Genomic DNA, 230,686 nt, shown 5'->3' with positions numbered 1-230,686 from the left:
CCCCAATGACGGCTTCGATCCGTTGCTGACATTGACTGCCGTCGCCGAAGAACAGGCCACCGGTCTCTATGGTGTACCCACTATGTTTATCGCCATGCTCGATCACCCGCGTCGTGCCGAGTTCGATTTGTCGAGCCTGCGCACCGGAATCATGGCGGGCTCCACTTGCCCAATCGAGGTGATGCGCCGGGTAATCAGCGAGATGCACATGGGCGAGGTGCAGATTGCCTATGGCATGACCGAAACCAGCCCGGTTTCGCTGCAGACCGGGGCGGATGACGACTTGGAGCGTCGTGTAACCACCGTAGGGCGGACCCAGCCGCAACTGGAAAACAAGATCATCGACCAGGCCGGCAATACTGTGCGTCGTGGTCACGTCGGCGAGTTGTGCACCCGTGGCTACAGCGTGATGCTCGGTTACTGGAACAACCCCATCGGCACCCTCGAAGCCATCGACGACGCCGGCTGGATGCACACCGGCGACCTGGCGACCATGGACGAGCAGGGCTACGTGTGTATCGCTGGGCGCAACAAGGACATGATCATTCGCGGTGGCGAGAACGTGTACCCACGGGAGCTGGAAGAGTTCTTCTTCACCCACCCGGCAGTCGCCGATGTGCAGGTCATCGGCATCCCGGACGCGCGCTACGGCGAAGAAATTGTTGCCTGGATCAAGTTCCATCCGGGCCATGTTGCCAACGAACTGGAATTGCAAACCTGGTGCAAGGGGCGGATTGCGCACTTCAAGACACCCAGGTATTTCAAGTTCGTGGACGAGTTTCCAATGACGGTGACAGGCAAGATCCAGAAGTTCCGGATGCGCGAAATAATGATCCAGGAGTTGGAGGTAAAAGACACATAAGGTGTGCCCATTGACTGTGAGAGCGGGCTTGCTCGCTCTCGCATGAGGTGGGGGGCGCGAAGTTATGTCCATCCAGACAGCACAAAGGGGACCCGAAGGTCCCCTTTAATTTGTCGTTGCCGTGCTCTTTTTTATTATTGAGGGGCGGTCTGTTGTTGTTTTTATCAACCGTGGCCCTTTACCGCTGTTTTGGCGACCCCCATCCGGGGTCAAGAGCAAACGTATTTTTTTGAACGCTGATCTGCCTCTTCGCACGCGATCCAACCAGTGGGTAGCTACCTTGAGGTAGTTTTATTGTTCTCTGCCCGGTTGCGAGTAATGGCATCTGCCACACCCTGCGAAGCATATCTTCTTCAAAAAAATCTGTTAGCTGCGTCTCTGCCGTGTTGTTTTTGTTATGTCAGAGTCGGTTCGTCTTATTTTTATTAGGTTTGGTGCTTTTTATTCTTGTTATGCAATAGAGATAGCAGGAGCCGTGCCAACTTTTAAAAGTCTTTAAAAATCAATGACTTGATTTTTGCGTGGGAAATTTGCTTCGGTAAATGCGACAAGATATGTTCCCGCGTTACCCGATGTGTGGAGGCGCGGTAACACATTGTCACACCGGGGTTACTCGCTCGGCGTTACGTGCCTTGGCCACACGCGAGCCGGTAGGGCGGCCCAGAACGGCACTGATCTGCTGGCCCGCCAGGATCAATCGCTCAAGCTCAACCCCGGTCTCGATCCCCAGGCCGTTGAGCAGGTACAGCACGTCTTCGGTGGCGACGTTACCACTGGCTCCCTTGGCATAAGGGCAGCCGCCAAGGCCGGCGATGGAACTGTCGAATACCTGGATGCCTTCCAGGAGGCTGGCGTAGATATTGGCGATGGCCTGACCGTAGGTGTCATGGAAGTGCCCTGCCAGTTTGTCTCGAGGAACGTCTTTACCGACCACCTCAAACAGGCGCCGGGTCGCGCCGGCTGTGCCGGTGCCGATGGTGTCGCCCAGGGATACTTCATAGCAGCCCATCGCATACAGCTCGCGAGCGACGGCGGCGACTTGTTCCGGTGCAACCGCGCCTTCGTAAGGGCAGCCCAGCACACAGGACACATAGCCGCGCACGGTTACGCCATGCTGTTTGGCCGCCGCCATGATCGGCGCGAAACGCTCCAGGCTTTCCCCGATGGAGCAGTTGATATTGCGTTGGGAAAACGCCTCGGACGCGGCCGCAAACACCGCTATCTCCTTGACGCCCGCCGTCATCGCATCTTCAAAGCCCCGCAGGTTCGGTGTCAGCGCACCATACTTGACGCCGGCCTTGCGCTGAATCTGCGCAAACACATCGGCAGAGCCGGCCATCTGCGGCACCCACTTGGGCGACACGAAGCTGCCCACTTCGATATAGCCCAGGCCGGCGGCGGTCAGCGCGTCCACAAGCTTGACCTTGTCAGCAACGCTGATGGGTTGCGCTTCATTTTGCAGGCCATCGCGAGGACCGACTTCCACCAGTCGCACATGTGAGGGGAGGGACATGACAGTTACCTCTTAAGAATGGTCAACCTGGCTTTGCAGGGTTTGTTGCAGCGCCTGGGTGCAGCGCTCTTCGGCGGTGTCCAGCTCCAGCTTCATCTGTTCGATGTCCAGCAACTGCTGCTCCAACTGCTCACGGCGTTCGGTAATCTTCGCCAACATGCTATGCAACTGTTTCTGATTGCCACTGGAAGGGTCATAGAGCTCGATCAGCTCGCGGCATTCGGCCAGGGAAAAGCCGATACGCTTGCCGCGCAGGATCAACTTCAAGCTGACCTTGTCCCGTGGCGAATAAACGCGTTCCTGGCCCCGTCGTTCCGGGGACAGGAGGCCTTGTTCCTCGTAGAAACGAATTGCGCGGGTCGTGATGTCGAGCTCGCGGGCGAGGTCGGAGATGCTGTAAGTCGTGCTCATGAGGGCGCTCGAGAAGGTCTTGGCGCTAAACTAATGTCAGGTTGACGTAAACGTCAAGCGCGTTGCCTGCTTTGGTGAGTGAGCGGATAGCTGTGGCGAGCCCGCTTGCCACCCAAGCATGTCAGGCCTGTTGTTTGTCCAGTTTTTTCTCATGGGCCGTGACTTGCTGGCACAGCTCAATCATCTGCTCACGCATCCAGCGGTTGGCCGGGTCCTGGTCGGTGCTTTCGTGCCAATACAGATGTGTTTCCACCGGTGGCACGTCATTGACCGGCAAGTTGAACGAATGCAGTTCGTTACGCCGGGCAAAGCGTTCGGGTACGGTCATTACCATGTCGGTCTGCTGTAACACTTGGGAGGCCATCAAGTAGTGCTGTGAACGCAGGGCGATCTTGCGCTGGATACCCATTTTGCCCAGGGCCAGGTCGACGTGGCCCAGACCGTTGCGGCGGCTGGAAATATGGATATGGGTCAGTGACAGGTAATCGTCCAGGCTCAGTTTTTCCTTGCCTGCCATCGGGTGGCCCTTGCGCATCGCACACACGTAGCGGTCCTCCATCAGCTTGACATGGCGCACCTGTGGGTCGGTGTTGAGTGGCGCATCCACGGCAAAATCCAGGCGACCGGCGGCCAGCTCCTTGGTGGTTTCCCGACGCTTGGACAGGAAACTTTCGATCACCACGGTGGGTGCCAGGCGGCGCAGGCGCTGGAACAGTGGAGGCAGGATCACCGCTTCGGTGAGGTCGGTCATGCTGATGCGATAGGTCTTGGCTGCCTGCTGTGGGTTGAAAATGCGGCTTTCCTGCACCGATACCCGCAGCAACGACAAGGCATTGCGCACCGGCCCGATGATGTTCTGCGCCATGGGCGTGGGCACCATGCCCTGGGCGGTACGCACGAACAACGGATCATTGAATGTCTCGCGCAGGCGTGCCAGAGCGTTCGACACTGCAGGCTGTGTAATGCCGACGATCTGCCCGGCACGGGTCAGGTTGGCTTCGGTATAGATCGCGTCAAAGACGATGAAGAGGTTGAGGTCGACCTTGCTCAGATTCATTTCACTGCGCTCTTATTGTTGGGTTGCCATAGGTCGATCATATATCGGTGATGAATGTTAATACATGCCGAGAATAGGCTAGGTTAATTTTCGTAGCTGTTCTAGCATCGATTGCATGACCTAAACAACCTGCCAAGAAGGTAGCTGATCATGGATTTCGCTTATTCGCCCAAGGTTCAGGAACTGCGTGAGCGCGTCACCGCGTTCATGGATGCTTACGTTTACCCTGCCGAGCCAGTGTTTGAACGCCAGGTCAGCGAAGGTGATCGCTGGCAACCCACGGCCATCATGGAAGAACTCAAGGCCAAGGCCAAAACCGAAGGGCTGTGGAACCTGTTCCTGCCGGAATCCGAGTTGGGTGCGGGCCTGACCAATCTGGAATACGCACCGCTGGCAGAAATCATGGGGCGCTCGTTGCTGGGTCCGGAGCCGTTCAACTGTTCGGCGCCTGATACCGGCAATATGGAAGTGCTGGTGCGCTACGCCAACGAAGAGCAGAAACAGCGCTGGCTCGAGCCTTTGCTGCGTGGCGAGATCCGCTCGGCGTTCGCCATGACCGAGCCGGACGTTGCTTCCAGCGACGCGACCAACATGGCGGCCCGGGCGGAACGTGACGGCGATCAGTGGGTAATCAACGGTAAAAAATGGTGGACCTCCGGCGCTTGTGATCCGCGCTGCAAGATCCTGATCTTCATGGGCCTGAGCAACCCCGATGCACCGCGCCACCAGCAGCATTCGATGATCCTGGTGCCCGTGGACACCCCAGGTGTGAAGATTGTGCGCCCGCTGCCGGTGTTCGGTTACGACGATGCCCCACATGGTCACGCCGAGGTACTGTTCGACAACGTTCGGGTGCCCTATGAAAATGTGCTGCTAGGCGAGGGTCGTGGTTTTGAGATTGCCCAAGGGCGCCTTGGCCCGGGCCGGATTCACCACTGCATGCGTTCCATCGGCATGGCCGAGCGTGCGCTGGAGTTGATGTGCAAGCGCTCGATCAGTCGTACGGCGTTCGGCAAGCCATTGGCTCGGTTAGGGGGCAATATCGACAAGATCGCCGATTCGCGGATGGAGATCGACATGGCTCGCCTGCTGACCTTGAAGGCGGCGTACATGATGGACACCGTTGGTAATAAGGTGGCGAAAAGCGAAATCGCCCAGATCAAGGTGGTGGCACCGAACGTTGCCTTGAAAGTCATTGATCGGGCTATCCAGATCCATGGTGGTGCCGGGGTGTCCAACGACTTTCCGCTGGCCTATATGTATGCGATGCAACGCACCTTGCGCCTGGCGGACGGGCCGGATGAGGTACATCGGGCAGCGATTGGCAAGTTCGAGATTGGCAAGTATGTGCCTCAAGAGGTGATGCGTAGCGGGCAGTAGGGTCGAGGTCTCGGGGGGCGCAGGAGTATGTCCCCCACCCCTCAATACACCCAGACTTCCACCCGCCGATTCTTGATCCGCCCTCCATCCGCAGTATCCGCAGCCACCGGCATCTGCGCACCGAAGCCGCGTATCTCACGCATTACCACACCACTTTTGACCAGCTCCCGACGTACCGCCATCGCACGCAGTTTCGACAGCAGGGCCGCGCGCTGGGGGGCATCCTTGGCATCACCGAAACCCACCAGCGTCACCTGCTTGTTTTGTTTGCCGTGGCGCTTGATATAAGCCACCACCCGCAGCAAATCCTGGCGTGCCTTGTTATCCAGGCTCGCGCTGCCTTCCTCGAAACGAAAGTTCACCGTAAGCCGCAGGGCTTGGCGGGCAATGGCTTGATAATCGTCGGGCATCGATGCCCGGGGTTCTACCGCGATGGCTTGTACCTGTTGCGCGATAAAGCCATTGGCGGCGACGATCGCCTGGCCTTTGCTGCTTTGGGCGAAACTCACCAGCGCCTTGGCCCACGGATTCTGGCTGGTGGGCGGCAGGTAAAAAAACAGTCGGCGTGACAGCGGGTAATCCTCGGTGGCTATCAGGCTGTTCAAGGGCAACATCGCCTGGGAGTCGCCGTCGCTGATGGCGACGGCCTTGGCCTGGCGCACATAAGGCAGGCCGATAAAGCCTATGCCCAGGGGATCTGCGCTAACCGCATCCGACAACCGCTCGCTGGATTCAAAACGCTGGGCCGCCGGCTCCAGCACTTTGTCGCGACGGTTGAGAACCAGTTCTCTAAAGGTGTCATAGGTTCCGGACTGATCGTCCCGGGCGTATAGATTGATCCGCCCACCCATACCGCCCAGTTGTTCCCAAGTCCTGACCTCGCCGCTGAAAATCTGTGCCAGTTGATTGGTATTCAAGGTGTTCAGCGGGTTGCGCGGATGCACAATGATTGCCAGGCCATCGATGGCTATCACCTGTTCGGCCTCCGGGCTTTTCAGGTCGCCGAGGCTTTCCAGTGCCACCAGCTCGTTGTCCTTGATCGGGCGGGACGAAGCAGCCAGGTCGCTGTGGGCAGTGTTCAGCGCGGTAAAACCGGTGCTGGAACCATGGGCGGCCACCTCCACGGTGACCGGTCGGCCGTGACGGGTCTGGCCGGTGATGCGCAGCTCGTTGGCATGCCCGGCTGCTTCGCTGTGTAGCGCCTTCAGCCCCTGTTGCTCCATCAGGCCCATGACCAGCGCCGGGCCCAATGCAGCGCCAATGGTGTTCGAGCCTTGAATACGCAAGACCGGGCCATGCTCGGGCAAGGGCAGCGCAGTGGCGCAGGCGTTTAGGGGGAACGAGGCGAGCAAGGCCAGCAGGGATAAAACGCGCAGCATCGTGCCGGCACCTTCTTTAGCCAAAGGGAATGCCGGCAGATTAAGTCAGAGGCGTTGCATAAATGTGACGACGCAGGCGGTTGCGTCGCCGCCAGTCGATCAGCTCAATTCAAGCCAGATCGGTGCATGATCCGAGGGCTTTTCCAGGCCGCGCAGTTCATAGTCCACCCCGGCATCCTTGACCCGGGGCAACAAGCCGTTGGACGCCATGATCAAGTCAATACGCAGGCCGCGCTTGGGCTCGTCCTCAAAGCCGCGGCTGCGATAATCGAACCAGCTGAAACGGTCTGTCACCTCAGGGTTGAGGTGGCGGAAACTGTCCGTCAGCCCCCAGCTTTTCAGGCGGGCCATCCATTCGCGTTCTTCCGGCAGGAAGCTGCATTTGCCGGTTTTCAGCCACCGCTTGGCGTTGTCGGCACCAATGCCGATATCGCAATCTTGCGGAGAGATGTTCACATCACCCATCACCACCACGGCCTGGTCATTGCTGAATCGGGTTTCCAGCAGTTGTTGCAGGTCTTCGTAGAAACGTTGCTTGGCCGGGAATTTGGTGGGGTGGTCGCGACTTTCGCCCTGGGGAAAGTAACCGTTCATGATGGTGATCGGGTTGCCATTCGCATCGGCGAAGGTGCCCCAGATAAACCGTCGCTGTGCGTCGTCGTCGTCACCGTCAAAGCCTTTGTAAACGGCCAGAGGCTCCTGGCGTGAGAGAAGGGCGACGCCATAGTGGCCTTTCTGGCCGTGGTAATACACGTGATAACCCAGGGCCTGGACCTCGGCCAACGGGAACTGATCGTCGTGAACCTTGGTTTCCTGCAGGCCAATCACGTCCGGCTGATGCTTTTCGATCAGTGCCGCCAGCTGATGAGGGCGCGCGCGCAGCCCGTTGATGTTGAAAGAGACGATTTTCATGGTCGGCAGTCCAAGCTTGGCAAAAGTGCGATGCTAGCCGACAAGTCGGACGGGAGCCAGCGTGGCGGTAGGACAGATGCACTGCTAATGTCTCCTGATAGCCTACGGCAGGGAACGAGTCAGCGGCCACAGGCTCGTACCATATAAGAGCGCAACCTTTTGAGTCGCGCCCAGGAGACGCTTGATATGTCGGACACTTCCACCGCCGTTGCCCAAATCCACCTGCTCGACCGCGGCTATTCCCGCGAAGCCCGCTCCCTGTTGTACCAGGCCTATCGGCATGAGCCGACCTTCGCCTATTTATTCGAGGCCGAACGCGCCGGGTATGAACAACGGGTGCGCGCCACAGTGCGGGAGTTGGTCAAGCAGCATTTTTTCCAGGAGTTGCCGGCCATTGGCCTGCTGGTCAACGACCGCTTGATCGGGATCGCCTTGATCGCGCCACCACAACGGCGACTGGGAATTACCGAAAGCTGGGCCTGGCAATTGCGCATGTGGCTGGGGGCCGGGGTCAAGGCGACCCGGCGCTACCTGGAATACCATCAGGCGGTGCTGGCGTGCCTGCCGTCGGAGGCGGTGCATGTATTGCCACTGCTGGGGATTCATCCGCAATTCCAGGGCAAGCATTACGGCGAGCAGTTGCTTGAGGCGGTGCATAACTGGTGTGCAGAAGACCCCCATTCCCAAGGCGTGGTGCTGGACACTGGCAATCCGCTCTACCTGGAGTTCTACAAGCGTCAGGGCTATCAAGAAATAGGAGAAATTGCAGTAGGACCAATCCGGGAACATGTGTTTTTTCATCCGAATCCGCAAATATTACAAACTGCAACGACTTAGATAGAATTATTCAGATCGTTCCTGGTTCTAAGATGCTCCCCAGCTCGTGTAGCATCCGCGCCTATGAAGTTTCCAGGAAGATTTACCAGCGGCTTGATTCTGCTGTTCACAAGCTGTGGCGCATTCGCGCAAAGCGAACTGGACGTGCAAGTCAAACCTTCAAACGACGCGCTGAAAGCCAACATCGAAGGCTATATCGGCGGGGTTGGCGATCGTGACGAGGAAGCCTTGTTGCGCTTCAGCCGCGGCGCTGAAGAGCAAGCCCGCAAGGCTGCACAGGCGCTGGGCTTTTATCAGCCGCAGATCGCCAGTGATGTGCGAGGTGGCAAGAGCCCACGCCTGACCCTCACCATCGATCCCGGCGAGCCTGTGCATTTGCGTAACGTGACCATTCGTGTCGACGGCCAGGCGGCACAACTTAAATCCTTTCGTGTCCCGGACAGCAAAGACCTCAAGTCCGGCGCCGTGCTCAACCACGGCCATTACGAAGACGCCAAGCGCCTGATTCAGAACCAGGCATCGCGCTTCGGTTTTTTCAGTGGCCGTTTCACCCAACAGAAATTGTCCGTCGACCCTCAGGCCGGAGTGGCCGATATCGACCTCGTCTACGACAGCGGCCCGCGCTACGCCCTTGGCAAGGTCAACTTCGCCGGTGATACGCCGTTCGATGAAGAATTGCTGCAGCGCATGGTGCCGTTCAAGAGTGGCACCCCGTATGACTCCGAATTGATTGCCGAACTGAACCAGGCCCTGCAATCGAGCGGATTTTTCGAAGGTGTGCGTGTAGACGCCGCTCCTGCCGCGGCCGCCGACGATGTGATCCCGGTTGCCGTCCAACTGGAAACCCGTAAACCGCGCACCATGGGGCTGGGCTTGGGTTTTTCCACCGACGTCGGCCCGCGCGGCAAGGCGAACTGGACGCGGCACTGGGTCAATCCACAGGGCCACAGTTACGGCTGGGAAGCCGAATTGTCTGCGCCCCGGCAGAACGTCGGCCTGTGGTATGACATTCCCCTTGATCCGCCACTTACCGACAAACTGCGCTTTGCCGGTGGCTACCAGAACGAAGAACTGGCCAACACCGACACCCTGAGTAAACTGCTCACCCTTGGCCCTGAATGGCACAGCAAGCTTGCGAGCGGCTGGACACGGGTGATTTCCCTCAAGTGGCAGCGCGAAGAGTATCGCTTGGGCGATGACTCCGGCTTGAGCAATCTGCTGATGCCCGGCGTCAGCTATTCCTACCTGCGCAGCGACAATCGCATCGATCCGCGTAACGGCTATCGCCTGCAATTCGATGCCAAGATCGCCAAGGAAGGATTGGGCTCGGACACTAACCTTTTATATGGCACGGCCATGATCAAGGGCTTGACCACGGTATGGGACAAGCACCGCTTTCTCGGTCGCGCGCAGTTTGGCGGCAGCGCCACCAATGGTTACAAGTCGGTACCGCCATCCTTGCGTTTCTTTGCCGGTGGCGACCAGAGCGTGCGCGGTTACGAGTACCAGACGCTGTCCCCGGAAAACAATCAGGGTGACCGGATTGGTGGTCGCTATATGGTGGCCTTGAGCGCCGAGTATCAATACTCCATCGCCGAGAAATGGCGGATCGCGACGTTTATCGACCAAGGCAACTCCTTTAACAACCTGGACTTTCCGAGCCTGAAAACCGGCGTCGGCGTGGGGGTGCGTTGGGTTTCGCCAGTGGGTCCCATCCGTCTGGACCTGGCCCATGCCCTGGAAGATCCGGGCGGTATTCGTTTGCACTTTTCCATGGGGCCTGAGCTGTGATGCGTGGTTTGAAAATAGCGGGCCTGACGCTTGTCGCTGTGTTGGCGCTGGTGCTGCTGGCACTGTGGACCGTACTGGGTACCCAGGCCGGCAGTCGGTGGGCACTGGGCCAGGTGCCGGGTCTGCGCGTGGAGAGTTTCCAGGGGCGGCTCGGCGGGCAATGGAGTGCCGAGCATCTGTTGTGGCAGCAGGACAGCAGCAGGGTCGAGTTGAGTGCGCCGAAGTTCGACTGGTCGCCAGCCTGCCTGCTGCGTATGACCTTGTGCATCAACCGCTTGGATGTGGAGCAGGTCAGCCTGCAGTTCCCGCCGAGTACCGAGCAAAGCAGTGGCCCGATTACTCTTCCGGACCTGAAACTGCCGGTATCGATTCAACTGGGCGATGTGCGCGTTGGCAGCCTGCTGTTCAACGGCAGTGAAGAACTCAAGGGTTTGCAACTGGCGGCTCACTGGACCGCCGACGGGATGAAGATCGACTCGGTGCATATGCAACGGGAGGGGGTGACCCTGGACCTGACCGGCCTGCTGCAACCCGGTGGTGACTGGCCGTTGAGTGCCACGGGCAGTCTCGGTTTACCTTACGCCCCTGGTGGAATGCCCTGGAACGTGGCCCTCAGGATCGATGGTGACTTGCTCAAGACCCTCAAACTGGAAGCTGACAGCAGTGGCTACCTGCCGGCCAGGCTGCGTGGCGAGCTGCAACCGTTGGTGGAAAACCTGCCTGCGCAGCTGCACATCACCGCCGACGGATTCAAGGCCAGCAAAGATCTGCCGGATACCTTGCAACTCAATCAACTGGACCTCACCGCCAAAGGCGACTTGAGTCACGGCTATCAACTGTTGGGCAAAGCGGTATTGCCAGCAGAAAAAGGTCCGGTGGACTTGCTGCTGCAAGGCAAGGTCGACGCCAAGGGTGCGCAGATCGCCGGCCTGGACTTGAATGCCGGCGACAAGCAAAGCCTCAAGCTCAGCGCTCGACTGGATTGGCAGCAAGGTTTCAGTGCCGAGGCGAAAATCGATTGGTTGGATTTCCCTTGGCATCGCCTCTACCCGTTGATTGACGAACCCCAAGTGGTGTTGCATACCTTTAGCGGTGAAGTTTCCTACAAGGACGGTAACTACCTGGGCAATCTCAAGGCCGATCTGGATGGCCCTGCCGGCAAGTTCAGCCTGGTCACGCCGTTCAGTGGCGATCTCACTCAAGTCTTCCTGCCGGAGCTGAAACTGGTCGCCGGCCAGGGCAAGGCGCAAGGCCACCTTAACCTGCAGTTCGCCGACGGTATTGCCTGGGACACCGCGCTGGATCTTTCAGCGATCAACCCGGCCTATTGGGTTGCCGAGTTGCCGGGCACACTTGCCGGTCCCTTGCGTAGCAAGGGCGAGATGAAAAACGAACAGCTCAAGTTGAACGCCGACCTTGATCTCAAGGGGCGCTTGCGCGGCCAGCCCGCGGCGTTCGTGGCAAAAGCCGACGGCGCCGGTGAGCAATGGACGCTTGGCACCCTGGATATCCGCTTGGGCGATAACCGTATCAACGGCAGTGGCAGTTTGCAGCAGCGTTTGGCTGGGCAGATCGACATCAAGCTGGCGCGCCTGGCACAGCTGTGGCCGCAGTTGCGTGGGCAGCTCAACGGTCGCCTGGACGTCGCCGGTTCGTTGCAGGCGCCCCAGGGCAAGCTCAACCTGGTGGGGCAGCAACTGGTATTTGAAGATAACCGCCTGCAAACCCTGACCCTGGATGCCAACCTGGACGCCAACCAACGGGCGAAAATTGACCTCAAGGGCCGCGGCATCCAGTCTGGCGAGACTCAAGTCGGCACACTCACCGCCAGCGCCCAAGGCGATATCAAAAACCAGAAGGTCCAGCTCGATCTCGCAGGCCCGCTGGTCAAACTGGCCTTGGCCCTTGATGGCAACCTCGACAAGGGCAACTGGCGCGGGCGACTGGCCAGTGGTGATGTACAAGCCGGGGGGCAGGACTGGAAGCTGCAAGCGCCGGCGAAGATCGAGCGCCTGGCCGATGGCAAGCTGACTTTCGCTGCCCATTGCTGGGTGTCCGGCGGCGCCAGCCTGTGCGGCGAAGACCAACGCTTGATGCCCGATCCCAAGTTGCGCTACCACCTCAAGCAATTTCCTATCGACAGCCTGGCGCAGTGGTTGCCCAAGGACTTTGCCTGGCAGGGCAAGCTCAACGCCGACGTGCAACTGGACCTGCCGGCCAGCGGTCCGAAAGGCCTGGTGTCGGTGGATGCGAGTGGCGGCATGTTGCGGGTCAAGGACAAGAACCAGTGGCTGGATTTCCCCTACGACACGCTCAAGCTGGAAACTACGCTCAATCCCAAGCGCATCGACACCCAGTTGAATTTCCGGGGTGGCAAACTCGGCGAGCTGCTGTTGCAGGCGCAGATCAATCCGGTGGCGAAGAACAAACCCTTGTCCGGCAACTTCAACCTGACCGGGCTCGACCTGGCTGTGGCACGACCGTTTGTGCCGATGGTCGAAACCCTGACCGGCAAGCTCAATGGCAACGGTCGCCTGTCGGGCAGCCTGCTGGTGCCACAGGTCAATGGCAGTTTGAACTTGGTGGGCGGCGAGATTTCCGGCCCTGAACTGCCTGCAAGCTTCGAAGGCCTGAATCTCCAGGCGCTGATTGCCGGCGAAAGCGTTCAGCTCAATGGTGGCTGGCGCAGCGGTAAGGCCGGGCAGGGCAGTGTAAAAGGGCAAATCGAGTGGGGGCAGGCCCTGGCGGTGGATATCAGCCTGCAAGGCACGCAGCTTCCGGTCACCGTTGAGCCTTATGCGGTGCTGGAAGTGGCGCCGGATCTGAAGATCACTTTGAAGAACGACAAGCTGGCGATCGCCGGCGATGTGCATATTCCGCGCGGCGACATCACCGTGCGCGAACTGCCGCCGTCGACGGTCAAGGTCTCCGATGACACGGTAATCGTTGGCCGCCAGACCGAGGAAGGCAAGCCGCCGATGGCAATGGCCATGGATATTAACGTGGTGGTTGGCGAAGACAAACTGAGCTTTGCCGGTTTCGGCCTGACCGCCAAGGTGCAGGGTCGTGTGCACATCGGCAACAACATGGACACCCGTGGCGAGCTGTGGCTCAACGACGGCCGCTACCGCGCCTACGGCCAGCGTTTGAATGTACGCCGTGCGCGATTGTTGTTCGCCGGGCCCCTCGATCAGCCGTACCTGGATATTGAAGCCATCCGCCAGACCGACGACGTGATCGCGGGTATTCGCTTGAGCGGCAGCGCCGAGCAGCCCACAACGCAAATCTTCTCGGAGCCGGCGATGAGCCAGGAGCAGGCACTGTCTTATCTGGTGCTGGGTCGTCCATTGAGTACCACAGGCGAGGACAACAATATGCTCGCCCAAGCGGCGCTGGGGCTCGGATTGATGGGTAGCGCCGGAGTGACCTCGGACATTGCGAAGAACCTTGGCATCCAGGACTTTGAACTGGATACCCAAGGCAGTGGCAATGAAACCGCAGTGGTAGCCAGCGGCAAGATCACTGAAAAACTCAGCCTGCGTTACGGCGTTGGCGTGTTCGAACCGGCCAATACCATCGCCTTGCGCTACCTGCTGAGCAAGCGGGTGTATCTGGAAGTGGCGAGCGGAGTCGCCAGTTCGCTGGATATTTTCTATAAGCGCGATTTCTAACCGACCGACCCTGCAGGAGCGCACCAGCGCGCTTCTGCATTACCAAGCTACCTAACTATTCATTTGACATTCGCTGCCTAGGCAGTAACATCTCGTCACATATTCGCTGCCTAGGCAGTAATAAGGTGACTTGCAGATGAAACACTTCACCCCCGAAAACTTCCACAACTGCCATCTCGGGCTATTGCTGGGTCGCGCGGCGATTCTCAAGGACCGCATCATCGACACCCATATGGAACCCCACGGCATCACCGCCGCGCAGTTCAAGGTGTTGATCATCATGGCCCAGTTCGGCGTCGACACTCCGGCAGAGCTATGCCGCAACTTGTCCCTGGACAGCGGCTCGATGACCCGCATGCTCGACCGCCTGGAACAGAAAGCGTTGCTGGCACGCCAGCGTTCCGAGCAAGACCGGCGTCAGGTGCAGCTTGTGCTTACGGCCGAAGGACAGCGCCTGGCAGACATGCTGCCGCACATCGGCGCCCAGGCGCTCAACCAATTGGCGGGTGTGTTGGAGCCTGGTGAGTTGCAGACCCTGGAACACATCCTCAAGAAAATCCTGGTTGCTGCCGGCGATCCCATCACGATCCAGCGCGTCGGCAACCAAATGAATACACCAGTCACGCGCGCGGACTAACTCAAGGTACTTGTCATGGCGACTGCCCAAACACCCAACACCGCACCCTCCCAACCTAACGACGTCAACCCGCGCAAACGCAAGGTCATGTTGTTGGGCCTGACGCTGATCGTGGTGCTCGGCATTGCCGGCGTCTGGGGCTGGCACGAGTTGTACGGCCGGTTCAGTGAAAGCACCGACGATGCCTACGTCAACGGCAACGTGGTGGAAATCACCCCGCTGGTCACCGGCACCGTGGTCAGCATTGGCGCCGATGATGGCGACCTGGTCCACGAAGGTCAGGTGCTGGTCAACTTCGACCCCAACGATGCGGCTGTCGGCCTGCAAAGTGCCCAGGCCAACCTGGCGCGCACCGTGCGCCAGGTGCGTGGCTTGTACAGCAATGTCGACGGTATGAAAGCCCAGGTGCTGGCGCAGAAAGCCGAAGTGCAAACCGCCCGGGACAACTTCAATCGTCGCAAAATCCTCGCCCAAGGCGGGGCTATTTCTGTGGAAGAACTGTCCCACGCCCGCGACAGCCTGAGCGCGGCCACTAACGCGCTGGCCAACCTGCAACAGCAGCTCAAGACCTCCACCGCGCTGGTGGATGACACGGTGATTTCATCCCATCCCGACGTGCAGGCGGCGGCTGCGCAACTGCGTCAAGCGTACCTGGCCAATGCCCGCAGCACCCTGATCGCGCCGGTCACCGGTTACGTTGCCAAGCGCACCGTACAACTGGGGCAGCGCGTGCAACCGGGTACCGCATTGATGGCCGTGATCCCCCTGGACCAGCTGTGGATCGACGCCAACTTCAAGGAAACCCAGCTGCGCCATATGCGCATCGGCCAGCCGGTGGACATCGAGGCCGATATCTACGGCAGCGATGTAAAATACAGCGGCACCATCGACAGCCTGGGTGCCGGTACCGGCAGCGCATTTGCCTTGCTGCCGGCGCAAAACGCTACCGGTAACTGGATCAAGATCGTGCAACGGTTACCCGTGCGTATTCATATCAATCCCGAAGAGCTGGCCAAGCACCCGCTGCGTGTGGGTTTGTCGACCCTGGTTGAGGTCAACCTGCACGACCAAAGCGGCCCCGTACTGGCGCAACAACCACCACAAAAAGCTTCGTTCAGTACCACTGTGTACGACCGTCAACTGGTCGAAGCCGACGCGATGATCAGCCAGTTGATCCACGACAACAGCGTGGCGGCACCCAAGGCAGCGCAACGCTGATGAGCGATAACGCGTCGTTTACTCCGCCCAGCCTGCTGATGGCGACCATTGGTTTGTCCCTGGCCACCTTTATGCAAGTGCTCGACACCACCATCGCCAACGTGGCCTTGCCGACGATTTCCGGCAACCTGGGAGTGAGTTCGGAGCAAGGCACTTGGGTGATTACCTCGTTTGCGGTGAGCAATGCCATTGCCTTGCCGCTGACTGGCTGGCTGAGCCGGCGGTTTGGCGAGGTAAAGCTGTTTCTATGGGCCACCATCCTGTTTGTGTTGGCCTCGTTTCTGTGCGGTATTTCCACCTCGATGCCTGAGCTGATCGGTTTTCGTGTGCTCCAAGGCTTGGTGGCGGGACCGCTGTATCCGATGACCCAGACGTTGCTGATTGCCGTCTATCCACCGGCCAAACGCGGTATGGCCCTGGCATTGTTGGCGATGGTTACGGTGGTGGCGCCGATTGCCGGGCCGATTCTTGGCGGCTGGATCACCGACAGCTACAGCTGGCCCTGGATCTTCTTTATCAACGTGCCCATCGGGATTTTCGCGGTGATGGTGGTGCGCTCGCAGCTCAAGAAGCGCCCGGTGGTTACCAGTTACCAGCCGATGGATTACGTTGGGCTACTGAGCCTGATCGTGGGCGTCGGGGCGTTGCAGATCATCCTCGACAAAGGCAACGATCTGGACTGGTTCGAATCGAACTTCATCATCATCGGCGCGGCCATCTCGGTGATCGCCCTGGCGGTATTCGTGATCTGGGAAATGACCGACAAACACCCGGTGGTCAACCTGCGGCTGTTTGCTCATCGCAACTTCAGGATCGGCACCATTGTGTTGATCCTCGGTTACGCCGGGTTCTTCGGCATCAACCTGATCCTGCCGCAATGGCTGCAAACCCAGATGGGCTACACCGCCACCTGGGCCGGCCTGGCCGTGGCGCCGATTGGTATCCTGCCGGTGCTGATGTCGCCATTTGTCGGCAAGTACGCGCATAAATTCGACCTGCGTCTACTGGCTGGCCTGGCGTTTCTCGCCATCGGCCTGAGCTGTTTCATGCGCGCAGGTTTTACCAATGAAGTGGACTTCCAGCATATCGCGATGGTGCAGCTGTTTATGGGCATCGGCGTGGCGCTGTTCTTCATGCCGACCTTGAGCATCCTGATGTCGGACTTGCCGCCGCACCAGATTGCTGACGGTGCAGGTCTGGCGACGTTCCTGCGTACGCTGGGCGGCAGCTTTGCGGCGTCGTTGACCACCTGGATCTGGATTCGCCGGGCGGACCAGCACCATGCCTACATGAGCGAAAGCATGAGCGTGTACGATTCGGTCACCCGTGATGCGCTCAATACGCTCGGCGGGGCGGGGCACAAGGCTTATGCGCAGCTGGATCAGATCCTCACCAGCCAGGCATACATGATGTCTACCGTGGACTACTTCACATTGATGGGGTGGATGTTCATGGGACTGATCCTGCTGGTGTGGCTGGCCAAACCACCGTTCACCGCCAAGGCCGGGCCGGCCGCTTCCGGCCACTGAATCCCCAGGGCCGGACGCCATAAAAAGTGTGGGAGCAGGCTCTATTCACAAGGTGCCGGAGGGTTACGTGCCCGGTAATGCCAAATGCGGATTCACAAAATCAAACGCCGCCAGTTGAAACCCTTGCTCGTCTACCTGCAACGCCCAGCCTTGCTTGTCCCAATCCCCCAGCACAATGCGCTTGGCCGCCTGGTCGCCGATCTGCAACTTATGGATCGCAGGGCGATGGGTATGGCCGTGGACCAACGTGTGCACGCCGAATGCCTGCATTACTAGAGGGACTTCCTGGGGGGTCACATCGACGATATCGTTGGCCTTCATCCGCGTCTGTGCGCGGCTTTCGCTGCGCAGTTTGCGCGCCAGTCGGTGGCGGCTGCGCAAGGGCAGGTGGCGCAGGACAAACAGTACGAGCGGGTTACGCAGGATACGCCGCAACTTCATATACCCCAGGTCGCGGGTACACAGGCTATCGCCGTGCATCAACAGCACCGGCTCGCCATAAAACTGCACGACACTCGGGTCCTTCAGCAATGTTGCGCCTGCTGCTTTGCAGAACGCCTTGCCAATCAGGAAGTCCCGGTTGCCATGCATGATAAAAATCTGTGTGCCGCTATCGCTCAGCTCTCGCAGAGCCTCGCAAATGGAACGCTGGAAGGACGTCATTCCGTCGTCGCCAATCCAGGCTTCGAAGAAGTCCCCGAGAATGTACAACGCCTGGGCGCAACGGGCGCGGTCCTGGAGCAGATCCAGAAACGCCCGGGTAATGTCCGGGCGTTCCTCTTCCAGATGCAAATCTGAAATAAGCAATATCACGCTTAGATGATCTCGGCTTTCTCGACGATCACGTCTTCGGTTGGAACGTCCTGGTGACCGGATTTACTGGTGGTCGGTACGCCTTTGATCTTGTCGACGACGTCGGTGCCTTCGGTAACTTTACCGAACACGGCGTAGCCCCAGCCCTGCACGTTCTTGCCGCTGTGGTTGAGGAAAGCGTTGTCGGCGACGTTGATGAAGAATTGCGCGGAGGCCGAATGCGGCTCCATGGTACGGGCCATGGCGACGGTGTACTTGTCGTTGGAGAGACCATTGTCCGCTTCGTTCTGGATGCTTGGGCGCTTGTCTTTCTTTTCCTTCATGCCTGGCTCGAAACCGCCGCCCTGGATCATGAAGTTGCCGATGACACGGTGAAAAACGGTGTTTTCGTAGTGGCCGGCCTTCACGTACTCGATGAAGTTGGCGACGGTGATCGGCGCTTTTTCGGCGTTCAGCTCGATGACGATGTCACCGTGGTTGGTGGTCAGTTTGACTTGAGTCATGTTCACTACTCTTTTCAGGGAATTCGTGGGTTTGAGCGCCTGGGCGCCGTACCGGTTTGGCGAAACGTGGGCCAAGGCGCGCAGTTTAACGTGCCCGGCAGGAATTTCGAGGTGGTTTTTTACCGCCCAGGCAATTAAAGCGGCAGTTTTTGGCCGCGCTCTGTCAGTGTCTTGACAGCATCAGCTATGATATCGCCTTTGTTTTGTCTGGCCCTAACCGGCCACGAACCTGTCTGTTCAAGGATCCTATGAGCAAGCCCACTGTCGACCCTACCTCGAATTCCAAGGCCGGACCTGCCGTCCCGGTCAATTTCCTGCGCCCGATCATCCAGGCGGACCTGGATTCGGGCAAGCATACGCAGATCGTCACCCGCTTCCCGCCAGAGCCTAACGGCTACCTGCACATCGGCCACGCCAAGTCGATCTGTGTGAATTTCGGTCTGGCCCAGGAGTTTGGTGGCGTCACGCACCTGCGTTTCGACGACACCAACCCGGCCAAGGAAGACCAGGAATACATCGACGCCATTGAAAGCGACGTCAAGTGGCTGGGCTTTGAATGGTCCGGTGAAGTGCGCTATGCCTCGCAGTATTTCGACCAGCTGCATGACTGGGCGGTCGAGCTGATCAAGGCCGGCAAGGCCTACGTTGACGACCTGACTCCCGAGCAAGCCAAGGAATACCGTGGCAGCCTGACCGAGCCGGGCAAGAACAGCCCGTTCCGTGATCGCTCCGTGGAAGAGAACCTGGACTGGTTCGCCCGCATGCGCGCCGGCGAGTTCCCGGACGGCGCCCGCGTACTGCGCGCCAAGATCGACATGGCCTCGCCGAACATGAACCTGCGCGATCCGATCATGTACCGTATCCGTCATGCCCATCACCACCAGACCGGCGACAAGTGGTGCATCTACCCCAACTACGACTTTACCCACGGTCAGTCGGACGCCATCGAAGGCATCACCCACTCCATCTGCACCCTGGAGTTTGAAAGCCACCGTCCGTTGTACGAATGGTTCCTCGACAGCCTGCCAGTACCGGCGCACCCGCGTCAGTACGAATTCAGCCGCCTGAACCTGAACTACACCATTACCAGCAAGCGCAAGCTCAAGCAGTTGGTGGATGAGAAACACGTTCACGGCTGGGACGACCCACGCATGTCGACGTTGTCGGGCTTCCGGCGTCGCGGCTACACCCCTAAATCGATCCGCAATTTCTGCGAGATGGTCGGCACCAACCGTTCCGACGGCGTGGTCGATTTCGGCATGCTCGAATTCAGCATCCGTGACGACCTCGATCACAGCGCCCCGCGTGCCATGTGCGTGCTGCGTCCGTTGAAAGTCGTGATCACCAACTACCCGCAAGGCCAGGTCGAAAACCTCGAACTGCCACGCCACCCGAAAGAAGACATGGGCGTGCGCGTATTGCCGTTTGCCCGTGAAATCTATATCGACCGCGATGACTTCATGGAAGAGCCGCCAAAAGGCTACAAGCGCCTGGAGCCAACCGGTGAAGTGCGCCTGCGTGGCAGCTACGTGATCCGCGCCGACGAAGCGATCAAGGACGCCGATGGCAACATCGTTGAACTGCGTTGCTCCTACGACCCGGACACCCTGGGCAAGAACCCTGAAGGCCGCAAGGTCAAGGGCGTGATTCACTGGGTGCCGGCCGCCGCCAGCGTCGAGTGTGAAGTGCGCCTGTACGATCGTCTGTTCCGCTCGCCGAACCCTGAAAAGGCCGAAGACAGCGCCAGCTTCCTCGACAACATCAACCCTGACTCCCTGCAAGTGCTCACTGGTTGTCGTGCCGAACCCTCCCTGGGCAACGCACAGCCGGAAGACCGTTTCCAGTTCGAGCGCGAAGGTTACTTCTGCGCGGATATCAAGGACTCCAAACCTGGTCGCCCGGTATTCAACCGTACCGTGACCTTGCGTGATTCGTGGGGCCAGTGATCAAGTCTTAAGGAAGCCGTTGTGCTAACGATCTACAACACACTCAGCAAGACCAAAGAAGTCTTCAAGCCGCTGGATGGCAACAAGGTGCGCATGTACGTGTGCGGCATGACCGTGTACGACTATTGCCACATCGGCCACGGCCGCAGCATGGTTGCCTTCGACCTGGTGACCCGCTGGTTGCGTTTCAGCGGCTATGACTTGACGTATGTGCGCAACATCACCGACATCGACGACAAGATCATCAATCGCGCCAACGAAAACGGCGAGTCGTTCGACGCGCTGACCGAACGCATGATTGCCGCCATGCATGAGGACGAGGCCCGCCTCAACATCCTCAAGCCGGATATGGAGCCGCGCGCCACGGACCACATTCCTGGCATGCACGCGATGATCCAGACCTTGATCGACAAGGGTTACGCCTACGCTCCGGGCAATGGCGACGTGTACTATCGCGTCGCCAAGTTCATGGGCTACGGCAAGCTGTCGCGCAAGAAGATCGAAGACCTGCGCATCGGCGCACGCATTGAAGTCGACGAAGCCAAGCAGGACCCGCTGGACTTCGTACTGTGGAAAGCCACCAAGCCGGGCGAGCCAAGCTGGGAATCACCATGGGGCGCCGGGCGTCCGGGCTGGCACATCGAATGCTCGGTGATGTCCACCTGCTGCCTGGGCGAGACCTTCGACATTCATGGCGGCGGTAGCGACCTTGAGTTCCCGCACCACGAGAACGAAATCGCCCAAAGCGAAGCGGCTACCGGCAAGACCTACGCCAACGCGTGGATGCATTGCGGCATGATTCGCATCAATGGCGAGAAGATGTCCAAGTCCTTGAACAACTTCTTCACCATTCGCGATGTGCTGGAAAAGTACCACCCGGAAGTCGTGCGCTACTTGCTGGTGTCGAGCCACTACCGCAGCGCCATCAACTACTCGGAAGACAACCTCAAGGACGCCAAGGGCGCCCTGGAGCGGTTCTACCATGCGTTGAAAGGCTTGCCGGTTGTGGCGCCGGCGGGTGGCGAGGCATTTGTCGAACGCTTCACCACCGTGATGAACGACGACTTCGGCACCCCCGAAGCCTGCGCCGTGCTGTTCGAAATGGTGCGCGAGATCAACCGCCTGCGCGAGAGCGACCTGGACGCAGCGGCCGGTTTGGCTGCTCGTCTCAAGGAACTGGCGAGCGTCCTGGGCGTGCTGCAAATGGAAGCCGATGACTTCCTGCAAGCCGGCGCCGAAGGGCGGGTGGATGCGGCTGAGGTTGATGCTTTGATTCAGGCGCGTTTGACCGCTCGGGCAAATAAGGACTGGGCAGAATCCGACCGCATCCGTGACCAACTCACCGCCATGGGCGTGGTGTTGGAAGATGGGAAGGGCGGGACGACGTGGCGGTTGGCTGACTGACGGCTGCACGCTGAATAAAAACGCCCCGACTGGTTCGGGGCGTTTTTATTGGTGCTGGATTTGAACAGTGGGGCTGCTATAGGTCGGTCTCTACGCTACTCAACCGCATACCGGCTCTGGACAAAGCCATTATCCGAGACCCAGGTATCGATATGGCGAAGCTCACATTCTCGACTGACTTGACCGAACAAGGGAATTCCCTGGCCCAGCAGAATCGGAATGCGGGTGATGATCAACTCATTGAGCAGGCCCGCTTCGAGAAAAGCCTGGATGGTCTGGCCACCATCGATATAGAGGTGCTTCATACCCCGCTCGGCAAGCTGTTCGACGAGTGTGCTCACATTGGCGGCCAGCACCTCCACCTTGCCCTGTAAATGCAGAGGAATCTCCAAGGCATTGTGAGAGAGTGCTATGACGGGCGTGCCTTCATAGGGCCACTCTGGAAAGGACAATACTTTTTCCAAGGTTTTTCGTCCCATGACCAACGTGTCAACCGTTGCGATGAAGCTGTCATAAGTGATGCCATTCAAGCCTGAGCTCTCATATTCCGGCTTGTGCAGCCACTCAATATCACCATCTGGACGCGCAATAAAACCGTCAATGCTTGCCGCGACAAAGACCGAACATTTAATCGTCATTGCTGGTAACACTCCTTTTTGATCAGGTGGGATCAGAACGGTATCACTTTAACGCCTGAACACTGGCGCCGAAGGGCGCGCCGATGTTGCTGAAGTCGACGCACTGATCCAGATCCGCCTGAATGCCTTTTTCAAAAAGAACTGATCGACTCCAAGTGCATCCGCGACCGACTCGCCACAATGAGTGTGGAACTGGAAGGCGGGAGGGTGGCGGTTGACTGATGGCTGGGTGACTAATGACGTGTCCCGACAGGTTGGTGGCGTTTTTTTTGGCGTCGACTAGGCATGCTATTGCAGGTGATCGACATGGCTTCAACCCCAACGGGTCCACCCACCCTGTCGGGTTGGGCACGTACCGGTATCCGTTTGGTGCTTCCGCCAGCTTCACTGGGACGGGCGTCAGGTAGCGGCCGTTGTCCGGATTGTAGTAACGATGCCGGTTGTAGTGCAGCCCGCTTTCCTGGTCGAAGTACTGGCCCTGGAAGCGCAGCGGATTGTCGATCATGCTCACATCCAACCGGGTGATTTTACCGTAGGCGCGGTAGTGCGCAGACCAGGCGATTTCGCCGCTGGGGCCTGTCAGTTCCTGGGGCGTGCCGAGGTGGTCGAGTTGGTAGTGGAAGGTCTTGACGTTTTCCGGGCCGAAGCCTTCCAGCAGGGCCAGCGGGCGGAAGCTATCAGGCTCGTAGAGGTAGCTACGATGGCGGCCGGCGTGGTGTTCGGCGATGAGTTTTTCGCCTTGCCAGAAGAATTCGGTGGTGTTGCCGTCGCAGGTTTTGCTGATTCGGCGTCCGAACGGGTCGTAGCAGTAGCTGGCGGTTTGGCCGTCGGGTTGGATGATACCGATCAGGCGGTGTTGGCAGTCGTAGCGGTATTCGGTGACGAGTTGTTGGCCTCGACCACGGCGTTCGCGTATGAGGTTTCCGAAGGCGTCGTAGTCGTAGTGCCGATCGCCTTGAAGCAACAGGCGGTTGCCGATGACGATGCCGGGGCCTGGACGGTCTTGCATCAGCAGGTTGCCGGCTGGGTCGTGGGCGAAGCGTTCTTGCGGGTCTTGGGAATGCTCGGCGCGGGTCAGGCGGTCGAGGGGGTTGTAGTGGTAGTCATGCTGGCCTTTGCGGGTGTCGAGCAGGCGGGCCAGGTTGCCGCTTGGGTCGTAGTTGTATTGGCGGAGGTAATGGCGCTGCGCTGGTTGCGTGATGGTGTGAGCGTGCAGGCGACCTTGCTCGTCGTAGTGGTAGTGGCTGAGCAGTTGGCCTTGTTGGCGCTGGTGTTCGCGGCCTGACTTGAATAGGTGCGAGGTCAGGATTTTGCCGTTGAGCTCGACGGTGGCGAGGTGGCCGCCTTTGTCGTGATGGAAGGCGAGGCGATTGTTGTCTGGCAGGCGCAGATGAGTGAGCTGGCCGCAGGCGTCGTAACCGTAGCGCAAGGTGCCCCAGCCCTGATGCTCGGCGGTCAGGCGGTTCTCGCGGTCGTATTCGTAGTTGAGAGACCAGTGGCCGTCGTCGACGCTAAGGAGATTGCCCTGGCGGTCGTAGGTGTAATCCACCGTGTTGCCGTCAGGCAGGGTTTTTCTGATCAGGCGCCCAGCCGCATCGCGCTGATAGCGGGTCACCCATTGACTGTCGCCGTCCCCCAACTCGGTTTTTTCCAGCAGGTGGCCGTTAAGGTCGTAGGCGTAGGCGGTGCGCCGCCCGTCAAACCCGGTTTCCTGCTGGATCAGGCCGTTGGCGTGATAGTCGAGCTGATAGGTTTCGCCAACCTCGTTCTCGATCCCGGTCAGCTGCAGCCGGACGTTGTCGTAGCGATAGCGCAGGGTGCTGCCATCGGGGTTGATACGACGGCTGATCAGGTGCCATCCATCGGCGTATTCATATCGCGTCACGCGCCCTAACTCATCTTGCTCGGAGGTGATTTTTCCGTAGGCGTTGTAGCTCAGTTCCCGCGTGGCGCCGCCCGGCAACGTCACCTTGACCAGACGCCCGACGCTGTCCCATTGATACTGGGTCAGCGCGCCGTGCTCATCCTCACGGGCAATCCTCCGGCCAAGGTCGTCATAGCGATAACGCCGCCCGCCACCCTGGGGCAGTTGTTCTTCAAGCAGTTGCCCAAGATCGTTCCAGCTCAGGCGTTGACAGCTGTGGTCCGGATACCAGACTTCTGTCAGTTGCCCGTGTTTGTCATAGCTGTAATCGGTGACGTTGCCGTCAGGGGCGGTCTTGCGCGTGATATCGCCCTGATCATTGCGCTGGTATTTCCAGACCGCTTCACCGCGGCGCACGGCGTGTACGAAGCCGTTGGAGTACTCGTAGGACGTGGGCTCATCATCACCAGGAAACAACCTAATCAAACGCCCCGTCTCGTCGTATTGGTAGGCCGTGATCGCACCCAGCGGATCCTGTTCGATCGTCAGCCGGCCCTGATCGTCGTAGGAATTGAAGTGCTCGGCACCATCCGGAGCAACCCACAGCACCAGCCGAGCGCGTAGGTCATACATATAGATTTCCTGGCTGCCATCGGCGTTAAGCACCGTGACACGACCGTTGTCATCCCAGGCATAACGCGTGTCCATCTGCGAAAAATTCGCCCAATGCCGGATGCATCGCGCAGCCTTGCCAGAACGTTCCCACTCCCAAAAGAACCTTGCGCCCCCGGCCAACGCGCGCTCAAGAATCACTTGCTGATCGTCGTACCGATAACGCTCGCTTTCGCCTACGGCATTGGTCGCCTCGATCAGCCGCCGATGCGCGTCATAACGGTAGGAAACTAGGGTTTGCCGAGTGACCCAGGCGTCGTCTGAAACGCTTTTTGCATCAAGCACCTGGTAATCGACTGCGACGATATGATCCTGCGCGTAACGCAACAGCAACGCCCGACCGGCATCGTTATCCAGGCGCTGAATTCGCCCTGACACATCGCGGCTGACGCGTAGGCGGTTGTCATACGCATCGCTTACGCACGCCAGGGCACCGTCGCGGAAGTGGTAAAACCGCAAGTCCTGCGCCAGCACCAGTTCATCAGGCTGCGAGCCTAGATAAATCGCCGCCTCGGCCAGGCTGTTGGTGATGGCAGGTCGTGCCACGCGGGGCAGGGGAAAGGTGGTGCTGCGGTTCTCATGGTCGGTCCACACCACGGACTCACCCACCACCGCAAGCCGCTGCGCCAAGCAATGGCTCCAGCCAAACCCGAGCCCGCAATCGATCTCGACCGCACTGGTACGATACGTGCGCGTCCAGGCAAACGGCAGAACCCCGTCCAACTCACCCTCGGTGAGGGTCAGCAGTTCCTTGCCGGTCACCATCGACACCGGGCAGCCGTGGGTGACGGTCATACCCGCCGACGTCTGCGAGTCCGCGACCCGCAGTACCCGGTCCATTCCCTGCAACGTCGGCAGATCCAGCGAGTGGCTGACCTGGTCCAGTGTTTGTACGTTCCAGCAGGTTACCTGCTGTCGGTACACCGACAGATTCTGATGAAAGCCATTCAGCTCATGTTTGATAAAGGCAATACGGGACGAAGAAGCAGTCATCCATGACGTCTCTGCAAGAAGGAGGCGTCGGAGTCTGCAACAGTAAAAGGAGGGTCGGAGTGGTAGTCCGGAAAATCAGAATCAGCTTACGAGGAAGGTTTTTTTTCTGTCTTGCAACACCGCCCATAACCACATGAAGCGGCGATCAAGCCTAAGGACAAGCACGGTATTTGCGACTATGTGGCAGCACGTAATCGCTTGTACAACGTATTACGACTTACCCCTAGCTCCCGCGCCAGATGCGAGATATTGCCGCCGACTGCGTCCAGCCTTTGATTCAGGTTCTGGGTCTCGTCCAGAGGGGCCATTTGCATAATGGGCGTGGGCTGTCCCAGGTCGACAAAAAAATCATCCGGCAGATGCTCCGGGCGGATCGGTTGATCCTCGGCCATCGCCAGCGCCACCTGCATCACGCTGCTGACCTGGCGCAGATTGCCCGGCCACGGATGTTGTTCGAACAGGGCCAATACCTCGGCGCTGAGCCCGGCCCATTGCGTGGGTTCGCGGTGCTGTTGCCAGAGTTGCTTGAACAGTGCCTGTTTGTCGCTGCGCTCGCGCAATGGTGGCAGTTCCAAGGTCAGGCCACCGATGCGGTAGTACAGATCCTCGCGGAAACGTCCGATCAACACCTGTTCGCGCAGCGACCGATTGGTGGCCGAGATAATGCGCAGGTCCACCGGGAACAATTCGCTGCTGCCCACCGGCTGTACGCAACGCTCCTGCAATACCCGCAACAGTCGGGCCTGGGTGGGCAAGGGCATATCACCGATTTCATCGAGAAACAGCGTGCCCTTGTCAGCCTTGCGGATCAGGCCGATGCTACCTTTCTGGTTGGCACCGGTGAACGCGCCTTTTTCGTAGCCAAACAACTCCGATTCCACCAGCTCTGCAGGAATTGCCGCACAGTTGACCGCGATAAATGCTTGTTGATTGCGGGAACTGGCTTGGTGCAGGGCCTTGACGAAGACTTCCTTGCCTACCCCGGTTTCTCCATGAATCAACAGCGGGATGTCTTTTTCCAGTAGACGCTCGGCCTGGCGCACGGCTTTTTCCACGCGACTGTCGCCAAAATGCAGGCTCTTGAGGCTGATGACGGCCGGTGCGGCAGGTACCGGCTGCGCGAAGACCCGGGCCTGGACTGGTGTTTGCCTGGGGCGCTTCAACAGGCATTGAAAGCGATTACGTCCGGCAGCCTGTAGCGCGAACGGCAGGCCTTCGGGTTGATTGAGCAGCTCCAGCAAGGACACTTTGAACAGGCTGTCGATCATGACCCGCGACAGGCTGATGCCGAGCAAATTGTCGGCGCGACGGTTGGCTGATAGCACCTGGCCGCTTTCATCGAAGATCAGCAGGCCCGCCCATTGGCTGTCGAGGTTGTTCAGGCCGGTATTGAAGGTCAGCTGGAAATGCTCACCGCCAAACAGGTTGAGGATCAGCCGGTTTTCCACGGTCTGGCTCATCATCTTGACCATGCCAAGGGTGTGGGAGGGCGGCAGATAGCTGTCGCTGGACACATCCAGCACTGCAATGATTTCGCGGTGGGCATCAAAGATCGGCGCCGCCGACCCGGTCATGAAACGGTTGGCCTTGAGGAAGTGCTCGTCATGTTCGATATGTACGGCCTGCGCACAGGCCAGGGCGGTGCCGATGGCATTGGTGCCGCTTGAACGCTCCAGCCAACTGGCCCCGGCGCTGAAACCACGGGACAGTTTAGGGTCGATAAACCGTTGGGTGCCCCAAGAGGTCAGTACCTGGCCTTGATGGTCGGCCAACATGATCAGGCAATTGGAATTGCTGAGAATGTTTTCGTAATAGGGCAGCACTTCCTGATGAGTGGTCTGCACCAGCGAATGCTGGCGCTCCAGCAATTGGCTGATGCCTTCGGCGGGCAGTTGATCGAAGCTCGGCGTGCTCTGGTGATCCAGGCCGAAGGCACGGCAGCGGCGCCAGGAGTCCTGGATGATGGTGTCGTGTGGCAACAGCGGGGCGGGTGCGGCCATGATTGTGACCTTCTTTTTATTGTTGTTATGAGCCTTGCGCAATTCCAATGTGGGAGCGAGCGAATCAGTTGATACATCCGTCGACTGAAAAACTGCCATCGCGAGCAAGCCCGCTCCCACATTTTGATAGGTTTCGTCTGTTTTTACGGGCTTATTCAGTGTTGTTCAAATCTGTTCATTGTCAACCCGGTGGTTGTTCAGTTGTTCAGTTGTGAACGTTCATTTCTGTTCAGAGATGAACGCTGTGTTTTTCCAAACCATTGAGCAACCTGGAGTTTCGAGTTTTGGCACGAAACTCGCTGTGCCCTCTGTACCGAATCTTCCAAGAATAAAAAGGGCGTGTTATGTCATTGACCCTGGAACATGTCTCCCGCGTCGTCGAAGGCCAGACCTGGATCGATGATGTCAATCTGTGCTTTGAAGCCGGATCCTTCAACGTTTTACTGGGCCGCACCCTGTCCGGCAAAACCAGCCTGATGCGCTTGATGGCCGGCCTGGACAAGCCCGACAGCGGGCGCATCCTGATGAACGGGGTCGACGTCACCCAACAGCCGGTGCGCCTGCGCAACGTATCGATGGTGTATCAGCAGTTCATCAACTACCCGACCATGACCGTGTTCGAGAACATCGCCTCGCCACTCCGCCAGGCGGGCATGTCCAACGAGCAGATCCAGAGCAAGGTGCTGGAGACTGCGAAGATGCTGCGCATCGAGAAATTCCTGCAGCGCCACCCTCTGGAACTGTCAGGCGGCCAGCAGCAGCGCACGGCCATGGCACGGGCGTTGGTAAAGGATGCCCAACTGATCCTGTTTGATGAGCCGCTGGTGAACCTGGACTACAAACTGCGTGAAGAGCTGCGCCAGGAAATGCGCGAACTGTTCAAGGCGCGCCACACCATTGCCATTTACGCCACCACCGAGCCCAACGAAGCCTTGGCGCTGGGTGGTACCACGACGATTCTCCACGAAGGCCGGGTGATCCAGAGTGGCAAGGCCGCCGAGGTCTATCACCAACCGCAGACGGTGCTGGCGGCCGAGTTGTTTTCCGAGCCGCCGATCAACCTGATGCCGGGACGCATCAGCGGGAATGAAGTGAGTTTCGCCAACGACGTTCACTTCCCGATGAACGTCGACTTGCGGCCTATCGGTGAAGGTGAGTTCCGTTTTGGCGTACGCCCCAGCCATATCAGCCTGGTGCCCAGCAACGACGATGACCTGGAGCTGGCCGTAACGGTCGAAGTAGCCGAGATCAGCGGTTCGGAGACTTTTCTGCATGTGCGCAGCGAACATTTCCTGCTGGTTTTGCACTTGCCGGGGGTGCATGAGTACGACGTAGATGCGCCCATTCGCATTTATATCCCCACCCATAAACTGTTTGTGTTCGATGGCCAGGGGCGTTTGGTCCAGGCTCCCGGACGACGCGTCGCGAGGGTTGCCTGATGGCCGAGATCCACTTGCAGAACCTGGCGCATAGTTACAGCCCTACGCCGGTTGATCCTTCAGACTACGCCATCCGGGAAATGAACCACGTCTGGGAGCAGGGCGGTGCCTATGCATTGCTCGGCCCTTCGGGCTGCGGCAAGTCGACCTTGCTCAATATCATCTCCGGCCTGCTCAGCCCATCGGAGGGGCAGGTGCTGTTTGACAGCACAGTGGTGAATGACCTGAGCCCGGAAAAACGCAATATTGCCCAGGTGTTCCAGTTCCCGGTGGTCTACGACACCATGACGGTGTTCGACAACCTGGCGTTTCCGTTGCGTAACCAAGGCATGGCCGAGGCGAAGATTCACACCAAGGTGCAGGAAATTGCCGACGTACTTGATCTTCAACTGTTGTTGGGCAAAAAGGCCCGCAACCTCACTGCCGACGAAAAGCAGAAGGTTTCAATGGGTCGTGGGCTGGTGCGTGACGACGTGTCGGCAATCCTTTTCGACGAACCGCTGACGGTCATCGATCCACACTTGAAGTGGAAACTGCGGCGCAAGCTCAAGCAAATCCACGAGCAGTTCAACATCACCATGGTCTACGTGACCCACGATCAGTTGGAAGCCTCGACCTTTGCCGACAAGATTGCGGTGATGTATGGCGGGCAGATCGTGCAGTTCGGTACGCCGCGAGAGCTGTTCGAGCGGCCCAGTCATACGTTTGTCGGTTACTTCATCGGCAGCCCTGGGATGAATCTGATCGAGGTGCAGGCCGACGACGGTGGTGTGCGGTTTGCCGGCACTCGTCTGGCACTGTCCGAGGTGCAGCAACGGCAGATTTCGGATACGAACTACAAGAAGCTCCAGGTCGGCATTCGTCCTGAATTTATCCATGTGTGGGACGAGCCAAATCCTGATGCGTTGCAGGCCGATGTCGTCCATGTCGAAGACCTGGGCACCTACAAGATCCTGACCCTCAACCTGGATGGCGCACCGCTGAAAGTGCGCCTGGCCGAAGACAAACCGGTACCCGAGGGCAGGGCATCCATCAGCTTTCCGGCCCAATGGCTGATGGTTTACGCCGATGATTACTTGCTGGAGGCACGGCCATGAACAAGGTGCAGAACAACAAGGCCTGGTGGCTGGTTTTACCGGTGTTTCTGCTGGTGGCGTTCAGCGCGGTGATCCCGATGATGACCGTGGTCAATTACTCGGTGCAGGATATTTTCGACCAGTCCAGTCGTTATTTCGTCGGTGCCGATTGGTATAGGCAGGTGTTGTTGGATCCGCGCCTGCATGACTCGCTGTTGCGCCAGTTCATTTACTCGGCCTGTGTGTTGCTGATCGAAATTCCGCTGGGCATTGCCATCGCCCTGACCATGCCAACCAAGGGCCGCTGGTCGTCGCTGGTGTTGATTGTCATGGCGATCCCGCTGCTGATCCCGTGGAACGTGGTCGGCACCATCTGGCAGATCTTCGGGCGCGCCGATATCGGCCTGCTGGGCTCAACCCTTAATGCCATGGGCATCAACTACAACTATGCCGCCAACACCATGGACGCCTGGGTCACGGTGTTGGTGATGGATGTGTGGCACTGGACGTCGCTGGTGGCGCTGCTGTGTTACTCGGGACTGCGGGCGATACCGGATGTGTATTACCAGGCTGCGCGTATTGATCGGGCATCCAGTTGGGCGGTGTTCCGACATATCCAGTTGCCGAAGATGAAGAGCGTGCTGCTGATCGCCGTGATGTTACGTTTTATGGACAGTTTCATGATTTACACCGAGCCGTTCGTATTGACGGGAGGGGGCCCGGGTAACGCGACTACCTTCTTGAGTCAGACCTTGACCCAAATGGCGATAGGCCAATTTGACCTGGGGCCGGCCGCGGCGTTCTCGCTGGTGTATTTCCTGATCATCCTGTTGGTGTCCTGGCTGTTCTACACCGCCATGACCCATTCCGATGCCAATCGCTGAGGTTGCCCCTATGAGCATGCGCAAAGTGGTGCCCCTGTTGATCTATATCTTGTTCCTGCTGGTACCGATCTACTGGCTGCTGAACATGTCTTTCAAGAGCAACACCGAAATCCTCGGTAGCCTGACGCTGTTTCCCCAGCACTTCACCTTGGCCAACTATAAGGTGATTTTCACCGACCCCAGTTGGTACACCGGTTACCTCAACTCGTTGTATTACGTGAGCCTGAACACGGTGATTTCTCTGGCAGTGGCGTTGCCGGCGGCCTACGCGTTTTCGCGCTACCGGTTTCTGGGGGACAAGCACCTGTTCTTCTGGCTGCTGACTAACCGCATGGCTCCACCTGCGGTATTTCTGCTGCCGTTTTTCCAGCTGTATTCGTCGATTGGCCTGTTCGATACACATATTGCCGTGGCCCTGGCCCACTGCTTGTTCAACGTGCCGTTGGCGGTATGGATCCTGGAGGGATTCATGTCTGGGGTGCCCAAGGAAATTGATGAAACCGCCTACATCGATGGCTATAGCTTTCCCAAGTTTTTCGTAAAGATTTTCGTCCCCTTGATTGGCTCGGGCATCGGTGTCACGGCGTTTTTCTGCTTTATGTTCTCCTGGGTCGAACTCCTACTGGCGCGCACGCTGACGTCGGTCAACGCCAAGCCGATTGCCGCGGTGATGACTCGCACCGTATCCGCATCCGGGATTGACTGGGGCGTGCTCGCGGCGGCCGGGGTGTTGACCATTTTGCCGGGCATGCTGGTGATCTGGTTTGTTCGCAACCATGTGGCCAAGGGCTTTGCCCTGGGCCGGGTCTGAGGATTCGATGATGGAATGGATGGCCTGGACCACCCCGACCGCGCTGTTCTTTGCGGCTATTGCCCTGTTGCTGGCGGGCATGACCACCTGGGAATTGCGCTCGCCGAGTATCCCGCGGCGTGGGTTTTTACCGATCAGCACGACCCGTGGTGATCGCTTGTTTATCGGTCTTCTCGGAAGCGCTTACCTGCATCTGCTGGTAATCGGCGTAACCGGCTGGAGCATCTGGGTGGCGTCCGCGCTGTCTCTGGTGTGGCTGTTGTGTGTGATGCGCTGGGGATAGCCACTGGCGTCCCTTTTGAACCTAACCAGGAGGTCTCTATGTTCGATAAAAACAATAAGCTGCGACATAGCATTTCATTGGCCGCCGTATTGTCGCTCAGCGGCCTGAGTGCTGCGGCCTGGGCCGATGCGTACGAAGAAGCCGCGAAAAAATGGATTGGCAGTGAGTTCAAACCGTCCACCCTTGACGAAGCCCAGCAGCTTGAAGAGCTGAAGTGGTTTATCAAGGCGGCCGAGCCGTTTCGTGGGATGAAGATCAACGTGGTGTCGGAAACCCTCACCACCCATGAGTATGAATCCAAGGTGCTGGCCAAAGCGTTCAGTGAAATCACCGGGATCAAGCTGACCCACGATCTGTTGCAGGAAGGCGACGTGGTGGAGAAGCTGCAAACCCAGATGCAGTCCGACAAGAATATCTATGACGGCTGGGTCAATGACTCGGACCTGATCGGTACGCACTTTCGCTATGGCAAGACTGAGTCCATCACCGACCTGATGGCCAACGAAGGCAAAAACTTCACTTCGCCGACCCTGGACCTCAAGGACTTCATCGGTATTTCCTTCACTACCGCGCCGGACGGCAAGATTTATCAGTTGCCCGACCAGCAGTTCGCCAACCTGTACTGGTTCCGTGCCGACTGGTTCGAGCGCGCCGACCTGAAAGCCAAGTTCAAGGAAAAATACGGCTACGAATTGGGTGTGCCAGTGAATTGGTCCGCCTATGAAGATATCGCCAAATTCTTCAGCGAGGACGTCAAGGAAATCGACGGCAAGCGCGTCTATGGGCACATGGATTATGGCAAGAAAGACCCATCGCTGGGCTGGCGCTTCACTGATGCCTGGTTCTCCATGGCCGGAGGTGGCGACAAAGGCTTGCCTAATGGCTTGCCGGTGGATGAGTGGGGGATTCGTGTCGAGGATTGCCATCCGGTCGGCTCCAGCGTCACCCGGGGCGGCGACACCAACGGCCCGGCGGCAGTATTCGCCACGCAAAAATACGTGGACTGGATGAAAGCCTACGCACCACCGGAAGCAGCGGGCATGACCTTTTCCGAGTCCGGACCGGTGCCGTCACAGGGTAATATCGCCCAGCAAATCTTCTGGTACACCGCATTCACCGCCGACATGACCAAGCCGGGCCTGCCGGTAGTGAACGCCGATGGCACGCCAAAATGGCGCATGGCCCCATCACCACGCGGCCCGTACTGGGAAGAGGGAATGAAGCTCGGTTATCAGGACGTGGGTGCCTGGACGTTCCTCAAGTCCACGCCGGAAAAACAAAAACTCGCGGCCTGGCTCTATGCACAGTTCGTCACCTCGAAAACCGTCTCGCTGAAGAAAACCATCGTCGGTCTGACGCCGATTCGTGAGTCGGACATCAACTCCCAGGCCATGACTGAAATGGCGCCGAAGCTGGGTGGCCTGGTGGAGTTCTATCGCAGCCCCGCACGGGTGCAGTGGACACCTACCGGCACCAACGTGCCGGATTATCCACGTCTGGCGCAACTGTGGTGGAGTAATATCGCGGCTGCCGCCAGTGGCGAGAAGACCCCGCAACAGGCCCTGGATAATCTGGCCAAGGAGCAGGACGCAATCATGACGCGCTTGGAGCGCGCCAAGGTGCAACCGGTATGTGGGCCGAAGATGAATCCTGAGCGTGACGCGCAATACTGGTTTGACCAGCCTGGAGCGCCGAAGCCGAAACTGGCGAACGAAAAGCCCAAGGGTGAGACCGTGAACTACGCCGACTTGCTCAAGTCGTGGGAGGCGGCGCGTAAGTGAGGTGAGAGAAGTGAGTAGAACGGCACCGTGAGGTGCCGTTTTTTGTGGTGTTTCTGCTTCCGCCATCGCGAGCAAGCCCGCTCCCACATTTGACTGAGTTCGTCCTTTGGAATGCGATCAAATGTGGGAGCGGGCTTGCTCACGAAAGTGGTCGACGCTGCGCCGCACTGTTTGGATCAACTCCCATAAATGCAAAACGGCACCCGAAGGTGCCGTTTTGTTTGCTGCTTGTCGCTAAACGATCAACCCGCCATCACCGCATGCTGCACCAGGGTGAGCAACGGTTGTGGGTAGACACCCAGGAAGAACGCTAGCAGGGCGATTGCCAGCAGCATCACGCCGCCAGCTTTCTGTTCCCAGTGCAGTTCGGCGTCCACACGGCGAAGGTTTGGCTCGATCAGGTACAGGGTGACCATCACGCGCAGGTAGTAGAACACGCCAATGGCGCTACCCAGCACCAGGGAGGCAACCAACCACCACTCGTGGGCTTCAACACCGGTAGCGACGATGTAGAACTTGCCGATGAAGCCCGCGGTCAGCGGGATACCGGCCAGGGACAACATCATCACGGTCAGTACGGCGGTCAGGTACGGACGGCGCCAGAAAAGGCCACGGTATTCGTACAGGGCGTCGGCGTCGCGGCCTTTGTAAGGCGAGGACATCAGCGTGATCACGCCGAACGCGCCAAGGCTGGTGATCACGTAGGTGACCAGGTACACGCCAATCGCTTCTACCGCCAAACCCTTGCTCGCCACCAGGGCGATCAGCAGGTAGCCGAAGTGCGCGATGGACGAATAACCCAGCAGACGCTTGAGGTTGTTCTGGGTCAGCGCCAACAGGTTGCCGAACAGGATCGATGCGATGGCGATGATGGTCAGTACGTTGCTCAGCACCCCGGTGTTGGCCGCAGGGGAGATCTGGAACAGACGCACCATTACCGCAAACACCGCCACTTTCGAGGCCGTGGCCAGGAACGCAGCTACAGGCGCCGGGGCGCCTTCGTACACGTCCGGAGTCCACAGGTGGAACGGTACCAGCGACAGTTTGAATGCCAGGCCGATCAACATCATCCCCAGGCCCAACTGTGCGATCGGTGCAGGCATGCTGGTGGTTGCCAGTGCTTGACCGATACCGCTGAAGCTCAGGTTACCGGCTTCGGCATAGAGCAAGGCCATACCGAACAACAGGAACGCGGAACCGGCGGCCGACAGCACCATGTACTTGATGCCGGCTTCCAGGGAACGCTTGTTGAAGAAGGCATAGGCCACCAGGCCGTAGGTCGGGACCGACAGCAGTTCCAGGCCGATGAACAAGCCAGCCAGGTGTTGCGCGCTGACCAGCACGATACCGCCGGCCGCAGCCAGCAGGATCAGCAGGTATAGCTCTTCGCGGTTGCCCGGGTAGCCGGTGCCGCCTTCGCCCAGATAGGCATGGGCGAGGGTGACGCAGGCCAGTGTCGCGACGAGGATCAGCGCGATGTACAGCAGCGCGAAGTCATCGACCATCATCAGCGGGGTGACCGCCAGTGGCGCGACCTTGAGTGCCGGGATGATCGACAGCAAGGCCAGATTCAAACCGGCGGTGGACAGCAGGAACGTTTGTGAGTGATTGCGGCGCCAGGCGATCGCCAGCATCACCACCACGATGGTGAGGCTGGTGATCAGCAGCGGCGCAAGCGCGATAAAGTGTTGGATCGTGAATTCCATAGCGCTCTTACCGGGCCGAAGCGAGTTGAGTGAAGGCGGTGCTGAACCACTGCTGCACGCCATGCATCGTCGCGGCAGAAGTATCCAGGAACGGTTGCGGGTACACGCCGATGTAGATCAGCAGTACCGCAAGGCCGAGCACCATGATCAGTTCGCGAGCATCCATCCCCTGCAGGACGGTGTCGGACTTGGCCGGACCGAAATAGGCGCGGTGGATCATGATCAGCGAGTAGACCGAACCGAATACCAGGCCGGAAGTGGCGATTGCGCTGATCCACGGTGTTTGCACGAAAGCACCCATCAGAATCAGGAACTCGCCGATGAAGTTGCCGGTACCCGGCAAGCCCAGGGACGCGGCGGCGAAGAACAGGCTGATGGCCGGCAGATAGGCAATGCGCGACCACACGCCACCCATTTCACGCATGTCACGGGTATGCAGGCGTTCGTACAACTGACCACTGAGGATAAACAGTGCGGCTGCCGAGACACCGTGGGCCAACATCTGGATCACCGCGCCTTGCAATGCCAGCTGGCTGCCGGAGTAGATGCCGATCAGTACGAAGCCCATGTGGGAAACGGACGAGAAGGCAATCAGACGCTTGATGTCGGTTTGGGCAAAGGCCAGGAACGCACCGTAGAAAATCCCGATCAGACCCAGGGTCATGGCGATCGGCGCGAACTCGGCCGAGGCATTCGGGAACAACGGCAGGGCGAAACGCAGCAGGCCGTAGGCCGCGGTCTTCAACAGGATACCGGCCAGGTCGACGGAACCTGCGGTTGGCGCCTGGGCGTGAGCGTCAGGCAACCAGGAGTGGAACGGCACCACTGGTAGCTTCACCGCGAACGCGATGAAGAAACCGAGCATCAGGATGTACTCGGTGGTCAGCGACATCTTGGTCTTCAACAGGTCGGCGTAGTTGAAGGTAATCACGCCGGTGGTGTTGAAGTTGACCAGTACCAGACCGAGGATCGCCACCAACATGATCAGGCCGGAAGCCTGGGTGAAGATGAAGAACTTGGTCGCCGCGTAGATCCGGGTTTTCTTGCCGTCCGAAGAACTGTGACCCCAGAGCGCGATGAGGAAGTACATCGGCACCAGCATCATTTCCCAGAAGAAGAAGAACATGAACAGGTCGAGGGCGAGGAATACGCCGACCACGCCGCCCAGGATCCACATCAGGTTCAGGTGGAAGAAGCCCACGTGACGCTGGATCTCTTTCCAGGAGCACAGTACCGAGAGGATACCCAGCAGGCCGGTCAGCAGGATCATCAACAGCGACAGGCCGTCCAGGGCCAGATGCACATTGATGCCGAAGCGCTCGATCCAGACGTGCTTGAACTCAAGCGCGAAGCTTGGATCGGCACCCGGTGCCGGAGCAAATGAATAGTCACCATGGGCCCACAGCCAGAGGCCGAGTGCGAGTTCCAGGGACATGGTCAGCAACGCAATCCAGCGGGGCAGGGTGGCGCCGAAGCGCTCACCCATCCAGCAGAGCAGGCCGCCGATAAAGGGAATCAGGATTAGCCAGGGCAGAATCATGACGGGCTCGTTTCCTTTCGCAGGTTCGCAAAGTTCGCAATGTACATAGTCAGACCGCTACCACAACGATGGCGCCGATCACCAGGACGGCACCGGCAGCCATGGAAGCGGCATACCAACGCAATTGGCCAGTCTCGCTGCGGCTCAGGGCATTGTGTCCACCCTTGGCGGCACGCGGGATCAAACCGATAGCCTGGTCGAGCGGGTCTTTGCGTAGTACATGGCTGATCGCAAGGTAAGGCTTGACGAACAGTTTGTCGTAGATCCAATCGAAGCCCCAGGCAGCGAACCACCAGGCCGAAAGGAAGCGCCCGATGCCACTGTTGGCGACCGCAGTCACGAAGCGACGCTTGCCAAGGAACAGTAGCGCTGCAAGCAGGATACCGGCGATGGCAATGGCGCCCGAGGCGATTTCCAGGCTGTGCTTGTCTGCGCCGCCGGCATGGCCGACGCTTTGTGGCAATACACCGGCCAGTGGCGGGGTGATCATGGCGCCGATAAAGGTCGACAGGACGATCAGCACCGACAGTGGCAGCCAGTGGGAAATGCCATGGCCTGCATGGGCCTCGGTCTTGGCTTCACCGTGGAAGGTAATGAAGATCAGGCGGAAGGTGTACAACGAGGTCATGAACGCACCCACCAGTCCTGCGTACAGCAGACCCTGGTTTCCGCTGGCAAAGGCTTCCCAGAGGATTTCGTCCTTGGAGTAGAAACCTGCGGTCACCAGTGGCAGCGCAGCCAGTGCAGCGCCGCCGACGATGAAGCTGGCGTAGGCCAACGGCAACTTCTTCCACAGGCCGCCCATCTTGAAGATGTTCTGCTCGTGGTGGCAGGCAACAATCACTGCACCGGAAGCAAGGAACAGCAGGGCCTTGAAGAAGGCGTGGGTCATCAGGTGGAAGATCGCGCCGTCCCAGGCGCCGACGCCCAGGGCCAGGAACATATAGCCGATCTGGCTCATGGTCGAGTAGGCAAGGATACGCTTGATGTCGGTCTGTACCAGTGCGGCGAAACCGGCCAGCACCAATGTCACGCCACCTACCAGGCCGACAAGATGCAGGATCTCTGGCGCCAGGGTGAACAGGCCGTGGGTACGGGCGATCAGGTAGACACCAGCGGTCACCATGGTTGCGGCGTGGATCAGTGCCGAAACCGGTGTAGGACCGGCCATCGCGTCCGCCAGCCAGGTTTGCAGCGGCAGTTGTGCGGATTTACCGACAGCGCCGCCTAGCAGCATCAGGGTTGCCAGGGTGATCCAGAAGTCGCCGACCTGGAATTTCTGCGGTGCCAGCACCAACAGTTCCTGGATATTCAGCGTGCCCACCTGTTGGAACAGGATGAACAGGCCGATGGCCATGAACACGTCGCCGATCCGGGTCACGATAAAGGCCTTGAGTGCCGCGTTACCGTTGTTGCGGTTGCTGTAGTAGAAACCGATCAACAGGTAGGAGCACAGGCCCACGCCTTCCCAACCGAAATACAGGAACAACAGGTTATCGCCGAGCACCAGGAACAGCATGCTGGCGATAAACAGGTTGGTGTACGAGAAGAAGCGCGAGTAACCCGCTTCACCGCGCATGTACCAGGACGCGAACAGGTGGATCAGGAAGCCCACGCCGACCACTACGCCAAGCATGGTGATCGACAGGCCGTCGACGTAGAGGGCGAAGTTGGGCTTGAAGCCCTCCACCGACATCCACTGCCACAGCACCAGGGTGTAGTGACCGCCTTCCGGAGGCGCGACGTTGAATTGCCAGATGACGTAGGCGGTAACAATCGCCGACAACCCAATGGAACCCACGCCGATCAGCGCCGAGAGGTTTTCCGACCAGCGTCCACGGGAGAACGACAGCAGCAGGAAACCGACCAGGGGAAATACGAAAGTCAGAAAGATCATGTTCATCCGCGCATCTCACTGGCAGCGTCGATATCAAGCGTATGGAAGCGACGATACAGTTGCAGCAGGATCGCCAGGCCAATACTGGCCTCGGCGGCTGCCAGGCTGATAACCAGGATGAACATCACTTGTCCATCCGGCTGGCCCCAACGTGCGCCGGCTACGATGAACGCCAGTGCGGCAGCGTTCATCATGATTTCCAGGCTCATCAACACGAATAGAATGTTACGGCGAACCATCAGGCCGACCAGGCCAAGGCAGAACAGGATGCCGGCGACCGCCAGACCATGCTCCAAGGGGATAGCAGGCATCGTCATTGCTCCTTGGCTTCGTTGCGGCCCAAGTGGAAGGCGGTGATGACTGCCGCGAGCAGCAGCATCGAAGCCAGTTCGACCACCAACAGGTACGGGCCGAACAGGCTGATGCCCACGGCCTTGGCGTCTACGGTGGTGTGGCCGATGGCCTGGCCGCTCTGGTGGGCGAACAGTACATACAGCAGTTCAGCCAGCAGCAACGCTGCCAGGATCACCGGGCCAAGCCAGATGCCGGGCTTGAGCCAGACGCGTTCCTGGGCGACCGAAGCCGGCCCCAGGTTGAGCATCATCACCACAAACACGAACAGCACCATAATGGCGCCGGCATAGGCGATCACTTCCAGCACACCGGCAAACGGTGCGCCGAGGCTGAAGAAAGTCATGGCCACGGCGATCAGCGAAATGATCAGGTAGAGCAGGGCGTGCACGGGGTTGGTGTTGGTGATCACGCGAAGCGTGGATACCACTGCAATACCCGATGCGAAATAGAAAGCGAATTCCATCTTTCTTCCTTAAGGCAGCAAGCTCTTCACGTTGATCGGCTCGGCTTCGTTTTGTGCGGCGCCTTTCGGCTTACCGGCAACGGCCATACCTGCAACACGATAGAAGTTGTAATCAGGGTTTTTACCGGGACCAGAGATCAATAGATCTTCTTTCTCGTACACCAGGTCCTGACGTTTGAACTCGGCCATCTCGAAATCCGGGGTGAGCTGGATCGCGGTGGTCGGGCAGGCTTCCTCGCAGAGGCCGCAGAAAATGCAGCGTGAGAAGTTGATGCGGAAGAAGTCCGGGTACCAGCGACCGTCTTCGGTTTCAGCTTTCTGCAGCGAAATGCAGCCCACCGGGCACGCCACGGCGCACAAGTTGCAGGCTACACAGCGTTCTTCGCCATCGGGGTCGCGGGTCAGCACGATACGGCCGCGATAGCGCGGCGGCAGGTAGACCGCTTCTTCCGGGTATTGCAGGGTGTCGCGTTTGCGAAAGCCGTGACCGAACACCATCACCAGGCTTCGCAACTGGGTACCGGTACCCTTAACGATGTCGCCAATATATTTGAACATGGGTCAAATCCTCACTGAACCGCGCCCGCTGGCGTGTTCAACAACACAACGGCAGCAGTCACCAGCAAATTGATCAGGGTCAGCGGCAGGCAGAATCTCCAGCTGAAATCCATCACCTGGTCATACCTTGGGCGCGGGATGGAAGCGCGCAGCAGGATGAACAACATGATGAAGAACGCGGTCTTCAGGAAGAACCAGAAGAATGCCAGTTGCGGCAGGATGCCGAACGGTCCGTGCCAGCCGCCGAAGAACAAGGTCACCAGCAGGGCCGAGATCAAGATGATGCCGATGTACTCACCGACGAAGAACATGCCCCATTTCATGCCGGCATATTCGATGTGGTAACCGTCGGCCAGTTCCTGTTCCGCTTCCGGCTGGTCGAACGGGTGACGGTGAGTCACGGCCACGCCAGCGATGAAGAAGGTACAGAAACCGAAGAACTGCGGAATGATGAACCACAGGTTCTGTGCCTGGTACTCGACGATGTCGCGCATGTTGAACGAGCCAACCTGCACCACGATACCCATCAATGCCAGGCCCATGAACACTTCATAGGACACGGTCTGGGCCGAGGCGCGCAAGCTGCCCAGCAGGGCGAACTTGTTGTTACTGGCCCAGCCGGCGAACAGCACCGCGTAGACCGACAGACCGGCCATGGCGAAGAAGAACAGCAAGCCGATGTTCAGGTCCGCCACGCCCCAGGTCGGGGTGATCGGGATGATTGCAAAGGCAATCAGCAAGGCGCTCATGGCCACGACCGGTGCCAGGGTGAAGATCACCTTGTCGGCAAACGGCGGGGTCCAGTCTTCCTTGAAGAACATTTTCAGCATGTCGGCGGCGATCTGGAACATGCCGAACGGGCCAACGCGGTTCGGACCGTAGCGGTCCTGCCACCAGCCCAGCAGGCGACGCTCAACGAAGCTGAGCAGGGCGCCCGCGACGACCACGGCCAACAGGATCACGATGGCCTTGACCACCGAGATGATCACGTCGATCACTTCAGGAGTGAACCAAGTCATTGCGCTGCCTCCTGCAGACCGTCAACGGTTTTGCCAAAGATTGCCGGAGGAATGCCGGCGAGGCCTTTTGGCAGTGCAACCAGGCCGGCACCCAGCTCGTCGTTGATGCGCAGCGGCAGACGCAGGGTCTGGCCGGCTACGTTCAAGCTGAGCAGGGCACCGTCATTGACGCCCAGGCGATCGGCTTCCGACTTGGCCAAGGCTACGTAGGCAGCCGGGATGCGCTCTTGAACCGGCGCGGCTTTGGAAGAGTTCTCTTCGCTGCCGAACAGGTGGAAGAACGGCACGATCTGCCAGGTGCCTTGGGCCGGGTTGAATGGACGCGGTACTGCGGCGAACCAGTTCAGCGAGTCACCGGTGCTTTCGATCAGGCGGGTGCCCGGGTCGCCAGCGCGGATGTGACCACCGACTTCGTCCTGGAACTTGTTCCAGGCTTGCGGCGAGTTCCAGCCCGGAGACCAAGCGAAAGGTACTTGCTGACGCGGTTCGACCGAACCCGAGTAACCTTCCATGGAGAAGGCGAACGCTGTGTCGTTATCTTGCGGGGTGCGCGGTTCGTGCACGCTGATGTCAGCGCGCATGGCGGTACGACCGGAGTAACGCAGCGGTTCACGGGCCAGTTTCATGCCCTTGATACGGAACGCGGCGGACGGCGCAGCGTCGACGATGCGTGCCAGTTGCGGTGCGCTTGAGGCGCAGGCTGCGGTCACGTGGTCGAGCTGGGTCCAGTCGATCGGCTGGTTCAGCAAGGTCGCGCGCAGGGCATGCAGCCAGCGCCAGCCTTCGTGAACCAGGATGCTGGCATCCATGTACTTTGGATCAAACACCTGGAAGAAGCGCTGGGCGCGGCCTTCCTGGCTGACCAGGGTACCGTCGCCTTCGGCGAAGGTTGCGGCGGGCAGCACCAGGTCGGCGCGATCACTGGTGGCATTCTTCTGATGGTCGGCCACGATCAGCACTTTGGCGGCGGCCAATGCTGCGTCGACTTTGGCGGCATCGGTGCGGGTGTACAAGTCGTTTTCCAGCACAACGATGGCGTCGGCACGGCCTTCGGTCACGGCTTGCAGGGCGGCGTCCACGGACTCGCCACCGAGCATGGCCAGGCCGAGGCTGTTGGCTTCCGGTACGATCAGGCTGATGGAGCCGTTCTTCTCGCGCAGCTTGAGGGCCTTGGCGATGTTGGCGGCGGCTTCGATCAGCGCCTTGGACCCCAGTGAGGTACCGGCAATGATCAGCGGACGCTTGGCTGCCAGCAAGGCATTGGCAATGCGCTGGGCCAGTTCGACGGCTTCCGTGTCCAGGCCTTCGACGGCAGGTGCGCTGGCGTCGAGGGCGTGGGCTACGGCGAAACCGATGCGGGCCAGGTCGTCCGGTGCAGCATGAACGCATTCTTCGGCGATGTCGTCGAGCTTGGTTTCAGCCAGGGAGGCGATAAACAATGGGTTCAGCGCGTGCTGGCCGATGTTTTTCACCGCGGCGTCGAGCCAAGGCTGGACGCGCATGGCGTCGGCCATGTCTTCGGCCTTGCCTTTGACCGATTGGCGCAGCGACAGGGCGATGCGGGCAGCGGTCTGGGTCAGGTCTTCACCGAGCACGAAGATGGCGTCGTGGTCTTCGATGTCGCGCATGTTCGGAACCGGCAGCGGACTGTCGTTCAGGACCTGCAGGACCAGGCGGACGCGCTCCAGTTCACCGGCTTCGATGCCCGAGTAGAAGTGCTCGGCGCCCACCAGTTCGCGCAACGCGTAGTTGCTTTCGAGGCTGGCGCGTGGCGAACCGATACCGACGATATTGCGACCGCGCAGCAGGTCTGCGGCTTTATCCAGCGCGTCGTCCAGGCTCAGTTTGGCGCCATCGGCCAGCAATGGTTGGCGAGGACGGTCTTCGCGGTTGACGTAGCCGTAGCCAAAACGGCCACGGTCGCACAGGAAGTACTGGTTGACCGAGCCGTTGAAGCGGTTTTCGATACGACGCAGTTCACCGTAGCGCTCGCCTGGGGAAATGTTGCAACCGCTGGAGCAACCGTGGCAGATGCTCGGGGCGAACTGCATGTCCCACTTGCGGTTGTAGCGCTCGGAGTGGGTCTTGTCGGTGAACACACCGGTCGGGCAGACCTCGGTCAGGTTGCCGGAGAACTCGCTTTCGAGCACACCATCCTCAACGCGACCGAAGTACACGTTGTCGTGGGCGCCGAATACGCCCAGGTCGGTACCGCCGGCGTAATCTTTATAGAAGCGTACGCAGCGGTAGCAGGCGATGCAGCGGTTCATTTCGTGGGAAATGAACGGGCCCAGTTGCTGGTTCTGGTGGGTACGCTTGGTGAAGCGATAACGGCGCTCGTTGTGGCCGGTCATCACCGTCATGTCTTGCAAGTGGCAGTGACCGCCTTCCTCACAGACCGGGCAGTCGTGGGGGTGGTTGGTCATCAGCCATTCAACGACACTGGCGCGGAACGCCTTGGATTCATCATCATCGATGGAGATCCAGGTGTTGTCGGTGGCTGGCGTCATGCAGGACATGACGATGCGACCACGGGTGTCGTTCTCGTCGGTGTACTGCTTGACCGCGCACTGGCGACAGGCACCGACGCTACCTAAAGCGGGGTGCCAGCAGAAATAAGGGATGTCGAGACCTAGTGACAGACACGCCTGTAACAGGTTGTCTGCCCCATCGACTTCGAGCGCTTTGCCGTCTACGTGGATAGTGGCCATGGTTCAAAGATCTTCGTTGGCCCGGTGTCAGCGGGCGTGGCTAATGGAATCTTGTTATTCATGTGAATCAACACAGCCGTTCAAGGCGTCATCACATGAGAAAGCGAAGGGCACGGACCCTTCGCTTTTTTAAGCGTTACGCGCCGACTACGATCGGCTTTGCCAGGGGCGGGACGGCGGCGCTGGTAGGCGCGATGCCGGCTTCGAACTCCGAGCGGAAGTATTTGATTGCGCTGCCCAAAGGCTCCACTGCGCCCGGTGCGTGGGCACAGAAGGTCTTGCCTGGGCCGAGGAAGCCGACCAGGCCCAGCAGGGTCTCGATATCACCCTCACGGCCTTCGCCATTTTCCAGGGACATCAGCAACTTGACGCTCCATGGCAGGCCATCGCGGCACGGGGTACAGAAGCCGCAGGACTCGCGGGCAAAGAACTGCTCCATGTTGCGCAGCAACGACACCATGTTGACGGTGTTGTCCACCGCCATGGCCAGGCCAGTGCCCATACGGGTTCCGACCTTGCCGATGCCGCCGGCGTACATTTGTGCATCCAGGTGCTCGGGCAACAGGAAACCGGTACCCGCGCCACCTGGCTGCCAGGCCTTGAGGGTATAGCCGTCGCGCATGCCGCCGGCGTAATCCTCGAACAGCTCGCGAGCGGTCACGCCGAAGGGCAGTTCCCACAAGCCAGGGTTCTTGACCTTGCCGGAGAAGCCCATGAGCTTGGTGCCCATGTCTTCGCTGCCGTCCCGGGCCAACGACTTGTACCAGTCCACGCCGTCGGCAATGATCGCCGGCACGTTGCACAGGGTCTCGACGTTGTTTACACAGGTCGGCTTGCCCCACACGCCGACGGCGGCAGGGAAGGGCGGCTTGGAGCGCGGGTTGGCGCGGCGGCCTTCGAGGGAGTTGATCAGCGCGGTTTCTTCACCGCAGATATAACGCCCGGCGCCGGTGTGCACGAACAGCTCGAAGTCGAACCCAGAACCGAGGATGTTCTTGCCCAACAGGCCAGCCGCCTTGGCTTCTTCCACGGCACGGTTGAGGTGCTTGGCGGCGGTGGTGTATTCGCCGCGCAGGAAGATGTAGCCACGGTAGGTTTTCAGCGCGCGGGCGCTGATCAGCATGCCTTCGATCAGCAGATGGGGCAGTTGCTCCATCAGCATGCGGTCTTTCCAGGTGTTGGGCTCCATTTCATCCGCGTTGCACAGCAGGTAGCGGATGTTGATGGATTCGTCCTTGGGCATCAGGCCCCACTTCACGCCCGTGGGGAAGCCTGCGCCGCCGCGGCCTTTGAGGCCGGCATCCTTCACGGTCTGGACGATGTCGTCCTGGGTCATGTCGGCAAACGCCTTGCGCGCAGCGGCATAGCCGTTCTTGGCCTGGTACTCGTCGAGCCATACCGGCTCGCCGTCGTCACGCAGGCGCCAGGTCAGCGGGTGGGTCTCAGGCGAACGCTTGATCAGGTTGGCCGGGCCGAAAGAGGTCAGGGTCATGGGTAGCCCTCGAGCAATTGGGTCACGCCAGCAGGCTGCACGTCACCGAATGTGTCGTCGTCGATCATCAACGCCGGCGCCTTGTCGCAGTTGCCCAGGCAGCACACCGGCAGCAGCGTGAAGCGGCCGTCGGCGGTGGTCTGGCCGAGGCCGATGCCCAGCTTGTTCTGGATCTCGCTGACCACGGACTCGTGGCCACCGATGTAGCAGACCATGCTGTCGCACACACGAATGATGTGACGGCCGACGGGCTGGCGGAAGATCTGACTGTAGAACGTCGCTACGCCTTCAACGTCGCTGGCAGGAATGCCGAGCATCTCGCCGATGGCGTAGAGCGCGCCGTCCGGCACCCAGCCACGTTCCTTCTGGACGATCTTCAGGGCTTCGATCGACGCTGCGCGCGGATCTTCGTAGTGATGCAGCTCGTGCTCGATGGCCGAGCGCTCGGTTTCACTCAAGGTGAAACGGTCTGTCTGGATAAGCGTGCTGTTCATGCTTAGCGGTCCACGTCGGCCATAACGAAATCGATACTACCCAGGTACGCAATCAAGTCCGCGACCATCTCGCCTTTGATCACCGAAGGGATCTGCTGCAAGTGCGGGAAGCTTGGAGTGCGAATCCGGGTGCGGTAGCTCATGGTGCCGCCATCGCTCGTCAGGTAATAACTGTTGATACCCTTGGTCGCTTCGATCATCTGGAAGGATTCGTTGGCCGGCATCACCGGGCCCCACGAAACTTGCAGGAAGTGTGTGATCAGGGTTTCGATGTGTTGCAGCGTGCGCTCTTTGGGCGGCGGCGTGGTCAGCGGGTGATCCGCCTTGTACGGGCCTTCCGGCATGTTGCGCATGCACTGGTCGATGATCTTGATGCTTTGGCGCATCTCTTCGACGCGGACCATGCAGCGGTCGTAGGCATCGCCGTTGGCGGCCAGTGGCACTTCGAATTCGAAGTTCTCGTAGCCGGAGTAAGGACGCGCCTTACGCAGGTCGAAATCGCAACCGGTGGAACGCAGGCCTGCACCGGTGACGCCCCATTCCAGGGCCTCTTTGGTGTTGTAGGCAGCGACGCCGATGGTCCGGCCCTTGAGGATGCTGTTGTCCAGGGCGGCCTTGGTGTATTCGTCGAGGCGTTTTGGCAACCAATCCACGAACTCCTTGACCAGCTTTTCCCAGCCGCGTGGCAAGTCGTGGGCGACACCTCCGATGCGATACCAGGCCGGGTGCAGGCGGAAGCCGGTGATGGCTTCGATCACCTTGTAGGCGCGCTGGCGGTCGGTGAAGGTAAAGAACACTGGGGTCATGGCGCCGACGTCCTGGATATAGGTACCCAGGAACAGCAGGTGGCTGGTGATGCGGAAGAATTCGGCCATCATGATGCGGATGGTGTCGACGCGGTCCGGTACCTTGATGCCGGCCAGCTTCTCGACCGAGAGCACGTACGGCAGGTTGTTCATCACGCCGCCGAGGTAGTCTATACGGTCGGTGTAGGGAATGTAGCTGTGCCACGACTGGCGCTCGCCCATCTTCTCGGCACCACGGTGGTGGTAGCCGATGTCCGGCACGCAGTCGACGATCTCTTCGCCGTCCAGTTGCAGGATGATACGAAAGGCACCGTGAGCCGAAGGGTGGTTTGGGCCCAGGTTGAGGAACATGTAGTCCTCGTTGGTGCTGGAACGCTTCATGCCCCAGTCTTCAGGGCGGAAGCGCGCGGCTTCCTCTTCCAACTGCTGTTTGGCGAGGGTCAGGCTGAACGGGTCGAATTCAGTGGCACGGGCCGGGAAATCCTTGCGCAACGGGTGACCTTCCCAGGTCGGCGGCATCATGATGCGCGACAGGTGAGGATGGCCGGGGAAGTCGATGCCGAACATGTCCCAGACTTCACGTTCGTACCAGTTGGCGTTTGGCCAGATACCGGTCACGGTCGGGACGCTCAGGTCGCTCTCGGACAGCGCGACCTTGATCATCACGTCACTGTTACGTTCGATCGACAGCAAGTGATAGAACACAGTGAAGTCAACGCCGCTCGGCAGGCCCTGACGCTTGGTGCGCAAACGCTCGTCCACGCCATGCAGGTCATAAAGCATGACATACGGTTTGGGCAGGTTACGCAAGAAAGTCAGGACTTCGACGAGCCGGGCGCGCGCCACCCACAGCACCGGCATACCGGTACGTGTGGCCTGCGCGGTGAAGGCGTCAGGGCCAAAACGGTTATTGAGTTCGACGACCACATCCTGGTCGTCTGCCTTATAAGGCGGGATGTACAGAGCACTGCCTGTAGTCATGGTTTTTTATCGCTTTCGGTCAACGTAAAGAATGAAGCCAGGTTTTCGTTCTATAGAAGAAGCGGTCTGGATCAGACTTCGTCGGGGCTGCGCAGGTTGGTGACTGCGATTCGCTGTTCGCGGCGCTGTTCCTTTTGTGACGGCATCTCGGCGCGGTACACGCCTTGATCTCCGACAACCCAGGAAAGTGGGCGACGCTCCTTGCCAATCGATTCCTGCAGCAGCATCAAGCCTTGCAGGAATGCTTCAGGGCGGGGCGGGCAGCCAGGCACGTAGACGTCCACGGGCAGAAACTTGTCCACTCCCTGGACCACGGAGTAGATGTCGTACATGCCACCGGAGTTGGCGCACGAACCCATGGAGATAACCCACTTCGGTTCGAGCATTTGCTCGTAGAGACGCTGAATGATCGGCGCCATCTTGATAAAGCAGGTGCCGGCGATAACCATGAAATCCGCCTGGCGCGGTGATGCCCGGATAACTTCGGCGCCAAAGCGCGCGATGTCATGGGGCGCCGTGAAGGCGGTGGTCATTTCCACGTAGCAGCACGAAAGGCCGAAGTTGTACGGCCACAGGGAGTTTTTACGCCCCCAGTTGACCGCACCGCTCAGCACGTCTTCCAGCTTGCCCATGTAGATGTTTTTGTGGACTTGATCTTCTAACGGATCGGAAACGGTTTCCCGTTCGCCAATGGGGTACTGCTCGTTAGGAGCATCCGGGTTGATCCTGGTGAGATTGTATTGCATCGCCAAAGCCTCATTGTTTCAGCTTCGCTTGCCGCTTGCGACGAGCTTCCGGAGCCCAGTCAAGGGCGCCCACTCGAAATAGGTAGACAAGGCCTGCCAACAGAATTGCTATGAAAATGAGAGCTTCGACAAATCCGGTCCAGCCGCTTTCGCGGACGGACACAGACCAGGCAAAGAGAAATAGGGCTTCGATATCGAAGATCACGAAGAGCATCGCGACCAGATAGAATTTGGCTGAGAGCCGCAAGCGGGCGCCACCTGTAGGCAGCATGCCGGACTCGAACGGTTCGTTTTTGCTGCGACCCCAGGCTTTTGACCCCAGGAGGCTGGATACGCCGAGCATGAAGGCACAGAGGCCGACGACGCCAAGAAGGAAAATGGCAAAGCCCCAGTTGTGGGCCATGAGTCCTGTCGCTTCGGGCATGCTGGTAATCCTTAACAGAGAGCAAGGGTCTCTGAGCTCGAAAAAGTAACGACGCAGTGACGATATGTCGCAGCGCAATCAATCGCGGTGATTTTATGGCTAAACACCCAGCAAGTAAAATTCCTGTAGCTAATTTATTCGCTGAAAGAAGGACATAGTGCACCTTTATGGGGCTGTAGCCCAGACACTGCGGGCATTAGCTTGATTTTCATCAAATATGTTTTGTTTGCTGTGTAACGATGTTTTATTGCTCCAAATGATAATGAATATTGTTTGCGAGGGTTTTAAGCGAGTGTTGAGCGCGTCGCGGGGAAAGTTGTTGTTACTTGGCTGTTTGGCGCAAGTTGCAAGCGCGCAACTTTTAACTGATTTTTCCTGAACAAATACCGCTCTGGATCAAGGTTTTGCGCAAAAACAACAGGCTGAGCGCATTTTCATTGTGGGAGCGGGCAAGCCCATGCATTTTGATCTTCATTGGGCCAGGAGAGATTTTTTCAGGACAAAAAAACGCCCCGAACCAGTCGGGGCGTCAGATCGTGCGGCACTGCGGTTAGCTTTCTATCGGGCCCGCAATGGCCGTGTAGTCAGCTACTTAGTGAAACTGTTCTTCTTCGGTCGAACCGGTCAGCGCGGTCACGGACGAGGTGCCGCCCTGGATCACGGTGGTCATGTCGTCGAAGTAGCCGGTGCCCACTTCCTGCTGGTGCGCCACGAAGGTGTAGCCTTTGGCGGCGTCGGCGAATTCCTGCTCTTGCAGCTTCACGTAGGCTGTCATGTCGTTGCGGGCGTAGTCATGCGCCAGGTTGAACATGCTGTGCCACATGTTGTGAATGCCCGCCAGGGTAATGAACTGGTGCTTGTAGCCCATAGCGGACAGTTCGCGCTGGAACTTGGCGATGGTCGCGTCGTCCAGGTTCTTCTTCCAGTTGAAGGACGGCGAGCAGTTGTAGGACAGCAGTTGGTCCGGGTATTCCTTCTTGATCGCTTCGGCGAAGCGGCGGGCTTCGTCCAGGTCCGGCTTGGCGGTTTCGCACCAGATCAGGTCGGCGTATGGCGCATAGGCCAGGCCACGAGCGATAGCCTGGTCGAGGCCGGCGCGAACTTTGTAGAAGCCTTCCTGAGTGCGTTCGCCAGTCACGAAGGGTTGGTCGTACGGGTCGCAGTCCGAAGTCAGCAGGTCAGCCGCGTTGGCGTCGGTGCGGGCGAGGATGATGGTTGGTGTGCCAGCAACGTCGGCGGCCAAACGGGCAGCGGTAAGTTTCTGCACGGCTTCCTGAGTCGGGACCAGCACCTTGCCACCCATGTGGCCACATTTTTTCACGGAAGCCAGTTGGTCTTCGAAGTGAACGCCAGCAGCACCTGCCTCGATCATGCTCTTCATCAGTTCGTAGGCGTTCAGTACGCCACCGAAACCAGCTTCTGCGTCGGCCACGATCGGGGCGAAGTAGTCGATGTAGCCTTCGTCGCCCGGCCCTTTACCGGCTTTCCACTGGATCTGGTCGGCGCGGCGGAACGAGTTGTTGATGCGCTTGACCACGGTCGGCACGGAGTCTACCGGGTACAGCGATTGGTCAGGGTACATGGACTCGGCGGAGTTGTTGTCTGCAGCCACTTGCCAGCCAGACAGGTAGATTGCCTGGATGCCGGCCTTGACTTGTTGCACGGCCTGGCCACCGGTCAGGGCACCCATGCAGTTGACGAAATCTTTTTCGGGACGGAAGGATGGCTTGGCGCCCTGGGTGACCAGGTTCCACAGCTTTTCTGCGCCCAGTTTCGCAAAGGTGTGCTCAGGTTGAACCGAGCCACGCAGGCGGACGACGTCAGCAGCGGAGTAAGCGCGTGTCACGCCTTTCCAGCGTGGGTTTTCAGCCCAGTCTTTTTCAAGGGCTGCAATTTGCTGTTCGCGTGTCAGTGCCATGGAGAAAAACCTCATCACGTCTTGGGTGGAAAATTCCGTTAGCCGCCGTGCATTCAATGCATGGGCGTGGCTGCTCGCTGATCAGAAGCTTAGGCGGCCAAGTCAGGTTTGACGGGGAAGACGACAAGGGAACGATGGGCTCAAGGGGGAAGTGAGCAGGTAGCGGCGAACCGAGAACAGTCTTCGGGCGTCGTGGGCCTTCATACGATCCAACAGTGTGTTGCCAGGTTACCTAGTTACGCTTCCGTCCCTCGGGACAACTTCGTTCCAGTCGCAACCAAAGTCAAACACACCTTGTGGGCGGTACAGACACGAATCGGCTCAGGTGGGTAGCTTAGAGCGACGATCCGAAGGCCCTTGCCGGGGCCTCTGATTAGCGGGAGCGAGGCCATCATGCCCATGCTTTTTTGGATCGTCAAATGTTTTGTAGTGCTTTTTTTAGAGCACTACATCTTTAGTCTTATACGACTCGTCGGTCAGTTTTTGGTGCTTTGGTTCAGGGTCTCGACTTTGACCCGCAACGTCAGGTCATCACGCCCTTGAGTCGAGTAAGTGCGGGTTGCGCCTGATTTGTCGGCTTGGGTTTGGCGGCTGATGCCGGCGAGGGTAATCCATTCGCCCAGGCGTCCACTGACCGTTGTGTCGGTGCTTTGCACATTCACTACATCGGGGTGCTCCTGATTCATGCGGTCACGATTGGTGCTGATGTTCAGGTGCACGGTCTCACCGGTAATGCTGGCAGTCACGTAGAAGCCTTGGGTGACATCACGGTACTGGGTCTGGTATTGCGGGCGGCCGTAGATATCTGGCTGGGTTGTGGTCAGGGGCGCGCTCTGGCCCACTTGAATCAATGCGGGTACGCCTTCGCTGGCCTGGATCTGCTGGATGCCGCCATCACGGCTTTGCGTGTTGTAGGTGATGACTTGGGTATTGGTCTGTTGGTGGTTTTCGTTGGTGTCGACGGTGATCCGCAGGCGCTTGGCGGGTGTGTCGAGTTGGGCGAGAAGGGCGCGCAGGTCCTGGATCTTGCCGGGATCGGCATTCACGATCAGTTGGTTGCCATAGGCGCTTACGGTGCCGTCCTTGCCTACGAAATTCTGCGCTACGGGCAGCAGGTCAGCACTGGTGCGGTTGCTCAGGTTGACGACTTCGGTGTCGGCCACGGACGCGAAGCTGGCGGTCAGGAGGAGGGCGGTGAGCAGGGTGCCTAGGGACATGTCCGTTATCTCTGCGAGTCATTAGTCTTGATAGTGCCAGTTTGTCGGCCTGGCGGCTCGCAAGTTGAATCGTAGACGGCAAAATGCTCTGGCATGGCAGGGCATTTGTAGTTCTGCTTAAATAGCCTTCGCGAGCAAGCCCGCTCCCACACTTGACTGAGTATATCCTGTGGAGCGGGGTCAAATGTGGCAGCGAGATTGCTCGCGAAGGGGGTAGCGCGGTCCCGAATCAGCTCCCGCGCACCATATCCACATGCGGAATCCCGACTTCAAGAAACTCGTCACTGACGATCTTGAACCCCAGCCGCTCATAGAATGGCGCAGCATAAACCTGTGCACTGAGGAACTGTCTGGTCTGGCCGCGTTTCTCGGCCTCGCCAATCACCGCTTCCATCAGCTTGTCGCCAACCTTCAGCCCGCGCCAGTCCTTGAGGACCGACACACGACCGATCTCGCCGCTGGGCAGCAGGCGCGCAGTACCGATAGGAAAGTCGCCTTCGAACGCGAGGAAATGCATGGCTCCTGCGTCGTCTGCGTCCCACTCCAGCTCAGGTGGAACCGATTGCTCAGCGATAAATACCGCTTCACGAATGCGCCGAATTTCGGCGATATCCTTTTGCCAGTCGGCGACATGTACGCGAATTTTATTCATCGGCAAACCCCAGGCTTCCTTGCTTGACCAGTTCGCACAGCAGGTCGCGGCCATCTTCATCCGCCAGCCATTTGCCGAGGTTGTCGATGTGCAGGGCGTCGGCCGCGCAAATCATTTTCAACAGCTCGCGCAGCTTGCCTGGCAGGTAACGGCTCTGGCCACTGGCGAACAGCAACAGGTCGTCATCGACTTCGGACCAGGCCAGGCGTGCGCTTGGATTGCGGATCAGCACCGCACCTTGCTCCAGGCTGCCCAGCAAGTCGTCTTCTTCCAGTTCCGGGCCTGTCACCAGCTCAGGGTAGCGCGGTTCGGTCATGAACTGGCCGAACCAGGTCAGCAACATGCGCTCATCGCTCATGTGCTCGGCCAGCAGGCCCTTGAGGCGGTCCAGGGCGTCATGCTGGATTTGATGCGGGTCGATGGCTGGCTGGGCATCGGCGTCGGTGTAACGTTCTTCGTCAGGCAGGTATTGGCTGAGGAAGTCGGTGAAGTGGGTCAGTACTTCAGCGGCGCTCGGCGCACGAAAGCCTACCGAATAGGTCAGGCAGTCATCGATCGCAACACCACAATGGGCCAGGCGCGGCGGCAGATAAAGCATGTCGCCTGGTTCAAGCACCCATTCGGCGGTTTCTTCGAATTGCGCCAGTATGCGCAAGTCAGCATGTTGCAGCAGTGGACTCTCGGAGTCGCACATCTGGCCGATTTTCCAGTTACGCTTGCCGGCGCCTTGCAGCAGGAATACGTCGTAGTTATCGAAGTGCGGGCCCACGCTGCCACCGGGAGCGGCGAAGCTGATCATCACATCGTCAATCCGCCAGCTCGGCAGGAAGCGGAAGTTTTCCAGCAGTTCGGCAACCTCCGGTACGAACTGGTCGACGGCTTGTACCAGTAACGTCCAGTCGCGCTCGGGCAGGCTGCTGAAGGCATCCTCGGCGAACGGGCCGCGACGCAGCTCCCAGGGGCGCTCGCCGTGCTCGATCACCAGGCGCGACTCGATTTCTTCTTCAAGGGCCAGGCCGGCAAGTTCGTCGGCGTCGATCGGGCTTTCGAAATCAGGGATGGCCTGGCGGATCAGCAAGGGTTTTTTCTGCCAGTAGTCGCGCAGGAATTCCCGTGCAGTGATGCCACCTAGAAGTTGAAGAGGAATATCAGGATTCATGTGTAACCTATTGAAAAAAATCACTTTTCAGACTGGAATAAAAACGCCCGGCGCTGCCGGGCGTCTCAAAGGCTCGAGCCGCAATCAAATGCGTTTTGCTTGCTCTATAGCATTGCCGATGTAGTTGGCCGGGGTGAGCAGTTTCAGCTCGGCCTTGGCGGCGGCTGGCATCTCCAGGCCGTCGATGAACGTTTGCAGCGCATCAGAGGTGATGCCTTTGCCGCGGGTCAGTTCTTTGAGCTTTTCGTACGGGTTTTCGATGTTGTAGCGACGCATCACGGTCTGGATCGGCTCGGCCAGCACTTCCCAGCAAGCATCCAGGTCGGCGGCGATTTTCTGCTCGTTGAGTTCCAGTTTGCTGATGCCTTTGAGGCTCGCTTCGTACGCGATCACGCTGTGGGCGAAGCCCACGCCGAGGTTGCGCAGTACGGTGGAGTCGGTCAGGTCGCGCTGCCAGCGGGAGATCGGCAATTTGCTGGCCAAGTGCTGGAACAGGGCATTGGCGATGCCGAGGTTGCCTTCGGAGTTTTCGAAGTCGATCGGGTTGACCTTGTGCGGCATGGTCGAGGAGCCGATTTCACCGGCAATGGTGCGCTGCTTGAAGTAGCCCAGGGAGATATAGCCCCAGATGTCGCGGTCGAAGTCGATCAGGATGGTGTTGAAGCGCGCGATGGCATCGAACAGTTCGGCGATGTAGTCGTGCGGCTCGATCTGCGTGGTGTATGGGTTGAAGCCCAGGCCCAACTCGTCTTCGATGAAGGCGCGGGCATTGGCTTCCCAGTCGATCTCGGGATAGGCCGACAGGTGGGCGTTGTAGTTGCCTACGGCGCCATTGATCTTGCCCAGCAGCGGTACGGCAGCGATTTGAGCGATCTGGCGCTCCAGGCGGTAAACCACGTTAGCCAGTTCTTTGCCCAAGGTGGTCGGCGAGGCCGGCTGGCCATGGGTGCGTGACAGCATTGGCACATCGGCGAAGCGGATCGCCAGTTCGCGGATGGCGTTGGCAGTCTGGCGCATCAGTGGCAGCATCACATCATCACGGCCTTCGCGCAGCATCAGGGCGTGGGACAGGTTGTTGATGTCCTCGCTGGTGCAGGCAAAGTGGATGAACTCGCTGACCTGGGCCAGTTCCGGCAGCTTGGCTGCTTGCTCTTTGAGCAGGTATTCGATGGCTTTTACGTCGTGGTTGGTGGTGCGCTCGATCTCTTTGACACGCTCGGCGTGCTCCAGGGAGAAGTTTTCCGCCAGGGTGTTCAATACAGCGTTGGCCTCGGCGGAGAACGCCGGCACTTCGCTGATGGCGGGGTGAGCGGCCAGGCGCTGGAGCCAGCGCACTTCAACCAGGACACGAGCACGGATCAAGCCGTATTCGCTGAAAATCGGGCGCAGGGCCTGGGTTTTGCCGGCGTAGCGGCCGTCAACAGGGGAAACCGCAGTGAGCGAAGAAAGCTGCATGGGGTGCTCTCGGACAGTCGGGCAACGAAATAGGGGCGCGTATCATACATGAAAAAATCCGCCGGTCCGTTGCCAACTGACCGGCGTATTACGCGTGACGACTTGAAAAAGGGCCTACTGGCGCGACTTATTCGTTGCGCATCAACGGGTAAAGCTCTTTAAGTAATTTGCGACGACTGATGACCAGTTGCCAACGATGGCCGCCCAATTGCCGCCACAGCCGAGCAGAACGAATGCCGGCCAACAGCAGGGCGCGGATTTTCGAGGCGTTGTTCGGTTGTTGCAGGTTGCGCATGTCACCGTGGACCTGGATCCGCTGACGCAAGGTGCTCAAGGTGTCCTGATACAGGGCGCCACAGGCTGCGACCACGTTTTCGTGGGCCGGGCCGAAATGTTCGACCTGGGACTGGATTTGCGGCAGACGCTTGCCGATGGTCTCCAGCAGGTCGTCACGTTTGGCCAGTTGGCGCTCAAGGCCAAGCATCGATAATGCATAGCGCAGCGGCTCGCGTTGCAGGGTGCTGGGATCGCGTTCGAGGGCGCCGATCAGTGCGCGATAGCCTTCGCGCAGGGCCAGGTCGTCGCCGCCGTAGACTTCCAGGGTGTCCTTGGGATCGCGGATCAGCAGGCTGCCAAGCATGCAGGTCAGGCCCGACTCGGTGACCTGGCCGGTCTTGGCGATCTTGTCCACCAGCACTGCGGCGAGGAAAACCCCGCCCAGCGCCGTTAGTTGCTCCTGGGTCTGGCTCATGCCGGGTTGCTCCAGGCTTGCGCGACTTCAATCACGCCGCCGCCCAGGCAGATTTCGCCGTCATAGAACACAACGGACTGGCCTGGGGTGACTGCGCGTTGCGGGTCATCAAAGGTAGCGCGGTAACCAGTGGCGGTTTTTTCCAGGGTGCACGGCTGGTCGCTCTGGCGATAGCGAACTTTGGCGGTCAGGCGGCGTGGCGCACTCAGGTCGATCGGGTTGACCCAATAGATTTCCGAAGCGAGCAGGGCGCCGGAGAACAACAACGGGTGCTCGTTGCCCTGGCCGACAATCAGCTCGTTGTTATCCAGGTCCTTGACCAGTACGTACCACGGCTCTTCGCCGGCGTCTTTCAAACCGCCAATGCCCAGCCCTTGGCGCTGACCTATGGTGTGGTACATCAGGCCATGGTGACGGCCGATAACTTCGCCTTCAGTGGTTTTGATTTCGCCCGGTTGCGCTGGCAGGTACTGCTTGAGGAAGTCGCTGAAACGGCGCTCGCCGATAAAGCAGATCCCGGTGGAATCCTTCTTCTTGGCAGTAGCCAGACCGTGTTTCTCGGCAATCTTGCGTACTTCAGGCTTTTCCAGCTCGCCCACCGGGAACAGGGTCTTGGCGATCTGTTCACCGCCGACGGCGTGCAGGAAATAGCTCTGGTCCTTGTTCGGGTCCAGGCCTTTAAGCAGCTCGGTGCGACCATCTATATCGCGGCGGCGCACGTAGTGGCCAGTGGCAATCAGATCGGCACCCAGCATCATGGCGTAATCGAGGAACGCCTTGAATTTGATTTCGCGGTTACACAGGATGTCCGGGTTTGGCGTGCGGCCGGCCTTGTATTCGGCCAGGAAGTGCTCGAACACGTTGTCCCAGTACTCGGCGGCGAAGTTGGCAGTGTGCAGCTTGATGCCAATCTTGTCGCAAACCGCCTGGGCGTCCGCCAGGTCGTCCATAGCGGTGCAATATTCCGTTCCATCGTCTTCTTCCCAGTTCTTCATGAACAGGCCTTCCACCTGATAGCCCTGCTCCATGAGCAGAACGGCGGAAACGGAAGAATCCACGCCGCCGGACATGCCGACGATGACGCGCTTCTTTTGTGTGTCAGAAGGGGCTGGATCACGCATAGGATTTTAACGGGCGTCTTTGAAAAGGACGCGATTCTAGCAGGCTGGAGCGCGCAAGGCTAAAGAGAAGGGCGGATCAATTCGAGACTGTGACGAAAGCCTGCCAGATAATCATCGATACAGCGGATGATCAGCTCGCTGCGCCAGTTGTCGCGCAAGGCTATCAATTCGTCGCGAGTCAGCCAGCGCGCGCGAACAATGCCTTCGTCCAGTTGATAGTCGGGGTAGTGTTTCAAGGCTTTGGCGATAAAGCACACCCGCTGGTACGTCACGCCGTTGCTGGGGGCGGTGTACAGGTAGATCCCGACGATGCCGCAGGCTTCGACATCCCAGCCGGTTTCTTCGAGGGTTTCGCGTACGGCGGCCTCGGTCAGGGTTTCATTCGGGTCCAGATGGCCGGCCGGCTGGTTGAGCACGGCGCGGCCGCCCTTGAGTTCCTCGACCATCAGGAAGCGGCCTTTGTCTTCGACGATGGTGGCGACGGTGATGTGGGGTTGCCAGGTCATTAAAAGCCTCGATTCAGAGTGTGACGCGGCCAGTGTGGGAGCGAGCAAGCCCGCACACATTTTGATCCGGTTTCTTCGGCAAAATCGCAGTGTCCGGAAACAGAAACCCCGGCACAAGGCCGGGGCTTCTTTGCATCCTTACAACTTTACTTCAACTTGGCAATTGCCGCGTTGAGGGTGTTGCTTGGGCGCATGACTTTGCTGGTCAGCTCTGGGCTTGGCGCGTAGTAGCCGCCGATGTCCACTGGCTTGCCCTGTACGGCGTTGAGCTCGGCAACGATGGTTGCTTCGTTCGAGGTCAGGTTTTTTGCCAGTTCGCTGAACTGCGCTTGCAGTGCAGTATCTTCGGTCTGGGCGGCCAGGGCTTGAGCCCAGTACAGCGCCAGGTAGAAGTGGCTGCCGCGGTTGTCGATGTTGCCGACTTTGCGCGATGGCGACTTGTTGTTGTCGAGGAACTGGCCGGTGGCCTGGTCCAGGGTCTTGGACAATACCAAGGCTTTCGGGTTGTTGTAGGTCACACCCAAATGCTCAAGGGAGGCGGCCAGGGCCAGGAACTCGCCCAGGGAATCCCAGCGCAGGAAGTTCTCTTCCACCAGTTGCTGCACGTGCTTCGGAGCCGAACCGCCGGCGCCGGTTTCGAACAGGCCGCCGCCGTTCATCAGCGGCACGATGGAGAGCATCTTGGCGCTGGTGCCCAGTTCCATGATCGGGAACAGGTCGGTCAGGTAGTCACGCAGAACGTTGCCGGTCACCGAGATGGTGTCCAGGCCCTTGCGGGTACGCTCCAGGGTGAACTTCATCGCATCGACTGGCGACATGATGCGAATGTCCAGGCCTTCGGTGTTGTGGTCTTTCAGATAGGCCTGGACTTTCTCGACCACGACACCGTCATGGGCGCGCAGTGGGTCCAGCCAGAAAATGGCCGGGGTGTTGCTGGCGCGGGCGCGGTTGACGGCCAATTTGACCCAGTCCTGGATCGGTGCGTCTTTGGTCTGGCACATGCGGAAAATGTCGCCGGCCTCGACAGCCTGTTCCATCAGCAGGTTGCCCTTGCTGTCGGTGACGCGGACGACGCCGTCAGCCTTGATCTGGAAGGTCTTGTCGTGAGAGCCGTACTCTTCGGCTTTTTTCGCCATCAGGCCAACGTTCGGCACGCTGCCCATGGTGGTTGGGTCGAAGGCGCCATTGGCCTTGCAGTCCTCAATGACCGCTTGGTAGATAGTGGCGTAGCAGCGATCCGGGATTACAGCCTTGGTGTCGTGCAGTTGGCCGTCGGTGCCCCACATCTTGCCGGAGTCACGGATCATCGCCGGCATCGAAGCGTCGACGATCACGTCGCTTGGCACGTGCAGGTTGGTGATGCCTTTGTCGGAGTTGACCATCGCCAGGGAAGGGCGCGCGGCGTAGACCGCTTGGATGTCAGCTTCGATCTGAGCTTGCTGGTCAGCCGGCAGGGCCTTGATGCGAGCGTACAGGTCGCCGATGCCGTTGTTCAGGTTGAAGCCAATCTGCGCCAGCACGTCGGCGTGCTTGGCCAGGGCATCTTTATAGAACTCGGCGACGATCTGGCCGAACATGATCGGGTCGGAGACCTTCATCATGGTAGCTTTCAAGTGAACCGACAGCAGCACGCCTTGTTGCTTGGCGTCTTCGATTTCGCGGGCAATGAACGCGCGCAGGGCGTTTTTGCTCATAACCGAGCAATCAAGGATCTCACCGGCTTGGGCGTTGGTTTTTTCTTTGAGGACGGTGGCGGTGCCGTCCTTGGAGATCAACTCGATCTTGACGGCATCGGCCGCTTCGATCTGAACGGCTTTTTCGCTGCCGTAGAAGTCACCGGTGCTCATGTGAGCGACGTGGGACTTGGAGTCTTGAGCCCAGGCGCCCATTTTGTGTGGGTGCTTGCGTGCGTAGTTCTTGACCGACAGCGGTGCGCGACGATCGGAGTTGCCTTCGCGCAGGACCGGGTTTACGGCGCTGCCCTTGACCTTGTCGTAACGAGCGCGGGTTTCTTTTTCCGCGTCGGTGGTTACGGTTTCCGGGTAGTCCGGCAGGGCATAGCCCTGGGCTTGCAGCTCTTTGATCGCGGCTTGCAGCTGCGGAGTCGAAGCGCTGATGTTAGGCAGCTTGATGATGTTGGCTTCAGGGGTAATGGCCAGCGCGCCCAGTTCGGCGAGGTGGTCCGGTACGGCCTTGGTGCCCAGTTGCTCGGGGAAGCTTGCGAGGATGCGCCCTGCGAGGGAGATATCGCGGGTTTCAACGGCAATATCAGCAGAAGCGGTGAAGGCTTCCACGATAGGCAACAGTGAATAGGTGGCGAGGGCTGGGGCTTCGTCGGTGAAGGTATAGATGATCTTCGAGCGGGTGGGCATATTCGGATTAACTCTCTTCTTTGCTAAAAGCGTGCGCAGAAACTCGAGATGCGCCGGGTAAAGCGCGTTCGTTCAAAGTCATCCATGAGCGAAATGTCGATGTTTCTTCGCGGTGATGTTGGGTTGCATCAGTCGAGCGTCAAGCGGGTGGATTACTGTAGTAACCCTGCTTTTCGGGCGGAGGGGCTCAGTTTAGAGCCGTCGGCCGTCGTGACTCTTTGGTCAGCGGCGGCATTATACATAGGTCGCTATGCTTACGCCGAGCCTTCATACAAAAGGAGTGTCGTCCATTGGTCTAAAGGTCGCAGGGGCTGGTTTGAGCCTAAAGTCGCATTGAATGCTCAAGTTTGGCGGTTTTCCCTTTTATTTCAAGCTTGTAGGCAACTAAATCGACCTTTTTCGCAGCAAATTTGCCGGGCCTGAGGTTTCAGTCCACATTTAACTGGAGTAGGCTCGGACGCAGCCAGATGTTTAATCCACAAACGGAGTTCAGCATGGGATACAAGAAGATTCAGGTTCCGGCAGTCGGCGACAAAATCACCGTCAATGCAGACCATTCTCTCAATGTTCCTGACAACCCGATCATCCCTTTCATCGAGGGTGACGGTATTGGCGTCGACATCAGTCCGGTGATGATCAAGGTTGTCGATGCGGCTGTTGACAAGGCTTACGGCGGCAAGCGCAAGATTTCCTGGATGGAGGTTTACGCCGGCGAAAAGGCTACTCAGGTTTACGATCAGGACACCTGGCTGCCCCAGGAAACCCTGGATGCGGTCAAGGATTACGTGGTCTCCATCAAGGGGCCTCTGACCACGCCGGTCGGTGGTGGGATCCGTTCGCTTAACGTTGCCCTGCGTCAGCAGCTTGATCTTTATGTGTGCCTGCGGCCAGTGCGCTGGTTTGAAGGTGTGCCGAGCCCGGTCAAGAAACCTGGCGATGTGGACATGACGATCTTTCGTGAGAACTCCGAGGATATTTATGCCGGGATCGAGTGGAAAGCCGGCTCCCCGGAGGCGATCAAGGTCATCAAGTTCCTGAAGGAAGAAATGGGGGTCACCAAGATCCGTTTCGATCAGGATTGCGGCATCGGCGTCAAGCCTGTCTCCAAGGAGGGCACCAAGCGCCTTGCGCGCAAAGCCCTGCAATATGTCGTCGATAACGATCGCGAGTCGCTGACTATCGTGCATAAAGGCAACATCATGAAGTTCACCGAAGGTGCCTTCAAGGAGTGGGCTTATGAGGTAGCGGCGCAAGAGTTTGGCGCGACGCTGCTTGATGGTGGGCCGTGGATGCAGTTCAAGAACCCGCGCACCGGCAAGAACGTCGTGGTCAAGGACGCTATCGCCGACGCCATGCTTCAGCAGATCCTGCTGCGGCCGGCCGAATATGATGTGATTGCCACTCTGAACCTCAATGGTGACTATCTTTCCGATGCCTTGGCGGCAGAAGTGGGCGGGATTGGTATTGCGCCGGGCGCCAACTTGTCCGATACCGTGGCTATGTTCGAGGCTACCCACGGTACCGCGCCAAAATATGCCGGCAAGGACCAGGTCAATCCGGGTTCGCTGATTCTGTCCGCGGAAATGATGCTTCGCCATATGGGGTGGACCGAAGCTGCGGACTTGATTATCAAGGGCACCAACGGTGCGATTTCGGCCAAGACTGTCACCTACGACTTCGAGCGCTTGATGGAGGGCGCCAAGCTGGTCTCGTCGTCGGGCTTTGGTGATGCGTTGATTTCACATATGTAAGGCTGCGGTTATAAAAAAACGGCCATCCTGATGTTTTGGGAGGCCGTTGTTTTATGGGGCATTTTCTCAGCGGCTGATCATGCAGGTTGTTGCTTCTTCGACAGCATGGTTCTTTCTGCCTTGTCGAATTGCTCTGACGAGGATTTTTCGACGTGCTTTTCAGTCGTTGTGATGCATTCTATTTTCACGGCTTGAAGCCCCTTTGGCCCTTGATTGATCTCAAAGGTAACAGTCTGACCCGCCTTTAGTGTTCTGTACCCGTCCATCTCGATCGCTGAGTGATGCACAAAAAGGTCTTCATCCTTGCCGTCTTCATTAATGAAGCCGAACCCTTTGACATTGTTGAACCACTTGACCTTACCGCTTGCCATGCTCATATCCCTCTGCACCAGACTCCATCACTGGAGTATCATCCAGTTTATCCGTCCTAACCCGAATAAATTAGGTTGACTGCGCGGACCTTTTTTACCCACTGTGGGTTCTATTGGTTGTAACACCGTTTTGCCGATAGTCAAGGTGACCAATCGGTCGGAGTTGAATTTCTGACAGGTCGCCCCCACCACTGTATTTGCACAACTGACGAACTTTTCTTTCCATGCATGCAATCAGCCAGATTCGACTAACATTCAATCAGGATCGCCCGACTTTCCATAAGGATCATCCTGATGATCACGAACATGACGACGGTTCTGCAGGCATCGCGGTTCAGGAGGCAAAGCCTGCTCTACAGGCGCCGCCGATGTACAAGGTGGTTTTGTTCAATGATGACTACACGCCGATGGATTTTGTCGTCGAAGTGCTCGAGGTGTTTTTTAACCTGAACCGCGAGTTGGCGACCAAGGTGATGCTGGCCGTTCATACAGAAGGACGGGCAGTGTGTGGAGTGTTTACCCGCGACATCGCCGAGACCAAGGCCATGCAGGTCAACCAGTACGCCAGGGAAAGCCAGCATCCGCTACTCTGTGAAATCGAGAAGGACGGTTAACTCCGACCACTTGGGTATGAGGTGAAGCTATGTTAAACCGCGAGCTCGAAGTCACCCTTAATCTTGCCTTCAAGGAGGCTCGCTCGAAACGTCATGAGTTCATGACTGTCGAGCACCTGCTGTTGGCACTTTTGGATAATGAAGCTGCCGCCACCGTTTTGCGGGCGTGCGGCGCCAACCTCGACAAGCTCAAGCATGATCTGCAGGAGTTTATCGACTCCACCACGCCACTGATCCCCGTTCATGACGAGGACCGTGAAACCCAGCCTACGCTGGGCTTCCAGCGTGTATTGCAGCGTGCTGTCTTTCACGTACAGAGCTCCGGCAAGCGCGAAGTCACGGGCGCCAATGTATTGGTTGCGATCTTCAGCGAGCAGGAAAGCCAGGCAGTGTTCTTGCTCAAGCAGCAGAGTGTTGCCCGTATCGATGTCGTTAACTACATCGCTCACGGCATCTCGAAAGTGCCAGGGCAGGGCGATCATTCCGAGGGCGAGCAGGATATGCAGGACGACGAGGGCGGTGAGTCTTCTTCTTCAGGCAACCCGTTGGACGCCTACGCCAGCAATCTTAACGAGCTGGCGCGCCAGGGGCGGATCGATCCGCTGGTGGGGCGCGAGAGCGAGGTTGAGCGCGTAGCGCAGATCCTCGCTCGTCGTCGCAAGAACAACCCGCTGCTGGTGGGCGAGGCAGGCGTGGGTAAAACCGCGATTGCCGAAGGCCTGGCCAAGCGTATTGTTGATAACCAGGTTCCGGATTTGCTGGCCAACAGCGTAGTCTACTCCCTTGACCTGGGCGCGTTGCTCGCCGGGACCAAGTACCGTGGCGACTTCGAGAAGCGTTTCAAGGCATTGCTTGGCGAGCTGAAAAAACGTCCGCAGGCAATCCTGTTCATTGATGAAATCCATACCATCATTGGTGCGGGCGCTGCTTCAGGCGGAGTGATGGATGCTTCCAACCTGCTCAAGCCGCTGTTGTCCTCGGGTGATATCCGTTGCATTGGTTCGACCACGTTCCAGGAATTTCGTGGCATCTTCGAGAAGGACCGTGCCTTGGCGCGTCGCTTCCAGAAAGTTGACGTCTCCGAGCCGTCGGTTGAAGACACCATCGGTATCCTGCGGGGGCTCAAGGGGCGCTTCGAGGCGCATCATGGCATCGAATACAGCGATGAAGCCCTGCGTGCAGCCGCCGAGTTGGCCTCGCGCTATATCAATGACCGGCACATGCCGGACAAGGCCATCGATGTGATCGACGAGGCGGGGGCCTATCAGCGCCTGCAGCCGGTCGAGAAGCGAGTGAAGCGTATCGACGTGCCTCAGGTCGAGGATATCGTGGCGAAAATCGCGCGGATTCCGCCCAAGCATGTCACCAGTTCCGATAAGGAACTGCTGCGCAACCTGGAACGCGATCTGAAGTTGACGGTGTTTGGCCAGGACGCGGCCATCGATTCGCTGTCGACGGCGATCAAGTTGTCCCGTGCGGGCCTGAAGTCGCCAGACAAGCCGGTCGGTTCATTCCTGTTTGCCGGGCCTACCGGGGTCGGCAAGACCGAAGCTGCGCGGCAGTTGGCCAAGGCCATGGGCATCGAGCTGGTGCGTTTCGACATGTCCGAGTACATGGAACGTCACACCGTATCGCGTCTGATCGGTGCGCCCCCTGGTTATGTCGGCTTCGATCAGGGCGGTCTGTTGACCGAGGCGATCACCAAGCAACCGCACTGCGTATTGTTGCTCGATGAAATTGAAAAGGCTCACCCGGAAGTCTTCAACCTGCTGTTGCAGGTCATGGATCACGGGACCTTGACCGACAACAACGGGCGCAAGGCGGACTTCCGTAACGTAATCGTGATCATGACCACCAACGCCGGTGCCGAAACGGCGGCGCGAGCCTCGATCGGCTTCACTCATCAGGATCACTCTTCCGATGCAATGGAAGTGATCAAGAAGAGCTTCACGCCTGAGTTCCGTAACCGCCTGGATACCATTATCCAGTTTGGTCGCCTCAGTCATGAGGTTATCAAGAGCGTGGTGGATAAGTTTCTTACCGAGCTTCAGGCGCAGTTGGAAGACAAGCGTGTGCAGTTGGAAGTGACTGAAGCGGCGCGCAGCTGGATTGCCGAAGGAGGCTACGACGCCGCTATGGGGGCTCGCCCAATGGCACGTCTGATCCAGGACAAGATCAAGCGGCCATTGGCCGAAGAGATCCTGTTTGGTGAGCTGTCCGACCATGGTGGCGTGGTGCATATCGACCTGAAGGATGGCGAGTTGACCTTCGAGTTCGAAACCACGGCTGAAATGGCCTGATCGTTCTGCAGTAACGCAAAAGGCGCCGAAAGGCGCCTTTTTGCTGTTTGAAATGTAGTTGCCAGGCAATGGAGATCAAATGTAGGAGGGAGCAAGCCCCTCCTGCAAACAAAAACGCCCGGCATAGCCGGGCGTTTTGTATTGACTTGTTTAGCGAGCGCGGTAAGTGATGCGCCCTTTGCTCAAGTCATAGGGCGTCAGCTCGACGCGCACTTTGTCACCGGTAAGAATACGAATGTAGTTCTTGCGCATCTTGCCGGAGATATGCGCGGTTACGACGTGCCCATTTTCCAACTCCACACGAAACATGGTGTTGGGCAGGGTGTCGACGACAGTGCCTTCCATTTCGAAGCTGTCTTCTTTCGACATGCAGTAAAGCCCTCGGTATCCAGTGAATGGCCCGGTGCAACTGCGCCAGGCAAAAGCGGCGTGCATTGTGCCCGAAAAAGGGTGTTCAAGCCAAGGGGTTCTAGTTAAGTGTGACCCATCTTTGATTAATCAGCAGCTCAATGGGCCGATATTGGGTCTTGTAGTTCATTTTTTTGCAGTTCTTGATCCAGTATCCAAGGTACACCGCCTCCAGCTTCAGGCGGCGTGCCTCGCCGATTTGCCAGAGAATGGCGAAGCGTCCCAGGCTACGGCGCTCTTCGTTGGGTTCGTAAAAGGTATAGACCGCCGACAGGCCGTTGGGCAGAAGGTCAGTGACAGCGACCGCCAGCAATTGGCCTTCACGGCGAAACTCGTAGAAGCGCGAAAAAGGCAGCTCACGCACCAGAAAGGTAGAGAACTGGTCGCGACTGGGTGGGAACATGTCTCCATCGGCGTGGCGTTGTTCGATGTAGCGTTGGTAAAGGTCGAAATATTCTTCACTGAATCCTGGCTTCGCAGGTGTCACTGTCAGGTCGGCGTTGCGTTTAAAGATGCGTTTCTGGTTTCGGTCCGCCAGGAACTGGTCCACAGGAATGCGCGCCGGCACGCAGGCGTTACAGTTCTGGCAATGGGGTCGGTAAAGGTGGTCGCCACTGCGTCTGAATCCCATCTCTGACAAGTCGGCATATACATGCACATCCATTGGCTGGCTGGGGTCGAGGAACAGCGTGGTGGCCTGCTCATCGGGCAGATAGCTGCAAGAGTGAGGTTGAGTGGCATAAAACTTCAAGCGCGCCAGCTCGGTCATGATCAGCCCTCGGGTAAGCTTTGAAACAAGTGTAAGCCAGGTGCGGGGAAGTCGCCTAAGAAACCCATGGTGCGCCGCTGGCCTGGTCTAGGTGATCGCGCAGGAAGGCGGCAAAGGCACTGCGGGGTATGGCATGGGCGCCCAAACTGTGCAGGTGGTCGGTGGGCATCTGGCAGTCGATCAATACGAAGCCCCAGGCCTGCAATTGCCTGGCCAGGATTGCGAAGCCGAATTTCGATGCATTGTCGGCGCGGCTGAACATCGACTCGCCAAAGAACAGTTGGCCCATGGCCAGACCGTAAAGGCCGCCGACCAGCTCGCTCCCGTCCCAAACTTCAACTGAATGGGCGTAGCCGCGTTGGTGCAGTTGCAGATAGGCGTTCTGCATCGCTTCGGTGATCCAGGTCCCGTCTGCGTAGCTGCGGGGCGCAGCGCACGCTTGAATAACGGCGGCGAAGTCCTGGTCAAAGGTGACCTGATAGCGCTGTTGGCGCAGCAACTTGCCCAGGCTGCGCGAGACATGCAATTGCTCGGGAAATAATACTGTACGTGGATCGGGCGACCACCAGAGAATCGGCTGGCCTTCCGAGAACCAGGGGAAGCATCCATGGCGGTAGGCCTGGATCAATCGATCGGCGGACAGGTCTCCGCCGGCTGCAAGCAAACCGTTGGGTTCGCGCATAGCTTTTTCCAGCGGTGGGAAAGTCAGGTTGTTGCGTTGCAACCAGGTGAGCATGGTATTCAGGCTTAAGGAAGGGGAGGGCGGTGACAGGCCTTGGCCGGTCGTGATGAAAGTTGATTATTGTCGACCAGGAGCGGCGCGGCCAGCTTGATTGCACAATCAGTGTGCTGATGCGTTAGCGAGTGTTTCTGCAACTCTGTTACAGGGATGTGGTCGTAATCGCGTCAAGTCAGGGGCAATTGACTGACAGATGAGCGGTGATCCTTGGCAAAGCTTGTGCAGACTCATAAAAACAGGTCATAAGCCTTTGTCAGCAAAGACAATGCATGCTCAAATTGAAATGCATGAATAAAGTGCTTGGCTACCCTCTACGAAGGAAGGTTGCCGTGTGGCAACGGGTACACAAACCCGTACAATAGCCGCACCAGTCCCTTATGTACTGGTGTTATCGCCCTACATGATTCAGTCACAGAGTGTTAAAAGGAAGTCTTGACGACGCTCTTTAACTTTTCAACTGTCCGGATTGGGCAGTATTTTCGCAGTCATTCAACAGTTGGACGCGCTAAAGGCGCAGGAAAAGACCAGTTTTGAAGAAATCCGCCGCAGCACCTAAAACAGTAGTAGTTCCGGCCTGGCGCCAGCATCTGCACTATCGGCTCAAGGAAGGCGCGCTGATTGCCATCGGTGCGCTGTGTCTGTTCCTGATGATGGCATTGCTGACCTATGGCAAGGACGATCCGGGCTGGAGTCATAACAGCAAGATCGACGATGTGCAGAACTTCGGCGGCCCTGTCGGTTCCTACAGCGCCGATATCCTGTTCATGATCCTGGGTTATTTCGCCTATATCTTCCCGCTGCTGCTGGCCATCAAGACCTGGCAAATTTTCCGCCAGCGCCACGAGCCATGGCAGTGGAGTGGCTGGCTGTTCTCCTGGCGCCTGATCGGCCTGGTCTTCCTGATTCTCTCGGGCGCTGCGCTGGCGCATATCCATTTTCATGCGCCCACCGGATTGCCGGCGGGCGCGGGCGGTGCGTTGGGTGAAAGCCTGGGCGACCTGGCCCGCAAGGCGATGAACATCCAGGGTAGTACCCTGATGTTCATCGCCTTGTTCCTGTTTGGCCTGACGGTATTTACCGATCTGTCCTGGTTCAAAGTCATGGATGTGACCGGCAAGATCACCCTTGACCTGTTCGAGCTATTCCAGAGCGCCGCTAACCGCTGGTGGGCAGCCCGCGTGGATCGCAAGCGCATGGTGGCGCAGTTGCGCGAGGTCGACACCCGCATCAACGAGGTCGTGGCACCGAGTACGCCGGATCGACGCGAGCAGGCCAAGGTCAAGGAGCGTTTGATCGAGCGCGAGCAGGCCCTGACCAAGCACATGTCGGATCGCGAAAAACAAGTGCCGCCAGTGATCGCGCCAGCACCGGTCAAGGCGCCGGAGCCAAGCCATCGTGTACAGAAGGAAAAACAGGCACCATTGTTTATCGATAGCGCGATTGAAGGCACTTTGCCGCCAATCTCGATCCTTGATCCTGCGGAAAAGAAGCAGCTCAACTATTCCCCGGAATCGCTGGCTGCTGTCGGCCATCTGCTGGAAATCAAGCTAAAGGAATTCGGTGTCGAGGTCTCGGTGGACTCGATTCATCCTGGGCCGGTAATTACCCGTTACGAAATCCAGCCGGCCGCTGGCGTCAAGGTCAGTCGTATCTCCAACCTGGCCAAGGACCTTGCGCGTTCATTGGCCGTGACCAGTGTAAGGGTTGTGGAAGTCATTCCCGGAAAGACCACGGTCGGTATCGAGATTCCCAACGAAGACCGGCAGATCGTGCGCTTCTCCGAAGTGCTATCGACGCCTGAGTACGACAACTTCAAGTCTCCTGTCACCCTGGCACTGGGCCATGATATCGGTGGCAAGCCGGTCATCACGGATCTGGCGAAAATGCCGCACTTGCTGGTGGCCGGTACGACCGGTTCCGGTAAGTCGGTGGGTGTGAACGCGATGATCCTGTCGATCCTGTTCAAGTCTGGCCCGGAAGACGCCAAGCTGATCATGATCGACCCGAAAATGCTTGAACTGTCGATCTACGAAGGCATCCCGCACCTGCTCTGCCCGGTAGTGACGGACATGAAGGATGCTGCCAATGCCCTGCGTTGGAGCGTGGCCGAGATGGAGCGCCGCTACAAACTGATGGCGAAGATGGGGGTGCGTAACCTGTCTGGCTTCAATGCCAAGGTCAAGGAAGCCCAGGACGCCGGCACGCCACTGACCGATCCGCTGTACAAGCGCGAAAGTATTCACGATGAAGCGCCGTTGCTGAGCAAGCTGCCAACCATCGTGGTCGTGGTCGATGAATTTGCCGACATGATGATGATCGTTGGCAAGAAGGTCGAAGAACTGATCGCGCGTATCGCGCAAAAGGCTCGTGCTGCCGGTATTCATTTGATTCTGGCGACCCAGCGGCCTTCGGTGGACGTGATCACCGGTCTGATCAAGGCGAACATTCCGACGCGCATGGCCTTCCAGGTGTCGAGCAAGATCGACTCGCGGACCATCATCGACCAGGGCGGCGCCGAGCAACTGTTGGGCCATGGTGACATGTTGTACATGCCGCCTGGCACCAGCCTGCCGATTCGTGTCCACGGTGCCTTTGTTTCCGACGATGAAGTGCATCGGGTGGTGGAAGCCTGGAAACTGCGTGGCGCACCGGAATACAACGATGACATTCTCAATGGCGTCGAGGAGGCCGGCAGCGGCTTCGAGGGCGGCAGTGGCGGTGGCGACGATGATGCTGAAACCGATGCGCTTTATGACGAGGCCGTGGCGTTCGTGCTGGAAAGTCGCCGCGCGTCGATTTCTGCGGTGCAACGTAAACTCAAGATCGGCTACAACCGCGCCGCTCGCATGATCGAAGCCATGGAAATGGCTGGAGTCGTCACCGCGATGAACACCAATGGCTCGCGCGAAGTCATTGCCCCCGGGCAGATGCGCGACTGATCATGTGCCGCGTGGCAGCACGCGGCACGCCCTTCACACGAATTCTATGAGGACTCCCATGCGTCTTATCCGCATGCTGTTGTTGCCGGCACTGGCCCTGACGACCCTTTCGGCCCACGCCGACCCGGCTTCCGTTGCGAGCTTGACCAACCTGTTGGATAAATCCAAGACACTGACGGCGCGCTTTTCCCAGATAACCCTGGATGGCAGCGGTACGCAGATGCAGGAAACTGCTGGCGAAATGGCGGTACAGCGTCCAGGGCTTTTCTTCTGGAAAACCGATGCGCCGAATGAGCAGACCATCGTCTCTGACGGTAAGAAAGTCACATTGTGGGACCCGGATCTGGAGCAGGCGACCATCAAGACCCTTGACCCGCGCCTGAGCCAGACGCCGGCGTTGCTGCTGTCTGGCGATGTGTCGCAGATCAGCGAAAGTTTTGAGATCACCTCCAAGCAACAAAGTAACGTGATTGATTTCACGCTCAAGCCCAAGTCCAGGGACACGCTGTTCGACAGTCTGCGCCTGTCTTTTCGCAATGGCGTGATCAACGATATGCAACTGGTCGACAGCGTTGGTCAGCGCACCAATATCCTGTTTACTGGAGTCCAGGCCAACGCATCGGTTCCCGCTTCCACGTTCAAGTTCGAGGTCCCCAAGGGTGCCGACGTGATCCAGGAATAAACTGCTCAGAGGTTTCAAACGCTGCCCATGGATCTGTTTCGAAGTGACCCGATTGCCCAGCCTTTGGCAGCGCGCCTGCGCTCGACGAATCTGGACGAATACGTTGGGCAAGAGCACTTGCTGGCTCGCGGCAAACCCTTGCGCGAAGCCCTGGAGCAGGGTGCCCTGCATTCGATGATTTTCTGGGGGCCGCCGGGCGTGGGCAAGACCACCCTGGCGCGGCTGTTGGCGAAAGTCTCGGATGCACACTTCGAGACGGTCTCGGCAGTCCTGGCTGGCGTGAAGGAAATCCGCCAGGCTGTGGAAGTTGCCAAGCAACAGGCCGGCCAATACGGCAAGCGTACGATTCTATTCGTCGACGAAGTGCATCGTTTCAACAAGTCGCAGCAGGATGCATTCCTGCCATACGTGGAAGATGGCACGCTGATATTTATTGGCGCCACCACCGAAAACCCGTCCTTTGAGCTAAACAACGCTTTGCTGTCCCGGGCGCGAGTCTATGTACTCAAGAGCCTTGATGAGACGGCGATGCAGAAGTTGCTGCAGCGGGCATTGACTGACGACAAAGGCTTGGGTAAGCGTCAACTGAGCCTGGGCGAGGAAGGTTTCAAGATTTTGTTGACGGCCGCTGATGGCGATGGTCGGCGTTTTCTCAATCTACTGGAGAATGCGTCTGACCTGGCCGAGGATGGCGGCGAAATCGGTGTCGACCTCCTGCAAAGCCTGCTGGGCGATACCCGTCGACGTTTCGATAAAGGTGGTGAAGCGTTCTACGATCAGATATCCGCTCTGCACAAATCGGTGCGCGGTTCCAACCCTGATGGTGCGCTGTATTGGTTTGCACGCATGATCGACGGCGGTTGTGATCCGCTGTACCTGGCGCGGCGTGTGGTGCGCATGGCCAGCGAAGATATCGGCAACGCCGATCCGAGGGCTTTGAGCCTGTGTCTGGCGGCCTGGGAGGTGCAGGAGCGCCTGGGCAGCCCGGAAGGCGAGTTGGCGGTGGCCCAGGCCATCACCTATCTGGCGTGTGCGCCGAAGAGTAATGCCGTGTACATGGGCTTCAAATCGGCACTGCGCGCCGCTGCCGAGCACGGGTCGCTGGAAGTGCCGCTGCATCTGCGCAATGCCCCGACAAAGCTGATGAAGCAGTTAGGTTATGGTGACGAATACCGTTATGCCCATGACGAGCCGGATGCCTATGCCGCTGGTGAAGATTATTTTCCTGATGAACTTGAGCCCCAACCGTTCTACCAGCCGGTGCCCCGCGGCCTGGAGTTGAAGATTGGTGAAAAGCTCAATCATTTGGCTGCACTTGACCGTTTGAGCCCCAGACAGCGGAGAAAATTATGATTCCTTTGGTCGTTGCCGTCTCTGTGGGTGGTGTTGCGGGTACGCTGTTGCGCTTTGCTACGGGCAATTGGGTTAACGCCAATTGGCCGAAACACTTCTATACCGCGACGCTGGCCGTTAATATCGTGGGCTGCCTGCTGATCGGCGTGTTGTACGGCCTGTTTCTGTTGCGCCCGGAGGTGCCTGTTGAGGTGCGTGCCGGGTTGATGGTGGGCTTCCTTGGCGGCCTGACCACTTTTTCATCCTTTTCACTGGATACGGTGCGCCTGCTGGAAAGCGGGCAAGTGCCGCTGGCCATAGGCTATGCGGCCATCAGCGTATTCGGCGGGCTGCTCGCCACCTGGGCTGGCCTGTCCCTGACCAAACTTTGATAACGAGAGACCGACATGCTCGATTCCAAACTGTTACGTAGCAACCTCCAGGACGTAGCGGACCGCCTGGCATCCCGTGGCTTCGCCTTGGATGTTGCGCGCATCGAAGCGCTGGAAGAACAGCGCAAGACCGTCCAGACCCGCACCGAAGCACTGCAGGCTGAGCGGAATGTGCGCTCCAAATCCATCGGTCAAGCCAAGCAGCGCGGCGAAGATATCGCGCCGTTAATGGCGGACGTCGAGCGCATGGCGGGCGAGCTTGCGTCGGGCAAGGTGGAATTGGATGCGATCCAGACCGAGCTTGATTCGATCTTGCTGGGTATTCCCAACCTGCCCCACGAGTCTGTACCGGTCGGTGCAGATGAAGACGGGAACGTGGAAGTGCGTCGCTGGGGCACGCCGAAGGCCTTTGATTTCGAAATCAAGGACCATGTCGCGCTGGGCGAACTGAGTGGCGGCCTGGATTTTGAAACCGCTGCCAAGCTTTCCGGCGCCCGCTTTGCCTTGCTGCGTGGTCCGATTGCCCGCCTGCACCGCGCCCTGGCGCAGTTCATGATCAACCTGCACACCGGCGAGCACGGTTACGAAGAGGCCTGGACCCCATATCTGGTGCAAGCTCCGGCACTGATGGGTACCAGCCAGTTGCCGAAGTTTGAAGAGGACTTGTTCAAGATCAGTCGCGATGGCGAAGCTGATTTGTACCTGATCCCGACTGCTGAAGTGTCGCTGACCAACATCGTCGCCGGCGAAATTCTCGACGCCAAGCAGTTGCCGTTGAAGTTTGTCGCTCACACGCCATGCTTCCGCAGCGAGGCTGGTGCTTCCGGTCGTGATACTCGCGGGATGATTCGCCAGCATCAGTTTGACAAGGTCGAGATGGTACAAGTGGTCGAACCTTCGACCTCGATGGAGGCGCTCGAAGGCCTGACGGCCAATGCCGAGCGGGTCCTGCAATTGCTGGAGCTGCCATATCGCGTACTGGCACTTTGCACCGGCGACATGGGTTTCAGTGCCGTGAAGACTTACGACCTGGAAGTGTGGGTGCCGAGCCAGGACAAATACCGCGAGATTTCTTCATGCTCCAACTGCGGTGATTTCCAGGCTCGCCGTATGCAGGCGCGTTTCCGTAACCCTGAAACCGGCAAGCCGGAACTGGTCCACACCCTCAATGGCTCCGGCTTGGCTGTAGGCCGTACGCTGGTGGCGGTGTTGGAAAACTACCAGCAGGCCGACGGTTCGATCCGCGTCCCTGAGGTGCTCAAGCCTTACATGGCTGGCGTTGAGGTCATCGGCTAAATGGAATTCCTGCCGCTGTTTCATAACCTGCGCGGCAGTCGTGTATTGGTGGTCGGTGGCGGGGAGATTGCTTTACGCAAATCCCGACTACTGGCAGAGGCCGGCGCGTTGCTGCAGGTGGTTGCTCCGCAGATTGAAGACCAGTTGCGTGAACTGGTTGAGGGCAGTGGCGGTGAAGTGATCGTGCGCGGCTATCAGGAGTCAGATCTGGACGGTTGCGTGCTGATTATTGCCGCAACCGATGACGAGCCGTTGAATGCACAGGTGTCCGGCGATGCCCGGCGCCGTTGCGTGCCGGTCAACGTAGTGGATGCGCCAGCGCTGTGCAGCGTAATTTTCCCGGCAATCGTCGATCGTTCCCCCTTGGTAATTGCGGTTTCCAGCGGTGGCGATGCGCCGGTGTTGGCACGGTTGATCCGCGCCAAGCTGGAAACCTGGATCCCGTCGACCTATGGCCAACTTGCCGGATTGGCTGCGCGTTTCCGTCATCAGGTCAAAGGCTTGTTTCCGAACGTGCAGCAGCGTCGAGCGTTCTGGGAAGAGGTTTTCCAGGGACCGATTGCCGATCGGCAACTGGCCGGGCAGGGCGATGAAGCCGAGCGTCTGCTGCGGGAAAAGATTGATGGCGCGCCGCCCCATGCGCCGGGCGAAGTGTATCTGGTCGGCGCAGGCCCGGGTGACCCGGACCTGCTAACCTTCCGTGCCTTGCGCTTGATGCAACAGGCCGATGTGGTGCTGTATGACCGTCTGGTGGCGCCTGCGATTCTCGAACTATGTCGCCGCGATGCCGAGCGGGTGTATGTCGGTAAACGGCGTGCCGACCATGCGCTGCCGCAGGATCAGATCAACCAACAACTGGTGGATCTGGCCAGGCAGGGCAAGCGTGTGTTGCGTCTCAAGGGTGGCGATCCGTTTATCTTTGGTCGGGGCGGTGAAGAGATCGAAGAGCTGGCGGCCCATGGCATTCCGTTCCAGGTGGTGCCGGGGATTACCGCAGCCAGCGGTTGTGCGGCCTATGCCGGTATTCCCCTGACGCATCGTGACCATGCGCAATCGGTGCGTTTCATCACCGGGCACTTGAAGGATGGTACGTCGGACTTGCCGTGGAGTGATCTGGTGGGGCCGTCCCAGACCTTGGTGTTTTACATGGGGCTGATCGGTTTACCGATCATCTGCGAGCAACTGGTCAAGCATGGTCGTTCGGCCGATACCCCTGCCGCATTGATCCAGCAAGGCACCACGTCCAACCAGCGTGTTTTTACCGGCACCCTGGCGGACTTGCCGCGACTGGTGGCGGAGCATGAGGTTCATGCGCCGACATTGGTGATCGTAGGCGAAGTGGTGCAGTTGCGTGAGAAATTGAAGTGGTTTGAGGGCGCTCAATCTCAAGTCTGACTCCGTAGGAGTGAGGTGGTCTAGCCCGTGATCGCGAAAAGCCTCAACGAGAATACGGCATTTCTGGTAAATGCCGCATTCTCGTTTTTTCGCAAACGAGCTGCTCTATCAGGGCCCAGGGGCCGCTCAGTTCCACACACCTTTGCTGACCAGCTTCTGCCGATCATGCTGGGTATCAAAACTCAGCAACGGTCCCTTCGGGACAATTCCTGTCGGATTGATCGTCCGGTGGCTAGCGTAGTAATGCCCTTTGATGTGGGCAAAATCCACGGTCTCGGCCACGCCGGGCCATTGATATATCTCTTTCAGCCAGTTCGACAGGTTCGGATAGTCCGCAATCCGCCGCAAATTGCATTTGAAGTGGCTGTAATACACTGCGTCGAACCGAATCAGCGTAGTGAACAGCCGCACATCGGCCTCGGTCAGGTATTCACCGGCCAGGTAACGATGCTCGTCAAGGTGCTGTTCCAGATGGTCCAGTTCAGCAAACACATCATCAAAGGCGCTTTCGTACGCCTGTTGCGACGTGGCGAAGCCTGCGCGGTATACGCCGTTGTTCACCGCAGGGTAGATGCGTTCGTTGAGGTCATCGATGGTGGGGCGCAGGGGCTCGGGGTAGAAATCGAGGGTGTTGTCTGTCAGGCCATTGAATGCGCTATTGAACATGCGAATGATCTCCGCCGATTCATTGCTGACGATCCGATTGAGTTTTTTGTCCCATAACACCGGCACCGTGACGCGACCGGTATATTCGGCGGCATCAGCGGTATAGCGCTGGTGCAGGTAGGTGAAGTCGTCGAGTTGGTCGCCAGTTGAGCCGTAAGCCTGGTCAAAAGTCCAGCCGTTTTCCAGCATCAACCAACTGACCACCGAAACATCGACCAGGCTTTCCAGGCCCTTGAGCTTGCGCAGGATCAATGTTCGGTGTGCCCAGGGGCAGGCGAGGGACACATAAAGATGGTAGCGATCGGCTTCGGCCTTGAAACCCCCTTCACCGCTGGGGCCGGGCTGGCCATCGACGGTCACCCAATTACGCCGTTGCGCTTGCTCGCGCTGGAAAGCGCCGTCCGCGCTACTTTTGTACCACTGGTCATGCCAGTTTCCATCGATTAGCAAACCCATGACTGACTCCTTGGCTAATAAGCGTTGGAGTGCAGTCTAATCGTCTGGGTTCGAAGAAATAGCGCAAACACTCGGGGTAAATGATCGATTAAATCGATTTATCCCGCGATTCCCAATATTGCTGGGCCAGTTTGAAGGCCTGCTCCCTTGGGTGGCCAAGGCCGCGCAACGCCAGGGCCATGGTGGCAATCAACGCCAATTGTGGGTAGCTGTCTTGTACTTCTCCACGCCAAAGGGCTTTCAAGTGCTCGGGATCGAGCGCCGCCGGCTTCACATGACGCTGGGCGGAGAGTGCCGGCCATTCTTCGTCCCAACTGGCGCCGGCACGGGTGCCATACAAATGGCTCGTGGTGTCGGGATTGATCTCGATTTCGCCGCCGTCGCCCTTGATCACGATGGTGTTGTCACCGAGCAGGCCGCTGGCATCGCGGTGTACGCCCTGATAGCCGGGGTGGAAGATGCTTTGCAGGCCACAGCGCGCATTGAGTGGGTTGAGGATGCGCGCCAGAGAGTGGATCGGCGAACGCAGGCCCAGGGTGTTGCGCAGGTCAATCATGCGCTGCAATTGTGGCGCCCAGTCCCCCAGGGGCATGAACGCGAGGTTGCCCTGTTCAAGTGCCGCCTCGACCTGCTGCCAGGTGCGGCACAACGGAAGCTGCAGTTGGTCCAGTAATTGTTCTGTGTAGAGCCGGCCAGCGGTATGCGCGCCGCCACCATGTATGAAAATGCGCACGCCATTCTGCGCCAGGCATTTGGCGGCCAGCAGGTACCACGGCAGGTGGCGTTTTTTACCGGCATAGGTGGGCCAATCCAGGTCAATATTCAGCGAGGGTGCATTGAGGCGCTCGCGCACGGCCTCGGTGAAGCCCGCGAGCTCCTCCGGGCTTTCTTCCTTGTGACGCAGGAGCATCAGGAACGCGCCGAGCTGGGTGTCCTCGACCTTTTCGTCAAGTAACATGCCCATGGCCTCCCGGGCTTCTTCGCGGGTCAGGCTGCGGGCACCGCGCTTGCCTTTGCCCAGGATGCGAACGAACGGCGCAAACGGGTGCTCGGTGGGAGTTTCGGTCATCAACGGGGCAAAGTCAGTCATAAGCAATTCGTCGGCCTGGGCAGGCCCGCCAACTTGGCGGCGAGTTTGGCGGGAGTGCCATTGAACAATCGGTTGAGGTGCAGGCTGTTGCCTTTTTCCGTACCCAGCTTCAAGGCGGTGTACTTAATCAGCGGACGCGTTGCGGGCGATAGCTGGAATTCCCGGTAGAAATCTCGCAGCAGTTCAAGGATCTCCCAGTGTTCGGGGGTCAGCTCAAGGGCTTCAATTGCGGCCAGGGCCTGCGCAACGTCGGCCGACCACTGATCCAGGTTGACCAGATAGCCATCTTTGTCCAACTCGAGGGTTTGCTCACCTACGGTCAGGGTGTTCATAGCCAGGTGTTGACCTTGTCATGCTTGATCGACAACTGGACAAAGGCCGGGTAGTCGACGCTGTTTGCCCAATCGGGGACTTGTAAGCCCCGCGCTTGGCTGTCCTCTATGAGTACGAATATTTCCACAGCCTTGGCTCGCATGGCCTTGTACGCAGAGCTGCCGGCCTGCAGGGCGTAAGTCGCATCACCGCACAGCAGAATGGCATCTTGCCCGCCACACAGGCGCAGGCAACTGTCCAGCCGGTTATCGGTAAATGGAGAGTGGGATAACACGTGCAAGGTCGACATCAGAGGGTCATCACCTGATCGTAACGCTCAATCATTTGGGAAATCTGTTCACTGCTCTGCGGCTGTACGTTGCCAGGAGACGTCAGCCCACGTTCGGCAAGGCTCTGGCTGCAAGCGAAAACCTCATCAATCCCAAACAGAGACAGTGCCTGCAGATTGGCGCTCAAGTCTTTTTGCTGGATGGCCTTGGCGTTCTGGCCCACGGCTAGTTGAAACACGCCGTCGTCCAGAAACAACAGGCCAATCGGCAAATCAAACGCGCCACCGGCCAGCACGACATCCAGCGCTTCGCGCGCGCCGGGGCCGGACCATGGAGCCTGGCGACTGATTATCAGCAGGGATTTTGACATGTCACGGCCCTCCAAAGCAGATCAGTCGGTCGGCGTCCTGGATCGCATCGTGCAATTGACCAAGACCAGACAACGCCCAAGGCGCGTCCAGATTGACCGCGCTGCGTCGGTAGCGCGCAGCCTCTTCACTGTTCAGCACGCCACGGCGCAGTGCCGCGGCGATGCACACCACACCATCAAGCTGATGCTCGCTGACAAAGGCACGCCATTGCTGGGTGATATCCTGCTCGTCCTGCGGTGTCACCACCGAGTTGGATGCGCTATACACGCCATCCTGATAGAAAAACAACCGCACAATCTCATGCCCACCGGTCAGCGCCGCCTGGGCAAACAGCAGGGCTCGGCGCGAGGAGGGCGCATGTGCGGCGGAAAAAAGCGCAATTGCGAACTTCATGGAACACTCTGTAGGCAAACCTGGGTCAATGATAAAGCCGCAGACAACAAAAAGCCCGCCGAAGCGGGCTTTTTGCATGAGGGGACGATCAGTCGTCGCGGCTCATGATGCCGAAGATCTGCAACAAGCTGACAAACAGGTTGTAGATCGATACATACAGGCTGATGGTCGCCATGATGTAGTTACGCTCGCCGCCATGAATGATGGCGCTGGTCTGGAACAGAATGCAGGCCGAGGAGAACAGCACAAAACCCGCGCTGATCGCCAGTTGCAGGCCGCTGATCTGGAAGAACATGCCTGCCAGCACGGCCGCCAGCAACACGAAGAAGCCAGCAGTAATGAAGCCGCCCAGGAAACTCATGTCCTTACGGCTGATCAGCACGTAAGCCGATAGGCCACCGAATACCAGTGCAGTCATGGCAAAAGCCGAACTGACCACTTCGGCGCCGCCCTGCATGCCCAGGTAACGGTTAAGGATCGGGCCCAGCAGGAAACCCATGAAACCGGTCAGGGCAAACGCCGACACCAGGCCCCAGGCCGAGTCGCGCAACTTGTTGGTGAGGAAAAACAGACCGTAGAAACCGATCAGCACGACGAATATATTCGGGTAGCCGACGCGCAGCTGCTGTGCCACATACGCCATCACGCCGCTAAATGCGAGGGTTAGCGCGAGCAAGCCGTATGTATTGCGCAGGACGCGGCTAACCTCTAGCTGCTCAGCCTGCACATTGCTGTTAACTGCGTAATCCTGTTCGCGCATGGCGACACTCCTTCAGTTTTGAAACGTTCAGTCGCAAAGATCATAACAGACGCTCTGTAACAAGCCATGCACAGAGTTTGACAGTGTGTTTCATTCGGGTATTATGGCGCCCGCTGAGACAGGATGGGTTATCATAATCCTGTGTTGCACAAGGGAAATTGGCAGAGTGGTTGAATGCACCGGTCTTGAAAACCGGCGAACGTTAATAGCGTTCCCAGGGTTCGAATCCCTGGTTTCCCGCCAAGATTCATATGAAAGCCCCGTTAACGCGGGGCTTTTGTGTTTCTGGCGTTCAATAATTGGACAAGGTTTTAAACTAACAGTTTCCGCATCTTTTACGACGCTTTCCGCAACTACTGTCAGATCCTCTATCAACGGGTCGACTTCACGATCTCGCCAACCCGCCTATAAACCGTCTCGGTTATCCGCTTATCCGTGTGCCCAAGCAGACGACTGGCATCGCCCAGGTCCAATATTTCACTGGCTGCTTTTGGGCGGATGTCGCGGAACTGGAACTACCGGATGCTCGCTGCAAGCACGCCGTCTCCCGCCTCGTTAGTAATGGCGATTGCCTTGTTCCTGGCATCGTCAAAGCGTAGACGTAGCATCGGCTTGGTCACCTGCCGGCCATCCGTATGGAGTCCTTACTCCACGTGAGCGCCGCTGCTCTATCAGTCGCGCACCAGTGTGCCCAGGTCATTAAGGTTCCCGGCAGCGGTAAGGCGGATCCGGAGTTTTCTGGCCGTTTTGCCTTGCGACACCTGTAGGAATTCATTTACCGCATCAGCTTCGCGCATCGAAAGCACATCTGCGGGGCGCTGTCCGGTCAGGTAGGCCAAGTCCATAGAATCGCAAAGCTGCGAGGCTGCGACTGCGTACACGGCGCTCCAGATCTCCTCAGTTGCGTAGAAGTCCCGAGGCGCCTCCCTGTTCTTGTGCACTCCAGCGGCAGGGTTATTCTCGGTGAGCCCCACTCCCGGGCAATGTTTTAGATGTGCGACAGCAATGATATTTCCCGGTTGGCTCGTACCTTGGCGGTCCGGCTATCCCTGTACTGCGCGATGATCTGTGGCGTACAGTCGGGCTTCTTGTCGACTTTGTGGATTGCACTGTGGCGTACGGGCATTTGATGAACCTCGGTTATCAACGGGAGTGGGGGCTTGAGTTTGAAGCCTTCCAGCGAACTGATGGCTGGTGGGAGAGTCCCGAAAACACCAGCCTGTACGAAACCTGGGCCCCGATCCGACGCTACCAGGTGAAGACTCGAACACCTTCGGCCCCGGGCCTTTTCTCCTGCATCACCTTTACGGCAGGCCGTCCGAGAACATCGTCTACGGCGGGCCATGGCATGACAGGGCACGCCTGATCCTCAGACACAGAGACGCAAAACAACCAACATGACGCGGCATGGTCGCAGGAGCAGAGTATGCTTACGGACGCACAATAAAAAGCTATCGATGATGAGTAAAAAAGGGCCGAGAGAGACTTCGCTCTGTTCGGCCCCCCAAGTCGTTAAGCTTCCGGGGCTGGAATGCGTGCTAAGTCATTGATCAAGTTTTCTAGCGCTAGATTGAAAACATCTTTGTTTTCGGCTGCTGGATACTCCGCGGCAATATGACCTTTGAGTCTTGCGGTATAAAGGTCAGCGTTGAGGGTGCCATTTTGCTTCAGGCTCGCTGCCAGGCATTGAAGCGCGACTCCGAGAGCACGAACTTCACTTGGGTTTGCTGGTGTTCCTGACACATTAACCTCCAGGTCATAAACGCGCCGATATTGGCGCTATCCCAGTCCTTGGGCTTGCAGGCGGAGGACTGGGGAACCCTTGCGTGAAGGCAGGAGGCCACTACTGCGCGAGGAGCGGGCGTTACTGAGGAATCGTGCAGTCAGGTCTAAAGTGATCCTACTGAATATCACACAGTATATTTCAGGCGATATTCAGTTGGTGTCAATCCTAGCTCCCGGCGAAAGGCTCGACTAAAAGCTGCATCTGAGTCATAACCCAGATCTTCAGCTATTTTTGATACGCGTTGATTTGAAGATCTAAGGCGTTTTCCTGCGAGCTGCATTCTCCAGCGCGTCAAGTATCGCATCGGTGAGTCTCCCACCATCCGGCCAAATTTATTTGCAAAATTTGATCGCGATTGGCCAACCTCGAGAGCGAGTTTCTCCACCGTCCAATCTGCTCCTGGCTCTGAGTGCAGCAATGCAAGAGCGTGGCCGACCATTGAGTCGCGCAATGCCGCAATCCAGCCCGTGATCTCGGCAGGAGCCGTGAAAAGCCAATTTCGGATTGCCCAAATAAACATCAGGTCAATGATCCTAGACAACATAATCTCACTCCCTATTGAAGGGAGCTCCATCTCTTTTTGCATCGCTGCGACCGTCAGCGCCAACCACTCTTTTGATCCAAGCGTGTCAGGTTCAATGCTTGGCTTGCTAGATACATGCAAAAACTTTGGTAGACCCAACATCAACGCTTGGCCGCCTACGCTATCAAACTTGAAAAGTCCACTCGTGATTTTGTTATCAGGTTCTGGACAAGCTTGTTCTGCTTTTTCCAATGAAGCGCCTTGAAACTGGATGCTGTGACTGACGCCACTTGGGGCAAAAATTATGTCACCCGGGGAGAGGACGATTGGCTCCTTGGTATCATGAGGATAAAGCAGAAAAACTCCGGAATGTACTATATGAAAATAAGCAATCTCTCCATTAAATGTTTGTTTTTCATCGGTTTTATATCGTTTGGCGGGAAGCAGTTTGCTGCACATTTCAGCTTTACTGAATATATCAAAAAAGACATCTGCTGCCGGGTGTCTAATGTCGCTTTTAATCGGTGTAGAATTATGGCGTTTTAGCACGTTCTTTGGCGTTTCAGTCATGGTAAATAATTTCCTCTCCCCGTGATAATCATCCGGCCAGAGAGTGCACCGAAGGTCTGCGGCAGATTTGGCTGCTAAACCGATCCAGAGTTCCTCTTGGCATTGATTGATGGCGTATCAGGCATATTCTATGCACTTCCGTTATGCGGATGCTTTCACTGACAGGTAGAGGGATCGAGCAATGAGTGATAAACCTACGATTTTGCTGGTGCATGGCTTTTGGGGCGGCGCAGCGCATTGGGGTAAGGTAATTGTTGAACTGGCTCGCAAAGGTTATACGTCCATACATGCAGTTGAAATGCCTCTGACATCCCTCGCCGAGGATGCTGAGCGTACTCGCAAGATGATTGCCCAGCAAAAGGGCCCCGTCCTGCTTGTGGGGCATTCGTACGGTGGGGCTGTAATTACTGAAGCTGGCGATCAACCTAATGTGATTGGGCTAGTTTATATTGCAGCATTCGCTCCCGATGCAGGTGAAAGCCCTGGTGAAATTACGCAGCGAAATCTACCCCAGGCTGCTGCCAACCTCGAGCCTGATAGCGACGGCTATCTGTGGGTAAAACCGGATAAGTTCCATGAGAGCTTTTGCCAAGACCTATCCGACAGTGAGGCCTTGGTAATGGCAGTGACTCAAAAAGCACCACTGGCGAGCACCTTCGGCGATAAAGTGACTGCCCCAGCATGGAAGAAAAAGCCATCTTGGTATCAAATATCCAGCGAAGACAGGATGATTAATCCCAAAAATCAAGAGCTGATGTCTGCGAAGCTAAAACCTAAGAGTTTTATTACGCTGGCGACTAGCCATGCTTCGTTGGCGACAAAACCTTTTGAGGTCGCCTCGTTCATTGATGAGGCCGCAGTGGCAGCATCGAACCTCTAATTTTGGGTAGTCTGCCTTGAAGCCCAGCCCCGCGCTGGGCTTTTTGCATTCGGAGCGTAAGCGTCCGGCAAAGTCACCTCGCTTATGCAACGCGACGGCAGACACTCGGGATTGTTCTGTTTCTGGAGTTTCGTGAAATCACTGCTACTGTTTCCAGCAGGCCTAAGCCTCTGTAAACGCACTGGTTAAATCTCCACTAAGTTAGCGTCTGATCGAGGAACTGATCATGAGGTACACGGATGTTCGCTGGCTGCTGGGGGTCGCGCTCTTACCTGCTGTATCGGTGGCGGATGAAGGCGGCGTAAGTTTTTGGGTTCCTGGCCAGATGAGTACCTTGGCTGCCGCTCCTGCCAAGCCGGGTTGGAGCATTCCGCTGGTTTACTACCACACCAGCGCCGACCAGAACAGCAGCAAGGGTACCCGGCTCGGCAGACAAGTAGCCGCTGGGGTGGAGGCTGATGCTAACTTATTATTCGCGATCCCCACGTACACCTTTTCAGAGCCACTGCTGGGCGGCCAGGCAGCGTTGTCTGTCGTGGCTGCGGTGGGCGAAATGGCTGTAGACGCCGACGTATTACTCTCCGGGCCTCGCGGACGTGTTTTTGAAAGGGGCGCATCAGACAGTCTCAAGGGCAGTAGCGATCTTTACCCCCTCGCAACTCTCAAGTGGAATCATGGCGAATTCAACTACATGGTTTATTCCATGGGAAACATACCTGTGGGTGCGTATGACCCCGACCGTCTGGTGAATTTGGGGCTGGGGCATTGGTCGCTGGATTTGGGCGGGGGCTTTACATTTTTCGATAAGAAAAACGAGTTCTCGGCAGTTCTGGGGGTTACCCATAATTGGGAGAACCGGCATACCGACTATAAGAACGGAGTGGACGCTCACCTTGATTGGAGCGCCTCTCATTTCGTTACCGAAACAACCCACATTGGCCTCGTGGGTTATGTCTACCAACAAATTACTGGAGACAGCGGGGACGGCGCTGTGCTCGGCGACTACAAATCCCGCGTGCGCGCGGTAGGGCCTCAGCTTGGTCACTTCTTCAAAGTCGGCACTCAAACCTGGTATGCCAACTTAAAAGGCTACCACGAGTTTTCCGCGAGGAATCGTGCCGAAGGTTGGAACATGTGGCTCACGCTGGCTATCCCTCTTGGCAGCGAGAGTTGATTCACAAGGTCACAGGCGAACCAGAAGACATAGAGGTTTATCAATCAATAGTGCGTACTTCAATTAATCAAGGAGAGACTGATGTTGTATTGCAATCGAGCCATTGGCAGTTTGATATTCGCGATGCTGACGACAACGTCGGCTATCGCTGCTCAGCAACCCAAAGACGCCAGTTCTTTTACCCAATCCCAGAATGAGGCCGTGCTGGAGCAATTGCCCTTTGCTGATCGGCAGGATTTTGAAGATGCCAAGCGCGGTTTCATCGGTACGATTCCTGATTTGGTTATCGAAGGAAAGCCTGGCCATCCGGCTATTTGGGATCTGGCCGCCTATAAATTCCTAGACAAGGAAAAGGCACCCGACACGGTTAATCCAAGCCTGTGGCGAATAGCCCAACTGAACATGATGAACGGCCTGTTCAAGGTGACTGAGCGCGTTTATCAGGTGCGTGGCTTCGACATGTCCAACATGACCATCATCGAGGGTGATACCGGGTTGATCCTGATAGATCCGCTTATCTCGCAAGAGACGGCGGCGAAAGCGCTGGAACTGTATCTACAGCACCGGCCAAAAAAGCCCGTGGTCGCAGTGATCTACACCCATAGCCATATCGATCACTATGGCGGAGTTAAAGGGGTGGTCAAGGAGGAGGACGTTCTGGCAGGGAAGGTGAAGGTGATCGCGCCGGAAGGTTTCCTTAAGGAAGCTGCCAGCGAAAACGTCTACGCCGGTACCGCCATGGCACGACGAGCGCTTTATCAGTACGGCGCATTTCTACCCAAGGGTGAACGAGGCCAGGTAGATGCGGGACTGGGCAAGAATGGATCGCTAGGGTCGTCCACGCTCATCGCTCCTACCATCTCGATCAAGCACTCTGGTGAAAAGCTTTCCGTCGATGGCGTCGATATGGAATTCCAGATGGCACCGGGTACCGAGGCCCCCAGTGAGTTTCTAATCTGGTTTCCGCAGTTCAAGATGCTGAACACCGCCGAGGACGTAACCCACACACTACACAACCTCTATACCTTGCGCGGTGCGCAGGTGCGTGACGCGATGAGTTGGTGGAAGGCGATCAATGCCGCCATCTACAGCTATGGCGTGCATGCCGATGTCATGGTCGCCCAGCATCACTGGCCTACCTGGGGCAGTGACCGCATTGTCGAGCACATGGCGAACCAGCGTGACATGCTCAAGTACATCCATGATCAGACCCTGAACATGGCCAACAAAGGTGAGACGATGGTCGAGATCGCCGAGCAGTTGAAACTCCCCGACAGTATTGGCAAGAAGTGGTACAACCGAGGCTATTACGGTTCTGTCAGCCACAATGCCAAAGCAGTATATCAGCGCTATCTGGGGTGGTACGACAGCAATCCCGCGCACCTCTACACTGCCGCCAACTGAATCTGCCAAGCGCTACGTCGAATTTATGGGCGGCTCTTCTGCGGTGATCGAAAAGGCCAAGGCCTACTTCGACAAAGGCGATTATCGTTGGGTCGCCGAAGTGATGGATCGCGTTGTATTCGCCGAGCCTAACAATCAGGACGCACGCAATTTTGGAGCTGACGCTCTAGAGCAGTTGGGTTACCAGGTGGAGGATCCAACCTGGCGAAATGAGTTTCTGATGGGCGCTCTGGAGCTGCGCAATGGTGTGCCAAAGCTTCCTATGCCTAGTGTCGTCACCCCAGACACGGTCAAGGCAATGAGCGCTGAAATGCTGTTGGACTACATGGGTATTCGCTTGAATGCCTCTAAGGCACACGGAAAGACTACGACGCTCAATTGGGTGGTAACGGGCAGCGAAGAACGTTACCAAATTGAACTGCGCAACAGCGTGATCATCTACGCCGCTGATGTTCAATCCGGCAAACCTGACGCGACTATCAACGCTAGCAAGGATAAATTCGCCAGCCTTGTGCTGGGCGCAACCACACTGGACAAGGAGAAAGACGTAACGGTCGAGGGCGCTTCAGCCAAAGTGGCCGAATTGTTCAGTTTTCTGGATGACTTCCAGGGCATGTTCCCTATTGTTGAGCCCTAAGGGGGCGAGCATGGGCCATGTCTTCGGGGTGGCCCTTCTGATCAACTGCTTCTGGCCGATTCTGTTGAAAAAGTCGGATTTTCAGTTCGCCAGAACTCCGACACGACCACCGCCGGAGAACCTACTCACCACATTGAGTGGTTTTTCGGCCCTTCGTTGAGCTTTGCAGCTCGGTTAGTGGGTTAGTTTGAGGTTTTTTGCTTCGTGCAGGCGCACCTATCCTGTTGCAGGTGGCCCTTGAGAGGAAAATTTGGCCAGACGTCGCAGGTTCTGCACCGCGGCGGCCAACGTGAACTCATCGGACGCGCCACTCATGCCACGTAGTCGCAAGCGATCCAGTTTCAGGATGCGCTTGAGGTGGGCAAACAACATTTCGACCTTCTTACGTTCGTGGCGAGAGCGCTGATACGCTGGCGTCGCCGCGATGCGCCGAGCCACATTACGAGCGGCTTCATGGACGCTGCGGACGATCTTGCGAATCGAAGTGTTCGGGCAGCACTTGGCTTTCATCGGACAGGCAACGCAGTCGGTCTGCCGGGATCGGAAGATGATGGTGTTGGCTTTTGTGACGTGCGAACGCTCGTTTTTGAAGGCTCGCCATTCGCTGCGTAATACGTTGCCGGCTGGGCAGCAGTATTCCTCGGCCTCTTCATTCCAGCGAAAATCGTTGCTCGAAAAACTGTCGTTCTTGCGCTCGGTTTTGTCCCATACAGGCACATGTGGCTCGATGTCCTTTTCCTCCACCATCCAGGCCAGCATCGGCGCGGTACCGTAGGCGGTGTCGCCAATGAGGCGTTCCGGCTTGATGTCGAACTGTACTTCGACCCGATCGATCATCGTCTTGGTGCTCTCGACTTCTGCGGTTCGATGAGCCCGTGTGGGCTCCACATCCATGATCACGCCGTGCTCGGTATCGATCAGATAATTCGTGGAGTAAGCGTAGAACGCTGGGCCACCTGGAGCTTCGGTCCAGCGGGCTTGAGGATCAGTCAGCGATAGGCGCTTCGGTAGCGCTTCGGCCAGAGTCTCTTCATCGAGTGCCTCAAGATACTCACGGACGGCGCGGGTGCTCAGGGCCGGATCGCTCCAGTTGACCTGTTCATCACCCGGTACACCGCGCTGCCGGCTGGCATCCGCTTTGATGATGCTGGCGTCCACGGCAAAGCCTTCACCTTTGACCAAGCCTGCGTCCATGCAACGACGCAGCACTTCATTGAGCAGCCAGCGAAACAGATCGCTGTCCCGAAAACGGCCGTGTCTATTTTTGGAAAAGGTCGAGTGATTGGGGACTTCATCTTCAAGGCTTAACCGGCAGAACCAGCGATACGCCAGGTTCAAATGGGCCTCTTCGCACAGCCGACGCTCTGAGCGAATGCCGTAGCAATAACCCACGATCAGCATGCGGAGCATCAACTCAGGGTCAATCGAAGGACGCCCAATTGGGCTGTAAAAATCGGCGAGGTAATGGCGCAAATCGCTCAGATCGAGACACCGATCAATGCTACGCAGAAGGTGATTGGCCGGGATGTGATCCTCAAGGTTGAACGAGTAAAACAGTCGTTCCTGCCCACTCGGTAACTGTCCCATCATGCTGCGTGCTTCCCCGCCGGCCAATGAAGAGATTTTGCCGCAGGCCAGAAAGCAGAGCTAATTTTTCAATAAAATCAGACGAAAACGGTCAGTCAAAAAATTCCATACCTGCATACGGCTGGCGCCGACATTGCTCAAGCCTTGAAGCTAGGCTGCCTACATGCACTTCCAGACGATGCCCATCGGGATCCGAAAAATAAAACGAGTTACCTTCGCTCGAATTGGATTTCCACTCAGTAACGTTACGAAGGCGCAAGTAAGCGGTGACTTCTTCAAAATCATCCTGCCCCACCGAAAACGCATAGTGGGTGTAATCAGGTTGTTTTTCCGCCACACGGCTCTCATCGAGAGACAGACAAAGCCAGAGATCACCAAGGGAAAGATAAGCCCCCGTCTCCCAGCGGGCAGCCAATCTAAAGCCAGGTAGAGCCACATAAAACTCAATGCTGCGAGAGAGGTTCACAACCGCCAACGTAAAATGATTCAAGCCAGTCAACATGAGCATCTATCCAGAACCAATCCACCAGAATGGTTGAGGATATCAACATCGACTTTTTCAACACAATCGGCCGAAAGCTGGCTTCGGAATAGCCCAGCCCCGCGCTGGGCTTTTTGCGTCCTGCCTCTCAGTGCTACAGTCAGTTTGCCTTCGGCGTCATCGATTGCGCAGCTCGAGGACTGATAGCGTTCCGAGCGTGTCAGGCGTATTTCACAGGGCTATTGCATTACTCGGGGGTCATGAGTACGGCCAAGGTCAGCTTGATGAACTCTTCGTTGCGGTCGATGGTGTCCAAGGCTTCGCGCATGTTGTCGGCGATCTCGACACCGCCCTGTCGTTCAACCCAACTGGTCAGCTCCATGATGGCAGCCTCTAGGGCGAGTTGGTTTTCGTTGATCTTGGACAGCAGGGAAGGGAGTAGATCTGAGTTAGGCATCGATATTCCTCCTTGAAGGTTACAGCGTAGCAGTTGGTGTAAGGTACGGCTGCTCTAAAGGTGTCCCCTTTCGACCCAGGGCTGCCGCTCATCACCGGCAGTAAACGGCCAAGAAGAGCCGGTCAGGTGCAGTGAGCGGGCAGGGCTGAATGACCCGTAACCTCATATTAGTGCTGAGCCGCGTTTACATTCGAGGCTTTCACCTAAGCCACGGATCATCTCCATCAATGCCTTCACCCGCAGCGGCAAATTTCCGGCCGGGTACACCGCGTGCATCTGTGGGCTCTCACCGCTGCTGGAGGTGAGCTTGTACTCAGGACAAACCCGGAGCAGGCGCCCCACTTCCACTTCGGGCTCCGCCATCCAATCCGCCAAGCGGGCGATCCCGACGCCCGCCAGGGCTGCCTGAAATACCGCCAGACCGGAGCTGAAACGAAATTTTGGATGAACCCGAAAGCTGATGGCCTGCTCCTCACTGCGAAAATTCCACTCCTTGAGAATCCGCGGCGCCGTATGCAGGATCAGCGAATACGACTCCAGTGCCTCGATGGAGTCGGGCATGCCGTTGCGCTCCAGGTAGTCGGGGCTGGCATACAGATAACGTGAGTAACTCCAGAGCGCAAAGCCGATCAAGTCACTGGATTGTGGAAACGCGCCGCGAATCGAGAAGTCCAGCTTGCTCTTGGCCGGGTCGATGATCTCATCGGTGAAAATCACATCGATGTTAACGTCTGGATAACGCTCGCAGTATTGTGCGATCAACCGGGGCAATACCCCGTGTCCGAGAACCTCGGGGGCGGAGAAACGGATCCAGCCGGAGGCCAGGCCGCTGAGACCGGCCAGGTCTTCATCCACCTCACGTTGCAGGTCGAGCATTTTGTACGCATGGGGTAATAAGCATTCACCCGCTTCGGTCAAGCTCACGGCATTGGACGAGCGATTGAACAACTTGAGCCCCACACTTTCCTCCAGGGCTTGAACGGCACGGGTCAGTGCGCTGGGGGAGCGTCCCAGAGTCCGTGCGGCGGCGACGAAGCTGCGCTTGCGAGCCACGGTCGCGAAGGCTTCAAGTTCCCCCAACATATTCAATGCCACTCTCCACCTCATTGCATTTTTCACAACGCGGCATTGCAACACAAAAAAGGCCCTTCCGTTAACCTTCCCGTTCAACCCACAAGGATGGGGCAAACAGGAGCGCGAGGACGTGTCGAAGCTGGATGAAGTAATCGGGAAAGCCGCAGCTTGTGTTGATGAAGTAATTCATGAGTGGCTGGAAAAAAAATCAGTGACTTCGACCCGACGGGAGATACCGCAAATTCATCTGTCGCTCGAAGAACAACGTGCACTTCAGGCCGGTCTGGCATCGCTGGACGTGACCGATAGCGCCTCGGGTATCCGCCACATGCCGGTCCTGGGGCTGTTGCTGGAAAGTGTCCTGTGCACCGAGAAAATCCAGCAGCTACGCAATTTTCCACAGGCCCGTGAAGTGGCGATGATCGTCAGGGGGCTACCGCTGGACCAGCAACTGCCTGCCACGCCCTACGACCTGGAGCCGGGTATCGAGAACTTGTCGATTCTGGCCGGGGCTATTCTGTCTGTGCTGCAAACTCTGCAAACCCGTCCGCTGGCGTACGAGGGTGAAAGCAACGACACAGTGTTCCGTCACGTATCGCCCAAGCACAAGCGAGAGACCGAAAAGAGCTCCTATGGCTCGCGCGCGGATCTGGACATGCATGTCGACAACCCTCACCTGCCTTTGACCTGTGAACCCGTCTCGCAGTTGTCGGCCTGTCCGGAGTACCTGGCCCTGACCGGCCTGCGCTGCGAACTCGACGTGCCGACGCGCATAGTCGCCATTGACGAGGTGCTGGCCATTCTGCCGGCCTACGTCGAAGAAGAATTGTCACGACCGAACTTCACCGTTCGCCGACCGGCCTCCTTTGGCAAACAGGGGAATGTGCTGGAAAACGTCCCCTTGCTGTACAGAAGCGCAACCGATGGCCTGTATTGCCGCTACAACAAAGCGAGTGTCGAAGCGACCTGCGCCAATGCGCAGTTTGCCCTGCAACTATTCGCCGCCGCCGCCAATCATTCCGATGTCGTGCACCACATACTGCTGCAACCAGGGGACATGCTGATCTTCAAGAACCAGCAAACCCTGCATGCCCGGGATGGTTTTACACCCCGCTACGACGGCCGTGATCGCTGGATGTTGCGTGTCTTCGGGGTCAATGATCCGGCACGCGTGGTGCCGCTGGACCCTCATCAACCCTACATAGTCAGAGCCTGATTTAATGGTCGATATTGTCATCCTTTGCGTGTTCGCCTTCGCCGCCGGCCTGATCGATGCGGCGGTGGGCGGCGGCGGACTGATCCAGATTCCCGCGCTATTCAACGTGCTACCCACCGCTCAACCGGCGGCGCTGCTGGGTACCAATAAGGTCGCGGCCGCCTGCGGCACCGCATTCGCGGCCCGGTCCTTCGTGCGCAAGGTGGTGATCGACTGGGGTCTTGTGATCCCCGCCGCTTGCGCGGCCTTTGTCATGGCCTTCTTCGGAGCCGCCACGGTGTCGTTCGTACCCCAGTCGATGATCCGGCCGGCGGTACTGGTGTTGATTGTACTGATGGCGATCTACACCTTCTGGAAAAAAGATTTCGGCACCCTGCACAAACCCATGCGCATCGGCACCAAGGAAAAACTGTTGGCGATCGTCATCGGCGGCGCCATCGGTTTCTACGATGGTCTGTTCGGTCCCGGCACTGGCAGCTTCCTGATCTTCCTGTTTATCCGCTGCTTCGCCTTCGACTTTCTTCATGCCTCGGCATCGGCCAAGTTAGTGAACATCGCGACCAACGTAGCGGCACTGATATTCTTTATTCCGACGGGTAACGTGCTCTACCTGATCGCAATCCCCATGGCGGCATTCAACATCCTGGGCGCGCTCACTGGCACCTGGCTGGCGGTTCATAAAGGCGTGCCCTTTGTCCGGGCTCTATTCCTGGTGTTATTGGTGATTCTGATCAGCAAGCTGTCCTACGACCTGTTCCTGTAAACCAGAGGAAAACTACATGCATCCCATGTTCGATCGCCTCGTGGCACTACTCGATGCCCGTTCAGCCTCCTACCGGGTGTTGATGCACGATGCCGAGGGCCAGTCGGCGCGCGTCGCCGAAATCCGTGGCACCGAGCCCGGTCAAGGTGCGAAGGCCATGCTTTGCTCCCTCAAGGGGCAGGCCGGACCCTATGCACTGGTGATACTGCCGGGCGACCAGAAGCTGGACATGAAGAAAGTCGGAGCGGCCCTGGGCGGGAAAAAAGCCGAGCTGGTGAAAGCCGAAACCGCCATTGAACTGACCGGGTGTCGGATCGGCGCCATCCCTCCTTTTGTTTTCGATGAGCGGATTCAATTGATCGTCGATCCGGCCTTGACCAAAGGCTACGCCGAAATAGCCTTCAATGCGGGTCGGTTGGATGCGTCGATGGTGCTCGATACGCAGGATTATCTGGCGATTGCCATGCCTCGATTGCTGGATATCATCCAGGCCTGAGCAGACGTTTTCACATATGTAATGGTCTAATGAAACCGGACACCCATTTAGGCGAGAATACTCGCCAGATCGAGGTGTCAGATGAGCAAACAACGCCGCTCCTTTACTCCTGAATTCAAGCGCGAGGCTGCTGACCTCGTGCTCAAACAAAACTACAGCTACATCGAAGCCAGCCGTTCACTCAGCATGGGTGAGTCGGCATTGCGCTGCTGGGTTGACCAGATTCAGAAAGAACATAAAGGCATCACCCCGCAGAGCAAGGCACTGACTCCGGAACAGCAAAAAATTTAGGAACTGGAAGCCCGAATTGCTCGGCTTGAGCGAGAAAAATCAATATTAAAAAAGGCTACCACGCTCTTGATGTCGGAAGATCACGAGCGTTTGCGCTGATTGACCAATTGAGCGGCCTTGAGCCGATTGATTGGTTGTGCAAGGTGTTTGACGTCACCCGCTCGTGTTACTACGCCCGGCGCCTGCGGCGCCGCACACCTGACGTTGAACGGCTTCGATTGCGTAGTCGCGTTGGTGAACTGTTCTCGCAAAGTCGCAGCGCTGCTGGCAGCCGCAGCATCCTCTCGCTGATGCATGAAGACGGTGAGCAAATCGGTCGATTCAAAGTGCGTAGCTTGATACGCGAGCTTGATTTGGTCAGCAAACAACCCGGCTCTCACGCTTACAAAAGAGCGACGGTAGAAAGACTCGATATCCCGAACACGTTGTACCGTGGGTTTGATATGCCAGCTCCCAATCAAGTCCGGTGCGGTGATATCACCTATATTTGGGTGCAAGGAAAGTGGCATTACCTGGCTGTCATTCTGGATCTTTGTACGCACCGGATCGTGGGTTGGGCGCTGTCGGAAAAGCCAGACGCTGAACTGATGATAAAGGCGCTGGATATGGCCTACGAGCAGCGTGGCAGGCCTTCGGGTCTGCTATTCCACTCGGACCAAGGAATCGCAAGGCGACTCTTTCGCCAACCGGTTGTGGCGATACCGCATGCGCCAGAGCATGAGCCGTCGAAGAAACTGCTGGGATTCGCACCGATGGAGCGCGTATTCCGCAGCTTGAAAACAGAATGGATACCGACTATGGGATATCGAAATGCGCAGGAAGCACAGCGCGATATCAGCCATTTTTTGATGCCTCGCTACAACTGGATTCGGCCTCACCAATTCAACGATGGGGTGGCGCCAGCACGAGCCGAGGAAAAACTTGACGTCGTGTCCGGGATTAGTTGACCACTACAACGCAGCCTGAGCCGCTCAACATCTGGTGTTCGCCGCCTTAGACGATGCGCGTAGTACCCCGAACGAGCGACCTCAAACGCCTCGCACAAGCAGTCAACAGGCTCATGGACGCTTAGCTGATTGATCAGCGCGTACGCTCGAGATCTTCCGACATCAAGAGCGCGGTAGCCTTTTTTAATATTGATTTCTCGCGCTCGAGGCGAGCAATCCGAGCTTCCAACTCCTGGATTTTTTGCTGCTCTGGTGTCAGGGCCTTGCTCTGGGGCGTGACGCCGGTGCGCTCTTGCTGAAGCTGGTCGACCCAGCGGCGCAGCGCCGACTCACCAACACTCAGTGAACGACTGGCTTCGATGAAGCTGTAGTTTTGCTTGAGCACGAGGTCGGCAGCCTCGCGTTTGAATTCAGCGGAAAAGGTACGGCGTTGTTTGGTCATCTGACACCTCTATCTAGCGAGCACTCTCGCCTAAATGGGTGTCCGGTTTCATTAGACCACTACACTAATTACGGGAGGAGGGAGCGGATGATCATTCGCACTGGAAAGAAATTTCGCCGCCAAAAGGTGAATTTTCTACATTTGTTTTTCTTAGGCGCTAGGTAATCTTTTTGAACTTGCCCGTTTTGTCTCGCAAGTGCAGATTCATTTTGATTGTCCAAGTGTTTAAGCACTCATACTTATCCAGGAGCTAAAAAACATGCGTATTAATTCTTCTGTACAGATTTTTGTGGCGGCGTCTTTGCTGGTGTCCAGTGTCGGCGTTATGGCGGCCACGGTTCAATCAAACGGTGGGACCGTTCATTTTAAGGGTGAAATTGTTAATGCTGCCTGCTCGGTCAGCGCCGACTCTACTGACCAGACAGTATCACTGGGGCAGTACCGAACTGCGAAGTTCAAAGCGGCAGGCGACAAAACTGGATTGGTTCCTTTCACTATCAAGTTGCAGGATTGTGACACCACCGTTTCTACCAACGCTTCCGTAGCCTTCACGGGTGTCTCTGACTCTGTTGATCCTGCGGTGCTTGCCGTCAGCAACATCGGCGGCGGTGCGTCCGGGGCAGCCAGCGGTGTGGGTATTGAAATCGCCGACAGTCAGGGGAAAGTGTTGGTGCCCAATAGCGGCAATTTCTCCACGCCTCACCAGTTGAAAGATGGCGACAACGTGTTGGCTCTCACTGCGCGTTATAAGTCGACACTTGCTGCTGTGACGCCGGGTGCAGCAGACGCAGACGCAACCTTTACCCTGAAATACGAGTAACACTTTCTGTAGCAACTGTGTATTAAGGACTGCAGTGCCGCCAGGGAAGGTGGCAGGGCTAATCGCATCTGGAGGTTGTTTTGAACACTAAGACACTGCTAGGCGCGGCTCTGTTCTGTTGTTCTTTGACTGCTGGTGCCGGCAATAAATACAACGTTCTGGTTAACGGTGGGATTGTTCATATCCGTGGGGCAATTACGGCACAAGCCTGTGGCGTTTCGGCTGAGAGCGTTGCACAAATAGTTGATATGGGGAAGTTCCGCAGCAATCAATTTGCCGATCTCGGCGCCTACGCGCCGCCGGTATCTTTCAGTATTGAGCTGAGCGGCTGCAGTACAGCGGTCAGTAACACGGCTGCAGTTACTTTTTTAGGCGTTTCAGATGACAGGGATCCGCAAGTCTTCAGTATAGAGGGTGGTAAACACTCTGCCACCGGCGTCGGGCTGGCTATTTTCGATAATGCCGGAAACGGCGTTGTGCCTAACGCTGCACCCCAGCCATTAGTTCTTCTGCGTGAGGGGGCGATGTTGTTGCGTTTTACCGCCCGTTATCGAGCGACCGCTCGTGAGGTGAACGGTGGTAGCGCGAATGCCTGGACCTGGTTTGCTGTTTCGTACCAATGATCGCTATCGGGCAAACGGTGTACTTGTTAATTTAAAGGGGTTTCCGTGTTTATAAAGTACGCTCTACGCTTTCGCCATGTAACGGCTGGCTTAATTATTATATTCAGCTCCTTTTATACCTTAACGGCACAGGCCGGTGGTATTGGGCTGGGCGCAACACGGGTTATTTATCCGGCCGACGCCAAACAAATATCTCTGGCGGTGACCAACAGCGATAAAAAAATTCGCTTCCTGATTCAGTCGTGGGTTGATGACGTTGCTGAGAAGAAGTCGTCAGACTTTGTGGTGACACCGCCGTTATTTGTCAGCAAGCCCAAAAGTGAGAATACCCTGCGCATCATGTATGTCGGCGCTGCTTTGCCGCAGGATCGCGAAAGTGTGTTTTGGCTAAACAGCAAGGCCATTCCTGCTGTTGAGCGTGACGATGTACAGGATAAAAACGTCCTGCAGATTGCTATCTTGTCGCGGATCAAGTTGTTTGTGCGGCCTGCCAATTTGCCGTCAACGGCTGCCGACGCACCTGCGCAATTGAAGTTCTCGCGGCAAGGCGAGGTGCTGAGGATTGATAATCCTTCACCTTATTATGTTTCGCTCGTCAGCCTGGCTATCGGTACGCGTAATTTGCCCAATACCATGGTTTCACCGATGAGCAATAGTAGTGTGTCGATTCCTGATGGCACCTCAGGCGCCGTTAGTTACCAGACAGTAAATGATTACGGCGCCATCACTCCTGTCACGACGGTGCCATTAAAGTAATAAGTTTGAATGGTATCGCCGCTTAATATTCTCACATCCTCAGTTGACTGACTTTTCATCGTCGCATGGAAAAGAGTTGAGACGCGCCATGTTGCGCCGTGCTTGCGGGTACTGGTAGGGACTTATGCTAACTATTAATTTTAATAAATCTAAGTCTGCTGGCAGCGTATTTTGTACTGTCAGCCTTTGCATGGCTTGCGTTGTCAGTACCGCCACGAATGCAGAGGAGTTCTTTAACCCAGCCTTTTTGTCTGGTGACCCAACCACGGTCGCCGACCTTTCGCGTTTCGAAAAAGGTGAAGGGCAGGCTCCGGGCAGCTACCGCGTTGAAATCTATTTGAATGATGAATATATGTCCACCCAAAACCTGTCGTTTGGAGCGCGCCAGCCTGCATCACAGGCCGAAGCGCAGTTGGATGACTCCGGGTTGAATGCCTGCATTACCCGTGTGCATTTGGAGCGCGTGGGTGTGAACGTCGAATCATCGACCTTGCTGCAAGGCGCTCTGCCGGATACGTGCATCGATCTGGCGACAGCCATACCCCATGCTGGGGCGCGGTTCGACTTTGATGGCCAGCGTCTGTACATCAGCATCCCACAGGCTGCTCTGAAAAATAATGCACGGGGCTACGTTTCATCTGATGAGTGGGACGATGGCATTACCGCGTTGTTGCTGAACTACGATTTTACCGGCAGCAACACCCGTAAGAATAGCTCGGGTGGCAGCGCCAACTACGGTTTTTTAGGTCTGAACAGCGGTGTTAACGTGGGTGCCTGGCGTTTACGTAACACCTCCAGTTTGATCTACAGCAGTGGCTATGGACGCAGCACGAACGAATGGCAGAGCATCAGTACCTATGCGCAACGCACGATTGCACCCTTGAAGTCAGAACTGACGTTGGGTGATAGCTCTACCCCAAGTGATGTGTTCAATAGTTTGGGGTTTCGCGGCGTGCAATTGGCTTCAGATGACAACATGCTGGCGGACAGTTTGCGCGGGTTTGCACCTACCGTGAGAGGCATTGCCAACAGTAATGCCAAAATCACAATCAAACAAAATGGCTATGTCATTTATCAAACCTACGTCTCACCGGGGCCTTTTGAAATTGGCGATCTTTACCCTACCTCCAGCAGCGGGGACTTGAAAGTTACGGTGACCGAAGCCAATGGCTCGGAAAATACTTTCACGCAGGCCTACTCGGGAGTGCCGGTGCTGCAACGTGAAGGGCGGGTAAAGTATGCGCTGACGGTGGGGCAGTATCGTAGTAACACGATGGAGCAGGGTAGGCCGGGTTTTGGCCAAGGTACTGTTATCTGGGGCGGCCCGCATGGCATCACGCTTTATGGCGGCTCGCAGTTGGCCAACGATTACACTGCCTTGGCTGTTGGGTCGGGGGTTAACTTGGGGACATGGGGCGCTGTGTCAGCAGATTTGACCCAGGCAAACAGCGTGCTCGCCGATGACAGTCGGCATCAGGGTCAATCGTTGCGCTTCCTGTACGCCAAGTCGCTGAATCAGTTGGGCACTAACTTTCAACTGCTGGGCTACCGCTTTTCAACCAAAGGTTTTTATACGCTGGATGAAACCAGTTACCGCCAAATGAGCGGGTACACGGTGAATACTCAAGATGGACTGATGGAGGTAAAACCGACTTACCAGGATTACTTCAACCTCAATTACACCCGCAAAGGTCGTACGCAAGTGAACGTCACCCAGCAAGTGGGGGACAACGGCTCGGTATTCCTGAGCGGCAGCCGTCAGTCCTACTGGCGCAGCAACAAAACCGATGACCTATGGCAGCTGGGATACAACGCCTTTTGGCGTGACATAAATTACAACGTGACCTATAGCTATAACAAAAACGCGACCGCCATGGGCCGTGCGGATAACCAGTTGTCGTTAAATTTATCTTTTCCGTTGGGTGACTGGCTGTCCAAGGGCGGTAAGAGGGCGGACATTACCAGCTCCCGGAACACGATGTACGGCACTTACTCGGCGAATACCGATACGCACGGTCAGCTGAACCAGCGTGCCGGTGTAAGTGGTACCGCAATGGCGGACAACAACCTGAATTACAGCGTGCAACAAGGTTACGGTGACCAGGGAGGCGCAAGCGGGAACGCGAATCTGCGCTATCAGGGCGGCTATGGCAGCGGCTCTGCCGGTTACAGCTATAACCGAGACTATCAGCAAGTCACCCTTGGGCTGAGCGGCGGTGTAGTGGGCCACACCAACGGCGTGACCTTCAGTCAGCCATTGGGGGATACCAACGTGTTGATCAAGGCGCCAGGCGCCACTGGCGTAAAGATTGAAAATGCGACCGGCGTCAAGACCGACTGGCGCGGCTACGCGGTAATGCCTTATGCAACCACTTATCACACCAATCGAATTGCACTGGACACCTCCTCGCTCAAAGACAATGCCGACCTGGACGAACCCGTTATGAACGTGGTGCCTACCCGCGGAGCGCTGGTGCGGGCTGAGTTCAGCACGCGTGTCGGTGTAAGAGCACTGCTGACTCTGGTGCAAGCCAACGGCCAACCTGTGCCGTTCGGTTCTACCGTTGAACGGCAGGACGGGAAAGGCAGCAGCATCGTCGGTGACAATGGCCAGGCTTATCTGGCGGGGTTGCCGCTCACGGGAGACTTGTCTGTGCGCTGGGGAGCGGGAACACGTCAGGCGTGTCACGCCAGCTATCAGTTACCCAAAAGCAGCGAAGGCAAGGTTGTCAGTTACGCCAAAGTAGAGTGCCAGTGATGGTGGGGAGTTGGGTGGTCATCATGTTAAATAGAGCGATTGGGCTGTTGCTATTACTCAGTAGCGTTCCGGTAATGGCCGATTGTAACAACTGCAATCAAACAATTAATTTGACGCTGACTAATACATTGGACAGTCAGAGCAATACCTCAGGGAAAACGCAAAGTTCGTCAGCATTTTACGTGAGTTCTTTTCGATCTGGCCTGTCGGGTGGGGCGCAGAGTACCTCATTCTCAAATTTCAATGGTTCCAGGCCAGCTTACGGCACCGCCCCTTCTGACTGGGTCTATCAGCCCGTGGATGATTATCTCTCCGTTGCAGTTCGCCTCCGCCAGGTGTGCGGATATATTTATGCTCCCTTCAATCGGCAAGCTTGGCAAAGCAAAAACTGTCTGCCTGGCCCGGTAAATGATACTTGGGATGACACTACTTGGGAAAGCTCAATTAAAATTAGGCAGAAAATGATAGGAGGCGTTTATCGGAAGAACCTATTGTTAGGTACCTGGGCAGGATGTCAAGGGCTATGTGACGCTCAAAGTTTAATTTATGCGAGAGTATATTTGAACTATAGCATTACCGTCCCTGAAAATTGTGTGCTCAATGCCGGTGACATAGTGACAGTGGATTTTGGTAGCCTCTCCACAGGCGCTTTCAAAACGGCCGGTGCCAAGGCAGAGGGGGTTAATCCCATCGCGCGATCCATTGCCCTGCAGTGCAGCAATATCCAACAGCAGGCTAGCCTGACGATGCGTGTGCAAGCCGATAACGTCAGCAACGATGCCATTGTCTCGAATAATCCGAACGTCGGCTTCGTGGTCACCGACATGAATGATAAACACCTGACACCGAACGATATCAGAAGCCTTATACCATTTAACCTAGACAATAACGGTAGTACTAACGTCACCATCAAAACCTTTCCGGTCAGTGTTACCGGGCGAACGCCTACGGAGGGGGTCGTTACCTCGCGGGCGTATCTTCGGGTGGACTTTGAATAACAGGAGGCTGCTATGCGAACATTAAATCGGCAGCTGGGCGTGTTGCTTCTATTGTTGTCCGGCTTTTCAAGCGTGACACAGGCAGAGTTGGCCAGGATTAACTTAATCATGAGCGCAACGTTAGTCGCCGCGAGCTGTGAAGTGAGTGTCGGTTCAGACGAGCAGTATGTGTATATGGGCAATTGGTCGTTGCGGCAATCCACGAGTACATTGCCAACAATGCCTGCGGCGCGGTTTGTTATTAACCTGGAAAACTGCAGCGGTCTGAAGAAGGGTGTTTCAGTCACCTTTAGCGGTACCGCAAACCCGACTGAGCCGACGCTGCTGGCGCTCAGCGGGAGCGGCTCCGCGAAAAATGTCGCGATTGCGCTTTTGGATCAGAACCGCTCATTCCTGCCACTTGGGCAAACCCTCTTAGTGGATGCGCCTGCCAACGGGGGCCGCACTGCCGTGCTGGTATTCTTTAGTCAGTATCGCGCTACCGGCCCAGTGACGCCGGGGAAGGGAGATGCCGACGCAACCTTTAAGTTGAGCTATGAGTAGTTGCGGCCGCGGACAAGAGGATTATGACCCTGTCACCTACTGAACAAGAGCTGCAGCACGGTCTGGGCAATGGCCGGTTGAAACCTTACGTCCAGCCGAAACTCGAATTAGGCAGCACAGCGTTGATGCAGCATTCCGTACTGGGAGTATTGCCTTTGTCGCACTTCCTGTCACGCCTGACGGCGTATGGAATACTTGATGATCCGTTGTTTCAGCTGCTTCATGAAAGTGCGATTCTGCTGCGGCTCCTGCAAGACTAGGAGTATCGATTCAATCTTTCACTCAACATCCTTCCTGAGCAGCTAAGCCGCCCACAGCTGCTTTCACGACTTCATTCGATGCTCAAGCGTTACGGCTTGAGTGGAGAGAGCCCGACGTTCGAGGTGCTCGAAATCGGACATGTCCGCAAGCTCGACCGCCAGACGCTATTGTCCTGCTCCCTCGCAGGACTCCCTGGCCATATGAAGGTACACGCCGGATAGGTCGACTCGGTCGTTGTGCACCCTGATCGTCGTCAACTGTTCTGCGCACGGTCTGGACATAGAGCAAAACTGAGCTTGCCGGCTACTGGCGGATTGCGTTGGAGACCGCTCAATGAGTTGACGGCGCCAATAACTTCGGTGCCTATCTGGCTGCCGAAGGTGAGCGCCACGATAGTTAATCTTCCGGATACCCAATTGCTGGCATGCGTCATGCGTATTTTTTTGCTCACTGTTGTGGATGAGTTGCATCGAACGCCAATATCAAAATTGGCTGGAGTTTCTCAATAAGATCAATTGAGCAGCGTTCATACATGTTTAGTCGCATTTGATCGTCGATAACTATGCCATGCAACAATATTTCCCGACATGGAAATGTTGTTTATGGAACTGTGCGCTGGCCGTTTTGTGGAGAAAGCTCTTTTAATAACATTATATCTTGAAATTCGCAGAGGGCGTAATTACGAACTCATTTTTAATGAGTCTACCCATTCTTTGCATAATGCCATAATCGCTATGCATTGAAGGTGTGGCCCGTGACGTTAAAAACGTGCTTTTCAATTTTCTACGTCGCAACCTGCTAAGGCAGCTGGGTGATCTCGGTGTTGGACCAGATCAACGAGAAGATAGGGCTGGGGCGCACTGCGTTCAACCGGTGGGTCGGCGGATCCTGAGCGGGGTATGCGTCGTGAGAGCATAGCAGTGCGATTCATTTTTCAGAGCGCTCCTATAGGAAAATTTCGGTAAAGGCCAGATCATTAGTGCTGGAAAACAGGAGTCTTTCGTATGGTGGATATTCAAACTTCACACTTACAACAGTTCGATGCGATTAACGGAATCGTCAGTAAAGTCGATAGTTCCAATCCAGTTGCTACCACGAGTCGTATCCACCCTTGGCTGCCGCACGTCCCTCGCGGCCAGTAGTATGCGCGGGTCAAGGGAATTACGCGGCAATCGCAAATCCGCTGGGGGCATCAGCGCTAGCGGCAGTGTGTATTAACGTTTTCGGTATCGAAAGACAGTGAGCTACAACGGGAAGCGAGTTGCGTGGGGCGTTCGGTAATTTGTTCCCGGTCTACGAGTGATTTATTGTTCAGGATGGAGCCCGCCTCCCTATCTTCGATCAACTTTCAGCGGCAGCATTAGCGCGGTCTCGCGCACCTGCCAAACCCAGAATGTCGAGTCTGCACGGATGCGCTACACCGAGGGTATCTCCACGAATGATGCGTTTTTATCCGTGTAAATCTTTCAATACCTGTATCGAACTAAGTGTCGTAGGAGTACGGATGTATACAGCCTTGGTGGTAGATGATCACCCGTTTATACGCGCAGCCGTGGAGATGGTGTTGTCGCAAGAACGGTTTGATATGGTGGCTCAAGCGGACAATGGTGCAGACGCCGTACAACTGGCTCGCCAGCATCAACCGGATTTAATCGTGCTGGACATTGGCATTCCAAAACTCGATGGCCTGGAAGTTATCAGTCGTATCAAAGCGTTGAAATTGCCCAGCAAGATTCTGGTGCTCACTTCCCAACTGCCGGCGTTCTATGCGTCGCGCTGCCGAAGCATGGGTGCCGACGGTTACATCTGTAAAGTGGATGAGCTGCAAAAGTTGCGCAAAGCGCTGACGACCGTCATGTCCGGTTATACGGTATTCCCCAGTCAGGAAACCGATTCGGTTCGTCGCAGTGACTTGGACGCCTCCGACGAGCACCTGATCGGTACATTGTCAAACCGTGAATTGGTGGTCCTGCAGCAACTGGCCAGGGGTATGAGCAATCTGCAAATCAGCGAGATCATGCTGTTAAGCAACAAGAACATCAGCGCCTACAAAAAACGTTTGTTAAACAAACTCAAACTGACCTCGCAAGTAGGCTTGGCAGACTTCGCCAAACGAAATGCACTTATCTGAATGAACGCATCTGTTCGTATGATCATTGTGCTCGGCTGTTTGCTGATGTCCTGCCTTTGCTGGAAAACCCAGGCCTGCAATAGCCCCCGGTCACTTTTCCTGCTGGGCCGTTCCGTGGTGCATGGCTACCAAGTGAGTTTGTCTGGCGAAGATTGGCAGTGGCTCAGGGAAAATCCTCAACTGGTGTTAGGGGTAACAGTCCAGGGCACAGCGCCATTCGAACTGAACACCGACAGCGGCGAATATGAGGGACTGATCGCAGACTATGCGGCCTTGTTAGGCGAACTGTTGAGTGTTCGGGTTGACGTGCGTCTGTTTGCCTCTCGGGAAGAGGCGGTAGCCGCACTCACCCAAGGGCAAGTCGACCTGTTGGCTACGGGTCGTGACACGGAGGAGGGGGATGCCTCGCTGACACATTCGCGCCCCTATGCCGACAACGGACAGGTGTTGGTGAGCCGTGAAGACGTCGAAGCCTTGAGCCGTTCCGACCTTTCGGGCAAGCACATTTCCGCCGCCGAGTTTTACTGGACGCGCCAGGAGCTTGAGTCGCTATACCCCAACGCAAGCATTCAGATGTATCCGTCGGTGCAGACTGCAATAGGGGCGGTGGCGTTCGACCGCGCCGATGTGTACGTGGGGGAGGCAATCACCGCCAGCTACTGGCTTAACAAAGGCTACCTGAATGAGTTGCAACTGGCCCCTTTGGCGATCAGGCATGGCCAGCATTTTTCGTTCGTCATGTCGTCCCAAAACTGGCGCTTGCACAACATTGTCAACCGCGCTCTGGAGTCCATTCCACTGGCTGAGCGTCTGGTTATCCTGCGCCGTTGGAGCGCCGGTGCCGAGGGCTTGCTAAGGCAATACTTCCTTTCCCACAGCCTCAGTCACAGTGAGCGTCTCTGGCTGGCGAAGCATCCACGGATGAAAGTAGCCGCCAGTTTGAATGGCATACCCATCTCCTTCCAGGACGTGCGCCATGTTTACCGTGGGATCAGCGCCGATGTCCTGGCCAAGGTAGCCCAGCGCACGGGGCTGAGGTTTGACCTTGTTTATGCCGATACGGTCGATGGCCTGGCGGAGCTGGTCAAGAGCGGTGAAGCCGATTTCCTCGCGGCTATTACCAAAAGTATCGAGCGCGAAGAAGCCTTGATGTTTACCCGACCCTATCTGATAGAGCCTGTGGTGCTCGTCATTCGTAATGCTGAAAAAAACATAAACTCATTGGCCGATCTGAAGGGCAAGAAGCTGGCGGTTATCCAAGGCAATGCTCAGAGCGAGTTTGTGCACCTGTATTTTCCGGATGTCCAGCAGGTCGTCACGCAAAGCATTCCAATCGCTTTGGCATTGCTCAGATCCGGTAAGGTCGATGCCGCGATTGGTGCCATGACGAACGTGGACTACCAGATCGCCCAACATTACAAGACGCAACTGCGGGTCGCTGGGACAGTCGACAACGTTTGGTCCCAGACGGCGTTTGCAACACGCCGTGACTCTCCGGAGTTATTGTCGATTTTGAACAAAGCGCTGCTAGGTATTTCACCCGAAGAGATGGACGAATTGGCTAGCCGCTGGCGCGGTGCTCTGGTCATCGGCGAGAGTTACCGGGTGCAGCACCGCGAGTCGTTTAACCGGATAATCATTGCCGGTGTGCTGACTCTAGTCATCATATTGGGTTGGGCGGGCTATCTGGGTCAAATGGTGCGCAAGCGCAAGCAGGCCGAACAGGCGTTGAGCGAGCAGGTGCAATTCCTGCGCGTACTGATCGACGGCATCCCCCATCCGATTTATGTGCGCGATCGGGTAGGGCGCCTGTTGATCTGCAACGCCGGCTACCTGAAGGCATTCAACATCAGCCGTGACGCTGTGGTAGGCAAGCGTCTCACTGAAGTCCATTTGCTGGAGCCCGAAAAAGCTGCGGACATTGAAAACGTCTATCAGCAAGTCATGGCGCATGGACAAACCTGGACATCCGACCGGACAATCTATTTCGCCGATGGCCGAGCACTGACCATATATCACTGGGTGTTTCCCTATCGTGGCAGCGATGACCGGATTGCGGGCGTTATATCCGGCTGGATCGACATCAGTGAGCGCCAGCATCTGGTCAATCAATTGCAAGCCGCCAAGGATGAGGCGGAAATAGCCAACCGTGCCAAGACTACTTTTCTGGCGATCATGAGCCATGAAATTCGAACGCCCATGAACGCGGTTATCGGGATGCTGGAGTTGATGCTTAAAAAGTCTTCGGCAAACACGGTAGACCGTACACCCATGGAGATAGCCGCAGGAGCCGCCAAGGAGCTTCACAACTTGGTCGGCGACATTCTTGATGTGGTTCGTATTGAATCGGGACAGTTGTCATTGACGCCGTCCGGGGTCTTTTTGCAAGAAGTAGTGGGCTCGGTGATGCGCATGTTTTCAGGAGGGGCGCGCCTGAAAGGCGTGCACTTAAGCCTTCATTTTGATCCGGCGGCAGACCACTATGTGTTATTGGACGCGCTTCGGTTCAAGCAAGTACTGTCAAACTTGGTGAGTAATGCACTGAAGTTCACCCTCGAAGGCTCGGTGATGCTTAATATCCAGGTGTTGCCTGCGACGGATGAAGGGCGCCTGGTGTTGTCGATACGGGTCGAGGATACCGGGATTGGCATCAGCACCGAAGATCAGCACAAGCTCTTCAGCCCCTTCACTCAAGCCAGTAATAACCCGCAATCAGGGCGCAGTGGCTCAGGGCTGGGCCTGATGATCAGCCGCAATCTGTGTGAAATGATGGGCGGCAGCTTGGAGTTGAGTAGCGTCTTGGGTGCAGGAACCTTGGTCAAGGTGATGTTGACGCTGCCGATTCTGCGCCCCCCCGTGCAGCCCGGGTTGCCCATTACTGAAGACCACAAGCTGATAACGTCACTGAGCATTCTGGTGGTCGATGATTATGCTGCGAACCGTGAACTGTTGCGTCAACAACTGGAGTTCCTGGGCCATCGGGTGGTAGACGCGGAAGACGGCGCGCTGGGCTTGTCGGCTTGGCGCCGTGCGCACTTTGATGTGGTGATTACTGATATCAGCATGCCGGTCATGGCGGGCGGTGACCTGGCACGCATGATTCGGCATGAAGAACGTATTGGCGGGATCGCACCTTGTCGAATTTATGGCTTTACCGCCAACGCACAGCCCTCGGCCAAGGTGAGCTGTTTGGAAGCAGGGATGGATGACTGCCTGTTCAAACCATTGAGTCTGATGGATCTGAGCAGTCGCCTGGGGGCCGTCGCCGACCTGGCATCTGATATTTCCTTGGTCGCCGACACTCCTTTGCGGGCTTCGAAGATTGACTTCTCCGGCATCGAGCAAATGGCCAGGGGAGACCAGGCGGCGGTCACTCGACTGCTGGCTAAGCTAGCCATCAGTAACCATGATGATCGCCATGAGTTGGGACAGCTCGTGCGGGCCAATGACCTCAAGGGCCTGGCTACCCTGGCCCACCGGGTTATGGGGGGGGCAAAGATGGTCAGGTATCAAGCTTTGCTCAACGCTTGTGAACGGTTGGAATCAGCCTGCGAAATGCAGGAAGAAACAGCTGTTCGAGTGGCTGTTGATACGCTTGAGCGCGAGATGTTGCATTTGAGTGAGGCGCTGGCTCCGCGGCTCTAACCCGTTTTCACTTTCACACCCATAAGCACTTCAGCTCCCGCCACATATCTATCAGGCAGCTTGAGCTACGGCCATAACGACAACGACAACAAGCGCTATGTGACCGGCACCTGGCCCTGCGCGACCGCCGCCGCGACTGACGCGTACACGGCCTCAAGCCAAACGTCCGGCCACTGCTGCGCCAAAGGGGTAGCGGTTGCTCGACTTTGTAGTTCACCAAGGTCCGGGCAACGATGGCGCCTTAGGTGGACATCAACAACGCCTTGCTGCTTTGTGTGCCGATCAACTCCGATCACGTAACTCATGATCCTGCTCCTCAGCGTGCTGACTTTGTCTTTGGGCGAAGCTTTCCTGCACGGCGCCCTATATGGCCGCGGCGTGACCGGCGCAAAGCGGCTGGTTCTATCGCACATCTACTTGCCGTGACGGCGACCGATACAGCTGGCGAGTAGGATAATTGCGGATGAGCTGGATTGCCCCCGTATGATTTTAGTCCCAATCCTATTTGTTTCTTTTTTGGTGCTGATAAGCTTTTTTCCTGAAACATTATCGGGAATTTTCTACCATGAATTTGAATGCCGCAGCGCCCAACGAGTTCAGCATGTTACGCGTCATCACGTTGGTAACTGACGCTCAAGGCATATATCGGCTGACCTCTGCATTGTGCGACATGGGGGTTACACCTCTGGCCAATGTCGAGTCTCTAAGCGCAATACAATCCTTGTTGTGTGAGCTTCCAGTCGATGTCATCTTCTGCGAAATTCGCCCTGAGTGCTGTGATGGCCTCATGTTACCGAGCCTGCTCAAAAAGTTGCTTGAAGCCGGAACGCTAGAGCAGCTTCCGTGCATCTTCTGGACCGGGAAAACCACCTTGAATGCTCCGATACGAATCGTCGACGGAGGGCGTACGATCTCCCGCAAAACGCCAGCCAGTCAACTTTGGATCAAATACCTTGGCGGGATCACCATCGGTGCGCTGGAGTCTCATGCTCGGTTGGCCAGAGCGGCGGGGGTTTTCGTGGAGATTTTGCATGAAGGCGCAACCCAGGACTTGGGGGATGCCTTGCGAACCGTATTGCTGACCCGCGCGCAACCGGATGCCAAGTTGCAAATGCGTACGTTCGACTCTCTCGCTGAAGATGAGGTGATCAATGCCCTCACAACGGGTGAGGGGTTGCGTTTTATGTTTCAACCGCAATTTGAGTTGTTGAGTCGGCGTGTGGTGGGGGCCGAAGCGTTAGTGCGATGGAATCATCCGCGCTTTGGGGAGATACCGCCCTCAGTGCTGATTCCGCTGGTGAATCGACTAGGTTTGGATCTGTTGTTATTCAGTCTTGTCGAAATGTGGACCCTGAGAGTCATGCTCGCGTTGAAACGCGAAAATATCCAGATTCCCATCGCAGTGAATGCGTCGGCAAAGACCATTTGTACGCCCGATTTCGCAGATCGCCTGGCTGCGAGGATGCAGCAGGCGCAACTGCCGAGTCGGCTGCTGAAAATCGAACTTACCGAGGACGTGCCTGAGCCGGACGAACTTTGCCTTTCTGCCTCGTTGACGGCTATTCGAGCCAAGGGTTTCAAGGTTTCACTGGATGACTTCGGTACGGGAGCAGCGACCTTGCACCTGTTAGCGAACCTTTCTTTTGACGAGATGAAAATCGATGGGGCATTTGTCCGTGGCGTTGAACAGCACTCGTCATCACGCAAGGTTATCGAAGGCATCGTCAACTGGGCAGGCCTTCTCGACTTGAACCTGGTGGCTGAGGGGATCGAGGATGAATCCACTATCCCGTTGTTACACCGCTTGGGCTGTCGGGTAGGGCAGGGCTACGCGTTGGCGAGGCCTATGGAACTTGATGTGTTTTTGGACTTTGTTGTTCAGAGGGAGAAGAATCAGTAAACAGTGCCTCTCGCTTCAAAGGTTGTCGACAACCAATGTATGTCAATCGCCATCAATCAGGGTGTTGTTTTGCTTTCTGGCTGACGGCTTTTAAGAGTTTTCCGATACCCATTTCCACGCGTTCATATTAGCGTGTCTGCTATAAAACCCACCGCAGTTTGATACTGATTGGGTCGTGGGTTTTCATTCTATTGATGGTTGTGAATATCAACTCATCGTCGTAATTTTTTCTGAAAGCTTGAGCAATAGCTTTTAGTGCGCCTGCGCACTCCGGACGTTAATGATTTTTGTTTTTTGTTCGGTTTTCAGTGTCGCGAATGTAGATGATGTCGTGGTTTCGTCTGAAATGGCGACAACTTACTAATGATGAGTAAACGGTGTTACTCATCTTTTTGCTCGTTATACAGAGTGTCTTGTGATCTATGAAACGCTTACAAATTGCCTTGCTGGATGATCACGCAATCGTGCGACATGGGTTGGTTAGCCGACTGGCACTGGAGTCTGACTTTGAAGTGGTCGGCGTCTATTCCAGCAGTCGGGATCTGATGGCCGGACTTTTGGCCGATCCCGCCGACGTATTACTGCTGGATTTTGTTCTCGGGCCGCACGAACTGGACGGTGTGTTGTTGATTCGGGCCTTGCGGGTGAAGTTTCCGAAATGCCGCATTCTTGTGTTTTCCACCCACCATGATGTGGCCACGGTAATACTGGCACTGCGTGTCGGTGCCAGGGGGTTTCTCGGCAAGGGAGAGGGTATGGGTCAGTTGATCGACGCTGTGCGTTTAGTCGCATCAGGGGCGGTCTACCTGAGCCCGGACATGGCTTACCGAGTCGCTGAGGCGACTGCCGTCAATTCTGATAGTAAAGAAAAGATCCGGGGTGATGCGCTGCGCTTTGTCAGCTTGTCTGCCCGGGAGCAGGAGGTGATCAGATGTTTTCTGGCGGGCATGACAATCACTGACATTGCCGGGAAGTTCAGTCGAAGCATCAAAACGATCAGTACTCAAAAAGCCTCTGCTTTTCGCAAGTTGGGGGTGACCTCGAACAATGAATTGTTTCGGCTCAAGCACATTATTGAAGGCGTCTGAGGTCGGACGGGCGTTGTTGTCGAGTGTCGCATGAGGAGCGCGGCGTGTAATTTGCGCGTTGTTGCATATACTCATCTACGTGTCGGGAGCGGTATCGATGGGCAGTCCCTTTAGTTCAACAGTGCTGTGTGCACTGGACAGAGTGGGTTTGATCGCGATGAAACCTATACGTATTGCATTATTGGATGATCATGCTGTTGTTCGGCACGGGCTTGCCAACACGCTGGCCGCCGAGGCGGGCTTTGAAGTGGTGGGTATTTATGAGCGAAGCCGTGACCTTCTCCGTGGCCTGTCCGAGGCCCCTGCGGATCTACTGCTTCTGGATTTCTCCCTGAGTCCCGAGGAGTTGGACGGTGTGTCACTGATCCGCGCCTTGCGGGTCAAGTTCCCGCAATGCCATATCCTTGTATTGTCCGCGCACCATGATCCCGCGACCGTCAGCTTGGCCATGCGCGTCGGTGCTCGGGGCTTTGTCGGCAAGGGTGAGGATATGACCCAGCTGGTCAAAGCCATTCGTAAAGTTGCGTCGGGAGCGGTGTATGTCAGTACCGATATGACCTATCGGCTGGCGGAAACGGTTACCAGCGTTGTTCGCAAGGACGTCAGCGAGGCGCCAGGCGCTTTAGTACAGGCGGAGTTGACCAGTCGTGAGCAGGAAGTCATTCGTTGCTATCTGACGGGCATGACCGTGAGTGAAATCGCTGAGAAGTTCAATCGCAGTATCAAGACCATCAGTACCCAGAAGACCTCGGCATTTCGCAAACTGGGGGTAACGTCAAACAACGAGCTGTTCAAACTCAATAAAATCATCGGTCTGCGATGAAGCAGCTCGTGTACAGGGGGCTCTTGCTGTGGTTGCTGATGGGAGCGATTCCCTTCATCCAGGCCGGTCCGTTTGAGTTGAGCCCTGAGGAGCGACAGTGGATAGCGTCGCACCCGGTGTTACGGGTGGGTGTGGTTGAGGACCTCGTACCTTTCGAGTACATGAAAGACGGGACACTGTATGGCCGGTCCAGGCAGTACCTGCAATTTGTGACGGCCGCCACAGGGCTTCAATTCACGTATGTGCCGGGTAAAAGTATGGCCATACGCGAGCAAATGCTGCTGGACGGCCAAGTAGACATGCTGTCCTCTTACTTGCGCTTCATTGCGCAGCCGAGGAATGCAGCGCTGAGAACGCTTGTATACCACACCACCTCGCCCATCATTGTGACGCATGTCGATTCCCCGGATATTTTCGACATCGATCAGTTGCAGGGCAAGACCGTGATGATTCCCGATGTGGAACACTACGAGGCAATGTTCAGGGAGCGCTCGGTTCGGGCCAACCTGATCAAAAGCACGTCGGCCCTGGAGATGCTGAATCGGCTCGAGGAGGGCAGCGCCGACGCGGTGGTCGCCACCGAAACCTTCCTGATGCCGTATCTGTATCGACGTTTCAATGGTGTTCTGGAGACCTCGGGCGTGGTCGGGAGTCAGGTGCTGGATGTGAGCCTGGCGGCTCGCGCCGATCAGACAGTGTTGATATCCATTCTTGAAAAAGTCCTTGACTCGATCACTGCCGAGCAGCGCAAGGCCATCTATGAGCAGTGGTATCGCGACCTAGACGTGGACGCGCCCACGCTGCCGATTATCGCCACACATTACTTGCATGTGCTGATTCTGGCTGCCCTCGCATTTGCCAGCTTATGCGTGTTGGTCTATCGCGGCCACGGCCAGCGACGCCGAGCGTTGCGCAACGAGCAGGAAAAGGCCATGTTCCTGGCGGTCATGAGCCATGAAATTCGCTCGCCGATGAATGCGGTGTTGGCGGCGATGGAGTTGTTGTGGCACACCCGGCTTAACCAGCAGCAACGCCACTTGGCTCACCTGGCCAACAGCGGTGCCAATGCGCTGGTACGCCTGCTGGATGATGTGCTGCACGCGCCAGATCCGAGCGCCCAGCCATTACGACTTGCTATCGAGCCGACCGACGTCACCGCGCTGGGGGAGGGCGTGGTCGGCTTGCATCGTTTGCGCGCGCGGGAAAAGCGCTTGAGCCTGACGCTAGATATCCAGGCTCAGTTGCCCTTGTTATTACTTGACAGTTCACGCCTGACGCAGATTTTCCACAACCTGCTTTCCAACGCCATCAAGTTCACCGATACCGGCGGTGTCGACATCAAGGTGCGCTTGGACGCCTCGTCGGTTGACGTTCAGCAGTTGCAGATTGAGGTTCGCGATACCGGGGTCGGTGTTTCGCAAGCCGTACTGGCGAAGCTGTTCCGGCCTTACGCTCAAGCCAGCCAGGGTCAAAGGCGGGTAGGCGGGACTGGCTTGGGCCTTGTGATCTGCCAGCAGTTGGTCAGTTTGATGGAGGGCCAATTGATGTTCCGTAGTGAGCAGGGCATTGGTACTACCGTCACGATCAGCTTGCCCGCGACGATTGCACCTGAGCCTTTGGCGCCGCTGGAGGCGGAAGCGGCATCAGCACCGGTGGCCGACGGCGGCCTGCAGATTCTGGTTGTGGAAGACACCCTGGCCAACCAGGAGGTCTTGCGGGCGCAGATCAGCGGTTTCGGTTGTCGGCCTGTGGTGGCTGGCGATGCCGCCACAGCCAGGGCGGTGTTTGGGGAGAGCGCTTACGATCTGATCTTGATGGACTGTGATCTACCGGATCAGGATGGTTACAGCCTGGTGCGTGAGCTACGGGTATTCGAATTGCAGTTGGGCCGAACACGTTGCCCGATCATTGCCATCTCCGCCTTGACCGGTGAGCAGCACCTGCAGCGCTGCCGCGATGCCGGGATGGATGGGGTGTTGAGCAAGCCCATAGGCCTTGGGCAACTGAGCGAGGTCATTGAGCGCTGGTGTGGCGTCACGCTGGCAGCGCCCAGTGCGAGTTTGATGGCCCCTGCGCTGGATCAAGTCGAGATAAACCGGGAAATGGCCGCTGATCTGGGGAGCCTGATCAAAGCCTTGGCGCTGTGTGATCGTCCTTCTGCGCTGCACGTGGCCCACCGCTTGCGCGGGGTGGCATTAATTATGGAGTGGTCGGCCCTGGGCGAATCGGCAGAGCACATAGAACGACTACTGCGGGGGGAGGAGAGCTGGGACAACCCTGCCTACGCGCAATCGTTGCAGGCACTCGTTCAGCACTGGCAAGCCTTGAGCGGTGATACGCAGCTTGATGTACTGCCGGCGGCACGCGCCCATCGGATGGCGCGACTGTGAGCGCCAGGTGGCGGCGGTTGCTACTCGCGCTGGTCCTGCTGAGCCAGCTCGTTTGGGCGGGCGCTGACACCGGCCCAGCGCCGATGGTATTGACGCAGCAGGAGTTGGATTGGATCGCGGCCAATCCGGTACTGCGTGTCGGGGTCTTTGAAAACCTACTGCCGTTCGAGTACATCAGCCATGACCAACTGCGGGGGCTATCAGCCAAGTACCTGCAATTGATCACGGTGCGCACGGGCCTGCTTTTCAAGGCTGTGAACACCACCACCCGCAGCGCCCGCAAGGACATGCTGATCAGCGGTGAAGTAGATATATTGTCCACCCGACGCAGGTCTGACGACCCTGCCCAGGATCGTGGAATGCTTTACACCCAGCCCTACAACACCAGCTCAACCATTCTCGTGAGTCGGTTTGGCGATCAGCCGTTCCCTGACGTGGAGCATCTCGCCGGCAAGCGACTGGTGATGCTGGGCCGTGAAGTGTATTCCGCGTTCCTGAGCGAAAAGGCCCCAGGCATCACGATCATCTCTGCCCAGAACGCTGTGGACATGATGGCGATGGTCAAGGACGGTCGCGCCGATGCAGCCATCGCTTCGGAGTGGCTGCTCATTCCATACCTTTCTCGCCAATACCAGGGCGTGCTGCAGATTTCCGGCGTGGTACCGCAGTTGCACACCGGCGTGAGCATGGCAGTGCGTGACACCGACGTAATCCTGCTGTCAATTTTGGAGAAGGCTCTGGCTTCCGTCACAGCGGATGAGCGCAAGGATATCTATGACGCCTGGTTCGCCGACATGAACCTGGATATCCCCTCTGTCACGGCTATCTTTGAGCACTACGAAGGTGAACTGTGGTTACTGGTGTCCGTTGTTCTGCTGCTGATAACGCTGGTCTGGCAAGGTCAAGTACAGCGCCGTCAAGCCGTGCAGCGCGAGCAGGAAAAAGCGATGTATCTTGCGGTCATGAGCCACGAAATCCGCTCGCCCATGAACGCAGTGCTGGCGGCTGTTGAGTTGTTGGAGCACACCCCCCTTGATGAACAACAGCGCCACTTCGCGGACCTTGCCAATAGCGGCGCCAACACCTTGCTGCAGTTGGTGGACGATGTGCTGGACATCTCCAAGATGGAGGCCGGGCAGTTTCAACTCAGCCCGGGTCCGGTGGACCTCTGGGCATTGGCTCAACACGTGGTGGATGATCACCGGCCTTATGCGGTGCAAAAGGGCCTGGAGCTGACGTTAACCGGCGAGCGATTCGCCACCCCCATGTTGTTGGACGAACTGCGCTTGGCGCAGGTCTTGCGCAATCTGATTTCCAACGCCATCAAGTTCACCGATAGCGGGCAGGTAGCGGTGCAATTGCAGAGGCTTGAGGGGCGCTCGGGGGACCGGACGCATGTGCAAATTCGGGTCATCGACAGTGGTGTTGGTTTGTCGGAGCAGGCGCGGCTCTCGCTCTTTCGGCCTTACGCCCAAGCCAGGCTTTCTTACAAACGTACTGGTGGCACCGGTCTGGGGCTGGTTATTTGCCGGCGGCTGGTGAGGTTGATGCGCGGTAAATTGATGCTTACGAGCACAGTGGGCGTCGGCACCCAGGTGGAGGTCAGATTGCCTGTCGAGTGGGTGGCGCTCCCGGGAAGCGGCGAAACGGAAGAGGCGCCAGCGGATATTGCAGTGCTCGGCAATGGGTTGAAGGTGCTGGTGGTGGATGGCTCATCGGCCAACCAGCAAGGCTTGGTGACGCAACTCCATAGCCTTGGTTGTGGGGCCTTGCTGGCGGTTGATGCCGCCCAGGGGTTGGCCTTTTTCGGCGAGCACAGGGTCGATATGGTGTTGATAAACTGTGATTTTCCTGATGGCGATGGTTACAGGCTGGCCGGCGCTGTTCGTGAGTCGGAGCACGAACAGCAGCGGCAGTACTGTCCGATTGTTGGCATGTCGCAGCTGGCCGATAACGATCACCTCGAGCGTTGTTTTGATGCCGGAATGGATGCCTTACTGAGCCAGCCCGTCAGCCAGGTCAAGCTGCAACAGATGATTGAACTCTGGTGTGGCGTGTCCCTGCAACCTGAGGTACAAGCGCTGCCTGAGCAGGCGCTTGATGGGGAGGAGGAGCATGCGCAGTTGCGCAAAAACCTCGGCAGCCTGCTTGAGGCAGTCGCTCTGCGTAATCGCGGCCGGGCGTTGCATGCACTGCATCGATTGCGCGACGTGGCGTTGGCCGTCAGATGGGCAGGCGTCACCACTCAAGTTGAAGTAATCGAACAACTATTGAGTGATGACGTGAACTGGCCCGCTGGGGCGATTGCGGGTCAGCTCGACAGTTTACTCAAACAGTGGGCTGAACTTGTCGGTGGTGTTCATGTGGGCTAATTTATTGCGATGAGCGCAACTTGGAGTATCGGTCATTACAATAAGTGCGTTGCTAGTTGTGGTGGGTTTTAGGAGCACTCCTATTGACGATACGCTCGGTTATGCATCAAAAGAACGCGTAGAAGCAGTAAGGTTACTGGGCTCGATTTGTTGTAAACAATAGGCATGGTTTATTTGTTTTTCAGAGCACTCCTATATTGAAGTTGTGGCGAAATTTCTACACTTGGTCCCGCAACATAGCAGGGGTGCTCCGGATCAGGAAGCTCCCAAACTTAATATAGAACATTGCTTTTTCGGAGTGACACATGAATTACAAAGCTCGCGCCCTCGCTGTACTGGTCGCTGCCACCGCCACCTCCGCCGCTATGGCAGCAGACGGCACCATCAACTTCAACGGCGAACTGGTGGCTGAGACCTGCACCGTTGCTGTGAATGGCGCTGCCGCAGACGGCACGGTCGTTACGCTGCCGACGCTGTCGACCTCGGTGCTGGCTTCTGCCGGTAAAGTGGCCGGCGCCACCGGTTTTAATATTCAGTTGAGCAAGTGCTCCGCCACACTCAAAACAGCCTCTGCTTTCTTTGAGTCCGGTGCCAACGTTGATCCGAAGAGCGGCAACCTGATCACCAAGGGGGCTGCCGGCAACGTCCAACTGCAACTGCTCGACGGCGTTACCGGTCTTGCTATCAAAGCCGGCGACACCGGTCAGGTGTCCAGCACCAGCCGTATCAACATCGACCCAGTCGCCTTGACTGCAGAGCTGCCATACGCCGTTCAGTACTACGCCCAAGGCGTGACTACTCCGGGCAAGCTCAACAGCGCCGTCACTTACTCTATCAACTATCAGTAAGTCGCATGCCTTGGACGCCCGCCCTGTTCGACATGGACAGGGCGGGCTTCCAGGCGGCAACGGGACGACGTAATGCTTTGCACACTTCCATTGAAACAACTGCTTCTGGCAAGTCTTACAGCACTTGTGTGCTTTCAGGCGACGGCGGGTGTAGTGATCACCGGTACGCGTTTGATCTACCCGTCGGACCAGAAGGAAATCACGGTAAAGCTCAATAATAACGGCACACAGCCTGCACTGACGCAGTCGTGGATCGACACGGGGAGTGTTGAATCAACACCCACCAGCTCTAAAGCACCTTTTGTACTTTCACCACCCGTGGCCCGTATTGATCCTGCCAAGGGGCAAAGCCTTCGGGTGATGTTCACTGGCGCACCATTGGCCCAGGACAAAGAATCTGTGTTCTGGCTCAACGTGTTGGAGATCCCGCCCAAGCCTCAGGGCGCTGAAGATCTCAACACCTTGCAGATGGCTTTTCGCTCGCGGATCAAATTGTTCTACCGCCCCATGACGCTGCCTGGCACCGCCAGCGAGGCAATCGAGCAAGTGCAATGGCAATTGGTTCCAGCACGTAGCGGTCAAGGCATGGCACTGCAGGCATTCAATCCGACGGCGTTCCACGTATCGCTGGTGGAGTTGGATCTTGTAGCAGGCGCCCAGAGGGACCGTAGCGAGGATGGGATGGTCGGTCCGGGCGAAACCCGGCAGTTCCTGCTACCGACGCTCAAACGCCGGCCAGTCGGCGCTGCTCATGTCGAGTTCAACGCCATCAACGATTACGGCGCTTTGGTCCTGATCCGCAAAACACTCAAGCCTTGATTAATCACTGACGATTTTACGCGCGAGTTATCTATGAAGACCTCTTCCCGCTCCAGGCACTTCCTGGAGGCGCAGCCTCGCTTCGCCTTGAATCCGCTGACGATCTTGATTCTCAGAGCGTTGGCTATCGTTCCAGGTGCCTGTGGCGTGCAAATTGCGCTGGCGCAAGAGGTGCAGTTCAACGATGCGTTCCTGCCTGAAGACTCACGCAGTCTTGATCTTGGCGCGTATCAAAGCGGCAACCCGGTGATGCCGGGGCAATATCGCGCGGACGTGATACTCAATGGTCAGTTGAACAGTCGCCAGGACATTCGCATCGAGGCTCAAGCCGATGGGAGCAGCCCTGTCGTGTGCATGAACCGTGCGTTTCTGGAGCGTCAGGGCGTGGAAATGTCCAGCCTGTCGCCCGAGGCCAGCCTAGCGCTCGACAGCCAAAGTTGCGCAGCAGTGGGGCGTTTGATTGCGGGCGCAAGCGCGAGTTTTTCACCCGATAACCAGGCCCTCGACCTCAGTATTCCGCAGGTGTCGCTCAAGCGTAATGCGCGGGGTTATGTCAGCCCGGAATTGTGGGACCGCGGTGTTACCGCCGGTATGCTCAGTTACAACTTCAACAGCAATCGCAACCATACCCGCACCGGCAGCTCTGACTCGGCCTACCTGGGGCTCAATGCGGGTCTTAACGTGGGCGACTGGCGGCTGCGCCACAATGCCTCCATGAGCTGGCAGTCACTCCAGGGCACTCAGTACCAGGCCCTGGACAGTTATGCCCAGCGCGATATCACTGCACTGAAAAGCCAATTGACGGTAGGCGAATCCAATACCACGGGCGATATTTTTGATACCTTGTCCTATCGCGGCGTGCAACTGGCCAGCGACGACCGCATGCTGCCCGACTCGATGCGCGGTTACGCCCCGGTCATTCGCGGCATTGCTCGCACCAACGCGCGGGTGATCGTTCGCCAGGCAGGCAACGTGCTGCTGGAAACCACCGTGGCCCCCGGCGCTTTTGAAATCGACGACTTGTACTCCACCGGCTACGGCGGTGACCTCAACGTGACCGTTGCTGAAGCGGACGGCACCGAGCAGAGCTTTATCGTGCCCTATGCCTCGGTCAGCCAATTGCTGCGCCCTGGCACCACGCGTTTCAGCCTGACCGCCGGTGAAACCCGGAATAATTTCGTCGATGACCAGGCCCGCCTGCTGCAAGGCACACTGCAATATGGCTTGAACAACACCTTCACCGGTTTTGGTGGCGTGCAGTCGAGTGACAACTACACGGCAGTACTCGCCGGCCTGGCCTTTGGCACGCCCATCGGCGCCGTGGCGGTGGACGTGACCCATGCCCAGACTGATCTGGCGAGCGGTACCGCCAAGGGGCAGAGCATGCGTGTGTCCTACAGCAAGAATGTGCTCAGCACGGGCAGTAATTTCTCAGTCGCGGCCTATCGGTTTTCCACCCGTGACTACCTGGATTTCAATAACGCAGTGCAACTGCTGGACGCCGAAAAAAATGGTTGGGACTCGAGCATGCTTGGGCGTCCGCGTAGCCGCTTGTCGGTCACGGCTGACCAGAGTCTGGGGGAGTGGGGGCAGGTAGCGATCAGCGGTTATGCGCAGAACTACTGGAACCTGCCGGGCAGCGATGTGCAGTACCAGTTCAGTTACAGCAAACAGTTTAACCGCGTGAGTTTCAGCCTCAATGCCAACCGCAGCCGTGTCGGATTGGGTGACATGGAGAACAGCTTTCTGCTGACCATGAGTATGCCTCTGGAATTCGGCGCTTCGCGGTTTGCCCCGCAACTCACGGCGCAAGTGGGCCGTGATTCCCAGGGCCACTTCAATGAGCAAGCCGGTATCAGCGGCACCGCCGGTGAGGACCGTCAGTACGGTTACAGCGCCACGATCGGCCATGACGGAGCCAGCCGCAACAAAAGCGCTTCGCTCAACGGTCAATACACCGGCGCCCGCGCCATGCTCAGTGCAGCATTGGGGCGTGGCGACGGGTATACCAGCGCGTCCTTTGGGGCCAGTGGCACGGTGGTTGCGCACCCCGGTGGTGTGACGATGACGCCTTATCGTGGCGAGACCATGGCAGTCGTCAATGCGCCGGGTGCCGAGGGCGCCAAAGTAGCGGGTTATCCGGGGCTCAAGCTGGATGGCAGCGGCAACGCCGTCGTGCCGTACCTGCGCCCTTATGAATTGAACGAAGTCGCAATCGACCCGATTGGCAGCTCGCTGGACGTCGAGCTCAACGAAACCAGCCAGCAGGTGGCACCGCGTGCCGGTGCTGTGGTTCTGCTCAAATACACCACCAACCAGGGCCGGGCCGTGTTGCTCAACGTGCGCCTGGACGATGGCAGCAGCCTGCCGTTTGGCGCAGGTGTGACGGATGGCGACGGTACCTCGGTAGGCATGGTCGGCCAGGGTGGCCTGCTCTACGCACGGATCAAGCCAGGCACCCGTCAGTTACGGATCAACTGGGGCAGCCAGGCGCATCAGCAGTGCGCCTTGATGATTCCTCCAGGCCCGGGCGAAGACCAGCAATTGCAGCAAGTTGACGCGCTGTGCGCGGCAGGTAAACAAGTCGCTGGCAGCGTGAAGCCCGACACTTTTCAAAAGGTACAGTTATGACTATCGGCGCTTTGATCAAGTCGGGCCTGGCCGTTGCGGCACTGTGGGCGGCGGCAGGTACGGCCATGGCGGTCACCTGCACCTACACGAATGGTATTCAGCCGGCCGTGGGCTTCATGCCATTGCAGATATCGGCCATCACTGTCGGGCGGGATGTGCCGGTGGGTACTGAAGTCTATCGTCAGCAATTCAACATCGCTGCTGGCCAGGCCCCCAGACTTGAATGCCTCACAGCCCCGTATCAACAGTGGAGCGAGCTGACAGTCGACTCCAGCTATGGCCTGGCCAGTGTGTCTACCGGGACGTATGCCAACAAAGTCTACAGAACCAGCATTCCAGGGCTGGGGGTCGCCTTCACTAGCTGGGGGGGCCCGTTGCCAAGGCAAACTGACAAAAGTGCGACCACGTGTTCGCCGGGCTTCAGGTGCATGGTCCCAATGGATGGGCCTTCCAATTTTGAGCTGGTCTTGATCAAGCTGGGCGACGTGACGCCGGGTGTGCTAGTGGGCAATACGTTGCCGATCGTGAGCCTGTTCGGCAACTTCGGTGATGCCAGGGTGCTGGGCTTCAAGATGGGTATTTCCGGTAGTCTTCAAATTGTCTCGCGCACTTGCAATACACCGAATGTGTCGGTGCCCATGGGAACGCATCAGCTCAAAGCCTTTACCGGCGTCAATAGCGCCACAGGCTGGAAGGATTTTTCCATCGCATTAAACAACTGCCCGGCGTTCAACGGAACATTCGCCACGAATGCGTCAGGCTGGACCTCCAATAGCGGCAGTAATCCTAGCGGCAGCGGTACCAGTGGAGCCCGGACCGATAACAGCCTGCTGTTTCGCATTGATGCGGCGCGAACAGCGATTACCCCTGGCACGGGTGTCATGAACCTCGACCCGAGCGCTGCGGGCACTGCACCTTCGGCCACCGGCATTGGTTTGCAGATTGCCCTGCCTAATGGAACCGGTTTGCCCCTGGCAACAAACCGAAGTGCCGGGCTTAACCTGCTCACCACCGAGGGCAGTTACACAATCCCACTGAAGGCCCGCTACTTGCAGACAGGGAACAAGGTGACGCCGGGCCCGGCCAATGCGTCGGCGACGTTCACGATTACTTACCAGTGATAGCCAGCGCGCGTTGAAGGTTTTTTACGATTGAAAAATCAGAGCAGTCTGATTGGACTTTTCATCATCGCCGATAAAATCCACGCCATCAACTTACCGCTTACTTAAATGTACTATATTTCCTGGTTAACAAAAAATAAAGGCACGCTAAGCGCCGTGCCTTTGCATTAGTTGATAACGACCGGCTTATCATTTTTGTCATGGCAAATCGGATATTCGCAGTAGCCGGCGTTGAGTACTTCTAGTTCATAGACTGCTGGCAGGTATTGCTTGAACTCCGCCTTGGGCGCTTTTGCCATTGATGGTGCATTCATCGTCTGCGCGCGGGTTGCACCAGGCTTCTTTCACGTCAATGTTTTTTGTGGGTTTTGTCATGGGGGTATTTTCGACCTGTGGAACGTTATCGACTGACGAACCGCTCGTTGCATTCGCATCCATTGAGTAGGCAGCAATTGAGTCTTTCACGCTTGTATTGCTGATGCCGTGATCAAGTAAGAAGTCTTGGAGTGTTGTACGGGCTTGAGCGTAGGTAACCTCTTTCCCCTTTTTGTTTGGTCCACCGTCCATGCGATAGGCTATCGGATAACCATCCTCGCTTTCATAGATGTAAAAGTTAACAGATAGGCTAAAGTTGAGGTCTTGACCGTACATGCCATAGATGCCTGAGCCATTGGATGCACGACAAGTGCCTCGCATACATTTCCCGCTGACGTGGTTGCTGAAGGTGACGTTACGCTGCTGCTGTACACTCCACTGAGGAATATTTCTTGGAATGCTATACCATGTGCAACGGTAGAATTTTGCCCCATACTGGTTTTCGGCCTCTGCACACGGAATGGCATAAGGTAAATCGTTCATGCTTTGTTCATTCGGTAGCATGGGTGGATACATGTAACCGTAGTCAACTTCGGCTTGGGCGTTCAATGAAAGTGCAAGCGCTAAACTGCCTATTGCTTTGAGTGCAACTAATTTATATTCAATGCGTTAAACTCTGAAGGGTGAGGTTTGATTTTGTTTTAAGTTTTTTTGTGAATGGTTTTTTAAATTGCCGATGGTTTTTTAGGGATGTTATCAGCATTTAAAATGTCGATAATCTGTTTTCCTTTTTTCTTGTTTTTTGAAAGTGGTGGGCTCCCATGTTCAGGGTTCCATGAATACTTCTGTCCGCTTGTCCTTACTAAATCTTTCATGCAGGTGTTGTGAGTTACAACTATAAGATTTCTACTGGCAGCCTTGTGCTTTAGCAGTTTGTCAATGATGTTTTTTCCGCAAATGGCTTCTCTGTCGGATAGCATACTTGCTTTTTTAAACATAAAATTCGATGTTTGAACTGTTCTAGTCGTGGGGCTGGTAAAATTTCAGCATTGTCTAATCCGAAATATGGTTTTATACGGACTCCTGTTTCTTGTGCTCCCTCACTTCCAGGCAACGATGATTCCATCGTCTGGGCCTAGCGGGCGCTGAATGCTGCCACCAAGGGAACGATGGTCTGTCGCCCATGGCCGAGGGCGGCACTGACCCGCAGACGGCCCCTCGGCACGCCCTGGTCGGCGATGGCTTCTTCGACTTCCGCCATGTCGGCCAAGATACGCCGGGCGCCGCGCAGGTAAGCCTCGCCTTCGGCGGTGAAAGTGATTGATCGAGTGGTGCGCAGCAGCAGGCGCGTGCCAAGACGTTGTTCGGTACGCGCAATGATCCGACTGACTGCCGAAGGTGTCAGCCCCAATGCACGAGCGGCAGCCGACAGGCTGCCCTCTTGCGCCACTGTAGCGAACATAGCCATTTCGCCTGATCTGCCATTGAAATCCATCTGTGCTCCGCGCGCAAAGGTGCTTGTCAGAAATGCTATCTACCGCCTGAAAAGGCTGAATCGTAGCATTTGCAGCACAGATAAGGAGCCTTCCATGCGTATCAACCCACCACTTTTCGCACTTGCCATTGGTGCCTTTGGCATCGGCGTCACTGAGTTTGCCCCCATGGGCATGTTGCCGGGCATCGCTGCAGACCTTGGCGTTTCCATTCCCGCCGCAGGTCTGTTGGTCAGTGCTTACGCCCTCGGAGTACTGCTCGGCGCACCGCTGGTGACCTTGACCACCGGCAGGATTCCCCGGCGTTATTTGTTGATCGGACTCATGGCGATTTTTACCTTGGGTAATCTGATGTCAGCTCTGGCGACCGACTATTACAGCCTTATGGTCGCCAGGGTGGTGACCTCACTGAACCATGGTGCGTTCTTTGGCGTTGGCTCCATCGTCGCCGCCAGTTTGGTTGCCCCGGAGAAGCGTGCAGGGGCGGTCGCGGCCATGTTCATGGGCCTGACGCTGGCAACCATCGGCGGTGTGCCGCTGGCCGCCTGGTTTGGCGAACTGTTCGGCTGGCGCTGCGCATTCTGGGGAATTACCGGTCTGGGCGTGGTGGCTATGGCCGCATTGTGGTTTGCCCTGCCCAACGTGCCTGCACCGCAAAGCAGAGGTGTGCTGGCAGAAATTCGGGTATTGGGCCGTGGCCCGGTGCTAGGGGCGTTGGCCCTGACCGTAGTTGGCTCAGGTGCAATGTTCACCGTCTTCACTTATATCGCGCCGATCCTGAGTAGCGAGACCCATGCCTCCAGCACCTTTATCACTGTCATGTTGGTGCTGTTCGGTGTGGGGCTGACTCTGGGCAATATGTGGGGCGGCAAAGCCGCGGATCGCTCGATAGACCGTACCCTGATCGTTTCGCTGAGCGTGCTGATTCTCGTCTTGCTGGCGTTCACTGTCCTGATGCGCTGGCCGCTGCTGGCTGCAGTTTCTATCTTGATCTGGGGTATAGCCAGTTTTGCCTTGGTACCTCCATTGCAAATGCGCGTGATGGAAGCCGCCAAGGACGCGCCCAATCTAGCCTCGGCAGTGAATATCGGTGCTTTCAACTTCGGCAATGCAATTGGTGCGGCGCTGGGCGGCGCGGTGATCAACGCTGGGTTGGGTTATCCGGCGATTTCCCTGGCCGGAGCAGCAATGGCTGGTCTGGGTCTGCTGATGGTGCTGGCTTTTGCCCGGCGTTCCAGAGTTGTCGCGGCTGAGCCGGTGTGACGGTGGGGCGAATAATGCGGGGCTTTTTGTTTCTAGGGCTGAAGATGTTTAAGGTGCTGGGGGGCGGTTCACCCTGACACAAATATGGCTGCAAGAATCATCAAGATTTTTTGCATATCATCAGCCTGGTTTCTTACCGCGAAAGATAAGATCAGCTGAAGCCCCGGAGAGTTTGCACCGGGCCGCCATGCCTGAGGTTACTACAGCAGCGGGGTGTGCCAGTAGAATCGGCAGAGAGAACTCGCTATCCATGGCTTCGAGTCGCCCGTCGTGAAATCACCATTTCTTCGAGGATTTCGCGGGCGAGCTTATTGATACCGGCCTCGCCATGGTATTGGCCTCGATCGATGTTAATGATGGTGAACTGGTCTGAGTCCGGGCCTGTAACATCCACGGACAAGGTACTGTCAGCGCTGATTGTGCAGGAAATTGTGCACTTTGGAAGGCGGCTGGAGAGCACCGCCTCTATTTCGAGCCTGTTTAAGGTGTCCATCTATCCCTCAGCTCAAATGAATAAGTTTTATAGCGTAGTCGCGATGGATGGAATGTAAATGGTGGCAAAGCGGTTTGTGCAAGTTCATTCGTGACGATGTTTAAAACAGAGATATCCAGCTTTTTTTCAGAAGAGTCTTAACGCTATCCGTACGATGATGTTCATATGATATTGCCCCATCGATACCGCTAGAGCATACCAGATGCAGAGTAACCTTCAGGCTTTCCTTGTCCGTCTTCCCCGTCCGCTACATGCGAAAATCAAAAGCACTGCGAAGGCGGGGAGGCGGAGCATGAATAATGAAATTATCAGAAGGCTTGAGAACGCTTTTGAGGTGACCCAGACCAACGCAGATGATCACAACATCGAGGCTCTGCTATTGCGCAAGTTGGGCTTCTAGGAAGCAGAGTCGCAGAAGTGCCACTCCTCGGCCCGCACCAGGCGGCAGAATGCTCCGTCCAGCGTTGCATTGTGATGGGCGACGATGTCCTGAGCTTTCATTACTGACGTATCTGAGCAGGTATGGCCATCGGCGACCAGTACTGCATCGAACCCAAGATCGCGGGCAGCACGGCAGGTGCTGTCGACGCAATATTGAGTTTTCATTCCTGTGACTACCACACCGGTGACGCCGCGAGAGCGCAAGTTGCCAACCAGGTCGGTCATTTCGAAAGCGTTGGGTCGTCGCTTCTCAAACACTATTTCCCCACCCCGCAGCTCCAATTCTTGCGCAAGCATCGTCAGTGGGCTACCGGGTTCGATTGGTGACCCAGCGGGCCCAACGTGGCGCGCCAGGAAAATCGCAGCACCTGCGCTGCGTGCTTTGTCCATCAGGGCATTCACGGTTGCCAACAGCTCTTCGCAGCGCCAAGGCTTTTCCGGGCCGTGAACAAGCCCAACTTGGATATCGAGTATCAACAGGGCGTACATGGGTGCATCTCCTTGCGTTTGAGCCAGCGACACAAGGCACAAAAAAAGGCCCTGTCCATTGCTGGCGGGCCTTTGAAGTTCGTCTGCTATTGGCTCACGACACCTCGCACGCTCCGCTTTGAGCGGTCGTGGTGGTGGTAATCGATGTGAGGCGATAGTTATTCATGGGTCGACATTAGCAATGTCATCGGGAGCTGGCAAGACAGAAAAAGGGGGAACATGAGTGCCGCGATTTTCATGCCTGGCCCCCTGTGACTTTCGTACAATCATCCGTTCGATGGAGTGGAGGCTGATATGGGCAATGTGCTGGGCAAGCAGGTTGTCGTCATTGGTGCGGGCATCGTGGGCGCGTCCCTGGCGTATCACCTGGCGTGCAAAGGTGCGAGCGTCACTTTGATCGAAGCCCAGGATATCGCGTGCGGAGTGACAGCGGCCTCGTTTGCATGGCTCAACACGTTTCACCGCGGCGGCGATCCTATCGCGCTGTTACGCAATGCAGCCATCGACGAGTACCGTCGACTTGAGGCTGAACTACCTGCCTTGAAGGTGCGATGGACTGGCGCGCTGACTTACGGCGTAAATATGGATGCAGGGCTGCAGTCAAACGATAACCAGGTTTCGGCAACCCGGATCTCCGGCGCTCGGATTCTCGATATCGAGCCCAATCTCAAGAACCCTCCTCAACACGCTTTTTTTCAGGCTGAAGAAGGCTCGTTGGATGCAGTGCAAGTAACGCATGCCTTGGTTGCAGGTGCCCAGGCACGTGGGGCGAAGGTCTTCACACATACTCCGGTTCTGGGCTTTGCAGTGCAGGGGGCACAGGTGACAGGCGTCGAGACACAAAGGGGCATCATCGATGCCGATGTCGTGGTGTTGGCGGCAGGCACGGGTATTACGAGGCTCACGGACTTGCTCGGGGTCTCTCTTCCAATAGAGGCTTCTCCTGCGATTTTCATTCGCTACAAGTCACAGCCCAATCTTGTGCAGACAATTATCTCCAACCCTGAAATGGAGGTGAGGCAAGATAGCGATGGTACGTTGCTGGCGGCGGAAGACTACGTGGACGACGCCTTGGAAAACCAGCCAGCAGCGATAGCGCTACGGGCGGCCCGGGCCATTCAGAACGAGCTCCATGGAGTTGTTTCGATTGAGCCGGAATTGTCCTGTATCGGGCTCAGGCCATTTCCCGTCGATGGCATCCCCATCATCGGGTACTTGCCAAAAGTCGGCGGTGTATACGTTTGCGCGATGCATCCGGGGGTTATCCTGGCGGCGATAGTGGGGCGTCTTGCCAGTGAAGAGATAATCGATGCCAGGAACTCTCCAGCACTTGGTCCGTGCCGTCCCGACCGTTTTTTCCAGTTTTAGCTGGCTAGCGTACCTGCCACAAACAACGAACCCGGCACTTGGCCGGGCTCTATTTGATGCTCCTCAGAGCATCAGTGGTGTTTGTTTTTGTGTTTGTGTTTGTGCTTGCCTTTGTTCTTGTATTTCTTGCCATCAGAACGGTGGTCGTCGTCGGCAAGGTTATTGCCAATTGCGCCACCCGCCGCGCCACCCAGGCCGGCGCCGATGGTGGAGCCGGTGGTGCCTCCCAGGCGATTGCCGATAACCGAGCCGCCAGCCGATCCGAGGCCGCCACCAATGGCCGCTTCGGTTTTGTTGCCTCGTGGTGCGCCGATTGCGCTACCGGCGGCCCCGCCGACGCCAGCACCTACTGCGGCACCTGTGGAGCCACCGATCTGTTGCCCTACGACGTTACCCAAGGCTCCACCCAGACCACCTCCGAGAGCGGCAGTGCCGTCTCCAGCAGCCATGGCACCCTGTGTAACCAATATGCCCAGGGCTAGGGCAGGCAGTGTCATTCGCATAGTGTGAACCTCAGCAGGTAGTGATGAGACGCTCACGGTTAAGACACGTCTTGTGTTTAAGAACCGGCCTGAAGCTCAAAGTTCTTGCACTGCACGCAGTCCAGTTGTAACAAACTATTTTTTGTCAGCGGGCCGGACCAATAACCCTCAGAATCGATCCAGGCGGTAAGGGGGCAGCGCCGGCAAGCCGTGCGAAGCAGCCCTGTGGGGCGATGCCATTTGAGCGATGAGCTCAGCCGTGACGGCTGCCTGAGTCAGACCCAAATGCTGATGGCCGAAAGCAAGCAACACCTTGCCAGCGCAGACCCGGTCGATGATGGGCAGAGAGTCTGGCAAGGATGGGCGAAACCCCATCCATGGCGTCGCCGACTCCGCGTTTAAGTCGCGACGAAACAAACCCTGGCTCAGACGATGCAACTGCCAGGCTCGTGCCATGTTCGGCGGCCGGTCCAGGCCGGCGAACTCGACAGTGCCCGCCAGTCTCAAGCCAGCGGCCATGGGCGTCATGATGAACTTGCGCTCCAGGGAGGTGACAGCAAACGGCAACCGCTCGTGCTCATGTGGCAGCATCAGGTGATAGCCGCGCTCGGTGTCCAACGGCACTTTTTTACCGGTGAGCGCGTGGGTCAGCCTGGCCGAGTGAGCGCCACATGCGATCAACACTTGGCTGGCGTTCAAGCACCCCTGATCAGTTTGCAGCGACACACCATGCTCGGTAAGTTGCGCGTCCTCGACCCGCTGCCTGAAGAACTGCACACCATGAGCCTTGGCGGCCTCCATCAGTTCGCAAACAAGCTGATAGGGATCGATGAAATGTCCGGTCTGCGCAAAAAACAAGCCGCCCTTAATTTGTTCGCTCAACTGCGGAGCCATCGCTTGGACCCCTTGGGCAGACCAAAGCTCGACCGGCACCTGTTGCTGACGCATGCGGGCTTGCAGCGCTTGAATGGCTGCATAGGACGCGTGCCGTTCGAACACCAGCAGCGAGCCGTCTTCTTTCAACAGTTCGGGCCGGGAGATCGACTGGAGCAGGCGCTGCCAGGCACCCAGGCTAGTTTCATTGAGCGCGCGAATACCGGTTACCGTGCGTTGATAGGGCGCCGGGCGCAGGTTCAACAGCAGGCGCATGAACCAGGGCAGGGCGCGGGGCAGGTACTTCCAGTCCAGGCGCAACGGGCCCATCGGGTCCATGAGCATGCCGGGCAAACGCTTGAGAATCGACCCATCTGCGATGGGAAACACTTGCTCGGTCGCCAGGTGCCCGGCATTGCCGAATGAGGCGCCCATGCCGGGTGCCTGTTGATCGATGATCACTACCCGCCGCCCTTGGCGAGCCAGTTGCAGAGCGCAGGCGACGCCAATGATACCTGCGCCGACGACGGCTATATCGGTCTGGTTTGTCAGGTTGTTTGCCATCAAGGAATCCGACATGGCCTAGGCTTCTCGCTGACCGTCGAGCAAGCGGCGCAGCGCCAGCGGATTGTCGTGCCTGAGGGGGGACGGCAACAGACTGTCAGGGAAGTCCTGGTAGCAGACCGGGCGCAGGAAACGCAGGATGGCTGCAGTGCCCACCGAGGTCGAGCGCGAGTCCGAGGTGGCCGGAAAGGGGCCGCCATGGACCATGGCATCGCACACTTCGACGCCGGTCGGCCAGCCATTTACCAACAGGCGCCCGGCCTTGCGCTCCAGGGCAGGCATCAGCGCTTGCGCATGTCCGATGTCGTTGTCGTCCAGATGCAGGGTGGCGGTCAACTGGCCTTCCAGGTGTTCAGTCACCTCGCGCATTTCATCTGCGCTGGCGCATTGCACAACCAGCGAGGCGGCACCGAATACTTCGGTTTGCAGGCGATGGTCAGTCAGAAAGTCACGCGCCTGAGTGGTGAACAGATGTGCCTGGCATTGGTTCGGACCTTCGGCAGCCAACCCGGTGGCGGCCAGTTGGGCATGTCCCGTCAATGTAGCGACACTGCTTTCAAATGCGTTGAAGATGCCGGGGGTGAGCATGGTCTGTGCCGGACTGCGCTGGAGCAGGTCGCTGGCGATGCTGATAAAGCGCGCGAGGTCCGGACCTTGAATAGCAATCACCAGGCCAGGATTGGTGCAAAACTGCCCCGCGCCCTGGGTCAGGGATGTGACGAAACCTTGTGCCATTGTCTCGCAGCGAGACTGCAGCGCTGCGGGAAACAGATAGACCGGGTTGATCGAACTCATCTCCGCATACACCGGAATGGGTTCGCGACGCGATTGCGCCGCCTTGCACAACGCTATGCCGCCACTTTGCGAGCCGGTGAATCCAACCGCCTTGATCCGCGAGTCATTGACCAAGGCAATGCCCACTTCGCGGCCGGAACCAAACAGCAATGAGAATACCCCCTCGGGCAGTCCGCAGTGTCTGACGGCCCGAGCCAACGCGCCGCCTACCAGTTCGCTGGTGCCTGGGTGGGCACTGTGGGCTTTGACAATTACCGGGCAACCGGCGGCGAGCGCCGATGCGGTGTCGCCGCCGGCAACGGAGAAGGCCAGCGGAAAGTTGCTGGCACCGAACACCGCCACCGGCCCCAGCGGTATTTGACGCTGACGCAGGTCCGCACGGGGCAACGGTTGGCGTTGTGGCTGGGGGGTATCGACCCGCACATCCAGCCATTCGCCGCTGCGCACGGTGCGGGCAAAGGTGCGCAACTGCTGGCAGGTACGACCTCGTTCAGCGAGGATTCGCGGATGCGGCAGACCGGTCTCGGCGACCGCGCGGTCGATCAGTTCGTCGCCCAGCTTTTCGATTTCGTTGGCGATCGCTTCAAGGAATTCGGCACGTGCCGCCAACGACGTCTCGCGATAGCTATCGAAGGCTGACCACGCCAGTGCGCATGCTTGTTCCACCTGCTCGCCGGTGCCGCCGTGATAGGCCGGCTCCAGAGCGTTGTTGGTCGCGGGGTTGATGGCGCGGATCGCCTCGCGGCAGCCTGCAATGGCGTGCTGACCGATCAGCATGTTGCCTGTCAGTGTCATGGTTTGATCCTGAGAATGAGGGTTCTTGATGGTGTGTTTGGCCGCTGTGAGGCCCAGTTGCATCACAGCGGCGCACCCGTTATCAGTCGACGTTCTGCTCGGCCGACCAATTGGCATACCACTGGCGGAACAACGCGTACTGGTTCTCGGCATAACGCCGTTGGGCATCGCTGAGTACGTCGGTTTCGTTGAAGTGCAGGCTGTAGGCCTGATCGCCATTGAGCACCATCAGATGCTTGTAATAGAGCACCAGGTCGCAGCCTTCGTCGAAGGACGACAGCACCGCCAGCGCAGCCTCCAGTTCACGCGCCAGACGGCGAGCCTTGGCGTCACCCTTGGCGGCTTTTTTGCTGAGGGCGACCAGTTGCAGGACTTCACGGGGCAAGGCGTTGCCGATGCCGGTGATGGCGCCGGTGGCGTTGCAATTGACGAAGCCATGCACCACTTGGGTGTCGACACCTACCATCAGGGTGACGGCATCGTCCTGTGAGGTGATGTTTTCTGCCGCGTAGCGCAAGTCTGCGCCACCACCGAACTCCTTGAAACCGATCAGGTTCGGGTACTCGCGACGCAGTTCGAAGAACAGATCGGCACGGGTCGCAAAGCCGTAATACGGACTGTTGTAAATCACTGCTGGCAGGTTGGGCGCGGCGCTGAGGATTGCAGCGAAATGGGCCTTTTGTGCAGTGGCCGAGGCACCACGGGACAGCACCCGTGGAATGACCATCAAGCCGTGGGCGCCGACCTGTGCTGCATGGGCGGCATGGGATACCGCTTCACGGCTGTTGACCGCTCCTGTACCGACAATGGTCGGCACGCCGGCTGCCACCAGGCGCGCCACGCCTTCCTGGCGTTCGGCCTCGGTGAGCAGCGGCCAATCGCCCATGGAGCCGCAATACACCACCGCGCTCATACCGAGGTCGATCAGTTCACGGCCCTTGGCGACCAGCGCGTCGAAGTCCGGTTTACGTGCAGCGGTGCACGGGGTCATCAGGGCGGGAATGCAGCCGGTGAAGATGTTATCGCTCATTGTTCTATCTCCTTGGGAAGGGTTTGTTGAAGCAGTGCCGAGGCGTTTCAAATGCCCCAGGCGAAAGGATCCTGTTCGTCGATCAGCAGCGTGCTGTCGGCGGTCATGTAGGCGCGACCGGTGATATAGGGGCGGATGCGTTCACCTTCCCATTCAAAGCGGCCTTCGAATTGGCTGGCGGTGATGCTGGCCTGCACCCACGGCTCGCCGGCCGCCAGTTTTCCATCGGCGGCCAGGCACGCCAGCTTGGCGCTGGTGCCGGTGCCGCAAGGCGAACGGTCGTAGGCTTTGCCGGGGCACATGACGAAGTTGCGGCTGTCGGCCTGGTCGTCGTCGGCAAACAACTCGATGTGGTCGATCAGCGCGCCGTCCTCACCCTGAATGCCTTGGGCTTGGAGGGCCTTGAGCATCACCCAGGTGAAGTCGGTGAGGGTTTCGACGTTGTTCATGTGCAGCGTCTGGCCGTGATCGGACACCAGGAAAAACCAGTTGCCGCCCCAGGCAATATCACCGTAGACCCGGCCATGGCCGGGCACTTCCACCGGCACATTCTGGCGATAGCGATAAGCGGGCACGTTGCGCAAAGTGACGGCGCCGTCTTCATGCAAGGTGGCACTGACGGTGCCCACCGGGGTGTCGATCTGGTGCACGCCCGCAGCGATGCGTCCCAGGTAGTGCAACGAGGCGACCAGGCCAATGGTGCCGTGGCCACACATACCGAGGTAGCCGGTATTGTTGAAGAAAATCACACCACAAGTAGCGTCCTTGGAAACCGGCGCGCAGTACAGCGCACCGACCAGTACATCGTTGCCACGGGGTTCCAGCAGGCAGGCGCGACGCCAGTGGTCATGCTGGTTGCGCAGGCTGTCGAGCTGCTCAGGCAGGGTGTTGCCAGCCAGTTCGGGAAAGCCCTTGATGATCAGGCGTGTGGGTTCGCCGCCGGTGTGTGAGTCAATCACGTGCAGTCGTTTCATAAAGCGGTCCATTCAGTGATTGGCAGGGTTTGGGGATGAAAGCGGGATACCAGCGTGTTGCACGTCGGTGGCTGGCAACACGGCTTCGCTTTCATCGTCTTCGTGTTCGAGTTCCACCAGGTGCGTCGGTACGCCAGTGGCTGCGCCCCAGTAATAGATACCCATGGCGCAGGCTGCGACGACCACGGTATCGAATGGATGAGTGAGTACGCCCAGGCCACCAAAGCTGCCGAGTTTCGACAGCACGATGGTCACGGCGTAAAAGCCGATCAACCAGGCACTGGAGCGCACCTGCTGGGCCAGGTTCAGGTGGTGCGTGGGCACCAGGCGGCGGCACAACAGGTACACCACAAACATCACAATTTGCAGGCCAAGCAACCAGGACACGGTGTTCCAGCCCGACCAATAGACAATCAGCGCAGCGATGATGAATGACAGTGGACCCAGCACATTCATCCACTTGACGCGAAACGGGCGCGGCATGTCCGGGGCGTTGCGACGCAGCGCGGCGACACATACCGGGGCGACGGCGTAGCTCAACACCAGCGCGGCGGACACCACATTGATCAGCGCTTCCCAGGACGGGAACGGCAGGGTCCAGAACACCGACAGGCCAAAGGTCAGCCACAGCGCCGGGCGCGGGATGCCGGATTTTTTATCGATACGGGTGAAAATCTTGAAGAATGTCCCGGTTTGCGCCCAGCCGTAAATCACCCGTGGCGTAGCGTTCATGTAGATGTTGCCGCAGCCGCTGGGGGAAATGACTGCGTCGGCAACCACCAGATAGGCCAGCCAGCCCACACCCAGGGCCAGGGCGATATCTCGATACGGCAGCGCCAGTTCCTTGCTGATACCGGCCCAGCCGTTGGCGAGCATTTCCGTGGGCACGCCGCCCAGGAACGCCACTTGCAGCAAGACATAGATCGCCGTGGACAGCAGCACCGAGAGGATCATGGCAATCGGAATGGTGCGTTGCGGGTTCTTCACCTCGCTGGCCACCGAGATGATCGGCGTGAGCCCCAGGTAGGCGAAGATCACCCCACCGGCGGAGACCGCCATTTCGATGCCCGACAGGCCAAACGGCGCGAAACCCTGGGAATGGAAATTCTCTGGTTTGAAGAAGGTGAACAACACCCCGATCACCAGCAACGGTACGATGAACTTGAACACGCTCACCAGGTTGTTGGCGATGGCGAAGGTCTTCACGCTGCGGTAATTGAGCACAAAGAACAGGCAAAGCAGACCGAACTGCAACAACCAGCCCATGGGCGTGGGATCGCTGGAACCGGCTTTGGTCAGTTCAGGAAACCACGCGGCAGCGTATTGCCGGGCGGCGACTACTTCAATTGCCACCAGGCTTGAAAACGCGATCAGCGTGATAAAGCCCATCAGGTAGCCCAACAGTGGGCCGTGGGAATACACCGGGTAGCGCACCACGCCGCCGGCACGGGGCAAGGCTGCACCTAATTCGCAATAAACAATACCCAGCAGCAGTACGGCGAAACCGCCGATTATCCAGGAGAAGATTCCGGCGGGACCGGCGATGGCCGACACGTGACTGGCGGCGAACAACCAGCCGGAACCGAAGATGGCTCCCAGTCCGATAAAGGTGAGGTCGATCAGAGACAGCTGTTTCTTGAACTTGCCTTGGGCTGACATAGCGGCGCCTTTTTGTGAGTTTTTGGATAGGCATGCAGTGGCGCTACAGTGAACCCATCGCCACGCTCGCGATTGATGTCTTGCGCCGCTATGAATGACGAAATCAGCACAATTGGCCGGTGTGCGGGCACGCTCGACAGGCAGTCGGGCATCGGGCAATCTGCCTGGCGGGCGCCTGGCCTGTCCGACCGAAGAGGAAGTGAATGTGATGATGCAGAGCGCGTTTGCGAGCCTTTGCCAGGGGCGCGACCTGGATCGTCCGCAAACCATCGAGCAACTGCTCGCGGGGGTGGCACTGCTGTTGCCGATGCTCGATGTGATCCCCAATGCGACGATGTTCATCAAGGATGTCCAGGCGCGCTACGTCATGGCCAACCGTACGCTGGTGCAGCGCTGTGGCTTGAAACACTTACAGCCGCTACTGGGAAAGACCAGTGCCGAGGTGTTCCCCGCGCAGTTGGGCCCCGGTTATACCGAGCAGGATCGACGGGTGCTGGAGCAGGGCCTGGTGCTGGAGGACCAACTGGAACTGCACTTGTACGGCAGTCGCGAGCCGGGGTGGTGCTTGACCCACAAATGGCCTCTGTATAACCGTGACGGCGCGATCATCGGTTTGGCGGGTATTTCCGTAGACTTGCAATCGGCCAGCCAGACGCACCCGGCCTATCAGCGCCTGGCGGCGGTGGATGAGCATATTCGCGCGCATTTCAATCGGCGTGTGACCCTGGGAGAGCTGACCCGCATCGCCGGGATTTCAGTGGCGCAGCTGGAGCGCTACTGCAAGCGCGTGTTCCACCTGACGCCTCGCCAGATGATCCAGAAAGTGCGCCTCGAACACGCCCATCGCCTATTGCATACCGAGATGCCGATCACTGAAGTTGCGCTGCAATGCGGCTACACCGATCACAGCGCATTCACCCGCCAATTCAAGGCGTTGACCGGTTTTACTCCGCGCCAGTACCGCCAGGCCACGGGGTTTGCGCCTACGGCTGCAACTGCAGGGCCTGTTGCTTGAAGTAGCGTTTTTGCGCAAACGGTATTTCTTCGCGATCGCCGTACGGGGCGCTGTACCAACTGCCGTAAGTGGGGTTGGGCAACAGGAACCAACGTTGACCAAACCAGCTCAGGTAGGGTTCGACGGCCCGACGCTGATCTGCGAGGGTGTTGTGCTCGGCCTGGACGAAATCCCCCAGGGAGTCACCCGCCAGCAACAATACACGCGCGTGATTGGCAACCCATTGGCGACGGCAGTTCTTGCCGTAGCCAGCCTGTTCACAGTGGCCGGTAGGCGTGGCGGCAGCCAGTACCTGTTCATTGCTTTCTACTGGAAACCCGCGCAGGCGCAGGTTATCGACGGTGGCCTGGACCTGGCTGTGCTCACGATTGGTCAGGTAATACACTTTGATCCCGCGTTGCCTGGCGGCCTGCAAGAATGCGACTGCGCCGGGCAGCGCCTGGGCCTTGGCCTGGTCGACCCAGGTGTTCCAGCGATCGTAGGAATAGGTCTGGTTGCTGATGATATCCCGGGCATTGAGGGGCACGTTGTCCAGCACGGTTTCGTCGATATCGACAATCACCGCCGGTGGCAGGCCGGCCAGGTTACGCGGGGCGAAGGGCAGGGCGTCCCAGTCCGGCGAAGCCAGGGCCACGTCAAGTTGGCGAGTGGCATTGGCGAAGACCTGGCGATAGATCAGCTCATGCTCAATGGATGTCTGGGTCCAGAGCACGGCATCCAATTGATCGTTGGCGGGCGGGTGCTGCTGGCAGCCGACCAGCATTGAAGAGAGCAGGCATACACTGCCCAGGATCACATTACGCATGAAAATAGTCTGACTCGAAAGTGAGGGGAGCACATCGAGCAGCACATTAGCGCAATCGCTGGTCCCTGTGCGGTTCGATGCATACCGATGCGTGACCTGTGCATCCCTCGGGGCTTCCAACGCTGACTTCTTCAAGGATTCGGCCCATGCGCCTGCAACCCCCTTTGCTGCTTCTTTCCCCGAGCGCCCTCTGTTTCGCTGCCCTGGCGTTCAGCCATCTGGCGCAGGCGCAGGATGCGCTGCAATTGGCACCGCTGGAAGTCACCGGTGTCGAGGTCAGCGAGGGCGAGGCGGCGCAGGCGCAGCTCAGACAGGTGCCGGGCGCGACCAACTACATCGACCTGGCGAGCGTTGCGCAGGGACGGCTCAGCAGCAACGAGGACGTGCTCAAGTACCAGGCCGGTGTCTATGCAAAGGCTGCGAACAATGAAGGGGTGAAAATTTCCATTCGCGGCTCGGGGATCAACCGCGGTCCCGGCAGTCATGCATCTGGCCTGTACGAAACCTTCGACGGCCTGCCGTTGACCGGACCGGGCGGTACGCCTTATGAACTCAAGGATCCGCTGTGGCTGAGCCGTGTCGAGGTACTGCGCGGCGCCAACGGTTTTGAGCGGGGTGCACTGGCCTTGGGCGGCGCGATCAACTATGTGACCCGCACCGGCTACGATGCGCCCAAGCTGCGCGTGCGTTACGAGGTGGGTAGTCATGGCTATGCGCAGCGGGAAATCAGCTCCGGGCAAGTGCTGGGCGATGCCGACTATTACCTCAGCCTGACCGATTCGGATTACGACGGCTTCCAACAGCAAAGCGTCGGCAGCGCCAAGGGCGTGGCGGCGAATTTTGGCTACCGGTTCAACCTTGACCTGGAAACACGCTTCTATTTTCGCTACCGCCAAACGGCCAACGAAAGCCCTGGCAAGCTCACCCGGCAACAGATCAACCACGATCCGCGGGCTGCCAATGCTCTTAACCTGGCGCGGGATTCGAAGCGCTTGCAGCCGGGTTCCACCTGGATCGCCAACAAGACCACCTTGCACCTGGACGACAATGCCAGGATCGAAGCCGGACTGGCCTATCACGACTACCCGATGGACCTGCGCGAGGGCACCAATCGCCTCAAAGTCGCTTACACCGATATCAGCGGCAACTTGAACTACATTCGCCAGGACACCCTGTTCGGTCGCGACAGCAAGACCACCATCGGCCTGCGTACGACTCAGGGGCTGCCCAACAACGGCGCGTCGGAATATGTGCGCGTGCCTGCCGGCAACACGGCAGGCTATGCCCCCGGCACCAAGACCCGTGACTACAGCTACCTGGGCTCGGATACGGTGCTGCATGTGGGGAACGATCTGGAGTTGCTGCCCGATCTGTGGCTGACCACCGGGCTGGCGGCGATCTACACCCGCCGTGAAACCGAGGTGACCTATCCCGCCACCCAGGCGCCGGTGAGTACCCACGACTGGGACTACGCCCCGCGCGTAGGCTTGCGCTATGACTTCAGCCCGCAATTGCAGGTCTATGGCAACTTGAGTCGCTCGGTGGAACCGCCGCATGCCTGGTCGATGATTTGGGGTTCCAACAAGTATTTCCCTGATAAAAGTGGCCCGGCTACCGGACTGCAACGCGAAGGTGTGGCACTGCAAAACCAGACAGCCACCACGCTGGAAGTGGGCGGGCGTGGCGAAGCCTGGTTCGGCCAGTGGGACCTGGCGTTGTATCACTCGCTGGTGCGTCACGAACTGCTCAGCGTTGAAACCCAGGCGCAGACTTCAAGTACCTCCGCGATCATTGCCGAGTCCAACGCCAGCCCGACCATTCATCAAGGCCTGGAACTGGGTCTGACCCATCCGTTATGGAACGGCGGCAATCGCGGTCAACTGGCGTTGCGCCAAGCCTACACGTACAGCAATTTTCACTACCGTGATGACGAGCGCTTCGGCGACAACACGCTGCCAGGGATTCCCAGGCATTATTACCAGGCGCAACTGCGCTACAGCCATCCCAATGGTTTTTTCACCAGCCTCAATGGCGAGCATTCGTCACGGGTCGCGGTGGACTATGCCAACTCTTATTACGCGGCGGCCTATAGCCTATTGGGCGCCACCGTTGGCTATGACGCGCCGAAGCAGGACTGGCAAGCCTGGGTCGACCTGCGCAACCTGACCCACCAACGCTATGCCAATACCGTCACGCCAGGTTATGACGACAAGGGGCGCGACATGGCACGCTCGACCCCGGGCGATGGAATGGGGGTGTATGCCGGGGTTTCATGGAGCCTGCGTTGAGCGTAAATCCTTGGGTGGCAACGACCGGATAGAACGACGCCACGACCGGCTGCGCAGCCGCCGTAAAAACCCATGCTTTTGAACCCTTGCCCCCACATCGTTTTGCTGTCATCGTTTGCGCGATTGGTAATCTTTCTTATTTGAGAAATTTTTGCGCATGCATGACTTTCCCGTGGCCGACCGTCCTGACACCTGTCGCCAGCAGACCTTCACCACGCTTTACAGTGACCACCATGCCTGGTTGCATGGCTGGTTGCGCAAGAAGCTGGGCTGTCCGCAGCATGCAGCGGATCTGGCCCATGATGCGTTCGTGCGCGTGTTGCTGCTGGCCGAACCACAGAATATCAAGGAGCCCCGGGCCTTTCTGGCGACGACTGCCGGGCGTTTGCTGATTGATGGGGCACGGCGGCGCAAGATCGAGAAAGCCTACATGCAAGCGTTGGTCATCCAGTTCCAGGACGCCGGCATGCCCGATCCGGCGACCATTCATGTCGCCCTGCAAGCTCTGGAGCGGATTGCGCTGATGCTCGCCGGATTGCCGCAAAAGGCCCGCGAAGCGTTCCTGCTCAGCCGCCTTGACGGCTTGACCTACAGCGAAATCGCCGCTCAGTTGCAGGTGTCATCCAGCACCGTGAAAAACTACATTTCCCACGCGTTGGTGCACTGCTACCACACGCTGCACGGCGCCGATCCATTGTGAGCCTGCAAGATTCATCCTGCGAACAGATCATCAGCGAAGCGGCGCGCTGGCTGGCGTTGCTCCATGACGATGAAGTCACCGATGCTGACCGCGAGGCGTTTGAAACCTGGTGTCAAATTGATCCGCGGCATCGGACAGCCTACGCGCGGATGCGGGTGCTCTGGGGCAGCCTTGATGAACTGCCCGCTGCCCCGGCACGCCAGGCGTTGAGCAAGGCCTTCGCCGCGCACAAACCGGGATATGCCTCTCGTGGCGTGCAAGCTGTGGCGCTGTTGGGAGTGTTGATGTGCGGTTGGGCGGGGCTAGAACACCTGCCGGTCTGGATGGCCGACCAACGCACCAGCGTTGGCGAGCGGCGCCAGATGGTGTTGGCGGATGGCAGCCAGTTGCAGCTCAACAGCAACTCGGCGCTGGACGTGAAGTTCGACGGTCGGCAGCGGATCATCGAGTTATTGCAAGGGGAGATGTGGGTCGAGGTGGCCAAGGATGCCCAGCGGCCCTTCGTAGTGCGCACCGATCAGGGCACGGCAACCGCATTGGGCACACGCTTTTTGGTGCAGCGCGTGGCGGACGGGTCGACGCGGGTGACGGTGATCGAGTCAACGGTGGCTGCCAAGGGCAATCACAGCAATGCAGTGAAAGTCACGGCGGGGAACATGTCGATCCTTAAGGATGGCCTTGCCCAGCCGGCGCAACCGACTGCTGGCAGCGACCCGGCCGCGTGGACCCGTGGTCTGCTCACGGTGGATGACCGGCCGCTGAGTGAGGTCCTGCAAACACTGGCCAGCTACCGCCATGGTGTCGTGCGCTTTGATCCCGGTGCGCTGCAAGGGTTACGGGTATCGGGGGTGTTCAAGCTCGATGACACTGAAGCAGCGCTGGCGACACTGGCGGATAACTTGCCAATCAAGGTGGAATATTTCACCGATTTGATGGTGGTGATCAAGCCGCTATGATTTCTTCTCAAATAAAAAACGCTCTCATTCATACCCGATTTTCCGACATGGCCGTCATGGATATTAGAACCCCATATTCCAGGACGTCTCATGTCACGTTTTGTTCGCCCGATGCACCCACTGGCGTTGTCAGTGGCGCTGGCTATTGCCGCCGTTCCCCTGTTGGCCGTTCAGTCTTCATGGGCGAATGAAAGCAGTAGCGCGGTCCAGCTTTTTTCGATTCCCTCCGGTGATTTGAGCCGGGCTCTCAATGGTTTTGCCGAACAGGCCGGGCTGGCGTTGGCGTTTGATCCGGCTTTGACTCGCGGTAAACGCAGCAACGGCGTGAGCGGGCAGTTGAGTCGCGATGCCGGCCTGGCCCAGTTGCTGGCCGGCAGCGGCTTGCGTGCCGAGGCGCTTTCGGCACAGCGTTACCGCATCGAGGCGATCCCGCAGGCAGATGGCACGCTGGAACTGCAAACCACCACCATCAGCGGTGCCTACCAGAGCGAAAGTCCAATCGGCCCGGTTGCTGGCTATGTAGCGACTCGCAGCCTGTCCGGGACCAAGACCGACACCGCCTTGATCGAAACCCCGCAGTCAATCTCGGTGATCACTAAAGACCAGATGCGTGCGCAGAACGCCGAAAGTCTCAATCAGATCCTGCGTTACAGTGCCGCCGTGGTCCCGGAAACCCGTGGCGCCACCGCTTCGCGCCTGGATCAGTTGACCATTCGCGGTTTTGCCCCGGTGACTTACCTCGACGGGCTGCGCGTGGCTTCAAGCCGTGATGCCTCACCGCAAAAGGATGCCTTCGACCTGGAGCGCGTCGAAGTACTGCGGGGACCGGCCTCGGTGCTGTATGGCCAAGGCAGCCCCAGTGGTGTGATCAACCTGGTCACCAAGCGCCCGTTGGACACACCGTTTCATGAAGTAGGGGTCGAGTACGGCACCTTCAACAAGAAGCGCACTACCTTCGACCTGAGCGGGCCGCTGGATGACCAAGGGGAGTATTCCTACCGTGTTGCCGGCTTGTTCGATGATGCCGACGGTCAGGTGCAACATACCGAGACCCGACGTCAGTCATTGTCCACCGCTTTTACCTGGCGCCCGAGCGAAGCGACGTCGCTGACCTTGCTCGGGCACTTCCAGAAGGACCCCAAGGGCGCGTCCTACGGTTCGATGCCTGCCTGGGGCTCGGTGCTGCACAGCCCACTGGGGCGCAGTATTGACGTTGACTTCTACGACGGAGAAAAAAACTTCGAAAAGAGCGACCGCGAGCATTTCTCCCTCGGTTATGCCTTCGAACATCACTTCAACGACATCTGGACCGTGCGCCAGAATGCTCGCTATATGCGCAGTGAAGGTATTTACCGCAGCATCTACCACAGCAATCTGCAAGCCGATTACCGCACCTCCAATCGTTCGACCATCGCCACCGATGTCGACATGGACGCCTACAATCTCGATAACCAGTTGCAAGGCAAATTCGATACCGGTCCATTGCAACATACGTTGCTGATGGGCGTCGATTACCAGAACACCAGCACTGACACCAAGGCAGGCTACGGCAAAGGTCCGACCCTTGATATCTTCGACCCGGTGTATGGCGCGCCGATCAAGACGCCGGAGTTCGGTACCGACGCGACCGCTCGTAGCGAACAGACCGGTGTATACCTGCAAGAACACGTGAAGTGGGGCAAGTGGGTGCTGTTGTTGGGCGGTCGGTACGACTGGGCCAGTACCGACAACACCACGCTGACATTAAAAACCGATACCAAGTCCAAATCCTCCCTGGACAGCAAGGCTTTTACCGGTCGCCTGGGTGTGGTCTATCTGTTCGATAACGGGCTGGCGCCTTATGCCAGCTACGCCGAGTCGTTTTCGCCTCAGTCGGGCACAGGCTACGGTGGTTCGGTGTTCGAACCCACTGAAGGCAAGCAATACGAAATCGGCATTAAATACCAGCCTCCAGGCAGCAACAGTTTCATCACCGCTGCCATCTTCGATCTGCGCCAGAGCAACGTGCCGACTATGGATCCGGACCCCACCCACCTGTGCGGCAACGGACGCTGCCAGGTCCAGGACGGCGAAGTACAATCCCGTGGTTTTGAACTGGAAGGCAAGGCCAGTCTCAACGACAACCTGGACATCACCGCGGCCTACGCCTACCTCGATAACCGCATCAGCAAGTCCAACAGCACCGTGCGCTATGCGCCGATTAACGACGTGGGCGTAGGCCCGGCGGTGTCCACCAAAGGCACCACCACTTACGGCGTGCCGCGCCATACCGCTTCGGTGTGGGCGGACTACACCTTGCACGACGGCAACCTCAAGGGCTTCGGCGTAGGGGCGGGCGCGCGTTATGTCGGTTCTTCCTGGGGCGATACAGCCAACACCCTGAAGGTTCCGGGCTATACCTTGTTTGATGCTTCGGTACATTACGACATCCCGCACATCAACACTCCCGACGACAACCTGCGCCTGGCGGTCAATGCCACCAACCTGGCCGATAAAGAATACGTCGCCTCCTGCTATTCCTACTCCTGGTGCTGGTACGGCTCGCAGCGCACAGTTCAGGCCAGTGCGACGTATCAGTGGTGATTTGAGCCAGAGGGGTTGAGAGACTTACAGCAATACCCTTGAAGTTGAACCTGGATCAGTTTGTTATTGGGCTGATCCAGCTTTCTTGCAAACGATCATGACAGGCAGAGAAGGCAATTTGCTGGCCCTGCTGTTACAAATATTTCGCCAAAATCACTTTTATTTTCAGGTGGTTAGGCTGAATGCGAATGTGCAATGTGAAAGTCACGCTGATTGCCTTGTCCCTGATGAGCGGGACGGTGTCGGCCCAGGGTAAAACCCTGCGTGAGGGCGACCGATTCATGTGCAGTTGGGGAGCAGGTACGGCGGCAAGGGCTCAGGAACTTAAATTGTCGGGCGTCTCGTTGTACGCCGCACGACAGAAAATCCAGACCTACAAATTCAATAAATCCTGGATGCGCATGATGGCCATGGGAATCACCGAACAGACTTATGACAGCCCGTCACGGCTCAAACCACCTGCCGTACGTCAGAGCTTTTATGAAGAGTGCGTACGCTACAAGCTGGCCCGTAAATAACCGCTTGATTAACCTGATAGTTGTTGTGGGTTTGACTCGGAAAACTTAAGGGCTGCACCAAGAAGTGGCATTTAAAGATGTCTTCCTCCTTAAAAAACATGTGGTTATTGAATGACTTAGCAGCATTCTGATCCGACGAAAGGTGGCAAATTATCTTGTTACAAGTTTGCTCGATGGTTATTATGGCCAGGCGTTCACCTCCCACGGTTTATGCATTTTTAAATCCCAAGTTTCCATCAGCTACTTGGGATTTTTTTTGCCTGCGATTTGCCTTTCCGGTTTGGTCATATGGCCTGGACAGCATTCGTGGCATTTGCAACCGGATGGGCGAATTGCGTGACGAGATCAAGGTGGGCTGCAGAAGGCTTGCGATGTTGGGGTAGTGAAGTTATTTGGAACTGATTGTGTCAGCGATCCACAAAACAGGTGCTTGAGAAAGCCAACATCCTTTGAATCAATATTAAGGTGAAATTGTGACTGCTATTGATAACTCCGTACGCCCACCAGTGACCATGCCTCAATCCAACTCTTTGGATGCCATTGCCGATTTCGGCGGGGCACAGGTTGATGACATGCCTGAGCACGTTCGCGTGAAACGCCCTGATGAGAGCCCACAGCAAGGTACAGCCCCGTCGAAGCTAACCTATTAATTTGGGCCGGCACAGTGTTAAAGCGTTATCGCTAATATGATGCACAGGCCTCTGATGGGGTTGTTTGCTAACAGCAACTGCATCCGGGGCCTGAGCCCCAAGCATTGTCGACACGCTATCTAAAGCCTGCGCAGAAAACACCGGACAATCCGCTTGGTGGCATCGGTGGCGTTCAGTTGCTCGAGGACGCCATAGGCATGCCACTGGCAGTCGATGATTTCGTTGCATGGCCGGGCTTCGTCGATGTTGATCACCGACGCTTCAAACACATGATGCAGCGTGTCGTTTGCCTTCAACTCCTGTAGATACAGCAACCGATCCACATTCAAGCCGGTTTCTTCTTCCAGTTCACGGGCCGCTGCGCCGACGGGCCGCTCATCGCGCTCGACCTTGCCACCTGGCAGTGCCCATTTCGACCTGGCCTTGCGTACGAACAGGATATGCCCCTCATGTTCGCAAATGACCGTAGCGCGTATTTTCATCGTCTGTGCCCCGGCAGATAGATGATTGTCATAAAAGTGTAATTCAATCGTCATGCCGGGTGTGTGCCGGGCGTGCTGGAGGCGAGGCTGGAAAACGTCGATACTGGCCAACTGAAAACATACCGATGAAGGAAGGCAAATGAGCGCTATCCGCTGGGGCATGATTGGCTGTGGCAGTGTCACTGAACTCAAGAGTGGACCTGCCTTCTACAAGGCGCCAGGTTCAGCCTTGGTGGCCGTCATGGGCCGTCGTGAAGAAGCTGTGCGCGATTACGCTGCGCGTCACGGTATCGCCCGGTTCTATACCGATGCCCAGGCGCTGATCAATGATCCGCAAGTGGACGCCGTATACATCGCCACGCCCCCGGCCAGTCATTTGGAGTACAGCCTGATGGTGGCAGCGGCCGGCAAGCATTGCTGTGTCGAGAAACCGATGTCGCTGAATGCCGAACAGAGCGCGCTGATGCAGCGCACCTTCGAACGCGCTGGCTTGCATCTGTTTGTTTCTTATTACCGGCGTTCGTTGCCACGTTTCCAGCAAGTGCGCACCTGGCTGCAAGAGGAGCGTATCGGCGAGTTGCGCCACTTGAGCTGGACCTTGTGCAAGCCTGCGGCGCCCACGGATACCCTGGCGAGTAACTGGCGTACCGACCCGGCGATTGCCGGGGGTGGTTATTTTGCCGACCTGGCCAGCCATGGTTTTGACCTGTTCCAGTACTTGGCGGGGGATATTGTCGAGGTCGCGGGTTATACCGCGCACCAGGCCGGGCGTTATGCGGCGGAGGATGCGGTCACCGCCTGCTGGAGCTTTGCCTCTGGAGCGTTGGGCATGGGTTGCTGGAACTTTGTGGCCGACCGACGCGAGGATCGGGTGGAGTTGATCGGCAGCCAGGGGCGCATCATCTTTTCGGTGTTTGATGAGCAGCCGTTGCAGCTTGAAGGGCAGGTCAACGAAACCCTTGAAATTGCCAACCACCCACATATTCAGTGGCACCACGTATTGGGCATGAACGCGCATATTCGCGGTGAAAGCGTGCATCCGGCGCTGGCTATCGAAGCGTTGAAGACCGATCGGATCATGGACCGGGTGCTGCAGCGCAAACCTTGACCGTTGCTTTAGCGAGCGCCGACTAGCGGCTATTGTCAGAAAATTCCCACAGGAGTACAAATGTACTCCATGACAACTTTGACTCCCCGCCGTACCGCCATCCTGACCTTCATTCGCGAACGTATCGCACTGCAGGGTCAGTCTCCCAGCCTCGCCGAAATCGCCGAGGCATTTGGCTTTGCCTCGCGCAGTGTCGCCCGCAAACATGTGCTGGCCCTGACCGAGGGTGGTTTTATCGAGGTCAACCCCAACCAGGCGCGGGGTATTCGCTTGCTCAACCAACCGGTAAAGCCGCAATGGCTGGACATTCCGGTGCTGGGCCGGGTTGCCGCTGGTTTACCCATCGGCGCCGACGCCGAAGTCCATAATCGCCTGATGCTTGATCCGGCCATGTTTGCGCGGGCCCCCGATTACCTGTTGCGGGTCCAGGGCGACTCGATGATCGAAGACGGTATTCTTGACGGCGACCTGGTAGGCATACGCCGCACCGCCGAGGCGGCGAACGGACAGATTGTCGTGGCACGCCTGGATGGCGAAGTCACCATCAAGCGTTTCGAGCGAACAGGTGAGTATGTGCGTCTGTTGCCACGCAACCCTGCTTATCGACCTATCGTGGTCGGCCCCGATCAGGACCTGGCGATCGAAGGCGTGTTTTGCGGCCTTGTGAGGCAAGGCTGATGGGCGCCGTGGTGGCACTGGACTCGCTGTTCAATGGCGGCAGGGTCTGGAAAGGCCGGCCGGCAGCGCCACCGGCCAGCATCCATCCCACCGGGCTGACGGCCCTGGATGCGGTGCTGCCCAGTGGCGGCTGGCCCGAGGCGGCCCTGAGTGAAATCCTGATCAACCAGGAGGGCGTGGGTGAGTTGCAGTTGGTCTGGCCAACCCTGGCGCGGTTATCGACGGCGGGGGAGCGGATTGTTCTGGTGGCACCACCCTATATCCCATACCCCCATGCCTGGACAAACGCTGGCGTGGACTTGCGCCAGCTCGTGCTGGTTCAGGCCAATGACCGCGATGCACTGTGGGCCGTGGAGCAATGCCTGCGCTCAGGCAGTTGTGGCGCGGTGCTGTGCTGGCCGCGCCAGGCCGATGACCGCGCCCTGCGCCGTTTGCAGGTGGCCGCCGAGACCGGCCAGACCCTGGCGTTTGCCTGGCGCGCCATGAGCGAGGCGATCAACCCGTCGCCGGCTGCGTTGCGCCTGGCTGTCGAAGCCCGGCCTGCGCAAGTGCGGGTACTCAAGTGTCGGGGCGGGCTGGCGCATCCCGCGCCGATTGCCTTGGCTGTCGGGCACTGAGGTTGGCATGCGCTGGGTCTGTATTGTCTTCCCGCAACTGGCGCTGGACGCCGTGCAGCGTCTGCGCCCCGAGCCGGATCAAGCGCTGGCGCTGTTGGCCGGCACTCCACAGAAACGGGTTGTGCAAACCGTCAATGATGCCGCTCGGGCGTTGGGACTGCGTCCCGGGCAGTCGCTGGCGGCGGCTCATGCCCTGAGCAAAGCCTTTGCCTGTGTCGAATATGACCCTGTGGACATAGAGCGCTGGCAGCAATTTCTCGCCGCCTGGGCCTATCGTTTCAGCTCCCAGGTCAGTGTGTTTTACCCGCGTGCCTTGTTGTTTGAAATCGAATCGAGCCTGGGTCTGTTCGGGCCTTGGGCAGTGTTGGAGGCACGGCTGCGCAAGGAACTGACTGAGCTGGGTTTTCGTCATCGCATTGTTGCCGCTCCCAACCCGGCCGCCGCGCGGGTGCTCGCCAACGCTTACGATGGCCTGGCCGTGCCCGACACTGAGGGTTTGTACCAGGCCCTGGGAGCCATTGCGATTGATCGGGCCGGCCTTGATCCGCAAACAGCTACTGCCTTGTCGCGCATGGGGCTGCGCACCCTGGCCCAGGTGCAGGCACTGCCTAGGCATAGCCTGGCTCGACGGTTCGATGCCGCGTTGCTCAAACATCTGGATACGTTGTCGGGGCAGCGTCCCCTGGCCCTGGATTTCTATCAGCCGCCGGACCGTTTTGATATACGCATCGAGTTGAATTTCGATGTGTTGTCGCACCAGGCACTGTTGTTCCCGTTGCGTCGTTTGACCGGCGATTTGTCCGCATTTCTCTGCGGGCGCGACAGTGGTGTGCAGCGTTTTGATCTGCACCTGGAGCATGCCCAGGCGCCGGCGACCCTGGTCAAGGTTGGCCTGTTGAGCGCCGAGCGCGACCCGGCGACGCTGTTTGAATTGGCCCGTGGGCGCCTGGAGCAAGTGCAAGTCACCTCGCCGGTGCGCAACGTGCGTCTGGTGGCCGCGGACCTGCCGCTGTTTGTGCCCCAGCGTCAGGACCTGTTCGACGAGCGCCCGCAGCAAACCCTGCCGTGGGAACAATTGCGCGAACGCTTGCGGGCGCGCCTGGGGGATGACGCCGTGCAGGGCTTGCGCTTTCACGCCGACCACCGCCCTGAATGTGCCTGGCAACCTGGCACCGATAGTCGCGCATGCCAGCCCTTGAGCCCGGTCCGGCGCCCCGGTTGGCTGCTGAGCGAACCGACAGCGCTGGCCGAGCGGAGCGTGCAGATCCTGATGGGCCCGGAGCGCATCGAGTCGGGTTGGTGGGATGGTGCCGATGTGCGCCGCGATTACTACCTGATCCAGACCCGCAACGGTCAGCAGGGCTGGGCTTTTCGCACGGTGGGTGAAAACAGCGGGCTATGGCTGCAAGGCTGGTTTGCATGAGCGAGCACTATGCAGAGTTGCATTGCCTGTCCAATTTCAGCTTCCAGCGGGGTGCGTCCAGTGCCCGGGAATTGTTCGAGCGTGCAAAGCAGCAAGGGTACCAAGCCTTGGCAATCACGGATGAATGCACGTTGTCCGGCATTGTTCGGGCCTGGCAAGCGGCCAAGGCGGTTGAACTGGCGCTGATCGTCGGCAGCGAAGTACGTCTGGAAAACGGCCCGAAACTGGTGCTGCTGGTGGAGAGCCTGGAGGGCTATCAGCACCTGTGCCGGCTGATCACTCTTGGCCGCCGTCGCGCCGAAAAAGGCCAGTACCGTTTGTTGCGGGAAGACTTTACCGACCCCGCACCGGGGCTGGTGGTGCTATGGGTGCCGGAGGAGGGCGATACCCAGGCTGATGGCGAATGGCTATGCAGGACTTTTGGCGAGCGACTGTGGCTGGCGGTGGAGCTGCACTGCGCTCAGGACGACGCCTGGCGCCTGGCGCATCGCCTGGAACTGGCCGCCAGCCTGCAAATCCCGGCGGTAGCCTGTGGCGATGTGCATATGCATGTGCGGGCAAGACGTGCTTTGCAGGACACCATGACCGCCATCCGCCATCATCTTCCGGTAGCCAGCGCCGGCCAGCGCCTGTACCCCAATGGCGAACGGCACTTGCGCAGCCTCGAGACCATTCGTGCGCTGTATCCGTCGCGCTTGCTCAAGGAGTCGGTGCAGATTGCGCGACGCTGTACCTTCGACCTGAGCCAACTGCGCTATCAATATCCCCGCGAGCTGGTGCCCGAAGGGCAGACAGCAGAAGCGTGGTTGCGCACCCTGACCGAAGAAGGCATCGCCCGGCGCTGGCCCACAGGTATCGATGCCAAGGTCCTTGGGCAGATCAATCGTGAACTGGAGCTGATCAGCGAACTGGGCTACGAAAGTTACTTTCTCACCGTGCATGACATCGTGCGGTTTGCCCGCAGTCGTTCGATCCTCTGCCAAGGGCGCGGGTCGGCGGCCAACTCGGTGGTGTGTTTTGCATTGGGTATCACCGAAATCGACCCGAGCCGGATGAACATGCTGTTCGAGCGCTTCCTGTCCCGTGAGCGCAACGAGCCGCCGGATATCGACGTCGATTTTGAGCACGAGCGCCGTGAAGAAGTGCTGCAATACGTATTCCAGCGCTATGGCCGGGCCCGTGCTGCGCTCACGGCGGTGGTCAGCAGTTATCACGGCGCCGGTGCGGTACGCGATGTGGCCAAGGCCCTGGGCCTGCCGCCTGACCAGGTCAACGCCCTGGCCGATTGTTGTGGGCGCTGGAGCGACCAGGTCCCGCCTCTGGAGCGCCTGCGCGAAGGAGGGTTCGATCCCGAGAGTGCGGTGCTGCGGCGGGTGCTGAGCCTGACCCGACAGTTGATCGGCTTCCCTCGCCATCTGTCCCAACACCCTGGCGGCTTTGTGATTTCCGAGCAGCCGCTGGACACCCTGGTGCCCGTGGAAAATGCGGCCATGGCCGAGCGCACCATCATCCAGTGGGACAAGGACGACCTGGACGCCGTGGGCCTGCTCAAGGTCGACATCCTCGCCCTGGGCATGCTCAGTGCCATTCGCCGCTGCTTTGACCTGTTACGGCACTATCGCAACTTCGATCTGACGCTGGCCACGGTGCCCGCGGAAGACCCGGCGACTTACGCCATGATCAGCCGCGCCGACACCATTGGCGTATTCCAGATCGAGTCCAGGGCCCAGATGTCCATGTTGCCGCGGCTCAAGCCCCAAACGTTCTATGACTTGGTGATTGAAGTCGCCATTGTGCGTCCCGGGCCGATCCAGGGCGGCATGGTGCATCCATATCTGCGCAGGCGAAACAAGGAGGAGGCAACCACCTATCCTTCCCCAGAATTGGAAGCGGTGCTCAAGCGCACCCTGGGCATCCCGTTGTTCCAGGAACAAGTGATGCAGATCGCGATTGTCGCCGCCGACTACAGCCCTGGCGAGGCTGACCAGTTGCGCCGCTCGATGGCAGCCTGGAAGCGCCATGGCGGCCTGGAGCCGCACCAGCACCGGCTGCGTGCCGGGATGTTGAAAAACGGTTATACCGAGGCCTTCGCCGCGCAGATTTTCGAGCAGATCAAAGGTTTTGGCAGCTATGGGTTTCCCGAGTCCCATGCCGCCAGTTTTGCCTTGCTGACCTATGCCAGTTGCTGGCTCAAATGCCATGAACCGGCAGCGTTCGCCTGTGCCTTGATCAATAGCTGGCCCATGGGCTTCTACAGCCCGGACCAGATCCTGCAGGACGCGCGTCGCCATCACTTGCAGATTCGTCCAGTGGACGTGAATGCCAGCGACTGGGATTGCAGCCTGGAGCCAGTCGAGGGCCGGCAGCCGGCTATTCGCATGGGGTTGCGGATGATCTCGGGTTTTCGCGAAGAGGATGCCCGACGGATCGAAAGGGCACGCCAACGGCATGAGTTCCGAGACATTGCCGATCTGGGCGAGCGCGCCCGACTGGACACCCGCGCCCAGGAATTGCTCGCGGATGCCGGAGCCTTGCGCGGGTTGGCCGAGCATCGGCACCGGGCGCGTTGGGAAGTGGCCGGGGTAGAAAAGCAACTGGGGCTGTTTGCCGGCGTGCCGAGTCCCGAGGAAGCAACAGTGCAGCTGCCTCAGCCGACTGTCGGCGAAGACCTGTACGCCGATTACGCCAGCGTGGGCACCACTTTAGGTCCTCACCCATTGGCGCTGCTGCGCGATGAATTACGGGGGCGGCGCTGCCGCAGTTCACGGGAACTGCAGTCGGTGGAGCACGGGCGCAATGTCAGCGTCGCAGGCCTGGTCACGGGGCGCCAGCGTCCGGGCACGGCCAGCGGCGTGACCTTCGTGACCCTTGAGGACGAGTTCGGCAATGTCAACGTAGTGGTCTGGCGGGACTTGGCCGAACGTCAGCGCCGGGTGCTGGTGGGCTCACGGCTGCTCAAGGTGGATGGCCGCTGGGAGGCGGTGGGCGAGGTTCGTCATCTGATTGCCGGCCGCCTCAGTGACCTGACGCCGCTGCTGGCGGGGATCAATGTGCGCAGTCGGGATTTTCACTGAGGCGCTGGTGTAAAGGAATTGACCTTACGCATGACAAGGCAGTGCTCAATGGGCTAGCTTCAAGGTGTATCAGTCATCGATCTGCTTGCGGAGGTACGTCATGCCAGTGAAACACGACCTGTATCTGGATTTGAGATTACTCAAGGAAGATGTTCAGCAACGCAGGGCGGGTAACAAGCACCTGGATGCGCTGCTTACGCAATATGATGACGTCGACAAGGAGGTGTTGAAAGCAGAGCACGCCAAGGCCAGTGATGAGGATGTGGAAAACATGAAGAAGAAACGCTTGTTGATCAAAGACAAGATCGCTGACCTGCTAAGCCTGCCCCCCCACTAGGCGCGTTTTCTGGAGGGGCTGGCGAGTTCCTCCAGAAGGCAGTCGCAGATTTGTTCAGAATTGTCCCGGGGACAGAAACCTTGTCGCTGCCTATCATGCCAATCGTTCGCCCGACCCTGGGGCACGTCAACTGCGCAAGGATTGCGTATTGGTGTCGGGCGGACTCTTTTCTCCTAAGCCAACAGCGTGTTCAGGCACATATCGATTGATCGCTGCTGGGTGTCTGCATACAGCTTCAGCTCATCGATTGTCTGGCGTCCCAAGGCTTGTTCGAACTCGGCCTGATTGGCGTTGACGCCATAATGACTTTGCGCCGCATCCCCCAGGTTCGACTGGAAAATTCCCGCCGCGCTGACCGGCAAAAAATCCTCGTACACCAGCGGTTCGACATCCACGTAGCCGGCTTCGATCAGCCCATCAAGGCTATCCGGGCTGGTCCTTTGAGTCGTGCGTGCCTTGTCGGTGACGAAATAGCGGAAAAACGCCAACCCTTGCTCGCGCATTGACCGATAGTCATCCGGGAATGCCTGGAAGTGTTGCGCCATCAACTGGGTGTAGCGCCCGGCATTGGTCTCATTGGGGAAGGCCCCCAATTCTTCGCGCACGCTATTCAGCAGGTGGTCGTACAGCGCCCGCCCTTTGGGCGTCAGTGCCACGCCGCGTTGTTCGATCTCACCAAAGCGCGCGCTGTGGCTACCCAGGGTATCGGTAAACGTGATGGGTTCATCGAGCGCCTTGAAACTGGTTTGCCGCAGCAGGATCGGGCATTGACGGGCAGGCGGGCCCTCGATCACCGCCTTGGGTGTGATGCCTTTGCCGGGCATATCGGCTTGCACGCGGTCAATGTCCAGGGTGCGTGGGGTCAGGTGGTTGATGTGCGGGCCTCTGAAAGCCACGACATCAGCGATCAAGCGGTGTTGCTCGCTTAATTGCTGGTACTGGGCAGCACTGACAGTGGCGGTGTGATGCCAGCGGAAGGTTTCCAGCGCTTGCTGGATAAATTCATCGGCATCGCTGCTGCCCAGACCGCCGTCGGCTTCTGCCTGTTCAACCAGCGCCAGGGCGCGCGGGGTGAAAATCGAGCGTTTTTCCAGAGTCGCCTGGGCAAAGGCGCGCAGTTCAGGGTTCTCGATCAGCTCCAGACGCAGTAGCGAGGTGAAGACCCGAAACGGGCTGGTTTGCAGCGCGCTTTCATGGACGGCGCGAAACGCTGTGGAGTGCACCGGCACGCCCGCGGGCGTCAGGTCGTAATAGCCCACAGGTTGCATACCCATTACCGCAAACAGGCGGCAGATGGTTGCCAGCTCATGGGCTGTACCCAGGCGAATGGCGCCATGGCGTTCCCTGTCCAGGCGCTGGATTTCGCCGGTGCGTTGCAGTTGTCGAACCAACTGCGCGTCGGTACTGAGTAGTCGTGCATTGGTTTCGGCCACCAGCTCCATCAGCGCACCATACAGCGGCACCTCGGCGCGATACATGTCGGACATGGCTTTGGAAAATCCCTTGCGGATCTCGTCGGGGCTGACATGGCGGGAGGTCGACATAGAAAAATTCCTGGCTGCGGTAATAGGGACGGATCCGTCAGCCAGATTTTGTTGAGCCCAGGCACCGGGCGCAAACGAAGATTCCTCTGGACTTCATTCTGCAAATGAATGAGCGAGTCACGCAGGTTTTTCGCAAGCAAAAAAATCCCGCCGGCGAAGGCGGGATTGGTCGATTCAGGATTGCCCTGAATCAGGCGGGGAACAATTCGCTCAGCTTCATGGCCAGCATCATGTCGCCTTCGGTGCGCAACTTGCCGCCCATGAAAGCCTGCATGCCGTCGGTGTCACCGCTGACGATACCCTTCATGGTCTCAGCGTCCATGACCAGTGTGACTTGAGCGTCAGGGTTTTCGCCTTCCAGCAGTTCGCAGGTGTTGTTTTTAACAACCAGCGAGAAGTTCTGGGTGTCATCGATACGGAAACCGAACACCAGGTCCAGGCCGTCAGCAGCGGCTGGGTTGAATTTGGCTTTCATTGCTTCTACGGCTTTAGCTACGTCAGTCATGGTTCGATCCTTTTATGGGTGGTGCCAGTGACCTTGGGGTCACGGTTGGCCACAGTTCATCGGAAAGTGATGAGCTGCGGCGCCTTCAACAGTTGCAAGTGGGTATGGCTGTTGAAGGAAGCCAGTGCCACCTCGCGACCACGGAATTTCAAGTGGTTGAGCGAAGTGTTGACAATTTGCCAGTTCAGTTCGAAGGCCTGGGCGGCAGGCATTCGGGTAATCAGGTGGAGCAGGGCGGTAATGGTGCCGCCAGAGGTAAACACGGCGATCTTGTGGGCGCTGTCGGCGGTCTCAAGCAGGCGTTGCAAGCCACCCTGTACGCGTTCGACGAAGCCCAGCCAGCTTTCCAGGCCCGGCGGGTCATACGTGCCACTGAGCCAGCGCTCAATGATCAGGGCGAAGATGCGCTGGAATTCACTACGGTTTTGAGCGGCATTGCGCAGGATATCCAAGGCTTCGGGCTCGCTGTCGAGCAAGCCCGGAAGCAGGGCGCGGATAATCGCGTCGGCGTCGAACTCGTTGAACGCGCTGTCGATTTCCAGCTCGGGAACGGTCAGGCCTTGTGCGCTATAGGATTCGAAGGCCGCATTGGCCGTGTGTTGTTGACGACGCAGGTCACCCGACACGCAGCGGTCGAACGTTAGGCCCAGCTCCGCCAGATGGCTGCCGAGCACTTGTGCCTGCTGCACACCGACGGGCGACAGTACGTCATAGTCGTCTGCACCGAAGGAGGCCTGGCCATGTCGAATCAAATAGATGCTGCCCACGTCCGTTCACCCGGTACGTTGAAAGTCTGGCGAGATTATGAGGATGCCGGGAAGCTGTCAATGGAAAAACATACGCTTGTTTTAAAAGCTCGTTAGAGGCCCGCTGCAAGGGGTTTCACCGCTGGCTCCCCGGCGACGCCGTCGGTATGCTTGGGCTTATCCGCGCCTGGCGCACCGTATCGTTAAGGAGTCTCATGGAGTTTTTGGCTGAGTACGCCAGTTTTCTGGCTAAAACCGTCACGCTGGTCGTCGCCATTCTCGTGGTGTTGATCAGTTTTGCGGCATTGCGCAGCAAAGGGCGGCGCAAGAATGCCGGCCAATTGCAGGTCAGCAAGCTCAACGATTTCTACAAGGATCTGCGTGAGCGCCTGGAGCAGTCCCTGCTCGACAAGGATCAACTCAAGGCACTGCGCAAAAGCCAAGGCAAGTCCGAGAAGAAACAGAAGAAAACCCCCACGGCCAAGCCTCGGGTGTTTGTGCTGGATTTTGACGGTGATATCAAGGCCTCGGCCACCGAGAGCCTGCGCCACGAAATCACGGCGCTGCTGAGCCTTGCCACTCCCGAGGATGAAGTGGTACTGCGCCTGGAAAGCGGCGGCGGCATGGTCCATAGCTACGGCCTGGCCTCCTCGCAATTGGCGCGTATCCGCCAGGCAGGCGTGCCGTTGACGGTATGCATCGACAAGGTTGCGGCCAGCGGCGGTTATATGATGGCGTGCATCGGCGAAAAGATCGTCAGCGCGCCGTTCGCCATCCTCGGTTCGATTGGCGTGGTGGCGCAGTTGCCCAACGTCAACCGCCTGTTGAAAAAACACGATATCGACTTCGAAGTGCTGACCGCCGGTGAATACAAGCGCACTCTGACGGTGTTTGGCGAAAACACCGAGAAGGGCCGGGAGAAATTCCAGGAAGACCTGGACATCACCCATCAATTGTTCAAGAACTTTGTGTCGCGCTATCGCCCGCAACTGGCGATTGATGAAGTAGCCACTGGCGAGGTCTGGCTTGGCGTTGCCGCACTCGACAAGCAACTGGTGGATGAGCTGCAAACCAGTGACGAATACCTGGCCAACAAGGCCAAGACCGCCGAACTGTTCCACCTGCATTATGCCGAGCGCAAAAGCCTGCAAGAGCGGGTTGGGCTGGCGGCCAGCGGTTCGGTGGATCGGGTGTTGTTGACCTGGTGGAGCCGCCTGACCCAGCAGCGGTTCTGGTAAGCCCGGTTCAATCTAACGCGTAGCAGCTATAGAGCCCAGCCTCGCCTGGGCTCTATAGCTGCTACGCAATGCGCTGTTGGCTAACGCAAGCGCGGCTGCACCGAATCCGCCAGCCGGGTCAGGATCAAGCAGCACGATACTGCCCCGGCATCCAGCACACCCAATGAACGTTCTCCCAAGCGACTGGCCCGGCCGATTTTCGCCACCAGGTCCTTGGTCGAATCGCGCCCTTGAGAGGCTGCACTTTTCATTTTTTCCAGCGCGTCACGAAAAGACGTACCACAAGCGTGTGCATGCTCGAAAGCCTCCACCGCCGGAATCAGCGTATCCATCAAGCACTTGTCGCCCACGCCCGCCTCGGTGATGTCTTGCAAAGAGGTGAGGCCGCCGCGCAGCAGGCGGGCAAAGGTCGCGGCGTCGATAGTTTCGCTGGTACGCACCTCGTCAGCCATGCCAATGAACAAACTGCCATACAGCGGGCCCATGGAGCCGCCGATGCCTTCCATCAGGCTCAAGGTCAGCTCGTCCAGCGCCTCGGCCAATGTCAGTTGCCGACCTTCAATGGTGCGCCCGCAATGGGCAAAGCCCTTGGCCATGTTGATGCCGTGGTCACCATCGCCAATCGCGCCATCGACTTCACTGAGGTATTCACGGTTGGCAACGATCACGCTCACCAGGTCGGTGACAATGGCGCTGCCGTCTTGGGTAGAGAAATGCTGGCTCATGAGTCAATCCGCCTGGGTCATGCCGATGGAGCGGCAGGGTTGGTCGATCAGTGATTTCAGTTCGGCGTCCAGGCCCAGCAGGGTCAGGGTTACGCCCATCATTTCCAGGGAGGTGAAATAGTTGCCGACATAGCAGCGATGAACCTTCAGTCCCTTGCCCTTGAGCTGGCGCTCGACTTCGGCGTAGAAGATGTACAGCTCCATCACTGGCGTCGCGCCCAGGCCAGAAACCAGCACCACGACGCTGTCATCCTGGCTGAAATCGCGGTCAGCAAGAATCGGCGCCAGCATGCGTTCGGCCATGGCCGCTGCGGATTCGATGGGGATCACTTCAATTCCCGGTTCGCCGTGATGGCCAATGCCCAGCTCCATCTGGCCGTCCGGGATCTGGAAGTTCGGCTTGCCCACCGCGGCAATGGTGCAGGGTGTGAGGCCGATGCCGATGGATCGGCAGTGGTCGACAGCTTTCTGGGCGACGCGAATCACGCCATCCAGGTCGTAATGCTGTGCAGCGGCAGCCCCGCCGACTTTCCACATGAAGATCTCACCGGCCACGCCACGACGCTTGGCGATCTCGGCCTTGGGCGCCGAAGCCACGTCGTCGTTGGCAACCACCGTGCGGATCTGCATGTCCTTGCTGGCGGCCATTTTCATTGCCAGCTTCACGTTCATGTTGTCGCCTGCATAGTTGCCGTACAGGCAGGCGACGCCAGCACCATGATCGGCGACGCGGAAGGCGTCGAAAAAGCTTTTGGCGGTAGGCGAGGAGAAAATTTCGCCAACGGCTACCGCATCCACCAGGCCAGGGCCGACGTAACCGAGGAACGCCGGTTCATGGCCGGAGCCGCCCCCGGTCACGATGCCTACGCGGTTCGGACCCGACGGCCTGGCTTTGCTGATGACCCGAGGGTTGGTTTCGCTTTGGCGCAGTTCGGGGTGGGCGACCAGAATGCCGCGCAGCATGTCCTCGACCACCTGGTCCGGATCGTTTATCACTCGATTCATAATGCGGGCTCCTGTGTTCTTGTTTTGAAGGGAGGTGAACCGTTCAAGGTTCGAGAACGACTTTCAGCGACTTGTCCCCACGCTCCATCACCGCAAACGCTTGCTTGAAATCCGCCAGGGCAAATTTATGGGTTACCACGTCGCGCATATCGATCTTGCGCTTGCCAATAAAGTCGATGGCCCGTGGGTACATGTATGGCCCCAGGTGCGACCCAAGGACATCCAACTCCTTGCGGTCGCCGATGATTGACCAGTCGACGGTGGCCTCGTCGTTAAAAACGCTGAATTCGACAAAGCGCCCCAGCTTGCGCAGCATGGCCAGGCCCTGGTTGACCGCCTTGTGGTGCCCGGTGGCTTCAATGTAAATGTCGCAACCATAGCCGTCGGTGATTTCGCGAATCTTCGCCATGACATCGACTTCGGCCGGGTTCCACACTTCATCGGCGCCCATGCGCAAGGCCAACTCGGCGCGTTCGGGCTTCATGTCGAGGACGATGAGTTTTTTAGGGTTGCGCAGACGCACCGCGCCAATGATCCCGAGCCCCAGGGTGCCAGCCCCGGCAACCACCACCACATCATCGAAATCGACATTTGCCCGTTCGGCAGCGTGCAGTGAACAGGCCAGCGGCTCGATCAGGATCGCCTCGTCCGGGGCGATGGAGTCCGGCACTTGGTGAATGATGCCTTCCTTGGTGAAGATCATGTATTGGGCCATGGCTCCCTGGACGTTGTTCTGGAAGCCGTAGAGGTCGTGCTTCTGGCACATCCAGTACTGGCCGTGGTTACAGAAACGGCAACCCCAGCACGGCACGATCTGCTCGGAAATGACGCGGTCGCCGATCTTGACCCCGCGCTTTTCGGCGCCCGGGCCAAGGGCGACGACACGGCACACGAATTCGTGGCCGGGGATCATCGGCGGTTTGACGTAGCGTGGTTGCTCGGCATCCCCCCAGAACGAGGGTGCGCCGCGGTAAGTCTTGATATCGCCCATGCAAATGCCACACAGCTCGACTTTGGTGAGGATCTCGTCGGGGCCGGGCGTCGGTACGTCGACGGTTTCCAGGCGATAGTCTTCCGGGCCATGACAGACCACGGCCTGCATGGTCTTGGGAATGATCGGGTTGAGTTGTTCGGCGGTGCGTTCGGTAGTTGTGGACATGACAAGGCCTCACGACAAAAAGATGAATTACTGAATGCTGTAGCCGCCGTCGATCACCACGTTTTCGCCGGTGATCATCTTTGCAGCGTCGCTGAGCAGGTACAACGCCAGCCCGGCGATTTCATCCGGCTGGGCAAAGCGCCCGACCGGGATCTGCAACTTGGCCCGCTCGCCCACTTCACCGGCCCAGGCTTTCTTGCCCAGGGCCGTTTCGACGATGGTGGGGGAGATGGCGTTGACGTTGATGTGCGGCGCCCACTCCATGGCAAGTACTTTGGTCATGCCGACAATCGCAGCCTTGCTGGCGCAGTAGGCGACATGGCGGTCCAGGCCGATGACGGCAGCCTGTGACGCCAGGTTGACGATACGCCCGCTGCCCTGGGCCAACATATGTCGGGCGCAGGCCTGGGCCACGAAAAAACTGGCTTTGAGGTTGATGTCCAGGGTGGTGTCCCAGGCGTTTTCGCTGACGTCGATGGCCTTTTCCAGCATGACCACGCCCGCGCTGTTGACCAGGTAATCCAGGCGCTTGAAGTGATCGAACACACGATCGACACTGCTTTGCACCTGGTCGAGTTGGCGCAGGTCTACAGCGATACCGATGTGCCCGCTGCCGAGGCTGGCCGCAACGTCGGCCACCGCCGGATCACGGTCCAGCAAGGCGACACGTGCGCCGCGCTCCACCAGCAGGCTGGCGCAAGCCAGGCCGATCCCGGCGGCCCCACCGGTAATCACCGCGCAACGGCCGGTGAGGTCGAAGGCCTGATTCCAGAATCCAGACATTGGGTTGACTCCATTCTCAAAAACAGTGGCGATCAAATGTGGGAGCGGGCAAGCCCGCTCCCACATTTGGATTGCATTACAGGTTGCAACCGTTACTTCGCGCCGATGACCTGTTGGTACAGCGCATCGGCATTCGCATTGGTCACCGGTACCCACGGCAGGATGTACTCCTTGATGCTGCCGTCGCCCCATTTCACATCCTTGGCATAACGCTCCCAGATCACCGACCGAGGCTTGTAATCCTCGCCGGCCAATTGGCGCAGGGCGACGTCGAGGGCACCCTGGGATTGGGCCTGGGCATCCTGGAGGAAGGTAGTGACTTCATCTCTCTTGGCGGCCTGGATCGCATCCGGCATGCCGTCGATGGAGGTCACCGGCACTTCAGTCGGCGTCAGGCCACGGGATTTCACCGCTTGCAGGGCGCCGAGGGCCATGTCGTCGTTTTGCGCGATGATTCCCGAGATACCGCCATTGGGGTGTGCGTTGAGCCAGTCCTCGGTCAGAGCCAGGGCTTCAGCGCGGGACCAGTTGGCGGTCTTCATTTCAATGATCTTGATGTCCGGGTGTTTTTTCAGCACTTCCATCTCGCCGCGTTCCCGATCGATCTGTGCGGACTGGCCAATCGGCCCCTGGATGATTGCCACGTTGCCCTTGCCCTTGAGCTTGTCGACCATGGCCTGGGCCTGGAGGCGACCGCCCTCGACATCATCGTTGCCCACGTATGGCACGCTTGGGTCGGCCAGCTTGGCATTGGAGGCGATCACCGGGATATCTTCGGCCATGGCACGCTTGACGGTGCCGATGCCGGCCTTGGTATCGATGGGTACGAACAGGATTGCGTCGTAGCGCTGGGTGATCATGGTTTCGATCTGGTTGTTCTGGGTCAGCGCGTCGTAGTTGCCGTCGAACACGGTGATTTGCACGCTGCCGTCCTTGACGGCCGGGTGTTCCTTGAGCTCGCGCACCCAGTTCTGCATGAACTGACCCTTGAGGCCGTAGACGGCGGCACCGATCTTGTAAGGCTTGCTTTCGGCGGCCAGGCTGATGCTGCTGGCAAGCAGGGTGAGGGCCGCGACCGCGGCAAAGGATGTGGCGAATTTCATGATGAGAACTCCGTTTATTGTTGTGGTCGTTCAGTTCGTTTCAGAGGAAAAGCGGCTAGCGTTTTTTCTTGCGCCACACGTCAATCAGCACCGCGAGCACAATGATCAAGCCCTTGGCGACCTGCTGGTAATAAGAAGACACGCCGAGCAGGTTCAAACCGTTGTTGATGACCCCGATCAGCAGGGCGCCGAACAAGGTGCCGACAATGCTGCCGGTGCCACCGGACAGGCTGGTGCCGCCGATCACCACGGCGGCAATCGCATCCAGCTCATAAGACATGCCCGCCTGGGGCAGGGCGGAGGTAGTGCGTGCTGCCAGCACCACGCCGGCCAGGCCTGCCAGCAGCCCGGAGACCACATACACCGAGAACGTCACCTTGCGCACGCCGATCCCTGAGGTGCGTGCGCTCTTCTCGTTGCCACCGACCGCATAGATGTAGCGCCCGTAAGTGGTGTAGCGCAGCACCATCCAGAAAATCAGCGCGACCACGGCGAAGATGATCACCGGTACGCCAATCGGCCCGAGCTTGCCGATGCCCAGCGCAAGATAGGCGTCGGGCAGGTCGGTGACCGGGCTGCCGTCATTGAGAATGAAGGTCATGCCGCGGGCGATGCTGAGCATCCCCAGGGTCGCGACAAAGGGCGGGATCGACAGGTTTGCGACCATGAACCCATTGACCATCCCCAGCATGGCGCCGGCAAACATCCCGGCGCTGACGGCTGCCAGCAAGCCGTGACCTTGGGTGACCACCAGCGCACTGCACAGCCCGGCGAAAGCCAGGATCGAGCCTACCGAGAGGTCGATGCCCTTGGTCAGGATCACATAGGTCATGCCCACGGCGAGGATGCCGTTGATGGAGGTCTGGCGCAGGATGTCCATCCAGTTGCGCCAGGTCATGAAGTATTCGCTGGAAAAGGCCATCACCACGCACAGCAGGATAAATACCAGCGGCAGGCCGAAACGGTCCAGTGACAGGCGCAGGCGGCTGCGCGGTGCGGCGCTGATTGCGGACGTTTTTGCAGAAGAGAGTGTTTTGGCATTCATGAGGCAAGACTCAACAAGGCTTCCTGGGAAAGGTCGGTGTCGTTGCTGATAGTCACCAGCCTGCCGCCCTTGAATACAGCGATGCGATCGCTCAAGTGCAGTAACTCTGGCGCTTCCGACGACACCACGATGGCCGCGCCGCCGGCGCGCACGAATTGGTCGAGCAGGTGATAGATCTCTTGCTTGGCGCCTTCGTCGATGCCACGGGTCGGTTCATCGCACAGCAGGCAGATCGGTTGGGTCGACAGGCACTTGGCGAGCACGACTTTTTGCTGGTTGCCACCGCTCATGGAGGCCACCGGAAGATCCAGGGAAGTGGTTTTGATCTGCAGGCGCTTGACCATGTCCAGGGCCAGTTGGTTTTCCTTGCGGGCATTGATCAGCGACCAGCTCGACAACTGCTTGTAGGCCGACAGCGCAATGTTCGAAAGGATGCTGGCGCTGAGCACCAGGCCGCTTTCCTTGCGATCCTCGGTAACCAGCGACATGCCGGCGCGGATGGTTGCCTTGGGCTGGCCGATGGGCATTGGCTTGCCTTGCAGGCTCATGCTGCCGGAATCCGGGGTGGTCAGGCCATACACACAGTTGAGAAACTCGCTGCGCCCCGAGCCCATCAAGCCATAGATGCCGAGAATTTCGCCCTGGCGCAGTTGCAGGGTGATGTCCTGGAACTCGCCGCTGCGACTCAGGCCGGACACATCCAGGCAATAATCAGCGGTGCATTCGCGTCCGACCTTGTGATCGATACGCGTCAATTCCTGGCCAACGATGCCGCGCACCAGGTGGGCGCGGTCGATATCGGCCATGCGTCCGGTCTCGACGAAGGCTCCGTCGCGAAAGATGCTGTAGTCGTCGGCGATCTGTGCCAGTTCGCTGAGACGATGGGACACATACACAATGCCGGCGCCACGGGCGGTGAGGCGGCGGATGGCCTTGAACAGGGTTTCGGCTTCGCGCTCGCCGATGGCCGAGGTGGGTTCGTCCATGATCATCACTTGGCAGTCATGGCTGAACGCCTTGGCGATTTCTACCAACTGGATCTGCGCCACGCTCAAGCGGTGCATGGGCAGGCTGGCGTCGACGTCGAACTCCAGGTTTTCCAGCAGCTCGCGGGTACGTCGATAGAGCGCCTTGCTGTCGACAATGCAGCCGGCGCGGCGTGGTTCGCGGCCCAGCCAAATGTTTTCAGCGACGGTCATGTAGGGAATAGGCTCAAGCTCCTGGGTAATCATCGCAATCCCTGCCGCCAGCGCTTCGCTCGGACGGTTGAATTGCACAGGCGTGCCGTTGAGCAGGATGCTGCCGGCGTCACGTTGAGTGATGCCCATCAGGATGCTGAGAAACGTGGATTTGCCCGCGCCATTGCCACCGCACAGGGCATGCACGCTGCCAGCACGCAGCGAGAGCCGGCCGTCGCGCAGGGCAGGGATGCCGGCGTAAGCCTTGGCGACATGTTCAGCCTGGAGCAGTAATGGCGTGGCCATTGGCGTGTCCTCGTGCTGTGAATTCTTATTAGATACGCAGTCGCTTGACCGTGTGATCATATGTGTACCAAATGAAATTCTGATCAGTCAATCTCTTTCACTTAAAAGTTGTAGCAGCCTTCGTTTACGCAAACAACGCCCGATAACAGGCCTTTGACCGACAGGTCAGTTAAATCTTGCTTGACAGGTGGCGCTCAATGTCCGAGAAATGCCTGAGAGAAATTTCAGTTAGTGATCATATGATCGGTATCGAGTTTCACCACAGCAGCGGAGCCAAATGCCATGAACACACCTTTCCCGGTGGCTATCGGGTGCGATGAAGCGGGTTTTGAACTCAAGCAATTGTTGAAGTGCCACATTGAAGCGTTGGGTTATCCGGTGACTGACTTTGGTACCCATTCCACGGCCCCGGTGCTCTATCCGGACATCGCGCTGGCGGTGGCCACGGCCATCAACGCCGGACAGCAGCGCTTGGGAGTGCTGGTGTGCGGTACGGGAATCGGCATGGCCATTTCGGCGAACAAAGTACTGGGGATTCGTGCCGCTCAGGCCCATGACACCTATTCGGCGGAGCGGGCACGCAAAAGCAATGATGCACAAATCCTGTCGATAGGCGCACGGGTGGTCGGTGCGGAGCTGGCCAAAAGCATCGTCACCGCGTTCCTGGCCTCGGAGTTCGAAGTGGCGCGTTCCGGGGCCAAGGTCGAGCGCATCAATGCCATTGAGCGCGACGGGCATCAGTAGTGGACGTGACGGGGTAAGAGTCGGGAGAATGCGCCTTTGATGCCGAAACGGAAGCCCGTTGCCATGAGTGACAGCACCCAGCGCACTGCCAGCGATATCGATCTGATGACCGAAGTGGCGATGCTTTATTACCTTGAGAATGTCACTCAGGAGGCCATTGCCAAGCGCTTTGACCTGTCCCGGGCAAAAGTCAGTCGACTGCTCAAGCGTGCGCGCGATGAAGGGATTGTCGAGGTGCGCGTGCTGCAGCACCCGGCGATGAACAATGAGCTGGAGCAGGCCCTGGTGCAGCGCTTTGATCTGGATCGCGCATTGATTGCAGTCGATCACAGTGATCCTGACACCCAGCGCTCGGCAGTCGCGAGCCTGGTGGCCAACTACCTGAACAAAACCTTGAGCGACGGCATGATTGTCGCCGTGGGCATGGGTCGCAATGTTGGTGCGGTGGCCGATAACGTATTTTTGCCGGTGACCCGCAATTGCACATTTGTGTGTGCCATCGGCGGTTCCCTCAAGGCTGGGGAGTACATGAACCCGGACCATATCTGCCGTCGCCTGGCCCTGCGCTTTGGCGGTGAAAGTGAAAGCCTGTATGCCCCGGCGCTGGTGGCCAACCCGGAGTTGCGCAGCGCGCTGATCAGCAACGACACGGTACGCTCGACCCTGGACCGCGCGCGCCGCGCTGACCTGGCCTTGATCGGCATTGGCGATATGAGCGAGAACAGCAACATGGTGCGCATGGGTTGGTTTTCACCCCAGGAAATCTCCCAGGCGCGGCTGTCCGGGGCCGTGGGCGACATGATGGGTTATGACTTTATCGACATCTACGGTCAACTGGCAGCCAACACGATTCAAGGGCGAGTGATTGGGTTGACGGTGCAAGAGCTGTTTCGTATTCCCGATGTGGTGGCCATTGCCAGTGAAAACACCAAGGCGGCGGCGACCCTGGGGGCTTTGCGTTCCGGTGTAATCAACACCTTGGCAACGACGGTCACCAATGCCCACACGATTTTGGCGCTGGATGACGCGACACGCAAAAGCTGACGCATCGCATGTCTGAGGGGGACAGATCTTGTAATAGTTTTGCGTTGTAGGGGATTTGGCCTTAGGTTGTACGATTAAAATCCTTTTGTCACTGCAGGACTTGCATGAACACCCTCTCGGAGCCTCCCAGTCGTCTTTCCCCAAGGCCCTCGCTGCTCCCGCTGAAACATCCCGTATTCCGGCTGCTCCCCTTTTTCGGTCACCTGACCGCACTTTGCCGTGCCCGGCATTCTGATAATCAATAAAGAGACTGAGACTTTTATATGGAATGGATAGCGGATCCAACGGCCTGGCTCGGCCTGTTGACCTTGATTGTGCTGGAGTTGGTGCTGGGCATCGACAACCTGGTGTTTATTGCGATCCTGGCAGACAAGCTGCCGCCGGAGCAGCGTGATCGTGCGCGGTTGATCGGTCTTTCCCTGGCGTTGATCATGCGCTTGGGCCTGTTGGCGAGTATTTCCTGGCTGGTCACCCTGACCCAGCCGTTGTTCGAGGTATTCGACAAGAGCTTCTCCGGGCGCGACCTGATCATGCTGTTCGGTGGTGTGTTCCTGTTGTTCAAGGCCACCATGGAATTGCATGAGCGCCTGGAAGGGCATATCTCCCAGCGCACCGGCAACGCCGGCTACGCAATGTTCTGGCCGATCGTGGCGCAGATTGTGGTGTTGGACGCGGTGTTCTCCCTCGATGCGGTGATTACCGCGGTCGGCATGGTGGACGAACTGGCGGTGATGATGATCGCGGTGATCATTTCCATCGGTCTGATGATCGTGGCCAGCAAGCCGCTGACCCGTTTCGTCAATGCGCACCCGACAGTGATCATGCTGTGCCTGGGTTTCTTGATGATGATCGGTTTCGCCCTGACCGCCGAAGGCCTGGGCTTCCACATTCCCAAGGGCTATCTGTACGCGGCCATTGGCTTCTCGATCCTGATCGAGGTCTTCAACCAGATTGCCCGTGCCCGCCGCAAGAAGTCGGCACAAGGTCTGCGCCCGGTTCGGGAGCGTACGGCCCACGCCGTGATGCGCCTGTTGGGTGGGCGCAGCCTGGCGGTGGAAGAGGTTGGTGAAGACGTTACCGACCTGTTGGGTGATGCCGATAACAATCAAGGGCCGTTGTTTGACCGTCGTGAACGGGTGATGATCAGTGGTGTGCTGCAACTGGCCGAGCGGCCGATCCGTACCTTGATGACGCCACGCGCCAACGTCGACTCGATCGACCTGGCAGACGATCCCGAGACCATTCGCCTGAAGCTGATGCATTCGCCCTATTCGCGCTTGCCGTTGATCCGTAACGGTGCGGTGGATGAGCCCTTGGGCTTCGTCCACAAGAAAGAGTTGCTCAAGGAGTACCTGGCGGGCAACGAGCCGAACCTGGAGCACCTGGCGCGCCGGGCGATCAATCTGCTGGACAGTTTTTCGATCCTCAATGCCCTGGAGCAGATGCGCCAGGAATCCACGCACATTGCTTTCGTGATCAACGAATTCGGCGATTTCATGGGAGTGTTGAGCATGACCGACATCCTTGAGTCCATCGCTGGCGAGTTGCCGGATGCCAGTGAGGTCGAAGGGCCGGATATCGTCCAGGAGCAGGGCGGGTTCCGTGCCAATGGTGCTTTGAACCTTAACCTGCTGAGCCAGCGCACCGGTTTCAAGGCGGCTGCCACCGAGGATTACCAGACCCTTGCAGGCCTGGTCATGAGCCTGTTGGATCGCTTGCCGGTGGTGGGTGACAGCCTCGAATACGAAGGCTGGCGCCTGAAGGTGGCGGCGGTGGAAGAGCGGCGGGTAACGCAGGTTTTTCTCGTGCCCCTGCAGTAACGACGTGATGTATTGAGTAAAGCCTCTTCCAGCGTTTGTTTACCAAACTCTGGAGGGGGCTTTTTTTTGCTCCGACCGTGAGCTTCCTCAAAGCAATCATGCACCCGGATGTGGCCTGTCACCGCATGGTGTGGCCCGCAGTAGCACTCTGCTCGCTGATCTCGGCGCAACGCCGCAGTGGGTTTGCTTCTTATCTTTCTGAGTTTCAAAGCATTTATTCGTGAGGTGTTTTCGTCATCAGCCTGTGGCACACTTCCTGCTGTTTATTCCGTTGTTACATACCAAGTTCCGGTATAGCGGAATAAACAACTTCTGGAGTGTTCGCCATGTACCACCGACCTTCTGTATTCAAGGCATGTGTTTTTCTCTGCGCCGCATCTGCTTGTCTCGCAAGCGTTGTGCAGGCAGCAGACAGCAAGCTCGATGATGTGCTCAAGCGTGGGCATTTGATCGTGGGTACGGGCAGTACCAACGCGCCGTGGCACTTCCAGGGAGCGGATGGCAAGTTGCAGGGTTTTGATATCGACATCGGCCGCATCGTGGCCAAAGGCTTGTTCAATGACCCGAGCAAGGTCGAGTTCGTGGTGCAGTCCTCTGATGCACGGATTCCCAACCTGTTGACCGATAAAGTCGACATGAGCTGCCAGTTCATCACCGTCACCGCGAGCCGGGCGCAGCAAGTGGCGTTCACCTTGCCGTACTACCGCGAAGGCGTAGGCCTGCTGCTGCCGGCCAATAGCAAATACAAGGAAATAGAAGACCTGCAAGCTGCTGCAGACGAGGTAACCGTGGCCGTGTTGCAGAATGTCTACGCCGAAGAGTTGGTCCATCAGGCGCTGCCCAAGGCCAAGGTCGACCAGTACGACAGCGTCGACCTGATGTACCAGGCCGTGAACTCCGGGCGCGCCGATGCCGCCGCCACCGACCAGTCTTCGGTCAAGTACCTGATGGTGCAGAACCCGGGCCGTTACCGCAGCCCAGCCTACGCCTGGAGCCCGCAAACCTATGGCTGTGCGGTCAAGCGTGGCGACCAGGACTGGCTGAACTTCGTCAATACCGCCCTGCATGAGGCCATGACCGGCGTTGAGTTCCCGACCTACAAGGCATCGTTCAAGCAATGGTTTGGCGTGGACCTGCCTGAGCCTGCGATTGGTTTTCCGGTCGAGTTCAAATGATGTGTAACCCTGGGGCGTCGCTACAGGCGCCTCGAATCAGGTGCTGGCGACCATGAACTATCAGTTGAATTTTGCCGCCGTCTGGCGCGATTTTGACACCTTGCTGGCGGGGCTCGGTCTGGGGCTTCAACTGGCATTGCTGTCGATCGCCATCGGCTGTGTGATCGGCCTGTTGATGGCCTTTGCCATGCTGTCCAGGCACCGTGCGCTGAGAATCCTCGCGTCGGTGTATGTGACGGTGGTGCGCAACACGCCGATCCTGGTGCTGATCCTGTTGATCTACTTCGCCTTGCCCAGCCTGGGCATTCGTCTGGACAAGATTCCTTCGTTCATCATCACGCTGTCGCTGTACGCCGGGGCCTATCTGACCGAAGTGTTCCGCGCCGGGCTGTTGAATATTCCCAAGGGCTTACGCGAAGCAGGCTTGGCCATTGGTCTGGGCGAGTGGCGGATACGGGCCTACATCACCGTGCCGGTGATGTTGCGCAACGTGCTGCCGGCACTCTCGAACAACTTTATCTCGCTGTTCAAGGACACCTCCCTGGCGGCCGCGATTGCGGTACCGGAGCTGACCTATTACGCCCGCAAGATCAACGTCGAAAGCTACCGGGTGATTGAAACCTGGCTGGTCACGACGGCGCTCTATGTGGCCGCCTGTTACCTCATCGCCATGCTGCTCCGTTATCTGGAACAGCGTCTGGCAATCCGCCGTTAAGGAAGGTGCCCATGTACGAATCCCCCAGTTGGCTGCATGAGTTGTGGATCGCCCGGGACACGCTCTGGGCGGGGTTTCAGACCAGTGTTTATTGTTCAGTGCTGGCGATTATCTTTGGCACCCTGATAGGCATTGTCGCCGGGCTGGTGCTGACCTACGGCAAGTTCTGGATGCGTGCGCCGTTTCGTTTGTACGTTGACCTGATTCGCGGCACGCCGGTGTTTGTGCTGGTATTGGCATGCTTTTACATGGCGCCGGCCCTTGGTTGGTCGGTCAGTGCATTTCAGGCCGGCGCGTTGGGTTTGACGCTGTTCTGCGGTTCCCACGTTGCGGAGATCGTGCGCGGTGCTTTGCAAGCCATTCCCCGTGGTCAGTTGGAAGCCGGCAAGGCCATTGGGCTGACGTTTTTCCAGTCACTGGGCTATGTGTTGCTGCCTCAGGCGTTGCGGCAAATCCTGCCCACCTGGGTCAATTCGTCCACGGAAATCGTCAAGGCCTCGACCTTGCTTTCGGTCATTGGCGTCGCAGAATTGTTGTTGAGTACGCAACAGGTGATCGCGCGTACCTTCATGACCCTGGAGTTCTATCTGTTCGCCGGTTTTCTGTTTTTTGTCATCAACTACGCCATCGAATTGTTCGGGCGCTACATTGAAAAGCGGGTGGCCTTGTCATGACTCAATCTTCTGTTGCAACCCAGCCATTGCTGGATATTTGCGGCTTGCGCAAGCAATACGGCGCGGTGGAGGTGCTCAAGGGTGTCGACTTGTCGATGCAGCGCGGCAACGTGGCGACATTGATCGGCTCCAGCGGTTCTGGCAAGACGACGCTGCTGCGCTGCGTCAACCTGCTGGAAGAATTCCAGGGCGGGCAGATCACCCTTGAGGGCGAGTCGATCGGCTACAGCGAAAACGCGGGCAAGCGCGTACGACATCCGGAAAAGCTCATCGCCCAACATCGCGCCATGACTGGTATGGCATTCCAGCAGTTCAACCTGTTCCCGCATATGACGGCGTTGCAGAACGTCACCCTTGGCCTGCTCAAGGTCAAGAAGATGCCCAGGGACCAAGCCATTGTCCTGGCCGAAAAATGGCTGGACCGCGTGGGATTGCTGGAGCGGCGCAATCACTTTCCCGGTCAGTTGTCGGGTGGGCAGCAACAGCGTGTGGCGATTGCCCGGGCCATTGCCATGAATCCGAGCCTGATGCTGTTCGATGAAGTGACTTCGGCACTGGACCCTGAGTTGGTCGGTGAGGTGCTCAGTGTGATCAAGGGTTTGGCGCAAGAGGGCATGACCATGTTGCTGGTGACCCATGAGATGCGTTTTGCCTATGAGGTCTCGGACAAGATTGTGTTTATGAACCAGGGCCGCATTGAGGAACAGGGAGCACCGAAAGATCTCTTCGAGCGCCCGCAATCGCCGCGCCTGGCGGACTTTTTGAAGAACATCCGGTTTTGATTTTCAGTTTCATATCAGGAGAAACATTATGAGCATTACTCGTTATGGCGCTGGCAGCACCGCCGGTGGTGGCCAACCTCGTCCTTTTGCCCGCGCCGTGGAAGCCGATGGCTGGTTGTACGTCTCCGGGCAAGTGCCGGCGGTGGAGGGTGAAATCATCAGCGGTGGGATCGTCGAGCAGACTCACCAGACCATGAAGAATGTGGTCGCGATTCTCGAAGAAGCCGGCTACGCCCTCGAGGATGTGGTGCGGGTTGGCGTGTGGCTGGAAGATCCACGGGATTTCTGGAGTTTCAACAAAGTGTTTGGCGAGTATTTCAGCCCTGAACATGCGCCGGCCCGGGCGTGTGTGCAGGCGAACATGATGGTTGATTGCAAGGTTGAGATTGATTGCGTGGCTTATAAGAAAAAGTGATGGGTAGGGTGGGTGGTGGGCTTGAGGGCCCCCCATCCAGTTATCATCCCAGCCTTTCCAACGGGACCCAAGACTGCCATGACCGAAGACACCATCAAGCGCCGCGCCAAAGGCCTCGACCGGGCGTTCGATATTCTCGACTTCCTCAAGGAAGTCGGCCAGCCCCTGCGCCCGAACGACATTGCCAGCGGCATTGGCAGCCCTAAATCCACGGTGTACGAGCTGGTTGCTTCGTTGCTGGAGCGGCGGATTCTCGAAGCCGTGGGCAAGGACGGCCACGTTTACCTGGGGCGCCAACTGTATTTCCTCGGCCAGGCGCACCTGCGTCATTTCGACTTGACCCGCGAGGCTGATCACGCCTTGCAGCAGATCGTCAGCCAGACTCACGAAACCGCGCAGATGTGCCTGCTCAACGGCCGCAAATATACGGTCGCGCTGATGCGCGAGGGCCAGCGGCACTTCCGGATTTCCTCGGACATCGGTGAAAACGCGCCGATTCCCTGGACCGCTTCCGGACGCTTGCTGTTGGGCCATTTGAGCGACCAGCAGATTGTCGACCTGATTGAGCCGGACGACTTCATTCTGCCCGACGGCCAGCGCCTGCCATTGGAAACCTTCCTCGGGCAAATTCGCCAGGCCAGCCTGGATGGCTTCTTTTCCTTCGATAGCGTCGCCGACACCTTTACCCATTGCTTTGCCGCTCCGGTACGGGACGCGCAAGGTGTCAGCATTGCGACCTTGTGCATCGTCGCGCCACGGGCCGATGCCAAAACCCACTACAACGACTACCGCCGGGTGCTGATCGAAAGCGCCAACAACCTGGCCCGTCGTATCAACGAATAACGAAACGGAGTAAGCCCATGTCTGCCTTCAATGCCGTTGAAAAAGGCACCGCCGACCTCGGTGCGCATCTGGTACGCGACGTCAGCCTGCCTGCGCTGGTGCTGCACCGCGATGCGCTGGAGCATAATATCCGCTGGATGCAGGATTTCGTCAGCAAAAGTGGCGCGCAACTGGCACCACACGGCAAGACCAGCATGATGCCGGCGCTGTTCCAGCGCCAATTGGCACAAGGTGCCTGGGGTATCACCCTGGCCAGCGCGGTGCAGACACGCGCCGCGTATGCCGGCGGGGTGCGCCGGGTGTTGATGGCCAACCAACTGGTCGGCGCGCCGAACATGGCGCTGATTGCCGACTTGCTGACCGACCCCGAGTTCGACTTCTATTGCATGGTCGATCACCCAGACAACGTCGCTGACCTCGGTGCTTTCTTCGCCGCCCGTGGCCTGCGGTTGAACGTGATGATCGAATACGGCGTGGTCGGCGGGCGCTGCGGTTGTCGCAGCGAGCAAGAGGTCCTGGAGCTGGCCCGGGCGATCAAGGCCCAGCCCGCGTTGGCCCTGACCGGTATCGAAGGTTACGAAGGGGTGATCCACGGCGAGCAGGCCATCAGTGGCATCCGCGAATTCGCCGCTTCGCTGGTGCGCCTCGCGATAGAGCTGCAAGACAGCGGCGACTTCGATATAGACCAGCCCATCATCACGGCCTCGGGGTCGGCCTGGTACGACCTGATTGCCGAGTCTTTCGAGGCGCAAAATGCGGCGGGGCGCTTTCTCAGTGTGTTGCGTCCTGGCAGCTATGTGGCTCACGACCATGGCATCTACAAGGATGCGCAATGCTGTGTGCTCGAGCGTCGCAGTGACCTCGATGAGGGCCTGCGCCCGGCCCTGGAAGTGTGGGCCCACGTTCAATCGTTGCCGGAGCCCGGTTTTGCGGTGATTGCGTTGGGCAAGCGCGATGTGGCCTATGACGCCGGCTTGCCAGTGCCTCTCAAACGCTACAAGGCTGGCGTGTTGCCGGCAGTGGGTGTGGATATCGAGGGGTGCAAGGTCACGGCTGTGATGGACCAGCATGCATTCATGACAGTCGCGTCGGGGGTGCAGTTACGCATCGGTGACATCATTTCTTTCGGCACCTCGCACCCTTGCCTGACCTTCGACAAGTGGCAAACCGGTTGCCTGGTGGATGATCGGTTGCAGGTAATCGAAAACTTGCAGACCTGCTTCTAGAGCGTATCCCAAGCCCATTGAGACCCGTCCATGACCACACCCCTGCGCATCGCCTTGATCGGCGAATGCATGATTGAACTGCAACACCGCGCCGACGGCAGCCTGCAACAAAGCTTCGGCGGCGATACCCTGAACACGGCGGTTTACCTGCGTCGCGAGCTGGGCGACAACAGCGTGGTGGATTACGTCACTGCCCTGGGCGATGACAGCTTCAGCGATGCCATGTGCCAGCAATGGTCAGACGAAGGCCTTGGCCTGGACATGGTCCAGCGCCTGCCGGGCCGGTTGCCGGGGTTGTACTGTATCCAGACCGACGCGCGGGGTGAGCGTAAATTCCTCTATTGGCGCAATGAAGCAGCTGTGCGCGACTGCTTCACCACGCCGGCAGCGGAGCCGATTCTCGCGGCCTTGCCGACATACGACGTGCTGTATTTCAGCGGTATCACGCTGGCAGTGCTGGGTGAGGCTGGGCGTGAGCGTTTGTTGGCTACGCTGATCGAGGCTCGTAAACGCGGTGCAAAAGTGGTGTTCGATAATAACTACCGACCGCGATTGTGGGCCAGTGTCGAGGTCGCGCGCGCCGCCTATCGTGGGGTGCTGGCCCACGTGGACATTGCTTTGTTGACCGAGGATGACGAGCGCGCATTGTTTGGCTACGCGGACAGTGAACAGGTATTTGCCGCCTATCCAGGGCTTGAGGAAGTGGTGCTCAAGCGTGGCGCGGATGAATGCCTGATGCGTTGTGGGGGCGAGCGTTTTGCCGTGCCGGCGCAGCGGGTCGAAAAGGTGGTGGATACCACCGCGGCGGGAGATTCGTTCAGCGCGGCGTATCTGGCTAGCCGGCTCAAAGGCGGCACACCGGAACAAGCGGCCCGTTCCGGGCATCAGCTGGCAAGCCAGGTGATCCAAGTGCCGGGCGCGTTGATGAAACACCCGTAGCAGCGCTCAAGTAGAGCGGGGCGGCGCTGGGCTGCGAAGCAGCCCAGAAACCGACCACCCTGCAGATTCAGTCGCGGTAAAAAACCTGCACCAGGTGATAGCCAAACTTGCTCTTGATCGGCCCATGCACCACCCGCAGCGGCTTCTTGAAAATCACCGCGTCGATCACCCCGACCATCTGCCCCGGACGCACTTCGCCCAAGTCACCACCACGCTTGCCGGATGGGCAGGTGGAGTATTTCTTGGCCAGCACATCAAAGGCTTCGCCCTTGGCAATACGTTGCTTGAGCTGTTCGGCTTCTTCGCTGGTTTTTACCAGGATATGACGGGCTTGGGCTTTCATCGGGCAGTTACCTTGCAACGGTCGGGCTTGAAGGCGCGCGATTATGCATCAACTTTCTGATTGGCGTTGATCATGCTGCGAATTTTAGTGGCCAGCAGGTCAATCGAAAACGGTTTGGCCACCATGTCCATGCCTTCTTCGAGAAAGCCCTGGCGCTCGGCGGCCTTCTCGGCATAACCGGTCATAAACAACACTTTGAGCCCCGGACGGTGTTGACGGGCAATCTCCGCCAATTGTCGACCGTTCATACCGGGCAAGCCGACATCGGTTACCAGCAAGTCCACACGCAGGTCAGACTCCAGCAGTGGCAGCGCGGCCCGTGCATCGGCGGCCTGATGGGCGGTGTAGCCCAGTTCGTCCAGTACGTTGACCACCAGCATGCGCACCGCCGGATCATCCTCGACGACCACCACCGCTTCGCCGTCCAGGGCGACAGGTGCTTCGCAGGGGCTTTCAGGCGGATGTTTCTCCAGGGCGGTGCCATGCAGGCGCGGCAGGTACAGGCGTACGCAGGTGCCGCGGTCGGGCTCGCTTTGGATCGTGACATGACCACCGGATTGCTGGGCAAAGCCGTAGATCATCGACAATCCCAGGCCGGTACCCTGACCGATGGGCTTGGTGGTGAAGAACGGATCGAAGGCCTTGGCCAGGATCTTCGGGGTCATGCCGGCGCCGTTATCGCAGACGCCCAGCATCACGTAATCGCCGGCCTTGACCGGCTCCAGGGTGATGATATCGGTGCCATCCAGGTAGCTGTTGGCTGTCTCGATACGCAACTGTCCGCCATCGGGCATGGCGTCGCGAGCGTTGATCACCAGGTTGAGCAGGGCGTTCTCCAGTTGGCTGGCGTCGGTATTGACCGGCCAGATATCGCTGCCCAGTTGCACCATGAGTTCGATATGGGCGCCCTTGGTGCGACGGAACAGTTCTTCCAGGGACGTTACCAGCTGGTTGGGATCGATGGGCCGTCGATCCAGGGACTGGCGCCTGGAGAAGGCCAGCAAACGATGAGTCAATGCGGCAGCCCGATGGGCCGATGACACGGCGGCGTCGGTGAAGCGGCCAATCTCCTCGCTGCGACCGGCCGCGATGTAGCGCTGCATCAGGTCCAGGCTGCCGATGATGCCGGTGAGCATGTTGTTGAAGTCATGGGCGATGCCACCGGTGAGTTGACCGACGGCTTCCATCTTTTGTGCATGACGCAGGGCGTCTTCGGCGCGTTCGCGCTCGAACATCTCGTTCTGCAGGCGCTGGTTGGCTTCGGCCAGCGCCTGGGTGCGCTGGTTCACGCGCTCTTCGAGGGTATCGTTGAGGTGGCGCAGCGCCTGTTCGGTGTGTTTGCGTTCGGTCAGGTCCAGGGCGGCGCCGAGGAAGCGGGCTGGTCGGCCATGATGGTCCTTGTAGCACCGGCCACGGGCGAATACCCAGCGCACCTGGCCGTTGGCCTGGAGCAGGCGATACTCTTCGGCGTACTCGGTGCCGTGGGCGATGCAATGCTTGATGCTGCGGGTCACCATGCCACGGTCTTCCGGGTGGACTCCAAGCAGATAGTCGCTGATGGGCAGCCGATCGGCCTGCTCAGAGTGAACACCATGCAGTTGGGCGAAATGCGCGTCGGCAATAAAGCGATCACTGCGGATATCCCAATCCCAAGTGCCTACCGCATCTGTCGCGGCCAAGGCCAGTTGCAGGCGTTGTTCGGTGTTGTGCTGGGCCTTGAGGCTTTCTTCGGAGCGTTGTTGCAGTTCCTGGGCAAATTGCCGGCGCTCGTTGGTTTCGATGGCGGTGACGAGGATGCCCGCAACCTGGCAGCGCTCGTTGCGGATCGGACTGTAGGTCAGGTCAAGCCAGATTTCAGTGTCGCGATGGTTGCGCTGCAGGATAAAACGCTGCTCGCTGAAACTGCGCACCTGGCCGCCCCATACGGCGCTGTAGATCGGATCGGTGAAGCTTTCGAACTCTGGCCAGATCAGGTGGGTCGGTTGGCCAAAGCCTTGCGGGTGCTTGTTGCCCGCCAGCAGCGCAAAGCCATCGTTGTAGATCTGCGTGAGCTCTTCGCCCCACAGCAGGAGCATCGGCATCGGGGAGTGGATGACGATATCGATCGCCGTGCGCAGGCTTTGTGGCCAGTTTTTGGCATCACCGAGGGGGCTTTTTCCCCAGTCCAGCCGCGCGATCAGTGCGCAGGCTTCGCTGCCGGTGGACGTTCCGTTCATGCAAGTTTCCCGCGTGCAATGCTTTGAAGAATGACAAGAGCCGGTTATCCCTGGGTGTGGGAACGGCCGGCGACCCCTCGAAAAATAGCATGCTTGAGGGGTTTCTCTTCAAATGAGTGCGTCAGCGCTGAAACCTTTCATCGCAATGCCAGTTCAGGGCGGTTGCGAAATTGCTCCAGGGCTTCGGGGTTGGCCAGTGCGTCGGTGTTTTTCACCGTTTCGCCATGCACGACGTTCCTCACCGCCAACTCGACGATCTTGCCGCTGATGGTGCGGGGAATGTCCGTGACCTCGAGGATTTTCGCTGGCACATGGCGGGGCGTGGTATTGGCGCGGATCACGTCACGGATCTGCTGTTCAAGTGCTGCGTCCAGCTGCACGCCGTCATTCAAGCGCACGAACAGCACCACCCGCACATCGTCCTGCCAGCGCTGGCCGATGGCCAGGCTTTCCAGGACCTGCGGGACTTTTTCCACCTGACGGTAAATCTCCGCAGTGCCAATACGCACGCCACCAGGGTTGAGGACTGCATCCGAGCGCCCATGGATCAGCAGGCTGCCACCAGGTCGCTGTTCGGCGTAGTCACCCTGGGCCCAGACGCCAGGAAACTGGCTGAAATACGCAGCCCGCAGTTTTTCCTGCTGCGGGTCGTTCCACAGGCCGATGGGCATTGCCGGAAAGTGCCGGGTACATACCAGCTCGCCTTTTTCACCAATCAGTGGCTGGCCCTGGTCATCCCAGACCTCAATAGCCATCGCCAGGCTCTTGCATTGCATCTCGCCACGCCGTACCGGCAGCACCGGGTTACCGATCACAAAGCAGGACACAATATCGGTGCCGCCGGACATCGACGACAGGCACAGTTCCCGCTTGATCTCGCGGTACACGTAATCGTAGCTCTGGGGTGACAAGGGCGAGCCGGTGGAAATCAAGCCCTTCAGGCTGCCCAGATTGTGGCTCAGGCGTGGTTGCAGGCCGGACTTTTCCAGGGTTGTGAGAAATTTCGGGCTGGTGCCGAAGACGCTGATCTGCTCCTGGTCGATCAGGTCAATCAGCCGTTCGGGGCCGGGATGAAACGGCGAGCCGTCATACAGTATCGCCGTGGCACCGATGGCCAGCACCGAGACCAGCCAGTTCCACATCATCCAGCCGCAGGTGGTGTAGTAGAACAGGCAATCATCCGGCGACAGATCCGCGTGCAGGCCGTGTTCCTTGAGGTGGGTCAGCAGCACGCCGCCGGTGCCGTGGATGATGCATTTGGGTACACCGGTAGTGCCGCTGGAGTAGAGGATGTACAGCGGGTGGTCGAAAGGCACGGCGACAAATTCCGGTTCGCCGCCGGCGCTGTAGAAATTCTCCCAGAGGGCAACCTTGGCCTGGGTCTGATAGTCCTCGATACGCGCCTCGGGGCGTGAATAAGGCACAACGATCAACTGTTCCAGGCTGGGCAGGCGCGCCAGGATCTCATTTAGCTTGGTGCTCTGGTCGATGACTTTTCCGGTATAGCGATAACCGGCGCAGGTGATCAGTACCTTGGGTTCGATCTGGCCGAAGCGGTCGATGACGCCTTGGGTACCGAAGTCGGGTGAAGAGCAGGACCAGATGGCCCCCAGGCTGGTGGTGGCCAACATGCCAACCAGGGTTTGCCAGGTGTTGGGCATACAGGCGGCGACTCGATCCCCAATGCCGACGCCTGCGGCTCGCAGGCTGCGTTGCAGGCCGGCGACGTGGCGGGCCAGCTCGGCGTAGGTCAGTTGTTCACGCTGGCCGTCTTCGCTGATGGCAACCACCGCCGGATGCTGGTCGCGGCGACGCAGCAGGTGCTCGGCAAAATTCAGCGTGGCCCCGGGAAACCATTGCGCGCTGGGCATCTGTGGCCCTTCGATCAGTGCGGCGCTGGGCGGTGTACGGAACTGCACCTCGAAGAACTCGACAATCGCCGGCCAGAAATCCGCACGCTGGTCGATGCTCCATTGATGCAAGGCAGGGTAATCGCGGAGCTGCAAGGCGTGGCGATCATTGATAAAACGCCGGAACTGGTCCATCCGGGTGTTGCGGATGCGTTCGGGGCTGGGTTGCCAGAGGATCTCGGACATTATTGGCCTCTTGTTATTGATGGTCGTGCACAGATCAACTGCCGGCTCTATTGCGCCAGCCAGCCACCATCGATATTCCACGCCGCACCGCGCACCTGACTGCCGGCTTCGCTGCACAGGAACAGCACCAGCTCCCCCAACTGCGGTGGGGTGACAAATTCCAGCGACGGCTGTTTCTCGGCCAGCAAGTCCTGTTGCGCCTGGAGTGCTTCAACGCCGGTGGCAATGCGATCATCAATCTGTTTTTGCACCAGCGGCGTCAGCACCCAGCCTGGGCAAATAGCATTGCAGGTGACATTGCTGGTAGCGGTTTCCAGGCCGACGACTTTGGTCAAGCCGATCACCCCGTGCTTGGCCGCCACATAGGCCGCCTTGCCCACTGAGCCGACTTGGCCGTGTACCGACGCAATATTGATAATCCGCCCCCAGCCCTTGGCTTTCATGCCCGGCAGGCTGAGGCGCGTGCTGTGGAATACCGAGGACAGGTTGATCGCAATGATCGAGTCCCAGCGCTCCAGCGGAAAGTCTTCAACGGCCGCCACGTGTTGGATACCAGCGTTGTTCACCAGGATGTCGACACCGCCGAATTCGCGCTCGGCATAGCTGATCATGTCGGCGATCTGTGCCGGATCACTGACGTCTGCGGGGTGATGGCCGACTTTGCCACCGAACGCCCGGACCTCTGTGATCACCGCACTGGCATCGCCGAAACCATTGAGGATCAGGTTGGCGCCGGCCTTGGCCAGGCTCAGGGCAATCCCCAGGCCGATACCGCTGGTAGAGCCCGTCACCAGGGCGGTCTTGCCAATTAAAGTCGTCATGAAAGCCTCACACAATGCCGGTGGCGTAGAAGGTACCGATCACCACGAACACCGCGAGGGTCTTGATGATGGTGATGCCGAAAATATCTTTATAGGCTTCGCGGTGGGTCAGCCCGGTGACCGCCAGCAGCGTGATGACCGCGCCGTTGTGGGGCAGGGTGTCCATGCCGCCGCTGGCCATGGCCGCGACCCGGTGTAGCACTTCAAGCGGAATATTGGCCGCATGGGCCGCCGAAATAAAGCTCTCGGACATCGCCGCCAACGCGATGCTCATGCCGCCAGACGCGGAACCGGTGATACCGGCCAGCAGGGTCACGGTAATCGCTTCGTTGACCAACGGGTCGGGGATGCCCTTGAGCCAGTCCGCCAACACCAGAAAGCCTGGCAGCGAAGCGATCACCGCACCGAAACCGTATTCCGAGGCGGTGTTCATCGCTGCCAGCAATGCGCCACTGACCGCGCTCTTGCTGCCTTCGGCGAGTTTGCTGCGAATGGCCGACCAGCCAGACACCAGCACCATGATGATCCCCACCAGCAACGCTGCCTGCACGGCCCAGATCGCGGTGAGCTTGGCGATTTCAGTGGTGACCGGTGCGCTCATGCCTGGCAGGCTCAGGCTATGGGTCTTGCCGTACCACTGGGGAATCCAATGGGTGAACAGCAGGTTCATGATGCCCACCAGCAGCAGCGGCGACAGGGCGATCCACGGGTTGGGCAGCGCCAGGTTCTCAGCAGTTTCCGGCTCGTTGCGCAACTCGGTGCCGTAGCCTTCGCCGGCGCGCTGGGCCTTGTTACGCTGGCGCGCCAGGTAAAGCATGCCGGCGCAGAACACAAAAATCGTACCTATGACCCCCAGCCAGGGCGCGGCCCAGGCGGTGGTGTTGAAAAAGGTACTGGGGATGATGTTCTGGATCTGCGGTGTGCCGGGCAAGGCGTCCATGGTGAACGAAAACGCACCGAGGGCGATGGTCGCAGGAATCAGGCGCTTGGGGATATTGCTCTGGCGAAACATCTCCGCGGCGAACGGGTACACCGCAAACACCACCACGAACAGCGACACGCCGCCGTAGGTCAGCAGGGCGCATACCAACACAATCACCAGCATCGCCTGGCGTGTACCGAGCACACGAATCGCAGCGGCAACGATGGAGCGGGAGAAACCAGACAGCTCAATCAGCTTGCCGAACACCGCACCCAGCAGGAATACCGGGAAATACAGCTTGATGAAGCCGACCATTTTTTCCATGAACACCCCGGTAAACGCGGGGGCGACGGCGGAAGGGTCGGTGAGCAGGACAGCACCGAGGGCGGCGATGGGGGCAAACAGGATAACGCTATAGCCACGGTAGGCGGCCAGCATCAGCAGCGCGAGGGCTGCCAGGGCAATGATCACACTCATGGTGTGTCTCCATCGGATTGTTATTTTTGTGGGGTAACGCTTTGGGAAGGGGCTATAGCGGGAATTGTGCCAAGTTAATAACTCATTGATATTTATATAAATTATCTAATTTACTGTAGGCTGCGTCTCTATTTAGAGACAGACAAAGATCAAATGTGGGAGCGAGCAAGCCCGCTCCCACATCTGGAATATCTTTATATAGAGATTTTGTCTCTTTATTGAGACTGCGGGATGCCCAGGGCGAGCATTTTCTTGTACAAAGTCGAGCGTCCCAGCCCCAGACGCTTGGCGGCTTCGACCACATTGCCCTTGCATTGCTTCAATGCCGCGCCAATCAGTTGTCGATCAAATCGCTCCCGCGCCACGCTGAACGTTTCCACCTCGACTGGCGCCACGGTGCTGCGTGCCATCGGACTGAACCTGCCAATCGCCGCACGAATCTCGCGGGCGTCCAATATCAAGTCATCACTGAGCAGCGCTGCGCGCTCCAGCACGTTGCGCAGTTCGCGGATATTTCCCGGCCAGGCATGTTGCGCCAGCAACGCCAAGGCCTCCGAGTCCAATTCTAGCTGGCTGCGCAGCTCTTCGAGAATCGCTTCACTCAAGGCTGGCAGGTCATCCAGGCGGTCGCGCAATGGCGGTACCTGGATCGGCAATACGTTGAGGCGGTAATACAGGTCCGCCCGAAACTCGCCGCGCTTGATCGCCGCTTCAAGATCGGTGGATGTGGCGGCAATCACCCGTACGTCACTGTGGACCATCTCGTTGGAACCCACCGGTTCGTATTCTTTTTCCTGCAGCACTCGCAACAGTTTGCTTTGCAGTGGCAAGGGCATGTCGCCGATTTCATCGAGAAACAGCGTGCCTCCCTGGGCAATCCGCAGTTTGCCGGGGCGACCCTTGCGGTCGGCGCCGGTGAAGGCCCCAGGTGCCGTGCCGAAGAATTCGGCTTCGAGCAGGTCATGGGGAATGGCGGCGCTGTTGATACTGACAAACGCTTTGCTGGCGCGCGGGGAAGCGCCGTGAATCGCCTGGGCCAGCAACTCCTTGCCGGTGCCTGTTTCACCCAGCAGCAACACCGGCGACTCGGCACTCGCGCTTCGCCGCGCCCGGCGTTTGACTTCGAGGCTGGCGGCGCTGGTGCCGATAAAGTGCGCGAAGTTGTATTTACTCTGGCGCGAGCGCAGCAACGAGCGTGTGGAGGCCAGTTCCTGTTGCATGCTCAGGTAGCGCTCGATCAGCGGCGACAGGTTGCGCAACTCATCGAACAAGGCAAAACCTATGGCACCGATCACGGCTCCGGCGTCGTCGTGGATCGGCAAGCGCATGACTACCAGCGGACCTTTTGGCGTGTCCTGGATATCCAGCAGGATCGGCCGGTCGTTGCGTACTACCTGGCGCAGCAGGCTGTTGGAAATCACCTGCTCACACGGCTGGCCGATGGCCTGGTCGGCACTTTGCAGGCCAAAGCGCTTGGCGTAGCGCTCGTTCATCCACACGATATTGGCGTCGCGGTCGACTATCACCGTGCCTTCGCTGGACTGTTCAATGATCTCGAACAGCGACTGGATCGCCAGGCCGCGAACGTGAGGGTAGTCCTTGAGGCTTTCAATGGGGGTCATGGCGGCTGATCCGTTTTACACGCAGGCGGCGGCGAGGAGTTCTTGGGTGTAGGGGTGTTGCGGCGAATCAAAAACCGCATGGCTTGGCCCGCGCTCCACAACCTTGCCGTCCTTGATCACGATCATGTCATGGGCCAGTGCGCGCACCACCGCCAAGTCATGACTGATAAACAGGTAGGTCAGGCCGTACTTGTCCTGGAGTTCACGCAGCAGCGCCACCACTTGCTTTTGCACGGTACGGTCGAGGGCGGAGGTGGGCTCGTCCAGCAGCATCAGCGCCGGGCGCAGCACCAGGGCGCGGGCGATGGCGATACGCTGGCGCTGGCCGCCAGAGAACTCGTGAGGATAGCGATGGCGGCTGGCAGGGTCGAGGCCGACGTCCTGCAGCACCTTGATCACCTGTGCGTCGCGTTCCTTGAGGCTACAGGGCGCGTGGACTTCCAGGCCTTCGCTGATGATCTGTTGCACCGACATGCGTGGGCTGAGGCTGCCGAAGGGGTCCTGGAATACCACCTGCATCTGCTTGCGCCACGGGCGCATCTGCTTTTGCGTCAGGCTGTCGATGGCTTCGCCCTGGAAGCGGATGCCGCCGCTGGAGTCCAGCAGGCGCAGGATTGCCTGGCCCAGGGTTGATTTGCCGGAGCCGGACTCGCCAACGATGCCCAGGGTCTTGCCCCGTTGCAGGCTCAGGCTGATACCGTCCACCGCGCGCAAGTACGCCTTGCGGCGGAGCAAGCCGCCACCAAGGGGGAATTGCACGCTCAGGTCATCGACTTGCAATACGGTTTCGCGCTCGTCAAGGCACAGGGCGGCACCGGCCGGTTCGGCGTCCAGCAGCAGGCAGCTATAGGGATGCTGCGGGGCGTTGAACAGGGTTTGGCAATCGGCGTGCTCGACAATTTCCCCGGCGCGCATAACGCACACTCGCTGGGCAATGCTGCGCACCAGATTGAGATCATGGCTGATCAGCAGCAATGACATGCCCAGGCGCTGTTGCAGGGATTTGAGCAGCAGCAGGATCTTGCGCTGCACCGTCACATCCAGTGCTGTGGTCGGTTCGTCGGCGATCAGCAGTTGCGGTTCACACGCCAGCGCCATGGCGATCATCACCCGCTGGCGCTGGCCGCCGGACAGCTGATGGGGGTAGGCCTTGAGGCGTTCCTGGGGATTGCGGATGCCCACCAGCTCCAGCAACTCGAGGATTCGCGCTTGCGCGGCCTTGCCGCCCAGGCCCATGTGCAGCAGCAGGATTTCGCCGATCTGCTTTTCGATACTGTGCAATGGGTTCAGCGAGGTCATCGGCTCCTGGAAGATCATTGCAATGCGGTTGCCGCGCAGCTTTTGCAGGGTAGCGGCGTCGGCGCCCAGCAGCTCCTGGCCGCGATAACGCACCGAACCGGTGGTTTCAGTGCCGGCTCCGGGCAGCAATTGCAGGATCGAATGGGCCGTCACCGACTTGCCCGAACCCGATTCGCCCACCAGGGCCAGGCACTCGCCGGGGCGTATGTCCAGGCCCAGGTTGCGGACCACGGTCTGGCCGTTGAAGGCGACACACAGGTCGCGGATCTCGATCAGGTTGTCGCTCATACGGATTCACTCATGAACGTGGGTCGAAGGCATCGCGCAACGCCTCGCCGATAAAAACCAGCAGCGACAGGATCAGCGCCAGGGTGAAAAATGCGGTCAGGCCCAGCCACGGTGCCTGTAGGTTCTGCTTGCCTTGGGCGATCAACTCACCAAGGGATGCGCTGCCCGCCGGCATGCCGAAGCCGAGAAAGTCCAGGGCGCTCAGGGTGGAAATCGCACCGGTCAGGATGAAGGGCAAATAACTCAGGGTGGCGGTCATGGCGTTTGGCAGGATGTGCCGGCGGATGATTTTGCCGTCACCCAGGCCCAGGGCGCGTGCCGCCTTGACGTATTCCAGGTTGCGCCCGCGCAGGAACTCGGCGCGCACCACGTCTACCAGGGCCAGCCAGGAAAACAGCGCCATGATGCCCAGCAGCCACCAGAAATTGGGCTCGACGAAACCCGAGAGGATGATCAGCAGGTACAGCACCGGTAGCCCTGACCACACCTCAAGGATCCGCTGGCCGAGCAAGTCGACCCAGCCGCCGTAATAACCCTGCAACGCACCGGCGGCAATCCCGATCGCGGCACTGATGGCGGTCAGGGCCAGTGCAAACAGGATCGACACCCGTGCGCCAAAGATCACCCGCGCCATTACATCTCGCGACTGATCATCGGTGCCCAGCCAGTTCACCGAGGACGGCGGGCTGGGAGCAGGACGGGTCAGCTCGTAGTTGGGTGTGTCATCGCTGAAGGGGATCGGCGGGAACAGCATCCAGCCGCCGTCCTTGTTGATCAGTTGCTGTACATAGTCGCTGCGGTAATCCGCCTGGAACGGCAGTTGCCCGCCGAACTGTTGTTCGGTGTAGCGCTTGAATACCGGGAAATACAACTGGTCCTGATAGCTGAGTACCAAGGGCTTGTCGTTGGCAACCAGTTCGCCGCCAAGGGTCAGGATAAACAAGCCGATAAACAGCCATAGAGACCACCAGCCACGACGGTTTTTCTTGAAACGTTCAAAGCGCCGGCGCGCGACGGGGGACAGGTTGAGCATCAGGCGTTCCTCGCCGCGAAGTCGATACGCGGGTCCACCAGGGTGTAGCAGAGGTCACCGATCAGTTTTATCAACAGACCAAACAGAGTGAAGATAAACAGCGAGCCGAATACCACCGGATAGTCGCGCGATACAGCCGCTTCGTAACTCATGCGGCCCAGGCCGTCGAGGGAGAAAATTACCTCGATCAGTAAGGACCCGGCAAAGAACACGCTGATAAACGCCTGGGGGATCCCGGAGATCACCAGCAGCATGGCGTTGCGAAACACGTGGCCGTAGAGCACGCGGCGCTCGCTCAGGCCCTTGGCGCGTGCGGTGACCACGTATTGGCGGGTGATTTCGTTGAGGAACGAATTTTTGGTGAGGATGGTCAGGGTGGCGAAACCGCCGATCACCAGCGCGCTGACGGGCAGGACCAGGTGCCAGAAATAGTCAGCCACCTTGCCGACGGTGCTCAACTGCTCGAAGTTTTCCGAGACCAGACCGCGCACTGGAAACCAGTTCAGCGACGTTCCGCCGGCAAATACCACGATCAGGAACATCGCAAACAGGAACGCCGGCATCGCGTAGCCAATGACAATGGCCGTGCTGCTCCACACATCGAAACTGCTGCCGTGGCGTACCGCCTTGCGAATCCCCAGCGGGATCGACACCAGATAAGTGATGAGCGTGGCCCACAGCCCGAGAGAGATGGTCACCGGCATTTTTTCCAGGATCAGGTCGATCACAGTCGAGCCGCGAAAGAAGCTGTTGCCGAAGTCCAACTGGGCGTAGCTCTTGAGCATCAGCCACAAGCGCTCCGGGGCGGGCTTGTCAAAACCGTATTGTTTTTCGATGTCCTTGATCAGTTTCGGGTCAAGGCCGCGACTGGCCCGCGAACCGCTGCTGATGGCATCCGTTGATGAACCACCGACGCCGCTGTCGCCAATGCCTTGCAGGTGGGCGATGGCTTGCTCCACCGGTCCACCGGGCGCGGCCTGGACGATGATGAAGTTCACCAGCAGGATGATCAACAGCGTCGGAATGATCAGCAGCAGGCGGCGCACGATATAGGCCAACATCAACGGGTACCTCGCGGCGTGTTCAGACGGGTTTTCATCTGTTCGTTGGTCAGCGGCGTCGGGCTGACTTCCCACCAGGTTTCCAGGGCTTCGTCATTGCTCGCCTCAATGGTCGGGCGTCCGAAACGGTTCCACCAGGCGGCAGAGGTGCCTGGTGGGTAGTAATTGGCAATCCAGTAGTAATTCCATTGCAGTACCCGGTCCAGGGCATGGGCGTAGCTGAGCATCTGTTCCTGGGTGGTTGCACGCACCAGGCCGGTGATCAGCGTGTCCACCGCCGGGTTTTTCAAGACGATGTAATTGTTGGCGCCGGGGTCGAACGCGGAGGAGGAACCGAAGTAGTTGTACAGCTCCATTCCCGGCGAGGTGGTGACGGGGAAGCCGGTGACAATCATGTCGTAATCACGGGCCATCACCCGGTTGACGTACTGGGAGGAGTCGATGCGGCGGATATTCAAGGTGATGCCGATCTGCGCCAGATTACGCTTGTACGGGAGCAGCAGACGCTCCATGCCGCTCTGGGTATTCAGGAAGGTGAACTCCAGCGGCTCGCCCGCGGCATTCACCAACTTGTCACCTTTAGGCGTCCAGCCGGCGTCTTCCAGCAGCGCCAGGGCTTGCAGTTGTTTGTCGCGGATCATGCCGCTGCCGTCGGTGGTCGGGGCCTTGAATACCTGGGTAAAAACCTCGTCGGGGATCTGCCCGCGCAACGGTTCCAGAATCGCCAGCTCCCGCGCATCCGGTAGTTGCGTGGCGGCCAGCGGGCTGTTGGAAAAGTAGCTTTGCTGGCGGATGTACAGGTTGCGCATCATCTGCCGGTTGGCCCATTCGAAGTCCCAGAGCATGGCCAGGGCCTGACGTACGCGGCGGTCCTGGAATACCGGTTTTTGCACGTTGAATACATAGCCCTGGGCCGTCTGCGGTGCTGCTTTGGCCAGATGTGCCCGTTGCAGGCGGCCATCGTCCAGGGCCGGGCCGTTGTAGCCGATGGTATAGCCGGTGGCGGAAAACTCGCGGTTGAAGTCGTAAGCGCCGCCGCGCAGGACCTGGCGGGCGACTTCGGTATCGCCGAAATACTCCAGGCTCAACTGGTCGAAGTTGTACAGGCCACGGCTGACAGGCAGGTCTTTGCCCCACCAGTCGGGGTCGCGCTGGAAGGTGATAGTGCTGCCGGAGTTGATTTTGCTGACCTTATACGGACCGCTGCCCAGCGGCGCTTCGTAGCTGCCGCCGTTGGCGAAGTCGCGGGTTTTCCACCAATGCTCGGGAAGTACCGGCAGGGAAGCGATATCCAGGGGCAGGGTGCGGTTTTGGTTGCTGGAGAAGTCAAAGCGCACTTGGCGGGGGCCTTCTACCTCGACGTGCTTGACGTCGGCAAACAGGGTGCGAAAACGCAGACTGCCCTGGGTCATCAACAGGTCGAAGCTGTAGCGCACGTCTTCGGCGGTGATGGGCTTGCCGTCGGCGAACCGGGCCTTGGGGTTGAGATAGAAACGCAGCGACAGACCGTCATCGGCACGCTCCATCTGTTCGGCCACCAGGCCGTACACGGTATAGGGCTCATCCAGGGAACGCTGGGCCAGCGGCGAATACACCCAACCGTCGATCTGGGAGACACCGATGCCTTTGTCGATATACGGCAAGACGTGGTCGAAGCGGCCGATCTCGATGGCCGAGCGTTTCAGGCTGCCGCCCTTGGGCGCCTCGGGGTTGGCGTAATCGAAATGGCTGAAGCCGCTGGGGTATTTGGCGGGCTCGCCATAGACGGTAAGCGAGGGTTGTGGTGCCGCCATGGCCGCCGAGTGTGTCAGTAGCAGGGCCAGGGTGGAGCAAAGCAGGGTCGAGCCGAGTGAGGTAAGGAAGTCCAGTCGCATTATCAGCCTTGGAGCGCCGGGTGAAGAGGGAAGGGGATTTGTACGCTAACCGCGCACGTGTCGCCAGTCACCATGCTGCCACACATACACAACGGCCCACCAAAAGGCGGGCCGTCGGCTTACGCAAAGGGCTTGATCAGTCCTGGCGGCTGGTTACTTCAAGCAGGTGATAACCGAACTGGGTTTTCACCGGGCCTTGCACGGTGTTGACCGGTGCGCTGAACACTACAGTGTCGAATTCCTTGACCATCTGGCCAGGACCGAACGAACCCAGGTTGCCGCCGTCACGGCTCGATGGGCAGGTGGAGTTGGCTTTGGCGATTTCTGCGAAATCAGCGCCGCCTTCGATTTGGGTCTTCAGTTCGTTGCACTTGTCTTCAGTGGCAACCAGGATGTGGCGGGCGGTAGCTTTGGCCATGAGGGATAACTCCTTGAATAAAAAAGGTGAGCCTACCGGATTCAGGCGGTTATTTCCCGGCAAAGTTCCCATGATGTTCGCGCAGTCGATCAGCCGCCCCGCGCAGTAACTGTTCAGTCCCATCCCAGCCCAGGCAGCCGTCGGTCACCGAGACGCCGTAGCGCATCGAAGGGCTCAAGGGTTGGCAGCCTTCGAAGAGGTGACTTTCCAGCATCATGCCGATCAACGCGGTGTCACCTTGCAGGCGCTGCTCCAGCACGTCATTGAATACCGCCGGTTGACGCATCGGGTCCTTGCCGCTGTTGGCGTGGCTGCAATCGACCATCAGCCGCGGTGCCACTTTGCTGGTCGCCAGGTCGGTCTTCACCTGGACGACGCTTTGCCGGTCGTAGTTCGGCCCGCGATGACCGCCACGCAAGACCAGGTGGGTATCGGCGTTGCCCGGGGTCTGAATGATCGCCGGGTGGCCCTGGCTGTCGACGCCGAAGTGCCGGTGTGGATGGGCTGCCGAGCGCATCGCATCACAGGCAATGGCCACGCCGCCGTCGGTGCCATTCTTGAACCCGACCGGCATGCCTAGGCCGCTGGCCATCTCTCGGTGGATCTGGGATTCGGTGGTACGGGCACCGATGGCCACCCAACTGAGCAAATCGTCGAAGTAGCCTGCAGCCATCGGTTGCAGCAGTTCTGTGGCGACCGGCAGGCCGAGGCGCAGCATTTCGCGCATCAATTGCCGAGACAGCGACAGGCCTGCGGCCATGTCATCGCTGCCGTCCAGGTGCGGGTCGTAGGCCAGGCCTTTCCAGCCGATCGTGGTGCGAGGTTTCTCGACGTAGGCGCGAATCACCAGCAGCATCTGGTCACTGACCTCATTGGCCAGTTTCTTCAGGTTGCGCGCGTATTCCATGGCGGATTCGGGATCATGGATCGAGCAAGGGCCGACGATGATCAACAGGCGGGAGTCTTCACCATTGAGAATGGCACGCACAGCCTGGCGATGAGCGTTGATTTGCTCGGTCAGGAACGGACTGAGGGGCAACTGATGTTTGAGCTCGAGGGCGCTGGGCAAGCGCTGGGTCAGCGTCTCATTGGCGCTGGATCGGTTGGCAACAGGCAGGGCGGCGATGGAGGAGTTCATATTCAAGGCTTCCTGGGCAAGCGGCGGGTCATTCCCGCGCGCAGGCCCTACTGGGGTGTTCGACAATTGGCCGTATTGGCTGCGTGTACTGGCTTGCCACCGATAGGCGACCGATCGGAGGCGGCAGGCTGTCCCGAACGGAGCTTGCTAAATCGCCAGGCGGTGCTGATGTCGTAACGGTAATAAGTGGTGTAGTTCATGTGCTGATTTCCTTTAAATATTCGGTCTGTACAAAAAGAACGGGCTGAAAAAACAAAACCCCCGGTCGGGGAGCCGACCGGGGGTTAGATTTCTCTGGTAGGCGACCCCTTGATTAGTGGGCGCCGATTTCAGGTATCAGGCGCGCCAGTGGCTAAACCAATACCCAAAATAAAAGCTGACCAGTGCGCTCAAACCGGTCACGCAGGTAGCCACGACCGAGCGCAGGGCGTCGGAGCGGGGGCAATCCTGGATGAGGGTGAGTTGCAACATGGGGTTTCTCCAAATGATTGCCGGAGCTTACTAGAGGCGTGCTGGAGGATTCAATCAGTAATTTCTATCACCCTGGATACTTACCGCTATGGCGAACTGCCGATATGCTGGGTTAACGCATCACATGATTGCCTGGACGTGACTATGCCCGCCTTTACCATTGCTGCCGCTCAAACTGCTTCTGTTGCCGGTGACCTGCCGGCAAATATCGAACGACACCTGGCATTCATGCGTACAGCGGCGGAGCAGGGTGTGCAATTGCTGGTATTTGCGGAGCTGTCCTTGACGGGGTATGAGCCGTCATTGGCGAGTGAGTTGGCGATAGCGCCTGGGGATAGCGTACTGGCGCCGCTGCGGGAAATGGCCCGCGAATTGCGCATGACAGCGGTAGTCGGCATGCCAATCAGGCTGCCATCGGGGTCGCAGGTGTTGATCGGTGCGTTGGTGATGGCGGCGGACGGCTCGTTGGCGGTCTATAGCAAACAGCATTTGCACCCCGGCGAGGAGCTGGCATTCGCCCCGGGTACCGGCGGTGCGGCGCTGGTGTGGGGGGACGACCGCGTCGCCCTCGCCGTATGTGCCGACTTTGCCCACGCCAGCCATCCCCGTGCCGCCGCCGCACTGGGCGCCACGGTATATGCCGCAGGTGTCTTGATCGGTGAAAGTGGTTACGCGGCGGACACTGCTTTGCTCCAGGGATACGCAGCCGAGCATGCGATGGTGGTGCTCATGGCCAACCACGGCGGCCCTTCCGGTGGCTGGCAGTGTGCCGGGCGCAGTGCGATATGGGGCGAAGACGGTTGTTTGATCGCGGCTGCGCAGGGTGTCGGTGAAGTACTGGTGATCGCACGCAGGGAGGCGGGCCGCTGGACCGGGCAGTGCGTGGAGATTTGAAGAGAGGGCGTTTGGATATGACATTTCAACTCAAGGCTGCGTCGGACCAGCACTTGGCGTTTGCCCGCGCGCTCACTCAACAAGCGATGGGTGACTATTATCGTCAGTACCATCTTTTGTGGTCCGACAAGGGATTCGACACCGCGTGGGCAGGCCGGGAAAGTTGGCTGATTTACGCAGGTGTCACGCTGCTGGGTTTTATCAGTCTGAGCCGGGATGCCCATGCGCTGTATATCCGCGAGTTGCACATCCTGGCGGCCTTTCGCCGGCAAGGGGCGGGCCGTTGGGTGCTTGAGCAGATGGCCGCAAAGGCGCGCGCGGAGGGGAGCGGGCTGTTGCGGCTGACTGTGTTCAAAAACAACCCGGCCAAATGCCTGTATCAGCGCATGGGGTTTAACATTGTCGGTGAAGAGGACTGCTTCTGGCGGATGGAGCGTGACTGTCGGTCGGCTTCCTCGCAGCCATCGAGGCTGGCGGAGCAATGAAGGCGCGCGTAGCGTATTGAAACTCTATATATATGACGCTTGCGGCTAGGTCTGTGCCTTGGTTTTTTGCTAAGGTGTCCGGCAACCTATAAGACCATATCGCGAGGTGTCTGCTTGATTAGGGTGCTAGTAGTCGATGACCATGATCTCGTTCGTACAGGCATTACACGAATGCTGGCTGACATCGATGGCCTGCAAGTAGTCGGCCAGGCCGAATCGGGAGAGGAGTCCCTGATCAAGGCCCGGGAGTTGAAGCCCGATGTGGTTTTGATGGACGTCAAGATGCCCGGGATCGGCGGTCTTGGTGCCACGTGCAAGCTATTGCGCAGCCATCCGGACATAAAGGTCGTTGTCGTGACCGTGTGCGAAGAAGATCCTTTTCCTACAAGGCTTCTACAGGCGGGTGCTGCTGGCTATCTGACAAAAGGTGCTGGCCTGGCCGAAATGGTGCAGGCTATCCGCTTGGTATTTGCCGGCCAGCGCTACATCAGCCCGCAGATTGCCCAGCAATTGGCCATCAAGTCCTTTCAGCCGGTCAATGATTCTCCCTTCGATGCGTTGTCCGAGCGCGAGATTCAGATTGCCTTGATGATTGTGGGCTGCCAAAAGGTCCAGTCGATTTCCGACAAGCTTTGCCTGTCTCCAAAAACCGTGAACACCTACCGTTATCGAATCTTCGAGAAGCTTTCCATCAGCAGTGATGTTGAATTGACCTTGCTGGCGGTTCGCCACGGCATGGTGGACGCCAGCGCCTGAAATGCAAGCCTCTGAATTAACCACCACGTTTGACCCGAGCGCCTTTCTCGCAACCTGCAGCGGCCGTCCGGGCGTGTATCGCATGTTCGACATCGAGGCGCGCCTGCTTTATGTCGGCAAGGCCAAGAACCTCAAGAAGCGACTGGCCAGCTACTTCCGCAAGACTGGCCTGGCGCCGAAGACCGCCGCACTGGTGGGGCGTATCGCCCAGGTTGAAACCACCATCACCGCCAATGAAACCGAAGCGCTGCTGCTTGAGCAGACGCTGATCAAGGAATGGCGGCCGCCGTACAATATTCTGCTGCGTGACGATAAGTCTTACCCGTATGTGTTTTTATCGGACGGCGATTTTCCGCGCCTGAGCATCCATCGCGGAGCGAAGAAGCAGAAGGGCAAGTATTTTGGTCCTTATCCCAGCGCCGGTGCGATTCGTGAGAGCCTGAGCCTGCTGCAAAAAACCTTTTTCGTGCGCCAGTGTGAAGACAGCTTTTATAAAAACCGGACCCGCCCTTGCCTGCAATACCAGATCAAGCGTTGCAAGGGGCCCTGCGTGGGTTTGGTTGAGCCTGAGGAATATGCCGAGGATGTGCGTCACTCCGTGATGTTCCTGGAAGGACGCAGTAACGCATTGGCGGACGAGCTGTCCGGTTCCATGGAGCAGGCCGCCAGTACGTTGGACTTTGAGCGGGCCGCCGAGCTTCGGGATCGGGTTTCCTTGCTGCGACGGGTCCAGGACCAGCAAAGTATGGAAGGCGGTACTGGCGACGTGGACGTGATCGCGGCTTTCGTCAACCCAGGTGGCGCTTGTGTTCACTTGATCAGCGTGCGTGGCGGACGCGTGCTGGGCAGCAAGAACTTTTTCCCGCAGACGGGTATCGAGGAAGACGTCGCCGAGGTCATGGCGGCATTCCTGGGCCAGTATTACGTCAGCAGTCCCGAGCGCGACCTGCCGGGAGAGTTGATCGTCAACGTGGTTCATGAAGACTTCCCGGCGTTGATCGAGGCGATTCACGAGCTGCGTGGGCGTGAGCTGGATATCAGCCACCGGGTGCGTGGCACGCGTGCACGCTGGCAGCAATTGGCCGTGACCAATGCCGAGCAAGCGCTGAGCGCACGTTTGGCCAACCGCCAGCACGTTGCTGCGCGTTTTGAAGCGTTGGCCGATGTGCTCAAGCTGGACGAGCCACCCCAGCGCCTGGAGTGTTACGACATCAGCCACTCCAGCGGCGAGGCGACCGTGGCCTCTTGCGTGGTATTCGGCCCTGAAGGGCCGATCAAGTCCGATTATCGGCGCTATAACATCGAAGGCGTCACCGCAGGTGATGACTATGCCGCCATGCACCAGGCCTTGACCCGACGCTTCAGCAAGCTGAAGGATGGGGAGGGCAAGCTGCCCGATATCCTGTTGGTGGACGGCGGCAAAGGCCAGTTGTCCATGGCCCGTGACGTACTCAACGAACTGGCGGTGCCCGACTTGATCCTGCTCGGCGTGGCCAAGGGAGCGACTCGCAAGGCCGGTTTCGAGACGTTGTACTTGAACGACGCGGCTCATGAGTTCACTTTGAAGGGCGATTCGCCGGCGCTGCACCTGATTCAGCAGATCCGCGACGAAGCCCACCGTTTCGCCATTACCGGGCACCGCGCCCGTCGCGGCAAAACCCGGCGAACCTCAACCCTGGAAGGGATTGCGGGGGTCGGGCCGATGCGGCGGCGAGAGCTGTTAAAACATTTTGGTGGATTGCAGGAGCTGTCTCGTGCCAGCATCGAAGAAATAGCCAAAGCCCCAGGTATCAGTAAAAAGCTTGCTGAGTTGATTTATGCAAATCTACACAGCGAGTAGAATGCCTACTCACCTCGTAGCCAGTTGTGCCGATGAATATCCCTAATCTGATCACCGTTTTACGTGTCTTGCTCATCCCGATTTTCATTTTGCTGTTTTACCTGCCTTATGAATGGAGCTATATAGCCTCAAGTTCCGTCTTTGCCTTTGCGGCGGCGACCGACTGGCTGGATGGTTACCTGGCGCGTCGCCTGGAGCAGAGCACGCCGTTTGGCGCGTTCCTTGACCCCGTAGCCGACAAGCTGATGGTGGCCGTGGCTTTGGTATTGCTGGTGCAAGAGCACGCCAACCTCTGGCTGACACTGCCGGCCGCCGTGATCATCGGTCGCGAGATCGTTGTCTCGGCCCTGCGTGAGTGGATGGCAGAAATTGGCGCCCGCGCCCACGTGGCCGTCTCCAACATGGGCAAATGGAAAACCGCCGCACAGATGCTCGCCCTGGTAATCCTGCTGGGCAACCCTGCGAATTTCACCTTCTGGGTACTGCTGGGCTACGCCTTGCTGCTTATAGCTGCAGGCCTGACCTTGTGGTCCATGCTGCAGTATCTGCGTGCGGCCTGGCCTCATTTGCGGACGACCGTTGAAAAGAAATAAAACTTTTTTGAATCAAGGGGTTGACGAGTGATGAGGATTCTATAGAATGCGCATCACCAAGACGCGGGAATAGCTCAGTTGGTAGAGCACGACCTTGCCAAGGTCGGGGTCGCGAGTTCGAGTCTCGTTTCCCGCTCCAATTATCGATCTACAGAGTTCCATGGAAGTCTGTAAGTCATTGAAAATAGACGCTTAGGCGTCTTTTTTCGTTCCGCCAGCATCCATCGAAAGCCACGGGTATCCGGACGTTTTTAGTCCAGAATCTAGTCCATGAAAATGGCAGGCGTCGAGATCGGATTGTTGCAGGAGTCCGACGAGTCATTTGCTGAACATCTAGCCCTGAATTCCACCTTCAGGAGGCTAGAAGCATGGCTCTTTCAGATGCTGCCGTCCGGCAGGCCCACCACCCACCACCCGGCGCGTGCAAAGATCCAGTACGACCGCCAAGTAATGCCATTTCCCTTGGGCCCAAATGTAGGTGATGTCGCCGCACCAGACTTGATTCGGGGCTGGCACATCAAACTCACGGTTCAAGGTATTCGGGATATCGAGTCTTTCTACTGTCGCTCGTTTGTAGGCATGTGAGCCGGGTTGGTTACTGACTAAATCAAGCTCGCGCATCAAGCTGCGCACTTTGAATCGACCGAGCTGCTCACCGTCTTCACGCATCAGCGACAGAATGCTGCGGCTGCCCGCAGCACTGCGACTTTGCGTGAACAATTCGCTCACCCGGCTGCGTAACCGAAGCCATTCAACATCAGGCGTGCGGCGCCTAAGGCGCTGGGCGTAGTAGCACGAACGAGTGACTTCAAACACCTTGCACAGCCAATCGACTGGCTCATGGACGCTCAACTGATTGATCAGCGCGTACACTCGTGATCTTCCGACATCAAGAGCGCGGTAGCCTTTTTTAATAGCGATTTTTCCCGCTCAAGGCGGGCGATCCGGGCTTCCAGCTCCTGAATCTTTTGTTGTTCCGGTGTCAGCGCCTTGCTTTGAGGGGTGACGCCTTGGCGCTCTTTCTGAACCTGGTCAACCCAGCGACGCAGGGCCGACTCACCAATGCCGAGTGAACGGCTGGCTTCGATGTAGCTGTAGTTTTGCTTGAGCACGAGATCGGCAGCCTCGCGTTTGAATTCAACAGAAAAGGAACGGCGTTGTTTGGTCATCTGACACCTCGATCTGGCGAGCATTCTCGCCTAAATGGGTGTCCGGTTTCATTAGACCACTACAGAAACGGGAACGGATCAAGCGAAAAATCTACACCACGCGGGAAGATGCTCGGAGTGATGTGTTCGATTACATCGAGATGTTCTACAACGTAAAACGCCGCCATGGTTTCAACAATCAGCTGTCACCGGTAGAGTTTGAAAAGCGTTACGCAATGAGCTTGCAAGGTGTCTAGAGAATCCGGGGCGATTCACTGCGCCAGTCGGATCATCATGGTTAAGCAAGTTGGTGAGTATGGGAAGGAACGCCGCCTCGGTTTTTCCTGCTGCAGTTGCGGCGGCGATGATGACGTCCTGGTCGGCATTCACTAGTACAGGCAGTGCCCATTCTTGGGCGTCGCGCAAGGAGGTCCAGCCTTCAGCCCAAATCCATCGCTGGATCCGGGGTTCTAGCTGGCCGAAACCCGATGAGTCAGATTCACACCATCTTGCGACACAGTTGGGGTTTTCACGGGCGGCTCGCTAATAGTGAGCAGATCCAGGTGGCCTTGACCTTCGCCCAGCATCGCCCTTGGTTGGACCGGTCTGGGCTGGTGGCGTTACGGAATCAAGGATTGGCTGGCGCGACCGAACACGCCCGCGAGCCTGTCGTGCATCGGCTAACGATACCTTGGTCAAACCTGATTCTGTCGTGCTACCGGTAGCTGGATAACTGATTGCGGCTTTCCCGAATTAACTAGTCCTTTATAGCGATGTCCTGGCAACCAATGGACAATCAACTGGCTGGGCTCCTGAAACGTCGAGGGCTTCGATCAGGTGCCGGGCGGCCCTGCGACCGATCTCGTGGTACGGCAGTTGTACCGTTGTCAGCGGTGGGATGAACAGTTCAGCGATACCGATCATGTTGTCGTAGCCAAGCACCGCGACATCGTCTGGAATTTTCAGGCCGCGGCCCAACAACAACTGATAGGCACAAAAGGCAATGCGGTCGTTGCCACAGATCAGAATGTCGAATTGGGGACGACCATCAATGATGTGCCGGTCGAGGATGGCTGCGGTTTCACCATAGGCGTCATGATCAGAAAGGTCGTATTTCAGGAGCGAGTCAGGCGCCAGTCCGAATGCCTGACAGGCGCGCTGCATGCCTTTTTGTCGCAAGCCCCAGGCTAGACTTTGTTTTGGTAGATTGATAGACAGAGGGCGCCTATAGCCCTGGCTCAGTGCGTGGTGTACTGCACGATACTGCCCCATTTCGTCGTCTGGCACATAGCTGGCCAGGTGACTGTCATCCGCCAGACAATTGGCGAGTACCAGGGGTTTACTCTTCAAGCGCTCAGGAATGCACACCTGGCGTAACCCCATGGCGCTGAAGATCAGCCCGTCGGGACGGTGCGATAGCATCAGGTCGATATTCTGGTCGGTGGGCGAGTTGCTTAGCAGATTGAGGATAAAGACGTTCCAGCCAGCTTGCTGCGCAGTCTGTTCGATGGACAGCAGCAACTCGACGGCGAACGGTGTTGTAGCGGTGTCCAGTGCGAACACACCGATGGTTCGACTCTGGAGGTTGTCGCCGCGAATCTTTCGCGCCGACATACTCGGCACGAATTGTAATTCGTCAATGGCACGACGCACCCGTTGATAGGTTTCGGGGCTCAATTTTTCTGGATTGCTGAGCGCTCGAGAAACCGTCATCAGGGAAACGCCGGCCAGCTGTGCAACGTCTTTCACTGAAGTCATTCGAGGTTAAACCGGTCAGATTGACGCAGAATCATGACACACGGCTCGCACTTTTCGCGACTTGAATGACGCAGCTCATAACCATCCAGAGGCGAGAGACCATGCCTTGGGAATCGAGACACGCCCGCCACTCCCGCTTGCAAGAAGCTTCACACCCAAACTACCGGGCTGTGGGTAGAGGCGACTGCTGAGGCTGAAGCGCCCATTTTCGTCGAACACCTCAATGGACGAGCGATCGAGGAACACACGCAGTGCCAGTAACTCTTGTGCCGGGTCTATCGACACGCTGCGCTGACCGGTGACCTGCGCACCTGAGCGACTGCGGTCAAGTACCAGGCGCTGCAACGCCGCATCGTAGTAGAGCAGGGTCTGTTCATGGCCATCGTTGCTACAGCGCAAGGCGACTCCCAAGTGCCCATCGGTGCAGTCGAGCAAATCCAGATGCACATGGATTTCCAGCATATCGCCATTCACTTCCGGCACCCCCCGGGTTCCCGACTCATCCCACCAGGGTGTACTCGGCAACGGTGTCTCGCGCAGAGCGGTGAGCTCCCGTGCCGGAAACACGCAAAGGCGATCTGCACAAAGTTCAAGTTCGCGTGGCAAACCGAGCATGCCGCACCAATGATGGGCCTGGCTTGGCATCGGGCTTTCCCACATGTCGAGCCACGCCCACATGAGGCGCCGACCATCGGGGGCCAGTAGCGTTTGCGCTGCATAGAAGTCGTGGCCATTATCCAGCTCGATAAAAGGCCCGCCGGTGAAGTGCCACTCGTTGTCGAGTCGGCCCACTCGGTAACCCGTCTGATACTTGTTGAGCCGTTCGTAACCTTCGGATTGCATACCTTGAGGGGAGTACAGCAGCACATCGTGTCCGTTTAGCCGAAACAGATCCGGGCACTCCCACATGTAGCCATCGCCCTCGCTGCCACCTGCCACATAGTCAAGAAACTCCCAGACGTGCAGATCTGTGGAACGGTACAACGGGAGCAGCGGCATATCGCCTAGACGTGCGCCGGCAATGAGGTACCAATAGTCATTGTCCTTCCATACCTTGGGGTCACGAAAGTGCATGATGGTAGCGTGCGGCGCGGTCTCGATGACTGCGCCATGCTTGACGAATCGGATGCCGTCAATGCTGGTGGCCAGGCACTGAACTTGACGGATTGAGCGTTCGTCACCCACTTCTCCCAGCCAGGTGTGTCCGGTGTAGACCAGTGCCAAGGTATCTCCACACACCACTGCACTACCGGAGAAACAACCGTCACGGTCGAAGTCATCGCCGGGTGCCAGCGCAATGGGCAGGTGCTGCCAATGAACCAAATCGGCACTCTTGGCGTGCCCCCAATACATAGGGCCCCATTTCGCTTCGAAAGGGTGATGTTGATAGAAAACGTGGTATTCGCCACGAAAGTACACGACCCCGTTAGGGTCGTTCATCCAGCCTGCCGGGGGGGCGATATGATAACCGGGCCGATAATTTTGGATGACGCGAGACAGGCCGTCACTCAGCGCACTCTGTGCAAGGTCAAGGCAAGAAGGCATTGGATCGCTGGTGTTATTCGACAACATGGTCATAGGGCCTGTGCTCGGACTGAGTGCAGAGAGACATCATTCGGCAGGTTTTGAACGGAGTGTGGGTTTCGCTTCAAGGCCGTGCCGTCGTCGTCGAACAGGTGCAGGTTGTCGATGTCCAGTTGCAGTTCGACCCGATCGCCTGCCTGCCATCCGGCGCTGACCTCACAGCGACAGATCAGTGGTTCGTCCTGACCTGTTTCGAGGTGTACATACGTTTCGCTGCCAAGGTATTCGACCCCGGTCACGACGATTCCGGCGGGGGCCTCTGCCGCTTTGAGCGAAATATGCTCGGGGCGAACCCCCAGGGTCAGCAGCGCACCCGCCGCCAGGTTCGAGCTATCGAAGGGCAGGGAGGTCATGCCCAAAACGGGGGTGTCGACCAGGCTGGTTTCGCCCGGAGCATGCAGGTGTGCGGCGAGAAAGTTCATTTTGGGCGAACCGAGGAAACCGGCGACAAAGCGGCTTGCCGGACGCTCATAGAGTTCGCGCGGTGAGCCGACCTGCTCTACGCGACCGCCGTTGAGCACAACAATTTTGTCGGCCAGGGTCATCGCTTCCACTTGATCGTGGGTGACGTAGATCATGGTCGAGCCAAGTCGACCATGCAGCCGGGCGATTTCGTTGCGCATCTGCACCCGTAAGGAGGCATCCAGATTGGAGAGCGGCTCATCGAACAACAAAATGTCCGGTTCGCGCGCCATGGCTCTACCCATCGCTACACGCTGACGCTGCCCGCCGGACAGTTCCTTTGGCTTGCGCTGCAGCAGGTTGTCCAACTGCAGTATTCGCGCGGTTTTCAGCACGCGCTCGCGCAGGCTGCTCTTTTCAGTCTTGGCCAGTTTGAGACCAAAGCTGATGTTGTCGTAGACGCTCATGTGTGGGTAGAGCGCATAAGATTGAAACACCATGCCGACGCCACGCTCGCGCGGCTCCAGGTCGTTGACCCGTCGCCCATCGATTAGCAGGTCGCCGCCGCATATCGAATCCAGTCCGGCGATCAGGCGCAGCAAGGTCGACTTTCCGCAACCCGAAGGGCCAACGAATACCACGAATTCACCCGCAGCAATCTCCAGGCTAACGTCGCGAAGAATCCGTGCGCCGCCCAATTGTTTGTTCACGTTGTCTAGTTTCAATTTGATCACGATGCTGTTCCTTGTATTTGTTGGGCATCAACCCTTTAACGCGCCGGTAGTGAGACCGGAAACGATTCGGCGTTGGAAGATCAGCACCAGAATCACCAGTGGGACGGTGACCAGTACCGAAGCGGCCATCAACACCCCCCACGGCAGCTCATGAGGGCTACCGCCGGAAATCAAGGCGATGGCGACGGGCACCGTGCGTTGTGTGTCTGTGAGGGTGAAGGTCAAGGCAAACAGGAACTCGTTCCACGCTGCGATAAAGGCCAACAAACCAGTGGTGACCAGTGCGGGCCATAGCAGCGGCAACAGCACCCGGGTAAGCGTGACCCAGGGCGAAGCGCCATCCATGATTGCCGCTTCTTCCAGTTCGTGTGGCAGTTGGCCCATGAACGTGGTCAGCACCCAGACGGTGAAAGGCAGGGTGAAAATCGTGTAGCTCAGGATCAACGCCCAAGACGTGTTGTACAGACCCAGAGCGCGGATCACTTCGAACAGCCCCGACAGTACAGCGACCTGGGGAAACATCGACACGCCGAGAACCATCATCAATACCGTGCCACGCCCTCGGAATTTCACCCTTCCCAAGGCATAGGCGGCGGTCACACTGAGAAACAGCGCCAGCGTCACCACGCTAAGCGCAACCACCAGTGAGTTACCGATCGCCCGCAGGAATGAGGCTTGGTGGAGTACTGCTGCGTAATTGGAGAAGTCGGGGTTTTCGATCCAGTAGCTCACCTCGAACAAGGCACTGGACGGCTTTAGTGAAGTCACGATGGCGTAATAGAAAGGGAAGACCGCATACAGCAACAAAACCCCGATCAGACACCAGAATCCGAAGCGCAACAGCGCTTTTTTGAGTAGGCGCAGGCTCATGATCGAACCTCCATTTGACGGCGTCCGAGGTAGAGATAAAGCATGGCGATTACCGCAACGACCAGGAACAGCAGAGTCGAGGCTGCGCTGCCATAGCCAACATCCTGGAACTCCACCAGGTGTTGGCGGGCATAGACCGACATGCTCATGGTGCTAGAAGAGTTTGAGGTCAGCACATAGATGACGTCGAATACCCGCAGGGAATCGAGGATGCGGAAGATCGCCGCCACCAACAATGCTGGCATCAACAGTGGAAGCGTGACGCGCCAGAACACTTTCAGCGGATGAATACCATCGACCCTGGCAGCTTCGTAACAATCGCTCGGCAACATCTGCAAGGCAGCCAGCATCAGTAGCGTGACAAAAGGTACGGTCTTCCAGACGTCGACAATGATGACAGCCCACATCGACAGATCCGCATCTGCTGTCCAGGCCAGGGGGGCATCAATCAGGCCGACGCTCAGCATCATATGATTGATGATGCCGAACTGGTCGTTGAGCATCCATGACCAGATCTTTGCCGAGACAATGGTAGGAATCGCCCACGGAATCAGAATCAGCGCACGCACTAGGGAGCGGCCTGTGAACTTGATGTTCAGCAGCAACGCCACCAGCAGCCCTAGGACAACTTCCAGTCCCACCGACACCACGGTGAAATGCAACGTGTTGCGCACAGCGTTCCACCATTGTGGGTCAACCAGGATGCCCGACCAGTTGGAACCGTCGCGGAACAGATAATTGCTCAAGCCCACGAAGGACCCGTCAGCGGTGTCCGCCAGGTTGGCGTCGGTCAGGCTGAACCAGAATGTCCGCAGCAGCGGCCAGGCCGCCACCAGGGCCAGACACAGCAACATGGGTGTCAGAAACAGCCAGGCGGCGTGTACTCGGCGACGCTGTATGGGCGTTTCCCGGGTGAGCAGGCGCTCATCATGAGAGGCATGGGTAATAGAGGCAGACATGGTGATTTTCTTCCTTGTGGCTTACCAGTTCTTGCGTTTGATGCGCGTGAGTTCGCTTTCCAGTTCGGCCAGCGCCTGATCGACAGGCAACTTGCCCGCCAGCACGCCATGCACGCGATCGAAGAACGCATTGGAGACCCGTGGATAGCGCTCGGCGGTTATTGAGGCGGGGCGCATGACTCCGTCGTTGAGAATGCTGTGGAGCTGACTGTAGTAAGGCATTGCCGCGAGCAATTCGGGATCTTGATACAGCGACTCGATAACCGGGTTATAGGCGCCTATCAGGGCACGATGTTTTTGCTGTTGAGCACTGGTCAGGTAGCTCACCAACTCTGCCGCGAGTTTTGGATGAGCGCTGTAACGTGATACCGCCAGGCCCCAGCCACCGAGAGTGGATGCATGGGTGCCGGTCATACCGCCTCGGGGTAGGGGAGCGACCCCGACCTTGTCTTTTACGATACTGTCCTGGCCCTGCACCAGGGCCCAGACATAAGGCCAGTTACGCATGAACAACGCATTTCCCGACTGGAATACGCCACGTCCTTCTTCCTCGGTGTAGTTGAGTACGCCGCGTGGGGAGATGTCGCCTACCCAGCTTTTCGCCAGGGCCAAAGCCGTTCTTGAGGCTTGACTGTTGACCACGATATCTCCTCGTGGATTGACCAGTCCGCCTTCCGGCTGGCTGCTGATCCACTCCAGCGCATTGCACGTCAGCCCCTCGTAAGCGCGTCCCTGAAAGATGTAACCCCACACATTGGCGTTACCGGCGTTGCGTTCCGCCTGTTGAACATCCCTGGCGGTAGCGGTCATTTCCTCCCAGGTCTGGGGAACCTGCTTGTTGTATTTCTCTAGCAAGTCCTTGCGGTAATACAGCAGGCCCGAGTCGGTGAACCACGGCATCGTCACCAGCCGTCCATTGACTGTCGCGTTATCCACCTGTGCCTGGAAGTAGCCTTGGGTCGCGTTGGCAGGCAGCACTTCGTGCAGATTCATCAGATGTTTGGCCAGCATACCGGGCCACACCATATCGATTTGAATGATGTCGATGTCAGTGGATTGCGCACTGAGAATTTGTTGGTAGAACGACAACCTTTCGGTCGCCGAGTTAGGCGTGGAAACCACCTGGACGTTGTGGCCGGTCTGTGTCGACCATGCCTCGACAGCCTCTTTGCAGAGTTGCAGTTCCGCACCCACCGCGCCGCACGAGATCGTCAAATCGGCTGCGTTCGAGACGGATGGAAGTCCGACACAGAGGGTGAATAGTGCGGTGGGGAGGAGATATTTCAGCTGTTTCATTGAACACCATTTATTTTTGTTTTTAGAGAAGGTAACGTTAACATCGCCAAATGTAGCATCAAATTTGCGATCAGGCATCCTCTTTTAGTGAGCTGTGACAATTCACAGCTCGCGAAAAGTGACCGTCGCGAGAGCAAAAAACAATAAAAATAATCTAGGAAATTCACATGCAGAAAGTATCAAGCTGGCTACTCGCAGGCGTGCTCGGCACTACGACGGCAACCACCCACGCCGCGACTCTGGAAGAACGCATGGCTGCGTTTGAAGCCCGTGCCAGCGCAGCGGAAAAGCGTGCAACCGCAGCCGAACAACAAACCCAGGCACTTGCCAGGGAGTTGCAGCAGATAAAACTCGCCACACCCACCTTGCAGCCGGCGATGTCCACTGCGACAGCCATTGCGGCGCCCACTGTGGACACCCGGTTGGCAAAACTCGAAGCCCGTCAGCAAAGCATGGAGAAACAAGGCAGTACCGGACACCTCACTGACGGGTTCAGTTTCAAGGGCTACGCCCGTTCAGGATTGCTGATTGACGATGGACTTGGTGGTGGCCGTGGCGGCCCATATTCAACACCTGCCGGTTCAGTTGGTGGGGCAGTTGGCCGACTCGGAAACGAAGACGACACCTACATGCGCATAGACTTGTCGAAAGAAATCTATGCGCAAAACGGCACCCGTTCCAAATTCACGGTTTCCATCGCTGACGGCGTAGAAAGCTCCAATGACTGGACGGCCGATGAAAGTAGTCTGAACGTGCGTCAGGTATTTGCAGAGCTTGATCATCTCGCTGCATTCAAGGGTAATTCAGTGTTCGAGAACGCTACTTTGTGGGCCGGTAAGCGATTTGATCGAGATAACTTCGATATCCACTGGCTGGACTCGGACGTCATTTTTCTGGCTGGCACCGGGGGTGGAATCTACGATGTGCAGATGAACAAAAGTTGGCGCTCGAATTACTCCTTGATCGGGCGCGACTACGGGGACTTCAGTGACGGCGGAGTCAACGCCGATGTGGAAAGCTACATCCTGACCTCCAACCAGTTCTTCGATAACGATCAGTGGCAGTGGATGTTCAATGCCATCGGCGCAAAGAAAAACGATTTCGGTACCCGCACCAATAAAGCAGGTTTGACACCTGCGGAATCCGGCTTGCACAGCATGCTGGCCAATCATCAGAAAAACTTTTTCGGCAGAGAAGGCTTCTTCAAAACGGCGCTGCTCTATGGGCAAGGTCTGGGGGCAGAGGTCAAGAACATTGGCTCGGACGGTGAACTGATTGACGAGGCCCGGGCTCTGCGTCTTGCACTTTACGGTGAGACCCCCCTTGCGTCGGGCTGGCGCATCGGCCCCAGTTTGTTGGCTGAACAAAGCAAGGATAGATACGTCAAGGGTGACGACTACCGCTGGATGACCCTGAACGTGCGATTGGTCAATGAAATCAACGGCAATTTCGAGATGGCCTACGAAATGAGCTGGCAAACCATGGACCTCGACCCCAAGGGCTACCTACAACGTAATGCGGTCGACGGTGACTTCTGGAAATTCACGGTCGCCCCGACATTCAAACTTGATGTTGGAGACCTTTTCACACGTCCCGAATTGCGAGTGTTCGCAAGCCTCATGAACTGGTCTTCGGACCTGGACAGATACAGTTCCACCGATAACTTCGGCAAGACGGACTTCAACGCCGGCGGTGTATGGCAGTACGGCATACAAATGGAAACCTGGTTTTAGTATTTGAACGTACCGGCAAACACGTCTTCAGCGCGCCTGCCGGCTGTTGTTGCAAATAGGGGTGTCGGTTGGCCGATATGGCGAGGACGGCGTTAACCAAGAGCTTCGCAGCCGAGTTGAATGCCTGGCAGGCGGGGGCTCAGATCTATGCCATCGTGCATGTGAGCGTAAGGGCCGGAACCAAACCCTATGCGGATGTGAACAAGGTCGCGCTGATGCGGGTTAGTGAACGCCTGATTCCCCTGGATTCCGGCCATGAGGCAACGGTGGAAAAGTTGCTCTACGACAACCAACGCAGCTTCTACAAGCCACTTCGCTTTGATGCGGTGTTCCCGGATTTTTGGCTGCTGGACATGGCCAGCGACTATCCGATGGAGGTGTTCGGTATGAACACGGCGGAGTATCTGGCGCGAAAGGTGGTCAAAGTTGCTCACTACAATGCCAACTACCCATCTGGTTGGTGGCAATGGGATGCCTGTGCGAATGCTACGATTGCGCCGCTTCCTGTGTCAGCCGAGTCTGCTTAGGTCCGGTCGTCCAGTGCGGATACTCAGCCAAGGGATCTGGCTCGGATGCGTGTTCAGCTAACACCTCGTTTGCGTTATTTCGCACCAATAGTATGATGGCCTTTGCCCTGCTGATAACGATACTGGAGGCCAAATCATGGGAACCGTACGTAAAACCATCACTGTCACCGACAAGCAGGACGGCTGGATCAAGGCGCAGATCGATGCCGGTCACTACACCAATGATAGTGAATACATCCGTGACTTGATCCGGCGTGAGCAGGAGCGCAGCGCCGAAGTGGAGGCGATCCGTTCGGCGTTGATAGCCGGTGAAACCAGCGGCGAACCGCGCGCCTTCGATGCTGACGCCTTCAAGCAGCGGATGTTGGCCAAGCGTGGCTGAGTACCGTCTTGCACCGGCCGCCGAGCGCGACCTGGAGGTGATCTGGGCCTATACCGTTCAACAGTGGAACGTGGAGCAAGCCCATCGCTACATCGACCTCCTGACCGCCACTTTTGCTGCGTTGGTGCAGTCGCCCAAGACCGCCCAAGCCTGTGACCGCATTCGGGTTGGCTATCGTTGCAGCCGCGTTGAGCGGCACATGGTTTACTTTCGCATCACCGAGTACGGGATCGCGATCATTCGTGTCCTGCATGATCGGATGGATGCGCTGCGTTACCTGTGAGGTTTCAACCTCTGTTCGTGCCGTGCATTCAGACTCATGAAGGGCTGCTGGTTTCTTTTGGCGACTCGTTGCTAACTCGTGCGCAAGGCAATAACTTCTAGATGGCTCGGCTCTGCAGCCCGAGGCGCAGCAATGTGCGCTAAGGCCACCCGCATTCGCTTAAAGAAGGGCGTGGCATGGGCGTCTTGCCCAGCACCCCTGAATACATAACGGTTATTGTGGAAATGGGCTCGTTCTTTTTCGTGACTGCAAAGTTTTTCGGAAGCTGCTGTCGGAAGTGGCTACTAGGACTATAAGAACAGTCTTTCGATGTAAGTAAATAGAGGCGCAGTCGCGAATCTGATTTCGATGCCTCCGAAATCAAGGCACTGCGCAAGGAATTGGCCAAGCTCAGCCATCCTGCCTGTCGACCGCAGGCGTTAGATCACTGTCGATTTGTCGGTGGAGACGCTGGAGTTGTCAGCCTAAGATCAGTGCGTCGAATACATCGAACCAGTATTAACCACCGACCCAGAGCGGTATCGGCCTTTGCCTGCCGCGTTGAAGGGGCGATTTGCATGCCTCATGCAGGCCAAGGCTGAAGGTCTATGAACGCTTACAATAACTCTCTGCCACCAAGGCCCGAGATGGTCAGGGCGATGCTTGGCAGTGACAGCGCGTATGAAGGTGTATTTTTTACCGCAGTCAAAACCACAGGCATCTTTTGTCGCCCGACGTGTGGCGCACGCAAGCCAAAACCGGAAAACGTCGAGTTTTTCTCGCAGGCGAACGAAGCCATGGCCGCTGGCTATCGTCCATGCTTGCGATGCAAGCCCCTGGATCTGGCCGCATCGGCGCCAGATTGGGTCAGAGGCCTGCTGGCCACTGTCTCTGCGACCCCTGACGCTCGCTGGAGCGACGCGCAGTTGATCGAGCAGGGTATCGAGCCCCTGCGCCTGCGCAGGTGGTTCAAACAGAATTTCGGCATGACGTTTCATGCCTGGCTTCGTTCTCGTCGGCTGGGCATGGCATTAGGTCGTATCGCTGTGGGATCGACCCTGGATGACACAGCGTTTGATTCAGGCTACGAGTCGCTGAGTGGTTTCAGAGATGCATTCAAAAAAACCTTTCAGATGCCACCTGGCAAAGCCACCCAGACATCGCTTCTGCTTTACCGTCACCTGACTACGCCTCTGGGCCCGATGATCGCCATGGCAGAGGAGCGAGGCCTGGTGCTGCTTGAGTTTCTCGACCGCCCGGCACTCACCGCAGAACTGAATGAACTGCGCCAGCGGTATGGGTATTCGATTGCCCCTGGCGAGCATCCCCACATTGAGCAGATCGAAGCGCAGTTGAAACTGTACTTTGATGGAAAGCTGAAACATTTCTCGGTGCCACTGCACATGCCTGGCAGTTCTTTTGACCAGCTCATCTGGGCAGAGCTTTTGAAAATCGACTATGGAGCGACTTCAACCTACGGTGCCATCGCCGCAAACATAGGCAAACCCGGTGCAAGCCAAGCCGTGGGCAATGCCAATGGACATAACCGATTGTCCATCGTGATTCCCTGTCACCGTGTCATAGCAACAAATGGTGCGCTCACCGGATATGGCGGGGGACAGCCACGCAAAAAATTCCTACTGCACCTGGAGAAAGCTGCGTTGCAGATCACACAGCAGCAAGCATTTCCAATGACTTGGTTTTAGCCACTTATCTTAGGGAATAAAGGTGATTCCACTGGTTACAATCCCTGCTGCTAGATTTTTGTCTAAATATTACTGAAAGGCGATGTGCATGTTGACGTGGTAGGCCGCCAATGGCCCACTCGGCTCCGTTGACGCGTGTGAATTTTTACGCCGTACAAGGACGATACGTACCAGGGTTGGTATTCACCGGAATACAGCGCAATCACATCGCTGATCCGGCTGCATTACGCTCGCCCTGAGTATGTGTGGATAAGATCCATGGCTCACTCAAGGATGATGCGAATGCTCACGGAAGCCCTTTCGATATCGGTCAGGCGCAACGCTCCCAACACGCCTTCCATTGTGCGTGGCAAAGGCTGTTTTCTCTACGATGAGCAAGACCGCGGCTACCTCGATATGTCCGGCGGCAGCGGTGCGGCCAACCTTGGCTACCAGCGTGATGATCTGGTTGAGGTGATCAAGTCCCAGGCGCAAAAACTCATCCACACCGGTTGGAACATCGACAACTCGCTGCGCCTCCAGATACCACAGGCGCACCATCCTGTGTTCGCGTTGGCGACAGCCTGTCTCTGGAGCGACACGTGCCAATCGCTTTTGGCGTGCAGGCGGGCGAGGGTGGCTGGCAATTGCTGATTGCTTGCCACCAGTTCTACGTGGATCGCTATTCCTGGATGCTGTTGGTTACCGAGCTCAATGACTGCCTGGCAGGGGCGATCGTTAGTGGCGTCGGCCTTTGCGTATTTCTGTTGAACGGCAGCGAGCGGCCACTTTCCTGGCCAGGAGTCGCCCTGGCACTCCTGGCATTCCTGGCGGTGGCCTGTGGTGCGGTGATTTCCGAACAGGTGCAGAAGACCTGGCATGTGGGCGCGTTGCAGATCAACAAGGTCGCTGCCGGCTGGGCTGGCTTGCTGTACGGGTTGACGCTGTTGGTCAGGGGGCAGGGGCTGGATGTACCGGTATCGGTCACCAGTATTGGCGTGCTGCTCTATCTGGGGGTGGTGTGTTCAGCCCTGGTATTCGTGCTGTTCATTGACCTGATCCGCCGGGTCGGCGCGGAGAACGCCGGTTATGTTGGGGTGCTCTATCCCATCGGCGCCAGCTACCTGGCGGTGCTGCTCGGTGAAACGTCCTTGAGCCTGGCCATGATGGTGGGCAGCGCTTTGGTGGCGTTGGGCAGTTTCATCAACTTCAAATGTCGCTATAACCCGACGCAAAAGAAACTGGAGTTAACCTGATGAGCAAGAATGTGCAGATCCGCGCGGCGACCCTGGAGGATGCAGAAAGCATCTTCCAGGCTCACAGAAACTCGGTGGAGAGTTTGTGCACGGCTGACTACAGCGCCGAGCAGATCGCCATGTGGCTGGACGGGCGTTCCCCACAGACGTACCGGGAGGCGATCATGGGCGGCAACCTGTGGCTGGCGCAAAATGATGGGATCCAAGGGTTCGTCGAAGTAGACGGGCATGAAGTCAGCAAGCTGTTCATTCGTGGCAGTGGGGCGCGGCAGGGCATCGGCAGGCTGCTGCTGGAGCAGGCCCTGCAAAAGATCCGTGAGGCAGGTCATTCCAAGGCCTACCTGGAGGCGACGCTGACCGCAGAAAAATTCTACCAGCACTTTGGTTTTCGCAAGATCGGCGAAGGCACTTTTACCCGGGGCAACAGCCCGGTCTCCCTTGAAATCATCAAGATGGAGCGAGCCCTCTAGGCGACGCAGCCGACGGGCAGTTGTGTCCTGCCGATGGCCCTGCGCCTGTGGAAACGCCAATAGGAAGGCTAAACATGACAGGGAAGTCGCTTAAGTAAACCGTACTGGACCGCAACCTGTGTTCCGGCTGTAGCTTCTTCGACAGCGGGGCCAACTCCCTGGGGGCGATCAAACTGGTGGCATTGCTCAACCGGCTGGCCGGCTACGAGTTCATCAGCCTTGGGCAATTCCATCAACTACCGACCCTTGGGGATCTTGCCAGGCGCCTGACCAACCATCCGGACTTGGCCGGCGTAGTGATTGCCGGGCGCGAGCGTTATTACTTTATTGCTCTGGAGCAAGGTGAAGACCATGGGTGAGTCCACCGCTGCGTTGACCCTCGATACCCCAAATGGCCGCTATGCGGTGGTACGCGCCAGGCACGGGAGCGCGCGGTCCGCAGATTTCGATACGCGTCATGACCAGCGCCAGATCCCCTTGAATCAGACCCAGCTTTCGATGCTTTACGCCGAGCTTTTGGGCAAGGATCCATGCGCCAATAATGTCATCTACCTGTTGCAGCCCGACGCCGTGCCGGTTGATGGCCTGGATCTGGCGCAGGTCATGCGGGCGATCCAGCAGGTGTACCCAATCACTGTTTGCCGCGTAGTGCGTGGGCAAGGGGGCGGTTATTGCTTTGATCTCAAGCCCGACACGCCTGCTTCCGGCAGCGAGGGGCCGGCCTGCGGCTTCACGGATTTGCAGGCCTGTATCGATTATTTTCTCGACCTTCCACTGTCGTTGTTCCACCAACCGCTGCTGCAATTGTTCAAGGTCAACGTCGCAGGGCAGTGGCACTTGGCAGTGTTGCTGCACCACATACTGGGTAACCATATTGGCCAGGTGACATTGCTCAAGGCGGCGGTTGAATACGTCCAGGCGGGCGCCTGGCCAGAAGCGCCATCGATTTCAGTTTTGTTGCCACCAACCTGGAGCAACAGCAGCAATACCAGCAGGCAGTGGAATGTGCCAGTGACGACTGGGAGCTCCGAGCGCCAGACTATCTGGCATTGCTCGACGCCCCTTCGCTGACGCCTGGGCCCGGCTATGGCCTGGTCCAGGCACTCGCGCCGTTCGATCCCCGGCTGCTACAGACACCCGGCCGGTTGTTCCCTCTGTTGCGGGCAATGGCCGGCAGTTGCGAGCGCATCCTCGGTGTGCCACAACCGCTGGTCAATCTGTTGTTTTCCCTGGCTGACGATCAGGCTTTGACCGGGTTTTGCAGCTATACCGTGCCGCTGCCATTGTCTCGGCAGCTGTTTGGCGCTGACTGTGGGCCGCAAGCTGCCCTGAGCTATGTCACCGAACGCCTGGCCAATGCCGCCATCGGTTATGAAGAAATCCTCGGCGCACTGGGGCTGTACGGTTTCAACGCGACTTTTCTGTTCAACTACGTGGAACTGGATGCTGAAGATCTGGACTGGTTGCACGAACATGTCGTCAACAACTTGTGTGAGAAGCCCAAGACCCTGCTTGATCTGACCCTGATCAACAGCCCCCGAGGTTGCCAGTTGCAGATCAACAGCCGATTACCCCAGGACCAGGCCCAGGCCTTTCTCGAATGCTTCATGGAGTTGGGGGTGCAGCCATGAAGATCCTTTGCCTGCCGGACTTTGTGGGGCACCCGATCTGTTACAGCGCTTTTGCCAGCGGGATCAAGAAGCAGTCCACGCCAAAGGTGATCAACTATAGCGACCTGTGGCCGTACGAGAGCCTTGAAACATTGGCATGCAAAATCACCAATACCATTGATCTGGATCGCTATGACCTGTTGGTGGGCTACTCGTTCGGTGCCCATGTGGCCACACTGTGCGCCAGCCGCAGCAAGGTGGCGCGGCTGTGCCTGATCGATCCGCCACCGCTGGCGAGTCTGCGTGGGCTGACGCTGGACAACATCCGGCAGCGGCTCGCCGCAGACCCACGATACGCCTATGTCCAGGACCTGGTGGCGGCCGAACTGGTGGATCCGGACTGTGTCCATGGCAATATCCTGCTGTTATCCCGGCTTGCTCATTTGCCACCTGTAGACGCCCCGACAGACCTGCTGCTTTGTGCCTCCAGCGCGGTAGAGGCGGTGAAGGCCGACTATCCAGGGGGACGATATTGGCGGGATGACGAGCGGGACCATGCAACGATTGTCGCCAGTCACACGCTCATTCAGATCTGCCTGCCAGACGCCGCACCGCATTCTGGCAGGCATCCGAATCCGTGCGAGTGATTCGCAGGCTTCGATCCCCCATCAATCTGCCAGACATAGGGCGGTTCGGTGCCGTTGATTTCCCAGTCGCCGATAATGCGCTCCTTGTAGATCAGCGGGCGGTGGGAGGCCGAGGCGCGAGGATTACATCAGGCTAGAGGCTTTTTGCCATGTGACATTCATAAAACCGTAACAAGGTTAATGCAGAGTTCCCGAGCCCGTTATCACAAGGAACTCCTTTGATGAAAAGTTTGATCAAGTCTGCAGCACTCGCGGTTACGGTTTCTCTGTGTGCCACCTCAGTCTCTTTTGCTGCAGAAAGCGTCCGCCTGACAGGTTCTGGCGCCAGCTTTCCTGCCCCGATCTATCTCACCTGGTTCAAGGATTTCAGTAAGAAAACCGACGGTGTCACGGTGGATTACCAGTCCAAGGGCAGCGGCGCAGGTGTCCAGGACTTCCTCAACAAAACCGTGGATTTCGCCGCCAGTGACTCGGCAATGAAAGACGAAGACATCGCCAAGGTTGCCGAGGGCGTGCAGTTGCTGCCAATGACAGCGGGTGAAATCGTGCTGGCGTACAACCTGCCGGACAGTCCCAAAGGACTGAAACTGCCACGCGAGGTTTACTCCAATATTTTCCTGGGCAAGATCACGCACTGGAACGATCCGCAGATCGTTGCGGCCAACCCTGAACTGAAGCTGCCGGACATGCCGATCACCGTGGTCGTACGCGCCGATTCCAGCGGCACCACAGCGGTATTCACCAAGCACATATCGGCCATCAACCCTGGGTTCAAGGAAGCACTGGGTGAAGGCAACACGGTCAACTGGCCGGCCAGCGACAAGTTCATCAAGTCGCCCAAGAACGATGGTGTGACCGCCACCGTACGCCAGACTCCGGGCGCCATCGGCTATATCGAGTACGGCTTCGCCAAGTTGGCCAAGGTTGACTTCGCCCAGTTGCAGAACAAGGCCGGTCACTACGTTGTGCCAAACGCAGAAAGCGGTGCCGAAGCCCTGGCCGCTGTGAAAATGCCCGAAAGCCTGGTGTCCTGGTTGCCTGATCCGGATGGCGCCAAGTCCTATCCGATCACTTCCTACACCTGGATGATCTTCCGCAAGCAAAACGATGACCCGGCCAAAGCCAAGGCCATGCGTGAAATGGTCGAGTACAGCTTGACCGAGGGCCAGAAAATCGCCGACTCGATGGGCTACATCCCTCTGCCGCAGTCGGTCGTCGATCAGGTTCGTAAAGCTTCCACCAACATCCAGTAAGACTCGCGAGGCCTCTTTCGGCGAGGGCTTTGAGCCTCGCCGGAGGAGTTTTTTCCTACGCTCCGGAATCAGCCAATGAACAAACCCTTTGTCGTACCGGGTAATCCGGACTCCGCCTGCCAACCGCCCTCAACCAAGGATTTTCTGGTTGATCGCACCTTCCGTGCGCTCGCACGCGTGGGCGTGGTGTTGATTCTGGCGGTGGTATTCGCGCTTATATTCGAGGTAGGGCGCAAGGCACTTCCTGGCATGGAAAAGCACGGTCTGGACGTGGTTTTTGGCACAGTCTGGGACGTCAATCAGGGCAAATACGGCATTCTTCCGGCGATCTGGGGCACGCTTTACAGTGCCTTGATCGCTTTGCTGATCGCAGGCTTTTTCGGCGTCAGCATGGCGATTTTCCTGACCCAGGACTTCCTGCCCGCGCAGCTCGCAGCGGTGTTTCGCACCATTGTCGAACTGCTGGCGGCGATCCCCAGCGTCGTTTACGGTCTGTGGGGGATCTATGTTGTTATTCCGGCGATTCGGCCCCTGACGACGTGGTTGCATGCCGAACTGGACTGGATCCCTTTTTTCGGCACGTCCTTGAGCGGCCCCGGATTGCTTCCCGCAGCCCTGGTATTGGCCATCATGATCCTGCCAACCATCGCCGCAGTTTCCCAGGACGCCCTCACTGGCGTACCGATGAAAACCAAGCAAGCCGCCTATGGCATGGGTACCACGCACTGGGAGGCCATTCTCAAGGTGATGGTGCCATCCGCTGCCACCGGCATCTTCGGTTCACTGGTATTGGGCCTGGGTCGGGCACTGGGTGAAACCATGGCCTTGGCCATGCTGGTCGGCAACGCGAATAACATCTCCCTTTCGCTGTTTGCCCCGGCCAATACCCTGGCGGCCTTGTTGGCGCTGAACTTCCCCGAAGCCGGACCGAATGAGATCGAGGTGCTGATGTATGCCGCACTGGTGCTGATGTTGATCACGCTGCTGGTGAACATCATCGGCTCGATGATCATGGTCTATGCCCAGCGGGGGACCAAATCATGAATAACCTCACGTCCCCTACCACTGCGTTGCCCAGCCTGCAGCGCAAGTTCGAAGGTCGCGCCCTGCGCAGCCTGGTATTGACCACTCTGGTATGGGCTGGCGCGCTGCTGGCCAGCGTTCCGCTGATTTCCGTGCTGTACATGCTGATCACCCGCGGTGGTGCTCGCCTGAGCCTTGAGGTATTCACCGAGCTACCGCCGACTGGTTTCGAGACTGGTGGTGGCTTCGGCAATGCGATGGCGGGCACGTTTGTCATGGTCGGCATCGCGGCGGCCATCGCCGTTCCGGTCGGCATCATGGCCGCGATCTTCCTGGCTGAACTGGGGCCTGACAGCAAGCTGGCCAATGCCGCACGCTTTGCCGCCAAAATGCTCACCGGGCTGCCTTCGATCCTGGCCGGTGTGTTTGCCTACGCCCTGGTGGTGATGACCACCGGTACCTACTCGGCACCGGCAGGTGGGGTGGCCCTGGCCGTACTGATGCTGCCGATTGTCGTGCTGACGGCTGAAGAGTCGATGAAGATGGTGCCCAAGATCATGAAGGATGCCGCCTACGGCATGGGCTGCACCCGTTCCCAGGTGATCTGGAAAATCATCCTGCCTACCGGCATGCCGGCGATCCTGACCGGCGTCATGCTGGCAGTGGCGCGCGCCGCGGGCGAAACCGCACCGTTGTTGTTTACTGCCTTGTTCAGCAACTACTGGATCTACCACGAGGGCAGCCTGGAGGTGATGAATCCGACGGCGTCGCTTGCGGTGCTGATCTACAACTTCTCCGGCATGCCCTTCGACAACCAGCTTGAGCTCGCATGGGCGGCCTCCCTGGTATTGGTGATGATTGTGCTGGTGGTGAATATTGTCAGCCGTATTTTCGGCAAGCCTAAGTATTGATAGCGGGAGCATCTGAATTTTGAACGTATCAACTGCGCAAATAGCCTCTCCGTTCGTCACCCAGGCGCCTGTGGTCATGGACTGCAAGCTCGACAAAATTTTCTACGGCAACTTCATGGCTGTACGTGACAGCCATGTGCCGATCGAGAAGAACAAGATCACCGGGTTCATCGGTCCTTCCGGTTGTGGCAAAAGCACCGTACTGCGCAGCCTGAATCGAATGAACGATCTGGTGAAGGGCTTTCGTTTCGAAGGGCACGTACACTTCCTCGGCCAGGATGTATATGGCAAAGGTGTTGATCCGGTGGTCGTGCGTCGCTATATCGGCATGGTATTTCAACAGCCGAATCCGTTCTCGATGAGCATTTTCGACAACGTCGCGTTTGGCCTGCGCCTCAATCGCTACAAGGGCGACCTGGGTGACCGCGTAAAGCATGCCTTGCAAGGCGCCGCGCTGTGGGATGAAGTCAAGGACAAGCTCAAGGTCAGCGGCCTGTCGTTGTCCGGCGGCCAGCAGCAACGGCTGTGTATCGCCCGTGCCATCGCCACCGAACCGGAAGTGCTGCTGCTCGATGAGCCTTGCTCGGCACTCGATCCGATCGCCACTCGTCGGGTCGAAGAGTTGATGGTCGAGTTGAAGAAGGACTACACCATCGCTCTGGTCACTCACAATATGCAGCAGGCAATCCGTGTCGCTGATACGACAGCGTTTTTCTCGGTGGATATTTCACAGGGCACACGCACTGGCTATCTGGTCGAGATGGGCCCCACGACCCAGATTTTCGGCAGTCCGCGCGAGCAAATGACCGGAGATTACATCAGCGGCAAGTTCAGCTGACCGACTCATCTACCGTTTCCCGGAATTGCCTATGTCTGCAACGCATCGCCTTGATCTGCTCGCAATTGAACGTGCCCTGCGTGAGGTACAGAGCCGTTTTGTCGAGCTCAGCCGTCATTTTACCGAGCCGCGCGATCCCTTGACGGATGAAGTGCTGCACAACGTGCTGGAAGGCTATGCCCTGATTGACGACTATGTCGCGCGTGGTGTGGACTTGTTTGACCTGCAGCAACTGAACCTGATGCTGGAGATCAACGCTACCGTACTCTGCGGCAAAGACCCGGTGCGCCGGCTGGAATACGCCCAGCACCTGGCGGCCACCGAGGAGCATTTTTTCAATGACGTGGAAGGTGGCATCAAGGATTTGTACAACTGGTACTGTAAGCACCGCGGTGAGTCGGTATGGAAGCGTGCAGCCGGTGTGTATGTGCGTATCCTCAGCAAACCGCAGTTGTTCATCGAGGGCAATCACCGCAGTGGCTCGCTCATCGTCAGCTATCTGCTGATGCGCGCAGGCCTGGCGCCGTTCGTGCTGACGCTGGAGAACGCCGAGGGTTATTTCAACCCTTCGTCGGTCATCCGCAACTCCGCCAAACATGGAGTCAAGGCGTTGTACGAATTGCCCAAGATCAAGAAAAAATATGCAGCATTCCTGGAAGATAAGGCCTCTGACCCGATGGAGTTTTTCCTGTGCGACACACCATTTCCCGCCTTGCAGGGGGGCCACTGATGGGAAGGTATCCAGTGCTCGAAAGCCTCAAGCAGGTATTCCAGCGCCCGCGCATACGGATTTCGTTCGACATCGACGACACGCTGGCCTGTCAACTGCACCACTGCGCCGTGGAGCGAAGCCGGCTGCCGGCATGTATTCATCGCTGGCTGGGTGAACCCTTGCGTGTGGGAACCCGCGCCTTGACTCGAGAGCTGCGTCGCCAGGGCTGCAGCGTCTGGGTCTACACCTCGTCTGGCCGCACGCCGTCCTACATCAGGCGTTGGCTGTTGCTGTATGGCATTCACGTCGACGGTGTGGTCAACAGCGTGCGGCATAACCAGGCCCTGACGGTGCATGGGCTGTCGAACGCGCCGTCGAAATTCCCGCCCGCGTTCGATATCGACTTGCATGTCGATGATTCCGAAGGTGTGCAGATCGAAGGTATCGATCACGGGTTTCGCGTGGTGGTCGTCGACCCGCAGGACCAGCACTGGGCGCAAAAGGTCTTGGATGCGGTGGCCGAGGTCCAGGCGCAACTGGCCAGGCAGCAGCCCCTCCGGTACAAGCACGTCTCGCGGCAACGCCCGGAAGTTTTTTCCTCCTGAAATCTGAGCGACATCGCTGGCCTTGTGGCTGAACGAGTCTCAGCCGGCGGATGGACGTGCCTACGATAGTGAAAATATGTGCTTTACCGTATATACGATTTTACGTATATTCGGTTTTCCATATATTAGTGCCGCTATCGTCGTGAGCACAGCCATTCGGAGGTCCCATGCTGGAAACCCTGACGCCACCGACCGTCTTCAAGTGTCTGGCTGACGAAACCCGTGCCCGCATGACGTTGCTGATCGCCAGAGAAGGGGAGCTGTGTGTCTGCGAACTGACCTGCGCACTCGACCAAAGCCAGCCGAAAATTTCCCGTCATCTTGCCCAGCTTCGTGCTTGCGGGCTTCTGATGGACCGCCGCCAAGGGCAGTGGATCTACTACCGACTGCACCCCGAGCTGCCCGAATGGGTGGCGTTGATGCTCAAAAACATCGTCGACGCCAATCAGGATTGGTTGAACACCAATGCCGCGCGTCTTGCCGATATGTGCGGCCGGCCCCAAAGCCCGGTCGCTTGTGTTTGATCCCTGCCTTTAACTGACTGGATTGTGTTTTATGTTGATCGCGGTTCTGATTTTTCTCGTCACCATTGTGCTGGTTATCTGGCAACCCAAAGGTTTGGGTGTCGGCTGGAGCGCGGCGCTTGGGGCCCTGGCGGCGCTCCTCGCAGGGGTAGTCAGCTTGTCCGATATCCCGGTGGTCTGGCATATCGTATGGAACGCCACTGCCACGTTCATCGCGGTCATCATCATCAGTTTGCTGTTGGATGAAGCGGGCTTTTTTGAGTGGGCGGCATTGCATGTGGCGCGATGGGGTGCCGGTAGCAGTCGCAAGTTGTTCGCCTTCATCATTCTGCTCGGGGCCGCTGTATCTGCGCTGTTTGCCAATGACGGCGCGGCCTTGATTCTGACCCCGATCGTTATCGCGATGCTGCTGGCACTGCGCTTTTCCCCTGCCGCGACACTGGCCTTCGTGATGGGGGCGGGGTTTATCGCGGACACGGCAAGCTTGCCGCTGGTGGTTTCCAACCTGGTCAACATCGTCTCTGCCGACTACTTCGACATCGGCTTCAGCGAGTACGCCTCGATCATGGTCCCGGTGAACCTGGTCAGCGTGGCGGCGACCCTGGCCATGTTGTTGTGGTTTTTCCGCAAAGACCTTCCACGTACTTACGACATTGATCAACTCAAGGCGCCTGTTGAGGCGATTCGCGACAGGGCCACGTTTATTGCTGGCTGGTGGGTGCTGGGTCTGTTGTTGTTGGGCTTTTTCGTGATCGAGCCCATGGGCGTGCCGGTCAGTGTCATCGCTGGCGTCTGCGCGTTGATTCTCTACCTGATCGCGGCGCGTGGGCATGTCATCTCGACACGCAAGGTTCTCAAGGAAGCCCCGTGGCAGGTGGTGGTGTTCTCGCTTGGCATGTACCTAGTGGTCTACGGTTTGCGCAACGCCGGCCTGACAGATTACCTGGCGCAACTGCTGAATGTGTTTGCAGGCTACGGTGTCTGGGGTGCGTCCCTGGGCACGGGCTTGCTCGCTGCCGGCCTGTCCTCGGTGATGAACAACATGCCCACCGTCCTGGTGGGTGCGCTCTCTATCCATTCTGCCGAGGTCAGTGGTGTCATTCAGCAAGCGATGATCTACGCCAACATCATCGGCTGTGACCTCGGCCCGAAAATCACCCCGATCGGCAGCCTGGCCACCTTGTTGTGGCTGCATGTGCTGGCGCGTAAAAACATCGTCATTACCTGGGGCTACTACTTTCGCACCGGCATTGTCCTGACGTTGCCCGTGCTACTTGTCACCCTTGCAGCCTTGGCCATCCGCCTGAGTTTCTGAACCGGAGATATTTGATGAAAGTCTTGTTCATGTGCACCCACAACAGCTGCCGCAGCATTTTGTCGGAAGCGGTCTTCAATCACTTGGCGCCCGCGGGCATGGAAGCGGTGAGCTCGGGGAGTTTTCCCAGTGGCAAGGTCAATCCCAAAGCGTTGAACACCCTGCAAGCGGCCGGCATTGGCATCGAAGGGTTGGCGAGCAAGGCTTCGGATGCGTTTGAAGGCTCGCCACCGGATATCGTCATCACGGTCTGCGATCGCGCGGCAGGGGAGGCCTGCCCAATATTTTTCGGCCCCGCTCTCAAGGCCCACTGGGGCCTGGCCGACCCATCCGAGGTGAGCGGCAGCGAGGAAGAGATCAACGCGGCCTTCCAGGCGACGCTGGCCAAGATCGATCAGCGGATTCGCGCTTTTACGTCCTTGCCTGTCGGGAAAATGAGTGTGGATGAACTCAAGGCGGCACTCGTCCATATCGGCACTCTTTAACCCCAGGGCACAAGGACACTGGAATGAACCAAATCTTGCCAAATATCCAGCCAGAGCTGCTGGATGCCCCCTCGCTGGAGCAGCTTGAACCTAAGGGCACGTTGCTTCACAAACCGCGGATTCTGCTGCTCTACGGCTCCACCCGTGAACGTTCGTTCAGCCGTTTGATGGTGCAGGAGGCGGCGCGTTTGCTGGAGCAGTTCGGCGCCGAAACGCGTATTTTCAATCCGTCCGGTTTGCCGTTGCCCGATGATGCGACCGATTCCCACGAGAAGGTCCGTGAGCTGCGCGAGCTGATGCAGTGGTCCGAGGGCCAGGTCTGGTGCTCGCCAGAGCGGCATGGCTCGATGAGCGCGGTGTTCAAGGCGCAAATCGACTGGGTGCCGTTGGCGCTGGGCGCTGTGCGTCCTACCCAGGGCAAGACGCTGGCGGTACTGCAGGTGTGTGGCGGTTCGCAATCTTTCAACGTGGTGAACCAGCTTCGCGTACTTGGGCGCTGGATGCGCATGTTCACCATCCCCAACCAATCATCGGTACCGAAGGCATTCCTGGAGTTTGACGATGGGGGCCGGATGAAACCGTCGTCCTATTACGACCGATTGGTTGATGTAATGGAGGAGTTGATGAAGTTCACATTGCTGCTGCGAGATCGGCAGGATTATCTGGTCGATCGGTACTCCGAGCGCAAGGAGTCAGCCGAGGCGCTGTCCAGCCGGGTCAACCAGCGCTCTATTTGAAGCAAGGGCTTGCATCTACACAGGGCCTGAAATGTGGGAGTGAGTTGCATCAGACCGTCTCGGGGTAATGTTCGACAGCCCCACAGTGATTTCACTTCACAGACAGTCGCGTGGGGTTGGGTGTACATATCCGTTGCTGCGGTTGTGGCTGATATTGGTTCCGCCCTTACGGCGGGTCACTTTGGAAAAGCCCCAAAGTAACCAAAGGGCTCTTGCCCCACCACTCGGCACCTCGCTCAGGCTCGGTGTGCCCGCAGTCAGGCATTGCTCCGTGGGCCCGCTGCCATCGGCCATCCATGGCCGAGGGCAGCTACCCCGGCATCCTGCCGGGGTGCCCACTGCGCAATACCTGCCTGCGGCCAGCGTGGTTTAACGGGGCGCCTCAGATCAAGATCAAGATCAAGATCACAATCAAAAGCCAGAGCAGATCAACAGACCGCTGACGTTGTCAGCGAATAAGGATGTAGAGGCAACAGCGCGTACGCTCACGATCAGGTCGGCTGTCAGGCCGCCTCGCTCTGTTTTTGATTTTGACTTTGATCTTAGGCGCCCCGTTAAACCACGCTGGCCGCAGGCTGATATTGATTTGGGGGGTAAACCGGCAGGACGCCGGTTTAGCCGCGCTGGGCCATGGATGGCCCATCGCGGCGGCCCCCCGAATCAATGTCGGACTGCGGGCACACCGAGCCTGAGCGAGGTGCCGAGTGGTGGGGCAAGAGCGCTTTGGTTACTTTCGCGCTTTTCGAAAGTGACTCGCTGTAAAAGCGAAACCAATAGCCGCCGTTACCGCAGCACCGGATATGCCCCCACTACCCCCCCCCAAAAAAACCGCCCTCTAAGTTGCGTAGATACCTATGTCTATTGGAACAGGCTCACAGGCACAGGCAGCGCTGCGCTCAAACCGTCGCTTGCGGCACAGCCTCCTGCGTACGTGGCTTACTCACCCACCTACTTGCCAGCAGGCCCAGCTCAAACAAAATCCACATCGGCACCGCCAGCATGGTTTGCGAAAACACATCCGGCGGGGTCAACAGCATGCCGACCACAAAGCAGCCGACGATGACGTATGGCCGGCTTTTTTGCAGGGTCTGCACATCGGTGACGCCGGCCCAGATCACCAGGAAGGTGGCCACCGGAATTTCAAAGGCCAGGCCGAACGCCAGCAACAGTGCGAGGATGAAGTCCAGGTACAGCGCGATATCAGTCATCATCGTCACACCGTCCGGTGTCACGCTGGTGAAGAAGCCGAACATCATCGGGAACACCAGGAAAAACGCAAACGCCATGCCGCCGTAGAACAGCAGCACGCTGACTGCCAGCAACCATGCGGCAATTCGCCGTTCCTGGCGATATACCGCCGGTGCGATCATGCCCCAGACCTGATGCAGCAACAGCGGCATGCTGATGAACAAGGCAAGCATCATGGTCAGCTTGAGCGGCGCCAGAAAGGGTGAGGTCACTCCGGTGGCGATCATGCTCGCACCGGCGGGCAAGAACTCGCGCAGCGGTTGGGAGACAAAACTGTACAGACGCTGGGCGAACGGAAACAGCGCGCAAAACACCAGGATAATGGCAAGCACGCAACGCACCAGGCGCGAGCGCAGTCGGGTCAAGTGGCCGGTCACGTCAAGCGGGCGGGCAGGCGAGGGCAGGTCGTTCATGGCGTGGGATGTCCAGAGGGAGCGCTGTTTTCGGGCTGGGAAACTGGCGTGTCGAGGCGGATGCCATCACGCAGTTGCTGTTCCAGTTGGCGCAATGGCGGATGCTCAAGGCCCTTTGACAGATACTCAGTGTCCAGTTCCTGGGTTACCTGGGCCTTGAGCATATTCATTGCGCGCTTGGCCCGACCCAACCACAGGCCGGCATTGCGCGCGGCAATTGGCAGGCGCTCGGGCCCCAGCACCAGCAGCGCCACGAGGCCGACCAGCAGCAGTTCGCTGAAGCCGATATCGAACATCAGAGTTTGCTTTCTGCGGATCGGTTGTGTGCAGCGTCCATCTCAAGGCTGGATTTCGCCGGGTCTGGCTGGGTGTTGGGTTCATTGCCCATTGAAGAGCGAAACCCCTTGATTGCTTCACCCACATCGGAGCCCAGCCCCTTGAGGCGTCGAGTGCCGAACAGCATGACCACGATCAGCAGCACGATGACCAGTTGCCAAATCCCTATACCACCCATACCGACACTCCAAGCCATTGATTTGAAATATGAAGGCGCAGTTTGCCGGGGCTTTATGACGCTGCGGTGACGATTTCGCATGATTTTTGTGAGTTGCCACGCAGCTGAAACATCCACTGTGTTGACTGTCGTCTGGTTCTTCAACGGTGGCGGTGCGCCAATGTACAGAAAGCGACAACAGGGGGCGGCGCTGTTGATGGTGCTGATGGCCCTGGCGATGCTGGCAGGCGGCATGGCCTGGATGGTCGAGCAGGGCCGCCAGCAGGTCGACAGTGTGCGCCTGGTGCAGCAACGCGTGCAGGCGCGGGCGATCGAGCGGGCTGCGCTGGCCTTTGCCGATCAGGCGCTGAGCGATCCACTGTGGCGCGCCAGCCCGCTGTTCTGGCAGGCCATGCGCGGGCAACCGTTGAGTTACGACTTCAAGGGCGGCAAGGCCAGTATCCGCATTCGCGACCTGCACACCTGCTTCAACGTCAACGCGCTGATCGGCCCTGAAGCCGAACGTGCGCAACGCCAGTTGGTGCATTTGCTTGGCTCGGACATGGCCGCCGAGCGCTTGGCCCAGACCCTGGCCGATTGGCTCGACGCCGACCAGCAAACGCGCCTGCAAGGTGCTGAAAGCAACGAGTACCTGCGCCAGTCGCCGCCGCGTCTGGCGGCTAACCAACCGATGCGCGATATCAGCGAACTGAACCTGCTGTCGGTCCCGGATGCTGTGCGATCGTTGCGTTATCGGCAGTTATGCAGCCTGGCCGAGACCTCGGGCTGGCGCCTTAATGCCAACGCACTGAGCCTGGATATGCTGCCGTTGCTGGACGCGCTGTATGAAGGGGAGATGTCACGTTCGCTGCTGACACGTTTGGTCAGCGCACGACCTGTCGGTGGTTATCGCGATGCCAACGACTTGCGCCAAGCCCTGGGTGCGCTGGATGACGCAATGTTCGAACGCTTGAGCGAAGGCTTGCAGCTCAACGGTGACCATTTCCTGCTGCAACTGGACATTGATCTGGACGGTCAGCGTTTTGGCAGCCAGTACCAGGTCGAAGCCTTGGGCGTGGTGAAGTGGCACGCCGGGGTGCCGGCGCAGGGCATGTTGCTGCGCTCGCGGGAGCCGGTTGTGGACTAGGCGGCCTTTTTGGGGGAGCGGTTTTTTTTGTTGGGGTTGGGTTGGGGTACATATCCGTTGCTGCGGTTATGGCGGCTATTGGTTTCGCCCTTACGGCGACTCACTTTTGGATAGAGCCCAAAAGTAAGCAAAAGGCTCTTGCCGGTATGACTCACCCACATGGGTTACAAATCAGTTCAAGCACATAGGTAACAGTTATTAACTGGCATGGTCGATTTCGCGAGGATCTGACCATGCCCTGGAAAGAGCTGAAACCTATGGACCTCAAAGTGATGTTCATCGCGGCGTATCTGTCTGAAGAGCACAGCTTTAGCCAGCTGTGTCAGGACTATCAGATCAGCCGAAAGACTGGCTATAAGTGGGTCGAACGCTATCAGCTAGAGGGGCCCAGTGGGCTCGATGAGCGTAGTCGGCGCCGGCACAACCAGACCTATGTGGTGCCGCTGGTTGTGAGGCAGGCAATCATTGAGTTTCGCTCTACTGGCGAAACGGTTCCGGGTCCTAAAAAGATTCAGAACGATCTGATGAAACGCTTTCCCGGACAGGATCCGCCTTCTAAAACGACCATCTACAACATCCTTAAGGCAGCGGACCTGATCACGTCTCGACCGTTGCGCCAGCGTGTCGCTGTCTATCCCAAGCCTTTGCGTAGGGCAGAATCGCCTAATCAACTCTTCAGCGCAGATTACAAAGGCCAATTTCTCACCGGAGCGGGTGTCTGGTGTTATCCGCTGACGATCATGGACCATGCCAGTCGCTTCTTGCTTGCCTGCGAGAGCATGGCTAACACCAATCTCAAGGAGACCCAGCAAACCTTCGAGCGCGTCTTTCGGGAGTATGGGATGCCTGAGCGCATCCGAACCGATAATGGCGTGCCGTTTGCGAGCACGGGGCGTGCGGGGTTGTCGCAGTTATCGATCTGGTGGCTACGCCTTGGGATTATTCCTGAGCGAATTGAGCCCGGTCGACCAGATCAAAATGGACGTCATGAGCGTATGCACCGGACATTGAAGAGTACGTTTCCCAAACCGCCGGCCATTGCCTGGGAGGCTCAGCAAAAACACTTTGATCGATTTATGCAGCACTACAATCACGAACGGGGACACGAGGCACTCGGCCAGAAAACCCCGGCGTCCTGCTATACCCCATCAACCCGAGCTTACCCGGAGAAACTACCGGAAATGGGGTATGCGAGCCATGTTGAGTGTTACCTGGCCGATGGTAGCGGAATCATTAATCGAGATGGTCTGCGGATATATGTGGGGAACCTGCTCAGGCATCAAACCATTGGAATGGAGATGATCAAAGACGGGGTATGGAATGTTATCTTCGGTCCGGTGATCCTCGGTCACGTCAATGCCCGGGACGCAAAAAACGGCTATGTTTCAATCAAAGTGTCACCTATGTGAATGCACTTTTTTGTAACCCATGTGGTTGTTCCGTACATGCCCCACCACTCGGTGCCTCGCTCAGGCTCGGCATGCCCGCAGTCCGACATTGATTCGGGGGGCCGCCGCGATGGGCCATCCATGGCCCAGCGCGGCTAAACCGGCGTCCTGCCGGTTTACCCCCCAAATCAATATCAGCCTGCGGCCAGCGTGGTTTAACGGGGCGCCTAAGATCAAAGTCAAAATCAAAAACAGAGCGAGGCGGCCTGACAGCCGACCTGATCGTGAGCGTACGCGCTGTTGCCTCTACATCCTTATTCGCTGACAACGTCAGCGGTCTGTTGATCTGCTCTGGCTCTGGCTCTGGCTTTTGATTGTGATCTTGATCTTGATCTTGATCTGAGGCGCCCCGTTAAACCACGCTGGCCGCAGGCAGGTATTGCGCAGTGGGCACCCCGGCAGGATGCCGGGGTAGCTGCCCTCGGCCATGGATGGCCGATGGCAGCGGGCCCACGGAGCAATGCCTGAGTGCGGGCACACCGAGCCTGAGCGAGGTGCCGAGTGGTGGGGCAAGAGCCCTTTGGTTACTTTGGGGCTTTTCCAAAGTGACCCGCCGTAAGGGCGGAACCAATAGCCGCCATAACCGCAGCAACGGATATGTACCCAAGCCAACCAAGCACCCGCCAGACAAGAGCAAGAGCTGCCACCCCAAAGCGTGACAGCTCTCCCAAGGCAATCAGCCGATCGCCAACTCTCCCCCGTCGGCCCGCTGGATCACTACGGTAGAAGCGCGCGGTCGCACGCTGCCCACGGTGACATCCGTAGCCACGTCGGTGGACGGCCAGTTATCCGGATGCTGGATGTTGACGAACACCGTCTTGTTGTCCGGAGTAAACGTCACCCCCGTCACTTCCGCACCGTTGGGCCCGACAAAGAAACGCCGCAGGTCCGCCTGGTTCTGCGCGTTGACCGGAACCTGCTTGCCCTGGGCATCGACCAGGTTGGTGGGGATCACCACCAGCATCTGGTCGTTGGTGTAGCTGGTGATGGTGGACTCGCCGTTGTCTGTCTGGATCCACAGCACCCCACGGCTGTCGAAGCTCATGCCGTCGGGGCTGGCGAACTGGTTCAACTCGGTCAGGCCCGAGCGGTTGAGGTCCGGGGTGCCAGCAGCGTTGGCGCCAAACACAAAAATGTCCCAGGTGAACGACACTTGGCTGTCGGCGTCGTGCCAGCGAATGATGTGCCCGTGCTTGTTCTTGACCCGCGGGTTGGCTGGGTTGGCCTCGGTGCGGCTGGTGTTGTTGGTAAGCGTCAGGTAGACATCGCCATTGAGCGGGTTGACCGAGGTCCACTCCGGGCGGTCCATGGGTGTTGCACCAACAGCGTCGGCTGCACCACGGGTGTTGAGGATGATCCCCGGCAGGTCAGTGAACTTTGCACCCAGTGTGCTGCCATCGATGGTGGGGCTGGCTACGTCGAGCAGCAGCCAATTGCCGCTGCCGTCGGCATTGAAGCGCGCCACATACAGCTTGCCGCTGTCCATGTACTTGGCACCGGTCGCCAGGCGATCGCTCGGGTTGGCATCGGCCGGGTCCCACAGTGCAGTGGAGACGAACTTGTACAGGTACTCGTTCTGCGAGTCGTCGCCGCTGTAGAACACTACCGGCTTGCCGGCGGCGGTCAGGCCGGGCCAGCAGCCTTCGTGGCGGAAACGACCGAGGGCGGTGCGTTTTACGGCGCGGGTCGAGGCGTTGTACGGATCGATTTCGACGATGTAGCCGTAGGTGCTGGCTTCATTGCGGTAGTCGTCGGTCGCGCTGGCGCCGGTTGGGGTCACGTTGAAACGGCTGAACTCGTCGGCCACCTCGCTCGGGTCGCCAGCGGCGCTCTCCCAGCGATAGTTGCCATTGCCGGTGCCTACGCCGATGCGCACCTGGTCTGCCGGCCGGTTGCCGCTTTTATTGACGAAAATCCCTGGCCAGTTTTCCTCGCAGGTGAGGTAGGTGCCCCACGGTGTATAGCCGTTGCCGCAGTTGTTGTTGGTGCCACGGGTCTGGGTGCCGGTTGGCGAGAACTTGGTCTTGACGTGTTCGGTGCCTTTTAGCGGGCCCGCCAGGTCCATGACGGTGGCAGTGGTGAAGCGGCGGTTCAGCGGGTCGTTTTCCATCACCTGCCAGCGGCCGTTGACCTTGCTCACACGCATCACACCGGCGCCGTGGGCGTTGATTTCCTTGCGCACTTCTTCGGCCGGGCGAATGCCATCGACCAGTGTCGGGCCAGCCGGGTGCAGCGCCGAGGCATCGATGTATTCGTGGTTGATGGCGATCAGGCCGTCAGTGGAGCTGCCATTGATCGGGAAGAAGTGCATGCCGTCGTGGTGCATGCCCACCGCGTTGGCCTGGTCGGTGGAGGTGTTGCTGCCATCGCTTTTCCAGGCGGCAGCGTTGCTGTTCAGCGGCGTGCCCCAAGGCGCCAGGACGTGGGCGGTGTATCCGGCAGCCACAGTGCAGGCGTCGGTGAGGGAGCCGGGGATCGATTTGAAGCCCAGTTTCAGCGCAGGCTTGGGCGGCGGAGTAGTTGGCGCGGGGTCGTCTGAACCGCCATCGCCGTCAAAGCAACCGGTCAGGCCGGTACCGGCAATCATGGCAATCGCGGCGCCGAGCCCGCCACGTACCACGCTACGACGGCTCAGGTAGGCGGTGAGTACCGATTCCATCGGTTCGTTGAGGCTCAGGTTGCGATTCTGTTTGTCGCCAGTCTCTCGACTCATTTCATCAGGTCCTTTGTAGATCACGATTGGTTTGAAAGGAGCCGGAACTGTAAGAGCCAAGTGTGATGATTCTTTGGCGGTTTTGTTAAAAATGTATTTAAGTTCATTTCTTTTATTTCTTTTTGTTACAAGAAAGAGCATTTCATGACTGTTAAAAAACTGCCATCAAACCGTCATTAATTGCCCCCCACTATGCCGCCCTTGTGCAGAGTCAGCTTCAAGGTGAGGGAACGATGGTTTCAATGGTGCGGCGCGATGTATTGGGATGGATGACGCTGGGTGCCTGTGCGCCCTGGCTTGCCGGCTGCTCCAGCCTGGGCGCTGCGGCGGGGCCGAACGACAGCCAGCCGGTGGACCTGTTGTATGTTGCCGACACCCTTGATGCACGTCAGCCAGGCCGCCCGGTGGTGCCCGCTACACGCTTGGGCCCGGCGACGCGGATCGGCCAGGCGCCCTGGATTACCGGAGCCAATGCGCATTTTCGTCAAGCCGATGGCAGCCAACTGGACGGCTTGCTCGATGCCTCGCTCAGTGACGGTGTGGAAACCGGTGGTTACGCCGTTCTCGGCGCAGTACTGCAACGTTTGCGTGATGAAGCAGGCCAGGACAACAGTCTGACCCTGGAAAACGGCCAGTGCTGGAACGGCAGTGGCCTGGCATACCTGACGCGAGGCCTGTCCGGGGTCCAGGGCAGTCAGTTGCTCGGCAGCGAGGTGCGGGTCAGCAGCGATGAACGTGTGCTCTGGCCGGAACAATGCCAAGGGTTGTATCAGCAATTCGGCCACCCGGTGCTCGGCGCCGGGCTCGCCACCGACAGCGCACAACGCCTGGCCACACCAGGCATGAGCCTGTTCCGGCGCGGCGGTGTGCGCATCGCAGTGGTCGGCATTACCGATCCTTATGCGCGCGATCAGAAAGCCTCCTTGAAACAATGGCTGCAGAGCCTGCAACCGGTGCTCGCCCAGGCCCGTGCCGAAGCTGATTTGGTGGTGGCGCTGGCAGACGTCGGCACCGGTCCGGGTTTCTGGCTGGCCGAGCGCATGAGCCAGGTCGACCTGGTGCTGTGTGCCCGCGGCCAGGATTTGTGGCCGCAACCGGTGGAGATCCTGCAAAGCTCGGGCAAGCGGGTACCGGTGGTACTGGGCGGAACCCGTGCCAGCGGCGCGTTTCGCATTCGCTGCCAGGCGCAGGCTGGCCAATGGCGTTTCGACGCGCGCTTCTACCCGGCCCAGGGGCATGTCCTGGACGCCGCCGGCCAGGCTCATGTCCAGCGCCTGCAACCGCGCTTGCAACAACAACGTGCCGCCCACGCCGGTTGGCTGGACCAGCCATTGGCCCGGGCCCCGGAAAACCTTTGGCGCCGCGATGTGCGCGGCGGCAGTTGGGATCGCCTGTTACATCAGGCTTTGGCCCAGCAGCCCGACAGCGCGGTGCTGTTGCCCGGGCTGCGCTATGACATTCCCTTGGCACGCGGCCAGATGATTACCCGCGAACACTTGATCAGCCTGAGCGCCAGCTACCCGGCGCCGGTGGTCGATGTGCCGGCGCAGCAGGTGCGCCAGGTGCTGGAGAACGCCGCCGAGCAACTGTTTGGCGAGCCGTTGCTGCTCGATAACAGCCAGGACCTGCCGCGCTGGCTCGGCCAACCCTGGCAAGTGACCTATAGCCCTGGCGGCAAGCGGGTCAGTGAATTCAAAGAGCCGGTCGGTACCTGTCGCACCTTCAGCCTGGGCTTTGCCGCCGAGGCCGGGCAACCGCTGTGGCAGCACGTGGAAGGCTGGTTGCGCGAACAGCCGACCGACTGGCAACTGGCGCCGTTGCAACTGCCTGAAGTGCGCTACGTGCAAGGGCATCCGGGATGGCATCCACGGAGCCTGATCAGTTGAGTCGTGCAGGCGTCCTGTTCAACCTCTTGCTGGTTACTCTTTTCGCGTGGCTGGCAGCGCGCTGTGTGCTGCAGCTTTGGCACGGTGTTACGCAGCCGGTTGCAGCGTACCCGACAGCAGCCCCGGTACCCGACCTGTTGAGTGGCCATTGGACGCCGCGTCAGGCACCGAGCAGCGACCTGCCGCTGACCACGCTCAAGCTCGATTATCTGGGCAGCCTCAAAGCCAATCAGTTGCGCGCCACCGTAGTGGTGCTGCGCTACCAGCAACAAGATCGCACGCTGACCCTGGGTCAGCGCCTGGCCCCCGGTATCGTCCTGCACGACATCGACGACCGCGGGCTGATTTTCGACAATCAAGGGCAACACGAGCGTATGCCGTGGCCGGCCCAGCGGCCGGTAATCGGCCTCAAGCGCCAGGAATGAACCGACTATGCACATGATCAACAAATGCCTGGGCCTGACGGCGCTGTGCCTGGCCTTGAACTTCAACCAGGCCCATGCCGAAGAAGAAACCGCGTTGTATGAGGTCAACTTCATCGACACCGAACTGACCGAGTTTATCGACAGCGTGTCGCGCATCACCAATACCACCTTCATCATCGACCCGCGGGTCAAGGGCAAGGTCACGGTGCGCAGCATCGAGATGCTGGGCAGTGAAGAGATTTACGACATCTTCCTCGCCCAGTTGCGCGCCCAGGGTTTTGCCGCCGTGGACTTGCCCAATGGCAGCGTGAAGATCGTGCCGGACCAGGCCGCGCGCCTGGAGCCGGTGCCGGTGGAGTCCTCGCGCCAGGACGAACAAACCAACGACGGCATGGCGACTCGGGTGTTCAGTGTGCGTAACGCTGCCAGCGAACAAATGCTCAATATCCTCAAGCCGCTGATCGACCCTCGGGTCGGGGTGATTACGCCTTACCCCTCGGCCAACCTGCTGGTGATCACTGACTGGCGCAGCAACCTGGACCGCATCGACAGCTTGTTGCTGCAACTGGACCAGGTCAGCCAGGAGCCCCTGGAAGTGCTGCCGCTGGTCAACGCCAGTGCCAATGACACGGCGCAATTGATGACGCGCCTGTTGGCCCGTGAGCAGGGCGCCGACAGTGCCCAGGTGATCGCCGACCCACGCAGCAATGCGTTGCTGGTACGCGGCAGTGCCGACAGCCGCCAGCGGGTGCGCGCGTTGCTCAAGCAACTGGATCAGCCGCAAAGTGCGTTGCGCAGTTCGAACACCGTGGTGATGTACTTGCGTCATGCCAACGCGGCCGAAGTGGTCAAGGTGCTACGCGGCCTGAGCCAGGACACGGTCGGTGCCGCCGATGGTGCCACCGCCGAAGGCGAGCAGAAACCGCTCGTTGCCAGCTCATCGGGCATTCGCATGGAGTCGGAGGAGGGCACCAACGCGGTGGTGATGGTCGGGCCGGACAGCGAAATCGCCGCCTACCGTACCATCGTCGAACAGCTGGACATTCGTCGTGCCCAAGTGGTGGTCGAGGCGATCATTGCCGAGGTCTCCGATACCCGTGCGCAGGAGCTGGGTGTGCAGTGGCTGTTCATGGGTAACTCATTTGGCGGTGGCGCAGTCAACTTCACCAACGGCGGCGCGAGCATTACCAGCGTGGCGGCGGCTGCCTCAAGCAATGACACCGCAGGCCTGAGCAAACTGCTGGCCAATGTGCCAGGCGTCACCGCAGGTGTCGGCAACCTCAACGGCGGCGGGCTGAACTTCCTCGCGCTGCTCAACGCGCTGAAAAGCG

At 58.2% G+C, this 230,686-nt stretch carries 201 protein-coding genes, 2 tRNA genes and 11 pseudogenes (2 of these 214 only partly in view); 116 read left to right on the top strand and 98 right to left on the bottom strand.

Features of this window, described 5'->3' with window-relative positions; translation table 11 throughout:
* Window positions 1–862: the 3' portion of an AMP-binding protein gene (locus OQ460_RS14300; RefSeq protein WP_410018109.1), read on the top strand. The gene continues 824 nt to the left of window position 1, outside the view; only the last 862 of its 1,686 coding nucleotides appear in the window; the start codon falls outside the window, past its left edge; the stop codon is at window positions 860–862.
* A gap of 598 nt (window positions 863–1,460) precedes the next feature.
* Here OQ460_RS14300 and OQ460_RS14295 read toward each other — a convergent pair.
* The 3 genes from OQ460_RS14295 to OQ460_RS14285 all read right to left on the bottom strand — a co-directional run bounded on the left by OQ460_RS14295 (window position 1,461) and on the right by OQ460_RS14285 (window position 3,843).
* The gene (locus OQ460_RS14295) at window positions 1,461–2,375 is read right to left on the bottom strand and encodes a hydroxymethylglutaryl-CoA lyase (protein WP_410018108.1); all 915 of its coding nucleotides are present in this window, start codon (window positions 2,373–2,375) and stop codon (window positions 1,461–1,463) included.
* Between the two features lie 12 nt (window positions 2,376–2,387).
* The gene (locus tag OQ460_RS14290) at window positions 2,388–2,786 is read right to left on the bottom strand and encodes a MerR family transcriptional regulator (protein WP_410018107.1); all 399 of its coding nucleotides are present in this window, start codon (window positions 2,784–2,786) and stop codon (window positions 2,388–2,390) included.
* Between the two features lie 121 nt (window positions 2,787–2,907).
* A complete protein-coding gene (locus OQ460_RS14285) occupies window positions 2,908–3,843 on the bottom strand; it encodes a LysR family transcriptional regulator (RefSeq protein ID WP_410018106.1) in 936 nt (311 codons plus the stop codon).
* A gap of 150 nt (window positions 3,844–3,993) precedes the next feature.
* On the opposite strand from OQ460_RS14285, the gene OQ460_RS14280 reads away from it, so the two are divergent.
* Window positions 3,994–5,223 carry an acyl-CoA dehydrogenase gene (locus tag OQ460_RS14280; RefSeq protein ID WP_410018105.1) on the top strand — a complete coding sequence of 410 codons (1,230 nt, stop codon included), beginning with the start codon at window positions 3,994–3,996 and terminating at the stop codon, window positions 5,221–5,223.
* Between the two features lie 41 nt (window positions 5,224–5,264).
* On the opposite strand, the gene OQ460_RS14275 is transcribed toward OQ460_RS14280, so the two are convergent.
* On the bottom strand, window positions 5,265–6,602 hold the full coding sequence (locus OQ460_RS14275) for a substrate-binding domain-containing protein (RefSeq protein WP_410018104.1): 1,338 nt from the start codon (window positions 6,600–6,602) through the stop codon (window positions 5,265–5,267).
* Between the two features lie 99 nt (window positions 6,603–6,701).
* Window positions 6,702–7,514 carry an exodeoxyribonuclease III gene (gene xthA / locus OQ460_RS14270; RefSeq protein ID WP_410018103.1) on the bottom strand — a complete coding sequence of 271 codons (813 nt, stop codon included), beginning with the start codon at window positions 7,512–7,514 and terminating at the stop codon, window positions 6,702–6,704.
* A 186-nt stretch (window positions 7,515–7,700) separates the two neighbouring features.
* Between xthA and OQ460_RS14265 the strand changes: the two genes are divergently transcribed.
* The 6 genes from OQ460_RS14265 (at window position 7,701) to OQ460_RS14240 (ending at window position 17,197) form a co-directional block, all read left to right on the top strand.
* Window positions 7,701–8,351: a GNAT family N-acetyltransferase gene (locus OQ460_RS14265; RefSeq protein ID WP_410018102.1), complete on the top strand. Its 651-nt coding sequence runs from the start codon at window positions 7,701–7,703 to the stop codon at window positions 8,349–8,351.
* 63 nt (window positions 8,352–8,414) lie between these two features.
* Window positions 8,415–10,142, top strand: a complete 1,728-nt coding sequence (locus OQ460_RS14260) for an autotransporter assembly complex protein TamA (protein WP_410018101.1) — start codon at window positions 8,415–8,417, stop codon at window positions 10,140–10,142.
* Entirely contained in the window at window positions 10,142–13,813 is a 3,672-nt protein-coding gene (locus OQ460_RS14255; protein ID WP_410018100.1) for a translocation/assembly module TamB domain-containing protein, read from the top strand. Before OQ460_RS14260 ends, OQ460_RS14255 begins: the two co-directional genes overlap by 1 nt.
* Before the next feature lie 136 nt (window positions 13,814–13,949).
* Window positions 13,950–14,450 (top strand): MarR family winged helix-turn-helix transcriptional regulator, encoded by a 501-nt coding sequence (locus tag OQ460_RS14250; RefSeq protein ID WP_410018099.1) that lies wholly within the window; start codon window positions 13,950–13,952, stop codon window positions 14,448–14,450.
* A 15-nt stretch (window positions 14,451–14,465) separates the two neighbouring features.
* Window positions 14,466–15,668 (top strand): efflux RND transporter periplasmic adaptor subunit, encoded by a 1,203-nt coding sequence (locus OQ460_RS14245; protein ID WP_410018098.1) that lies wholly within the window; start codon window positions 14,466–14,468, stop codon window positions 15,666–15,668.
* Window positions 15,668–17,197, top strand: a complete 1,530-nt coding sequence (locus OQ460_RS14240) for a DHA2 family efflux MFS transporter permease subunit (protein ID WP_410018097.1) — start codon at window positions 15,668–15,670, stop codon at window positions 17,195–17,197. The genes OQ460_RS14245 and OQ460_RS14240 overlap by 1 nt, the downstream gene beginning before the upstream one ends.
* Before the next feature lie 63 nt (window positions 17,198–17,260).
* Here the strand turns inward: OQ460_RS14240 and lpxH are convergent, their stop codons facing one another.
* Both lpxH and OQ460_RS14230 read right to left on the bottom strand, forming a co-directional pair.
* A complete protein-coding gene (gene lpxH / locus OQ460_RS14235) occupies window positions 17,261–18,010 on the bottom strand; it encodes a UDP-2,3-diacylglucosamine diphosphatase (RefSeq protein WP_410018096.1) in 750 nt (249 codons plus the stop codon).
* 2 nt (window positions 18,011–18,012) lie between these two features.
* Window positions 18,013–18,513: a peptidylprolyl isomerase gene (locus tag OQ460_RS14230; protein ID WP_410018095.1), complete on the bottom strand. Its 501-nt coding sequence runs from the start codon at window positions 18,511–18,513 to the stop codon at window positions 18,013–18,015.
* A gap of 248 nt (window positions 18,514–18,761) precedes the next feature.
* Between OQ460_RS14230 and OQ460_RS14225 the strand changes: the two genes are divergently transcribed.
* Window positions 18,762–20,459 (top strand): glutamine--tRNA ligase/YqeY domain fusion protein, encoded by a 1,698-nt coding sequence (locus OQ460_RS14225; protein WP_410018094.1) that lies wholly within the window; start codon window positions 18,762–18,764, stop codon window positions 20,457–20,459.
* 21 nt (window positions 20,460–20,480) lie between these two features.
* Window positions 20,481–21,863, top strand: coding sequence for a cysteine--tRNA ligase (gene cysS, locus OQ460_RS14220; protein WP_410018093.1), 1,383 nt, complete (start codon window positions 20,481–20,483; stop codon window positions 21,861–21,863).
* Window positions 21,864–21,958: 95 nt separating this feature from the next.
* On the opposite strand, the gene OQ460_RS14215 is transcribed toward cysS, so the two are convergent.
* From OQ460_RS14215 to OQ460_RS14205, 3 genes and pseudogenes are all read right to left on the bottom strand, one after another.
* The gene (locus OQ460_RS14215) at window positions 21,959–22,501 is read right to left on the bottom strand and encodes a dihydrofolate reductase family protein (protein WP_410018092.1); all 543 of its coding nucleotides are present in this window, start codon (window positions 22,499–22,501) and stop codon (window positions 21,959–21,961) included.
* A gap of 309 nt (window positions 22,502–22,810) precedes the next feature.
* Window positions 22,811–25,838: pseudogene (locus OQ460_RS14210) on the bottom strand (RHS repeat-associated core domain-containing protein); the annotation flags it as partial.
* Between the two features lie 368 nt (window positions 25,839–26,206).
* On the bottom strand, window positions 26,207–28,030 hold the full coding sequence (locus OQ460_RS14205) for a sigma-54-dependent Fis family transcriptional regulator (RefSeq protein WP_410018091.1): 1,824 nt from the start codon (window positions 28,028–28,030) through the stop codon (window positions 26,207–26,209).
* Between the two features lie 344 nt (window positions 28,031–28,374).
* Between OQ460_RS14205 and OQ460_RS14200 the strand changes: the two genes are divergently transcribed.
* The 6 genes from OQ460_RS14200 to OQ460_RS14175 are packed head-to-tail and all read left to right on the top strand — an operon-like array spanning window position 28,375 to window position 34,304.
* On the top strand, window positions 28,375–29,469 hold the full coding sequence (locus OQ460_RS14200; protein ID WP_410018090.1) for an ABC transporter ATP-binding protein: 1,095 nt from the start codon (window positions 28,375–28,377) through the stop codon (window positions 29,467–29,469).
* Window positions 29,469–30,566: an ABC transporter ATP-binding protein gene (locus OQ460_RS14195; RefSeq protein ID WP_410018089.1), complete on the top strand. Its 1,098-nt coding sequence runs from the start codon at window positions 29,469–29,471 to the stop codon at window positions 30,564–30,566. Before OQ460_RS14200 ends, OQ460_RS14195 begins: the two co-directional genes overlap by 1 nt.
* On the top strand, window positions 30,563–31,429 hold the full coding sequence (locus tag OQ460_RS14190) for a carbohydrate ABC transporter permease (RefSeq protein ID WP_410018088.1): 867 nt from the start codon (window positions 30,563–30,565) through the stop codon (window positions 31,427–31,429). The genes OQ460_RS14195 and OQ460_RS14190 overlap by 4 nt, the downstream gene beginning before the upstream one ends.
* Before the next feature lie 10 nt (window positions 31,430–31,439).
* On the top strand, window positions 31,440–32,240 hold the full coding sequence (locus OQ460_RS14185; RefSeq protein ID WP_410018087.1) for a carbohydrate ABC transporter permease: 801 nt from the start codon (window positions 31,440–31,442) through the stop codon (window positions 32,238–32,240).
* Window positions 32,241–32,250: 10 nt separating this feature from the next.
* Window positions 32,251–32,523: a DUF2160 domain-containing protein gene (locus OQ460_RS14180; RefSeq protein ID WP_410022009.1), complete on the top strand. Its 273-nt coding sequence runs from the start codon at window positions 32,251–32,253 to the stop codon at window positions 32,521–32,523.
* 38 nt (window positions 32,524–32,561) lie between these two features.
* The gene (locus tag OQ460_RS14175; RefSeq protein WP_410018086.1) at window positions 32,562–34,304 is read left to right on the top strand and encodes a carbohydrate ABC transporter substrate-binding protein; all 1,743 of its coding nucleotides are present in this window, start codon (window positions 32,562–32,564) and stop codon (window positions 34,302–34,304) included.
* Window positions 34,305–34,546: 242 nt separating this feature from the next.
* Here the strand turns inward: OQ460_RS14175 and nuoN are convergent, their stop codons facing one another.
* The 22 genes from nuoN to OQ460_RS14065 form a co-directional block, all read right to left on the bottom strand.
* Entirely contained in the window at window positions 34,547–36,010 is a 1,464-nt protein-coding gene (gene nuoN, locus OQ460_RS14170; RefSeq protein WP_410018085.1) for an NADH-quinone oxidoreductase subunit NuoN, read from the bottom strand.
* A gap of 7 nt (window positions 36,011–36,017) precedes the next feature.
* The gene (gene nuoM / locus OQ460_RS14165; RefSeq protein WP_410018084.1) at window positions 36,018–37,550 is read right to left on the bottom strand and encodes an NADH-quinone oxidoreductase subunit M; all 1,533 of its coding nucleotides are present in this window, start codon (window positions 37,548–37,550) and stop codon (window positions 36,018–36,020) included.
* A gap of 49 nt (window positions 37,551–37,599) precedes the next feature.
* Complete coding sequence (gene nuoL, locus OQ460_RS14160) at window positions 37,600–39,453, bottom strand: NADH-quinone oxidoreductase subunit L (RefSeq protein ID WP_410018083.1); 1,854 nt, start codon at window positions 39,451–39,453, stop codon at window positions 37,600–37,602.
* On the bottom strand, window positions 39,450–39,758 hold the full coding sequence (gene nuoK / locus OQ460_RS14155) for an NADH-quinone oxidoreductase subunit NuoK (protein ID WP_003174727.1): 309 nt from the start codon (window positions 39,756–39,758) through the stop codon (window positions 39,450–39,452). The genes nuoL and nuoK overlap by 4 nt, the downstream gene beginning before the upstream one ends.
* Before the next feature lie 2 nt (window positions 39,759–39,760).
* Window positions 39,761–40,264 carry an NADH-quinone oxidoreductase subunit J gene (gene nuoJ / locus OQ460_RS14150; protein ID WP_058415522.1) on the bottom strand — a complete coding sequence of 168 codons (504 nt, stop codon included), beginning with the start codon at window positions 40,262–40,264 and terminating at the stop codon, window positions 39,761–39,763.
* A 9-nt stretch (window positions 40,265–40,273) separates the two neighbouring features.
* A complete protein-coding gene (gene nuoI, locus OQ460_RS14145; RefSeq protein WP_003174725.1) occupies window positions 40,274–40,822 on the bottom strand; it encodes an NADH-quinone oxidoreductase subunit NuoI in 549 nt (182 codons plus the stop codon).
* Between the two features lie 11 nt (window positions 40,823–40,833).
* Window positions 40,834–41,841: an NADH-quinone oxidoreductase subunit NuoH gene (nuoH, locus tag OQ460_RS14140; protein WP_017737147.1), complete on the bottom strand. Its 1,008-nt coding sequence runs from the start codon at window positions 41,839–41,841 to the stop codon at window positions 40,834–40,836.
* Window positions 41,838–44,552, bottom strand: coding sequence for an NADH-quinone oxidoreductase subunit NuoG (gene nuoG, locus OQ460_RS14135; RefSeq protein WP_410018082.1), 2,715 nt, complete (start codon window positions 44,550–44,552; stop codon window positions 41,838–41,840). Before nuoG ends, nuoH begins: the two co-directional genes overlap by 4 nt.
* Window positions 44,553–44,688: 136 nt before the next feature.
* Window positions 44,689–46,044, bottom strand: a complete 1,356-nt coding sequence (gene nuoF / locus OQ460_RS14130) for an NADH-quinone oxidoreductase subunit NuoF (RefSeq protein ID WP_410018081.1) — start codon at window positions 46,042–46,044, stop codon at window positions 44,689–44,691.
* Window positions 46,041–46,538, bottom strand: a complete 498-nt coding sequence (gene nuoE, locus OQ460_RS14125; RefSeq protein ID WP_154744205.1) for an NADH-quinone oxidoreductase subunit NuoE — start codon at window positions 46,536–46,538, stop codon at window positions 46,041–46,043. The genes nuoF and nuoE overlap by 4 nt, the downstream gene beginning before the upstream one ends.
* Window positions 46,539–46,540: 2 nt before the next feature.
* On the bottom strand, window positions 46,541–48,325 hold the full coding sequence (gene nuoC, locus OQ460_RS14120; protein ID WP_410018080.1) for an NADH-quinone oxidoreductase subunit C/D: 1,785 nt from the start codon (window positions 48,323–48,325) through the stop codon (window positions 46,541–46,543).
* 71 nt (window positions 48,326–48,396) lie between these two features.
* A complete protein-coding gene (locus OQ460_RS14115) occupies window positions 48,397–49,071 on the bottom strand; it encodes a NuoB/complex I 20 kDa subunit family protein (protein ID WP_124401061.1) in 675 nt (224 codons plus the stop codon).
* A gap of 10 nt (window positions 49,072–49,081) precedes the next feature.
* Window positions 49,082–49,495, bottom strand: coding sequence for an NADH-quinone oxidoreductase subunit A (locus OQ460_RS14110; RefSeq protein WP_339528451.1), 414 nt, complete (start codon window positions 49,493–49,495; stop codon window positions 49,082–49,084).
* A 592-nt stretch (window positions 49,496–50,087) separates the two neighbouring features.
* Complete coding sequence (gene aceA, locus OQ460_RS14105; protein ID WP_053121621.1) at window positions 50,088–51,413, bottom strand: isocitrate lyase; 1,326 nt, start codon at window positions 51,411–51,413, stop codon at window positions 50,088–50,090.
* Between the two features lie 476 nt (window positions 51,414–51,889).
* Window positions 51,890–52,630: a secretin N-terminal domain-containing protein gene (locus tag OQ460_RS14100; protein ID WP_410018079.1), complete on the bottom strand. Its 741-nt coding sequence runs from the start codon at window positions 52,628–52,630 to the stop codon at window positions 51,890–51,892.
* Between the two features lie 229 nt (window positions 52,631–52,859).
* Complete coding sequence (locus tag OQ460_RS14095) at window positions 52,860–53,282, bottom strand: GNAT family N-acetyltransferase (protein WP_410018078.1); 423 nt, start codon at window positions 53,280–53,282, stop codon at window positions 52,860–52,862.
* Window positions 53,275–54,441 (bottom strand): JmjC domain-containing protein, encoded by a 1,167-nt coding sequence (locus tag OQ460_RS14090; protein WP_410018077.1) that lies wholly within the window; start codon window positions 54,439–54,441, stop codon window positions 53,275–53,277. The genes OQ460_RS14095 and OQ460_RS14090 overlap by 8 nt, the downstream gene beginning before the upstream one ends.
* Window positions 54,442–54,525: 84 nt before the next feature.
* Window positions 54,526–55,896, bottom strand: a complete 1,371-nt coding sequence (gene purB, locus OQ460_RS14085) for an adenylosuccinate lyase (protein WP_410018076.1) — start codon at window positions 55,894–55,896, stop codon at window positions 54,526–54,528.
* A 127-nt stretch (window positions 55,897–56,023) separates the two neighbouring features.
* Entirely contained in the window at window positions 56,024–56,647 is a 624-nt protein-coding gene (gene hflD, locus OQ460_RS14080; RefSeq protein WP_410018075.1) for a high frequency lysogenization protein HflD, read from the bottom strand.
* Window positions 56,644–57,768, bottom strand: a complete 1,125-nt coding sequence (gene mnmA / locus OQ460_RS14075; protein ID WP_410018074.1) for a tRNA 2-thiouridine(34) synthase MnmA — start codon at window positions 57,766–57,768, stop codon at window positions 56,644–56,646. Before mnmA ends, hflD begins: the two co-directional genes overlap by 4 nt.
* Before the next feature lie 59 nt (window positions 57,769–57,827).
* A complete protein-coding gene (locus OQ460_RS14070) occupies window positions 57,828–58,274 on the bottom strand; it encodes an NUDIX hydrolase (protein ID WP_410018073.1) in 447 nt (148 codons plus the stop codon).
* A gap of 146 nt (window positions 58,275–58,420) precedes the next feature.
* Entirely contained in the window at window positions 58,421–60,646 is a 2,226-nt protein-coding gene (locus tag OQ460_RS14065; RefSeq protein ID WP_410018072.1) for an NADP-dependent isocitrate dehydrogenase, read from the bottom strand.
* Between the two features lie 494 nt (window positions 60,647–61,140).
* Between OQ460_RS14065 and icd the strand changes: the two genes are divergently transcribed.
* On the top strand, window positions 61,141–62,397 hold the full coding sequence (gene icd, locus OQ460_RS14060; protein WP_410018071.1) for an NADP-dependent isocitrate dehydrogenase: 1,257 nt from the start codon (window positions 61,141–61,143) through the stop codon (window positions 62,395–62,397).
* Window positions 62,398–62,474: 77 nt separating this feature from the next.
* Here the strand turns inward: icd and cspD are convergent, their stop codons facing one another.
* Entirely contained in the window at window positions 62,475–62,768 is a 294-nt protein-coding gene (gene cspD / locus OQ460_RS14055) for a cold shock domain-containing protein CspD (RefSeq protein ID WP_410018070.1), read from the bottom strand.
* A 224-nt stretch (window positions 62,769–62,992) separates the two neighbouring features.
* On the opposite strand from cspD, the gene clpS reads away from it, so the two are divergent.
* Complete coding sequence (gene clpS, locus OQ460_RS14050; protein ID WP_410018069.1) at window positions 62,993–63,382, top strand: ATP-dependent Clp protease adapter ClpS; 390 nt, start codon at window positions 62,993–62,995, stop codon at window positions 63,380–63,382.
* Window positions 63,383–63,411: 29 nt separating this feature from the next.
* Window positions 63,412–65,682, top strand: coding sequence for an ATP-dependent Clp protease ATP-binding subunit ClpA (gene clpA / locus OQ460_RS14045; protein WP_410018068.1), 2,271 nt, complete (start codon window positions 63,412–63,414; stop codon window positions 65,680–65,682).
* A 150-nt stretch (window positions 65,683–65,832) separates the two neighbouring features.
* Here clpA and infA read toward each other — a convergent pair whose 3' ends face one another.
* The 3 genes from infA to aat all read right to left on the bottom strand — a co-directional run bounded on the left by infA (window position 65,833) and on the right by aat (window position 67,595).
* On the bottom strand, window positions 65,833–66,051 hold the full coding sequence (gene infA, locus OQ460_RS14040) for a translation initiation factor IF-1 (protein ID WP_002553999.1): 219 nt from the start codon (window positions 66,049–66,051) through the stop codon (window positions 65,833–65,835).
* 100 nt (window positions 66,052–66,151) lie between these two features.
* Window positions 66,152–66,859 (bottom strand): arginyltransferase, encoded by a 708-nt coding sequence (locus OQ460_RS14035; RefSeq protein ID WP_410018067.1) that lies wholly within the window; start codon window positions 66,857–66,859, stop codon window positions 66,152–66,154.
* Window positions 66,860–66,914: 55 nt separating this feature from the next.
* Window positions 66,915–67,595 carry a leucyl/phenylalanyl-tRNA--protein transferase gene (gene aat, locus OQ460_RS14030; protein ID WP_410018066.1) on the bottom strand — a complete coding sequence of 227 codons (681 nt, stop codon included), beginning with the start codon at window positions 67,593–67,595 and terminating at the stop codon, window positions 66,915–66,917.
* A gap of 533 nt (window positions 67,596–68,128) precedes the next feature.
* Here aat and ftsK point away from each other — a divergent pair.
* From ftsK to cysG, 6 genes are read left to right on the top strand one after another with little or no spacing between them, the layout of a single operon-like run.
* Window positions 68,129–70,537, top strand: coding sequence for a DNA translocase FtsK (gene ftsK, locus OQ460_RS14025; protein ID WP_410018065.1), 2,409 nt, complete (start codon window positions 68,129–68,131; stop codon window positions 70,535–70,537).
* A gap of 58 nt (window positions 70,538–70,595) precedes the next feature.
* A complete protein-coding gene (gene lolA / locus OQ460_RS14020; protein WP_410018064.1) occupies window positions 70,596–71,219 on the top strand; it encodes an outer membrane lipoprotein chaperone LolA in 624 nt (207 codons plus the stop codon).
* 27 nt (window positions 71,220–71,246) lie between these two features.
* Complete coding sequence (locus OQ460_RS14015; RefSeq protein WP_410018063.1) at window positions 71,247–72,572, top strand: replication-associated recombination protein A; 1,326 nt, start codon at window positions 71,247–71,249, stop codon at window positions 72,570–72,572.
* Window positions 72,569–72,943: a fluoride efflux transporter CrcB gene (crcB, locus tag OQ460_RS14010; protein ID WP_410018062.1), complete on the top strand. Its 375-nt coding sequence runs from the start codon at window positions 72,569–72,571 to the stop codon at window positions 72,941–72,943. The genes OQ460_RS14015 and crcB overlap by 4 nt, the downstream gene beginning before the upstream one ends.
* A 15-nt stretch (window positions 72,944–72,958) precedes the next feature.
* Window positions 72,959–74,239 (top strand): serine--tRNA ligase, encoded by a 1,281-nt coding sequence (gene serS / locus OQ460_RS14005; RefSeq protein WP_410018061.1) that lies wholly within the window; start codon window positions 72,959–72,961, stop codon window positions 74,237–74,239.
* Window positions 74,240–75,634, top strand: coding sequence for a siroheme synthase CysG (gene cysG / locus OQ460_RS14000; RefSeq protein WP_410018060.1), 1,395 nt, complete (start codon window positions 74,240–74,242; stop codon window positions 75,632–75,634). It abuts the gene before it with no gap.
* Between the two features lie 126 nt (window positions 75,635–75,760).
* Here cysG and OQ460_RS13995 read toward each other — a convergent pair whose 3' ends face one another.
* From OQ460_RS13995 to OQ460_RS13965, 7 genes are all read right to left on the bottom strand, one after another.
* Window positions 75,761–76,756, bottom strand: coding sequence for a glutathione S-transferase family protein (locus OQ460_RS13995; RefSeq protein WP_410018059.1), 996 nt, complete (start codon window positions 76,754–76,756; stop codon window positions 75,761–75,763).
* Between the two features lie 88 nt (window positions 76,757–76,844).
* Entirely contained in the window at window positions 76,845–77,846 is a 1,002-nt protein-coding gene (locus OQ460_RS13990) for a glycosyl transferase family protein (RefSeq protein WP_410018058.1), read from the bottom strand.
* Window positions 77,843–78,178, bottom strand: a complete 336-nt coding sequence (locus OQ460_RS13985; RefSeq protein ID WP_410018057.1) for a TusE/DsrC/DsvC family sulfur relay protein — start codon at window positions 78,176–78,178, stop codon at window positions 77,843–77,845. Before OQ460_RS13985 ends, OQ460_RS13990 begins: the two co-directional genes overlap by 4 nt.
* Entirely contained in the window at window positions 78,175–78,468 is a 294-nt protein-coding gene (gene tusB, locus OQ460_RS13980) for a sulfurtransferase complex subunit TusB (RefSeq protein WP_410018056.1), read from the bottom strand. The genes OQ460_RS13985 and tusB overlap by 4 nt, the downstream gene beginning before the upstream one ends.
* A complete protein-coding gene (gene tusC / locus OQ460_RS13975) occupies window positions 78,468–78,818 on the bottom strand; it encodes a sulfurtransferase complex subunit TusC (RefSeq protein ID WP_410018055.1) in 351 nt (116 codons plus the stop codon). Before tusC ends, tusB begins: the two co-directional genes overlap by 1 nt.
* A 1-nt stretch (window position 78,819) precedes the next feature.
* A complete protein-coding gene (tusD, locus tag OQ460_RS13970; RefSeq protein WP_410018054.1) occupies window positions 78,820–79,212 on the bottom strand; it encodes a sulfurtransferase complex subunit TusD in 393 nt (130 codons plus the stop codon).
* Window positions 79,213–79,300: 88 nt separating this feature from the next.
* On the bottom strand, window positions 79,301–79,972 hold the full coding sequence (locus tag OQ460_RS13965) for a Bax inhibitor-1/YccA family protein (protein WP_410018053.1): 672 nt from the start codon (window positions 79,970–79,972) through the stop codon (window positions 79,301–79,303).
* Window positions 79,973–80,124: 152 nt separating this feature from the next.
* Here OQ460_RS13965 and OQ460_RS13960 point away from each other — a divergent pair.
* Window positions 80,125–80,215: transfer RNA gene (locus tag OQ460_RS13960), tRNA-Ser, on the top strand.
* An 898-nt stretch (window positions 80,216–81,113) separates the two neighbouring features.
* Window positions 81,114–81,373: pseudogene (locus OQ460_RS13955) on the top strand (phage tail protein); the annotation flags it as partial.
* Between the two features lie 111 nt (window positions 81,374–81,484).
* Here the strand turns inward: OQ460_RS13955 and OQ460_RS13950 are convergent.
* Both OQ460_RS13950 and OQ460_RS13945 read right to left on the bottom strand, forming a co-directional pair.
* The gene (locus OQ460_RS13950) at window positions 81,485–81,715 is read right to left on the bottom strand and encodes a hypothetical protein (protein ID WP_410018052.1); all 231 of its coding nucleotides are present in this window, start codon (window positions 81,713–81,715) and stop codon (window positions 81,485–81,487) included.
* A gap of 167 nt (window positions 81,716–81,882) precedes the next feature.
* Complete coding sequence (locus tag OQ460_RS13945) at window positions 81,883–82,851, bottom strand: AraC family transcriptional regulator (RefSeq protein ID WP_410018051.1); 969 nt, start codon at window positions 82,849–82,851, stop codon at window positions 81,883–81,885.
* A gap of 181 nt (window positions 82,852–83,032) precedes the next feature.
* Between OQ460_RS13945 and OQ460_RS13940 the strand changes: the two genes are divergently transcribed.
* From OQ460_RS13940 to OQ460_RS13925, 4 genes and pseudogenes are all read left to right on the top strand, one after another.
* On the top strand, window positions 83,033–83,731 hold the full coding sequence (locus tag OQ460_RS13940; RefSeq protein ID WP_410018050.1) for an alpha/beta hydrolase: 699 nt from the start codon (window positions 83,033–83,035) through the stop codon (window positions 83,729–83,731).
* A 226-nt stretch (window positions 83,732–83,957) separates the two neighbouring features.
* Complete coding sequence (locus OQ460_RS13935) at window positions 83,958–84,905, top strand: SphA family protein (protein WP_410018049.1); 948 nt, start codon at window positions 83,958–83,960, stop codon at window positions 84,903–84,905.
* Between the two features lie 81 nt (window positions 84,906–84,986).
* A pseudogene (locus tag OQ460_RS13930) lies at window positions 84,987–86,496 on the top strand (alkyl/aryl-sulfatase); the annotation flags it as partial.
* Window positions 86,497–86,529: 33 nt separating this feature from the next.
* Window positions 86,530–86,946, top strand: a complete 417-nt coding sequence (locus OQ460_RS13925) for an alkyl sulfatase C-terminal domain-containing protein (protein WP_410022008.1) — start codon at window positions 86,530–86,532, stop codon at window positions 86,944–86,946.
* 216 nt (window positions 86,947–87,162) lie between these two features.
* Here OQ460_RS13925 and OQ460_RS13920 read toward each other — a convergent pair whose 3' ends face one another.
* From OQ460_RS13920 to OQ460_RS13905, 4 genes are all read right to left on the bottom strand, one after another.
* Window positions 87,163–88,536, bottom strand: a complete 1,374-nt coding sequence (locus tag OQ460_RS13920; protein ID WP_410018048.1) for a transposase — start codon at window positions 88,534–88,536, stop codon at window positions 87,163–87,165.
* Window positions 88,537–88,624: 88 nt separating this feature from the next.
* Window positions 88,625–89,035, bottom strand: a complete 411-nt coding sequence (fos, locus tag OQ460_RS13915; RefSeq protein WP_410018047.1) for a fosfomycin resistance glutathione transferase — start codon at window positions 89,033–89,035, stop codon at window positions 88,625–88,627.
* A gap of 226 nt (window positions 89,036–89,261) precedes the next feature.
* On the bottom strand, window positions 89,262–89,471 hold the full coding sequence (locus OQ460_RS13910) for a hypothetical protein (RefSeq protein ID WP_410018046.1): 210 nt from the start codon (window positions 89,469–89,471) through the stop codon (window positions 89,262–89,264).
* Between the two features lie 162 nt (window positions 89,472–89,633).
* Complete coding sequence (locus tag OQ460_RS13905) at window positions 89,634–90,566, bottom strand: LysR family transcriptional regulator (protein ID WP_410018045.1); 933 nt, start codon at window positions 90,564–90,566, stop codon at window positions 89,634–89,636.
* Between the two features lie 109 nt (window positions 90,567–90,675).
* Here OQ460_RS13905 and OQ460_RS13900 point away from each other — a divergent pair, with 109 nt between their 5' ends.
* The 5 genes from OQ460_RS13900 (at window position 90,676) to OQ460_RS13880 (ending at window position 94,258) form a co-directional block, all read left to right on the top strand.
* On the top strand, window positions 90,676–91,761 hold the full coding sequence (locus OQ460_RS13900; RefSeq protein WP_410018044.1) for a TauD/TfdA family dioxygenase: 1,086 nt from the start codon (window positions 90,676–90,678) through the stop codon (window positions 91,759–91,761).
* Window positions 91,762–91,765: 4 nt separating this feature from the next.
* A complete protein-coding gene (locus tag OQ460_RS13895) occupies window positions 91,766–92,524 on the top strand; it encodes a sulfite exporter TauE/SafE family protein (protein ID WP_092486278.1) in 759 nt (252 codons plus the stop codon).
* Between the two features lie 16 nt (window positions 92,525–92,540).
* Complete coding sequence (locus OQ460_RS13890) at window positions 92,541–93,020, top strand: YbaK/prolyl-tRNA synthetase associated domain-containing protein (protein WP_410018043.1); 480 nt, start codon at window positions 92,541–92,543, stop codon at window positions 93,018–93,020.
* 81 nt (window positions 93,021–93,101) lie between these two features.
* Complete coding sequence (locus OQ460_RS13885) at window positions 93,102–93,311, top strand: transposase (protein WP_410018042.1); 210 nt, start codon at window positions 93,102–93,104, stop codon at window positions 93,309–93,311.
* A gap of 107 nt (window positions 93,312–93,418) precedes the next feature.
* Complete coding sequence (locus OQ460_RS13880; protein WP_410018041.1) at window positions 93,419–94,258, top strand: IS3 family transposase; 840 nt, start codon at window positions 93,419–93,421, stop codon at window positions 94,256–94,258.
* Window positions 94,259–94,266: 8 nt separating this feature from the next.
* On the opposite strand, the pseudogene OQ460_RS13875 reads toward OQ460_RS13880, so the two are convergent.
* Window positions 94,267–94,700, bottom strand: a pseudogene (locus tag OQ460_RS13875) (transposase); the annotation flags it as partial.
* Between the two features lie 259 nt (window positions 94,701–94,959).
* On the opposite strand from OQ460_RS13875, the gene fimA reads away from it, so the two are divergent.
* The 18 genes from fimA (at window position 94,960) to OQ460_RS13785 (ending at window position 121,227) form a co-directional block, all read left to right on the top strand.
* Complete coding sequence (gene fimA, locus OQ460_RS13870; protein WP_410018040.1) at window positions 94,960–95,520, top strand: type 1 fimbrial major subunit FimA; 561 nt, start codon at window positions 94,960–94,962, stop codon at window positions 95,518–95,520.
* An 80-nt stretch (window positions 95,521–95,600) separates the two neighbouring features.
* Entirely contained in the window at window positions 95,601–96,143 is a 543-nt protein-coding gene (locus OQ460_RS13865; protein WP_410018039.1) for a fimbrial protein, read from the top strand.
* 45 nt (window positions 96,144–96,188) lie between these two features.
* Window positions 96,189–96,899 carry a fimbria/pilus periplasmic chaperone gene (locus OQ460_RS13860; RefSeq protein WP_410018038.1) on the top strand — a complete coding sequence of 237 codons (711 nt, stop codon included), beginning with the start codon at window positions 96,189–96,191 and terminating at the stop codon, window positions 96,897–96,899.
* A gap of 124 nt (window positions 96,900–97,023) precedes the next feature.
* Window positions 97,024–99,657, top strand: coding sequence for a fimbrial biogenesis usher protein (locus OQ460_RS13855; protein WP_410018037.1), 2,634 nt, complete (start codon window positions 97,024–97,026; stop codon window positions 99,655–99,657).
* 23 nt (window positions 99,658–99,680) lie between these two features.
* Window positions 99,681–100,655 (top strand): fimbrial protein, encoded by a 975-nt coding sequence (locus OQ460_RS13850; protein WP_410022007.1) that lies wholly within the window; start codon window positions 99,681–99,683, stop codon window positions 100,653–100,655.
* Between the two features lie 12 nt (window positions 100,656–100,667).
* The gene (locus tag OQ460_RS13845) at window positions 100,668–101,198 is read left to right on the top strand and encodes a fimbrial protein (RefSeq protein WP_410018036.1); all 531 of its coding nucleotides are present in this window, start codon (window positions 100,668–100,670) and stop codon (window positions 101,196–101,198) included.
* 23 nt (window positions 101,199–101,221) lie between these two features.
* Complete coding sequence (locus tag OQ460_RS13840) at window positions 101,222–101,458, top strand: hypothetical protein (RefSeq protein ID WP_410018035.1); 237 nt, start codon at window positions 101,222–101,224, stop codon at window positions 101,456–101,458.
* A 1,505-nt stretch (window positions 101,459–102,963) separates the two neighbouring features.
* Window positions 102,964–103,590, top strand: a complete 627-nt coding sequence (locus tag OQ460_RS13835; RefSeq protein ID WP_410022006.1) for a response regulator — start codon at window positions 102,964–102,966, stop codon at window positions 103,588–103,590.
* Window positions 103,591–107,235, top strand: a complete 3,645-nt coding sequence (locus tag OQ460_RS13830; protein WP_410018034.1) for a transporter substrate-binding domain-containing protein — start codon at window positions 103,591–103,593, stop codon at window positions 107,233–107,235. It begins immediately after the preceding gene.
* Between the two features lie 565 nt (window positions 107,236–107,800).
* Window positions 107,801–109,135 carry an EAL domain-containing protein gene (locus tag OQ460_RS13825; protein ID WP_410018033.1) on the top strand — a complete coding sequence of 445 codons (1,335 nt, stop codon included), beginning with the start codon at window positions 107,801–107,803 and terminating at the stop codon, window positions 109,133–109,135.
* A gap of 422 nt (window positions 109,136–109,557) precedes the next feature.
* Window positions 109,558–110,223, top strand: a complete 666-nt coding sequence (locus OQ460_RS13820; protein WP_410018032.1) for a response regulator — start codon at window positions 109,558–109,560, stop codon at window positions 110,221–110,223.
* 157 nt (window positions 110,224–110,380) lie between these two features.
* Complete coding sequence (locus OQ460_RS13815) at window positions 110,381–111,046, top strand: response regulator (RefSeq protein WP_410022005.1); 666 nt, start codon at window positions 110,381–110,383, stop codon at window positions 111,044–111,046.
* A gap of 8 nt (window positions 111,047–111,054) precedes the next feature.
* Window positions 111,055–113,436 carry an ATP-binding protein gene (locus OQ460_RS13810; RefSeq protein WP_410018031.1) on the top strand — a complete coding sequence of 794 codons (2,382 nt, stop codon included), beginning with the start codon at window positions 111,055–111,057 and terminating at the stop codon, window positions 113,434–113,436.
* A complete protein-coding gene (locus OQ460_RS13805; RefSeq protein WP_410018030.1) occupies window positions 113,433–115,808 on the top strand; it encodes an ATP-binding protein in 2,376 nt (791 codons plus the stop codon). The genes OQ460_RS13810 and OQ460_RS13805 overlap by 4 nt, the downstream gene beginning before the upstream one ends.
* 305 nt (window positions 115,809–116,113) lie before the next feature.
* Entirely contained in the window at window positions 116,114–116,656 is a 543-nt protein-coding gene (locus OQ460_RS13800; protein WP_410018029.1) for a fimbrial protein, read from the top strand.
* A 153-nt stretch (window positions 116,657–116,809) separates the two neighbouring features.
* Window positions 116,810–117,475 (top strand): fimbria/pilus periplasmic chaperone, encoded by a 666-nt coding sequence (locus OQ460_RS13795; RefSeq protein ID WP_421096168.1) that lies wholly within the window; start codon window positions 116,810–116,812, stop codon window positions 117,473–117,475.
* 33 nt (window positions 117,476–117,508) lie between these two features.
* The gene (locus tag OQ460_RS13790; protein ID WP_410018027.1) at window positions 117,509–120,106 is read left to right on the top strand and encodes a fimbria/pilus outer membrane usher protein; all 2,598 of its coding nucleotides are present in this window, start codon (window positions 117,509–117,511) and stop codon (window positions 120,104–120,106) included.
* Window positions 120,103–121,227 (top strand): fimbrial protein, encoded by a 1,125-nt coding sequence (locus OQ460_RS13785; RefSeq protein WP_410018026.1) that lies wholly within the window; start codon window positions 120,103–120,105, stop codon window positions 121,225–121,227. Before OQ460_RS13790 ends, OQ460_RS13785 begins: the two co-directional genes overlap by 4 nt.
* A gap of 246 nt (window positions 121,228–121,473) precedes the next feature.
* Here the strand turns inward: OQ460_RS13785 and OQ460_RS13780 are convergent, their stop codons facing one another.
* The 3 genes and pseudogenes from OQ460_RS13780 to OQ460_RS13770 form a co-directional block, all read right to left on the bottom strand.
* The gene (locus OQ460_RS13780; protein ID WP_410018025.1) at window positions 121,474–122,085 is read right to left on the bottom strand and encodes a hypothetical protein; all 612 of its coding nucleotides are present in this window, start codon (window positions 122,083–122,085) and stop codon (window positions 121,474–121,476) included.
* A gap of 182 nt (window positions 122,086–122,267) precedes the next feature.
* Complete coding sequence (locus tag OQ460_RS13775; protein WP_410018024.1) at window positions 122,268–122,540, bottom strand: hypothetical protein; 273 nt, start codon at window positions 122,538–122,540, stop codon at window positions 122,268–122,270.
* 140 nt (window positions 122,541–122,680) lie between these two features.
* Window positions 122,681–123,037: pseudogene (locus OQ460_RS13770) on the bottom strand (LysR family transcriptional regulator); the annotation flags it as partial.
* A gap of 94 nt (window positions 123,038–123,131) precedes the next feature.
* Here OQ460_RS13770 and OQ460_RS13765 point away from each other — a divergent pair.
* Window positions 123,132–124,298: an MFS transporter gene (locus tag OQ460_RS13765; protein WP_410018023.1), complete on the top strand. Its 1,167-nt coding sequence runs from the start codon at window positions 123,132–123,134 to the stop codon at window positions 124,296–124,298.
* 695 nt (window positions 124,299–124,993) lie between these two features.
* Window positions 124,994–125,191 (top strand): Arc family DNA-binding protein, encoded by a 198-nt coding sequence (locus tag OQ460_RS13760; RefSeq protein WP_410018022.1) that lies wholly within the window; start codon window positions 124,994–124,996, stop codon window positions 125,189–125,191.
* Here the strand turns inward: OQ460_RS13760 and OQ460_RS13755 are convergent.
* On the bottom strand, window positions 125,188–125,721 hold the full coding sequence (locus OQ460_RS13755; protein WP_410018021.1) for a cysteine hydrolase family protein: 534 nt from the start codon (window positions 125,719–125,721) through the stop codon (window positions 125,188–125,190). The two genes, OQ460_RS13760 and OQ460_RS13755, sit on opposite strands and share 4 nt — an antisense overlap.
* A gap of 294 nt (window positions 125,722–126,015) precedes the next feature.
* Between OQ460_RS13755 and OQ460_RS13750 the strand changes: the two genes are divergently transcribed.
* Entirely contained in the window at window positions 126,016–127,089 is a 1,074-nt protein-coding gene (locus tag OQ460_RS13750) for an NAD(P)/FAD-dependent oxidoreductase (protein WP_410018020.1), read from the top strand.
* A gap of 71 nt (window positions 127,090–127,160) precedes the next feature.
* Here OQ460_RS13750 and OQ460_RS13745 read toward each other — a convergent pair whose 3' ends face one another.
* The 6 genes from OQ460_RS13745 to OQ460_RS13720 all read right to left on the bottom strand — a co-directional run bounded on the left by OQ460_RS13745 (window position 127,161) and on the right by OQ460_RS13720 (window position 134,261).
* Window positions 127,161–127,592: a glycine zipper domain-containing protein gene (locus OQ460_RS13745; RefSeq protein WP_410018019.1), complete on the bottom strand. Its 432-nt coding sequence runs from the start codon at window positions 127,590–127,592 to the stop codon at window positions 127,161–127,163.
* Window positions 127,593–127,739: 147 nt separating this feature from the next.
* Window positions 127,740–129,023: an NAD(P)/FAD-dependent oxidoreductase gene (locus OQ460_RS13740; RefSeq protein ID WP_410018018.1), complete on the bottom strand. Its 1,284-nt coding sequence runs from the start codon at window positions 129,021–129,023 to the stop codon at window positions 127,740–127,742.
* A gap of 3 nt (window positions 129,024–129,026) precedes the next feature.
* Window positions 129,027–130,598, bottom strand: coding sequence for an aldehyde dehydrogenase (NADP(+)) (locus OQ460_RS13735; protein WP_410018017.1), 1,572 nt, complete (start codon window positions 130,596–130,598; stop codon window positions 129,027–129,029).
* 82 nt (window positions 130,599–130,680) lie between these two features.
* Complete coding sequence (locus tag OQ460_RS13730) at window positions 130,681–131,628, bottom strand: dihydrodipicolinate synthase family protein (protein ID WP_410018016.1); 948 nt, start codon at window positions 131,626–131,628, stop codon at window positions 130,681–130,683.
* A 47-nt stretch (window positions 131,629–131,675) separates the two neighbouring features.
* Window positions 131,676–132,602: a 4-hydroxyproline epimerase gene (locus OQ460_RS13725; RefSeq protein ID WP_410018015.1), complete on the bottom strand. Its 927-nt coding sequence runs from the start codon at window positions 132,600–132,602 to the stop codon at window positions 131,676–131,678.
* Window positions 132,603–132,614: 12 nt separating this feature from the next.
* Complete coding sequence (locus OQ460_RS13720) at window positions 132,615–134,261, bottom strand: APC family permease (protein WP_410018014.1); 1,647 nt, start codon at window positions 134,259–134,261, stop codon at window positions 132,615–132,617.
* Between the two features lie 208 nt (window positions 134,262–134,469).
* Between OQ460_RS13720 and OQ460_RS13715 the strand changes: the two genes are divergently transcribed.
* Window positions 134,470–135,276, top strand: a complete 807-nt coding sequence (locus OQ460_RS13715) for a helix-turn-helix domain-containing protein (protein ID WP_410022004.1) — start codon at window positions 134,470–134,472, stop codon at window positions 135,274–135,276.
* Here OQ460_RS13715 and OQ460_RS13710 read toward each other — a convergent pair.
* Complete coding sequence (locus tag OQ460_RS13710; RefSeq protein WP_410018013.1) at window positions 135,245–136,081, bottom strand: 5'-nucleotidase, lipoprotein e(P4) family; 837 nt, start codon at window positions 136,079–136,081, stop codon at window positions 135,245–135,247. The genes OQ460_RS13715 and OQ460_RS13710 overlap by 32 nt on opposite strands.
* A 146-nt stretch (window positions 136,082–136,227) precedes the next feature.
* On the opposite strand from OQ460_RS13710, the gene OQ460_RS13705 reads away from it, so the two are divergent.
* The 5 genes from OQ460_RS13705 to OQ460_RS13685 all read left to right on the top strand — a co-directional run bounded on the left by OQ460_RS13705 (window position 136,228) and on the right by OQ460_RS13685 (window position 143,126).
* Entirely contained in the window at window positions 136,228–138,369 is a 2,142-nt protein-coding gene (locus OQ460_RS13705) for a TonB-dependent receptor family protein (protein ID WP_410018012.1), read from the top strand.
* A 157-nt stretch (window positions 138,370–138,526) separates the two neighbouring features.
* A complete protein-coding gene (locus tag OQ460_RS13700; RefSeq protein ID WP_410018011.1) occupies window positions 138,527–139,069 on the top strand; it encodes a sigma-70 family RNA polymerase sigma factor in 543 nt (180 codons plus the stop codon).
* A complete protein-coding gene (locus OQ460_RS13695) occupies window positions 139,066–140,025 on the top strand; it encodes a FecR family protein (protein ID WP_410018010.1) in 960 nt (319 codons plus the stop codon). Before OQ460_RS13700 ends, OQ460_RS13695 begins: the two co-directional genes overlap by 4 nt.
* Window positions 140,026–140,115: 90 nt before the next feature.
* Complete coding sequence (locus OQ460_RS13690; protein WP_410018009.1) at window positions 140,116–142,608, top strand: TonB-dependent siderophore receptor; 2,493 nt, start codon at window positions 140,116–140,118, stop codon at window positions 142,606–142,608.
* Window positions 142,609–142,790: 182 nt separating this feature from the next.
* Window positions 142,791–143,126 carry a hypothetical protein gene (locus OQ460_RS13685; protein WP_410018008.1) on the top strand — a complete coding sequence of 112 codons (336 nt, stop codon included), beginning with the start codon at window positions 142,791–142,793 and terminating at the stop codon, window positions 143,124–143,126.
* Between the two features lie 769 nt (window positions 143,127–143,895).
* Here OQ460_RS13685 and OQ460_RS13680 read toward each other — a convergent pair.
* A complete protein-coding gene (locus OQ460_RS13680) occupies window positions 143,896–144,258 on the bottom strand; it encodes an NUDIX hydrolase (RefSeq protein WP_410018007.1) in 363 nt (120 codons plus the stop codon).
* A gap of 139 nt (window positions 144,259–144,397) precedes the next feature.
* Here OQ460_RS13680 and OQ460_RS13675 point away from each other — a divergent pair, with 139 nt between their 5' ends.
* From OQ460_RS13675 to OQ460_RS13650, 6 genes are all read left to right on the top strand, one after another.
* Window positions 144,398–145,366, top strand: coding sequence for a Gfo/Idh/MocA family protein (locus tag OQ460_RS13675; RefSeq protein WP_410018006.1), 969 nt, complete (start codon window positions 144,398–144,400; stop codon window positions 145,364–145,366).
* Between the two features lie 60 nt (window positions 145,367–145,426).
* Window positions 145,427–146,044 carry a transcriptional repressor LexA gene (gene lexA, locus OQ460_RS13670; RefSeq protein WP_410018005.1) on the top strand — a complete coding sequence of 206 codons (618 nt, stop codon included), beginning with the start codon at window positions 145,427–145,429 and terminating at the stop codon, window positions 146,042–146,044.
* On the top strand, window positions 146,044–146,661 hold the full coding sequence (gene imuA, locus OQ460_RS13665) for a translesion DNA synthesis-associated protein ImuA (RefSeq protein ID WP_410018004.1): 618 nt from the start codon (window positions 146,044–146,046) through the stop codon (window positions 146,659–146,661). The genes lexA and imuA overlap by 1 nt, the downstream gene beginning before the upstream one ends.
* A 7-nt stretch (window positions 146,662–146,668) precedes the next feature.
* Window positions 146,669–148,084 carry a Y-family DNA polymerase gene (locus tag OQ460_RS13660; protein ID WP_410018003.1) on the top strand — a complete coding sequence of 472 codons (1,416 nt, stop codon included), beginning with the start codon at window positions 146,669–146,671 and terminating at the stop codon, window positions 148,082–148,084.
* Window positions 148,060–151,158, top strand: coding sequence for an error-prone DNA polymerase (locus OQ460_RS13655; protein WP_410018002.1), 3,099 nt, complete (start codon window positions 148,060–148,062; stop codon window positions 151,156–151,158). The genes OQ460_RS13660 and OQ460_RS13655 overlap by 25 nt, the downstream gene beginning before the upstream one ends.
* A 100-nt stretch (window positions 151,159–151,258) precedes the next feature.
* Window positions 151,259–151,495, top strand: coding sequence for a YdcH family protein (locus OQ460_RS13650; RefSeq protein WP_410018001.1), 237 nt, complete (start codon window positions 151,259–151,261; stop codon window positions 151,493–151,495).
* 173 nt (window positions 151,496–151,668) lie between these two features.
* Here the strand turns inward: OQ460_RS13650 and OQ460_RS13645 are convergent, their stop codons facing one another.
* From OQ460_RS13645 to OQ460_RS13635, 3 genes are all read right to left on the bottom strand, one after another.
* Complete coding sequence (locus OQ460_RS13645; protein WP_410018000.1) at window positions 151,669–153,039, bottom strand: 2-oxoadipate dioxygenase/decarboxylase HglS; 1,371 nt, start codon at window positions 153,037–153,039, stop codon at window positions 151,669–151,671.
* Between the two features lie 190 nt (window positions 153,040–153,229).
* Complete coding sequence (locus OQ460_RS13640; protein WP_410017999.1) at window positions 153,230–153,544, bottom strand: SCP2 sterol-binding domain-containing protein; 315 nt, start codon at window positions 153,542–153,544, stop codon at window positions 153,230–153,232.
* A 56-nt stretch (window positions 153,545–153,600) separates the two neighbouring features.
* Window positions 153,601–154,311, bottom strand: coding sequence for a histidine phosphatase family protein (locus tag OQ460_RS13635; RefSeq protein WP_410017998.1), 711 nt, complete (start codon window positions 154,309–154,311; stop codon window positions 153,601–153,603).
* Between the two features lie 194 nt (window positions 154,312–154,505).
* On the opposite strand from OQ460_RS13635, the gene sohB reads away from it, so the two are divergent.
* A complete protein-coding gene (gene sohB, locus OQ460_RS13630; protein ID WP_410017997.1) occupies window positions 154,506–155,528 on the top strand; it encodes a protease SohB in 1,023 nt (340 codons plus the stop codon).
* Between the two features lie 80 nt (window positions 155,529–155,608).
* Here the strand turns inward: sohB and dhaL are convergent, their stop codons facing one another.
* The 7 genes from dhaL to OQ460_RS13595 form a co-directional block, all read right to left on the bottom strand.
* Window positions 155,609–156,253, bottom strand: coding sequence for a dihydroxyacetone kinase subunit DhaL (dhaL, locus tag OQ460_RS13625; protein ID WP_410017996.1), 645 nt, complete (start codon window positions 156,251–156,253; stop codon window positions 155,609–155,611).
* Window positions 156,254–156,256: 3 nt separating this feature from the next.
* Window positions 156,257–157,258 (bottom strand): dihydroxyacetone kinase subunit DhaK, encoded by a 1,002-nt coding sequence (locus OQ460_RS13620; protein ID WP_410017995.1) that lies wholly within the window; start codon window positions 157,256–157,258, stop codon window positions 156,257–156,259.
* A gap of 43 nt (window positions 157,259–157,301) precedes the next feature.
* Window positions 157,302–158,417 (bottom strand): MDR/zinc-dependent alcohol dehydrogenase-like family protein, encoded by a 1,116-nt coding sequence (locus OQ460_RS13615; protein ID WP_410017994.1) that lies wholly within the window; start codon window positions 158,415–158,417, stop codon window positions 157,302–157,304.
* Between the two features lie 27 nt (window positions 158,418–158,444).
* The gene (locus tag OQ460_RS13610; protein WP_410017993.1) at window positions 158,445–159,200 is read right to left on the bottom strand and encodes an SDR family oxidoreductase; all 756 of its coding nucleotides are present in this window, start codon (window positions 159,198–159,200) and stop codon (window positions 158,445–158,447) included.
* A gap of 92 nt (window positions 159,201–159,292) precedes the next feature.
* Window positions 159,293–160,303 carry a substrate-binding domain-containing protein gene (locus OQ460_RS13605; protein ID WP_410017992.1) on the bottom strand — a complete coding sequence of 337 codons (1,011 nt, stop codon included), beginning with the start codon at window positions 160,301–160,303 and terminating at the stop codon, window positions 159,293–159,295.
* Between the two features lie 55 nt (window positions 160,304–160,358).
* Window positions 160,359–161,348, bottom strand: a complete 990-nt coding sequence (locus OQ460_RS13600; RefSeq protein WP_410017991.1) for an ABC transporter permease — start codon at window positions 161,346–161,348, stop codon at window positions 160,359–160,361.
* The gene (locus OQ460_RS13595) at window positions 161,345–162,832 is read right to left on the bottom strand and encodes a sugar ABC transporter ATP-binding protein (protein ID WP_410017990.1); all 1,488 of its coding nucleotides are present in this window, start codon (window positions 162,830–162,832) and stop codon (window positions 161,345–161,347) included. The genes OQ460_RS13600 and OQ460_RS13595 overlap by 4 nt, the downstream gene beginning before the upstream one ends.
* 282 nt (window positions 162,833–163,114) lie before the next feature.
* Here OQ460_RS13595 and rpiB point away from each other — a divergent pair, with 282 nt between their 5' ends.
* From rpiB to OQ460_RS13540, 11 genes are all read left to right on the top strand, one after another.
* Window positions 163,115–163,576, top strand: a complete 462-nt coding sequence (rpiB, locus tag OQ460_RS13590) for a ribose 5-phosphate isomerase B (RefSeq protein ID WP_410017989.1) — start codon at window positions 163,115–163,117, stop codon at window positions 163,574–163,576.
* A gap of 63 nt (window positions 163,577–163,639) precedes the next feature.
* Window positions 163,640–164,620, top strand: a complete 981-nt coding sequence (locus OQ460_RS13585) for a sugar-binding transcriptional regulator (RefSeq protein ID WP_410017988.1) — start codon at window positions 163,640–163,642, stop codon at window positions 164,618–164,620.
* A 263-nt stretch (window positions 164,621–164,883) separates the two neighbouring features.
* Window positions 164,884–166,440, top strand: a complete 1,557-nt coding sequence (locus OQ460_RS13580) for a TerC family protein (RefSeq protein ID WP_410017987.1) — start codon at window positions 164,884–164,886, stop codon at window positions 166,438–166,440.
* 326 nt (window positions 166,441–166,766) lie between these two features.
* Window positions 166,767–167,615: a transporter substrate-binding domain-containing protein gene (locus tag OQ460_RS13575; protein ID WP_410017986.1), complete on the top strand. Its 849-nt coding sequence runs from the start codon at window positions 166,767–166,769 to the stop codon at window positions 167,613–167,615.
* A gap of 52 nt (window positions 167,616–167,667) precedes the next feature.
* Window positions 167,668–168,330 (top strand): amino acid ABC transporter permease, encoded by a 663-nt coding sequence (locus tag OQ460_RS13570; RefSeq protein ID WP_043051429.1) that lies wholly within the window; start codon window positions 167,668–167,670, stop codon window positions 168,328–168,330.
* A gap of 11 nt (window positions 168,331–168,341) precedes the next feature.
* The gene (locus OQ460_RS13565) at window positions 168,342–169,004 is read left to right on the top strand and encodes an amino acid ABC transporter permease (protein ID WP_410017985.1); all 663 of its coding nucleotides are present in this window, start codon (window positions 168,342–168,344) and stop codon (window positions 169,002–169,004) included.
* The gene (locus tag OQ460_RS13560; protein ID WP_410017984.1) at window positions 169,001–169,786 is read left to right on the top strand and encodes an amino acid ABC transporter ATP-binding protein; all 786 of its coding nucleotides are present in this window, start codon (window positions 169,001–169,003) and stop codon (window positions 169,784–169,786) included. Before OQ460_RS13565 ends, OQ460_RS13560 begins: the two co-directional genes overlap by 4 nt.
* Window positions 169,787–169,814: 28 nt before the next feature.
* Window positions 169,815–170,201, top strand: a complete 387-nt coding sequence (locus tag OQ460_RS13555) for a RidA family protein (protein ID WP_410017983.1) — start codon at window positions 169,815–169,817, stop codon at window positions 170,199–170,201.
* A gap of 78 nt (window positions 170,202–170,279) precedes the next feature.
* On the top strand, window positions 170,280–171,044 hold the full coding sequence (locus tag OQ460_RS13550; protein WP_410017982.1) for an IclR family transcriptional regulator: 765 nt from the start codon (window positions 170,280–170,282) through the stop codon (window positions 171,042–171,044).
* Window positions 171,045–171,061: 17 nt separating this feature from the next.
* Window positions 171,062–172,270: an amino acid deaminase gene (locus tag OQ460_RS13545; RefSeq protein ID WP_410017981.1), complete on the top strand. Its 1,209-nt coding sequence runs from the start codon at window positions 171,062–171,064 to the stop codon at window positions 172,268–172,270.
* A 30-nt stretch (window positions 172,271–172,300) separates the two neighbouring features.
* Window positions 172,301–173,209, top strand: a complete 909-nt coding sequence (locus OQ460_RS13540; protein ID WP_410017980.1) for a sugar kinase — start codon at window positions 172,301–172,303, stop codon at window positions 173,207–173,209.
* Between the two features lie 67 nt (window positions 173,210–173,276).
* Here OQ460_RS13540 and OQ460_RS13535 read toward each other — a convergent pair whose 3' ends face one another.
* The 13 genes from OQ460_RS13535 to OQ460_RS13475 form a co-directional block, all read right to left on the bottom strand.
* Window positions 173,277–173,552: a peptidylprolyl isomerase gene (locus tag OQ460_RS13535; protein ID WP_007898282.1), complete on the bottom strand. Its 276-nt coding sequence runs from the start codon at window positions 173,550–173,552 to the stop codon at window positions 173,277–173,279.
* A 41-nt stretch (window positions 173,553–173,593) separates the two neighbouring features.
* Window positions 173,594–175,768, bottom strand: a complete 2,175-nt coding sequence (locus tag OQ460_RS13530; protein ID WP_410017979.1) for a hybrid sensor histidine kinase/response regulator — start codon at window positions 175,766–175,768, stop codon at window positions 173,594–173,596.
* A 137-nt stretch (window positions 175,769–175,905) separates the two neighbouring features.
* Window positions 175,906–177,864, bottom strand: coding sequence for an acetoacetate--CoA ligase (locus OQ460_RS13525; protein ID WP_410017978.1), 1,959 nt, complete (start codon window positions 177,862–177,864; stop codon window positions 175,906–175,908).
* Between the two features lie 47 nt (window positions 177,865–177,911).
* On the bottom strand, window positions 177,912–178,685 hold the full coding sequence (locus tag OQ460_RS13520) for a 3-hydroxybutyrate dehydrogenase (protein WP_410017977.1): 774 nt from the start codon (window positions 178,683–178,685) through the stop codon (window positions 177,912–177,914).
* A 7-nt stretch (window positions 178,686–178,692) separates the two neighbouring features.
* On the bottom strand, window positions 178,693–180,084 hold the full coding sequence (locus OQ460_RS13515) for a GntP family permease (RefSeq protein ID WP_410017976.1): 1,392 nt from the start codon (window positions 180,082–180,084) through the stop codon (window positions 178,693–178,695).
* Window positions 180,085–180,299: 215 nt separating this feature from the next.
* Complete coding sequence (locus tag OQ460_RS13510) at window positions 180,300–181,706, bottom strand: sigma-54 interaction domain-containing protein (RefSeq protein WP_410017975.1); 1,407 nt, start codon at window positions 181,704–181,706, stop codon at window positions 180,300–180,302.
* A 15-nt stretch (window positions 181,707–181,721) separates the two neighbouring features.
* Window positions 181,722–183,293 carry an ABC transporter ATP-binding protein gene (locus OQ460_RS13505; protein WP_410017974.1) on the bottom strand — a complete coding sequence of 524 codons (1,572 nt, stop codon included), beginning with the start codon at window positions 183,291–183,293 and terminating at the stop codon, window positions 181,722–181,724.
* Window positions 183,294–183,303: 10 nt separating this feature from the next.
* Window positions 183,304–184,326, bottom strand: coding sequence for an ABC transporter permease (locus tag OQ460_RS13500; RefSeq protein ID WP_410017973.1), 1,023 nt, complete (start codon window positions 184,324–184,326; stop codon window positions 183,304–183,306).
* Window positions 184,326–185,387: a microcin C ABC transporter permease YejB gene (locus tag OQ460_RS13495; protein WP_410017972.1), complete on the bottom strand. Its 1,062-nt coding sequence runs from the start codon at window positions 185,385–185,387 to the stop codon at window positions 184,326–184,328. Before OQ460_RS13495 ends, OQ460_RS13500 begins: the two co-directional genes overlap by 1 nt.
* The gene (locus OQ460_RS13490) at window positions 185,387–187,261 is read right to left on the bottom strand and encodes an extracellular solute-binding protein (RefSeq protein WP_410017971.1); all 1,875 of its coding nucleotides are present in this window, start codon (window positions 187,259–187,261) and stop codon (window positions 185,387–185,389) included. Before OQ460_RS13490 ends, OQ460_RS13495 begins: the two co-directional genes overlap by 1 nt.
* A gap of 136 nt (window positions 187,262–187,397) precedes the next feature.
* The gene (locus tag OQ460_RS13485) at window positions 187,398–187,679 is read right to left on the bottom strand and encodes a peptidylprolyl isomerase (RefSeq protein ID WP_410017970.1); all 282 of its coding nucleotides are present in this window, start codon (window positions 187,677–187,679) and stop codon (window positions 187,398–187,400) included.
* A 49-nt stretch (window positions 187,680–187,728) separates the two neighbouring features.
* Window positions 187,729–188,817: a 3-deoxy-7-phosphoheptulonate synthase gene (locus OQ460_RS13480; protein WP_410017969.1), complete on the bottom strand. Its 1,089-nt coding sequence runs from the start codon at window positions 188,815–188,817 to the stop codon at window positions 187,729–187,731.
* A gap of 336 nt (window positions 188,818–189,153) precedes the next feature.
* Window positions 189,154–189,288, bottom strand: a complete 135-nt coding sequence (locus OQ460_RS13475) for a hypothetical protein (protein WP_410017968.1) — start codon at window positions 189,286–189,288, stop codon at window positions 189,154–189,156.
* 144 nt (window positions 189,289–189,432) lie between these two features.
* Here OQ460_RS13475 and OQ460_RS13470 point away from each other — a divergent pair, with 144 nt between their 5' ends.
* From OQ460_RS13470 to OQ460_RS13445, 6 genes are all read left to right on the top strand, one after another.
* Entirely contained in the window at window positions 189,433–190,182 is a 750-nt protein-coding gene (locus tag OQ460_RS13470; protein WP_410017967.1) for a carbon-nitrogen hydrolase family protein, read from the top strand.
* Between the two features lie 17 nt (window positions 190,183–190,199).
* On the top strand, window positions 190,200–190,667 hold the full coding sequence (locus OQ460_RS13465) for a GNAT family N-acetyltransferase (protein WP_410017966.1): 468 nt from the start codon (window positions 190,200–190,202) through the stop codon (window positions 190,665–190,667).
* Window positions 190,668–190,781: 114 nt separating this feature from the next.
* Window positions 190,782–191,423, top strand: coding sequence for a response regulator transcription factor GacA (uvrY, locus tag OQ460_RS13460; protein WP_410017965.1), 642 nt, complete (start codon window positions 190,782–190,784; stop codon window positions 191,421–191,423).
* A 1-nt stretch (window position 191,424) separates the two neighbouring features.
* On the top strand, window positions 191,425–193,263 hold the full coding sequence (gene uvrC, locus OQ460_RS13455; RefSeq protein ID WP_410017964.1) for an excinuclease ABC subunit UvrC: 1,839 nt from the start codon (window positions 191,425–191,427) through the stop codon (window positions 193,261–193,263).
* A 32-nt stretch (window positions 193,264–193,295) separates the two neighbouring features.
* Window positions 193,296–193,856, top strand: coding sequence for a CDP-diacylglycerol--glycerol-3-phosphate 3-phosphatidyltransferase (gene pgsA, locus OQ460_RS13450; protein ID WP_410017963.1), 561 nt, complete (start codon window positions 193,296–193,298; stop codon window positions 193,854–193,856).
* 63 nt (window positions 193,857–193,919) lie between these two features.
* Window positions 193,920–193,995: transfer RNA gene (locus tag OQ460_RS13445), tRNA-Gly, on the top strand.
* Window positions 193,996–194,261: 266 nt separating this feature from the next.
* Here OQ460_RS13445 and OQ460_RS13440 read toward each other — a convergent pair.
* Window positions 194,262–195,025, bottom strand: a pseudogene (locus tag OQ460_RS13440) (IS3 family transposase); the annotation flags it as partial.
* 59 nt (window positions 195,026–195,084) lie between these two features.
* Here OQ460_RS13440 and OQ460_RS13435 point away from each other — a divergent pair.
* A pseudogene (locus OQ460_RS13435) lies at window positions 195,085–195,261 on the top strand (IS3 family transposase); the annotation flags it as partial.
* Window positions 195,262–195,277: 16 nt separating this feature from the next.
* On the opposite strand, the pseudogene OQ460_RS13430 reads toward OQ460_RS13435, so the two are convergent.
* Window positions 195,278–195,466: pseudogene (locus tag OQ460_RS13430) on the bottom strand (DEAD/DEAH box helicase); the annotation flags it as partial.
* Window positions 195,467–195,501: 35 nt separating this feature from the next.
* On the opposite strand from OQ460_RS13430, the pseudogene OQ460_RS13425 reads away from it, so the two are divergent.
* Window positions 195,502–195,676, top strand: a pseudogene (locus OQ460_RS13425) (sugar phosphate isomerase/epimerase); the annotation flags it as partial.
* A gap of 93 nt (window positions 195,677–195,769) precedes the next feature.
* On the opposite strand, the gene OQ460_RS13420 reads toward OQ460_RS13425, so the two are convergent.
* The 6 genes from OQ460_RS13420 to OQ460_RS13395 form a co-directional block, all read right to left on the bottom strand.
* Complete coding sequence (locus OQ460_RS13420; protein WP_410017962.1) at window positions 195,770–196,762, bottom strand: LacI family DNA-binding transcriptional regulator; 993 nt, start codon at window positions 196,760–196,762, stop codon at window positions 195,770–195,772.
* Window positions 196,763–196,837: 75 nt separating this feature from the next.
* Window positions 196,838–198,307, bottom strand: coding sequence for a glycoside hydrolase family 32 protein (locus OQ460_RS13415; RefSeq protein ID WP_410022003.1), 1,470 nt, complete (start codon window positions 198,305–198,307; stop codon window positions 196,838–196,840).
* A 29-nt stretch (window positions 198,308–198,336) separates the two neighbouring features.
* Window positions 198,337–199,482, bottom strand: coding sequence for an ABC transporter ATP-binding protein (locus OQ460_RS13410; protein WP_410017961.1), 1,146 nt, complete (start codon window positions 199,480–199,482; stop codon window positions 198,337–198,339).
* Window positions 199,483–199,509: 27 nt separating this feature from the next.
* Window positions 199,510–200,352 (bottom strand): carbohydrate ABC transporter permease, encoded by an 843-nt coding sequence (locus OQ460_RS13405; protein ID WP_410017960.1) that lies wholly within the window; start codon window positions 200,350–200,352, stop codon window positions 199,510–199,512.
* Window positions 200,349–201,311 (bottom strand): carbohydrate ABC transporter permease, encoded by a 963-nt coding sequence (locus tag OQ460_RS13400; protein WP_410017959.1) that lies wholly within the window; start codon window positions 201,309–201,311, stop codon window positions 200,349–200,351. The genes OQ460_RS13405 and OQ460_RS13400 overlap by 4 nt, the downstream gene beginning before the upstream one ends.
* Window positions 201,312–201,332: 21 nt before the next feature.
* Window positions 201,333–202,607, bottom strand: coding sequence for an ABC transporter substrate-binding protein (locus OQ460_RS13395; protein ID WP_410017958.1), 1,275 nt, complete (start codon window positions 202,605–202,607; stop codon window positions 201,333–201,335).
* Window positions 202,608–202,774: 167 nt separating this feature from the next.
* On the opposite strand from OQ460_RS13395, the gene OQ460_RS13390 reads away from it, so the two are divergent.
* From OQ460_RS13390 to OQ460_RS13335, 12 genes are all read left to right on the top strand, one after another.
* A complete protein-coding gene (locus tag OQ460_RS13390) occupies window positions 202,775–204,340 on the top strand; it encodes a carbohydrate porin (RefSeq protein ID WP_410017957.1) in 1,566 nt (521 codons plus the stop codon).
* A gap of 77 nt (window positions 204,341–204,417) precedes the next feature.
* Window positions 204,418–204,867 carry a DUF1173 family protein gene (locus OQ460_RS13385; protein ID WP_410022002.1) on the top strand — a complete coding sequence of 150 codons (450 nt, stop codon included), beginning with the start codon at window positions 204,418–204,420 and terminating at the stop codon, window positions 204,865–204,867.
* 136 nt (window positions 204,868–205,003) lie between these two features.
* Window positions 205,004–205,249 carry a type II toxin-antitoxin system ParD family antitoxin gene (locus OQ460_RS13380; RefSeq protein ID WP_410017956.1) on the top strand — a complete coding sequence of 82 codons (246 nt, stop codon included), beginning with the start codon at window positions 205,004–205,006 and terminating at the stop codon, window positions 205,247–205,249.
* A complete protein-coding gene (locus tag OQ460_RS13375) occupies window positions 205,242–205,532 on the top strand; it encodes a type II toxin-antitoxin system RelE/ParE family toxin (RefSeq protein WP_410017955.1) in 291 nt (96 codons plus the stop codon). Before OQ460_RS13380 ends, OQ460_RS13375 begins: the two co-directional genes overlap by 8 nt.
* Window positions 205,533–206,119: 587 nt before the next feature.
* A complete protein-coding gene (locus OQ460_RS13370; protein ID WP_410017954.1) occupies window positions 206,120–207,217 on the top strand; it encodes a bifunctional transcriptional activator/DNA repair enzyme AdaA in 1,098 nt (365 codons plus the stop codon).
* Window positions 207,218–207,499: 282 nt separating this feature from the next.
* Window positions 207,500–207,850, top strand: a complete 351-nt coding sequence (locus tag OQ460_RS13365; RefSeq protein ID WP_410017953.1) for an aminotransferase class III-fold pyridoxal phosphate-dependent enzyme — start codon at window positions 207,500–207,502, stop codon at window positions 207,848–207,850.
* Window positions 207,799–208,452, top strand: coding sequence for an EamA family transporter (locus OQ460_RS13360; RefSeq protein ID WP_410017952.1), 654 nt, complete (start codon window positions 207,799–207,801; stop codon window positions 208,450–208,452). Before OQ460_RS13365 ends, OQ460_RS13360 begins: the two co-directional genes overlap by 52 nt.
* A complete protein-coding gene (locus tag OQ460_RS13355) occupies window positions 208,452–208,922 on the top strand; it encodes a GNAT family N-acetyltransferase (protein ID WP_410017951.1) in 471 nt (156 codons plus the stop codon). The genes OQ460_RS13360 and OQ460_RS13355 overlap by 1 nt, the downstream gene beginning before the upstream one ends.
* Window positions 208,923–209,026: 104 nt before the next feature.
* Window positions 209,027–209,281 carry an acyl carrier protein gene (locus OQ460_RS13350; protein ID WP_410022001.1) on the top strand — a complete coding sequence of 85 codons (255 nt, stop codon included), beginning with the start codon at window positions 209,027–209,029 and terminating at the stop codon, window positions 209,279–209,281.
* Entirely contained in the window at window positions 209,274–209,993 is a 720-nt protein-coding gene (locus tag OQ460_RS13345; RefSeq protein ID WP_410017950.1) for a hypothetical protein, read from the top strand. The genes OQ460_RS13350 and OQ460_RS13345 overlap by 8 nt, the downstream gene beginning before the upstream one ends.
* Entirely contained in the window at window positions 209,972–210,553 is a 582-nt protein-coding gene (locus tag OQ460_RS13340; protein WP_410017949.1) for a hypothetical protein, read from the top strand. The genes OQ460_RS13345 and OQ460_RS13340 overlap by 22 nt, the downstream gene beginning before the upstream one ends.
* Window positions 210,550–211,179 (top strand): hypothetical protein, encoded by a 630-nt coding sequence (locus OQ460_RS13335; RefSeq protein ID WP_410017948.1) that lies wholly within the window; start codon window positions 210,550–210,552, stop codon window positions 211,177–211,179. Before OQ460_RS13340 ends, OQ460_RS13335 begins: the two co-directional genes overlap by 4 nt.
* Here the strand turns inward: OQ460_RS13335 and OQ460_RS13330 are convergent.
* Window positions 211,119–211,304: pseudogene (locus OQ460_RS13330) on the bottom strand (hypothetical protein); the annotation flags it as partial. The gene OQ460_RS13335 and the pseudogene OQ460_RS13330 sit on opposite strands and share 61 nt — an antisense overlap.
* A 96-nt stretch (window positions 211,305–211,400) precedes the next feature.
* Between OQ460_RS13330 and pstS the strand changes: the two are divergent.
* From pstS to arsH, 10 genes are all read left to right on the top strand, one after another.
* Window positions 211,401–212,432: a phosphate ABC transporter substrate-binding protein PstS gene (gene pstS, locus OQ460_RS13325; RefSeq protein WP_410017947.1), complete on the top strand. Its 1,032-nt coding sequence runs from the start codon at window positions 211,401–211,403 to the stop codon at window positions 212,430–212,432.
* A gap of 75 nt (window positions 212,433–212,507) precedes the next feature.
* Window positions 212,508–213,476: a phosphate ABC transporter permease subunit PstC gene (gene pstC / locus OQ460_RS13320; protein WP_410017946.1), complete on the top strand. Its 969-nt coding sequence runs from the start codon at window positions 212,508–212,510 to the stop codon at window positions 213,474–213,476.
* The gene (gene pstA / locus OQ460_RS13315; protein WP_410017945.1) at window positions 213,473–214,366 is read left to right on the top strand and encodes a phosphate ABC transporter permease PstA; all 894 of its coding nucleotides are present in this window, start codon (window positions 213,473–213,475) and stop codon (window positions 214,364–214,366) included. Before pstC ends, pstA begins: the two co-directional genes overlap by 4 nt.
* A gap of 76 nt (window positions 214,367–214,442) precedes the next feature.
* Window positions 214,443–215,204 (top strand): phosphate ABC transporter ATP-binding protein PstB, encoded by a 762-nt coding sequence (pstB, locus tag OQ460_RS13310; RefSeq protein WP_241113578.1) that lies wholly within the window; start codon window positions 214,443–214,445, stop codon window positions 215,202–215,204.
* A 31-nt stretch (window positions 215,205–215,235) separates the two neighbouring features.
* Complete coding sequence (locus tag OQ460_RS13305; protein ID WP_410017944.1) at window positions 215,236–215,934, top strand: hypothetical protein; 699 nt, start codon at window positions 215,236–215,238, stop codon at window positions 215,932–215,934.
* Window positions 215,934–216,521 carry a hypothetical protein gene (locus OQ460_RS13300; protein ID WP_410017943.1) on the top strand — a complete coding sequence of 196 codons (588 nt, stop codon included), beginning with the start codon at window positions 215,934–215,936 and terminating at the stop codon, window positions 216,519–216,521. Before OQ460_RS13305 ends, OQ460_RS13300 begins: the two co-directional genes overlap by 1 nt.
* 167 nt (window positions 216,522–216,688) lie before the next feature.
* A complete protein-coding gene (locus OQ460_RS13295) occupies window positions 216,689–217,045 on the top strand; it encodes a metalloregulator ArsR/SmtB family transcription factor (protein ID WP_410017942.1) in 357 nt (118 codons plus the stop codon).
* 31 nt (window positions 217,046–217,076) lie between these two features.
* Window positions 217,077–218,360 (top strand): arsenic transporter, encoded by a 1,284-nt coding sequence (locus OQ460_RS13290; RefSeq protein WP_410017941.1) that lies wholly within the window; start codon window positions 217,077–217,079, stop codon window positions 218,358–218,360.
* 14 nt (window positions 218,361–218,374) lie between these two features.
* A complete protein-coding gene (locus OQ460_RS13285) occupies window positions 218,375–218,845 on the top strand; it encodes an arsenate reductase ArsC (protein WP_410017940.1) in 471 nt (156 codons plus the stop codon).
* Window positions 218,846–218,868: 23 nt separating this feature from the next.
* Window positions 218,869–219,582, top strand: coding sequence for an arsenical resistance protein ArsH (gene arsH / locus OQ460_RS13280; protein WP_410017939.1), 714 nt, complete (start codon window positions 218,869–218,871; stop codon window positions 219,580–219,582).
* An 896-nt stretch (window positions 219,583–220,478) separates the two neighbouring features.
* On the opposite strand, the gene tatC is transcribed toward arsH, so the two are convergent.
* From tatC to tatA, 3 genes and pseudogenes are all read right to left on the bottom strand, one after another.
* Window positions 220,479–221,243: a twin-arginine translocase subunit TatC gene (gene tatC / locus OQ460_RS13275; protein ID WP_410017938.1), complete on the bottom strand. Its 765-nt coding sequence runs from the start codon at window positions 221,241–221,243 to the stop codon at window positions 220,479–220,481.
* Between the two features lie 145 nt (window positions 221,244–221,388).
* Window positions 221,389–221,539: pseudogene (tatB, locus tag OQ460_RS13270) on the bottom strand (Sec-independent protein translocase protein TatB); the annotation flags it as partial.
* The gene (gene tatA, locus OQ460_RS13265; RefSeq protein ID WP_410017937.1) at window positions 221,539–221,757 is read right to left on the bottom strand and encodes a twin-arginine translocase TatA/TatE family subunit; all 219 of its coding nucleotides are present in this window, start codon (window positions 221,755–221,757) and stop codon (window positions 221,539–221,541) included. The pseudogene tatB and the gene tatA, both read right to left, overlap by 1 nt.
* A 160-nt stretch (window positions 221,758–221,917) precedes the next feature.
* Between tatA and gspK the strand changes: the two genes are divergently transcribed.
* Together gspK and OQ460_RS13255 are read left to right on the top strand one after the other, a co-directional pair.
* The gene (gene gspK / locus OQ460_RS13260; RefSeq protein WP_410017936.1) at window positions 221,918–222,883 is read left to right on the top strand and encodes a type II secretion system minor pseudopilin GspK; all 966 of its coding nucleotides are present in this window, start codon (window positions 221,918–221,920) and stop codon (window positions 222,881–222,883) included.
* A 233-nt stretch (window positions 222,884–223,116) separates the two neighbouring features.
* Window positions 223,117–224,292 carry an integrase core domain-containing protein gene (locus OQ460_RS13255; protein ID WP_410017906.1) on the top strand — a complete coding sequence of 392 codons (1,176 nt, stop codon included), beginning with the start codon at window positions 223,117–223,119 and terminating at the stop codon, window positions 224,290–224,292.
* A gap of 715 nt (window positions 224,293–225,007) precedes the next feature.
* Here the strand turns inward: OQ460_RS13255 and OQ460_RS13250 are convergent.
* Entirely contained in the window at window positions 225,008–227,044 is a 2,037-nt protein-coding gene (locus OQ460_RS13250; protein ID WP_410017935.1) for a PhoX family protein, read from the bottom strand.
* A gap of 233 nt (window positions 227,045–227,277) precedes the next feature.
* Here OQ460_RS13250 and OQ460_RS13245 point away from each other — a divergent pair, with 233 nt between their 5' ends.
* The 3 genes in view from OQ460_RS13245 to gspD are tightly spaced (at most 7 nt apart) and all read left to right on the top strand, a layout consistent with a single transcriptional unit that may run on beyond the window.
* A complete protein-coding gene (locus OQ460_RS13245; RefSeq protein ID WP_410017934.1) occupies window positions 227,278–228,930 on the top strand; it encodes a lipoprotein UxpA in 1,653 nt (550 codons plus the stop codon).
* Window positions 228,903–229,355: a pilus assembly protein PilZ gene (locus OQ460_RS13240; RefSeq protein WP_410017933.1), complete on the top strand. Its 453-nt coding sequence runs from the start codon at window positions 228,903–228,905 to the stop codon at window positions 229,353–229,355. Before OQ460_RS13245 ends, OQ460_RS13240 begins: the two co-directional genes overlap by 28 nt.
* Window positions 229,356–229,362: 7 nt before the next feature.
* Window positions 229,363–230,686 carry the 5' portion of a type II secretion system secretin GspD gene (gspD, locus tag OQ460_RS13235; RefSeq protein WP_410017932.1) on the top strand. The gene runs 623 nt beyond the window's last position, so 1,324 of the gene's 1,947 nt are visible here — the first part of the coding sequence; it begins with the start codon at window positions 229,363–229,365; its stop codon lies beyond the right edge, outside the window.

The organism is Pseudomonas imrae (assembly GCF_046352735.2).
Lineage (GTDB): Bacteria > Pseudomonadota > Gammaproteobacteria > Pseudomonadales > Pseudomonadaceae > Aquipseudomonas > Aquipseudomonas imrae.
Note: the sequence above shows the minus strand (reverse complement) of the source record. Positions and strands in the feature narration are given on the sequence as shown.

Excerpts from the sequence above, each read along its gene's own strand:
- OQ460_RS14295 (WP_410018108.1), bottom strand. The coding sequence starts at position 2,375 with ATGTCCCTCCCCTCACATGTGCGACTGGTGGAAGTCGGTCCTCGCGAT.
- OQ460_RS14290 (WP_410018107.1), bottom strand. The coding sequence starts at position 2,786 with ATGAGCACGACTTACAGCATCTCCGACCTCGCCCGCGAGCTCGACATC.
- OQ460_RS14285 (WP_410018106.1), bottom strand. The coding sequence starts at position 3,843 with ATGAATCTGAGCAAGGTCGACCTCAACCTCTTCATCGTCTTTGACGCG.
- OQ460_RS14280 (WP_410018105.1), top strand. The coding sequence starts at position 3,994 with ATGGATTTCGCTTATTCGCCCAAGGTTCAGGAACTGCGTGAGCGCGTC.
- OQ460_RS14275 (WP_410018104.1), bottom strand. The coding sequence starts at position 6,602 with ATGCTGCGCGTTTTATCCCTGCTGGCCTTGCTCGCCTCGTTCCCCCTA.
- xthA (WP_410018103.1), bottom strand. The coding sequence starts at position 7,514 with ATGAAAATCGTCTCTTTCAACATCAACGGGCTGCGCGCGCGCCCTCAT.
- OQ460_RS14265 (WP_410018102.1), top strand. The coding sequence starts at position 7,701 with ATGTCGGACACTTCCACCGCCGTTGCCCAAATCCACCTGCTCGACCGC.
- OQ460_RS14260 (WP_410018101.1), top strand. The coding sequence starts at position 8,415 with ATGAAGTTTCCAGGAAGATTTACCAGCGGCTTGATTCTGCTGTTCACA.
- OQ460_RS14255 (WP_410018100.1), top strand. The coding sequence starts at position 10,142 with ATGCGTGGTTTGAAAATAGCGGGCCTGACGCTTGTCGCTGTGTTGGCG.
- OQ460_RS14250 (WP_410018099.1), top strand. The coding sequence starts at position 13,950 with ATGAAACACTTCACCCCCGAAAACTTCCACAACTGCCATCTCGGGCTA.
- OQ460_RS14245 (WP_410018098.1), top strand. The coding sequence starts at position 14,466 with ATGGCGACTGCCCAAACACCCAACACCGCACCCTCCCAACCTAACGAC.
- OQ460_RS14240 (WP_410018097.1), top strand. The coding sequence starts at position 15,668 with ATGAGCGATAACGCGTCGTTTACTCCGCCCAGCCTGCTGATGGCGACC.
- OQ460_RS14230 (WP_410018095.1), bottom strand. The coding sequence starts at position 18,513 with ATGACTCAAGTCAAACTGACCACCAACCACGGTGACATCGTCATCGAG.
- OQ460_RS14225 (WP_410018094.1), top strand. The coding sequence starts at position 18,762 with ATGAGCAAGCCCACTGTCGACCCTACCTCGAATTCCAAGGCCGGACCT.
- OQ460_RS14215 (WP_410018092.1), bottom strand. The coding sequence starts at position 22,501 with ATGACGATTAAATGTTCGGTCTTTGTCGCGGCAAGCATTGACGGTTTT.
- OQ460_RS14205 (WP_410018091.1), bottom strand. The coding sequence starts at position 28,030 with ATGGCCGCACCCGCCCCGCTGTTGCCACACGACACCATCATCCAGGAC.
- OQ460_RS14200 (WP_410018090.1), top strand. The coding sequence starts at position 28,375 with ATGTCATTGACCCTGGAACATGTCTCCCGCGTCGTCGAAGGCCAGACC.
- OQ460_RS14195 (WP_410018089.1), top strand. The coding sequence starts at position 29,469 with ATGGCCGAGATCCACTTGCAGAACCTGGCGCATAGTTACAGCCCTACG.
- OQ460_RS14190 (WP_410018088.1), top strand. The coding sequence starts at position 30,563 with ATGAACAAGGTGCAGAACAACAAGGCCTGGTGGCTGGTTTTACCGGTG.
- OQ460_RS14185 (WP_410018087.1), top strand. The coding sequence starts at position 31,440 with ATGAGCATGCGCAAAGTGGTGCCCCTGTTGATCTATATCTTGTTCCTG.
- OQ460_RS14180 (WP_410022009.1), top strand. The coding sequence starts at position 32,251 with ATGGAATGGATGGCCTGGACCACCCCGACCGCGCTGTTCTTTGCGGCT.
- OQ460_RS14175 (WP_410018086.1), top strand. The coding sequence starts at position 32,562 with ATGTTCGATAAAAACAATAAGCTGCGACATAGCATTTCATTGGCCGCC.
- nuoN (WP_410018085.1), bottom strand. The coding sequence starts at position 36,010 with ATGGAATTCACGATCCAACACTTTATCGCGCTTGCGCCGCTGCTGATC.
- nuoM (WP_410018084.1), bottom strand. The coding sequence starts at position 37,550 with ATGATTCTGCCCTGGCTAATCCTGATTCCCTTTATCGGCGGCCTGCTC.
- nuoL (WP_410018083.1), bottom strand. The coding sequence starts at position 39,453 with ATGAACATGATCTTTCTGACTTTCGTATTTCCCCTGGTCGGTTTCCTG.
- nuoK (WP_003174727.1), bottom strand. The coding sequence starts at position 39,758 with ATGCCTGCTATCCCCTTGGAGCATGGTCTGGCGGTCGCCGGCATCCTG.
- nuoJ (WP_058415522.1), bottom strand. The coding sequence starts at position 40,264 with ATGGAATTCGCTTTCTATTTCGCATCGGGTATTGCAGTGGTATCCACG.
- nuoI (WP_003174725.1), bottom strand. The coding sequence starts at position 40,822 with ATGTTCAAATATATTGGCGACATCGTTAAGGGTACCGGTACCCAGTTG.
- nuoH (WP_017737147.1), bottom strand. The coding sequence starts at position 41,841 with ATGACTTGGTTCACTCCTGAAGTGATCGACGTGATCATCTCGGTGGTC.
- nuoG (WP_410018082.1), bottom strand. The coding sequence starts at position 44,552 with ATGGCCACTATCCACGTAGACGGCAAAGCGCTCGAAGTCGATGGGGCA.
- nuoF (WP_410018081.1), bottom strand. The coding sequence starts at position 46,044 with ATGACCCTGACCTCTTTCGGCCCGGCCAACCTGATCAAGCGTTCGCCT.
- nuoE (WP_154744205.1), bottom strand. The coding sequence starts at position 46,538 with ATGAACAGCACGCTTATCCAGACAGACCGTTTCACCTTGAGTGAAACC.
- nuoC (WP_410018080.1), bottom strand. The coding sequence starts at position 48,325 with ATGACTACAGGCAGTGCTCTGTACATCCCGCCTTATAAGGCAGACGAC.
- OQ460_RS14115 (WP_124401061.1), bottom strand. The coding sequence starts at position 49,071 with ATGCAATACAATCTCACCAGGATCAACCCGGATGCTCCTAACGAGCAG.
- OQ460_RS14110 (WP_339528451.1), bottom strand. The coding sequence starts at position 49,495 with ATGCCCGAAGCGACAGGACTCATGGCCCACAACTGGGGCTTTGCCATT.
- aceA (WP_053121621.1), bottom strand. The coding sequence starts at position 51,413 with ATGGCACTGACACGCGAACAGCAAATTGCAGCCCTTGAAAAAGACTGG.
- OQ460_RS14100 (WP_410018079.1), bottom strand. The coding sequence starts at position 52,630 with ATGTCCCTAGGCACCCTGCTCACCGCCCTCCTCCTGACCGCCAGCTTC.
- OQ460_RS14095 (WP_410018078.1), bottom strand. The coding sequence starts at position 53,282 with ATGAATAAAATTCGCGTACATGTCGCCGACTGGCAAAAGGATATCGCC.
- OQ460_RS14090 (WP_410018077.1), bottom strand. The coding sequence starts at position 54,441 with ATGAATCCTGATATTCCTCTTCAACTTCTAGGTGGCATCACTGCACGG.
- purB (WP_410018076.1), bottom strand. The coding sequence starts at position 55,896 with ATGCAGCTTTCTTCGCTCACTGCGGTTTCCCCTGTTGACGGCCGCTAC.
- hflD (WP_410018075.1), bottom strand. The coding sequence starts at position 56,647 with ATGAGCCAGACCCAGGAGCAACTAACGGCGCTGGGCGGGGTTTTCCTC.
- mnmA (WP_410018074.1), bottom strand. The coding sequence starts at position 57,768 with ATGCGTGATCCAGCCCCTTCTGACACACAAAAGAAGCGCGTCATCGTC.
- OQ460_RS14070 (WP_410018073.1), bottom strand. The coding sequence starts at position 58,274 with ATGACCTGGCAACCCCACATCACCGTCGCCACCATCGTCGAAGACAAA.
- OQ460_RS14065 (WP_410018072.1), bottom strand. The coding sequence starts at position 60,646 with ATGCCCACCCGCTCGAAGATCATCTATACCTTCACCGACGAAGCCCCA.
- icd (WP_410018071.1), top strand. The coding sequence starts at position 61,141 with ATGGGATACAAGAAGATTCAGGTTCCGGCAGTCGGCGACAAAATCACC.
- cspD (WP_410018070.1), bottom strand. The coding sequence starts at position 62,768 with ATGGCAAGCGGTAAGGTCAAGTGGTTCAACAATGTCAAAGGGTTCGGC.
- clpS (WP_410018069.1), top strand. The coding sequence starts at position 62,993 with ATGCATGCAATCAGCCAGATTCGACTAACATTCAATCAGGATCGCCCG.
- clpA (WP_410018068.1), top strand. The coding sequence starts at position 63,412 with ATGTTAAACCGCGAGCTCGAAGTCACCCTTAATCTTGCCTTCAAGGAG.
- infA (WP_002553999.1), bottom strand. The coding sequence starts at position 66,051 with ATGTCGAAAGAAGACAGCTTCGAAATGGAAGGCACTGTCGTCGACACC.
- OQ460_RS14035 (WP_410018067.1), bottom strand. The coding sequence starts at position 66,859 with ATGACCGAGCTGGCGCGCTTGAAGTTTTATGCCACTCAACCTCACTCT.
- aat (WP_410018066.1), bottom strand. The coding sequence starts at position 67,595 with ATGCTCACCTGGTTGCAACGCAACAACCTGACTTTCCCACCGCTGGAA.
- lolA (WP_410018064.1), top strand. The coding sequence starts at position 70,596 with ATGCGTCTTATCCGCATGCTGTTGTTGCCGGCACTGGCCCTGACGACC.
- OQ460_RS14015 (WP_410018063.1), top strand. The coding sequence starts at position 71,247 with ATGGATCTGTTTCGAAGTGACCCGATTGCCCAGCCTTTGGCAGCGCGC.
- crcB (WP_410018062.1), top strand. The coding sequence starts at position 72,569 with ATGATTCCTTTGGTCGTTGCCGTCTCTGTGGGTGGTGTTGCGGGTACG.
- serS (WP_410018061.1), top strand. The coding sequence starts at position 72,959 with ATGCTCGATTCCAAACTGTTACGTAGCAACCTCCAGGACGTAGCGGAC.
- cysG (WP_410018060.1), top strand. The coding sequence starts at position 74,240 with ATGGAATTCCTGCCGCTGTTTCATAACCTGCGCGGCAGTCGTGTATTG.
- OQ460_RS13995 (WP_410018059.1), bottom strand. The coding sequence starts at position 76,756 with ATGGGTTTGCTAATCGATGGAAACTGGCATGACCAGTGGTACAAAAGT.
- OQ460_RS13990 (WP_410018058.1), bottom strand. The coding sequence starts at position 77,846 with ATGACTGACTTTGCCCCGTTGATGACCGAAACTCCCACCGAGCACCCG.
- OQ460_RS13985 (WP_410018057.1), bottom strand. The coding sequence starts at position 78,178 with ATGAACACCCTGACCGTAGGTGAGCAAACCCTCGAGTTGGACAAAGAT.
- tusB (WP_410018056.1), bottom strand. The coding sequence starts at position 78,468 with ATGTCGACCTTGCACGTGTTATCCCACTCTCCATTTACCGATAACCGG.
- tusC (WP_410018055.1), bottom strand. The coding sequence starts at position 78,818 with ATGTCAAAATCCCTGCTGATAATCAGTCGCCAGGCTCCATGGTCCGGC.
- tusD (WP_410018054.1), bottom strand. The coding sequence starts at position 79,212 with ATGAAGTTCGCAATTGCGCTTTTTTCCGCCGCACATGCGCCCTCCTCG.
- OQ460_RS13965 (WP_410018053.1), bottom strand. The coding sequence starts at position 79,972 with ATGCGCGAACAGGATTACGCAGTTAACAGCAATGTGCAGGCTGAGCAG.
- OQ460_RS13945 (WP_410018051.1), bottom strand. The coding sequence starts at position 82,851 with ATGACTGAAACGCCAAAGAACGTGCTAAAACGCCATAATTCTACACCG.
- OQ460_RS13940 (WP_410018050.1), top strand. The coding sequence starts at position 83,033 with ATGAGTGATAAACCTACGATTTTGCTGGTGCATGGCTTTTGGGGCGGC.
- OQ460_RS13935 (WP_410018049.1), top strand. The coding sequence starts at position 83,958 with ATGAGGTACACGGATGTTCGCTGGCTGCTGGGGGTCGCGCTCTTACCT.
- OQ460_RS13925 (WP_410022008.1), top strand. The coding sequence starts at position 86,530 with ATGGGCGCTCTGGAGCTGCGCAATGGTGTGCCAAAGCTTCCTATGCCT.
- OQ460_RS13920 (WP_410018048.1), bottom strand. The coding sequence starts at position 88,536 with ATGATGGGACAGTTACCGAGTGGGCAGGAACGACTGTTTTACTCGTTC.
- fos (WP_410018047.1), bottom strand. The coding sequence starts at position 89,035 with ATGTTGACTGGCTTGAATCATTTTACGTTGGCGGTTGTGAACCTCTCT.
- OQ460_RS13910 (WP_410018046.1), bottom strand. The coding sequence starts at position 89,471 with ATGCCTAACTCAGATCTACTCCCTTCCCTGCTGTCCAAGATCAACGAA.
- OQ460_RS13895 (WP_092486278.1), top strand. The coding sequence starts at position 91,766 with ATGGTCGATATTGTCATCCTTTGCGTGTTCGCCTTCGCCGCCGGCCTG.
- OQ460_RS13890 (WP_410018043.1), top strand. The coding sequence starts at position 92,541 with ATGCATCCCATGTTCGATCGCCTCGTGGCACTACTCGATGCCCGTTCA.
- OQ460_RS13885 (WP_410018042.1), top strand. The coding sequence starts at position 93,102 with ATGAGCAAACAACGCCGCTCCTTTACTCCTGAATTCAAGCGCGAGGCT.
- fimA (WP_410018040.1), top strand. The coding sequence starts at position 94,960 with ATGCGTATTAATTCTTCTGTACAGATTTTTGTGGCGGCGTCTTTGCTG.
- OQ460_RS13855 (WP_410018037.1), top strand. The coding sequence starts at position 97,024 with ATGCTAACTATTAATTTTAATAAATCTAAGTCTGCTGGCAGCGTATTT.
- OQ460_RS13850 (WP_410022007.1), top strand. The coding sequence starts at position 99,681 with ATGTTAAATAGAGCGATTGGGCTGTTGCTATTACTCAGTAGCGTTCCG.
- OQ460_RS13845 (WP_410018036.1), top strand. The coding sequence starts at position 100,668 with ATGCGAACATTAAATCGGCAGCTGGGCGTGTTGCTTCTATTGTTGTCC.
- OQ460_RS13840 (WP_410018035.1), top strand. The coding sequence starts at position 101,222 with ATGACCCTGTCACCTACTGAACAAGAGCTGCAGCACGGTCTGGGCAAT.
- OQ460_RS13835 (WP_410022006.1), top strand. The coding sequence starts at position 102,964 with ATGTATACAGCCTTGGTGGTAGATGATCACCCGTTTATACGCGCAGCC.
- OQ460_RS13830 (WP_410018034.1), top strand. The coding sequence starts at position 103,591 with ATGAACGCATCTGTTCGTATGATCATTGTGCTCGGCTGTTTGCTGATG.
- OQ460_RS13825 (WP_410018033.1), top strand. The coding sequence starts at position 107,801 with ATGAATTTGAATGCCGCAGCGCCCAACGAGTTCAGCATGTTACGCGTC.
- OQ460_RS13820 (WP_410018032.1), top strand. The coding sequence starts at position 109,558 with ATGAAACGCTTACAAATTGCCTTGCTGGATGATCACGCAATCGTGCGA.
- OQ460_RS13815 (WP_410022005.1), top strand. The coding sequence starts at position 110,381 with ATGAAACCTATACGTATTGCATTATTGGATGATCATGCTGTTGTTCGG.
- OQ460_RS13800 (WP_410018029.1), top strand. The coding sequence starts at position 116,114 with ATGAATTACAAAGCTCGCGCCCTCGCTGTACTGGTCGCTGCCACCGCC.
- OQ460_RS13790 (WP_410018027.1), top strand. The coding sequence starts at position 117,509 with ATGAAGACCTCTTCCCGCTCCAGGCACTTCCTGGAGGCGCAGCCTCGC.
- OQ460_RS13785 (WP_410018026.1), top strand. The coding sequence starts at position 120,103 with ATGACTATCGGCGCTTTGATCAAGTCGGGCCTGGCCGTTGCGGCACTG.
- OQ460_RS13780 (WP_410018025.1), bottom strand. The coding sequence starts at position 122,085 with ATGAACGATTTACCTTATGCCATTCCGTGTGCAGAGGCCGAAAACCAG.
- OQ460_RS13775 (WP_410018024.1), bottom strand. The coding sequence starts at position 122,540 with ATGTTTAAAAAAGCAAGTATGCTATCCGACAGAGAAGCCATTTGCGGA.
- OQ460_RS13765 (WP_410018023.1), top strand. The coding sequence starts at position 123,132 with ATGCGTATCAACCCACCACTTTTCGCACTTGCCATTGGTGCCTTTGGC.
- OQ460_RS13760 (WP_410018022.1), top strand. The coding sequence starts at position 124,994 with ATGCAGAGTAACCTTCAGGCTTTCCTTGTCCGTCTTCCCCGTCCGCTA.
- OQ460_RS13755 (WP_410018021.1), bottom strand. The coding sequence starts at position 125,721 with ATGTACGCCCTGTTGATACTCGATATCCAAGTTGGGCTTGTTCACGGC.
- OQ460_RS13750 (WP_410018020.1), top strand. The coding sequence starts at position 126,016 with ATGGGCAATGTGCTGGGCAAGCAGGTTGTCGTCATTGGTGCGGGCATC.
- OQ460_RS13745 (WP_410018019.1), bottom strand. The coding sequence starts at position 127,592 with ATGCGAATGACACTGCCTGCCCTAGCCCTGGGCATATTGGTTACACAG.
- OQ460_RS13740 (WP_410018018.1), bottom strand. The coding sequence starts at position 129,023 with ATGTCGGATTCCTTGATGGCAAACAACCTGACAAACCAGACCGATATA.
- OQ460_RS13735 (WP_410018017.1), bottom strand. The coding sequence starts at position 130,598 with ATGACACTGACAGGCAACATGCTGATCGGTCAGCACGCCATTGCAGGC.
- OQ460_RS13730 (WP_410018016.1), bottom strand. The coding sequence starts at position 131,628 with ATGAGCGATAACATCTTCACCGGCTGCATTCCCGCCCTGATGACCCCG.
- OQ460_RS13725 (WP_410018015.1), bottom strand. The coding sequence starts at position 132,602 with ATGAAACGACTGCACGTGATTGACTCACACACCGGCGGCGAACCCACA.
- OQ460_RS13720 (WP_410018014.1), bottom strand. The coding sequence starts at position 134,261 with ATGTCAGCCCAAGGCAAGTTCAAGAAACAGCTGTCTCTGATCGACCTC.
- OQ460_RS13715 (WP_410022004.1), top strand. The coding sequence starts at position 134,470 with ATGATGCAGAGCGCGTTTGCGAGCCTTTGCCAGGGGCGCGACCTGGAT.
- OQ460_RS13710 (WP_410018013.1), bottom strand. The coding sequence starts at position 136,081 with ATGCGTAATGTGATCCTGGGCAGTGTATGCCTGCTCTCTTCAATGCTG.
- OQ460_RS13705 (WP_410018012.1), top strand. The coding sequence starts at position 136,228 with ATGCGCCTGCAACCCCCTTTGCTGCTTCTTTCCCCGAGCGCCCTCTGT.
- OQ460_RS13700 (WP_410018011.1), top strand. The coding sequence starts at position 138,527 with ATGCATGACTTTCCCGTGGCCGACCGTCCTGACACCTGTCGCCAGCAG.
- OQ460_RS13690 (WP_410018009.1), top strand. The coding sequence starts at position 140,116 with ATGTCACGTTTTGTTCGCCCGATGCACCCACTGGCGTTGTCAGTGGCG.
- OQ460_RS13685 (WP_410018008.1), top strand. The coding sequence starts at position 142,791 with ATGCGAATGTGCAATGTGAAAGTCACGCTGATTGCCTTGTCCCTGATG.
- OQ460_RS13680 (WP_410018007.1), bottom strand. The coding sequence starts at position 144,258 with ATGAAAATACGCGCTACGGTCATTTGCGAACATGAGGGGCATATCCTG.
- OQ460_RS13675 (WP_410018006.1), top strand. The coding sequence starts at position 144,398 with ATGAGCGCTATCCGCTGGGGCATGATTGGCTGTGGCAGTGTCACTGAA.
- lexA (WP_410018005.1), top strand. The coding sequence starts at position 145,427 with ATGTACTCCATGACAACTTTGACTCCCCGCCGTACCGCCATCCTGACC.
- imuA (WP_410018004.1), top strand. The coding sequence starts at position 146,044 with ATGGGCGCCGTGGTGGCACTGGACTCGCTGTTCAATGGCGGCAGGGTC.
- OQ460_RS13660 (WP_410018003.1), top strand. The coding sequence starts at position 146,669 with ATGCGCTGGGTCTGTATTGTCTTCCCGCAACTGGCGCTGGACGCCGTG.
- OQ460_RS13655 (WP_410018002.1), top strand. The coding sequence starts at position 148,060 with ATGGCTGCAAGGCTGGTTTGCATGAGCGAGCACTATGCAGAGTTGCAT.
- OQ460_RS13650 (WP_410018001.1), top strand. The coding sequence starts at position 151,259 with ATGCCAGTGAAACACGACCTGTATCTGGATTTGAGATTACTCAAGGAA.
- OQ460_RS13645 (WP_410018000.1), bottom strand. The coding sequence starts at position 153,039 with ATGTCGACCTCCCGCCATGTCAGCCCCGACGAGATCCGCAAGGGATTT.
- OQ460_RS13640 (WP_410017999.1), bottom strand. The coding sequence starts at position 153,544 with ATGACTGACGTAGCTAAAGCCGTAGAAGCAATGAAAGCCAAATTCAAC.
- sohB (WP_410017997.1), top strand. The coding sequence starts at position 154,506 with ATGGAGTTTTTGGCTGAGTACGCCAGTTTTCTGGCTAAAACCGTCACG.
- dhaL (WP_410017996.1), bottom strand. The coding sequence starts at position 156,253 with ATGAGCCAGCATTTCTCTACCCAAGACGGCAGCGCCATTGTCACCGAC.
- OQ460_RS13620 (WP_410017995.1), bottom strand. The coding sequence starts at position 157,258 with ATGAATCGAGTGATAAACGATCCGGACCAGGTGGTCGAGGACATGCTG.
- OQ460_RS13615 (WP_410017994.1), bottom strand. The coding sequence starts at position 158,417 with ATGTCCACAACTACCGAACGCACCGCCGAACAACTCAACCCGATCATT.
- OQ460_RS13610 (WP_410017993.1), bottom strand. The coding sequence starts at position 159,200 with ATGTCTGGATTCTGGAATCAGGCCTTCGACCTCACCGGCCGTTGCGCG.
- OQ460_RS13605 (WP_410017992.1), bottom strand. The coding sequence starts at position 160,303 with ATGAAATTCGCCACATCCTTTGCCGCGGTCGCGGCCCTCACCCTGCTT.
- OQ460_RS13600 (WP_410017991.1), bottom strand. The coding sequence starts at position 161,348 with ATGAATGCCAAAACACTCTCTTCTGCAAAAACGTCCGCAATCAGCGCC.
- OQ460_RS13595 (WP_410017990.1), bottom strand. The coding sequence starts at position 162,832 with ATGGCCACGCCATTACTGCTCCAGGCTGAACATGTCGCCAAGGCTTAC.
- rpiB (WP_410017989.1), top strand. The coding sequence starts at position 163,115 with ATGAACACACCTTTCCCGGTGGCTATCGGGTGCGATGAAGCGGGTTTT.
- OQ460_RS13585 (WP_410017988.1), top strand. The coding sequence starts at position 163,640 with ATGAGTGACAGCACCCAGCGCACTGCCAGCGATATCGATCTGATGACC.
- OQ460_RS13580 (WP_410017987.1), top strand. The coding sequence starts at position 164,884 with ATGGAATGGATAGCGGATCCAACGGCCTGGCTCGGCCTGTTGACCTTG.
- OQ460_RS13575 (WP_410017986.1), top strand. The coding sequence starts at position 166,767 with ATGTACCACCGACCTTCTGTATTCAAGGCATGTGTTTTTCTCTGCGCC.
- OQ460_RS13570 (WP_043051429.1), top strand. The coding sequence starts at position 167,668 with ATGAACTATCAGTTGAATTTTGCCGCCGTCTGGCGCGATTTTGACACC.
- OQ460_RS13565 (WP_410017985.1), top strand. The coding sequence starts at position 168,342 with ATGTACGAATCCCCCAGTTGGCTGCATGAGTTGTGGATCGCCCGGGAC.
- OQ460_RS13560 (WP_410017984.1), top strand. The coding sequence starts at position 169,001 with ATGACTCAATCTTCTGTTGCAACCCAGCCATTGCTGGATATTTGCGGC.
- OQ460_RS13555 (WP_410017983.1), top strand. The coding sequence starts at position 169,815 with ATGAGCATTACTCGTTATGGCGCTGGCAGCACCGCCGGTGGTGGCCAA.
- OQ460_RS13550 (WP_410017982.1), top strand. The coding sequence starts at position 170,280 with ATGACCGAAGACACCATCAAGCGCCGCGCCAAAGGCCTCGACCGGGCG.
- OQ460_RS13545 (WP_410017981.1), top strand. The coding sequence starts at position 171,062 with ATGTCTGCCTTCAATGCCGTTGAAAAAGGCACCGCCGACCTCGGTGCG.
- OQ460_RS13540 (WP_410017980.1), top strand. The coding sequence starts at position 172,301 with ATGACCACACCCCTGCGCATCGCCTTGATCGGCGAATGCATGATTGAA.
- OQ460_RS13535 (WP_007898282.1), bottom strand. The coding sequence starts at position 173,552 with ATGAAAGCCCAAGCCCGTCATATCCTGGTAAAAACCAGCGAAGAAGCC.
- OQ460_RS13530 (WP_410017979.1), bottom strand. The coding sequence starts at position 175,768 with ATGAACGGAACGTCCACCGGCAGCGAAGCCTGCGCACTGATCGCGCGG.
- OQ460_RS13525 (WP_410017978.1), bottom strand. The coding sequence starts at position 177,864 with ATGTCCGAGATCCTCTGGCAACCCAGCCCCGAACGCATCCGCAACACC.
- OQ460_RS13520 (WP_410017977.1), bottom strand. The coding sequence starts at position 178,685 with ATGACGACTTTAATTGGCAAGACCGCCCTGGTGACGGGCTCTACCAGC.
- OQ460_RS13515 (WP_410017976.1), bottom strand. The coding sequence starts at position 180,084 with ATGAGTGTGATCATTGCCCTGGCAGCCCTCGCGCTGCTGATGCTGGCC.
- OQ460_RS13510 (WP_410017975.1), bottom strand. The coding sequence starts at position 181,706 with ATGACCCCCATTGAAAGCCTCAAGGACTACCCTCACGTTCGCGGCCTG.
- OQ460_RS13505 (WP_410017974.1), bottom strand. The coding sequence starts at position 183,293 with ATGAGCGACAACCTGATCGAGATCCGCGACCTGTGTGTCGCCTTCAAC.
- OQ460_RS13500 (WP_410017973.1), bottom strand. The coding sequence starts at position 184,326 with ATGCTCAACCTGTCCCCCGTCGCGCGCCGGCGCTTTGAACGTTTCAAG.
- OQ460_RS13495 (WP_410017972.1), bottom strand. The coding sequence starts at position 185,387 with ATGTTGGCCTATATCGTGCGCCGCCTGCTGCTGATCATTCCGACGCTG.
- OQ460_RS13490 (WP_410017971.1), bottom strand. The coding sequence starts at position 187,261 with ATGCGACTGGACTTCCTTACCTCACTCGGCTCGACCCTGCTTTGCTCC.
- OQ460_RS13485 (WP_410017970.1), bottom strand. The coding sequence starts at position 187,679 with ATGGCCAAAGCTACCGCCCGCCACATCCTGGTTGCCACTGAAGACAAG.
- OQ460_RS13480 (WP_410017969.1), bottom strand. The coding sequence starts at position 188,817 with ATGAACTCCTCCATCGCCGCCCTGCCTGTTGCCAACCGATCCAGCGCC.
- OQ460_RS13475 (WP_410017968.1), bottom strand. The coding sequence starts at position 189,288 with ATGTTGCAACTCACCCTCATCCAGGATTGCCCCCGCTCCGACGCCCTG.
- OQ460_RS13470 (WP_410017967.1), top strand. The coding sequence starts at position 189,433 with ATGCCCGCCTTTACCATTGCTGCCGCTCAAACTGCTTCTGTTGCCGGT.
- OQ460_RS13465 (WP_410017966.1), top strand. The coding sequence starts at position 190,200 with ATGACATTTCAACTCAAGGCTGCGTCGGACCAGCACTTGGCGTTTGCC.
- uvrC (WP_410017964.1), top strand. The coding sequence starts at position 191,425 with ATGCAAGCCTCTGAATTAACCACCACGTTTGACCCGAGCGCCTTTCTC.
- pgsA (WP_410017963.1), top strand. The coding sequence starts at position 193,296 with ATGAATATCCCTAATCTGATCACCGTTTTACGTGTCTTGCTCATCCCG.
- OQ460_RS13420 (WP_410017962.1), bottom strand. The coding sequence starts at position 196,762 with ATGACTTCAGTGAAAGACGTTGCACAGCTGGCCGGCGTTTCCCTGATG.
- OQ460_RS13415 (WP_410022003.1), bottom strand. The coding sequence starts at position 198,307 with ATGCCTTCTTGCCTTGACCTTGCACAGAGTGCGCTGAGTGACGGCCTG.
- OQ460_RS13405 (WP_410017960.1), bottom strand. The coding sequence starts at position 200,352 with ATGAGCCTGCGCCTACTCAAAAAAGCGCTGTTGCGCTTCGGATTCTGG.
- OQ460_RS13400 (WP_410017959.1), bottom strand. The coding sequence starts at position 201,311 with ATGTCTGCCTCTATTACCCATGCCTCTCATGATGAGCGCCTGCTCACC.
- OQ460_RS13395 (WP_410017958.1), bottom strand. The coding sequence starts at position 202,607 with ATGAAACAGCTGAAATATCTCCTCCCCACCGCACTATTCACCCTCTGT.
- OQ460_RS13390 (WP_410017957.1), top strand. The coding sequence starts at position 202,775 with ATGCAGAAAGTATCAAGCTGGCTACTCGCAGGCGTGCTCGGCACTACG.
- OQ460_RS13385 (WP_410022002.1), top strand. The coding sequence starts at position 204,418 with ATGGCGAGGACGGCGTTAACCAAGAGCTTCGCAGCCGAGTTGAATGCC.
- OQ460_RS13380 (WP_410017956.1), top strand. The coding sequence starts at position 205,004 with ATGGGAACCGTACGTAAAACCATCACTGTCACCGACAAGCAGGACGGC.
- OQ460_RS13370 (WP_410017954.1), top strand. The coding sequence starts at position 206,120 with ATGAACGCTTACAATAACTCTCTGCCACCAAGGCCCGAGATGGTCAGG.
- OQ460_RS13365 (WP_410017953.1), top strand. The coding sequence starts at position 207,500 with ATGCTCACGGAAGCCCTTTCGATATCGGTCAGGCGCAACGCTCCCAAC.
- OQ460_RS13355 (WP_410017951.1), top strand. The coding sequence starts at position 208,452 with ATGAGCAAGAATGTGCAGATCCGCGCGGCGACCCTGGAGGATGCAGAA.
- OQ460_RS13345 (WP_410017950.1), top strand. The coding sequence starts at position 209,274 with ATGGGTGAGTCCACCGCTGCGTTGACCCTCGATACCCCAAATGGCCGC.
- OQ460_RS13335 (WP_410017948.1), top strand. The coding sequence starts at position 210,550 with ATGAAGATCCTTTGCCTGCCGGACTTTGTGGGGCACCCGATCTGTTAC.
- pstS (WP_410017947.1), top strand. The coding sequence starts at position 211,401 with ATGAAAAGTTTGATCAAGTCTGCAGCACTCGCGGTTACGGTTTCTCTG.
- pstC (WP_410017946.1), top strand. The coding sequence starts at position 212,508 with ATGAACAAACCCTTTGTCGTACCGGGTAATCCGGACTCCGCCTGCCAA.
- pstA (WP_410017945.1), top strand. The coding sequence starts at position 213,473 with ATGAATAACCTCACGTCCCCTACCACTGCGTTGCCCAGCCTGCAGCGC.
- pstB (WP_241113578.1), top strand. The coding sequence starts at position 214,443 with ATGGACTGCAAGCTCGACAAAATTTTCTACGGCAACTTCATGGCTGTA.
- OQ460_RS13305 (WP_410017944.1), top strand. The coding sequence starts at position 215,236 with ATGTCTGCAACGCATCGCCTTGATCTGCTCGCAATTGAACGTGCCCTG.
- OQ460_RS13300 (WP_410017943.1), top strand. The coding sequence starts at position 215,934 with ATGGGAAGGTATCCAGTGCTCGAAAGCCTCAAGCAGGTATTCCAGCGC.
- OQ460_RS13295 (WP_410017942.1), top strand. The coding sequence starts at position 216,689 with ATGCTGGAAACCCTGACGCCACCGACCGTCTTCAAGTGTCTGGCTGAC.
- OQ460_RS13290 (WP_410017941.1), top strand. The coding sequence starts at position 217,077 with ATGTTGATCGCGGTTCTGATTTTTCTCGTCACCATTGTGCTGGTTATC.
- OQ460_RS13285 (WP_410017940.1), top strand. The coding sequence starts at position 218,375 with ATGAAAGTCTTGTTCATGTGCACCCACAACAGCTGCCGCAGCATTTTG.
- arsH (WP_410017939.1), top strand. The coding sequence starts at position 218,869 with ATGAACCAAATCTTGCCAAATATCCAGCCAGAGCTGCTGGATGCCCCC.
- tatC (WP_410017938.1), bottom strand. The coding sequence starts at position 221,243 with ATGAACGACCTGCCCTCGCCTGCCCGCCCGCTTGACGTGACCGGCCAC.
- tatA (WP_410017937.1), bottom strand. The coding sequence starts at position 221,757 with ATGGGTGGTATAGGGATTTGGCAACTGGTCATCGTGCTGCTGATCGTG.
- gspK (WP_410017936.1), top strand. The coding sequence starts at position 221,918 with ATGTACAGAAAGCGACAACAGGGGGCGGCGCTGTTGATGGTGCTGATG.
- OQ460_RS13255 (WP_410017906.1), top strand. The coding sequence starts at position 223,117 with ATGCCCTGGAAAGAGCTGAAACCTATGGACCTCAAAGTGATGTTCATC.
- OQ460_RS13250 (WP_410017935.1), bottom strand. The coding sequence starts at position 227,044 with ATGAGTCGAGAGACTGGCGACAAACAGAATCGCAACCTGAGCCTCAAC.
- OQ460_RS13245 (WP_410017934.1), top strand. The coding sequence starts at position 227,278 with ATGGTTTCAATGGTGCGGCGCGATGTATTGGGATGGATGACGCTGGGT.
- OQ460_RS13240 (WP_410017933.1), top strand. The coding sequence starts at position 228,903 with ATGGCATCCACGGAGCCTGATCAGTTGAGTCGTGCAGGCGTCCTGTTC.